This window comes from Bacteroides sp. BFG-606, from assembly GCF_024788145.1.
GTDB classification, from domain to species: Bacteria; Bacteroidota; Bacteroidia; order Bacteroidales; family Bacteroidaceae; genus Bacteroides; species Bacteroides vicugnae.
The window spans coordinates 3,461,245-3,691,930 of sequence record NZ_JANUIL010000001.1 but is presented as its reverse complement, the minus strand read 5'-3'; the positions used below and the strand labels follow the sequence as shown (position 1 = coordinate 3,691,930).

The following is a 230,686-nucleotide window of genomic DNA, read 5'->3' as shown; positions in this document are numbered from 1 at the left end:
TCCGTTGGATAAATGCTCTCCACTACCGGCACAGGATAATCATAAACTCTATACTTGGGATCTTGCTCACAACCGGAGAAAAGTGCGGAAACACAAGCAAGTATTGCCAAGTGAAATGTATATTTGAATAAAAACTTCATATAATCTATGGTATTATACGTTAAACGTTTGAATGATTAATATCCCGGATTTTGTACCAGATTTGAATTCAGGTTGATTTGATTTCTTGGAATCGCCCACAAATAATCTCCCTTAGTAAATGCACAGTCGGATGATTTGAGAAGCACTACACAAGGTAGTTTACCTTTACCTGTCTCTACTTCTTCCGTCCCTTTCGTAAAAATAGCCGGATTGAAAGCACTGGTAGCATTCCCGTTTTCGTCTATAAATGCTGTCGGATAGCTGGCATTACCTACTACCGCACCGCAACGAGACTCATTCAGATTCTCTTCCGCAATGCCCCAACGTTTCAGGTCGTCGCAACGGAAACCTTCCATATAGAGTTCCAAAGCACGTTCACGACGGATCTCATCCAGCATTACCTGATTAACTGTCTTACTCGCATTTGCCGGTACTCCTTCCTGAATTCGCTTTGCCAATGCATTTGTCAGGTTGGCAATTCCTGCACGGGCACGGACTTTATTTATTGATTTATTCAACTGGTCATCTGATATTTCACCATAGCGTTCCATCACAGCTTCAGCATAATTCAAGTATACTTCTGCCAACCGAAGTACCGGATAATTGGCCGATTCATCTTTACTTTGGCGTTGAATATCAGTAATAGCAAACTTGGAAACACCATACCCACAGTTCTCAACTGTCAGACTCGTAGCATATGAACCCACATAAGAGGTCAAACGGAAATCCCGGTTCTGAAATTCGTCCCCCGGATTCTTATATCCCTGAAATTTATCAGACATACTGACCGGAAGCCCGTCGGTGCATAAAAACATATCAATTAATTTCCGACTGGGACGCATATCCGTATAAATCACCTGATTCAAAGCAACCTGTCCTTTACGCGTTTCCTGACTATATACAGAAGCTATGATAAATTCCTTGTTCGTCGCTCTTCCTGCACCGGCAGGATTGCTAGCTTCTTCTTCAATATTAAACAGGTAACGGCTACTCATATTTCTCATCGCTGCTACATTATTATAATTCCAAAGAGAATAAACAGCATCCCCCATCACAGTTTCGGATAGTTGAAGAGATTCTTCCAGGAAAGCATTTACTTGATCGGAAGCCGGACCGGCAGAACCTTCAAAATCGGTAGAAGTGCCATTGTATTTACGCCAAGTAGCTTCATAAAGTAACACACGAGCCTTAAATGCCTGTGCAGCCTGTCTACTGATTTTACCTTTGTCGGCAGAGGTTATATTCTGTTCCAACGGCAACCCTGCGATAGCCTCATCCAAATCGGAGAGAATCAAGTTGACAACCTCATAACGGCTATTACGTTTTCCATATAATTCCGATGAAGTCACGTCGAGAACTTTCGTAACGACAGGCACTCCGCCAAAAAACTTTAATAAGTAAAAATAGTTATAGGCACGAAAGAAATGACCTTCGGCTAATTCTTTTTTAATATCCGCCAAATTACCTGTATAGGAAGAAACTGCTCTTTCAAACATATGATTAGTGGCACGAATATTACCATAGCAGTTCTCCCAACGACTATCGTCATTAGGAACTCCCATCACACCGGTTCCTACACCATACGAATATCTGAAACAAGTGGAGAGATCGGATGCTGCATCCATGTGATCGAATATACTTCCATAAGAAGATTGCCATCCTAATAATTGCCCGTAAAGCCCGTTAGCATATTCACGGAAATGCTCCGGAGTTTTGAAATAAATCACATCTGTCTTGGCATCCAGTGGTTCCAAGTCAAGGAACGTATTCACGCATGAAGAAAATCCCAGTGCGCAGGTGCAAATTAATATATAGTTCGTTATCTTTTTCATATCTTCTATTCTGTATTTAATTTTCCATAGCTACTATAAAGTGACGTTCAGACCGAACGACCAAGTACGTGCAAACGGGTATCCACTGTTGTTGGAGGCTGCTCCCATTTCCGGGTCGAAACCGTCTCGAATACTGGTAGCTTCCCATAAATCATTACCAGAGAAGTAAACACGTACTTTTTCCAATTTCACCTTGCGCGTCCATATCTGCGGCAATGTGTAGCCGACTATCAATGTCTTCAAACGGATATAGCGGTTATTCTGCATCATAAAGTCATTATTCTGATAATTCCAGCGTGCAAGGTTTGCATTAGTAGTCAGACGAGGGAATTCCGCATTCGGATTGCTCTCTGTCCATGTTTTGCCCAAATATGTCGGGTTCTGATTGGCGGTACGTGTTTGAAAAGGATAAGCCATCCAGTCATTACGGATAACATACTGCTTGCCGACACCTTGGAACATCGCGTTCACATCAAAACCTTTCCATGATCCTCCCAATGTGAAACCGAAAACAAAATGTGGATTGGAGTCACCGAGGTATTGCAAATCGCTATTCTCATTCCCTGCACCGGAAATCTTATAATCACCATTCAAATCCAAACGTTTGGTATCACCCGGACGCAACCGGCTTGCACTTCCTGCTCCTACACCAGTCAAATCTTCTTTACCCTCTCCATAAAGTGCATAATAGCGATCTACTTCCGCCTGATCTTTAAAGTAACCATCTGTGCGATAAAGGAAGTACGAATTCAATGGATATCCATTCACGGCTGCATTCCAACCGGCCCCATAAGAATCTGCTCCTTCCATCTCTTTCAACAGACTCTTTGTATCACCAATATTAAAGTTGGCATAGTAAGAAAAGTCTTTAATCTGGTCGCGCCATCCGATAGTAAACTCCCAACCTTTTACATTCAAATGACCACTATTCGTTTTAGGAGATTTACCTCCTAATACGCCCGGATAGGTGACATTTACCAACATACCGGTATTATCTTTTATAAAATAATCGAATGTAGCTTTCAAGCGATTATCAAAGAAGTTAAGATCGATACCGAAGTTTTTTTGTGAAACTTTCTCCCAGGTACGGTCATAAGAAATTAAACCACCGAAACCTGAAGATACCTGGTTGGCAGGTATAGTTCCAAAACCGGCCGTCCCAAGAGAGACAGTAGATACATAATCGTAATCGCCCAGCCCAACATCATTGCCTGAACTACCATAGCTTAAACGCAGCTTACCAAAAGAAAGAACAGGCTTTAGAAACTCTACAAATTGTTCTTCCGAGAACGCCCATCCCAAAGAAACGGAACCGAAGCTTTTGAAACGGTAACCGGGAGCAAACTTGGAGTTTCCGTCACGGCGCCCCATCAATTCAACCATATATTTTTCCGCATAGTTGTAATTCAAACGGGCAATATATGAATAGGTACCATTATGAGTCTTTCCTCCCCCGTTCCCCTGTGTACCTGTAGCCAGATTCAGATCGTAAATTCCGACATCCTCAAACTTCTCACGAGCGGTAACCACTTTTTTAGTCACCCATTTCTCGGCACTGATACCGAACATGGCATCTATGTTATGTACTTCGGCAAATGTACGCTTATATTTCAATAGCCCTGAATAGTATTGATACCGGGAATTGTTTGCCTGTACCAGATATCCCGGCTGATGGGAATCTTTAAAATTCATCACATCTTGCGGAGTACTAAGGGTTTGTGTTGTTTCATACACCAACTTCGCCGTCTGCTCGCCGAACCAATTGTAGCACTGTACCGGAAGCGAATAACGTTCCCTGCGATATTCCTCATTTTGAAAGGAAGCAGTACCCTCGAAAGTAATTCCTTTCCAAATATCCACCAATGCTTTAAAATCAACACGAGTGGTCAGATTCTCTCTCTCGTCACGTCCGCCATCTGTTGTAGCTGCTGCCGCATTGCGGTCACCTACATTACCGAAGTTAGCATACCATTGTCCATAAGGATTCTTAGCCGGAAAGAATGGAGCATCATTCCCGTAGAGTGTACGATCGATACCATGTGTGGGCGTTTCGGTATTTGTTTTAATCATACTGGCTGAAGTCTCCAGTTTGAACCAATCGGTCAATTTGATTCCGTAGTTCAAGCGCAAGTTCAACTGTTTCTGTCCATCATAAGCAGTGGCCAGATTGGCTTGGTTATCAGCATAAGCTAAAGAAATACGGTAATCGGATTTATCCGTAGAACCTGCTACACTCAAGTTATGCTGGTAGGAATAACGACGGGCAAACAATTCATCCAGGCGATTGGCATTACCTACGAACATCGTACCCCAATCGGCCACAGTCGACTCATAAATACCTTCAATGCCTTGAGCCATCTTTTTCAGATTTTCTTCTCCCCAGCCCCACCAGTCATGCTCCGGCATTTCCTTATTGGCTTCCAGCCACATGGTGGCATATTCCTGCATACTGGGAGAGAAAGCCATAATGCCATTAGTGGTAAAACGCATATTGAAGCCATAATCTACGGTGGTCTTGCCCTTACCTTTTTTGGTAGTTACCAAAATAACACCATTGGCTGCTTTCGCACCATAAATGGAAGCTGAACCGTCTTTCAGAACACTAATATTTTCAATATCATCCGAATTTAGATTTTGGAATGACTCTGCATTCAATACAGGTACTCCATCTACAATAATCAACGGACTACCTCCATTGACAGATGTCAGACCACGAATCTGGAAATTCAAACCTTCATTACCCGGACGTGAGGAAGAACGAGTGACTACCAAACCCGGAGTAGCTCCTTGCAAAGCAGCACCAACATTGGTAATGGCACGGCTTTCCAATACCTGGCTACCTATTTGTTCTACCGCCCCTGTCAATGTCGCTTTTTTCTGTGTACCATACCCCACTACAACAACCTCATCCAATGCATTATTATCTTCCTTTAATACTACCTTAAAATCAGAGCGGTCGTGAAGGTTAATGATCTGATCTACATATCCGATATAGCTAATTTTAATTTGTTTGGCATCAGCAGGAATATTCAGTGTAAACCGACCGTCAATATCGGTAATCACTCCTGCATTGCTTCCTACGACCACTACATTACAACCAATCAATGGTTCACCATTCGCATCTGTCACAAGACCTTTGATGATACGGCCTGTCTGGGCTACCATCAAACTCTCTTCTACAGAATCATTTGCATAGAGCAATACACCGGGCGAACCACCCAGCAGCATGGCAAAAGCCAATGCGACTCCTTTTGAACACAAGAATTTGGATTTAATTTCCATAATACTATTAAATTGTTAAAGTTAATATGTGTTTTTCCGAATCTGGTATTTAACCGACTTTGGAGAATTCATTTTTCAAACAAGTACGAACAGTTTTGCGAGCCAGCAATAATTGACATTCTACTGTACGGGGAGATAAGGACAGCTTTCCTGCAATGGCAGGACAAGACAGTTCATGATTGAAACTAAGTTCATAGATCTGACGGCGTTTGACAGGAAGAGCTTCCATAACTTTGTCGTGCATCTTTTTTAGTTCACGATAATGAACGGCATCTTCTGTGGTATTCCGACCGATGTCTTCCATCCTATTATATATATAGGCGACGAAATCTTCCTGTTTATAATAACGACGGATTTTATCAGTTACGATATTGCGGGCGATAGTAAAGAGCAAAGACCAGACTGTATCTTTGTTCACGAATGCCCTGTGTTCCCATAAGCGGACAAAGACATCCTGCGCCAAATCTTCCGCTTCGTGCGGATGGCAAATGCGGATAGCGATGTAGTTCTTGATATACTCCTTATATTTAAGGTAGCATTCAGAGAAAAAGTCGTCAAATGTAGCTTGCTGTTTATTCATGGCATTAAATTTATCCGTTTAACGATGATACAAAAGTAGGAACAAGTTTCGAACTAAAATATCACAAAAGTAACAGATAACAAAACTATCGTAACAAGCGTGTATTTTTGCAAAAACGTCCCATTTCATCGGGATAAATCTAACGGTCACTCCAATAAAAAAGGGGATGCCGTTACATTAGACGACTCCCCTGTTCTTAAATTTGCATGGATGAAAGCTTTCATCCGGAAGGATTCATTATTTATTATCCTGCGATGTCTGGAAATCCGGTATACGTTTTACGTTCGCACCTTTCATCACACCTCTTTTGATCGCTTCATTCGTATCGGTGATTTCTTTCTTCACACGTTTATAGTATTCTTTCGTCAGTCCTTTCTCTACCGCTTCCGATTCTGTTACTGCCCAAAGATACTGATAATCCATTAACATCAAATCCGGTGCCACTACTTTAAAGAAAATGCTGTCATCCGCAAACTTTTCACGCAAATCGCCCAAATAGATTGTATCTGCCGGATTTACTTCTTTACCACTCGCATTATTTTTTGAACTGCTACCTCCGCAAGAAGATAACATCAAACCTCCTACCAACGAAATTAAAACTAATACTTTCATATCAATATATATTATAAAATAAAACTTCTTCTGCCCCAATGTGAACAAGATCTTACAATTATCTCACTTATTCAGCGCAAATGTAATAATTAAACTACAAATACAAGCACAATGTCATTCTTTTCTTCCCGATTCCTCGGCATATTGCTTAGGTAACATCCCGAACATTTCTCTAAAACACTTCGAGAAATAGCTGGGTGAACTGAATCCTACCCGGTTCGCTATTTCAACAATCGGCAACTGACTTCCTTGTAATAACTGTGCCGCCCGTTTCAAACGGATGCTGCGGATAAAGTCCGTCGGCGTGTGTCCGGTGATGGATTGTAACTTACGGTAAAGGCTCATACGCACCATACCCAAATCACCACTCAACTCTTCTACACCATATTCCGGATTGTCCATGTTCTTTTCTATGTATTCCAGACACTTCTGTATGAGTTGTTCATCTACCGAAGTGATAGTGATAGCACTCGGATTTACCTCTATGTTTTTACGGAATTCCTGTTTTCTCTTTTCCTGTTGTTCTATCAACTTTTCGATGCGTACCATGAGCATATCAAAGTTGAAAGGTTTCGACATATAAGAGTCTGCTCCTACTTCATAGCTGTTTATCTTGATATCATCAGCGGTGCGGGCTGTCAATAATATCACAGGTATATGGGAAGTCTGCACGTTCGTCTTGATCCGACGGCAAAGTTCGATACCGTCTACCTTTGGCATCATAATGTCACTGATTATCAGGTTCGGATTTTCTTCTATTGCTTTTCGCTCTCCTTCCTCGCCGTCTGCCGCTTCAATAATCTGATAGAAATCTTCCAACTGTTCTTTCAGGAAAGTACGGAATTCCTGATTGTCCTCCACTAACAACAGTTTCTTCAGGTTATCATCGACTGTAGATGTAGTGGTTTCTTTCTCTTTAACGTCCGGTGTTTCCGTTCCGATGATTTCTTCCGGCAGTTCGTCCGGTTCCGGTTTCAGATCCATCGGCAACCAAACGGTGAATACTGATCCGCGATCTATCTGACTGTCCACTTTAATACGGCCACCATGTATATTTACATATTCCCTTACCAAATGAAGTCCGATGCCACTGCCTATTTTTTCGTCCCCTTCATTTCCTACCTGATAGAAACGGTCAAAGATATAGGGAAGGTCTGATTCAGATATTCCGATTCCAGTGTCGGATACGGATATTCTCACGTAGTTTCTTTCTTCTATCTCTTCTGTTGCAAGCTGTAAGACTACCGTCCCGCCTTCCGGAGTATATTTGAAGGCGTTGGACAAGAGATTATTCACAATCTTATGTACCTTATCCCGGTCGAAGAACATATAAAGCGCTCTGTGTTCCGATTGGTTCACAAAGTTAAGATGCTTCTCTACTGCCATTGGCATGAAGTTGTTATAGGCCGAAACAATAAATTCCTCCATATCGCCGTTCATCAGATGCAACCTCTCTCCTTTCATTTCCAGTTTGCGGAAATCGAGTAACTGATTCACCAATGACAATAGGTTTTGAGCATTCTTATAGATGGTATTCAGTTGTTTTTTCATCGCATCATCTGTCAATCGACGTATCATCATGTCCAATGGTGTGATAATCAACGTCAGCGGAGTACGGAGTTCATGGCTTATATTTGTGAAGAAACGGAATTTCATCTGATCCAGTTCTTCTTTCTGCCTCAACGCTTCCGCTTCTTGCATACGAATCATCTTCTGCCGGTTGCGGTGGTTTATTACGTAGATCAGCCCGAAGATTAAGAGAATGCCTAAAATTGCATAGAAAACACGAGCGGCCAGTGTATCCCAAAACGGGGGATGAATTACAATTTTGAATGCAGACTCCGGTCCCCATATCCGGTCGTTTCCGGCAGCGGACACACGGAAGATGTATTCGCCCGAAGGGAGATTATTATAGACAACACGTCCTTGTCCATTCTCAAAAAGGGTTTCCGTCCATTCCTTGTCAAATCCTTCCAGTTGGTAACGGAAAGAGGTTTGAGAAGGATTAGGGAAGTTCAGACCAGAGAACTCAAGTGTGATATAGTTCTCATCATATTTTAATTGTACTTCGTCCGAATAACTTAATGCTTTATCAAATAAGACACGTCCGTTATATCTTTCGCCCGAAACAACCGGAACATTAAACAAGCGGAATGAGGTAAACAGAGGACGATTGAGGCACTGATTATCTATCATGTTTTCTGGTGAGAAAGCGATAAAGCCGTTCATCAGCCCCAGGAAAAGCTGATTATCCCTGGTCATTAACGAAGGGAAACTATATAAATCATCCTGACGGATTTCATCTTCCGACAGACAGCTGATTACATGAAAGCCGTATTTATCAGCTCTTCTGTCTACTTTTATCTTATAAATAGAAGTGACTGTCGAAATCCATATATCATGGTTCTTATCTTCCACTACGTTCAGGATGGCTTTGGACAGACCTTCTTCTCTCCCTAATGTGTAGCTTTGCCCATTGTGAGTCAAGACACTCAAGCCATATTGAGTGGCAAACCATAAAGTTCCCTCATGGTCTTTGAGTATTTGGTTGTACTTGATACTTCCCTGATTGAAGATTGAATTAGCCTGGCCGTCTTGCTCCGGTATCCATATTTTATTCGTTGCAGGATCGTAAATGTAAAGTCCGTTATCACTGCCTACGACCAACCGGGATTGGTTATCTATGGCCAATGCATTGGCTACTTTGTATTTTTTGAGTTCGGGGAACTGTTCGGACAATAAGTTTATTTGCCCGTTTTCCGGATTGAATAATCCTACACCACCATATATACTTACCCACAACCGACCGGAAGGGTCTTCGACCATGACACGGATATTACTGAAATCCAGTTCATTCTGATAATCCGTATCGGGATAATCGTAAGACCGTACCTTTCCATGATCTATACAGTAGAGTCCATCGTGGTATGTTCCGACCCAAACACGCTTCTTACTGTCTTCATAGAGTACACGGCAATTCTTCTGGCTGAATTCATGATAGAATCTGTCCATTCTCTTAGTCTCCGGTTCATAACGATAGACACCTTGTGTAGTACCCATCAGAATTTCTCCTTTAGAGGTTTCGAGCATACAGCGTATTTCCTCTCCTTTCCAGTCGCCATTTATCATCTTTTTGTTGTACAGCACTATTTTATTCATGCTGGGATGGTAATAGCACATTCCCTGATTATAGAGTCCTATCCAAACAGAATTGTTTTCCTTGTCGCAATAGATACTCTGAATGCCATTACGTACTGTATTACCTGATAATAAAGGAATGTCCTGTGTCCGGGTTACAGAAAAATTATGCATATCAATGACATAGAATCCATCGATAACGGTTCCTACCCATGCATTTCCACCTTTATCAATGTCCATAGAAGTGAACCATGAATAGTGTCCGAGTCGGATACCTGAAATTTGATTCCATTTTTTATTATAGACATCATAATAGCCTACTCCACGATCCCACATCAGCCAAAAGTCACCATTATCGAGTATCTTCAGAACTACACGGTCATCCGGTTTCAGTTGGTCTTTCAGGAAATCAAGTTGCTGTACAAAACGTTTCTTTTCCAAATCGTAGCAACGGATAGCTCCTTTCTGATGAACCATCCAACTGTATTTTCCATGACTTTCCACCCCGAGCAATCCGCCATAGTATTCCATAAACTCATCGTTCCTGCAAACCTGCTCGATTGATTTTGTCTCTGCATCGTACATATAGACAGAAGAACCCGGTGTCAGAAACCAACAGTGTTTTTCAGAATCAATGATGATATCCGCCACTTTATCCTTTAAGCCGAACTGTTGGAATAAAGAATCTACGTTATATATATACTGTTCGGTAGTCAAATCGAAGACACGCAGGCTCTTGCGTTCTTTCATCCACAAACGTTTATCAGCATCAATATACTGTTCAGGAATGATATGGTTATATGCTATCGAATATTCGCCATGAATATTGAAAGGGAAATTTGAATAGTTCGCACCGTCATACAGGCTTAACAGCACAGTGCTTCGCACACCGATACGTCCGTCCGGGATGGGGAAAACGCTTTTTACATAGTTATCCGGTAATCCTTCGACAACTCCAATCTGGCGGAATACATAAGGGGACTCTTGCGAGCTAATATAACCCGGATACAATAATCCCATCAGTATGATTAACAAACATATTCGAATTTTCATGGCCATCTTTTTTTGTAGTACTATTATTAAGTACGAATGAGAAATCAAATCCCCTTATCCTGCTTTACTATTATTTTCTGGATTTCGAGTTTATCTCCGGCTTGCTCTATCTGTAAACGAAGTACGCAAGCTCCTGCGGAAAGAGTGAGTTTTCCTATTTCTCTTTCCGTCCATTGTGCGGAGCAGGGTAATTTCACTGGTTCCGTCTTTACTTCCGAATCAAAAGCTACGGACAATAAAGAATTTCCTTTTGATTGATAAACTAGACAATAGGTGATTCCGGGATGAATGAAGTTACGTCGTTGCGCTTGTACTCCATTTTGAATGTTCCCTATCCATACAATCCCAATAATCCATATAATTCTGTTAATCATAGTGCGATTCGATTTCTTTTCTACCAAATGACAAGCAAAGATAGCATTTCGTAGTAAAAAGAAGCTCAAATAGATAAGTTATTATCTCTCTATTGCAAAGTTCTTTCCTTCTAATACTAAAGTTGCTCTTAACTAATAGAAATCTATAATTGCAAGCTTTGATTATAAAAACGAAAGTTTCATTTATATAATTGCAAGTTCTGATTATATAAATGAAACTTGCATTTATAGTTTATGTTTAACCTAAAGAAAGTTTGGTATTAGAAGAAAAGAAGTTTGCACCTAATGCAAAGAAATTTATCTATTCATACTTCATGTTCCAGATTATGCTATTTGACGGTGATTTTCTTTATATATTCATTCGTGATAAAATCATCTGTGTTTTTCATCTTCACACCATTGATCATCACATTATCAAAGATGATATTCTTGACGGAGCGTTCTTTATCAAACCCTTTCAATAGAGACGGATTCTCACCCACTCCATTATAAGTGATATTGCGGAAAGTAATATCTTCAATTCCCCGTCCGGGCTGTTTATCATACTTTGAATTGAAACGGACATTAATATGAAACAATCTTCCCTCCTGAATACTCTCTACACGGATATCTTCAAATAATATCTTACGTACCAGATTTTTATCACCGCAATCCACCGCCATACAGCCCTGATAAAGAAGATCATCTTCGTCATGTTCCAGAATATCGACATTCCGGACGGTTATATCCTCAACCACTTCTCCCACTGCGTCGTCCGGGTTACCGTGTCCTCCAATGTTGATCGGGTGAGCAATATCCGCCCAAAGGATTGAATTCTGTAAAGTCACGTTACGACTTCCTCCGTAATAGTTCCAGCGATGGGCATAGATGGCAATACAGTCATCACTGTTCCGCATAAAAACATTGTCTATTAATACGTCACTGCAACACATCAGGTCTATGCCATCACTCCATCCTTTACAACTGAAAGACTTTAAATTCTTGATGGTCATGCCAGTAGATTCACCACCAAATACTGTATAGTGATCAGGATTTATGACTGTAATACCGTCAATCCATACATTTTTAGAATGAGTAACTTCTATTCCACGGATCGAATGGTCGAGAATACCACGCCCGACAATGCGTACATTTTCAGCTTTATCAATCAGTAATTTAGCTTTTACAACAGCTCCGGGAGCTAAATAAACAGTAGTATTGGAAGGAATCTGTATCTGTGTATTCGGCAAATCTTTCGGACGATGGACACCCGGTCCGAAATACATCACTTTGTCACTGCTTTCAGTATAAGTTTCTGTTTCCAAAGGATTAGCAAACAAATGAAGATTATGCAAACGATCACCATTAAACTCAATCGACAGGTATTGAGGTCTAATTAATGTAAAAAAGATTGCATTGTGATTTACCGTATGTTGTATACCTATTGCCAACGGACGGATTTTCACATCCTGAATTGAACCATTGTTCTTTTTCACCATCACTTCTACGGGACTGCCCATATCAAACTGTACCATTGAAGCAGATTGTACCCGATCCATATCTACCTGAACTTCATATTCGAATACATCTTTCCATTCACCACCTGCTTCACGTACTTTGACTGTATAATCATCATTATGTGGCATACCTGTGTTCAGTCCTTCCGGATAGGTTACTAATTGAGCGTTCCCGAATGTTGAAAACACAATAGCTATCGCTAATAAACATTTTCTTTTGCCAAATAAAACTTCTACCATATTCATATCACCAAACTATGTTATACTTTAATTATTCTATTTATTGAAGTTCTTTGCAAAGCTACACTTTCTATTCCGGTCAGGTTGGCAACCTGGTAACAGAAACTGCCAAACAAGGAACCAATACAAAAAATCTCCTTTATTGTCTATTACGAACAATAAAGGAGATTTACCTAGAGTATTTCTGTTTTTTCAGTTTTCTTATTTCCCGCCTTTTATACTTGCCTCTGCAAAAACACTTCTCTCATAATTATCAGGCAAACCATCAGCTAGCCCGATACGGCGAAATATATATAGAAGGGCGCATTCAGTTTCCCTGTGTGTTTTCATACAATGAATAGTCGGATAATAAAGTGCCTATTTCTTTTCTTACTGGAAAGTAGGCATCTTGAATCTGTATAATAATCCACCTACCATGGAAGCTACGCGGTCAGGTCTTCCCTGTTCGGAGCCATCGTATGTATCGGTACGGATACCCACTTTAGGTTCGGCATACAGATACAAAGAAGAAGCCACTTTCAGCTTAACCTGCACACCGGCATCCAGTCCCGGCACTGCCTGAAACTTACCGTAACGGCGTACCAGTCCGGCAGTAACTCCCACAAAAGGAACAACGTCTATCACATGACCGGGGCTATATCCTTTTGCCAATGTGGCCAGACTCATCATATAATCCATACCCAAACCGGCATAATGGAGATTCATCTTCGACGACGTTTTGGCCTTGTACATAATTGTTCCGTTTACCCGCCATGCAGATAATGGAGTGTACCATTTGCCAATGCTTCCTTTTGCTTCTACACCTGCATTCTTCACCAAATCCTTGTTGGCTACGAGCAAGCTACCCAATCCAAGTGCACCGGAGATGAAGTAACGCTTGTCATCCTGACCAAACACGCTACGATTGGCTGCTTTTGAATAAGGAACAAAGCGATAGTGGAAACCTGCATTGACTCCTACCATCACGTCTTTCTGCATAAAGCCCAGATTGCCTTCGATGAATTTATCTCCATACAAGCGAATCTGTGGTTCAATATACAAACCGAGAAAATCATTCACATGCCATAATCCCTGTATGCCCGCATTAACACCCGGTTGGATTTTATGGTCTGATTGGGAAGTATAAGCAAGGTTGACACCTACCGAACCTATTAAATCAAAGATACGATCGGGATTATATCCGCTCATGGTAGACGTTATGTTCCACAAGTAATCAAGGCCGCCACTAACACTGGCATGTCTAAGTTTGCCCGCTTTAACACTTCCCGGAACTACATAGTTCGTAAAGAGTCCACCCATACCCACCAGGCGCAAACCGGAGTAAGGACTCAACCACTTACCGATAGAGACAGAGGCCTGCGGACCTAAAGAACCAAGGTTTTCAAGATTCGTCTTATTCAGGAACATTTGCACACCGATTCCCGAAGTCATAAACAGATTGTCTGCAATGTGATTGCTTGAGAATCCGTTCTTCGGACGTGCCGCACGGTCAATCGTATGATAAGTCAAACCAAAATTCAACTCTCCGAGTTGGTCTGTATTGCTACCTACTCCGCGACCTCCTGCATATCTCTTAGTATACACATTAAGGCGAGGTTCTATAAATAAATCCACAGAACGGTTGATACGGAAACTTCCTTGCACACCAACTCCTATTCCCGGAGCATACTTGGCGGTTTTATCCACTCCTTTCGTACCTGCCAGGTTAACTCCGGCAATACCGATCAGACTAAATATTCTGTCTTCATCATATCCCCAAAGAACATTATTGATATTCAACAGATAGTCCGCATGCAGATCGACATGCTTAAAGTAGCCGCTTGCACTGCCCGAAGGGGTGTCTGAAAGTCCAACTGTCCCGGACAAACGCAGACCGGAAGAAGGACTGAACCATTTACCGATTCCGGCAGAGAACTGCGGTCCTGCTCCTTTAATCGTATTCTTGATTCCCGGAACTTTCAGCGTACTGATACCACCGGATAAAGAGATAAACATATGATTCAGGAAAGAGCTATTATCAAAATCATCGAAATGGATCTTAGTTCCCATCGGAGCAGCAGGCATATAGTTCAGACCTACCAGAACCGAACCTGCCATTTTATAATTTCTCCAACTTTCCGTATGGGCAAAACCGTCATTATACCATCCGATCCGTGGCTCTACAAACAAATCCAATGTAGGAGAAAGACGTACATTTCCCTGTAAACCGAGATGAGCGCCGTAATAAAGCTGACCGCCACCTTTCAAATCCGGATACTTTTCGGAACGCCCGCTATTATCGCCCACCTTAGAATAACCGGCTTCTATACCTGCAATCCCCAATAATTCAAAACAGCGGTTCGCATTGTATCCGTATGCCAGAGAGGACATATTCAACAGATAGTCCAGGCTACCGCCCCCCATTTTTATTTTAGAATCGTAGATACTCGACGGCAGATAACCCAAATTCACCCCTATCCGAAGTCCGTGAACCGGAGTAATCCACTTTCCCATAAAGAGATGAGCGGTCATTCCCATCCCATCCTGACTGTCTCCACTTGTAAACAAGCTGTATGGCCCGATTCCGGCGGAGAAAAAGAGATGTTCATTGAATTTATTGCTCTCGAACTTTTCATTCGCAGGCCGTTTCTGTAACATATATTGCAATGCACCATAATCCTGTGCCTGTAAGGTAACAGCAAGCATCAGGAAGATTGCCGCTGCCACATATTTATTGTTGATTCTGAAGATATTCATCGTTTACTCTTGTTGTATATATCATTATTTAATTTTCTGCTCTTCCGGCAGCAAGTCAATAATATCCCCGTCCACCTTTGCTACTTCCAATAAGGAAGGATCAAGTTCAAGGGCCTTCTCAATGCTCATAATCGCATCACCTATTTTCTCCAGACGGTTGGCGGCAATCGCTTTTATATAATATTCGCGGGCTGTCTCTACATCCATGGCAGAAATCTTATCCCATGCTTCCTGATTTTTCTTCATTGCCAGTAGCATCACCACCTCATTGAAAGGACTGGTAGCCGCCACCTTTTCGAAAGCATCATTATAATAACCGGCCAATGCCTGAACGATGGCCTGCAAATCTTCAGAAAACGCTTCTTCGGGAACCAACGTCAGTACAGAATCCGCTTTTGTATATTTCCCTTCATGTAATAAGGCAATAGCCTGATTGGACAATAACTCTGCCGGTGCCGATTTACTGACAAACGGTTCGAGAATACGTGAATCCGGAGTATCTTTCTGTATTTTTGCCACTGCCAGTTCATTGGCTGCATACGTAAAATTATCATAAAGTTCAAGAGCTTCCCTGCAATACTTTTCTCTTTCGTCGGGAGTTTTTGCCGTCGTAATCATACGGTAATATTCGAAACGGGTCAGTTCCTTCGGATTCTTTCTGTAAAGTTCTCTAATCTCGTCGTCCGTCAAAGAACGGAAGATTGAATAACCATACGTATATTGCACCTTTCTCAATTTAGGCAGATAAGTAGCCGCAAGTTCCTTATAGAAAGGTTTCGATTTCAAGACCCCATTCAACCGGTAAGGAGTAGCTGCATATTGTTTGATTAAGTCCTCTACTTCTTTCGCCAATTCCGGTTTGGAATCCTTCTTCAGCAATTCAGCCACTTCCTTCCATGAAGCTACCGACGCATCCGATTTCACTTCCATCAGCTTGCGTGTTTCCGGATCCAGTTGGGCTAGAATACGTTCCAGTGCTTTATCCGTACGTAACTTTGCCAGACGGAGATTCGTCTCGTAGGAACCGTCCGGTGAAGCCACTCCCGTGATATGGAAACTCTTCAAAGAGGCATCCGGATTCGTATCAATACCACGTAATTCCTGATTCAACCGGTTCAGTTCCACCTGATTCTGTGGATTCTTATCATCCAAATCGGCTTTACCTACCAGGAAGGTCAGGTTAACCTCCCCTTTCGTATCCCGCAACTGCATCACGGGTTTCGGAAGATATTTCTCGTCCGTCAGGCTGAAAGCGGAGAATTTATACTCCAAGAAACGAAGCGGGTTGACTGTTCCGCGTGCAATGGAGAAAGAGTCGCGATAAATGATATTCCGGTAATTTTCCATCGCCAGATGCACATCCGCACGATAGTCATGTTGCAGATATTCTATATAGATAGAATCATGATAAGCAATAATATCCCCTTTGCGTGAAGAAGTCGTTTTCACACGGATGTAATCGTGCAAAGGGTCTTTATCCATATCATAATCGTACATTCGATTTTGCGTTGTATTATAAGTATCTCCGTCGAATACAACAGGACGCATCAACAGACGCTTTTTCAGTGTCACATCATAAATGGAAGGCTGCAATACCAAGCGGCGATGTGAGTTAAACATCTCCTTAGGCACCGGGACACGGGTTTTCAGATGGAAATAATTACCTTTGATTTCGATGTCCGTAGGTTCCGGAATCACTTTATCCTTCACTTTGGAAGTAATCGTTACCTCGTCCAGTTCGATGACGGCATCTTTCAATACCACATTCAGAATCTGCTTTCCTGCCACCTTCACCGTTTTGTCCTCATAACCGACACATGTAAACTTCAACGAGCCGTTTTTCTCAACCAATACACTGTAACGGCCATCCTCGTCGGACATTTCTATACGTTCATCATTGACCGGATTCAGCACATTTACATTCGGAACACTTTTTCCCTGCGGGTTTGTGACATGCCCCTGCACACGGATCCGTTGGGCAGATACATTCATGCCGACTAACATCATCGCCACGAGAAGTATACCTGCTAATCTATCACGTTTCAAATTGATTTTCATTCTCTTTTCTGACTAGCTAATGTTCGTTATCGAATAATATAAACAAAAGATACCCCCAGTTTGACAGGTGCAATGGTGGTCTTACTATCGTTGACCGCACCCGGTTTCGGAGTACCCTTATCATACTTAAACTGACGGTAGCGCAACACACCCACTCCGGCAGTTGCTTCGATATTCCAATGATCGCCCAGCACCCATGCATATCCATAGGTCAAACCTGCGGCGTATGCATCGCCTTTGTGATGCACATCTTTCACCATCATATTAAAATTATTCACGAAAGCGGTGATTCCAAGAAAATGACTCACCATCGGACGATTTAGCCAGTAACGAACTTCAGGCTGAAAATGCGTGAAAGTCGTTTTAAAGTTGTCTGTACTGATTGGGTTCGCAGCAATCCCCATGTTTAAGGAAACATGGCTACCCAATACAAATTCTGCTTCTACATTCGGACTGGCGGTCAGCCAACCTAATGCATTTGTCTTTACAGCCACCCGCTGTGCGTGCACATGTACACCACAACATAATAACAGAAATGATAATGCAGCAATTACCCTGCGACCATTTCTCATCACATATACCATCATTTATTTCCCACTAAATATTTCCCACTAATATTTACCCACAAAAAAAGGGCTTACTGTCCATTTTATATACTACTTGGACAGAAAGCCACAAAATTAGAAAAAATATAGTATTAAAAACGTTTAAACGCGCTTTTTTTGTTTTTTATTGCAACTATTTCCATCTTAGGCCATAATATATCATACTACGGACAAGATATACAATTTTTCTTTATTACAAATGAAACATCAGATACGCAACAATATAGGCTCCGGCGCAGCATCGGATTTTATCTTCTTATCGCCGATAACAACCGTACAGGGGGCAGAAGAAATAATATACCATTTTCCCCCTTTCTTTTCGAGCAATACATTGGCGGCATTGTCGGTCTGGATCATTATCCCGGGCGTAACCAATTGGGTTCCATTCCCTAAAAACAACGTCCGGTTTCCTGCATATTCATTGCTGATAACGGCATAATCCGCTTTCACTTTCATTCCCTGATAAGTAGCGGTTTGTGCAGCATCGGATAGAGAGAAGATATGATCTATACGTCCGTTTTTGCTTTTCACACAGATTCCGGCAAAGTCTTCTAAACCTGCTCCTTCCGCATCAAAGTAAGAGACGGACTGAATAGCGGACGGTTCTTTTTTCGTGCTCGGTTCGTATATCGAAACAAAAGGACGATTCCATGCTTCTCCATGCTGGCGGGCAACAAATGTCAGCGTCGGCTGCTCCTTTATATTATAGGGCATATTCGGTGTGCGGCTCAACCCTTCGGTCATTGGCGCCAAGGCCGTAAAGACTTCACGATCCGGTGCGCCTTTCATCCAAAGATTCATGTATATATCATCGCCATCCTTATCTTTCATATCAATGGTGAAAGTTGCCTTGACATCCTTATCGGTTGCAGCCACTTTCTTATCATATAAATAGGAATAAGCGTAAAGATGTGCACCTGCAAAGGAGAGTTCTTCCGTAGGCTGGAGATTCAGGTCGCTGCCATCTGCTGCCGTCAATGTCAAAGTCTGCCCAAGGTTATGATAGAAGTAATCGTGCATCTTATCGCCTCCTTTCTCTTTCCGGCTGCGGAATACATCGACATAATATCCTGTCTCCGCCCCGGTAGTGACAATACTCATCATACGGGTCTGATCCGCCCTGCTTTCCGGTTCACGGAAATAAAGGTTACTGTAAGTGACGGACGTAAATGCTTTGCCCGGTTCCGCTGATGCCGGAAAACAGGAAAGCAACTCAAAAGAATGGTTACTTTTCATCACCGGATAGCTCGATATTCCATCCACACAAACTGTATTATGACTAGGAAATTGAGAATAATATTCTGCATAATCCAGTCCGCTGTACAGGAAAAGCCCGATACCTGCATCCGGACCCAGTACATATCCTTTTCCGTAAAGTTCCATCGAAATGCCGTTAGCGTGCATGTGATTACCTTCACTGCCATTCAACGAAATCATCAAACTGTTGCGCGGATGCATACCGTTGCGCTGTACCAGCCACGACACATTGGGAGCATAAAATAAAGGAGAAACATAATCTTCTATCTTTCCCGGCTGCACTTTGGGATTTAGCGTCAGCGGTTTATCTTCAAAGAAAGAATTGACAGATACACGCACATTCTTCTTTTCTGTTTTATCATTTCCCAAATCCGGGTTCAGGCATTTCAGTAAAGCCGTGAAATAGTTTTCCTGTCCTTTCTTCCCGTTCGCCTGTGCATTCTGTATCATACGGATAAAGAAGTTCGTACTCAAATATCCCGGATGCGTATCTCCAAAGCCACAAATCATGCGGTTGGGAAACAGATATTGGGGAGTGGTTGCTACCGCTTTCGACAATACAGGCATTGCTTTCACCAAATCATATTGCAGATTCGTATCAAACTGATTCACAAAATTGGCATAATCATTGATCACCACACTGCTATATCCCGGACATTCAGCCCAAATTCCTGTATTGGTGTCGAAACCGTAATCCGCCAGTCGCGTCAGACTCCATTGGCGGATGCTGGAACGGTTCATCACATAGTCGATATAATATTCGCGTCCTTTTCCGTCGGCATATTCCTTATTGTCTTCCAATACCAATCCGACATTCATAATAAACCGTGCCTGTAACAAATTCCAATTGTTATGAGGTACACCGTTCGCAATGATATTATCCGCCCATTTCTTGAAAGCTCCGGCATAGATTTCCATTTTATCCGGGTAATTAGCCTTTAGGTAATTATATAGAAAATCATATAAAGGGACAACGATATGGAGTGCATCTTCATGGATTACCTCGAAAGAAGTCAGCCCTACCAATGTTTGCTGATGCCCGTGGTTCAAGTCGATGGGGACATTTCTATAATAAATCCCCGTCATATATGTATCAAAGACTCCTGCGGCAAGTTTGGCGAACTTCTCTTCATCCGTCATCCAATAAAGGAAAGCGGCATCACGGGCAATTCCCAGAATTTCGCAGTTCAGACTTTCGATATTCCTCCCGGTTTTGGATGGGTGTACACTCTCCATAGGACGGTCGGGAAGTGCATTATTGCAAAAAGTCACATTCCCGTCCGCATCATCATAAGGAACGACATCCGCCAATTTGGGGCGGCCGTGACTAGCAGCCGTTCCACGGGTTCCTGTATAGCGCACAGTAGGATAAGGAGCCTTTTCACCGCCTGCATGGTCGAACGTTTCACCTTTCACATATACTTCCGTGGCATGAGATTTCCAGTACATCGCCAAACGGGACAACAACCAAGATGGTTGAGCATCCGTCAGGTTTGTATATACTTCCGTCCGTTCCTTCAATTTATTGAAGACATCTTTCGCCCATTCTTCTTTTCTAATCAACTTCCATGTTTCCTGCTTTCCCGCCGGAGTGGTCAGTACCCGCGGATGCGCCTGCGGCATCGTTTCCGGCAAGGGAATCGCTTGTCCGGATGCACTGTTCAGAAAGGATAAAAAACACAGTCCCAGTAAAATTCGTCTCATACTTCAATTATCTTTTATTAGGTTTGATACCTAATTAAATACGAAGATAGAGATTTATTTACCTAAATCCTCCGTCAAAGATCGGTTTTATTTGCACAAGAGCATGCTGTTATTCCAAACAAAGAATTATATTTGCAAAAAACCTACTAACAATTCTGATACTTATGAAAATCTTATCTATCCATGATTTGGCTACAATCAGGAAGAGAGCAGAACACAAACTTTCATTACGTGAAGAGAGTAATGAAAAAGTGACCGAAAAGTGCTGCGGACTGGCGTCCGGCACACAGCATCTTCAGATTCTTATCTGCGGCGGTACAGGGTGCAAAGCCTCTTCCAGTCAAGGCATTACGGAACATCTCCGGACAGCCATCGAAAAGAACGGCATTGCCGACAAGGTAGAAGTCATCACAGTGGGCTGCTTCGGCTTCTGCGAAAAAGGTCCCATTGTGAAAATCATTCCCGACAATACATTCTACACACAGGTCACTCCCGAAGATGCGGAAGACATCATCACCGAACATATCATCGGCGGCCGGAAAATAGCAAGGCTGCTATACATAGATCCTAAAACGGAACAGACTGTCAGTGACTCCAAACACATGGATTTCTATCGGAAACAACTCCGTATCGCCCTGCGTAACTGTGGTTTTATTGATCCCGAAAACATCGAAGAATATATCGCCCGAGAGGGGTACTTCGCATTAGCCGATTGCCTGCTCAACAAACGACCGATGGATGTGATTGATATCATCAAACAGTCCGGTTTGCGCGGACGCGGCGGTGGCGGTTTTCCTACCGGATTGAAATGGGAGTTTGCCCACAAACAGAAATCAGATGTCAAATATGTAGTCTGTAATGCCGACGAGGGAGATCCGGGTGCGTTTATGGACCGTTCCATCATGGAGGGAGACCCTCATTCGATTGTAGAAGCGATGTGTGTCTGCGGTTATTCTATCGGTTCTTCCAAAGGATTGGTGTATATCCGTGCCGAATATCCGTTGGCTATCAACCGTCTGAAAATCGCTATCGATCAGGCACGCCAATATGGGTTGCTGGGAGATCATATCTTGGGGACTGATTTTTGTTTCGATATAGAAATACGATATGGGGCAGGTGCATTCGTCTGCGGAGAAGAAACCGCCCTGATTCACTCTATGGAAGGAAAACGAGGCGAACCAACCCTCAAACCGCCTTTCCCCGCCGAATCCGGTTATTTGGGGAAGCCTACCAACGTAAACAATGTAGAGACGCTTGCCAACATCCCCATTATTTTGACGAAAGGCGCCGACTGGTTTGCAGCCATCGGAACGGAACGTTCCAAAGGAACGAAAGTATTCGCCCTTGCAGGAAAAATAAACAATGTCGGCCTGATTGAGGTGCCGATGGGAACTACCCTCCGGGAAGTAATCTATGAAATCGGTGGCGGTATCAAAGGCGGAAAGAGGTTCAAGGCAGTGCAGACAGGCGGACCTTCGGGCGGTTGTCTGACAGAGAAACATCTGGATACTCCTATCGACTTCGATAATCTTCTGGCTGCCGGCTCTATGATGGGTTCGGGAGGTATGATTGTCATGGATGAAGACGATTGTATGGTATCGGTTGCCCGTTTCTACCTCGATTTCACCGTTGAAGAATCTTGCGGAAAATGTACGCCTTGCCGTATCGGCAACAAACGTCTGCTGGAACTGCTGAACAAGATAACGGAAGGAAGAGGTACGGAAAAAGACCTGGATACCCTCGCTACTTTGGGACAAGTTATCAAGGACACCGCTCTCTGCGGATTAGGGCAGACTTCTCCGAACCCTGTTTTATCAACGTTGGACAATTTCTATGATGAATACGTGGAGCATGTGCGGGATAAAACCTGTCGCGCCATGCAATGTAAATCACTGCTGACTTATACGATTAATCCGGAGCATTGCATCGGTTGTCATTTATGCGCCAAAAACTGTCCGGCTGATGCAATCGGCGGCTTAGTGCGAAAACCGCATGTAATCAATCCTGATAAATGTATCAAGTGCGGCATGTGCATGGCACGCTGCAAATTCAATGCTATTCTTGTCTGCTAAAATCTATTTACTATGGAAGAAAAACAAATTACTCTCCAGATAGACGGTCATTTCATCACTGTGCCCGAGGGAAGCACGATTCTTGAAGCCGCCATCAAAATCGGTATCAATATACCTACGCTGTGTCATATCGACCTGAAAGGAACTTGCATAAAAAATAATCCGGCTTCCTGCCGTATTTGTGTGGTTGAAGTGATGGGACGACGCAACCTGGCTCCTGCCTGCGCTACCCGTTGCACGGAGGGCATGGTGGTAAAAACCAGTACCCTGCGCGTAATGAACGCCCGTAAAGTGGTAGCCGAACTGATCCTTTCGGATCATCCCAATGACTGTCTCACTTGCCCTAAATGCGGCAACTGCGAACTTCAAACGTTGGCACTGCGTTTCAATATTCGCGAAATGCCTTTCAATGGTGGTGAGCTGTCCCCCCGTAAGCGGGAAATTACTGCTTCTATCGTCCGTAATATGGATAAATGCATCTTCTGCCGCCGTTGTGAAAGTGTTTGCAATGATGTACAGACTGTCGGAGCATTGGGAGCCATCCGTCGCGGCTTCAACACCACCATCGCTCCCGCTTTCGACCGAATGATGACGGAAAGTGAATGTACTTACTGCGGTCAGTGTGTGGCTGTCTGTCCCGTAGGCGCATTAACGGAACGTGACTACACCAACCGTCTGCTCGACGATCTGGCTAATCCGGACAAAGTAGTGATTGTGCAGACCGCACCTGCCGTACGGGCTGCCCTAGGTGAAGAATTCGGATTTCCTCCCGGCACTCTGGTAACCGGGAAAATGGTATATGCGCTTCGCGAACTGGGATTCGACTATGTATTTGACACGGATTTTGCAGCGGATCTTACCATTATGGAAGAAGGTTCTGAAATTCTGAACCGATTGACACGTTATCTCAACGGAGATAAATCCGTGCGGTTACCTATCCTGACCTCCTGTTGTCCGGCATGGGTCAACTTCTTCGAACATCATTTCCCAGATATGCTGGACATTCCGTCTACCGCCCGCTCCCCACAACAGATGTTCGGTTCCATCGCCAAATCCTATTGGGCGGAGAAAATGGGCATACCCAGAGAAAAGCTGGTAGTCGTATCTATCATGCCTTGTCTGGCTAAAAAGTACGAATGTGCCCGTGATGAGTTCAAAGTGAACGGTATCCCCGATGTCGACTATTCCATTTCCACCCGTGAGCTGGCACGACTGATTAAACGTGCCAATATCGGCTTCCCTCTCGTACTGGATAGCCCATTCGACAACCCGATGGGTGAATCGACAGGCGCCGGTGTCATTTTCGGAACAACAGGTGGCGTAATGGAAGCCGCTCTCCGTTCTGTCTATGAAATCTATACCGGAGAACCTCTGAAAAATGTAAATTTCGAACAAGTACGCGGACTAAGCGGTGTTCGTCGTGCTACTATTAACCTAAACGGATTTGAATTAAAAGTAGGCATCGCACACGGACTAGGCAACGCTCGTCATCTACTGGAAGATATACGGAACGGGCACAACGAATATCATGTAATCGAGATTATGGCTTGCCCCGGAGGCTGTATCGGTGGCGGCGGGCAGCCTTTGCATCACGGCAACTCGGAAATACTCTATGCACGCGCTAACGCACTTTACCGCGAAGACGCCAACAAACCTTTGCGCAAATCGCACGAGAATCCGTATATCAAGACATTATACGAGGATTATCTCGGCAAACCGCTGGGTGAGAAATCGGAAACTCTCCTGCATACGCATTATTTCAACAAAGCGATTGATTAACTTTTAAATGAAGAGTATTATGTCAGATATCAAACTAGCCTGTGACATGGCAGAGCAAATCAAAACGATCTGCGACAAGCATGGAAACAACCCGGGCGAACTTATCAATATTTTACACGAGGCACAGCATCTGCAAGGGTATCTACCCGAGGAAACGCAACGGATTATCGCTTCCAAACTCGGAATCCCCGTATCAAAAGTGTATGGTGTGGTCACTTTCTATACTTTCTTTACCATGACTCCCAAAGGGAAACATCCCATCTCTGTCTGCATGGGTACAGCCTGCTATGTGCGTGGCTCTGAAAAATTGCTGGAAGAGTTCAAACGTGTATTGGGTATCGAAGTAGGAGATACGACTCCGGACGGAAAATTCTCATTAGACTGTCTGCGCTGTGTAGGCGCCTGTGGACTGGCTCCGGTAGTGATGATCGGCGAAAAGGTGTACGGACGCCTGCAACCGGTAGATGTAAAGAAGATTATTGAAGAATTGGAATAAACGCTCAAACGTTTCTATATAAAAATTAAAGCGGCTGCTTTGATTATTCAAAACAGTCGCTTTTACAAATTTCAAATAACACTAAAAAAAAGCGGAGAGAACGAGATTCGAACTCGTGATACCCTTTAGGGGTATACACGCTTTCCAGGCGTGCCTCTTCAACCACTCGAGCACCTCTCCTTGTTCGGGGCGCAAAAGTACAGGAAGTTTCCGTAACTCGCAAATATTTGAGAAGAATAATGCAATATTTTTTATATTCAGACTTTTATTGAAAAGATTTATACATCTACTTATTTAAATTCAAGGTAATATATTCGAATAGGGAGAGAAATAAAAAAAGTCCTGCCATGATAATATGTCATGTAGGACTTTTTTATTGCCTTAAGTTTTTTTGAGCGGAGAGACAGGGATTCGAACCCCGGGTACCTCGCAGTACAACGGTTTTCAAGACCGCCGCAATCGACCACTCTGCCACCTCTCCAAAACCTCTTTATCAGAAGTGCTTTTCGTTAAAAGCGGTGCAAAGGTACAACTCTTTTTTTGATACGCAAATATTTTTAGGACAAAATTTACGAAAAATAAAATCAGGGCAGAAAATAAAGCTGGCAAAACAACTCTATAGTCCGTTACTAATTAATTCTCATTTTCCTTTGCATATTTACATTTTATGCATATCTTCGCCTCGTTTTCACAACAAAATAAACAATAAGCGAAAAAGCAGTATGAGAAGTATATTTAAGACTAGTATTATTTTTTTATGCCTACTCACACACACTCTTCTATCAGTAGGTAGTACCCCTAAAAAAGACCTCGACCAGATTCTGGTCATCAGCGCTTATGCAGACTCCAATCCCTGGAGCAACAGCTTCATCACTCCGATTGTCACCATGGCTTCACAAGACAGCACCATAGGAGCATATACTATATATCTGAATATGTTCGCATTGCAAAACGCCAAAGAGGTGGATAAATTCGAAGCAAGTATCTGCGAGATGTTACCTTCATCTCCTCCCAAAATGGTGGTATTTGTGGGGAATGCCAGTTTCGTTTTCTGCGACAACCTCAATAAGATATGGCCGGACATTCCTATGTTGCTATGTGGCGAGCGGGATTATACAGGTCCGGACAGCCTTATCATTCAGGCTCATGCACTGGCTCCGCAACAGCGTATACCTATCAGCGACCTACAAAAGACGATGAACTTGACCATGTTGTACGCCAATCTGTATATCGAAGAGAATCTGCAACTCATGAAGCAGCTCATTCCGCAAATGAATAAAGTCATTTATATCGGTGATGGTACATATACATGCCAGCAGAACGATTATGACCTTTCCGCAACGATCAGGAAGAAGCATCCGGACTTGGAATATCAGTTTATTTCTGCAGAAAACACCTCTACCGACAGTCTTTTCACCATTCTCCGCAAACAGAATCCTCTCACTACCGGATTTTTGTTTTCTTCCTGGTTACGAAAAAAAGACTATGAAGAAAATCTTGTAATGACCAGTAACTCCCATCGTATTATCGCCACCTCATCCGTACCTCTTTTTTCATTCAGAAGAGTAGGTATTCAGGAAGAAGGAGGAATTATCGGTGGCTATATCTATGATGAAAAAGAGTATATTAACCGGATGTTAACCACCATCAAAGAGATTATCCACGGAAAACAACCCCGTTATATCCCTATCTATAATGCCGGAAATGCTACTCCCGTATTCAATTATCAGTCATTACTCCACCGCAAACTCAATCCAAAAAATTGTCCCAAAAATACAATTTTCTATGACGCACCTCCCACTTTGTGGGAGAAATACGAATATGCGATCATCGGAACAAGCTGCCTGTTCATTCTGCTGCTGTTAGGCTTCCAATATTACCGAGTACGCACACTCGAAAGAATGAAGCGTGTCCAGCACAAAGCATTAGAAAGTACTGGCAAGTATTATAACATTATCAATAGTATGCCAATTCTTTACATGGCGGAAGAACTTATAAAAGATGAGGACGGACGGATTGTAGACACAATATATATAGACGTAAACCAACATTTCGAGAAGAGATTTTTCGAAAAACAGAAAGTTATCGGTAAGCGGGGAAGCGAAATATTTCCGGAATCACTGCCGCAGTTTCTACATTTCATGAATATCTCCCTGGCAGAAAAACGTTCCATCACTTTTTCCTACTATTATAAAGAGATCGACACTTTTTATGACATAGTAGTAAATGCCAGTGACGACGGACGATTCATGCATATATTCTGTATGGACAGCACAGAGTTGCACCATGCCCAGATGCAAATGCGTTCTATCAACCACAAGTTATCCATGGCACTCGATATTGCCAATATCATCCCATGGAAATGGGATTTAAAGACACATACCATACAGTATGATGTAAACAGAACCGCCGTCACCGGCAATGAGAATACAGAAATAAGTGATGAACAGCTTTATATATCCGACGAACAGTATTTTACAAAAATACATAAAGAAGACCTTCCCAAGGTAAAAGAAGCCTATGCAAGCCTAATCACCAAACATACTAGAAAAGCAAAGGTGGAATACCGTATCATCAAAGAAGTGGACGGTGTGAACCATACTGACTGGATAGAGGCACAGGTAGCTGTAGAAAGTTATGACGAAAACGGACAACCACTCACTTTAGTAGGTTCCTCGCTGACCATTACCGACCGGAAGAGCATGGAAAACGATTTGATTTCCGCTAAAAACCGCGCTGAAGAGTCCAATCGACTCAAATCTGCTTTCCTTGCCAACATGAGCCACGAGATCCGCACACCGCTCAATGCAATTGTCGGTTTCTCCGGAATACTGGCTTCCACCGAGGAAGAAGAAGAGAAACGGGAATATGTCAGCATCATCGAAAATAACAATACCCTGCTTTTACAACTTATCAGTGACATCCTTGATCTCTCAAAGATTGAAGCCGGTACCATGGAGTTTGCCTACACAGACTTTGAACTGAATGGTGTAATGACCGAGCTGGAAAGTTCATTACGCCTGAAACTGTCCCCCGACAAACAAGTCACACTCACTCTCGAAACTCCGTTACCGGAATGTTATATTCATGCCGAACGCAACCGCATTTCACAGATTATCATTAATCTGGTAACAAACGCCATCAAATTTACAGAAACAGGTAACATTCGTATAGGCTACCAAATACGTGATAACAAACAGCTCTATTTCTATGTGACTGATACCGGCTGCGGCATTTCGGAAGACAAGCAAGAAAGTGTATTCGGACGCTTTGTCAAACTGAACACTTTCGCACAAGGAACAGGACTGGGACTTTCGATTTGCCAAACTCTTGTTCAGCAAATGGGAGGTGAAATCAGTGTATGCTCAACCCCCGGAGAGGGTTCCACTTTTTGGTTCACCCTCCCCTACCGTCCCGCGCTCGAAGCTCCGCAGCAGGAAGTAACAACAGAACCGGTAAAGATAAAGAAGCAAAAAATCACGATCCTGGTGGCGGAAGACCATGGAAGTAATTACCGTCTGATAGAATCCATTCTTAAAAAGGACTACAATTTACTACATGCCTGGAATGGAGAGGAAGCAGTAAGCCTATTTAGAGAACATAACCCGCAGCTCATCCTGATGGATATCAACATGCCCGTGATGGATGGATACGAGGCAACCAAAGAGATACGGAAATACTCCAAACGGGTTCCCATCATAGCCGTCACCGCCTTTGCCTATGCTTCGGACGAGCAGAGAGTGATGGAAAACGGATTTGACGCTTATATGCCCAAGCCCATCAATGCCAATCAACTGAAAGGACAAATCACCTCCATACTGATGAAACATATCACTTTTATGTAGACCGGAAACAATCGTTTCGTACAGTCGGGGAAAGGTCATTTCCAAAGAATAGCAATATCTAGGTATTTTATGTTGAAAAGCATAAAATAGAGCATATTTATGCCGATTATATGAAAAATCATTGTAACTTTGTGCGCTCTAAAGAAAAGGATAACTACAACCTCTAATTTTATCATTTATGGAATTAAACAAGATCTTTAAAGACGGTCTTTGGAGCACTGAAATCAACGTCAGAGATTTCGTAAGTCATAACATCACTCCGTATTATGGAGATGCTTCTTTCCTCGAAGGACCTACTGAACGCACAAAAGCCGTGTGGAACCGCTGCCTCGAAGCACTGGCAGAAGAAAGAGCCAATAATGGGGTACGCTCACTGGATAATGTCACCGTCTCAACCATCACTTCTCATAAAGCCGGATACATCGACAAAGAAAACGAACTGATTGTCGGCTTACAGACAGACGAGCTTCTGAAACGTGCCATCAAACCTTTCGGAGGTATCAATGTAGTGAGCAAAGCCTGCCACGAAAACGGTGTAGAGGTGGACGACCGCGTAAAAGATATCTTCACCCACTACCGCAAGACACACAACGACGGAGTATTCGACGTATATACCGAAGAAATCCGCTCGTTCCGTTCTTTGGGATTCCTCACCGGACTTCCTGACAACTACGCCCGCGGACGTATCATCGGCGACTACCGCCGCATGGCCCTCTATGGTATCGACCGACTGATTGAAGCCAAAAAAGAAGACTTACGCAACCTCACCGGTCCGATGACCGACGCCCGTATCCGCCTGCGCGAAGAAGTGGCAGAACAAATCAAGGCGTTGAAAGACATGAAGGTAATGGGCGAATACTACGGACTCGATTTGAGCCGTCCCGCTTACACGGCACAAGAAGCCGTACAATGGGTTTACATGGCATACCTTGCTGCCGTAAAAGAACAAGACGGCGCTGCCATGTCACTGGGTAACGTCTCTTCGTTCCTCGACATTTATATGGAATATGAATTGAGCAAAGGAACCATCACCGAATCTTTCGCACAGGAGCTGATCGACCAGTTTGTCATCAAACTGCGTATGGTGCGCCACCTGCGTATGCAATCCTACAACGATATCTTTGCGGGTGACCCGACATGGGTAACCGAATCTTTGGGCGGACGCCTCAACGACGGACGTACCAAGGTGACAAAGACTTCATTCCGCTTCCTGCAAACACTGTACAACCTCGGCCCTTCACCGGAACCGAACCTGACCGTACTATGGAGCCCGGAACTGCCGGAAGGATTCAAGGAATTCTGTGCTAAAGTTTCCATCGACACTTCATCCATCCAATACGAAAACGACGACTTGATGCGCGAAGTACGCCAGTCGGACGACTATGGAATTGCCTGCTGCGTATCTTACCAGGAAATCGGTAAACAAATCCAGTTCTTCGGCGCACGCTGCAATCTTGCGAAAGCCCTGTTGCTCGCCATCAACGGCGGACGTTGTGAAAACACCGGTACAGTTATGGTGAAAAACATTCCCGTATTGACCAGTGATACGCTGAAATTTGAGGAAGTAATGGACAACTACAAGAAAGTATTGACCGAAATCGCCCGTGTTTACAACGAAGCGATGAACATCATCCATTATATGCATGATAAGTATTACTACGAGAAAGCCCAAATGGCACTTGTAGATACCAACCCACGCATTAATCTTGCTTACGGTGTAGCCGGACTTTCTATCGCACTCGATTCACTGTCGGCCATCAAATATGCCAAAGTAACCGCACGTCGCAACGACATCGGTCTCACTGAAGGCTTCGACATCGAAGGCGAATTCCCTTGCTTCGGTAATGACAACGACAAGGTAGACCATCTGGGTGTTGACCTGGTATATTTCTTCAGCGAAGAACTGAAGAAACTTCCGGTTTACAAGAATGCCCGTCCGACTCTTTCATTGCTGACTATCACTTCCAACGTGATGTATGGCAAGAAGACAGGTGCTACTCCCGACGGACGTGCCAAAGGTGTCGCTTTTGCTCCGGGAGCCAACCCGATGCACGGACGCGACAAGAACGGTGCCATCGCTTCCTTGAGTTCCGTAGCGAAATTACGTTACCGCGATTCACAGGACGGTATCAGTAACACTTTCTCTATCGTTCCTAAATCACTGGGAGCTACTGCGGAAGACCGCATCGAGAATCTGGTTACCATGATGGACGGTTACTTCACCAAAGGTGCTCACCACCTGAATGTAAACGTTCTGAACCGTGATATGCTGTATGATGCCATGGAACATCCGGAAAAATACCCGCAGCTTACCATCCGTGTTTCCGGTTATGCCGTAAACTTCGTGAAGTTGAGCCGCGAACATCAATTGGAGGTTATCAGCCGTAGCTTCCACGAACGTATGTAACAATCTATTTACTCTATATGACGATAAACGTACATTCATACGAAAGTATGGGAACATTCGACGGGCCGGGCTTACGGCTCGTCGTTTTTCTTCAAGGTTGCAACTTCCGTTGCCTGTATTGCGCCAATCCCGACACGATAGCCGGAAAAGGAGGCACGCCTACCCCACCGGAAGAGATTGTCCGCATGGCAATGAGCCAGCGTCCTTTCTTCGGAAAGCGTGGAGGAGTTACTTTCTCCGGAGGAGAACCGACGTTTCAGGCAAAGGCACTCGTCCCACTGGTTCGTGAGCTGAAAGAGAAAGGAATTCATGTGTGCATAGACAGCAACGGCGGCATTTGGAACGAAGATGTAGAAGAGCTTTTACGTCTGACCGATCTTGTATTGCTAGATATTAAAGAATTCAATCCTGCACGCCATCAGGCACTGACCGGAAGAAGCAACGAGCAAACCATCCGCACGGCAGCATGGCTGGAAGAAAACGAGAAACCTTTCTGGCTGCGTTATGTATTAGTGCCCGGCTACAGCGATTTCGAGGAAGACATCCGCCGTTTAGGAGAGGCTCTGGGAAAATACAAAATGATTCAACGGGTGGAAGTGTTGCCTTACCATACATTGGGCGTACACAAGTACGAAGCTATGGAACAAGAATACAAACTGAAAGACGTAAAAGAAAATACCCCCGAACAACTTGAACAAGCTGCGGAGGTATTTAAAGAGTATTTCACTACTGTGGTGGTAAACTAATCATTTACCACACAGTATTATAATTCATTTAATTTGCAAATATCATTCTGTATCTTTGAGATCTCTTGATATTCTTCATAAGCAAGAGACTCCTTTAATATATTTTGTTCAAAATCCACTCCTGTTCCTTCGCACAATTTTTTCCCTATAGAAACCAAATAATTATACAGGCAGTGCCCCCGAACATACAAATAGGCGTTCTCTTTCTGTAAGCCAAAGCGCGAGTACTGTTCCATTTCATTTTCCAGACAAAAATCAGTCTTATCTTTCCAATCAGCTACAGCATTTTGCAACAACATCTTCAATCGCCGCAATAGCTTACTTCCGTTGTCCAGTTCATCATCCTTTTGATATTGCAAAGAGATACATCGCTTAAAAGCATCCCGGCCAAAATCCTTTAAGCCTTTTCTTTCTTCATAAAGCATAAAAAGCAAAGACTCGTAAATGATTGCAGAATAATTACTCAAAGACAGCAAGGCTGCTCCTATCCAAAACCAATTGATATAGGTGAAGTCATAAACATCTACTCCATTTTGAACAGTCTTATTACCTTCTATTAAAATGCCACTCATCACATCCTGCAATCCGGCTCCGATATAACTAGCGATGCCGACTACTCCCAAAGCGGCACCCGAAGCATTACGGGGAGCAATATCCACTGCCATCAAACCACCCAGAAAACAGATCAAAACTCCGATTCCTAAACCGAAAAGTACCATTGCCAACACGTCTATCCAAAAATGCCCCCCGGGACCAAAAGAAACAAACAGAGAGCAAACACATTCATCAACCCGAAAATTAACGCAGGAACATTGCGACGTCCACCAAATAACTTATCAAAAATAACACCTGAAAACATAGTACCGATAATACCACAGACCGGACAAATAGAAATGATAAAACTGGCATCCAATGTGGAGTAACCCTTTTGGGCTTCCAAATAAAAAACGCCCCAACCATTGATAGCGTAGCGGCTGATATACATAAAAACACTTGAAAGAGCCAGCATCCAAATGGCAGGCATCAGCAATGTAGCCATAGGTCATAAACAGGTGACAATATTATTAATATTGTCTCAATTATCCGACTTTTCGGGAAGGTTTCTGCATATATTTCTTTTTCCTAAAGTTCAAAAATAGTTAATTAAATTCCCGGATTATCCGATGTTCTATCAGCATACAAGGATATTTTCCTATCTTTGCAATAGGATTACGTTATCAAGGACAAAATGTAGTTTTAAAATTTAATAGAATGGGCAATATCAAAACAAAACAAAAGAATATTTCTTCTCAAAAGCAGAAGAATAAAATCAATCCCTCAAAAATTGATGATGGGAAAAAATTTGTATTGTCTGATGTATCCAAAGAAGAACTAAATAAAAGAAGAATTCCAGTATATCCTTACCTCCTCTAAATGTTAGAAAGCGCATATCCATTCTTCTCCATCCAAAAAGATGAAGGGAATGAGGATGGACTTCTATCTATATTATTATACAGATTCAAATCCGCTAAGTCGAATTTAGTTTATATTGTCAGGGTAGAGCAATACGAATGCAATATCTATGCAGTAAAGTTCTATCAGAAAAATCATAGATTATCTCATAATAAGTATAGGATAATGACCAATACCTTCGAACCGAGAAGGATCATTAATACCTGTATTAATATAATGCTCTCTATCTACGAAAAAAATCCCAAAGCTTCATTTGGTTTTATTGGAGCCAACGGTTTTAATGAAGATACGAAGTGTACCAAAAGATACAGAGTCTATTCAAGAATTGTAGCAACCTACTTTAGCGACAGAGTTTTCTATCACAAAGAAAATATAGAGAAGAGTGCATATATGCTCATCAACAATATAGCATTAAAAGAAAATCCCGACTTTATTCAACAAATCGAGAATTTCTTTATTAATCAATATGATTATTTTGAATAATTATTATTCGTACTAATAAGTCAGACGAACACCTGCTTGTATGTTGAAGTTAAACGGATTCTCTTTACGTATAGTTTGTATGTCGGAGCCATCATTGAAATAATAAGCAACACCCGGTTCCACGTAGATACCCAAACGCTTCGTTGCATTGATCTGTGCACCTACACCACCGGATACCGAGAACTGCAAAGGCTTCACTGTTTCTTTTTCAGAGCCAAGCTTTCCATAAACACATTTCTCAACCATACCTCCGCCGGAGACATAAAGAGTGACAAGTTTCTTATCCAGGAAGTTCCAGTTGGCACGCAACGGAATACCGATATAATGTAGTTTCTGCTCTATCTGTTGTTCTTCACCTGCCAGTTTTGCATCCGAAGAAAGCAGCGTATAAGTCAGTCCTGTCTCAAGAGAGAATCCCTTAGCTAAACCTTTACGAACGGACAATCCGAAAGAAATAGGTTGATGATGTTTAATATCAACCACCTGTTTTGCCTGACGCAGGTAAGGTACTCCATCTTCAAAAACCAACGTCTGGTCATTAGGAATTGTCTCCATCAAACCGTTGGAAACAGAAAACATACTCACACGGGACATATAGGCATGAGATCCGGCACCTACTTCTGTCGAAGCACCTCCTGAATTTCCTACCGAAAGTCCCATTGACCATGTTCCCTTTTGAGAAGATCTTTTTTCTGTCGGAATATGAAGTTTGTCTTTACCGGAGGGGCGGCGCGGTCTGTTATTCAATCGCTCTGCATCTTGTGACTGTCCCTGACTGGCATTTGTATTTTCTACCTGCTTCGGTTCATCTTCTACATTTTCAGTCTCTCCTTTCCCTTTTACATTCTTATCCTCCTCACTCAAAGAGTCCTCTCCATTTCCTGTTGAAAGTTTATTTTCATTACCGATCCCTAATAGATCTACACCTGTTTTCTGCTCCGTATGATTCCTGTTGACTTTCGCCAAACGGTCTACGCGAGCTACCGGCCGTAAGACAGGTTCCACAGCAGTTCCCTGCATATCCGGTTGTTGCACACCCGGCAATGCATCGGGCGTGGAAGCCAATGCAGGAGTTTGTATATGACGTATTTCATCCGCAGCAGGTGTCCCTAGAAAATACAGACTTACTGACGAAACGACAGCTAATATTATAACAGCTGCAGCAGCCATCATCCATTTTCGATAAGGATATATTTTCTTCTCCACAGGAGGCATAAGTTCTTTCTCCAGTTGTTCCCAACCGGAAGCAGGTGTCGGCTCGGAATAATCCGCAAGCTTCTCCTTCAACTTATTCATCCACAATTCTTTCTCTTCCATCTCTATCTATCCATTATGCGTTATCCATTCTTTTACTCTTTTTGCTAATACACTCTTCGCACGAAACAGTTGCGAAGCCGAAGATTTTTCATTGATACCTAATACCTGTGCGATTTCTTTATGCGATTTGTCTTCAAATGTATAAAGGTTGAACACGGTACGATACCCGGCGGGTAATTCTTCAATAAACTGCATCAGTACTTTTTGTGGAATCGCTTCCACATCGGAAGCATCCGGCTCTTCATACTCTTCGGGCAACTCTTCCAAAGGTGCCGACTGATTGATTACATCATTCTTCCGAAGATACTGCAAAGCAGTGTTGACCATCACCCGCTCCATCCAGGCCCGCAAGGAACCCTCACCCCTCCAGGTGAACTTATCGAACGAATCGAATATCTTTAAAAAACCGTCGTGAAGCAGATCCTGGGCTGTATCCCGGTCACCGGTATAACGTAGACAGATGCCAAGCATACGCCCCGCATACTGTTCATACAGTTCCTTGCGGGCCCGGTTATTACCCAGCCTACATTGTTCCGACAACTCTATTTCTTCCATTCTCTTATACACGTGTTTACCTTATAAATGCAGCAAAGATAGAAATACTGCACAGAGAGAACAACTCTTTTATCACTTTTGTTTCTTTAACAGATCCGAATGCAATATTTTCTATCCCCTTGCATTTTTACTACAGAAAACATAAATATTATAAAATCTAAAACCTAGTAAGTATATGAAGAAATTTAAATTCATTGCCTTTATCTTTGCTATTATGACTACCATGCCGATTCTCCAGTCATGCTTGGATGACGATGACAGTTCGTCCGACCTTCTGGTTATCAGCACCATTAATATGATTAGCCAGGATAGCAAGGAATTTTATTTCACTTTGGATAATGGAAAAAAGATGTATCCCAGTAATTCACAAGGATGGAGCAATAAAGATTGGGTGGAGGGACAACGAGCTTTTGTGATATTCAATGAGCTGGAAGAGCCTGTAAATGGATACGACCTTAATATTCAGGTGAAAGATATCAATCCAATCTTAACCAAAGACATCGTCACAATGGGTGAAGATGACAACGACGAAGAGAAAATCGGAGATGATAAGATCAACACGACTTATATGTGGATCAATAAGGATAATAAATATCTGACGATTGAATTCCAATATTACGGAACACATAGTGAAGATAAAAAACATTTCCTGAATCTGGTGATTAACGACAAAGAAGAGACAGTTTCCACTGCTGACGAAGACAATGCAGAGGACGAATATATTAATCTGGAATTCCGTCATAACAGTGAAGGAGATTATCCTCAACGTTTGGGTGAAGGATATGTGTCTTTCAAACTGGATAAAATAAAAGAGCGGATGGAAGGAAAAAAGGGATTGAGAATTCGTGTTAACACCTTATATAGTGGGGTGAAAACTTATGAAGTAAAATTTCCTTAGATTACTAATCTAATATGAACATGCGAAACACACTCTTTTTTAATATAATATATTAATTACGCAAGAGGGGGCGGTAGTTGTGAAACTGCCGCCCTTTACCTATAAAATCATATACACACCTGCATCTTTTCCATTCATACGCCCAGTCAAGAATGCTCCTGATTATATGGTTAGAAATCATTCCTGCCACATTAGAAAAGATAAGCAGGAATTCTCTAATTCACTATAACAAACATTGTATGGCCTGCAAAGTAAGCATTTCTTTAGGGACCGCTGCCTTTATTTCTTCTTTCAGGACGCACAGCAGGCTGTGACGGATAAAATCTCTATTTGTCACCAGCACCACTTGTCGCGTAGGCCGGGGGATAGCAAATGGACGCACTAACTGTCGCTGTTCTTCTGTCAATTGCGCCACTGCCAGTTCGGGAATAAAAGTGATGCCTTTTCCGCTTTCTACCATTCGCATAAAAGTTTCCATACTTCCCAGACGATAAGCTATCTGGCTGACCTTCACCGCCTCCATCTGACAAAAACGGACAAGTTGGTCACGGAAGCAATGTCCTTCGTCCAGGAGCCAAAGATGTTCACCTGTTATATCGGAAGTACGGATCACTTCATGCTTGAAAGAGGGCTCTTTCCTTGATACATATGCGTAGAATTGCTCATAGAAAAGAGTTTCTTCTGTCAGGAATGTGTCTTCTAATTTACTGGCAATAATCCCTGCGTCCAAATCTCCGGCGTGCAAAGCTTGCTGAATATCCTGTGTTTTCATTTCTGTGACACGAATATCCAGTTCCGGGTATTTTTCCATTAGTTGAGGGAAAAAGCGGGGAAGCAAATAAGGAGCAATAGTTGGCAATACTCCCAAGCGGAATACACCGGACAATGACTGTTTATCTTCACTGATTATTTCTTTTACTTGGGCTGCCTGTGACAGAATCACACGAGCCTGATCTATCACTTTCCGCCCGATGGCTGTCGGACAAACGGGCTGTACCGTTCTATCGAACAGTTTTACTCCCAGTTCATCTTCCAGTTTCTGAATCATGGCACTCAAAGTGGGTTGCGTCACACGGCAATATTCGGCTGCCCGTGCAAAATGCCTGAACTGGTCTACAGCCAGTATATATTCTAATTGTTGTATCGTCATCTATCAAATCATATTAAGTTATAGATTTCATCTATGCAAAGATAGAAATTTTCAGTTTGACAACAAGCATTTTCCGCCTTATCTTTGCAGTACAGAAAAAAAGAAAACGAGTATAAATCATTAAAAATAAAAAGAATATGAAAACTTTAGAATTTATCAAATTGAACGAATCGGGAGCAAACAACGTAGTAGCATCTTTGCAACAACTATTAGCAGACTTCCAAGTATATTACACCAATCTCCGCGGGTTCCACTGGAATATCAAGGGACATAATTTCTTTGTTCTCCACAGTCAATTCGAAAAGATGTATGATGACACGGCTGAAAAGGTGGACGAAATCGCAGAACGTATCTTAATGTTAGGTGGCACTCCGGCCAATAAGTTCAGTGATTATCTGAAAGTGGCAGGCATCAATGAAGTAGATAAAGTGAGTAACGGAGATGAAGCATTGAATAGTATCCTTCAGTCTATCAGCTATCTGATTGGTGAAGAACGTAAGATCTTGTCCATCGCTTCTCAAGCCGGAGATGAAGTTACCGTTTCGATGATGAGCGATTATCTGAAAGAACAGGAGAAGTTGGTTTGGATGTTGGTTGCCTATAATAACAAGTAAAATTTAAATAAAAGGTTTAGGTTTTAAGTCAAAAAGAGAGGATATTCCCATAAAAAGGTATATTCTCTCTTTTTTGCATTTCTTCTCTCCAGAATTAAAAACATTCGTCAAAGAGTTTCTGCATTTGTGGGTATTTGCCATCTGTATCTTCGACCTCCATACGTAGTTTTATCATTTCCTTTTTCATTTGTTTAATGATAGGGGCATATTCTTTCTCATTGTACACATTATGATCTTCTTTCGGATCTTTTTGTAAATCATAAAAGTCCCATACCGGTTTAGTCGCTCTCTCCTGCCCGTCCGTCATATCTAATGGATCACCATAATAGAAAACAAGCTTATAACGTTCGTTACGAATCCCCATATGAGCAGGACGAATAGTGTGGTGCGTCCAATAACGATAATAAAAACTCCTACGCCAATCATCCAGTGTCCGCCCGCAAAGATTATCCACGAAGCTGCGTCCCTGCATTCCTCCTGACGGGTTCACTCCGGCAAATTGTGCCAACGTCGGAGCAAAATCGATATTTAAAATCAAATCTTTCACTCGCTTTCCGGACGGGAGCCTCTTCGGATAACGAATCACAAACGGCATGCGGGCTGCTTCCTCATAAAACATACGTTTATCGAAAAATCCATGCTCTCCCAAAAAGTAACCTTGATCGGAAACATATACCACAATCGTATTATCCGCTATCCCCATATCATCCAAAGCCTGCAAAAGTTTACCTATATTATCATCCACCGTAGCTCCGCAACGCAGATAATCTCTGATATATTTCTGATAGATAGTTTTACGGGCTGCCGCACGTTGCATACCTTGAGTAGAAAAAGGTAATCCGGGATAACGGCACCACCATTTGTCAGGATCGGCAGAAGCCAGTTCCCATCTTCTTCCTATTTCTTCCAATTTTTGTCCGATGAATCCTCTTCCATTAGTTTCCGGTCCCCAATCCATCAGATTCTCGGGCTCGGGAAATACGATTCCGTCGTACAGATGCTCCATTCTAGTTGGATAATCATACGGTTCATGGGTAGCTTTAAAATGGCAACACATCAGAAACGGCTGCTTCTTCTCCCTGGCTTTCATCCATTCTATCGCTTTCTCCGTCACAATATCGGTAGAGAATCCCTGCACACACTCACCGAAATTACGATTGCCCGGCCACGGATCGGAACTATTGATAAACAACGGATCGCGATATACTCCTTGATCGTAAAAAATTGAATAATAATCAAATCCTTGCGGCTGGGATTTTAAATGCCATTTACCGACCAAGCCTGTTTGATAGCCTGCCTGCTTCAAGATAGTAGCAATGGTAGGCAACGAAGTGTCCAACGAATCGGCTAATGTATAGACACCGTTTTTATGGCTATAAGCTCCTGTCAGAATAGAAGCGCGGCTTGGCGATGAAATAGAATTTGTACAGAAACAATTATCCAGCACCACTCCCTCGGAAGCTAAACGACGAATATTGGGATTATGCGCATAATCAGCCAATATTCCTCCATAAATTCCCCATGCTTGCGCTGTATGGTCATCACTTAGGATGAAGAGAATATTCGGACGTTCGTCCCCTGCTATTTTTATATCTGTCTGAGCACATATTTTCCCGTTCATACAGGCAGCCAGCACGCCCAGCACAGACAATGAAATTTTTTTGTCCATAATGTATTTTAGTCCAATTTAAAAGTATATTTCGCAATCAGAAACGAAATCGAATAAATAAAAACTACTTTTTTATACTAAATTACCCCCTTGTTACAATATCCGTAACAAGGGGGAATCATATTTCAAATGTTTTAACTCATATTGTTTTTTGTTACAATTTTATCATCTCCCCTACAAACTCAAAGCCCATAGTAAGTGCCGGAGATGAAGCACTCTCCGCTATATTAAGTACTCCCTTAATTGTATACTTTTGGGTCGCTTCATCGTATTGAATAGTAAATGATCCCGGATTCGAAAGATCTACTTGCTTGTCTTTATCAACCCCCCGTAAATCCTACCGCTCGGATGTCTGCCTTGGAATACTCACCGGGAAGTAAAACCGTCGTATTTAGCGCTATTCTAAGAGTATTATTTGTAGTATTTCTATCAAATAAAATCAACAGTAAATAATCGGTTTGAATTTGATATCTTGCCATTATAGATTCGAAAAACAGATCTGTATCGGGCGTATCTTTTGCCTCTATTCTGAGTTCTGTTGAAACTCCACTGCCGTCATTCGCTATTATTTCAATAACAGCCGTACCGGAGGCCAAAACCTCAATGATACCATTCTCCAATGAAATGACCTCATCGCCTTCCTTCAAATTATAAGATACAGATTTATCCTCCGCATTATCCGGCAATACAACAAGGGTAGCATTCAAATCGTAAGTATCACCGACTACCAAGTCCAGAACTCCCATTCCATCCGCTACAATAATTTCTTCCACTCTTACCTGATAATCTACGGCTACTCTGTATTTGGATTGAAATCGTGCTATATTTGCATTATCTACCAGAGTGACCGTCAGTTCTGCTTCACCAGAGGCAATACCCGTAATTACTCCTTCACGGTTTACTGTGAAAACGTCCTCGTTACTTGAGCCAAACCGAAATGAGTATTCCTCCAGATTACCAGCATTATCCGGAATAACGCTAACACGCAGAGCAGTGGTAATTCCTACTTCATCAAAAACAATATCCCCCTCTTCGGTTATATACTCATTTTCGACAGAAATCCCGGTAACAGGGTTTTCCACCACCTCTACCTGACTAATTTCATCGTCATCACCGCAAGCCGCACATATAACAGCCGCAGCAAACATTAAATATAATAATTTTTTCTTCATATTTACTTCATTATAAATCGATTGATCTGCCAATTATTCGGGACAGCGTACACCCTCCACCCAGTTAAGAGTCTTATTTATATCCCAGCCATTTCCGGTCCAGTCTCTGACAACATCGCCTTCACCTTCATTTAATCTCCAGTAAGCAATCATATCCTGATAATTGTCCGGAGATATATAGCACATATTATTCTGAATCTCGCTCTGTGTCAAAGCCTTTTTCCATACACGAACTTCACTTATGACTCCGTCCAAATAGCGGGAATCCAGCGAAGAGCCAATACAGAACCTGCGTTTATCTGTCTTTCCACACAAGGTAATAGGACCACGCGGAGCATCTACCTGTCCGTCCAATTCACCATTCACATAAAGCTTAATGCTAGAACCGTCGAACACAACTGCAAGATGATACCATTTATTCACTTCGAACTCCGTCTTGCCCGTGACAGGATAGCCACCTCCGGCCAATTGAATCTGATTCGGCTTAATAGTAACATCACCAAAGCGCAATAGAAATTCTTCCTCCACTCCCATTACAGTACTAATATACGGATTTATGGCAGCGAAGTTGTTCACCTTAACTCTCGCCTCCATCGTGACTTGCGGCACACTCGCCAACGCAGGATCATCCTCAAAAGCAAGCTTCATGTTAGTCCGGTAAAGAGTGGCAGCCTTAACTACCATCACTTGATTCAATACAAGATAAATCGTTCGGGAAGATTCCATAACAGGCATATCACCAGTCACATTCGTAATAGTTATAGGCACACAATAGATAACCCCCTCTTCAAAATTAGTAGTTCTCAATAAAGAAAAGATCAATTGTTCTGAAATATTCTCACCTGCTTTCAGCACAATTTCGTCATTGGACAACATATAATCTTCAACAGGAACAATCTTATATTTCTTCCCATACTCCGCATTGTAACCTTCCAGCTTATCCGGATCCACTTTGACTTTAATCAGTTGATCCCCCATTGCCTGGCAAGAAGCCGAAACTGTCACACCAATGTCAGCCGGACCATCCACTGTATATTTAACAGTAGGAGAATTTTCAGTGCCGGTAAAGTATAAAGCATCTTTCAATGGTTCCGCATTTGTACAAGCAAACAAAACGGCCCCCCATAACATAATCAATAATAAATATTTTGTCTTCATATCTTTTCTGCTTTTTAGATATTATTTCTTCGCAGGATTCATTATCTGGATAGCCTCACGAAGATATTTATATTCAACATCCGTATGGTTATACTCATATTCCATATGGTAACTTCCAATCCCTCCCTTATGCTGTTTTTCCGTTATTTCTTCCGGTTGCCAGCGTGCCATTCCAAGCAAAGAGGGAATCGTGCCTAGTTCCGGATCTTTATATCCGGCTCCTCCCGTTGACCAGAGGCTCTCAAAATTTTCTGTAACTATAAAACGTTCTGGGCTAATATGTTTACTCACCGTATTAAATCGAGATTGCAAAGAAGAAGGAGCAGTTGTACCATATGCCTGGGCAATTGCATAATTTGCATATTTCCATCCTTCTTCCGTGATTTTCTCTATATATCCGTCCACACAGATGAGCTTATCCTCTCCCAAATTAGCACGCATTTCTCTCAATAAAGTAGTCATATTCACCGACTTATTGAATAAGTCACCACTGCTACATTCATGGTCGAAATCGACTCCATCATACCCATATTTGAACACACTGTCGGCTACCGCCTTCGCCACAGCAGGAATATTCTCCGCCACATTCTCAAAATTACCGGGGAAGTTGGACATATTATGAGAAAATATAGTAAATGTCACCTTGGTTCCATATACCTCTTGCACATATTTCAAATCCTCCATCTGCGCTTGAGTCAAGCTATGCCATGTTCCCCAAATAGAAACCACGTCTACACTGTCAGGCAAGTTACGCAGATATTTTACAGGAGATGTTCCGGCTGCCTTCCAGCCGCCAAACCATCCAAAAGCCAACTGATGATCTGACTTTTTATAGGCTCGCAGATTCTCATAATATTGGGCATCTTTCACAACAGGCACTTGGAGCGATATATTTTCTATCTCCGTATCACATGCCACCATAACCATAGCCAATACGAAAAGTCCAAAGACTCTATTCATTATCTTATTCATAGTAATAAAATTAGATACATAATTATTTTTTATCCCACCACAACTTTACATTTCCATAGTCCTTGCCACCAAGAAAATCAGTTACGGCCTTATTTACCTCTGTTGTATTCGTATCATATTCTGTAGACGGAAGCGGAATACGACGAGGACCGGAAGCGTCCACTTGCCCTGAACTGGCATTTGTTCCATACAAGTTAAACAGTTTCGGATACCCGGTCCGACGATATTCGCTCCAAGCCTCCTGACCTTCCGGAAACATAGCGATCCATTTCTGCGTGATAATACGCTCGAGTTTCTTTTCATCACGATCAACAGCATTCCATGCAATAGTAATTGTTGAAGCTGCCACCGCACTACCTGTTGTTCCCGAGGGCGCAGTGAACGGCACAGGTTTATATTCATCACCTCTTGTCAGATAATCACCCAAGGACACTCCCCACTGCTCAAAAGACTTCGTAATACCTGTATTATATAGTCCTTCCATTTCACCGCCCATATTCCAACCATGAAGCCTTCCTTCCGCACGCAAGAAATAAACCTCCGCAGCACACATCCACTGAACGGGTGTCTCTGCAAATATATTCGGAGCCGACAACTTAACGTAATTCGTCTTATTAGTAATATTCACCCCTAATCGTGCCCCATGAAGCTTATCACCAACTTCACCATATTCCGATTCTTGGAAATATTTGGAAAGACGAGGATCATTGTAACCCTTCATTATAGACTCAATATCAGCTCCCATTCGTACATCCTCATAATTATCCCAGCAAATCTTCAAAGGATGAAATACAGAGATCCCGTTTCCCGACTGCAACAGGGCATTTTCCGCATTTTCCGTAATCACTCCATTCTTAACTGCTTCCTCAGCTAACTTTCGTGAAGTTTTTCCATTCACCTCAAATCCCTCCACATAACAGGTACGCATAGCCAAACGCAGTTTTAATGAATTCGCGAATTTCAACCACCTCGTGAAATCACCTCCATATACCAGATCATATTTACTCAAAGGCTTACTTCCCGGATGAACAGCGACATAATCCTGCAATTCCGCTATAGCCTCATCAAGATCTTCGAAAAAAGATTTATAGATATCTTCCTGTGAATCATAAGGAGTTTCCAAGCCCCCCGTGTCCAAACTGCAGATAAGGCAAAGGACCATATATATCCGTTATCCGATGCATAGCAGCCACCTTTAATATTTGTGCCACCGCATAAGCTTCCGGAAACTCATCCTTGCCATTATCACGAATTTGTTTCCATGCCGACATCACATTAGTAAATGCGACCTCGAAAGCAACGTCATTCCATTTATCATACCGCAAGTTATAATGGCAAGCAGAATTCGATCCCCACGTACCGATGGGTGTCATGTATCCTGAATGCATATCGCCGCATAAGTTTTGAGCGCGTTGAAATTGATTAGCGTCCACATCACTGGTCGGTATAACATCCATCTGCATAGCCGGAAAGAAATTCCCTATTTTCATCAATCCGACCAGCATATATTCCGGGACCTCTGTAGGATCGGTATTCCACTCTTTATAATTATCCGTACACGATGAAGCAATCAACATAGCCGCTCCTAACGTGCATACCATATGTCTTATTTTTCCTAATCTTTTCATTGTATTATTCCTTTCTGGTTAGTTAATATTGGAATTTCACACTAAACCCGATGCTACGTACACTTGGTTGCATAAAATAGTCAAACCCTTGATAATATGTACCCGTAGAGGCCGATAATTCCGGATCAAAAGGTGCCTTATTATGAAACATGAACAGATTCTTACCAATAAGCGACACTGTTAGATTTTGTATCTGATTGCCAAACCATTTTGTTGGAAATGTATACCCTAAAGTTGCTTCTCTAAGCCGTACATTTGTCATACTATAGACATAATTCGCCAAGACTCCGGTCGCCCCATTACCAAGTACATTATAGTAATCTTTTGCTGTCACGCGGCCACTATTAAGATTCACTCCACCATTATCCCGTACTATAGCCGATGTTTTAGAAGTTCCATAGTAATCCATTTTAGCTTGTGTAGCAGACACGCCTACTCCACCGATACGAGCATCAATCAGGAAACTAAGATTAATGCCTTTCCAGCTGAAACTGTTATTCCATCCCCAATTGAATCGTGGTGCCGCACTACCGGCTTTTATCCAGGTATTCGGGTCAGCCTCAATAGCACCCGTATTTGCGTCAACTTTAATGTTGCCTAAATAGTCAATCTTCAACCCAGTTACATAAATATCACTCAGAGTACCTCCCTCTTTCACTATCATTTTATAGCTTCCTTGCGGATTGAAAGGTTCTATCTCTGTAATGGAAATGGGTTCTCCTGTAATTGGATTGGTAGCACCACCGGGTAACAGATAAACAACCTTATTACGATTCATAGTAAAAGTCAGATTCGAGTTCCATTTTACAGGGCCAAGATTAGCGTCAATACCCAAACGCGCTTCAATACCCCAGTTATTTACCTTACCGCCATTCAACATATAGTTGCTATAACCCGTACTCGGCGGCATTGTATAATTAATGAACTGATTGTAAGTATTACTATTATAATAGGTGAAATCAATATTCAACAAATTCTGAAACATTCTCAAGTTCATACCGATTTCAACAGATTTTGTGCGTTCAGGCTTCAGATCCGGATTCAATAATCTGGAGGAAGTGTTGACGATACCATCTTTCACGGTATAGGTGGGCATTGTAATCTGCCGCATCGGCGGATTACCCACTTCACTGTAAGAAGCTCTAAACTTTAAAAAGGAAATATATGCTTTTGACAAATCAAACATCTCACTGACAACTGCAGATACACCTACCGATGGATAAAAGAAACCACTTTTCTCATTATCCGTATTTGCTAAAGTAGAAAACCAGTCATTGCGGGCAGTTAAATCCAGATATGCCCAACTCTTATACCCCAACTGGAAAGTCGCAAAAACAGCTTGATTATTATCTATATATCCTGCTTGTTCAGCCTTGGTATTTGCACCATTTTTACTTATATTGTTAAAAGAGAAAAAGTTTGGAACAGTAGCCAGATGTCCCTCATAGTTCGTCATTTCATAGGTTTGATGATTAAAACTGGCTCCCAAGTTTGCTGTAATTCCCCAATTCTCCCAACGTTTATTAATCTGTGCCATGACATCTCCATAGGTATTCTTATATCCAGACTTCATGTTCATATAATTACCATATTCAGATGCAAACAATTGGTCGGAAGAGGCCGCAATTTTACGTTCATATATATCATTGCTATTGTCTACGCGCATACGGCCAACCACATTCATCCAATCAAAAACTTTATAATTCAAATTAGCCGAGAACATGTAGCGAGATTTATGATTACTCATATTCTCACGATTCACAATCCAATACGGATTTTCTATTGCAAATCCCTGATTACCATAAGGCCAGTATTGCACATCATAATATTTCTCACTATTATAACGTTCATATACCTTATATTTATTCAAATCATCTCCCCTGGGCATGAGGTATAATGCAACAAGTGGGTTATGATATTGCCCCTGCGACATCATATTATTATCATTGGTAATCACATAAGAGGCACTCATATCCAATGTCAACTTATCCTTAATTAATTCAGTCGTATTACGCAATGTAAAATTATACCGGTTATAAGTATTATTAGGTATAATACCACGCGCATTAGTCGATGCTACAGAGAAATAAGTCTGATTGCGGTCATTGCCTGCTGACAAACCTAACGAGTTAGTTTCTGTGAAACCTGTTTGAAAGAAATCTTTAGGTTCCCATGTCGCATCCTTTTTAGCTCCCCAGCTAGCAAACTCACCTTCTAGCGATCCATAAGTCGTCTGAAACTCCGGCATTACCAATGGACTCATGAACTGAGTATCGTTAGAATAATTAATTCTCAACTTCCCCTCTTCTCCTTTTTTTGTTGTAATCAACACAACACCATTGGCACCCTGCGAACCGTAAAGCGCAGCAGCCGCTGCACCTGTCAATACAGACATCGATTCAATATCATCCGGGTTTATACTGGAAATCCCATCACTATCTCCTCCATCTGCATTCTCATAAAAGCTTTTTTCCTGATTAGAACGCATAGAAGCCATAGGAATACCGTCAATTACATACAAGGCATTGTTATCATTTGTGATAGATTTCAAACCGCGCATCACAACACGGGTAGAGCCACCAATACCAGACGCACTTTGGTTAATAGTCACCCCGGCAATCTTACCAGCCAGACTATTCATGAAACTAGCATCCTTTACAGTAGTAAGATCAGCAGCTTTCATTTCTTGCACATTATAGGTCAATGATTTCACTTCGCGTTTAATACCCAAAGCGGTAACAACCACCTCATCCAGCACTTCATTATCCGGACGCATGGTTATACTGTAAAAGTCCTTTCCGGAAACAGGTATCAATTGAGTGGCATATCCGATATAAGAGACTTTCAAAGTAGAATTACTCAAAGCAGACATTGAGAAATTTCCATCCAAATCGGTAATGGTACCAGTATTAGTACCCTCTACTGCAACATTGACACCAATCAAAGGTTCTCCCTTCTCATCAACAATTTTTCCTTTCACCGTCTTTGTAGTCTGAGAAGTTGTTTCCTTTTTTTCAGGAACAATCATAATATACTTATCAGTCAATTTATAAGAAAACCCTGTTCCTTTCAAAATTGTTTTTAGCGCAGTCTCTAACGGTTGGTTTACTATATTCAAAGATAATTGTCGTTTATCTGAAAGTTGTGATTGATTGTAAGCAACGGATAATTTAGACTGTCTTTCGACTTCCGACAATGCCTTTTGTAAAGTGATTTCTGCATTTTTTATAGTAATACGAATATTACTTTGGGCAAATGCTGTTGTTTGTAATATAAACAAACAGCAAATAATTATTGTACTTTTAGCTGTTTTTAGATATAAATTCATATCTTCGTAGCGTTTTTAGTGTTAAACTCATAATATTAATTCCATCAAAAATCTAGTATTTTACATTTTAATACTAAAAAACTTATTTCATATCCGGAACCAGGCGGCATCCTCGTTCCGGATACTTTTTTACATAATGATATATTTTAAGGTTAAACAATCGAGCTTCTTATTCTATTTCACAGTTTTCATATAGCAAACATTTTTATCTATTTTGTAAGTAAACTTTCCAGTCACTTCTTTCATTACCTCCATTATTTCTCCAATATCCGTATTCTTGCTAAAACTAAAGTTATATTCATCTGTTGTAAATAACTTCGTATTATATTGGAAAGTTATGTCAAAACGCCTTTCCAAAGTCAGCAGAATCTCTTCCATTGTACTTCCACGAAATACAATCTGTCCTCTCTGCCAAGCTGTTACATCTTCCAGATCAGCTTCTTCAATTTTACTTTGAGCTGTCTTTCGATTATAAACTACCTGTTGCCCCGGTCTCAAAATATAAGAATGATCCGATTGTTCATAGTTCACTTTTATCTTGCCTTGAATCAAAGTTGCAACAATTTCCGAATCTTCAGGATAAGCAGCTACATTAAATTCTGTTCCCAAGGCAGTTACAGACATATTGGCAGATCGCACAATAAATGGTTTATCCGGATCCTTCTTAACTTTAAAATCGGCTTCTCCTATTAGATAAACAGTACGAGTATCTCCTTTAAATGCATCCGGATAGAGCAATAACGTTCCGGAATTCACATGAACCCGGCTACCATCCGGTAATTCAAACTCATATGTTTTTCCATCAGGAATATATTGCTCAATCATCGCAGCCGTTTCCTCTTTAAAAGTATTCTTTGTTAACCAAAATGTACCGGATACCGTTACAACAAACATTGCGACTGCTGCCGCATATTTCCAGGGAAACAACCGATACCGCTTTTTAGTGCCGGCAGATACTCCGACTTTATCATATACATTCTCTAAAGAAGTCCATGTGCCTGCATCAACTTTGCCTTCTGTTTCTTTCCATAATGTACTCAACGCTATATCTTTCTCATCAGCATGCTCCTCGTCTAACAACCATTGATGTACTTCTTTGGTTACATTCTCGCTATGCTCAGAAGCGGTGAATACATTGATAATTTTTTGAATATAATTCTTCATTTTAGATTTGCCTTATATAATATAGACAACTAGCTAAAACGGACTACTCAACTGAAATAGAAAAAAAATGCGATTAAGATGACTTTTTTTAATTCTTGTAGTGCAAGATAGATGTGGCGTTCCACTGTACGGATAGAAAGTTGTAGTTTATCAGCAATCTCCTGATTACTCATACCGTTTTGCCGGCTCATAGAAAAAACTTTTCTGCGTTGTTCCGGCATATTATCTAAAGTAAGTTTTATCAGAAGTTGTAGTTCTTTTGCATAAAGTTTATCGTATATATCAAATTCAAAAGAAGGAGAATCTTCCTGGGACAATTTCTCCTGATAACTAAGTTCTACGGACTGATGCTTCAAAAAGTTATAAATCTGATTACGAGTCATCGTGTAAATATAACTATCCCATGTCTCTTTGTTTTCCCAGATTTCCGGATTATCCCACAGTTTGACAAATATATCCTGAGCAATATCTTCAGCATCTTCTTCCGAACGTAAAATCTTCCATGCAAAAGCCTTTACCTTCGGAAAAGTAAGAATGAAAAACTGCTCGAATTTTTTCTTCTTTTCTTGTTCACCAATATGTGTCATCAGAGATTTTCGGCTATTATCGTTTTTATGGAAGCCAAAAATAGAAGCTTTTATTAAAAAAAACAAGTAAAAGTTATATTAAAAACAAATTTATTATTTTCTCCCGAAATTCATTTTCCGGTATATCCTCTTATTTATCAGAGATTATAAAAGTGAACTGCAGCTTTCATAAGATGAGACCTATTCAACTGAAAATAATCCATTTAATCTAATATCATCCGGAGAACTACCGATCATTATCTGAAAAACTCCTGCCTCAACAGTTCGTTCCACATCTTGGTTTATAATACATAAGTCTTCTTCTGCCAAAGTGAAGATAATAGACTTTTCCTCTCCCTTTCTTAAAGGAAAACGTTTAAAATGTTTCAACTGCCTCATTGGCTGGACAACTGACGCATATTTATCCCTTATATAAAGTTGTGCCACTTCCTCCCCGTCATACTTCCCTGTGTTTTTCACATTAAATGAAACCTCAAAACAATAAGGGCCTTTCTGTACTATTTGTAAATCTGAATATTCAAAAGTGGTATAACTCATCCCGTAACCAAAAGTATAGATGGGCGATGCTGACATTTCTACATAATCATGGTTGCGGGGAGCTTTCTTATTATAATATACCGGAATCTGCCCTACTGACCGGGGAACAGATATTGGCAAACGTCCGGCAGGATTATAATCTCCAAATAAGACATCGGCTATCGCATTTCCACCTTCCTGTCCCGGATAATAGGCCGTTAATAATGCATCTGCATATTCCGAAGCCCAGTTTTTCTCTAACGGACGACCTTCGATATAAACTACAATCAATGGCTTTCCCGTTTGCTTCAAGGCTTCCAATAATTCTTGCTGTCTGCCAAGCAATGACAAAGTTGCACGATCGAATCCTTCACCACATTCCATATCACTAATGCTACCCTGTTCAGCTACTGCTGCACCTGTTTCTTTATAACTCGTTTTAAAGTCACGGGCACTGGAACCGCCCACCACTGCTATGACAACTTCAGCACAACGCGCAACGTCAACTGCCTGTTTTATTTCATTCACAGCAGTATCACGGATAGCGCAACCTTTCACATATTCCACACGCGAAGGAGATAGTTTAGCTATTATTCCATCAAGTACAGTTTTCACATTACTGTCTTCCTGAGGAGCGGTATAGTCTCCTAACATATTGTACCGATTGTCGGCATTAGGACCAATAACTGCCACTTTGTTTATTTTCTTGTTTAAAGGCAGAATTGAATTTTCATTTTTGAGCAATGTAATAGAGGCTTGTGCCATTTTACGTGCCAAACTGATATGTTCTTTACTGCGTACTATTTTTTCCGCAACCTTCGGTTCCACATAAGGATGCTCAAACAACCCCATCTCAAATTTCATCCGTAACACCCGGCAAACAGCAGTATCAATCACCGCTTTGTCCATTTGCCCGTTCTGAACTGCATGACAAAGATTAGTATAGGCATCTCCCCCTAGGTCAACGTCAACGCCCGCCATAACAGCGCTTATCGCAGCTTTTTCTTTTGTCGGAGCTACAAAGTGACTTTCATGAATGCCCTCAATACTATATAAATCGGACACAACAAAACCACGAAATTTCCACTCATTACGCAACAATTGAGTCAGCAAATAATGATTCGACGTACATGGAATGCCATCTATTGAGTTATATGAGGTCATGACTGATAATGCTCCTGCATCTATCGCCTTATGAAAAGGAGGAAGAAAGTTCTGATGCAAATCCCGAATACCTACTGATGCATAATTACCATTTTGTCCACCCTCCGGCACAGCATATGCCAGAAAATGTTTCAGCGTCGCTATGGTAGCGTACTTCTGCGATAAATCACCTCCTCCTAAACCTTCGACCATAGCTGCTCCTAAAACGCCACTCAACACCGGATCTTCTCCAAATGTTTCTTCCACACGAGACCAACGGGGATCACGAGTTAAATCAAGCACAGGCCCGTAACTTATATGCCCGCCTTGAGAACGAATCTCTTTAGCTATGACCTGCCCTACTTCTTTTATCAATTCCGGAGACCATGATGCCGCCATTCCTATACCCGTAGGAAAAACAGTAGTACCAATTGCCATATGCCCATGAGGGGCTTCTTCCGCTAGAAACATCGGGATTCCCAAACGGGTATTCTCCATCACATATTTTTGCAATGCATTTCCTGCTTTCGCTGCCAATTCAGGATTTAATCCACTCGATAATGTTTTCTTTGTCCATGGGTCTGCACGATAAGTCGCCCAAAGCATTCCTGCATTCCTTTCCTTGACAAGTTGCTTGAACTTCCCGGAAGGATAAACCTCATTTCCCTTTATTTCGTACATCTCCCACCCCAGAGGACAAAGTAATTGACCGACCTTCTCTTCTAAAGTCATACGGGAAAGCAAATCTGAAAGTCTTATATCTATTGACAGACTGGAATCTTTGTAAGCAGGTAATGAGAGAGAGGATTGAGTAAATCCCAAAGTACATACCATCTGTACTATCACCAAGATATACAATCGTTTTATCATAATGTTATATGCAGTAAAATGACTCAATTAATTTATAGTGTATTTCTAATCTTTCAAATAGAGATATTCAATCCTACTTACCCATTTCTCCTTCAAATATAACTGTATGTACAGGCTGATGAACATCATTTGTTATCAACTTAACCTTTGCATCCAATGGCTGGTTTGAAGATGATACATTTAATTCAAACAAAACTTCCAGACATTCATTTTGCTTCAAAATCTTTTCACCCCGGAGATTAGTAGAAACAAAATCCGGACATTCTATTTTGCGGATAATAAGAGGATTCGCCCCTTCATTAGTAACTTTTACTTTTCTCTGAATATGCTTTTTTAATGAGATATTCCCCAAATTAAAATAAGATTGTGAGCACTTCATCCGGGGAGCAGTTGCCGTGCTTACTTTTCTCATATCATCAATCACTGTTCCAAAGATTTGTATAGGAGAACTGTGTACGGAATTGGCACTAATAATAATCTTATCTTTAAATGTACCGTAAAAGCCTTTTAAAGGAAAAGCTGTTATTTTTATAGTCGCATAAGATCGACCTTGAAGAGATGATGGCATAGATATCGACAAACATCCACTCTTATGTAACAGCGAGTATGACAACTTGACCATTTTATCCGATCGGTTATAGACTCTAATTTCCTGTTGTTTTGACCTCCTATTATGTTGCAGCTGACCATAAAATAGAGTCATTCGGTCGACCAGAATATCTGATGATAAAGAATAAGGATATTCATCCTCTATACGATTAATTGTACTTATCGTACCTTTTACCCAAAGAGTATTGACACTTTGCCCTGAATTGGAAACAACCCTTATACTCTTAGAGAAAAAGTTTGTTCGCCCTTTAGGATCAAAAGTTACGGTAATAGTGCCTGTATGCCCAGGTTTTACAGGTTGTTTACTATAAACAGGAATGGCACACCCACAAGTTGAAATCACTTCTTCGATCACAACCGGAGAAGTATGCATATTAGTAAAATGAAAAGTATGACTCACTTTGCCTCCTGCTTCCTGAATATTACCAAAATTCCAAGTAGTAGTATCAAAACGCAATACAGCTTTTCCCTGTTGTTGAGCACATACGCCAACAGTAGAGCACAGTAAAACCATCAAAGCTGATATAAAACGTTTCATCATTATTTCTTTAAGTTAATATTGGGAGTTACGTAAAAACACAATAACTCCCAATATAAAATCACATTTTAATTATCTTGAGGCAAATCATTGAATTCTGCATCCCAAATGATATTTGCTGAAGCCGGGAAAGTTAAATCACGCCCATTGCCCGAACTGTCCTTCAATGTATTCCCTTCTCCTTCATCCAATTTCCAATAGCCATATAAGTCCGACGAAGATGGAGAAGCTATTGTACGCAAGTTAGCTTTTACCTCTTCCGCTGTCAGACATTTCTTCCACATACGAATATCAGAAATCAGACCATCAAAATACATACTTGAACTTGTATAACCAAACTGAATACCGGTCAACGTATATCCCACCTTGAATCTTTGAGAAGAAGATGGTCCCCAACGTTTAGTCGGTTTTGCAGAAGCAACTTCCTCACCGTTAATATATAAACGATAAGCAATCTCTGTATTCTGACCCGTTTTTGTTCCCTCACAAGTGATAGTCAACCTTACCCATTGATTAGCCGGTAACGTTATATTTTGATTAGCCAATGTCAAGTCACATTGACGATTACCAATATTAGACGCTCCCGTTACACCTGTTACACGTAGTTCACAACCACTAAAAACTTCATTATTATTGTTAGTATCTTTACCACGCCATGTACCTATATAATTAGTTCCACTGTGCCAACTATATGGATATACAAGCATTTCAAACGTATGTGTATTATCTTCAATCGTAACTACTTCATCATTTGCGAAACTTAACGTACGATACATATCCGTTGAATAAGAACTCATATTCAATCCCGGTATATAATCCAATTCTCCGTCAATGCTAATCGTAAAATAAGAAACAGAACGAGTGTCCGTTACAAATTGTCCTACACACGTTTCATCTATTGTTGCAACAATAGGAAGCAAATATTCTTCACCTTCCACCAAACCGAACAATGATGAAAACTTAACTGATAAGGAATTGGATTCTTGCTGTCCTGCCTTCACTATCGCATTTTTAGCTTGCAACTCATAGACAAAAGCGGGCATCATCTTATAAGACGTGTTATTTGCAGCATTATAAGCCTCTACCATACTTTCGTCCACGGCAATGTCACACAATAAAGTAGTAGCAGCAGGTTTATCCAGTTTGATAGTATAATCATAAACATAGCTTCCTGCATCCAGTATCTCCCTATAATCAATAGAAACAGGTCCTGCTTCCGACTGTGGCATCTCTATTGTTGGCAATTCAATAAAATCATTGTCATCATCCGAACAGGATGTGAATCCTACTCCTCCCAATAAAACAAGCAAAAGGAGAGTTAATCTATTTATATTGTTTTTCATTATCATACAGTCTATTCATTTATTATTACCTTATTCAAGACATTTATTCGTATCATCATAAGTCCAGTCAATCGTGATTCCATTCTTATAACTGATATCACGCTTTGACGGAGATAAATCATAGAAAGTAGTTCCTTCTCCTTCATTCATTCTCCAATAAGACACAAGTCCATTGGTAGAAGGGTCTACCCCACATACATTTGCTTTAATTTCACGAGCAGACAAAGGACGAGTCCAAAGGCGCATCTCACTCAAACGACCATAAAACAATTGTGAAGATTGATAACCTTTTGAAGGCATACCGATCTGTACTCCATAAAGCGCATATTCATACGGAGCAACTGTCATTGAGTTATCTTTCTCTCCATTAATATACAATGTCAACGTAGTGCCGTCATTTACCAAGGCAACAGCATACCAGGTATTTAAAGCAAAGCGAGTATTCGATGACATTTTCCCCTGTTTAGTTGTTACATGCAACTGGTTCGGCTCATCCGTTCCTTCACCAAAACGAAGCAGGTTCTGGTCACATTTAAAGCCTCCATCATCAATCGCTCCCCCTTCTACAGACGCTTCACTACCTCCAAATGAACAAACACGGGTAGTACCGGAAGCTCCGGAAGAACGGAATTTAGTGGCATATATCTTCACTTCCCATGTATAAGTAGGCAAGGAAGGAATAGGATCCGGAAGCAAAAATTGATAAGCCATAGAAGCCTGTCCTACATACGGAGCATGGAAACGCAATGTTCGAGATACTTTCAGGAAAATAGTACGTCCTGCTTCTATAATATCCAAATCTCCCGTCGCACTTTTTATGGTAACCGGTATCAAATAAACACGTCCCGGAACAAATTCCGAATCATCCGCAATTGAAAGAGAGGCAGCAGAAGAAATTGCCTGTCCTGCTGAAATCGTAACCTCCGGATTTTCAAATGTATATGATTTATCCGGAATGGGATAATAATTGGTTCCCATTTCCTCATTATAAGTATCAACCAGACTTGCATCAACAGCCAGGTTCACCTGAATATCCGATTCAACGCGAGAAGTTGAAGTCACAGAAACAGCATACGCAGATGGAAATCCATCAATGGCAAACTTTACCAATCTATCCGAAGATGTTCCGGTCATTAACAACCCGTCACCTTTTTGAGCGGCTTCCTGGCATCCCTGCAGCATAAAAGAAGCTATTCCTATCAAAGCTGCTCCCCATATCTTTTTTATATTATTCAATGTTTTCATACCTTGCATACAAATTTAAAATTCATCCATTTTCATCTTCCGTTTCTTGTTTAGTAGACTGTCGTACAGGCTTTCCGGCAGGATTTTGTTCCTGAATACCACGTCGAAGGCTATAATAAGGAATAGCGGTTTTCTCTTTATCACCTATAGCCTGATTAGCAGGACGAGTGGTATTGTATTCATATTCAAAATAATATCCGCCGAATCCGCCTTTTCGTCCTTGTGTAGGATTCCAGCGTGCCATACCTATTACAGAATAGATTGGATTGCCCCATGAATCTACTTTATTTCCATCAGCTTCCGTAAATTCGACTCCACCATTCTGCCAGTACCATCCCATTTGTTCCGTAGCAACGAATTTTTCAGGAGGACACCAGCTACTAAGCTGGTCAAATTTAGATTGCAAACTTTGAGCACTACCGGTGGTGTAACATTGTCGTACAAAATAATCGACATAAGGTTCTGTTTCCTTAGGAGGCAGCTGATTATAGAAGTCAACAATTAATAATTTGCCTGTATCCGATTGAGGACCGAAATAATTTCCTAATACCTTTATAAACTTTGTAAAGTTATCATTTTGCAACCAGTCGCCTTCCGGTTCGTAGTCCAAGTCCAAACCATCCAGATCATTACGCAACACACATCTCACAAGATGCATAGCATAAGCCTCGATACCTGCGTCGGTTTTAGGAAACTCCGTACTTCCAATACGGCAAATCGTACACATCACAACGCGAGTCCCCTTTACTGTACGGATATAATTCATTTCCTCATAAGCAGTCGGCAAATAACGCTCGTTATAATAACTAGTTTCTACATAAGCCGGATTGTTGGAAGGAATACCTGACCACAGACTGACGATGTCCAGACTATCCGGCAGACCAGTGAAATGAAGTCCCTGCGAAGGAGATGCTTCTGAAGTATAACCGGCATACCAGCCGAAACAAATAGCATGATCTGTTTTCTTATATTCACGCAGGTTCTGATAATATTCTTCATTATAAGTATTAGCTGCCTGTATAACTTCCGGTTCAATATCCGTATCACAACCACTCACAACAAATGTCAAGAGATAGGTGAACAAAAAATATACATAATTTCTTTTCATATTCTGCATTATTTAAGTAACCAATTATTTATTAGGCACATCCCACCACAATCTGACACCCGGGTTATCTACGCCACCTAAAAGTGTGATGCCTTTATCCAACTCTGTTCTATTCGTATTATATTCCGATTCCGGATAAGGTAATCTGCGGATTTGTATATTTGTGTCTACAGAACCTCCGGAACTTTCGTTCACAACAACCGGAAATACTTTCGGGTAACCGGTACGACGGAACTCTGTCCATGCCTCTTGTCCCACCGGATAAAGAGCAATGTACTTTTGAGTAATGATTTGTTCCAGATTTGTTTTAAAATCTCCCGATTCATCCCAAGCGATAGAAACAGTACCCAAAGCATCCATGGAATGAGATGATGTCACCGGATCCTCATAATTGGCAGGCACATATCCACCCGCTGCAGTTCTTGTCAGATACGCGTCAACTCCCGATGCACCATGTTCATCAAAAGACATTCTTATTCCATCTTCATAATACTTTTTAGCATCGGCATTCGTTCCCCAACGCAAAGCATATTCCGCCAACAAGAAATATGATTCGGATGAACGCATCCACACTACATTGGAAGTAGCAGTTGCCTGTGGTTCGGCAAAGATTCCTGTTATATATTTATCCTTACTTACGTCCTTTGACATTCCGGCTCTTATACCCCGATATTTTCCACCCGTACCTGCCTCGAAGTAAGCAGAAAGTCGTGGATCCTGATAACCATTCATGTATGAATCCAGCGTCGCTCCCATACAAATATCATCCCATCCTTTCAGAATATACAGAGGACTTTCATAAGTCGCAATCGGAGTAATATGCTGAAGTTCTGCTAAATCAGACTTCACATTCATCAAACCATAACTATTGCCAATAGCCAGTTGGGCTTCACTTTTTGCCTTTGTTTCATCCACATAGGCAAGATGCAATGCAAGACGCAAACGAAGTGAATTGGCAAACTTTATCCAAGATGTAACATCACCGTTGAACACACAATCCCATGATGACAAAACTTTACTTCCGGATGCAGCATAACTATCCAAGTTATTGATAGCTCCATCCAATTCTTCAAAGAATCTGTAATAAACATCCTTTTGCGAATCATAAGGCACTTCTTTTGAAACTCCAAAATTCAAATAAGGAATAGGCCCATAGGTATCTGTCACACGATGCATTGCCGCTACTTTCAGAATCTGCGCCATAGAAAACCGGGGATCTTCGTCATTGTTAATCGCTTTTCTTATTTCACGCCAGGCATTCATAGTCGTCAGGTAATTGGTAGTGAACATATCACCATACCAACTTCTTTTATCCCAATTGTAACGACCGGCAGAATTGATACTGGGAGCAGGAAAACCAAAATAGCCGATATACCCATCTCCACCCATCACTTCCACAGTCTGATATCTGTCCGAACCGATATTAAGTCCCGGTTGTGCTACCACCAGTACGTTCTGCTCCATCTGTAAAAGAAGAGAACCTGTTCTCACATTATCCCAATCCGTCATCTCATCGGTTGCTTCATTAGGATTGGTATTGTACTCCAGAAAATTCTTCGTACAACCTACATTTATCATGATTACTCCAAGGAGTAAGTAGTAGTAGTTCCTTACTTTAAAAAACTTACGTATGTTCATCATTATTTTTTTTAAAGGTTATCCAATTAGAAAGAAATCTTTGCAGAAAATCCCATCGATCTCAAACTCGGTTGCATGAAATAGTCCATACCCTGATTATAAGTACCGGTGCTTGCAGTAGATTCCGGATCAAATGGCGCCTTACAATACAGCATCCATAAATTCCGCCCTACAAAGGATACATTCAACCCTGAAATCCATTTACACCATTTATTGATCGGAACATCATAGCCCAAAGTCAATTCTCCCAAACGAACATTAGTCATACTATATACATACATAGAGCCTACATAACCTGTTCCATTAGCTCCGATAGTCTGATACCATGTCTGGGCATCAATCATCTGGCCGTTTATTTTCACTCCCCCATTATCCCGTGCCTCTGCCGATGTCTTAGACACTCCATAATAATCCATCACTGCTTGAGTGGCAGAAACTCCGATACCACCTACACGGGCATTCAACATAAATCCGAGGCTGATTCCTTTCCAGTTAAATTCATTTCTCCAACTAAGAGTATATTTCGGATTGGTATTACCGGCATAGACATAATTATTCTTATCAGTTTCCAAGACACCTGTCATTGAATTCATCCAGATATATCCATGCTCGTCAGTTCTCATTGTATTAACATACACATCTCCCATAGAGCCACCTACGGTTAGCCGTTGTTTGGCACCCCCTAATGAATAAACATCCATTTCATCCAAATGTACTGTCACTCCCAACTCTTCATTTGTATATTCAGGGAGCAATTGGTCTATGCGATTTCTGTTAAGCGACCATAGTAAAGTCGTTTTCCAATCTACAGGCCCTATATTCTGTTTAAATCCAAGAGCTAACTCAATTCCTTTATTTGTTACTTTACCTGCATTTACATATAATTTAGAATATCCGGTTGTTGTAGAAATTTCCGGGCTGAAAAGCTGATTCTCCGTATATGTCTTATAAGCTGTCACGTCCAGTGTCAGTTTATTATCAAACAGACCTAAATTAAATCCTCCTTCCCATGAATGAGTCCTCTCCGGTTTAAGGTCTTTTATCGGAAAATAAGAAGTGGTATTCAGCCCTCCCAACACCGCATAAGTAGTGATAGCCCTGAATCTTTCCGGTGCATTACCTACTTCGCTATACGAAAGGCGGACCTTTGCATAAGAAAGGATATTGGATTTCATTGTAAACATATTAGTCAGAATCGCTGAAGCACCGATAGAAGGATATAATATGGAAGAATGGTTTGTTCCTGCCAAAGCTGATATCCAGTCATTACGCAACGAGCCGTCTACATAAACCATGCCCCTATATCCTAATGAGAATGTTCCGAATAAAGAATTGGTACGATCGTGATAGTTCGTATTTTTATAGGTTAATTTACCGGAAACGTTCGCATTGTTAGAAGTAAACAGATTAGGAATGGTCAGCAATCCCCCTCCAAAATTCAGCTCCTTGTAATCCAGGTCCAATAAACTGGCACCTAAAGATGCTGTCAGATTCCATGTATCGTGATAGAAATATTTATTAATATTCAACATGGCATCGGCATATATCTGACTGGTATTTTTGTTCGATTGCACGTATGCTCCTTTATCCGAGTTTTCAGCAATCACATTCAAAGTAGAAGCATACATTTTCTTTTCCGAGTTGATTGTTTCCTTATCCAGCTTCACGCGTCCGGAAACATTCAACCAATCTGTTATCGTATATTTTAGTGAACCGCTTGCCAGAAAACGGTCTTTCTTGTTGGTATACATATTCCGGTTCGTAATCCAGTAAGGATTCTGCATGGATAATCCATTTTCTTTCAATGGCCAGAACTGTGTTTTTATGTTACGGTCTACATCATATCGTTCATAATACTGATATTTTGAGAAATCATCACCGCGCGGAAATAAATAAACGGGAACCAATGGATTTGCATACTCTCCCTGCGACAACATATTCTGTTCCTTTACATTAGAATACATAAAACTTAAATCCATCGTCAGTTTATCATTCAGCATAGAGGTAGTGTTACGAACAGAGAAATTATATCTGTCCAAGTCATTATTCTGAATGATACCCCGTGCATTTACGGCACCTACGGATACATAGGTTTGATTTTTTTGTGTCCCTGTAGTCAGACTTACAGTGTTCGCTACATTGTAACCTGTCTGGAAAAAATCTTTGACCTCATAATCGGTAGGAGATGACAATTTAGATGCCCAACTATACCACTCTCCTGTTTCCGAACCATACGTATTCTGGAATTCCGGCAATCGGAATGGTGAATAGAAGGTTGAATTATTACTGTATGTCAATCTGGTTTTATCTACAGCCCCTTTCTTCGTTGTGATAAGTACCACACCATTGGCAGCAGCCGAACCGTATAGTGCAGCGGCGGCCGATCCGCTAAGTACTGAAATTGATTCTATATCATCAGCGTTGAAGTTAGCCAATCCGTCACCGGATTGTCCGGCACCCGTATACTGATCGTCGGGTTGTTCACCAGATATATTAGCCAAAGGAACTCCATCTACTACATATAGAGCGTTGTTATTACCGGATATAGACTTCGTACCACGCATTACCACACGGGCACCACCTCCAATACCGGATGAACTTGCATTGATATTCACACCTGCCACTTTACCGGCAAGACTGCTCATCACATTCATATCTTTCGCCTTTGCCACTTCGTCACCGCTAATCTGCTGCACATTGTATGTCAAAGACTTGGTTTCGCGTTTAATACCCAAAGCCGTTACAACAACCTCATTCAAAACTTTTGTATCTTCCGTCATCACGATAGAAAGCGATTTATTATCTGTAACCTTCACCTCTTGAGAAGCATATCCAATATAAGAGATCTCCAATACCGCCCCCTTTTTAGCTTGAATCTGAAAGTTTCCGTCGAAATCTGTAATAGCACCGGTAGTTGTTCCTTTTACTTTCACATTCACTCCGATCAAAGGTTCTCCTTTTGTATCTTTCACTGTACCTTTTACTTGAATAATCGGATCTTGCTCTGTTACATTTAATTTAGTGGTAGACAAGATAATCTGCTTATCAACTACTGTATAAGTAACGTTGGTTCCTTTAAACACCTCATCAAGAATATCCAGGATCTTACCTGAATTGTTTCTCACAGAAACAATACGGTTCTTCTGAATTGTTTTATCATTATAAAGGAAAACATAGTCGGACGTCTCCTCTATTTTATTCAGTACCTGTTCTACAGATACATTGTTCATTGAAATGGCAACCCGCGTTCGCTGGGCATAGCCATCTTCGGCAGAAAGTTGTAATACTACTGCGAAAAGTAGTGCTAGACTAATCCTCATAACTAAAGGAAGTTTTAGATTTAAAGCATATTTAGGACATAATGCTGTAAATGAATGATTTTTTTTCATACATTTGTGGCTAACTAAAGTTTATTACTAAATGAACTATGGTTTGATTCCGGCTAGTGTTTACGAGACCTTGTGCCGTGAATCTGGAAAATTCGGAGGAAGACAGCTGTTGGTAGCAGCTTTCTTCCTTTCTTTTATTCTCTAGTGTTATTCCATGGGCTTTTATTTTAAGGGTTACTACTCTAATATAAATCTACTCTAATTTTAGTCTTTGATAATGTATCATCAGCCTGCTGTTGCGGTTCTTCAATTTTCCATTTTAAATCGGCGGACCTGGCCAGATAATCCAATATCTGCGACAGAGTTTCAGTCCGGAAAGTAGCCCGGTATTTATATTCTTTTCCAGACCTATTGTTAAACTGAATTTCTACATTGAAGTGTCGTTCCAAACGCTTCAGGATTTCTTCTAATGAAGCATTTCTGAAAATTAGTTTTCCATCTTTCCAAGCTATCTTTCCATAAACATCCACTTTTTTTTTTTCGACTTTTGACTCTGTTTATCGTAAAGCAACTGTTCTCCAGGAGCCAATACAATTGTTTCCTGATTAGGGGTTATCACATTTACTTTACCCTTTTCCAATACTGTTTCTATATAATTATCATCCTCATAAGCAGCTACATTAAATTGGGTACCATAAACATATACGCTCAAACCATTCGGAGTGTTTACATAAAAAGGACGCTCTTTATCTGCCTGCACTTCGAAATATGCTTCACCTTTCAACTCTACTAACCGGTTGTCTTTCTTGAAAGTGGTAGGATAACGCAATGTACTACCTGCATTCAACCATACTACAGAACGATCCGGAAGTTCATAACGTATGACAGAACCGGTAGCGGTTACCACCTCTGCATATTTCTCGTCAGTTTCTGTTCCACTAAAATATAAATATCCCAAAATCAGAGAAGAGAGAAATAAAGGTATAGTCAGAAATGCTGCATAACGCATCAATTGATTATACATGTTCTTTCTTCTATTAGTTTTTATTTTGGCTTGTGCTTGATAATAGGCACCCAATACATTAATGGATTCCATTTCTTTAATATCATCTCCCAATGCTTGTGCTTTACGGAGCAATGATTCCGGACTCATATTTTCCATATTTTCTTTCAAAATCTTATCTTTTAATTGTAATTACATTTATAATACAACTGAAGCAATTGGAAAAGGACAGCAAATACAAACTTTTTTTTTATTTTATTTTTCGAGCCATGCCAAATTGAAGCGGTAATGCAATCGGCTACTAAGGATATGAACCACATTATCAGGAGTTTGTATTCCTGCAAGATAACCACGTGGTTCAGCATGATTTTCATCCATTTCGAAATATCCCGTCCATGCTCCACCGTTTAAAAAGCGATATTCACCGTCCGTCAGTAGTTTTCTTACTGGCCATGTTTTTCCCTCATCGTAGGAAAGAGCCGCGTACATGCCATATCCTTTCTTCACATTTCCATTTTTATTCTTAAATTCCAGACCACGTTCTTCCAAAGGCGTACGTTGCGGATGGTCTGTGAAAGAAACCAATAGCAAAGGGCCTTCATTCAGTCGCATTAAAACAAGACGCTGACCTCCGTCAATAGGAGGGAGTTCGCTTGCTCCATATTTCCAGTTCTTTCCCATATCATCTGATATGCTCATTGGCATTCGGAGCTTTCCTTCTTTATTCCGTATGCTATTACCACGCCCCATAGCCATCAAACTTCCGTTTCCTAATTGTACAATTCCCGCATGGATACCTGCGATTGTACTTCCCGTTCCTCCTTCTTTGAAATCCGGCAAAGGAGCGCCATCCCAAGGATCGCACCATGTTTTTCCTCCATCTTTACTGATTTGAACAGCTGCCCCATCATGACTGCCAGGACCCGCATCACAGGCTTGAACCATCCATCCCTCACGTGTGCGAATCGTACCAGCTATAACCTGATGACGTTTGGTATGTTCGGGAGCTATCAGTTTAGGAGTGCTCCATGAAGCACCGTTATCTGTACTGGTACGTAGTACCATTGCGAGATTCTGCCAGTCTCCCGATGCTTCCACTCCATTGATATGATACAATTTTCCTTTCCCGTCATTGAGCAAAGCACTTCCTGTCATATTCCGATCCGGAACTTTAAAGAATAAAGAAGCCACATCCCAATCAGTATGCCCGGCACGCAAGCGGGAACCGAGTACTACCATCCCTCTCCCATTCTCTTCATTTGCAGAAAACCATATTGCCAGCAAATCTCCATTATCACACCACGTAACTGCAGGCTGATGATTATGCAGATAAAATGGGGTATTCGAATCACATGCCGGACGTACCACAAATGGTATCGGAGGCAAAAACATCGGTGTGATAGCAGATACTTTCTTCCATTTTATAGATGTATTTTCTACAGATTTCTGATTGAACGGGACAGGAACAAATGTCCCTGATACATTCAAACGAGTATCTGCTTCCACAATTCTAAATCCGGTTTGGGAATGTTTATCTTCCGGGAGCATAGCCAGCCGATTGGCACTTCGCAAGTATTTCTCCGGGGTGTGATGACTCCCTCCTCTAGTGACCCGAAACTCTCCTGCCAATGGTCCTGCCGGGTCTTTCTGCTTTTCTGCGGAATAAGGAGCATACCAATCCAAGCACCATTCTTCCACATTTCCATGCATATCATAAAGCCCGAATGTATTAGGAGGAGTCTGGGCAACTTTTAAAGATACCGGATCAAAATCACGAACCACTTTTTGATTCCGATGATAAACTGCAGGTAACCCGTCTCCTGTAGAAAATAGTGTGTATGTGCCTGCCCGGCAAGCATATTCCCATTCTGCTTCTGTTGGCAAACGATAGTTTTTGCCTTCTTTCCGGCTAAGCCATTCACAAAAGGCAACAGCATCGGAATAACTCACATTGACAACAGCTTCATCATCTTCCAGCGAAACACCGTTTTTTCCTCGTAATGCCCGATGTTCCGGACGGAATGATTCATATTGCGCATTCGTTATTTCAGTGATTCCCATACGAAACGGGCGAGAGATTACTACCTGATGGATAGGAGCCTCATCAAAATTTTCGCCTAATCCGTCACTTCCCATATAAAAACTTCCGGCAGGTATTTCAGTCATCGGAATAAAAGACTTGGAAACTTCTTGAGAATGTATTGGCAAACAAAAGGTTATAGCCAATAAAAAAAACTTGTTCTTCATATTTTAATCCTGTTTATATATAATACAATTATCCTATATACAAAAGGACAGTCTCATCCGATTATTTTTTATTCATTAGAGTTGAAAGCAAAAAAAGAATCGAAAATTAGGCTTTGATAATTATCTTATTATATATTTGCAGCAAAATGAAAAACTACAGAACCTCAAAATAATGAAAATATCTTTTTCCAAACAGACTAAAGAACGGGCTTTCAAACAACTTTATGAGGAGTATTACGCCCCATTTTGTTTGTATGCAAAAAGGTTTGTTGATGATAAAGAAACACGTGAAGACATCGTTTCGGATGTATTCACCTCATTATGGGATAAACTGGATACTGATTCTTTTGATCTTCAATCGGACACTGCATTAGCTTACATCAAAATGTGCGTAAAAAATAGCTGCCTGAATTTCCTGAAACATCAGGAATATGAATGGAGCTATGCGGAAAATATACAGAAAAAAGCTCCTGTCTATGAAACAGAACCGGATAGTGTATATACTCTTGACGAACTGTACAGAATGTTGTATGAAACATTGGACAAACTTCCGGAGAACTACCGTACAGTATTTATAAAAAGCTTCTTTGAAGGCAAAACGCATGTAGAAATTGCAGAAGAGATGAATCTCAGTGTGAAATCTATCAACCGTTACAAGCAAAAGACAATGGAACTTTTGCGCAATGAACTGAAAGACTATCTGCCATTGTTACTTTTGTTATTCCATCGCGCATAACAGCCACTTCTTATCAACACATACAAACTATTACTTGTCCATCCGGAAAGTATTAATAGTAAAGTTGTTATTGCCTAATAGCAAACTTCCAATCCTTTATATATAAAGCTGCTTTCGACTAATCATAAACTATAAATGCAAGCTTCGTTTTTATAATCAAAGGTTTCATTTATAAAAATGAAACTTGCAATTATATAATCAAAGCTTGCAATTATAGTTTATAATAGGTGAAAAACAAGTTTACTATTAACCCCAAACAAGTTTATCTATAATGAAGAATAACTTTGCTATTAATGATTTAGGCGTAAAATAGCAGTAGATTGTTATACAACTGCTATGAGAAATAACGAGAATGAGTATGAGAAATGCCTATTTTTAGGGATAAATCACAGGAAAAGTATGAGAAATGCCAACTTTTAAAAGTATTTCTCATATTCTATTACATTATGTTTCAACTGGTTGACTTATATTCATGAGAATATGAGAAATAGAATTGCCAAATCATTTATGGGAGGCTGAATTCAAGTTGTAAATGCGACACCTCCTTATTTTACAAGTTCACTAGTTTTACCGGAAACCTCAACTACATTATTGCATCATCATGTAGTTCTATGGATGAGAACTGATGCGAATGGGAAAGGTATGATGCTGCCAAAGCGCGACATCCGACACGATCTATTTTGCCGTTTTCCGTCTGTGGAATAGATTCTGTAATAAAAATATGTTTGGGACGATAATATGGTTCCAATGTTGTCTGCAACTTATTTTCTATCTCTCTTGTGTCCAATTGTCCCACTATCAACAAAGTCACAGCCTGCCCTAAACGCGGGTCGGGAACAGAAGTGATGACAAATGGCACAGGAATAAACGGCCGGAGCAACTTCTCCAGTTCTTCCGCCTGAATCTTAATCCCTCCGCTATTGATTACATTATCTTTTCGCCCCAGAATCATAAAACTTCCATCGGGATAGATACGTGCAATGTCATTGGTCTGCAATGTTTCGTCACATACCAAAGGAGCATCGATGACTAATGTATTCTCTGCGGATAAAGACAATTTTACTGAAGGAAATGGATAATAATGTTCTGAAGCCGATGCTCCATTCAAACGACGAAGGGCAATATGCGACAAGGTTTCGGTCATGCCATAAGTGGAGTAAACCGCCGTCGGAAGATGTTTGATCTCCGTTTCCAGAGCCTCATCGACGGCTCCGCCTCCTATAATCAGAATATCCGTTTGTTTTAATCGCTCTTTTTCTTCGGGAACCTGCAATGTGTTATAAACTTGCAATGGAACCATTGCAACAAATCTCAAAGATTCTTTTATATCAGCCATTGGATGACCGGAAGCGGGACGAACAAGCAGGTTCAAACCTGCGACCAAAGAACGTACCACTACCATCATGGCACCGATATAACGAAGGTTCATACATAATAATGCCGACTCACCTTTCTTCAAATTCAGAAACTCACAGGTCAGGCGCGCACTTTGCATCATCCGGTCCTTACGTACCATCAGTTCTTTAGGTGTACCCGTAGAGCCTGATGTATGAACCGTAATGACCGGAGAATCATTGAACCATTCGTTCAGGAAAAGATATAAATCCCAATAAGCAGGAGAATGAGCTTCCGCTCCTCCTGCTATCAATTGACGTATATCTTCAGAAGTGTATTCTTTTCCGTCCAGTAACAGACATTGTTGTTGTCGGTTGAATATCATCACAACATCCTTTAAATATCATCCTTTAAATATCATCCTTTAAATATCATCCTTTAAATATTATCCTTTGCAAAACCACAAGCAATCTTTTCTTATTTCAAGGGGCACTTCCACATTATCCGTAAAAAGCAATCCTGTCCCCAATCCCTGTGGCAACGGATTATTGAATGTTGCACACCACTGTGCAATAGCGTTCAAACCGATGTTTGATTCCAGAGCGGAAGTGACCCACCAGCCGATATGTCGCTTTTCAGCTTCGGTAATCCATTCGTCCCCTCCGCACATTCCTCCGTGAAGGGAAGGTTTAATAACAATATATTGCGGACGGATGGTTGAAAGCAGTTCTTGTTTTCTTTCCAACGTGTTGTACCCTATCAATTCTTCATCCAAAGCTATCGGTAATGGAGATGCGGAAGTAAGGCGTGCCATTTCCTCCCATTGTCCGGCACGGATCGGCTGTTCGATAGAGTGCAGATCAAGTTCGGACAGACGCTTCAGCTTTTCCATGGCATCAACCGGAGAAAAAGCACCATTCGCATCTACACGCAACTCTATTTCCTTAGAGGAGAAATGTGAACGGATATAACGTAGCAATGCCAACTCTTCTTCAAAGTTGATAGCACCAATCTTTAGTTTGATACAACGGAATCCGGCTTCCATCTTTTTCTCAATCTGGGATAACATACAATCATAATCTCCCATCCAGATAAGACCGTTGATGGGAATCCCCGTCTCTCCACGTGAGAAAGCCGTATCACATAAAGCCCAGTTTCCTGCAAAGAAATGCCGGATGGCCGTTTCCAGACCAAATAAAATGGAAGGATAGTCGCACAAACCATCCATATCCAATATTCCTTGTTCTCTCTCCACTTGCCGGCAAACTTTCATTAATATATCTTCGTAATCAGGAAGATCATCGCAACTCAAAGCGGGCAAAGGTGCACACTCTCCTATTCCCACTCTGCCCGGAAAGTCAGGAGAGGTGAAATGAAGATACCAGACTTTACGCGTAGTATATGTTCCCCGGGAAGTCCCTGCCGGTTGCTTGAAATGAAGCAACCGGGGAATGATTTCTATTTTACAGTTCATTGTGAATAAATTCTCTATTCACCACAGAGTAACATAGAGCCCCACGAAGTTTTAGTAATCAGATCTCTTGCAGTTCTCCTGCAGCCCTCTTACAGTTCTGCTTTGCAGAAAAAATAAACTCTGTGTTACTCTGTAGTGAAATCGGTTTAAGGGAATTTCGGATATTGTTTGAAGTTCGGTTTACGTTTCTCCAGAAATGCATTCTTTCCTTCCTGTGCTTCATCCGTCAGGTAATAGAGCAACGTTGCATCGCCCGCGAGTTCCTGAATACCTGCCTGGCCATCCAGTTCGGCATTCAATCCCGCTTTAATCATGCGCAAAGCCAACGGACTAAGCAACATCATTTCTTCCGCCCACTGCACATATTCATCTTCCAACTGTTCCAAGGGGACCACCTTATTCACTAATCCCATGTCCAGTGCTTCCTGCGCATTGTATTTCCGGCAGAGGAACCAAATTTCACGTGCTTTCTTTTGGCCTACCACACGTGCCAGATAAGACGCACCGAATCCGGCATCAAAGCTGCCCACACGAGGACCAGTCTGACCGAAGATGGCATTTTCCGAAGCGATGGATAAATCACATACTACGTGAAGTACATGTCCGCCACCAATGGCAAAGCCGTTCACGGCGGCAATCACAGGTTTCGGGATGCTACGAATCTGCTTCTGTACATCCAATACGCTCAAACGAGGCACACCGTCTTTCCCGATATATCCGCCACGTCCTTTCACATTTTGGTCGCCTCCCGAACAGAATGCCTTATCTCCGGCTCCGGTAATCACAATCACGTCAATATCCGCTTCTTCACGGCAAATACGCAATGCATCACTCATTTCGGCAGTAGTAGTCGGGGTAAATGCATTCCGATAACGTTCACGGTTGATTGTGATGCGGGCAATTCCATTATAATAATCAAAAAGAATATCGTCGTATTCTCTGATGGTTGTCCACTCTCTTTGTGTTGACATAATCTATTTTTGTTTTAATTGATGATAATAATTCTTCAACATACGCGCATCCTTGTTTTTATTGGTAAACACTTCCAGCAGCACTGGCTGTTCCATAGCCTCCGGTTGGGTGAAAGTTTTCATCGCTTCAGCCAGTTCTTCATCATTTTGCGCTTGCAGATAGAGGAAGCCACGTTCCTCCGCCCAGCCTTTGGCCGACGTTTTATGGACTGCTGCAATAAATTTATGTGAGGTTCCCGACATATCCAATCCCGGTAAAGTATGGAAAATCTCTCCTCCTCCGTTATTTAATAAAAGGATACGCAAGTTAGAACGGACGTTGATATTCCACAACGCATTCATATCATAGAAGAAACTTAAATCTCCGATAGCTATAAAATTCAGTTTATCGGAAGCTGCCGCATAGCCGACTGCCGTAGACAGTGAACCTTCAATGCCACTTGTTCCCCGATTGCAACAGACCTCAATCGTGGAAGGGATCGAATACAACTGCGCATAGCGAACCACCGAACTGTTTGCCAGATGCAAGGCGCACGACTCCGGCAAGGCTTTCAGCAACGCACCGACAGCCGACATCTCCGAATAAGCAAAATCCGGTTCGGGGATAATCTTGCAATAATTCTCCCATACACGTGGATATTCAGGAGTCCGGTTATCCAGCAGACTGGCAATCTTCTCCAAAAACTCGAACGGATCCATCTCGATCACCGTAGTTAATGAGCCGTACAAATCGACCACCTCACCGTCCGGCGATACGTGCCAATGTTCTTTAGGCGGATGCTGGCGAAGGAACTTCTTCAACCGTTTGGAAACCACGTGTCCACCATAAGTAATCAGCAATTCGGGAACCATCTGACCTACCTTCTCTTCGGGCATGGCATAAAGCGCCGCATCAAAATTCTTCACCGGAATACCGGGAACTGTCTGGTTGCCGATATGTTCTGTCAACCAGGCAAAATGTTTATATAATAACTTGATATATCTTTTCTCAAACAGATAGATAAGATTCATCTGACCGATGATAATCATACGCTTCTGATATTTATTCATCCGGTCGATCAGATCGTTATAATCACGGTCGTAGACATTCAATCCCTGATAACGGGTAATGACACGCACTGCGGGTAGTGAATCGGCCGTAAACTGAAACAGCGGTTCGGAAACAGGTACATTGATATGTACCGGACCTTTCCCATGATGGGTCATCTCCAGCAAAGCCTCATTCACCAGACGATTGCAATACCACTCATCTTCTTCCGTGTGAATCTCCGGAAGGTTCACCGATTTCTTGACCAACGTCCGAAATACGTCTGGTTGCGGAACGGTCTGTCCATCCATCTGTCCGATCCAGGCAGCGGGACGGTCTGCAGAAATGACGACTAAAGGAACATTCTGGTAAAATGCTTCCGCCACAGCCGGATGAAGGTTTAATAACGCTGTACCGGAAGTGCAACAGACAGCAGCAGGCTTACCACCATTCAACGCAAGACCAATGGCAAAATAACCGGCACTCCGTTCATCAGTCACCGGATAACAGGTAAAATTCGGGTGGTTAGACAAAGTATGCACGATGGGCGTGTTACGGCTACCCGGACACAATACAACTTTGGTAATCCCATGCGCCTCGAGCAACGCAACCAACTGGAGTATGTTCTTCTTGTCTGTATACATGACGGTTAATGATTAGTGAATTAGTGATTAATGATTAATGGGTTATAAGCCGTTTGATGGTTTGCAACTTCTTTTCCGTTTCCAGCCATTCATCATTCAATTCCGAAGAGGCCAATAATCCGCCGCCGGCATAAAGAGTGAGGTGTTTGTCCTCGATATGCATACAGCGCAGATTCACGTAGATGTCAGTTCTCCCTTCCGGATCCAGCCATCCGATAAAGCCGGAATAATAGCGCCGGTCGTAACCTTCGTTCTGCAATATAAACCGATAGGCTTCTTCCTTTGGCAGACCGCATACGGCAGGCGTCGGATGCAATACTTTCAGAAGATCGCCCAAACCTTTATTATCTTTCAATGAGAAGCGGAAATCTGTCTTTAAATGAGACAAGGCACCGGCATAAGCCGGATAAGGCCCGTTTTCCGTAGAATGGATGCCCAATGAAAGAAGCTGGCGGCGAATGTAAGAGGCTACATAATCCTGTTCTTTCCGGTTCTTTTCATCCCATACCTGCGGCAGCCTGCCATCTTGCAAAGGCTGCGTTCCGGCTAGCGCAACTGTATTCCATTCATCTTTCTCACCTGATAAAATGATTTCGGGAGTACTTCCCAGCCAAATACCCGTTTGGGGAGTGTAGCATAAATATATATAGGAATGAATATAACGCTTGCAAGCCGCACGAAAAATGGACGAAGGAGAAAAGTCTGCTACTTTATCAATAGTAAGATGACGGGAAAGCACTAATTTATCAAAAGTCTTATCGCGTAAAGCATTGATAAAGGTATGAAAGCACGCTGCATATTCCTCCGTGAAAGAAGTCAGGAATGATTCTTGTCCTTGCATCCGCAAAGCGACCTTGCGGTCTTCTTCCGTATCATCATCAACCAGTAAAGGCTGCCCCCACTGATCGGGTTGAATCAACACAACCGGACACCTCTCACTCACCTGAAACGGAGCGATGACAAATCCTCTCTGTCCATTCAGTTCTTTCAGATCGTATATCAGACGTACCTCTCCTTCCGCCTGTGTCAACAGACGGGGAACTTTCTCCCCGGGAATACGGTAAACAGCAAATGGCTGCTTCCGCTGAATAAATGCATCAATAGTTGTCAAGTTACTTATTTCTTCGTCGGTCATCTCTTTTTCATCACACTGTTGACTACCCGTATGGAAGACACCAGTTTATTGGTTGAAGTAAACACGTCTACATTCCACACATGGGATGAACGTCCTTTATGTACAACTGTCCCTACTGCACGTACCGTATCTCCTTCATGCGCAGAAGATATATGATTTCCGCTGACCTGCATTCCTACTACAATTTCGTCCGGCTGGCAAAGGATCATCGAACCGAGTCCGGCAACTGTTTCTGCCAACGCAAGAGTAGCTCCACCATGTAAAATACCAAAAGGCTGACGGGTACGATGATCTACCGGCATCGTCGCTTCCACACGGTCTTCATCGGCATATGTGTATTGAATTCCCAAGTTTCCCATTAACGCGTGGCGTGCCTGCGCATTCAGCTGGTCAAGGGGAATTTCGGCCGCACGCACTTCAGAAAGGATCGCTTTCTCCACTGCAACAGCCACCCCGTCTTCCTCATTCGAAGCTGTCACATAATCGGCACAGGCTTTCACCGAGTCCTGTGAATGTCCCATAGCTACACCCAATCCTGCCAATTGAATCATGGTCACATCACACACGCCGTCGCCAATAGCAATCACTTCCTCACGCTTCATATTTAAGACTTCCAGCAAAGCCCCCAAAGAATTGGCTTTATCAATGGAGCAGGGAACGACTTCCAGAAAATAAGGTTCCGAACGGAATACATCCAACGCTCCGTTCAGTCTTCTCTTCCAGTGATCTTCCAAACCGATCAATGCTTCTTCGTCGTCACTGACCAGCATACATTTGCAAGGAGCAAAGTCAACGGCTGCAGAAAATTCTTCTTCCTTGATTATTTGCAGGTTATTCAACCGGGCTTCATTTTGGATATGTACATTTTCAGGAGAATCCGTTATGATCGTATCATCATGATAAGTGAATATGGCAAAACCGTTTTTACGGGCTTTCTTTTCCAGATACGGCAACATTTCGGGATTAATCCGACGCTCAAACAATATTTCACCGTTTTGCGCACTGATAATCTGGCAACCATTATAGGAAAGGATAAAACCTCCATAGTTTCCAAGTTCGAGCATCTTGGCCAGTGGCATCAAGCCATAAGTCGGTCTGCCGGAAGCCAGCACGATACGTACTCCCATCTGCTGAACTTTCAACAAAGCGGCCAATGTACGTTTACTAATTTCTTTCGCATCATTAAGGAGCGTTCCGTCTACATCAAGAACCAATAATTTATACTTCATGATTACACGATTTTGATTTAGATGACAAAGGTAGGAAATTGAGTGAACGACAGAAAGCGTAAACAGATAAAAATTACTTTAATTTCACTCTTTCAGATGCATTTCCAAATAATCGCGAAGGATTCGGGCATGATTGTACACAGGTTCTTTAGAAGCATAAAGTAAAGTAACCACAGGATGAGGCTTGATAAGAGTTAGAAAATCAGCCACTGCCGGAGAAGCGTCCAGCTCTTTCTGATACTGCACCACAAAATCGTCCCAATGTCCGGGAATATCTTCGTGAAACCATTTACGTAATATAGGGGACGGTGTTATATCTTTTGCCCAATAATCGTATTTCAACCATTCTTTCTTTATTCCGCGTGGCCATAATTTATCTACCAGCACCCTGTATCCATCTGTTTCTGAAAAATCTTCGTAAACCCGTTTTATCCTTACCTGTATCATTTCCATTTATATTCAGTTACTGATAAATAAACCGGAAAAATCGAAAATTGTTTAACGGAACCGCTTAATTCCTCAATGTTTCCTGTGCTTTTTTAAATTCATAAGGAGTCATCCCCGTCTTCTTCTTAAAAAGATTATATAAGATCGGGGTGCTATTAAATCCGGACTCATCCGCTATGGCACGTATCGTATAGTTAGGATACTTCTTCATCAGCTTGATCGCATAATTAATACGCAGTTCATTGATATATCCATTGAAATTGGTTCCGGCACATTCCCTTATCATCCGGGCAAAGCGTGCGTTGTTCAGATGTACGATTTGAGCCAGATCTTCTCTCGACAATTCGGAAGAAAGATATAACTGCTTCTGAACAACAATATGATTCAGCTCCTGAAATATCTTCCGATTCTCTTCTTCTTCCCCACTTTCCTTGTCTGTCTCATCCGAAAGTTCTTCCTGTTCTTCAGGTGAAACCTGTTCCGGTTCCAGATCCGATGAAATAGTCAACTGCTCGTGCACTTCCGATAACTGATTACCATCTTTTCTATTAGCGAATTTTTCGTTTATGAGACTGGCAAGCATTCTGTTCTTATACTTGACTATATGGCTGAAACGCCACAAACGCCATAGTATAAATAAGGTAAGCAGCACAACACAAGCCAAAAAACAGAGCGAAATATTTCTTATTTTTAATTGAGAAGCCTGTTCGGCAATATATTCTTCCTTTTCAGAAGCACCGTATATGGCATTCAGTTCTAATGCCGCATTTCTCTTGTCGTTATTGTTAATGCTATCCGTTATAGCAAGAATAATCCCACGTATCGCTGCCGCTTCCTTATAATTGTGCATCCCCAGATAAGCTTGTACTTCTTTATTAAGCACAGTAATATATTGAGCATTCAAGGTATCTTGCTGCATCCTCAACAATTCTTTAAAGTCTTTACAGTTATCTATTACTTTCTCATACTGTTTGGAAAGAATCAAATAAGGAATCGAATACATCTTGCCGTCCGGAGTATGGGAATCCTTCATTGTCAGATATTGTTGATAATATCGTTCAGCCTGTGCATACTGTTTTTCTACATAGTAGATATAGGCCAATTTTGCATACAAATAACTATACTGACCATCCACATACCCTTCGGGGACTTGTGGTAATTTCTCCAATTTCTTAAGAAGCTTTTCGCGTTCATAGGCAAGATTCAAAGCTTCCTTGACACGTGAATCACTCATTAAGAATCCCATTTCCGCTCCATAATAATAAGAAAGCAACATCATCTCTCTCACCTCCTTTGATCCCCGCAGCAATTCAATAGCACGACCAAAATAATCGTACGCTTTATCTTTCAATGATAATCTCCAGTTATTCTCTCCTATGCAAAAAAGCAGTCTGGCTTCGGCCTCCCGATCCTTCAGTTCTTGCGCCTGTTTAATTCCATTGAGAGCATATCTCATGCTTTCATTATATTTACTCATTAAAGACGATAGTTCAGACAAAAAGACTGTCATTTTCAACATGTGTTGCGGTTCCCTTTGAGATATGGAATCAAGCAAGTATGATTTCCGCGCATACATAAAAGCTAGTTTATTCATATACATATTACGATATGACAAACTACGTAATTCATTAATCAAACGCATAGAGAAAGCTTTTCTGCTTTCTGCCTCGTCCAATAATTGTAAAGCACGCTTTGGATTGGAAATATAAATATCTCTGATATACTTTTCAGTATACAGAGAATCATTATTTATTATTTTATCAGCCCTCGAAAATTGATTGTGTACAAATAGAAGCACAAAAATACATACCAAAAAACGCATACAACTCTTAATCGTGTTTAATCATTAACATTCAAAGATATGCATTTTCTACATAAAGTGCAGACAGAATTTAAATTTGCAAAATAAAAATAAGAAACATTAGCTAAAGATACCGAAGACACAACATTGTCCATGCTATCCATTTGCCGGAATCACAGTCCTAACGCTTTGCCCAACCGTCCTTCCATACACGCACTTAAGTCAGTCGTTACAAACTTCCCGTTATAAAAAAGAGTAAATATAGTAGCCGGAGTGGGTGCATTTTGCGCCTGCTCCATACTTTCCAACTCGATTATTCTCAATGGAATATCTTTGTTCCTGACAGCATTTACCAAAGAACCGCGAACGTGATACTCCGTAAATGGGCAGCGATGGGTATAATAAACCACTATCCCATCTTTATCCGGACACTCACCACTCAACACGCAATCATTAAAAGAAGGATCAGGAGCAACCGGATTTAGTTTCAAACCTAAAAGGCTGAATCCGTAAGGGAGCTTTTCTATTGTTTGGAAGCCTTGTCGCAACAGCCATTTCGTATCACTCATAAAGTGAAATTTAGAAGTACCCACCACAGTGACCAAGCCATCTTTCCCCTGCGATTTTGCATCATCAATGGCAGACTGCAACAATGCCTTACCATGTCCGCAACCTTTATATTTACCTGACACCCAGAAACAGTTTATCATCAGATAATTGGGAGCGTTCACCGGAATCCATGCTTTTTCAGCAGGACCGTATTCGATAAACACTTTTGCCCGTTCATCAATACGTTTGAACACATAGCCGTTATCGAACTCTTTCTTCAGCCATTCTTTTTTCAGTTCATAACTATCCTTGCATTTCTTATCTGAAAAAGCACAGCATATATGTTCGTTCGCAATATTCTCCTTTGTCAAAGTGATGTAATTGGTTTCCATAATATATTCTATTCAATTAACTGGTTAAACAAATAACAATTCGATATCGACCCGTTGTTATGAGTCAGCAGAAAACCGCCAGGCTAATATCCTGCTACTTTTAGTTCCCTGCTGCATTCGAATAATTTTATATTCGGACACATTCACCGATTTTAATTTGGCATATAACTTTTCCAGATTCTTTTCTTTAGAAACCAAACTCGTAAACCATCCGCAGTTCTTCTGAAATTTTTGACTCTCGGAAATCATATTCAATAAGAAACGTACTTCTCCGCCTTCGCACCAAAGTTCATTCGCACTCCCGCCGAAATTCAGCTGCACTTTATTCACCTTCGTACCTTTCAGACTGCTTAATTTGCGCAACGTTCCGTCTTCCGCCTCTTCACGCGAACTATGAAACGGAGGATTGCATATTGTCACATCAAAATACTCGTCAGGCATAATAATTCCATCGAAAATCTTCTTACTGTCTTTTTGAAGTCGCAAGTCAATCTTGTGCGCCAACACAGGGTTGCAAGTCACTATCTTTCGTGCATTTTCTATCGAAACCGGATCAATATCAGTTCCAACAAAGATCCACCCATATTCAGTATGTCCTATGATCGGATAAATGCAATTTGCACCTACCCCAATATCCAGACATCTACATTTCGGTTTCTGCCCATTAGCATCTCCTGCCGGTAAATCCGCAGTTGTCCCGTCCGGCTGGATAAGATCGGCAATATAATGAATATAATCCGCCCTTCCGGGAATAGGCGGGCACAAATATTGCTTCGGTATGTCCCAATACCGGATACCGTAATAAGTGACCAATAATGCTTTGTTCAAGGCCTTCACCGCTTGCGGATTAAAAAAGTTTATAGTCTGTGTTCCGAGGGGATTGAGCGATACGAACCTCTTTAGTGGAGGATAATTTTCCATCAACAATGGAAAATCATACTGACCATTGTGCTTATTTCTTCTATGTAACTCGCCTTTTTTTGCCATGCCGACAAAGATACAGAGAATTTCCCTGTCTGCAAATCTTTCCCTATTCTTATCTTATACTCTCCGGGTATCATATATAATATTCTACCATTTCAATCAGCCCGGCACGTAAGGCATACTTAGTCGCTTCATATACATTATTCACACCCAACTTCCGGAAAATATTCTTTTTGTGGGTGATAATGGTATGAATACTCGAGGTTCTTTCCAATGCTATTTCTTTCACGGATTTTCCACGTGCAATCAATTTGAGAATGTCAATCTCTGTAACGGTCAAAACAGAATGAATTTCCGGTTTGCCGGAACCGGTTATCAACAGATTGGTTATCTGGTGACCAAGAAACCGTTCCTTATGAGCTGCACACATCAATGCAGAATGGATCTCTTCACCGGAGTTCTCTTTCAATATCATACCGATATTCTTTTCTATACTCATCCTGCGAATAAAATCCTCACTCAATTCATTGGAAAATAATATCCAGTGAACTTCAGGAAAACGCTTTCCTATAATGAGAAACTCATCCACACCATTGAGATCAAACAGGGTATAATCAAGAATGACAACACTGTCACTACATTCTACCAATGCCTGTATCAGTTCCTTCTTGTCTGTCACATCTATCATGCGACATCTACTGAATATAGTGGAAATATATCCATGCATTCCCATTCTGGTTATATCCTGATTATCTGCTATGATAAATGTAATGTCAGTGTTCATTGTAATTCTGATTTTTAAATTCAACGGATTTTTTTCAAAAGCATACGGCAGCCCGGAGATACTGATGCATCATCGTTCCTTATCAGCCACATCAAACCACAAACGGGTAGTGATTTCATCTGCTCCCTGGCGGGATATGGCAATCTGATACTGTTTACCATTAAGTGATTGTTCCGTTACGGGATAAAAAAAGCGACGGGGTAATTCTCCGGAACCCAAAACAGAGTCGGGACCAGGGAGAAGCCGGGGATAACCCAGCCTGCGCCAATCAGTGAAGGCATCAGGGCCTTGTCCATAATAAGCTATCCACTTCTGCCAGCCAATAGATTCGTACCAATGTTCGGCGTCGAACCGGACGCCCTCCTGCTGCAAATAGGAATCGATGATATGAGTGTCTGTTATGCCAAACTGGTTCAATGAAGCAATAACAGCTTCTCGGTAGAGTGTTTCCGCATCAGCCGTTATCCAGCCGCGTACAGCGGATTCCGCAAAGATAAACAAGACCTCGGCATACGTATAAAATACAGCCGGAGAACTGTCTTTCAAAAAATAAGTGCCGGGTCGGGAGACTTTATAAAATCCCTGATTGTTTGCGGCATCAGCAGAGAGGGAATTGGCTGCTCCTACATAGTTTGTCACACTTTCGTCTTGAGGTAGCTGTGCTAAAACTCCGATTCTCGGATCATTCCATTCATTCAGTCTATCAATCAATGTTTTTGATACCCGCTGATCATCACGTGAATTGAAAGCAGACGCCCACGGATTCCATTGCGGTGAAGAAGTAAATACAAAACGGGCTATGGCATCATTGCTATCTATCACACTGTTACGACTATTCCAAAGGGAAGCAATAACCCGACGTGCCGTATCCTCATCCCGATCCGCCAACTCAAGAGCGATACGTAGCCGCAGGGATTGAGCCAACTGTTTCCAACGGGCAATATCGTTTCCGTAAATCAAATCCCCCTCCACTGCTTCTCCCGTGGTAGAAAGCAACTGGTCAGCAGTAACCAACTCCTCCAAAAGTCCGCGTAAAACAGTTTCTTGTGAATCATAAGCCGGTGTTACACTTTGTGCATATTCAGTGTATGGTATATCTCCATACAGATTTGTAAGCAACAGATAAACCCATGAACGCCATACAGTAGCTATACCTCGGTAATTATCATTACCGAATTCCGAACTGATAATAGCATTCAAGTCAGTTATTAATGTTGCATATCCGGTGTCCCATGTAGTGGTAAAGCTCCCATTATCCACATTATAGCAGTCCGGCTCTGTATATTGTATTTTAGCCCAATGTTGCACCCACAACAGAGTAGAATTATAATTTGTACTACTTCCCCAATAAAGATTGGCAGCATGATACTGTGCAGCGGCAAGCAAATAAGCCGGCTGTGGATTTTCGGTGGCATTAGGGTTACGGTTGATGTCGGCCAGTTCATCATCACACGACCACAGGGAAATAGTAACTACTTGTACCCATATTATATATAAAAAGTATATTCTTCTTTTCATTTTATCCTATTATTAAAAGGTTCGCATTTAGAATTTTACGGAAAGGTTCACACCAAAGGAACGTGTCGTAGGCAGTGAGTAGGCCTCTACCCCTTGTGCATTTCCGGTAGTCAAAGCCGATTCCGGATCTATATTGGGGACACTTTTATAGATAGTCCACAAGTTACGTCCCGTCAGCGTAACGGAAGCTTCTTGTAAATGCAGTTTCTGCGTCCACAGGCGAGGCAGACGATAACTCAAAGCCACTTCGCGCAGTTTCACGTAAGAGGCATCATACACATTAGATTCGGCAATACTGTAAATGCGATGATAATATTTCTCGGCAGACACGACCTTTTCATTCTTAGAACCGCTTTCCGTCACTCCTTCTACAATAATACCATCCTGATATACACGAGTGGATTGACCATTGACGTGGGCATAGTAAAGCCCATCGGAGGATATGGAGTAAGAAGGAGGTTCCGATAATCGTACATTGTTACCCATAGCGTCAGTATAATACCACAAACCACCATGCTCGGCATCCCTGCCCGGTAATGTGTTAGCCAATACACCGGTATATTTTCCTGTTTTATTAGTGTTGGAAAATATAGAACCGCCCACACTGGCATCTATCAGAAAAGAAAGACTCAACGAACGATAGCTGAAAGTGTTGCTGACACCACCTGTCCAGTCGGGTGTAAACTTCCCCAATGTTTTATTAGTGGTTGAAATTTTAGGCAGACCGTTAGCATCCACCACAATGCTTCCATTAGCATCACGCACGTATGAAGTGCCATACAAAGTTCCATAAGCTTCTCCCACTGAAGCCAGTATCTGAATGCCCGACGAGTAGAGCTGGTAACTCGTAATTAAACCTTCATCATCCAGCTTGATAACCTTGCTGCGGTTGGCACCATAATTCAGGTCCAGATTCCAACGAAACCCTTTCGATGTTTGTATAGGAACAGCTCCCAATTGTATTTCATAGCCACGATTACGAATATGTCCGGCATTACGCACCTGCGACGTGTAGCCACTGGCCGCAGTAGTAGCCAGTTTTAATATTTGGTTGCGGCTATCGGTCTTATAGTAAGTGAAATCCAAATACAGGCGGTTGTCCAGAAAAGCTGCTTCGAAACCAGCTTCTATAGATGATGTCTTCTCCGGCTTTAGATTCGGATTCATGCCGATGGTAGAAGAACTTTGAAGCGGATTTCCGTCGAAAGCTGTTTCTGAAGTAAAGACTGTTGCTAATTGATAAGGATCGGCATCTGCTCCCACTTGCGACCATCCTCCACGTAATTTCAGATAGTTGACGGCCTTACTCCTCCACCCCAAAGCCTCGGAAAGCAGCACACTAGCCGTCACCGAAGGATAGAAATAAGAATTGTTGTCCACAGGTAGCGTAGACGACCAATCATTCCGTCCTGTTATGTTCAAGAAAGCCCAACGACGGTAATCCAATTGTACGGAACCGTAGAGTCCATATTGCCGCAAGCGGTAAAAATCATTGGACGAAGTGAGCGGATCACGAGAATTGGTCAACGTATAAAGGTCGGCAACAGCCAAACGGGGAGCAGCCTGATAGTTGTTCTCGTACTGTTTGTTACGCACATTAAAACCCAGAAGAGCGTCAAATCCCCAGTTTTTATTCAACTGCTTGACATAAGTCGCCAATATTTCTGTGTTATTCTCTTTCACCGTATAAGCATCTTCAGCATAACTGCCGTAAGGTGAACCGGCACCTGTACTGCCCCATTTTACTTTAGATTTTCTCCGGTCATTATACCAGTCGGTGCTGGTACGGAAACGCATATTCAGACCATCTGCCAGATGGAATTCGGCATGCAGGTCACCTATCAGACGATGCCGCTCCTGACTTTGCGTATTATAAGAAGCACTCCAAAAAGGATTATCATAATAGCTTGAATTCCAGTTGCGAGTATAGTCTGCTTTCAATGAGTTCGTATCCACTTGACGTCCGAACCACAAAAACTGAAGCATAGGACTGTTAGAACGTACGTTACTACCCGAAGGGGTAGCTGACCCCGGTAAACTGGGAGCTGTATAAATGATGTAATTGGCCGTAGCTCCTACCGAAATCCATTTTGCAAGATGGTAATCTGTATTTAGACTGATATTCGTTTTATTGGTTCCAGCGTCAGGAACAATACTGACTTGTTTCTCGTAGTTATAACCTACACGGAACTGATATTTGTCGTCCCCACGGGCAACTGAAATACCGTTATTGGTAGAAAAGCCCGTACGGAAATAATCGCGTACATTGTTGGGATGCGACACCCAGGGAGTAGCCATACGAGTACCGTCAGCATCCAGCGGACTGTCAAACTGGGGAATCAGCAATCCAATGTCAAGACGCGGTCCCCAGCTTTCGTCCACACCGTCATTCACACCTGCACCTTTGCCGTCCACATAACTGAATCGTCCGCCTGCCCCTTGCCCGAAAAGGTTCTGAAACTCCGGCAAGGTCGCTGCAAAAGAAATTTGTGTGGAAGAATGCAATGTAATGCCTATCCCTTGCTGCTTTTTGTCTCCTCCTTTGGTAGTGATAACAATAGCACCATGGGCAGCACGTGCACCATAAAGGGCAGCAGCATTCGGACCTTTTAATACAGTAAGCGTCTTTATGTCCTCCGGATTCAAGTCAGCTATCGCATTCTTAAAATCGCGTCCGCTGGAACGTGCATTAAGCTGCGAATTGTCCACCGGGATGCCATCCACAATAAAAAGCGGTTGATTCTCACCGGCAATAGAAGTTTCACCACGAATAACAATACGGCTGGAACCGACATCTCCCTGCGTGTTGGTAATACGCACACCTGCTATCTTACCACTCAATGAATTCAACAAGTTATTGTCTTTCCCCTGCACCAACGCATCCTGCTTTATCTCCTGTGCCGTGTAGCCCAGCGCCTTCTTCTCGCGTGAAATACCCAAAGCTGTTACCACCACCTCATCCAGCAGATGTGTGTCACTCTTCAATGCCACCGACAGCTGTGGTGCGATAGCCACCTCCTTTGCTATCAAACTGATGTAGGAGATTATCAGCCGGGTGGCCGATGGCGGAAGTCCGCTCAGTTCAAATCTCCCGTTAACATCAGTTACAGTACCCAATGCGGTTCCTTTCACTATGACCGAAGCACCGATAACCGGTTCTCCATCTTCTTCTGTGGTGACGATGCCCCGCACCGTTGTCACCTGTGCCGCCCCTTGTATCACTCCTATTGCAAGAGCAAGCAAAAATAAACGAATCCTTTTACCCATTATTATTTACTGTTAAAATGATGGGGCAAAGGTATTAGATATATACAAACTGGTAAATCCCGTATGAATGGCATTTTATATACCATATTTGCGGTATATTACAGCCACAGTGTATCACTTTTTGATTTTCTTTTCTATTCTTTTTTATTTTCCAAAGCCTGCCTGATATCCTCAAACAGATCATCCACATCCTCCAAACCAATGGAGAGACGGATAGTCGTATCCAGCACATCCATGGCCAGCCGTTGTTCGTCAGTAAACGGTCCGAAAATAGTACTCGCAGGATGGATGGCAAGTGTCTTATTGTCAAATAAGTTGGTAGCACGGCGTATCAACTTCAGGCGGTTGATGAAAAGAAAACACACCTCTTTACTTTCAAGGTCTATCGTAATCATAGCACCAGCGGTTGAACCAAACTGTCTTTGCGCCAAGGCATAGTACGGATTATCCTCCAATCCCACATAATTCACACGTCTAATAGCAGGCAACGTGCGGAGTTTGCTTGCCAGTGTAGCGGCATTGGCAGACTGTAACCGGTATCGTGCGTCCAACGTTTCCAGTCCGATGGTATGCATATAGGCCACATGAGGAGTCATGTAAGCTCCCAAATTGAGTAACATCTCTGTACGCATACGTTGACCGAATCCCAGACAAGTACCATAATCAATCACCAAGCCACCAATGGAAGTGGCTCCTCCTGACAAGTATTTGGTACTGGAAACCACTTCAATATCTACCCCTAATCTGTGTGAATCGAATTCCGTAAAAGGAATAAGTGTAGTATCGGCAATGAGAGGAATCCCCCTTTCATGAGCTATCCGTGAGAGCACCTGTAAGTCCGCCACTTCCATTTGAGGATTGGTGATAATTTCCATATAAATACAACAAGTATTACCGTCTACGACTTTTTCTACAGTTTCAACTTCAGTCAAATCACACAACCTGGGTTCCACCCCGAAGCGCGACAACGTACCAGTAATAAATGAATAGGTATTACCGAACAAATGACGCGATGTAACTATATTCTTTCCTGCAGCTGCAATTGAAAGCAATGTATTACTAATAGCCGCCATACCGGAATTGACAGCTATCACTTCCGTTGCCCCGGTAAGTTGCTTTACTTTATTCTCAAAAAAAGTCACTGTCGGATTCATTACTCTGGAATAATCCGGAGCATCTGTCCGCCCGCAGAAAGCATCAGCCATATCATCGGCATTGTCAAACTCATAAGCCGCTGTATGGTAAACCGGCATACTAAGAGAATTATAAGCATCTCTTCTTTGGAACTGGGTATGAATCGCTTGGGTCTGTTTTTTCATTATTCTATCCTTTTATATTATAGCTATCAAATCTTGTAAAATCAGAACAAAGGTAGATATAAAAACTGAAAGGTGATAGTAAATAAAAACAGATATTTAACTGATAATAAGCATTTTGGAATAATATTCTTTAAACTGATAATTTCCACCTTTTAAAAAGAGTGTTTATTCTAAAATATACTGTTCAAATAGTATTATTTTCTATTTCAATAAGAAACACACTTTTTCATGCCTATCATGCTATATATACAAAATAGATAAATCCCTGTAAAGTGCTACTTTACAGGGATTTATCTATTAATTGAAGCGGAGAGACAGGGTAATGAACCCATCTCCTTATGTCGCTTTAATTCAACTCTTTATCAATATGTCAATGCCTTAGGGGGTACAATTTAGGTTTCAAAAAAGACGTTTATCTGTCGTCCTTTGACTGTTCATTGTCTGCCTAAAACTTCGGTTCAAAGATACTGCTTCTTTTTGGATTACGCAAATGTCTGAATATAAATGTTTCAGCTTAGGTGTAAGGTGCAAGCTATATATAGATATATACTTGCACCTTACACCTAAAGCAAGAATCGGGTTGCTCCCATAAAATCCTATTACGTAATTTGCAGCTATTTTATAAAATAACTCAATTATGCAATTTACAAGTAAAGAAATTCGTCATATCACATATCCAGTATTAATCAGCCTATTAATGCAACAACTGATAGGATTAACAGATACAGCATATTTAGGACGTGTAGGAGAAGTTGAATTAGGCGCATCGGCTGTAGCAAGTATGTATTATCTTGCCATTTATATGTTAGGGTTTGGTTTTAGTGTGGGTGCTCAAATTCTAATAGCCCGCCGTAATGGAGAAAAACAGTACCATCGCATAGGTGCTATTTTCATGCAAGGAACATTATTCTTATTAGTCATAGCAACCTGTGTATTCATCCTCTCAAAAGTTTATTCCCCGCAGTTACTACATTTGATGATAAAATCTAAAGATGTGTACTATGCCGCAATAGATTATATGGACTGGCGTGTATATGGCTTCTTTTTTTCTTTCATATCAGTGATGTTCCGTGCATTTTATATCGGTACAACACAGACAAAGACATTAACAATCAATTCTGTTGTTATGGTACTTACCAATATGATATTGAATTATATTTTAATCTTTGGTAAATTAGGATTTCCAGCTATGGGGATTGCTGGTGCAGCTATCGCCTCTTCTATCTCGGAAGCTGTATCGGTTATATTCTTTTGTATATACACTCACCAAAAGGTAAACTATAAACTATATAGGTTATTCCATTTTGCAGGCTTTAAAATAAAGACCCTGTTAGAAATATTGAATGTGTCTTTTTGGACAATGATTCAGTCATTTATATCTACTGGTTCATGGTTGGTCTTTTTCATTGCGATAGAACATCTTGGAGAACGTTCTCTTGCCATAACTAACATAGTACGGAATACTTCTGCTCTATTATTTATTTTTGTCAATGCTTTTGCATCTACAGGTAGTTCGCTTGTTAGCAATTTAATAGGGAATGGAGAAATTAAAAAGGTGATGCCACTATGCAACAACATAATTAGAAACTGCTATTGTTTTGTAATTCCATTGGCTATTATTATTGCGATATTTCCTACGATGTTCCTACGTATATATACAGATAATCCGGATTTGATAGCAAATGCCCTACCGTCACTTTGGGTAATGTTGTCGGCATATATAGTTGCTGTTCCGGCTTTTGTCTATTTCTTTGCAGTTTCGGGAACAGGCAGTACACGTTCAACCTTATTTATTGAATTGTGCAGCCTATGTATATATGTCGGCTACATCGTATATATTGCGGTTTACCTAAAAATGGATGTCGCAATATGTTGGACCTCGGATATTGTTTATTATGCCATGATTTTCACTTCTTTTTTTTATCTATGGAAAGGCAACTGGCAAAATAAGAAAATCTAATGAAGCATCAATATAATATTTTGTGATATAACATTTTAGCATACAATAGCAAGAAATGGGTTGTAGGCATTAGTAGCAATCCCTATCTTTGCGCCTATTTCATATAGTACCGAGAGCGAACCATCTTTAGGATTTATCAAACATGGTTATTATGATTGAAAATATAAACTATACAAGAATTGAAAAAGCTATTCAATATTTGGTTGAAAACTTTAAGCAACAGCCAACATTAGATGAATTAGCACAATATATTGGCGTAAGTCCTTTTCATTTCCAACGAATATTCACGGAATGGGCAGGAATAAGCCCAAAGAAATTTTTGGAACATCTCACGATAGAAGCCTTGAAACAAGAGTTACAAGATACTTCCAACCTGATTGAAGCAGCCGAAAAAGTGGGGCTATCTGCCCAATCGAGAGTTTATGACTTATTTGTAAAAATAGAAGCCGTCACACCACAAGAGTACAAGAGCAAAGGAGCAGGTATTCGTTTTGAATATGGCTTTTCCGCAACTCCTTTTGGAGAATGTTTTATAGTTTCCACATCAAGAGGGATATGTGAAATGCAATTTTCAGATTGCGATAGAAACTCTCTAATAAATGAAATAAAGCACGGATGGGCAAATGCACAATTCTTTCAAAATGACGGGATGGCTCAAGAGATTGCAGAAAAGATTTTTTCGCCTTATGCAGAAAACAAATCACTTACGCTATGGTTGAAAGGAACTCCATTTCAAATAAAAGTTTGGAAGGCATTACTTGAAATTCCATTTGGAAGTGTAACATCTTATAGTCAAGTTGCCACAAATATAGGAGATACGCAATCAACCTTTGCTGTAAGAAGAGCCGTTGCGAATAATCCTGTGGGCTTTGTAATTCCTTGTCACAGAGTAATACGTAATACCGGAATTATAGGCGATTATCATTGGAAGAAAGAAAGAAAAGCAACTATCATCGGCTGGGAAAAAGCGATTAAGAATAAAACAATAAATAATATCTAAAAAAATTAATAATGATATTATCAGTAAGTCGTAGAACTGACATCCCTGCTTTTTATTCAGAATGGTTTATTAACCGTTTACGTGAAGGGTATGTGTTAATTCCTAATCCATATAATCCAAATCAGTTAAGCCGTATATCATTGTCTCCTCAAAAAATAGATTGTATTGTTTTTTGGACTAAAAACGCACTGCCATTACTAAGGAAATTAGATGTTATTGAAGATTTAGGATATAAAAATTATTATTTTGAATTTACAATTACAGCCTATGATGATAAAGTAGAAAAGTATCTTCCACAAAAAGAGAACGTTATAGAAGTATTTCAACGACTAAGCGATAGAGTTGGCACTAATCGGGTAGATTGGCGGTTCGATCCTATAATTATCAATAAACAGTTTACAGAAAGCTGGATATTAAATCGTTTTGAACAATTATGCAAATCGTTGGCAGGATATACGAATAAATGTATTATTAGTTTTATTGATATTTATAGGCATATCCGCCCAAATTTCACCGAAATACCTTTAGCGGTGAAAGAAAATATAGTGGAAAATTTAGTGAATATTGCATCCGCCTATAATTTGAAACTTTATATGTGTAGCGAAAATCAAGATTACAGTTCGTATGGATTATACCATTCGACTTGCATTGATAAAGAAAAAATAGAAAGTATTATTGGCTGTAAGCTCAATGCCCGAAAAGATATTGGACAGAGAAAGAATTGCGGATGTATTGAAAGTATTGATATTGGAGTCTATAATACCTGTAAATATGGATGCAGTTATTGTTATGCTACTGAATATTCCACTATAAGTAGAAATGAAGAAATGCAATATAATCCATGTTATCCCATATTAACAGGTTATCCTACTGGTAAAGAGAATATAACAAATAAAAAGACAGTCTCTTTAAAAGATTATCAATACTCCATGGACTGTTTTAAAGAAATATAGTACAAACAAATTTTCACGCAAATCACATGAAACAATACATAGATAAGTTATTGTCTAAAATTAATACAGAGATAGAAACGTCCTGTATGGATAGTGACGTATCTTCCGATAAAGCTATATATATGATTGATTTCATCAGACCATTATTTGAAGAACTAAGAGAGTTTATCCACCAATATACTTTTCAGGATGCTAATGAAGAAATATTATTCTTCAAAGATATTAAGCCATTCATTTTAAGCAAACTGATATATTTTAATGACATATATCTACTTGAACTAAGAAAGCCGAACGGCAGCAAAGAAGTTCTAAAAGAGTATTATAAAAAAAAGCAAACGGCAATAACGGAGTTTTGCAATGCTAATCTTGACTTCTACCAATATTATCGTTCTAAAGCCACACACTTAGATAGATATTATTTTCTTAGAGAACATGAGAATTACAAACTATGCCATAACTGTGGTATGTTTGATAAAGACCCATTGTTTTCAACTTGCTGCGACCATAGGGTTGCTAAGATGCTGGCTTATGATATGTTGGAAATCTATCTGCAACAACGATTACAGGAACTTGAAAGGAAAGAAGTAATAGAAAATAGCAGGACTTCATTACCTGACAATCCTTTCCTATGGACGGGCACAAAAATAGCTGCTATCGAATTGGGATATGCTATCTATGCTGCCGGAGTACTTAATAATGGAAACGCTGATATAAAAGAGATAATGACTTATATAGAAGCATCATTCAAAATAGATTTAGGGGATTATTACCGGACTTATCTTGCAATAAGAGAAAGGAAGAAAGATAAGACATCATTCCTTACCAACCTTATAAATAAGCTCCTGCAAAAAATGGACGAAGACGATAAGTTATAATAAACTTCCTCTAAAAAAACTACCAAGTTACTACCAACTTGGTAGTTTTTTTATGCCCTATTCTAAAGTAGACTTTCACCCTCTTTTCTCCTTGTTTCACCCTGTTTTAGCACCAATTCCCACAAAAAAACAAATCAACCAACTTGGTAGTATCTTGTAAGTTTTATCTTTTGCAACTCCCGACCTTTGCAGCAAATCAATTAGTTAGCAAAATGGAGATAATAACATTCGAGTCAAAAGCCTATAAGGATTTAGACAACAAAATTACCGCTATCGCCGATTATATATTCAATCACACAGAAGCGAAAAACACCAATGAAGATGAAATTTGGGTGGATAGTTACGAAGTCTGTACATTCTTAAAAATCAGTGACCGGACATTACAACGCTTACGGGCTGCAGGGACTATCACCTATTCCAACATCAAGGGGCATTATTTCTACAAAATCGGAGAAATAAAACGATTATTGGAAGAACGCCTGATAAAACGAGATAAGGACAGTATTAATGACCTGATAACCAACCACCAGCTATATGTTAAGGAAAGAAGAAATATTAGAAAGGACAAGTAACGGGTTATCCGTATTCAAGCACTATGTACCCGGTAATTGGCGGATAGGTCGAAATTTCTTAAACCCGCTTTATGAAGATAATAAAGCATCCTGTAACATCTATTTCGACCGCCGAAGCGGTATTTATAAGATGAAAGATTTCGGCAATGACAATTATAGTGGTGATTGTTTCTTTTTCGTGGGGCAACTTAAAGGGTTGGACTGCAATAATTCGATAGATTTTGTGGAAATACTGGAAACCATAGACCGGGATTTGGGATTGGGACTGACAATAGGCAATCCAATACCTGTTACCCGTACTTCTTTCCGTAAAGTAGATGATATACCAGAAGAAACACCTGAAAAAGAAAGCAAACCTTACCAATTCAGGGAACAGAAATTTCCGCTTGCTGAATTGATGTATTGGCAACAGTATGGTATCACACCGGAAGTGTTGGAACTCTACAAGGTGTGTTCCTTACGGGATTTTCAGAGTATAACGGCGGATGGGACACCGTTCACTTATACTTCATCAGTGACAGAACCGATGTACGGGTATAAGAATAAACGGTATATTAAATTGTACCGTCCATTCTCAAAAAAACGTTTTCTATATGGTGGTAACTTCGGGGAAAACTATTGTTTCGGATTGGAGCAACTACCCGCAAAAGGTGATACACTTTTTATTACTGGTGGTGAAAAAGATGTCATGTCATTGGCGGCACATGGTTTCCATGCTATTTGCTTCAACAGTGAAACAGTAGCTATCCCGCCTACCCTGATTTATAAACTGACATTCCGTTTTAAGCATATCATCCTATTATATGATACCGATAAAACGGGCAAAGAAAGTGCACGCAAACAGGAAAAGCAGTTGGAAGAATTTGGAATAAAACGGTTGCTTCTACCTCTTTCCGGTACAAAAGAGGAAAAGGATATTTCCGATTATTTCAAGGCTGGGAATACCCGTGAAGATTTCCTGAAATTGTTTATCGAATTTTTAGATAACCTATATAGTGATACATTGATTATGCTTAAATCGTGCGAAATAGACTTCAATAATCCTCCGGCAAAAGCAAAGGTGATAATTTCCGCCGGAGATGTTCCATTGGGGACACAAGGAAACTTGTTCGGTATTACAGGCGGCGAGGGAACAGGAAAAAGTAATTATATAGCCGCAATGTTGGCGGGCTGTATCTACCAACCGGATAAGGAAGTAGATACGCTTGGCATACAGATAGCCGCCAACAGTAAACATAAAGCGGTATTACTTTATGATACTGAACAGTCCGAAGTGCAACTGTTCAAGAATGTAAGTAACCTGTTGGCACGTGCGAAGCAACCGGACAAACCGGAAGAACTGAAAGCATTTTGTCTGACAGGTATGTCCCGAAAAGAACGGCTGCACGCCATTGTTCAAAGTATGGATAAGTTTTATTACCAATACGGGGGCATACAATTAGTAGTGATAGATGGTATTGCCGACCTTGTAAAGAGTGCCAATGATGAAATGGAAAGCGTGGCGGTGATAGATGAACTGTACCGATTGGCAGGAATTTATAATACCTGTATTCTTTGCGTGCTGCATTTCGTACCCAATGGATTGAAGCTGCGGGGACATTTAGGCTCGGAATTACAACGTAAGGCGGCAACTATCCTTTCCATTGAAAAGGATGAAGAACCTACACAATCGGTGGTAAAAGCCCTTAAAGTAAGGGATGGTAGCCCGTTGGATGTTCCTTTGATGCTGTTCGCATGGGATAAAACAGTCGGAATGCACCTTTACAAAGGAGAAAAGCCACGAGAGGAAAAAAGAGAAACGCAAGGAAAAGGAACTGGTCGGGGTTGCCCGTGACGTGTTCGGCAGACAGAAACACATCACCTACATAGACTTATGCGAACAGATACAGCAGATTTTGGACGTGAAAGAACGTACCGCAAAAAGCTATATCCGCTTCATGAGGGAACGGGAAATTATCATCAAAGACCCGTCCAACCAAAGTTATTTTATGATTGGTTTAATTTAATCAGGCAGCCTTATGTATATAGACAAAGACGATTTTACCGCATGGATGGAACGTATCATGAATAGGTTCGATATGCAGGACAAGAAGATAGACCGGGTAATAAACGGGCGTAACTGCTTGGATGGTGAAGAACTGCTGGATAATCAGGATTTGTGCCTGTTGCTGAAAGTAGCCCCCCGGACGCTAACCCGTTACCGGAAAAAAGGAATACTCCCTTTCCTTATGCTGGATGGCAGGTGTTATTACCGTGCTACGGACGTGCACAAGTTAATACGGGAGAAAACCGATTAATTTTTTCTTTTCTAATGGCTTTTAATCCTGTTTTGTCGTGAGATAAGGCAGGATTTCTTTGTTTTGTATGCCTGACTTTTCAGGGATTTAGCTAACTTTGCAAAAGTTACATAAGAAAATAACGGCGATTGAACAGTAACCTGTGATTTCGTCTTTATATATAACATATTCGTTCGCAGAACGTCTCAAAGTAGAAAACTGGCACTTTTCAATAATGACGAGATTTTCAGCGCAATGTCTATGCTATGTTTTAACATAGCGTGGGCTTGCCTGTTTCGTCATTTAGGTATGCCAGTACCTCTACTTTGAAGCAGTGTAAGTTCACGCTTCTTTTTTGATGCACTGGCGAACAGTTTATTAATGGAAACTGTTAAATAATTAATCATGAAACATTTAAAGACTTGTATTGCCGTATCTCTTGATGGCTTCATAGCCACAAAGGATAATGAATTGGACTGGATGCCTGAAAACGTCAAAAAGGAAATTTCGGTAGCCTATGAACAATCCGGTGTACTTCTTACCGGAGTAAATACCTATACCTATATTTTTGAACATTGGGGTGGATGGCCGTACAAAAGTAAAAAGACTTTTGTCGTGTCCCACTACGATACCAATGTGACGGAAAAAGAGAATGTAACCTTTCTTACCGATATGCCTTTACATGCAGTCAATGAACTTAAATCAAGTTCGGAAACCGACATTCAGGTCATTGGTGGCGGTAAATTCATAACCTCGCTGATCGAGGCGTCCCTGCTGGATGAAATTACCCTGTACATTGTCCCGGTCATGCTGGGGGACGGTATCAGGTTCATAGGAAAGACATTCGGGGCAAAATGGGAACTGACCCAAAACAAGATACTGGATAATCAGGTGGTTTGCCTGACTTACCGATATAAAGGGGAATGATTTTGAAAAAGCACCCGGTATCCCTCCGGGTGCTTCAACCACAAAAATTTCAATTATAAATCTATCCATAATGAAACTTTCTGTGGCAAATATAGCTATTTCCAGCTTATTTCTTCGGCTTCCCTTTCTTTTCAGGGAAAACAAAAGTAACATTAAACTGCCCGTCAAAAGCAAGTGAAGCATCAAAAACTTTGCCGTTTTTACTTTTGAAGCCTTTGATTAACCCGGTTTTCCCGGTAGTCACCAGTTCGGTAATCTGTTTGTCCGTTAGTTGTTTTTCGCTCTTGTTGCGGAAAATGGTAACGGAACAATCCACATTGGAACACTTTGCGACTTTTGGATAAAACAGAATGCGTCCGGTCTTGCATTTCGGGCAGACACAATTTCCACCCGAAGCGAACGAAAGCTGAACATCCAAAAGTTCAGCCGTGATTTGCCCTGCGTACACCTCGATACCTTTGCGGAACGTTTCGGGGTTCATTTCTCCGCTTTCTATCTTGGCAAGCGTATTTTCCCATATACCCGTCATTTCCACGTCTGCTATTTTCTTGTCCCGGATGATGTTGTAAACGGCAAGCCCTTTCTCGGTCGGGACAAGGTTCTTTTTCTCCCGGATGATGTACTGGCGGGAAAACAGCGTTTCGATAATGGCTGCCCTTGTTGCGGGCGTACCGATACCCGTGTCTTTCATGCTTGCTTTCAGTTCTGCGTTTTCCAGTTCCTTACCTGCCGTTTCCATCGAAGAAAGCAGGCTGCTTTCCGTGTGTAACGGTTTGGGCTTGGTCTGCTTCTCCAACAGTTCAATACCGGAAAGCGGCAGACTGTTACCGTCCTGCATCACGGGTAAAGCGGTGTTATCTTCCCCGTCCTCTTTCTCACCGAATACGGCACGCCACCCGGCGGACTTGGTTACAGAACCTTTAACCGTGAAAAGCGACCCGGCGCATTCCAGCGTTACACTGGTAACGTCTTTGACGCATCTTTCAGAAAAGGCTTCCAACATCCGTCCGGCTATCAGTTCATAGATTGCCTGTTCGTCCGCTTCCATCTTGCCGGGCAGGTTTTCGGTCACAATCAGGGCGTGGTGGTCTGTTACCTTGCCATCATTTACCGGACGGGGATTTAAGGCTTTGCCTTTCATCCCTGCGGCATACCCGGAAAAGCGGGTGTACTGCTCCAAATTAATAAACCGTTCCGAGATTTCCTCGAATACGTCCTGTGATATGTAACGGCTTCCGGTTCGGGGATAGCTGATAAGTTTACCCTCGTATAATTTTTGTGCTATGGATAATGTTTTATCTGCGGAAAAATTCAGTTTCGTATTCGCTTCCTTTTGCAGCGTGGTAAGGTCATAGAGCAACGGCGGTTCTTGATTCACTTCCTTACGTTCTACGGATTTCACCCGTACCGTTTCCGCTTCCTTTATCCTTTGCAGCGTGTCGATGGCGATCTGCTGCATATCGTATTTATCTACGGATAGTGCCGTAAAAGCTATATCATCCATTGCCGACTGTAATTTCAGTTGCCAATACTTTTGCGGGACAAAGTTCTTGTTCTCCAAAAAGCGGGTACATATCATTGCCAACGTGGGCGACTGTACCCGTCCCAAAGAGAATATTCCTTGTCCGGCTGCAACGCTTAAAGCCTGTGTACCATTAATTCCTATCAAATAATCCGCTTCGCTACGTGCCTGTGCCGAATGGAACAGGTTATCATACAGGCTACCGTCTTTCAGGTCTTGCAGTCCCTCACGGATTGCCTTGTCCGTAAGGCTGCTTATCCATAAACGGACAAAGGGCTTGTCGCATCCGATATACTGGTAAATGTAGCGGAAGATAAGCTCCCCCTCTCTTCCCGCATCCGTAGCGACTATTATCTTGTCCGACTGGCTGAATACCTCTTTGATTACCTTTAGCTGTTTCAACGCTCCGGGGTCAGCCTTGTACCCCTTATCCGCTTTCACTTGTCGGGGTGTAAGTTGAAAACTATCCGGGATGATAGGCAGGCTTTCCCGGCGGAAACTCTGTATGCCGTAGGCTTCCGGCATTGCCAAACCTACAAGATGGCCGAACGCCCAGGTAACGAGATACCCGTTACCTGAAAGGTAGCCATCCTGTTTTTCACTCGCTCCTAAAATGCGGGCAATGTCCCTTGCCACGCTTGGTTTTTCTCCGATTACTGCAATCATTCTAATTTCGATTTTAATTGTTCCACATCTTTTTGTCTTAGGATTTTCCGGTCATAGTAGATGTGATAACCATCTACATAAAATTGTCGGTTCTGCTCGTCTATGGTTTTCCAGTCCGTTTTGTAACAGTCAAAGAGAAACAGGACGAAACCGATAACCGGGATAAGGATTAATACCGCTATCATCTTTTGCGTCCCCTGCTTTGTTTGGGTTTATCCGTCTGCTCCTGCTTCTCCTTTTTATCCTGCTTGGTTTTCTGTTTTTCAGTGGGCTTGTCCTGACCCTTTTTCAAAGGTTCTTTCACTTTCTTGGTGGCTTCGTTGGTCTTGCCCTCCGAATTAACCGCTACCTGTGTACGGTTCTTGCTTGCCGGAGTAATCTCTTTCACGGCGGAACGGTCAAAACTGGGATTATCGCTGTAAAAGCCGAGTTTCTTCTTGTCATGATTCACCTGTATATAAGCATCGTATTCGACCCCTCTCTTGTCTTTCAGCCCGGCAACAAAGATGGTCTTGTCATCGACTAAATCCTGCTGTTGCTGGCGGGATAGTTCTATTCCTGAAATACTCTTGGGGATGGTTACACCGTCACTGGTGACAAGGTTGTTCGGCTGATCCTGTTTTTGCCGTTGCTCCTGTGATTGTTTGGCATTGGGATAGATAAATTCCAGACTTTTCTTGTCGGCATTGACTTGAACGGTAGCTGAAAAAGGATTTTTACGGTTGGAAATCATGTTTTCAAGGAATATTCCTTTTCCCTCCCGTAAGGCTTGCTGCTGTTCCTTACTAAGTTTGACACCCTTTATTTCATCAGGGATTTGGACGCTGCTTGCACGCATGGAAACCAGTTCATTCGTCACCTTATCCACACTGACGAAAGAGGGTATCATTTCTCCCGTGATGTAGTTTTTCAGGTTTACGATCCGTCCCATATTGCCCGTTTCAAGAAGATTGGCTCTATCCTCTTTGGAAAATTCATGCCCGAAGAACGGACGTTCAAGTTCCGGCTTTTGGCGGATGCCGTGTATCGCCAAAACCACATTCCCGTCCTTGTCATGCCGGAAAGATAGGCGTGCGTCCAGCTTCATAATGGCGGAATTGTAGTTTCCTGCGATGGAGAACGCACCGGGCGACTTATAGCCCCTTAACATGGGTTCTAAAGCCTTTGCCTTTTCAAGCTGTTCTTTGGAAAGCCCGAAGTTTTTCAGGGCTTCCCAGTCTACCTTGTCAGGGTCGATAACATACTTGCTTTTGTCAGGCTGTTGCGGTGCTTGTGCCGTTGCTTCCTGCTGCGGTTGCTGTACCTGCTGTTGTGTTTGGCTTGGTTGTTCGTTCTTCACATCCTGTTTCTGTGTTTCGGGCGTTACCCGGTAGCGTGCTATGTCCGCTTCATTTTCGGGTGTCGGATGGTCGAAGTTGTCCCTGATTATCGGTGTAATCTTGGGAAGTTCAATCTTAGGAATTTTGAAGAAGTTGAAACGGGTAGGGTTCTTCAACTGGTTCATCATGTTGGAAAAGAAATTGGAAAAGAAATCGCCGTGACGGTCGAATTTCAAAAGTTCGCTGTTGTTCTCCGGCGGTACGGTTTGGAGTTCCCCGTTTTCATCCACGCCTTTCACTGCGCTGATTGTCTTTTTCTCCTTATCCAATACAAGAAGAATATCCATCATCTGTTCGTCAGTGGTGGATTGGTTGGCTGTGTTTACATCCATAATATTTTGAATTTTAGTGAGTAAATAAAAATTTCGGAAGTAAAAGTAAGGATGAAATAGAGTATATTTAAGGATTTGGGAATGGGTGGCTTCATTAGTCCTCGTTTGGCTTCATTAGTCATAACTAAATTGGTTAAAACTTGATTAGTATATAAAATTATCATACATTTGTGAATAACACATTAAATTTAAGAAATTATGAGTTCAACAACAGGAACAAAAAGAAACTTAATAGATTTTTTATGGGATTGGGCAGAAAGCTATGGACAATGGAGTAAACTACTTGTAAGTAGTATTGTTGCGTCTGAAAAGCCTCTTATTCAATCTGAACGAGATACGATTTTTGAGTATTTTTTACAAGATATAGGATTAAGAAATGGGCTTCCTGCAATTTCAAAAGCTAAACCTACCTATATACCTGTTTCTAAAAAAATAGAATTGCTATCCTTGTCTGATATTCAAGGTGTTAATAAATTAGCTCAAAATCAGTGTATAAAATTTAGCAAAAATATAACTGTTATTTATGGAGAAAATGGAACAGGAAAAACTGGATATAGTAGGATATTAAGATCTTTGGGTTTCAGCTATGATAATACTACTAAAATTTTACCCAATATTTACGCTGAACCTACCCCAATGACAGCTTGCATAAAATACAAAGCAGGAGAAAATGAATATACTTTCAATTGGGATGGTGTAACGTTGAATATGGATTTACAAACAATATCAGTATTCAATAATAGCTGTGTAAATATTTCACTTAACGATGGTAGGCAATTGATTGTGTCGCCAATTGGGTTCCATTTGTTTAACTTGGTTTCAGAGGAATTAGGCGAACTAAATAAAATGTTAAATGAAAAAATTAATAAACTTCAATGTCCTTTAGAGTGGACTAAAGATTTACATGAAAATACGCCCCATTTTACATATATACAAACACTTAGTTCTAAATCATCAAAAGTGAAATTAGATGAATTAAGGATGTTTAGTACAGAACAGGAAAAAGAAATTGAAATAAAAGAAGAGGAGTTAAAACGACTTAATAAAACGCTATTAGAAACAGAACTTAAAAATTTTACCTTGCAAATTTCTGAATTAAATGAATTTATTACAAATTTAGAAGGTGTAAATAAAAAAATAAATTCTTCTATTTTTGAAAATTTCGTAAATACAAAAAAGAAAATCATTGAACTTAACAAGAAATCAAAATTAGGGATAAAAGATATTGCAGAATCTAATGGCGTTGATTTTTATCAAACAAAAGAATTTGAAAATTTTATAAATTCAGCAGAAGAATATATAAAAATATTGGGAAAAGACGATTATCCTTCACATGATGATATATGCATATATTGTCGGCAACCTTTAATGACAAATGAAGCAAGAAATTTGCTTAAAAGCTACCATCAATTACTGAATGACACCACGCAGGATGAGCTCCGTTCTTTAAACAAACAGAAAGATGAGTTAATTGAGAGTCTGAAAAACATAAACATAGACTTTGTCTTCCATCAGCCTACATTCGGTACAAATGAAGATAGTAGTAGTAAACAGCCCAGTGAAATTATTCAATTTCGTGAGAAAATACTCTCCTTAATCAACTTAATAATTGAAGATAATGAGAATATATTTGATAAAGTATTTGATGTAAATTATGAAGCTATAAAATCTTTTTTACTATCCACAAAAGAAACAATAAGTGATATTGTTTCTAAAAAGAAAGAAATACTTCAAAATATTGAAAGCCAAGAAAGTAAGATACAAACCGTAATCAATGAATTAAAAGACAGACAAATATTTTCAAAGCATTACAGAGACATAATAAATGCAATCGAAGTTTTAAAGAAAAAAGAATTATTGGATAAAAAGCGTAGTTGCTTTAATACAACCTCTATTAGTAAAAAAACTACAGATGCAAGAGAAGAATTGATAAAAAGTCATTTTATAGAAAATTTTAATCAGGAATTAAGGTCTCTAAGAAAAACATATATTAATGTCGAATTAAATTTTGGTACAACAAAAGGTGTCTCAAAAATACAGCAAAAACTAAATACTAAATATTTTCTATCAGATATTTTGAGTGAAGGAGAACAAAAAGCTATTGCTCTCGCTGAATTTCTCACTGAACTGCAATTAGACAAAAATGTAGCCCCTGTAGTGTTTGATGACCCTGTTAATAGTTTAGATCACAATATAATAGATGATGTGGCAAGAAGATTAATAAAGCTTTCTAATGAAAGACAGGTTGTTATCTTTACACATAGTGTACTGCTTTTTAATAGTATATTGTATTTTAGTAAACAGCCTTTATTAAAAAATACTACATGCATTTTCCTCAACTCTAAAAGTGAATTCGGAGAAACAGGGGTTATTACAGAAGCGGAAGAAGAAATAAATAGTGTGAACAAATATATGTCAAAAATTAACCCTTTAATAAATAATACGCCTAAAGGAAGAAGTGAAAGTGACGTTGCCTCAGATGGATATGGATATTTGCGTTCAGCTATAGAATTATGTGTTGAACAAGAAATATTTCAAGGAACAGTAAAACGTTATCAAAAAAATATAGCATTAACTTCTTTTGTGAAAATTAATGGAGAATTGCTCAACCAATGCAAAGATAAGTTGAATGAAATATTTGAAAGGAGTTGTGGCTATATAAAAGGACATAGTAATCCAACGGAAATAGACAACGAACCAAAATTATCAGAGTTCATAGAGGATTATAATGAGTTTAAAAGAATTAGAGGACTTTTTATCAAATAATGTGTAAAGTAATCTTCATAACTGTATATTATTTTCTTTCAAAATATTTTTAACAACTCCACCTCTACTATAGTTATCTATAGCAGAGGTGGAGTTTTTTTTTTAACTTCCAATTAACTTTACTCTTCTACTTCTTTTAACAAATATCGTAAATCCGGGTTATTTTTTATCCTTTCCATTTCGTCCGTGATAATCTGCTGGACTTCCTGCTTGATCCGGTTGTAATTCGCCTGTATTTCTTCCTGCATCCGGTCGTTTCCGTCCTCGTCACTGAAATCTATAATTTGGGGCAGCTTCTTATAGTTGGCAGTTTCCCGCTTCACCTGCTCGTTATCCACCACAATCTCGCAATGGAATATTTTCTGCTCTATCCTTTCATCGAAACTGTCGCAGACCGCACCCACAAACATACCCTGTGTCAAGCCGGATATTTTACTGGGCGGTATCAGGCTATCCATTTGCGTACTGATAGAGGTTGATTTGTCATTCCGGTTGATAGTCATGCTTTGCCGTTTCTGTAATACCTTTCCAAAACGTTCTGATAGCGTTTTTGCCGTTTCCGAAACCACCTGACCGGAAAAGATATTACCTACCGTATTTTCGATTACCTTGCTTTCCTTGTCCCCGTAATCCCGGCGTAACTGGCTGAAATCCTGAAAACCTAAACAGACCGCTACCTTATTGCTTCGTGCCGTTGCTATCAGGTTATCCAGTCCCCGAAGATATACTGTCGGCAACTCGTCAATTATCACGGAACTTTTGAGTTGGTGCTTCTTGTTTATCAGCTTCACAATACGGGAATTATACAGTCCCAAAGCACAGGAATAGATATTTTGGCGGTCAGGATTATTGCCCACCACCAATATTTTAGGTTCTTCCGGATTGTTTATATCCAGTGAAAAATCATCCCCTGTCATTACCCAATATAAAGCGGGTGAAATCATCCTCGAAAGCGGAATTTTTGCACTTGCAAGCTGCCCCTGTAACTGGTCTTGCGCATTGGATTCCCATGCGTCCATGAACGGTGATAGATAGTTTTCCAGTTCGGGATAACTCGTTAATATCGTGAATGTATCGGCATATTTCTTGTTCAGAAATTCGATGGCGTGCGGGAATGTACAGTACTTACCACCCTGATAGATGCGCAAATACCAAATGATAGAAGCGAGCAGGATAATCGGACTTTCTACGAAAAAGTCCCCCTGCTTGGTTATATCGGGTAAGTCAAGGGCATTACTGCCCCCTTCTCCCCTAAGAACCGTACGTGAGAGTTTCCCCTCATACGGCTCAAGCAACTCAATATTCCTATTTGTCGTTAGAAATCGGCTCATACTTTCAACTATTTCGTTTATTTCGCTTGTAGCAGTTGTTGTGGACAAGTTGCCGTACAATTGAACCACCAACAGATATTTCATTGACGTTCCATGCTTTTGTACAATCTATCTCCTTGCCACATAACGGACAAATCCGCTTCTGCTTGTTCCATAAATATAAGAGAGACTTGCGTCCTTTGAGAGATTCCAGCATTTGTTGCTCCTTTCGCTGAAAGAAATAATCATCGTATTCCGGGTCGAAAGGGTTTGCCTCACCTTTGACTTGTTTGTACGGAGTATAATGAATATCCGACAACTTTTTAAGAGTTAGGTAGTTGACCCTCTTGTCCTTTGTTTCATATTTCCATGCAAAAGTCCATCTACGTCCCCTTAATTTGTGCCAATACTTATTTGCCACCCAAGACTTCTTCTTTTTGGGATGGCGACGTAATGCCCACTTATTTGTAAGGGTGTATATGTGATTGTCACAACCGTGAAAAGCATCGGTTGATGCACCATATCGGAAGTAATTCCCCCAACCTGTTATTACAGGATTGAGCATTCGTATTAACGATTCCTGTTTGCACATCTTATGTCTTTTAACGATGTCGCTGATTTTTGCTCTAAAGCGTTTTTGCGAATCTTTGGACGGGGACGTGTATAGACTTTTGTTGAACTTCCTTATATTGAATCCCAAGAAATCAAATCCATCAAATATATTTGTGATGGTCGTTTTCTCTTCTGACAGAGTAAGCCCCCTTTGCTTGAGAAATTCTATCACAAGAGGTTTGACCTCGTTTTCCAATAATTCCTTGTCTCGACCAGTGATTATAAAGTCGTCAGCATAGCGAATAAGATTTACCTTGTAATGGAATGTCTTATAGTTGATGAAACGTCTTTTAAATCTTTCAGCCAAGAGTGGTTGAAGTCCATCCAGCGCCATGTTAGCAAGTGTCGGTGATATGATACCTCCTTGCGGTGTGCCCTCCTCTGTCGGGAATAATTTACCATTGAATACAGCACCACATTTCAACCATTTTCTGAGTATCGTCTTATCCATAGGGATATTTTCAATAAGCCAGTCGTGACTGATGTGGTCGAAGCAGCCTTTAATATCTCCCTCCAAAACCCATTCGGGGGAATGCTGGCGATTTAGAACTGTGTCAATTTGACGAATTGCGTCCATTGTCCTACGCTTCTTTCGGAAGCCGTATGAGAAACGGTCGCCTGTCGTCTCGGCTATCGGTTCTAATGCCATGAGATATAATGCCTGCATAGCCCTGTCTTTCATGGTCGGTATTCCCAACGGTCGGAGTTTACCGTTCTTTTTCTTGATGTGAACCCTACGGAGTGGCTGCGGATTGTAGCCCCGTCGTATAAGTTCACCGATTGCTTTGTACTTTCGCTTGGGAGAGTCCCAAAGCTGTTTATCTACTCCAGACGTATTCTTCCCTTTGTTGGAAGTAACTCTCTTAACTGCCAATGCCTTGGCATAAAAAGAGTGAGAGAGCATCCATTGCAAGGCTTTCACCTTGTTATGTCTGCCTTCTTTCTGAGCCTTTACAATACGCGCTTGTAGCTTTCGGACATAGGTTTCACACTTGGACCAGTCCATTCCGTCCCAAGTCAAATTCCTGTTGTCAGCAGGCGCACACGATGTTTTAGTTTCGTTCATTTGCTTTCCTCCTTTTGAAAGTTCTAAAAGTTATCTTGTAAAGAGTTACCATATACGGAAGTCTGCCCACTTTCGTGTCGGATGATGTTACCAACATAAACTCGTTATGCCGATGCAATCCGTATCCTCCCCATTACAGGGCGGCATTCGCTTTCTCCGTTATCTCATACCTGCACCTCATTCGGCTCGCCTTGCGGTTCGCTTACTCGCTGTGTTGCGAGAGAGATACACGCTTGCCCTGTTCCACGTAATTGACAAACGGATAGTTTAGGTTCTGCAAATCCGCCGGCAGTGCTATGTCCGTGCAACCCCAAACATGGGCTAGGGTTATCCGACTGCTTACCTTTTGGTAGGAGCGAACAGTATCTTGCGCTCTTTCAAACCTCACGACGGCTAAAGTCAGTTCACTTACGTTAACCATGCTATCCAGCCTAGCCACTCGGCAGTATGATACTAACCGCCTTTGACATACCTCACGGTTCTGTCTTATCCTCTCGGAAAGTGTACATTGTCCTATAAGCTTGGCACAACCCATCACTGGAGATGCACCTTATAGTAGACTACCGTTGACGGAACAACGGGTTAAATCTCATGATACAAGTTTGTGTATCATTGTTCAACAATCAATTACGTGACTTTTCAGGTCACACCCAACTGCGATTCAAATTTAACATTATCGTATAACTGGCTTCGTATGCGTCCGATATGTCCGTCATAAATGCGGGATTTATCGGGTTGCATCGGTGACTTTTGCGTGGGTCGTCAAAGTTAATGATATAAAATTTCGGCTTTACCTTATATCCGTCCGAGTGGTTAAGTAAATGGTTATAAGCTATTTCTGACAAATCAGGAAATTTGTAGTCATATAGATACATTGCGAAGCCTTTTTCAATCTGCTGTTTGATAAATTGATTGATAACACAAAAAGACTTGCCGCTGCCCGGATTTCCAACAACGATGGACGCACGTTGGGGCGATACAACGTTTATCCATCCATCGTTCCACTTCTTATTATAATAAAACCGGGTGCGGAGATTTACAGAATACTCGTTTTCTATCAGACGTGTTTCCTGTGCGAAACTTTCATTTTCTATATTAAATATATCATCCATCAGGTTATTTTTCAATAAGCGTGAAATCCATACTCCGGCAGCCAACAGCGAAAGATACCCGGTAGTCATGGTGAGGATGTACAATACCGTATTTGTCGCCAATGGCAACGGCAGAACCAACAGCCACCAGTTCAGGAAAAACAGGATAAAACCGATTGTCAGGAATACATAAATCCTGTTCCATGTGATTTTTTCCTCTTTCACTCCTTTTGTACCCAAACAGGAAAGCGCAAGGAACACCACCGAAAAAAGTTTGGTGTACAGGATATTGGAGAACAGCCCGGCGGTACGCTGGAAGTTCAGCAGGATTTTATCGACTACCCCGATATTGATGCCCCACTGCCTGAACGACTGGTAACAAAACCAGTAAATGTTTATCACCACAAATAAAATACTAATTGCCCGCATAAAGTCCATGACCTTTGCAAGTCCTCTTAAATCATCTTCATTCTGCATAATTGAAATTTTTAGGATTACTAAATACGTTTTTGTTTCTTCTTCCTTTTCTTCTTGGGTGGCGGAACTTGGCTGTTATCGGGTGGTGTATCGTCCCCACCGGATAATAGGTTGAACAGTCCCGCAATGGTTTTGCCTGTATTTAAAAAGTGTCCGATCGGGTTAAATTCCGGTACGTGTTCCTGCGTTTCCTGTTTGCTGTTTCCTGTCAAAGTACGGAAGCCTGTAAACAGGTCGTTGAACACATTGGCGGAAAAGCCCTTTCCCAACCGTGAACCGTTCAGGACGGTACGATTTTCGTGGTCGATGAATGTTACACCGTATATCCTGCCTATATTGTTTGGCCGGAACAACACATCTATTCCTTTCGCTTTTAACTCCGTAATAAGCTGTTCCCGGCTGCGGGCGGATTTCATCACTGCGCCGACTGTCCGGCGGGTGCGTTCTTTCAGGTTCTTGTCCTGAATGTCCTTTGCGGATTTCTTGATGTGCCTTTGGATGGCTTCGTAACCTACCGATTTACCCAAAGAGGAAGATTTGAACGGGTTTCCCTGCTTTTCTCCTTTGTCATTGGTCGCTGAATAGACAATGCCGTTATAGGGTTTGCCGTTCACTTCCCCTTTCACTTCTTCCGCCTGTACATTATATATAGATAGCAGTGCTTTGTACTCGGTGAAACTCTGGAAACGGTAACTTCCGGCAAGGGCTTTCACGGCATTGGATAACTGGTGCTTCACGTCCCCTGGCCGGTAATCCACCTTTTTGAGTTCGGGACGGTCGGCTGCCTGTTTTTTCTCTGCCGGATGCAGCCCGTACTTCTGTTCCAGTTCACGGGTGATTTGTTTGCTACGTACATGCTCGAATTTGTCATTTATCTTCTTGCCCGTATCATCCACCCGGATAGAAACGATATGTATATGATGCCTTGCAATATCGCAGTGCTTGTACACCATGTACGGCTGATTGCCGTACCCCAACTTATCCATATACTCTTTGGCAATATCCGCAAGCTGGCTATCGGAAAGCACATCGTCCGGGTGCGGGTTCAGAGAGATATGGATAATCGGTTTTTCCGTTTTCAGGTCTGCGGGCAGGTGCATATCGAAACACTCCATACATCGCCGGATGCTGAAATTTCCGTCCTCACTTTCAAACATACGGTTGCTTAACAGTACCTTTCCCTGTTCTTCATCCACCTTGTTTTGATTGTAAGCGAGCGCACCGAACAGGGAACTGCCTACACTTATCTTTGCAACCATCTTGTTTCAAACTCACGGGTCAGTTCAATAATTTGTCGGTTCAGGTCGGCAAGTTCCATCGTTGCCTTTTCCAGTTTATAGAGAAATGCGAGTGCTTTCTTCTCTGAAAAATTGGTGTTGAGAGCCTTTACCACCTGATTGTAATTCACGGCAATACCCCTGTATTGGGAATATAAAGCGGTCAGCCGGGTATAATATTCGACTGCCGCCTTGTCGATTCTTATCACTTTGAACGGTTCGCCGAAGATGCGGGCAGTAATAAAGTGCGCTTTCGTGCGCATACCGGACTGGTCGAACAATGCCAAAAAGCGGGCGTGGTCTATCGCATTGAAGCTGATAGAGTACCGGAACACCGCCGGGTCTGCTTTGGGCTTTCGTCCCGCGCCACCCGGACAGGGCGCATTTTCATTTTTCTGTTTCATACTTCTTTTTTTAAGGGTTACGACTTCGGAGTGACCCTATCCCGGCTTCGTCCGGGCAAGGCGTTCAAAGCTGCTGAAAGAATTTCAAGCAGCGCAGAACACACCTTGCTATTTGCCAGTGCAAATAAAAATCCGCCTACGGACGGATTAGAGTTAGCGGATATTGGAACGCTCCCGACACCGGGGGCTTGGTTAGCCTGACCGATACCTTTCGGTTGCAAAGTAACGGGTATTAAAAATGCTGTGAAATAGCGGGTTATAGGACAAACGGGGACATTTGAGGACACATCTCGAAACGGGTTGTTTTTCTATGTTTATTTGTCCCGGATTTAAGAAAGAAAGCAATATGGACGGATGGAAATATGTATCGGCAAGCGGACGGAAAGAAAGCGGTTTTGAAAACTTGAAAACAAGATTTCAAGATTGCAATATTTCAAGAAAGCAGGAAAGCAAACCGGATGGAATGATTGCAAGCAAACAGTCTGCAAAGAAAACAAGCTGTCTTTGTGGAATGAATGAAAACAAAGAAGCAAGAAAGCAAACAGACTGTCTTTGCAGAATGATGGAAAGAAAAGAAGTAAGTAAGAAAGAAGTCATTCTCTCTTTCGGACTTTCAACATGGAACGAAAGAAAACTATCCGTCAATCTGTACGGATGGAATGAAATAAAGATGTATCACAATAATTCAGTATTACAATGAAGAAAGAAACCTTGTATGTGGCTTTCTCCACCCAAAAGGGCGGGGTCGGCAAAACAACATTCACCGTCTTGGTGGCAAGTTACCTGTATTACCTCAAAGGCTATAACGTGGCGGTCGTGGATTGCGACTACCCACAACATTCCATTTCCGCCATGCGCAAACGGGATGCCGAACAGGTGAACGGCGATGAGTATTACAAACAGCTTGCCTTTCACCAGTTTAAAGCATTGGGAAAGAAAGCGTACCCGGTGCTGTGCAGTTCACCGGATGAAGCGATAAAAACGGCGGATGAATATCTTGCGTCTGCCGGGATGGACTATGATGTGGTCTTTTTCGACCTGCCCGGAACGGTAAACAGTGAGGGCGTTATCAACTCCCTTTCAGGGGTGGATTATATTTTCACTCCCATAGCCGCCGACCGGGTGGTATTGGAAAGCAGCCTTTCATTTGCAGTGGCTATCCATAAACTGCTGGTAAAGAATGAAGCGTGCCGACTGAAAGGGCTGCACCTGTTTTGGAACATGGTAGATGGGCGGGAAAAGACAGACCTCTACACCCTGTATGAGCAGACCATCGGGGAACTGGAACTACCCCTAATGAAAGTATTTATCCCCGACACCAAAAGGTTTAAAAAGGAACTGGATGCACAGCGTAAAACCGTGTTCCGTTCCACGCTGTTCCCGGCGGACAAACGATTAGTAAAAGGCAGCAACATGGAAGAACTGATAACCGAAATCGCATACCTTATAAAACTGTAACGATATGGCAAAGCAAAGCGGCGGGAAACCGCAAATTGACGAGGATTTTATGAAAGAGATTATTTCACAGGGCTTACCCGTGAAGAAACAGGAAACGCCATCGGCGACGGTGAAAACGGAAATAGAAACACCGGACAAACCGGATGATAAAGCGGGTTCAGTGGAAACAGTGGATAAACAGGTAACGGCAAAGGAAGAAAAGGCAGCGAAAGAACCTGCCCGGCGGAAAAAGAACGCTCCGGGTGACTACCGGGAAACCTATTTCATGCGGGTGGACTTGACCGACCGCCAACCGTTGTACGTTAGCCGTGCCACGCACGAAAAGCTGATAAAGATAGTAACCGTTATCGGCGGGCGCAAAGCGACCGTCAGCAGCTATGTTGAAAATATCCTGCTCCGTCATTTCGACCAATTTCAGGACGAGATAAACAAACTGTACGAAAGCAAATTTGAAAAGCCATTCTGATATGTTGAAGTGGTTTATTATCGGAACGCTCCTGTATTACGCCATCCTCTTATGGCGATACCGGGATAGTTTGGGAACATGGTTCACAAGCGGAAAAAGAGAGCCGGAACAGCCGGGAAGCAAACCGACCGTGAAAACCGAAAACAGGGATTCTCTTGTAGGTGCAAGCCGTTACCGGATGGGACAAATGAGGACAAACGGGGACATCTTAGGACACCTTTCGAAAGGGGTGGATAATGCTTCTATATTTGTTCCGCAAAGCGAGGAAACAGAGGAAGAAACACCTATTCCGCAAGCGATTGACACCGAATTTGAAATGGAGTTTGAAGCGGAAGATGCGGAAGAACTGGACGTTTTACAAGATGAAATCGAAGCGGAAGAAATCGCCTGTTACATGGGTGAGGGTGAACCGGAAATGGCACAGGGTATCACGCTGGGGGAACTGGGTCAAATGGTACAGGTCATTCAGGTTAAACAAGCATCCGAAGCGGAAGAACAGCAAGCAGTACAGACTATCTGCCGGACGGAAACAAACCTGTTTCATTCACTGGTGGAACAGATTAACGGGGGCAGGTCACGGGTAGCGGAACTTTTACAAAAGCATGAGATACCCGTACCCGCTACTGTCCCGGCTGCCGGAAGTAATGAAATGGCAGCCTTTGACATGAACGATTTTCTTTAATGGTAAACTTTAAATAATAAGATGATGAAACAAAGAGAGTACGGTTAAGACAAACCTTTCTAAACACTGGGGAACACTCCCCGCAACCACAAAAATTCAATTATTAATCACTCCGCCGGGCGGACTATCCACCCGTCCGGCAATTTAAAAACAATGTATTTATAATGAAAAAGAAAGTTCTCTTTTCGGCAGCCGTTCTTTTGGCTGCATCCTCCGCTTTTGCACAAGGTAACGGCATGGCGGGTATTACGGAAGCTACCAACATGGTAACAAGTTACTTCGACCCGGCGACAAAATTAATCTACGCCATCGGTGCAGTGGTGGGGTTGATTGGCGGCGTAAAAGTCTATGGCAAGTTTTCTTCGGGCGACCCTGATACCAGTAAAACGGCGGCTTCGTGGTTCGGTGCGTGTATCTTCCTGATTGTGGCTGCCACCATTCTACGCTCGTTCTTCCTATAAAAAGAAAAGAGCATGGCAGACTATCCGATTAACAGGGGGATAGGCAAGCCAGTTGAGTTTAAAGGGTTGAAAAGCCAGTATCTTTTCATTTTTGCGGGCGGGCTGTTAGCCCTGTTCGTGCTTTTCATCATCATGTACATGGTGGGTATCAACCAATGGGTGTGCATCATCTTCGGCGTTACTTCGGCAACGCTGCTTGTATGGCTCACATTCCGGTTAAACGAAAAGTACGGGACACACGGGTTAATGAAATTGTCTGCCCGCAAAAGCCACCCTTTCCATATCATCAACCGAAAAGCCATATCCCGATTATTCACTAAAAATCAGAAACAAACATCGAAATGAGAAATATATTAAAAGCTACCACGCTGGAAAACAAGTTTCCACTGTTCACGGTGGAAAACGGCTGCATCGTTTCCAAAGATGCCGACATAACGGTGGCGTTCCGGGTGGAACTGCCCGAACTGTTTACCGTCACGGCAACCGAATACGAAGCGATACATTCCGCTTGGAACAAGGCGGTAAAGGTGCTGCCCGATTACAGCATCGTACACAAACAGGACTGGTTCATCAAAGAGAACTATGCGCCTGACATCCAAAAGGATGATTTGAGTTTCCTTTCCCGTTCCTTTGAACGGCATTTCAATGAACGACCGTTCTTGAACCATACCTGCTATTTGTTCCTGACGAAAACCACAAAGGAACGCAGCCGGATACAGAGTAACTTCTCCACCCTTTGCCGGGGTTTCCTTGTCCCCAAAGAGATAAGGGACAGGGAAACGGTTACAAAGTTTCTCGAAGCGGTGGGGCAGTTTGAAAGCATTATGAACGATAGCGGTTTCATTACCCTTACCCGCCTGACTTCGGACGAGATAACCGGAACAAGGGAAACGGCGGGTATCGTGGAAAAAATACTTTTCACTCTCACAGACAGACACCACCACATTGAAAGATATTTCACTGGGGGCTGACGAAATGAAGATTGGCGACAATATCCTTTGCCTGCATACCCTTTCCGATGCGGAAGATATGCCGGGAAAAGTAGGCACAGATACCCGTTATGAAAAGCTATCCACTGACCGGAGCGATTGCCGTTTGTCGTTTGCTTCCCCGGTGGGTGTGCTGCTCTCCTGTAACCATATTTATAACCAGTATATCTTCATTGACGACCATACGGAGAACTTGAAACAGTTTGAAAAGATGGCTCGTAATATGCACTCCCTTTCCAAATACAGCCGTGCCAATCAGATTAACAAGTCTTGGATTGAGGAATATTTGAATGAAGCACATTCACAGGGGCTTATCTCCGTGCGATGCCATTGCAATATCATGGCGTGGAGTGACGACCGGGACGAACTGAAGCACATTAAAAATGATGTGGGGTCACAGCTCGCACTTATGGAGTGCAAGCCACGCCACAACACCACCGACACGCCGACCCTGTTTTGGGCGGGAATACCCGGCAATCAGGCGGACTTCCCGGCGGAAGAAAGTTTCTACACATTTATCGAACAGGCTCTTTGCCTGTTCACCGAAGAAACGAACTACAAAAGTTCGCTTTCACCCTTTGGTATCAAGATGGTGGATAGGGTCACGGGAAAGCCGTTGCACATCGACATATCAGACCTGCCCATGAAAAAAGGTATCATTACCAATCGCAACAAGTTCATACTTGGGCCGAGTGGTAGCGGTAAGTCATTCTTTACCAACCACATGGTGCGCCAGTATTACGAACAAAATGCACACGTCCTGCTGGTCGATACCGGAAACAGTTATTTAGGTCTGTGTGAAATGATAAACCGGAAAACGCACGGGGAAGATGGGATTTACTTTACCTATACCACTGAAAACCCGATAGCGTTCAATCCTTTCTATGTGGAAGATGGGGGATTTGATATTGAAAAGAAAGAGAGTATCAAAACACTTATCCTGACCCTGTGGAAAAGGGATGATGAAGCACCTACACGAGCGGAAGAAGTGGCTTTGTCAAACGCTGTAAGTTCCTATATCGAACTGATTACTAAGGACAGTTCAGTTACTCCCTGCTTCAATACGTTCTACGAGTATGTGAAAACCGATTACCGGGAACACCTGCAAGAAAAGAACGTCCGGGAAAAGGATTTTGATATAGATAACTTCCTGAATGTATTAGAGCCTTACTATAAAGGCGGCGAATACGATTACCTGTTGAACTCCGACAAAGAGCTTGATTTACTGCATAAACGCTTCATTGTCTTTGAGTTGGATAATATCAAAGACCACAAAATCCTGTTCCCGATTACTACGATTATCATCATGGAAGTATTTATTTCCAAAATGCGTAAACTAAAGGGTATCAGGAAATTAATATTGATAGAAGAAGCGTGGAAAGCGATTGCATCGGCGAATATGGCGGATTACATAAAATACCTTTACAAAACGGTTAGAAAGTATTTCGGCGAAGCGATTGTTGTTACCCAAGAGGTCGAAGATATTATTTCCTCACCCATTGTAAAAGAGAGTATTATAAACAATTCTGATTGTAAGATACTGCTCGACCAACGGAAGTACCTTAATAAATTCGATAGCATACAGAACCTTTTGGGACTGACCGACAAGGAACGTTCACAGGTGCTTTCCATCAACCTTGCCAACCATCCCAACCGGAAATATAAGGAAGTTTGGATAGGCTTGGGCGGTACACAATCCGCCGTATATGCCACAGAAGTGAGTTTGGAAGAATATTACACATTCACAACGGAAGAAACGGAAAAGATGGAACTTTTCGCCTTGTCTGAAAAGTTGGGCGGCAACCTCGAACTGGCTATCAAACGGCTTGCCGAAAGCAAGCGCAATCCTGAAAAATAATCAATCAACAATTTAAAAATCAATCAGTATGAAATATTTAATTTTTTTGTTTCCGGTGCTGCTATGCACCTTGTTACTGGGGTTTTCTTCCTGTAAGGAAACGAACGCCGACCGTCTTAGGGCGATGTGTGGCGACTGGAAAAGTGTAAAAAATCGTCCGGCATTTACCCTTTTTGAAGAAAACGGGCATTACCGGGTAACGACCTATCGAAAGACCTACCGGGGGACTGTCCAAACGGAAACCTATCAGATTTCAGAACAGGACGGAAACCTGTTCATCGAAACGGGGCTTTCCGTCTTGCTGACCTACGACAAAGAGAACGACCGGATTCTACTTTCACCCGGTGGAGAATACAAACGGAGTAAACAACCAATAAAGAAATAAGCGCATGAGAACAAAGATTATAATGCTGCTCGTAGTATGCAACCTGTTTGCTGGAAAGGTAAGTGCACAGTGGGTGGTGAGTGACCCCGGTAATTTGGCGCAAGGGATTATCAATGCGTCAAAGAACATCGTACAGACATCATCCACCGCACAGAACATGATAAAGAATTTTCAGGAAACGGTAAAGATTTATCAACAAGGTAAAGAATATTACGATGCCTTAAAATCAGTGCATAACCTTGTCAAAGATGCCCGGAAAGTACAAAAGTCCATCCTGCTTATCGGGGAGATTTCCGATATATACGTGAACAGTTTTCAGAAGATGCTTTCGGATGAAAACTATACACCGGACGAACTTTCGGCGATTGCTTACGGCTATACCCAACTGTTGCAGGAAAGTTCCGATGTACTGGAAGAAATGAAAAGCGTGGTGAACATCAACGGGCTTTCCATGTCGGACAAGGAACGGATGGACGTAATCGACCGAACGTATAACGCCATCAGGAACTATCGGGACTTGGTGAGTTATTATACCCGCAAAAATATTTCCGTTTCCTACCTGCGGGCGAAAAAGAAAAAGGACACCGACCGGGTAATGGCTCTTTACGGCTCGGCGGATGAACGTTACTGGTAACCTCTAAAAACAGACAAGTATGTTATTAGCAATCGAATTTGATAACCTGCATCAGATACTCCGTAGTTTATACACGGATATGATGCCTTTATGCGGGAACATGGCGGGGGTAGCCAAAGGAATAGCGGGACTGGGCGCATTGTTCTATGTGGCTGCCAAAGTATGGCAGTCGCTCGCCAATGCCGAACCGATAGACGTTTATCCGCTTCTGCGTCCCTTTGTGATTGGCTTCTGTATTATGTTCTTTCCCACATTCGTACTGGGTACGATTAACAGCGTGATGTCGCCAGTAGTCAAGGGCTGTAACAATATGCTCGAAACGCAAACTTTCGATATGAACGCTTACCGGGAACAAAAGGACAAGCTGGAATATGAAGCGATGGTACGCAATCCGGAAACGGCTTATCTTGTTTCGGATGAAGCGTTTGACAAGCAGATAGATGAACTGGGGTGGTCTGCCAAAGACATAGCCACGATGGGCGGCATGTATATGGATAGGGCGGCACATAATATCAAGCAATCCGTCCGGGACTGGTTCAGGGAACTTTTGGAACTGCTCTTTCAGGCGGCAGCCCTTGTGATAGACACTATCCGGACCTTTTTCTTGATTGTCCTTGCCATACTGGGTCCAATAGCCTTTGCCATCAGCGTGTATGATGGCTTTCAGGCGACACTGACCCAATGGATAACAAGGTACATTTCCGTTTACCTGTGGTTGCCCGTTTCCGACCTGTTCAGTTCCATTCTTGCCCGAATACAGGTGCTTATGCTGCAAAAGGATATTCAAGAGCTATCAGACCCCAATTTCATACCGGACAGCAGCAATAGCGTGTATATAATTTTTATGATAATCGGCATTGTCGGTTACTTCACCATCCCCACCGTATCGAACTGGATTATTCAGGCTGGCGGAATGGGTAACATGAGCCGGAATATAAACAGTGCGGCTAACAAAGCGGGTAGCGGTGTCGGTGCGGTAGCCGGGGCAGCAACCGGAAACGCTGGCGGCAGGGTCGGCGGTAAACTAATCAAAGGTAACCAATAAATAAAAATCAAGATGGAATTTAAAAGTTTAAAGAACATTGAAACCAGTTTCAAACAGATACGGCTTTTCGGTATTGTGTTTGTCGTGATGTGTACCCTGATAACAGGTTATGCCGTTTGGAACTCCTACACGTTTGCCGAAGCGCAACGGCAAAAGATTTATGTACTGGACGGCGGCAAATCGTTGATGCTTGCGCTTTCGCAAGACCTCTCGCAAAATCGTCCGGTTGAAGCAAGGGAACACGTGAAACGTTTCCACGAACTCTTTTTCACGCTCTCACCCGATAAGAACGCTATCGAAAGCAATATCAAACGGTCGCTGTTCCTTGCCGATAAGAGCGCATTTAACTATTACCGTGACCTCTCGGAAAAAGGGTATTACAACCGTATCATATCGGGCAATATCAGCCAAACGATACGGATAGACAGCGTTTCATGCAATTTCGATGTGTACCCGTATGCGGTGGCTACCTATGCCCGGCAAATGATTATCCGTGAAAGCAGCGTGACGGAAAGAAGCCTTGTCACCCGTTGCCGGTTATTGAACGCTGTAAGAAGTGATAATAACCCGCACGGTTTTATGATGGAAAGTTTCGAGATAACGGAAAACAAGGACTTGAACACCATAAAGCGGTAAGCCATGATACGGAAAATACTCTCTCCGGTGAATCAGGCTGTTACCCATGTACAGGACTGGGCAGATGAAAAACTTCGCCACCTGTGCGGGCGCATGACACCGGAAATAAGGCTGGCGGTAATCCTGCTTATGCTCCTGTTCTTCGGCGGGCTATCCATCTACTTTACGGTATCATCCATTTACCGGATAGGCAAAGAGGACGGCGAAACCATACGGATAGAACACATCAGGCAGTTACAGCTACAAGGTAAAGACAGTACGAACATTTTTAATCAGTCAGACAATGGAAGAAAAAGAAGTAAGGAATGAAGTTCCCGCACCGGAAACGGACAGGAAGAAAGAAGAAAAAACGAAAAAGGAACTGCCCCCGCAGCAGATACAGCAACGGAAGAAGATGCTGGTTTACCCGCTTATGGGACTGGTATTCTTGGGGTCTATGTACCTGATTTTTGCACCGTCCGATAAGGACGAAGCAAAGGTGGAAAACGTGGGCGGATTTAACGCCGATATTCCGCAACCCAAAGGGGATGGGATAATCAGTGATAAAAAGACAGCTTACGAACAGGAACAGATGGAGAACAAGCAGGCGGACAAGATGCGCTCGTTGCAGGATTTTGCCTTTTCGCTTGGAGAGGAAAACGGGAACGGGGAAGATTTGAGCCTGATAGATGATGCTCCGGCGGAAAAGCCGAAAACCAATGTAATAGACTTCGGAGCGGGTGCGCCGAACAATAGCCGTTCCTCTATCCAGTCTTCGGCGGCGGCTTACCGGGACATGAACCGTCAGTTAGGCAGTTTTTATGAAACGCCGAAAGAGGACAAGGAAAAAGAGGAACTAAAACGTCAAGTGGAAGAACTTACTGCTCGGCTGGATGCTAAAGAAAACGGGGCGGGCAGCATGGACGAGCAAGTGGCTCTTATGGAAAAGTCCTACGAACTGGCAGCAAAGTATATGAACGGCGGACAGCCGGGACAGGTAGCACAAGTAACACCCACAGCAGCTATTCAGGAAAAAGGAAGTGCCACACCCGTAAAAGCTATATCGGACAGGACGGTTTCAGGATTGCAGCAGCCCATGAGCAACAGCGAATTTATTGCCGAATACAGCAAGCCACGAAATTACGGGTTTAATACGGCGGTCGGCAGCAGTTATTCAATGGGAAAGAACACTATCCGGGCGTGCATTCATAACGACCAAACACTTACGGACGGGCAGACCGTCAAACTGCGGCTGTTAGAACCGTTGCAAGCGGGGAACGTGATTGTCCCCAAAAACAGCCTTGTATCGGGAAGTGCCAAAGTGCAGGGGGAACGGCTCGACATACTGGTGTCCTCGCTCGAATATGCGGGTAACATCATTCCGGTGGAACTTGCCGTGTATGACAGTGACGGGCAAAAGGGGCTTTCCGTTCCCTCGTCACTGGAACAGGAAGCGGCAAAGGAAGCGATGGCGAACATCGGTGCGGGACTGGGTACGAGCATTTCCTTTGCGCAAAGTGCCGGGCAGCAAGTCGCAATGGATATAACAAGGGGCTTGATGCAAGGCGGGTCGCAATACCTTGCCAAGAAGTTCAGAACGGTAAAGGTACACCTGAAAGCGAACTATCAGGTGATGCTTTACGCCAAACAACAGTAATTTATTTATCAATTATCAACCATAAAAATTTCAATCCAAAATGAAAAAGTTAATTATCATGTTCGCCCTGCTTTTGGGCGTGGTTTCCGTGAAAGCACAAAGTAACGATTTGTATCAGGGCATTACAAAGAAACTCCCTTACCGCCAAATGGTGACACCTTACGGCGTACAGGTGACGTTTGCCAAAACGGTACATATCATTTTCCCGTCTGCCGTTAAGTACGTGGACTTAGGCAGTAACTACATTATTGCCGGAAAAGCCGATGGTGCGGAAAATGTTGTCAGGGTGAAAGCTACAACAGAGGGCTTTCCCGGTGAAACCAATTTTTCCGTTATCTGTGAGGATGGCAGCTTTTACAGTTTTAACGCAAAATACGCACATGAACCGGAAATGCTGAATATCGAAATGAAAGACTTCTTGGAGAATGAGGACACAACGGATTTCAGCCATACCCGGATGAACATCTATTTCCGTGAACTGGGTAACGAAAGCCCGCTTTTGGTAAAGCTGATTATGCAGTCCATCTACAAGAACAATGACCGGGAAATAAAGCATTTGGGATGCAAGCGTTTCGGGGTGCAGTTCTTGGTGAAAGGCATTTATTCGCATAACGGGCTTTTCTACTTTCACACACAGGTAAGGAACAGTTCAAACGTGCCGTTTGATACCGATTTCATCCGTTTCAAAATTGTGGATAAAAAGGTAGCCAAAAGAACGGCTATTCAGGAAACCGTCATTGACCCGGTGCGGAGCTATAACGAGATACTGGTTATCGGTGGTAAAAGTACCGTCCGTACCGTGTACACCGTTCCACAGTTCACTATCCCTGACGATAAGATATTAGTTATCGAACTGGTGGAAAAGAACGGGGGCAGACACCAAACTATCCGGGTGGAGAACTCGGATGTCGTGGCAGCCAAAGTGATTAACGAACTTAAAATCAAATGAACATGAAAAGGATATGCTGTATTATATCCCTTTTTGTGCTGTGCCTGACTTTCAACCAGGCACACGCACAAAGATGTCTGCTGGGAATGAAAGGCTTGCAGGTTACGGGCGGCATGGCGGACGGCGTTCACTGGAACAGTAAAAGCGATTTCGCTTATTACTTCGGGGCTGCCATGAGTACCTATACCAAAAACGGGAACAGGTGGGTTATCGGCGGGGAATACCTCGAAAAGCATTACCCCTATAAGGATTTACAGATACCCGTAAGCCAGTTTACAGGTGAGAGTGGTTACTACCTGAACTTTCTTTCAGACCGGAAGAAAACCTTTTTCCTTTCGCTGGGTTTGTCTGCCCTTGCCGGGTACGAAACAAGTAATTGGGGTGACAAGCTGCTACCCGATGGTTCGACCCTGACCGATAAGGACGGTTTTGTCTATGGCGGTGCGCTGACGCTGGAACTGGAGAGTTATATTACTGACCGGGTGGTATTCCTGATTAACGCACGGGAAAGATGCCTGTTCGGTTCTTCCGTTGGCAAGTTCCATACACAGTTCGGTATCGGTCTAAAGATAATCATGTGATAAACTAACCTATTATATACAATGTATATGAGAAATGTAATTTATAAGATGCTGATAGGGTGCTACATGGTGGCTGCCCTGTTGTTAGTGAGTGCCTGTAATGACAATGTGGATATACAGCAGTCTTACCCGTTCACTGTCGAAACGATGCCTGTACCAAAGAAATTAAAGGTAGGTGAAACGGCGGAAATACGCTGCCAGCTTCACCGGGATGGGCGGGTTGAGGAAACAAAGTATTTCATCCGCTATTTTCAGCCGGACGGGGCGGGAACGCTGAAAATGTCCGATGGAACGGTTTTACTGCCGAATGACCTGTACCCGCTTCCGGGTGAAACATTCCGGCTTTACTATACCTCTGCATCGACCGACCAGCAGACGGTAGATGTGTATTTTCAGGATAGCTTCGGACAGGTGCAACAACTTACGTTTTCATTTATTTAATAATGATAGTAGTAAGAGAAAATAGCATGTTTGGTGTTATTTAAATTATTTCAGACTAAAATAAACATCAAAATAAAAAGAGCTATTTCTACTATTCTATTAATTAATGGTAGAAATAGCTCTTTATATACTCTAATTGCTATTCCAATGTATATTCAGGTTCTATCCCTGTTATTTTATCTATAGCATTAAACAAATCTATGAAATATATAAAGTGCTCTTTATTTTGAAGCCCTCTTACTAATTTAGAGAGCGCTTTTTTCTTTGATTCTTTTATTTTATATACTTCGGGGATATCTGTAGATTCTACGATGTCATTTTCAACCAAAAATGTTTTGCCAAAATAATGTTCAATTTCAAAGAAATTAAATGATTGGTCTTTCTTTAAATATATGTCCATCTCGCCGGGTACAGGGAGTAAAAGCGCATATGCTTCGCAGCTAATATGCTTTCGTACAGTATCATTTATATATTTTTCAAAAACAGAAGGTTTAAGTCCTCTAAATTCTTGCAAACCTTTAGCATCATGGTCAAAAATACCAATTATAACTCCATTTTTATCTATTAAAGATTTACAATTCATAATTACCTTACTAACCTCAATGGCTCCACCTGATTCATTTCCCGCTGGTTTTATACTCCAATAGGGGGATTGTCCTGTCAATACATAAAAAGCATGTTCTATAATTTCAGCGTCAGATTTCCCCTCAACAATTAATTGAACTTTTTTATCTAAAGATATGGTATCCAATTTAGTAAACCTAACTCTACTAGCCGGCAATTTTACTAATTCTCTAACAGGGGATGATATCTTAGGGAAATAATTATCTCTAATTTCCTTTTTCAATTTGTTGTATTTCTCATTATTAAACGTGCTAAACGAAAAATCTAGGATTGTATATAGCCCTGGATCTTTCAGTATTTTATCGTTTTCTAAAATTTGTTCTAATGCTTGGGGATAACATATTCGTTTTGAATCCAACACCAGAGCTAAAGTGATTGCTTTTAGCGCATTAATTGCTTTGCCTGTATCTTTATAATCTTGATAATAAAAATCAAACGCCATTTTTAATGGTTCTTTTATTGTTACAGAATTGAATGTTTCGTAAAAATAGAATAGATTCATTATTTGAAGAATTGGTATTGAATAACTTCTGAAAAGAATAACATCGTCTGCCGCTAGTTTGATAAGTATATCTGTGGACTTTGCATTAAGGTCTAATGCTTGTAATATAGCATCTTTTCTCAAAGTATTATCTGTTTGATATAAAGCTTGCAATAAATATCCAGCACCAAGTACCCCAGACATGAAATGTTTTAATGCAGTAGCCTTCTTTAATTTGGCAATTATTTTTTCTAGAAAAACGGGCATATCTTTAGACTTTCCTGCATAAAATACTGCTGCATTTTGTAGCTTAAAATCGAAAAAATTTTCAATCAATAAGTCTTCCTTATCTCTTCGGTGTTTAAATATTTCCAAAGCGCCATAATATTCCATATATGAATCATGGCTGAATTGCACCCATTTATTATCTTTAATAATAAGAACTCCTGTATTATCAATTAAATAATCTAGCACTTCTCTCAATGTACCTTTTTTTATTGGCAATGTTTTTTCTTTAAAATAATTTTCAAAAAAGATAAAAAACTCTTCTTTTGTTAATGGAATATGTTGTTCCTTTTCCAGAAGATGCAATGCGTATAATGACAATATTCTTTCCTTAAATGAAATATCAACAAATTCAATCCGACTAGAAACAGTCAATCTCCCTATAATTAAGGAGTTAAAATTGTCGTAAATATCGGCGATTGTTGCTGGAATCTCTAAATTATTCTCTTCGTATAATATAGATATAAGAGATAGTGTTAAAGGAGTAATAGGAAGTCTTTCGATAATTCTGTTTTCACGTAATGCATCAAGAAGTGATTCCGTTTTAGAATTCTCACCAAGAAAAAAGTTTGATATAAATTTCTTAACTTGTTCATTATTGAAACGTTCAATCGTATAAGAATCAAATATTTTCTCTCCGAGAGATTCCATCTTATCTGAATTTCGAGATGTAATTATATACCTAATTTTATGATTCTGCGATAAATTCTGTAACTCGTTCAATATCATTTTTTGTTCTTCACCTCCAAACTCATCTATACTATCAATTAAGAGAGTTATTTGATAACTTTTAGATAAATCTTCTAAATTGAAATTCGCAAAAAATACAGATAACTTTTTAGTTACTAATTGGTTTATTTGGTATTTTTCTTCTAAAAGCTCTAACGTACTTATACAAACAGGTATGTTTTTTCTTTCAATATTTTCTTGATTTAGTTTGATTAGTTTTTCTCCAACTTTCTTTAAAAGAGTAGATTTTCCTGTCCCAGCATCACCTGATATAACAATGGGTTTCAAGTTTTTAACAACGTCATCTATTAAAATTCTTTTTTTTACGGGCGTTTGAGTCGCTTTCTCTTCGTAAAAATGAGTAATTCTAGGTTCAATATATATATCTAAAATCTTCTGATATTTATCATTAAATATTTTAAGTTTCTTTAGTTCATTATCTTTTGATATATTTTCGTGAAAATATTTTTCGTATTCTAACAACGCTAAATCTTTATGCTTCCAAAAATCATCATAATGCTTATTTATCAAATCTATGAGATTGTCTCTGCCTATAAAATTAAGCTTTATTTGTGGTATTATTTGAGTTAAACTGCGCTCAAATCCATTTGAAATGTTTTTAGGAGAAACTAAATACGTAACATCAGGCTTTATTCTGTTATGATAATCAAGTATTGTTTTTTCAATTTCATCTACATTAACAATACCACTCAATCTTTCTTCTAACAAAATAAACATATATTTTTCAGAACTCAAAGGACTTTCTCTGATAGCAGTAATTGAATTTGCATCCACAATAGTGTCCGTATATCCTAAAAAACTAATCAAGTTTCCCATTAACTCTTTAAAATCTTCAATTGTGATTTCTTCCAGTTTTTCAATTTTATCTTTACTTATCATATTTCGCTATTTATATGTTGTTAAACATAAAAAGAAACAATCTCTTTACTGATATTTTATTTCGTAAAGATAGTGATTTTAATCAATAGAGAATGTTTACATAAAGAAAAATAGTACTTTTTACAGAGTTTCCAGCCATTATAGAATGCTTTCTTTACTAAAGTTCTTATAATAGAGGTAGAGTTCTTCCAATTTTTATAGATGCCTAAATCATTTACGAACTTTCAATTTAGTTTCTACTCATAAATGAAAGTAGTTTAACTGGATTTCTATGTCCTATTATTCTTTGCAGTTTTTAAGCATCTTAGCAAATACCTAAATTGTTTTCTTTGGAACGCGATAAGTCTAATACTATAAACCCTTTTTCATGAATGCGCCTAAACAGCATTTTACATATTTTTCCTCTCCCGGTGTTTGGGTAATGCTTACCCCGTTTTTGTTTAAAGTTTCCATATCGTTATAATTTAAAATGAGTTGTCAGATAATCAAAAGCGAAAGCAGTACAATGAAAATAAAAGCCATACACAACAGGTAAACGGCGGAGATAAACAGCCAGAGAAAGAACCGGACTATATAAAAGCCTATGATTAGGACTATCCATGCTCCGGTGGTGCTGGTGGCTACCTGATAGATAATAAAAGCCAGTATTACCCACCTTAAAACGGTCTTTATGTTATTATATACTTTCATTGTCTTTGTGTGTTGCGGGTGGATTGCTCCACCCGATTAGTAATCAGGCACAACGGAAAACAAAACCGTTATCCATCCAGTAATCAGTCATAAACAAGTCACGGGCAAAAGCCGAATAATCAAAGTAGGTCTTTGCGAACTCCGGCAGTTCGTAACATTCCTCTACGATTTCATAGGCGTAATCTTCCTCGTCTTTATATTCTCCCTGATATTCGTCCTCAAAGGAAGAAACAAGGTCGTCCGCATCTTCTTCGCTTATATCGCTGTTGTGATGGTCGCACCATACGAAAAACGCTTCCTGCTCGGTTTCGCTTAGTTTTTCGATGGCATCCCGTAGCTCAAAGAACTTATCAGAAAGCCAACTTTCGGAAATCAGGGCTTCGGGTATGTCCTCGATGTCCTGAAACATAAATTCCGGCTCTTGCTCGTCCTTATGCAGTTCCCGGCACGCTTCTAAAAATTCGTCCTTATCCGAATAGTCGGAAAGGTCTAACCACTTGCCGAAAAGTGAACCACTGTTATACTTGGCATACGTACCTACATAAACTCTTGCTTCTGATAATGTTACTGCTTCCATGACTTTTGTATTTTAATTGTTTACATCGCTGGTCGCCCACCACATAAATTTTTCCTTTAACTGAATGGGAACATTGTCTTTTCAAAGGTTCGGGAATGGTACAGGGCAAATTATTATTTATGAAATACTACCCGCAGGTGTGGAGATTTCTAAAAAATAATTTGAACAGTAACAGGCACGGATATACCTTTGACAATGTTCCAATCAGTTTTAGGGAAAATTTTTCTCTTGTTTGAGAGGATAGAAACAAAAGCCATCAGGCTTTTTGTACTGGGTAATGAGAGAGTAAAAAAAAGGGCTTAGATAAGCCCCTCGTCTGTAAAACTGTAATAGCTTTCTTCTGTCAGGATGATATGGTCTAACAAGTGTAAATCCAATACCTTGCAGGCTTCTTTTATTTTTGAGGTGATTTGCTTGTCCGGTTCGCTCGGACGTAGGTTGCCCGATGGGTGGTTATGTGAGAGGATAATCCCCGAAGCATGGACTTTCAAGGCGGTTTGCAGGATGATTTTCACGTCCATTACAGTTTCAGCCATCCCTCCTTTGGAAATCAGGGAAACGCCTAAAGCCTTGTTTGCCCGGTTAAGGAACATTACATAACTTTCTTCGTGGTGTTCCATACATTCCGCATAGAACGGTTTCAGGTAAGAGTAGGACGTTTCGGATGAGAGTATTTTTATTCTTTCGGATGCTTTTACATTGTCTTTATAAGAGATAGTGATTTCCGGCATGGTAAATTCTGTTGTTTTCATAACACTTGAATTTTAAATTAAACAATAAGAAATTTTGCCGGACACCCACAGTTTGGCGGGGACTTCAAGCATATCTTTTCAAAAAATACGACCCATAGGTGTGGAGATTTTTTAGAAAACCGGAACGGCTCGGATTTGGTATTTGTCCCCGCCGGGCTGTAACTTTGCTAAAATTTGTGATTGAGATACATTACTTTAGGAAACTGAAAAAGGGGTATCGCTGGTGACACCCCTTAGACAACTGAATACCTTAAACCGTTATTCGTCATAGGTTCTATATCCTATCGGTTTGCGTGGCTTCGGTTCGGGCTTGCTTAGTAACTGGGTAAGTGCTTGGTATATTTCGCTGAATTGTGCATCCGTACTTTCTTCCAGTTCTTCAATGCGCTTTAGTAGTTCCTGATAACCTGTTATCATTTGACGCAAGGCTACAAATGCCCGCATGATGGAAATATTCACCTGTATGGCAATAGGGCTGCGTAGCACACCGGACAAGGCGGCTACCCCCTCTTGCGTGAAAACATAGGGCAAATATTTAGTATGTTTACCACGTTTTGAACTGGTTTCTTCTTCCGTTTCATCGGGATTATTCTTTAAGGTCACAATTTGTGACCTTAAACATTCCACTTCTTCCTTTGTCAGTTCAAACATAAAATCACTTGGAAAACGTTCAATATTACGTTTGACAGCCTGTTTCAAGGCTTTTGTTTCCACCTGATAAAGTGCCGCAAGGTCACTATCGAGCATAACCCGGCAACCTCTGATTTCATAAATCTTGCTCTGAATGATTTGTAAGTCCATAATGTTATTATTTAATGGTGAGTAATTAAAAGCATGGGGGGGCTTATCACAACTTGTGACAAGTCCCCTATACTACTATTTCATTGATACTTCTTTGTAGATTTTTTCAATGCCGACAAACTTCTTGTCAAGCCCCTGCATATCGTTACTTATCTTGTTATTGGTAATGCGGGCGTATATCTGTGTCGTTTCTATATTGGTGTGCCCCAACATCTTGCTGACTGTTTCAATGGGTACACCTTTAGCAAGAGTAGTCGTGGTGGCAAATGTGTGCCTTGCAAGGTGAAATGTCAAGTTCTTTTTAATCCCACACACGTCCGCTATTTCTTTCAAATACGCATTAAGTTTTTGATTGCTGATAATGGGAAGTACCTTTCCATTCGGCAATTTACCTTTGTATTTTTCCAATATCATTTTAGGAATATCCAGCAAAGGAACATTCACGTCTGTATTCGTTTTCTGACGCTTTGTAATTATCCATAAATTACCGTCAAAGGACTTGCGGATATTATCTTCCTTTAAGTTTGCAACATCCACATAAGCCAAACCACTGAAACAGGAAAAGATAAAAACATCACGCACCTGTTCCAATCGCTCGGAAACCATCTTCTTTTTGAGGATGATTTTTATTTCGTCCTCTGTCAAATACCCTCTATCCACTTTCTCCAAACGTATTTTATAGTTGGCGAACGGGTCGCCTACCAAGATGCCGTTATTACGGGCTATCAAGATAATGCGTTTGAAGAACTGCATGAACTTGGCAGTCGTATTATAACCACATTTACAGGTGGTACGCAAATATAACTCGAAGTCAGTAATGAACATCGGGGTTATTTCCTTTATAGAAATATCCGACAGGTTATATTTGCTTTGGATGAACTCGGCAAGATGGCGGCGGGTCACTTCATATTTGCGATAAGTGGCAATCGTTTTGGATATGCCGACCAACTGTTTCACATCGTCATTGTGCTTTTGGAAAAGGTTAAGGATGGTATCGTGGTTTTCGCTATGCCCTAAAAATTCATTCTTCACCTTTTCGGCGGTAACATAATTGTCACGCCTTTGCAATTCGTGATAGATGGTATTAAGGGATGCGTTTATATCATCCAGCAATCGGTTGATACGGGTAGCTTCCGCAGAACGTCCGGCGGCTTTGCCTGCCTTACCGTCCCAAAGTTTGGGTTGAACGTCCAGTTTGGAATTAAAACGGCTTGCCACACCATCAATCGTGATGCGGACAAAAATAGGGTAACTGCCATTGATTTTTTGCTTGTCCTTTTTCACAAAGAAAAGAACGGAAAATGTACTCTTCATAAACTCACTTTTTTAGGTTACAAAACTACGGTAATTAACTCAAAGTGAAGTTTATACAGGTTCGCCAAATAGCGACAGAAGTTCGCCAATTTCGGACTAAGTGTACCCCTTTTGAACTTTTAGTTGTCGGGGGTATGAGTTAGGTTACTAACTTTGTCTTTTAGGGTCTAAATGATGTCCGGTAGGGCAGACATAAAGGGATAAAAAAAGTCCCACAAATCGTTGAATTTGTGGGACTTGGCTGTTCTTTGTCCGGTTTTGTCCGGTTAGTTCAGCGGAGAGACAGGGAACGATTAACTTTAAGGTTCCTTACTCATTATCAGCATCTTACATAAATCCTCAATTCCTATGACACCGCATAATTCACCGCATATATGCTGCAACTTTCTTCCTGTTACACTTTTACTTACTTTTGCAAATATACGAAAAAAGCAGTATAAATACAAATTCATCACTTGATTTAACGAAGATAACTTCTATAATTTTTTTCCAATACCGATTGCAATTTGGAAAGAGGATAAAGGAACTTGCCACCTATAACAGTATAAGCTATCCCCTTTTCATCCTGCAACTTTTGCAAAGTCCTGCTTGATATATGTAACATACTACATACCTGCTCACCAGTCATATAAACCTCATTAGCTACAGGAACCTGCAAATTCTGAAATTCAAGAATTTCCTTTGAGCATTTTCTAAGCATCCTCATTATCATAATATATTCTTCTGATTGTTTTGTAATTACCCCATCCATACTCTAACTCTATTTATGGATATTCAGTAAATGTTCCTCTTTCTTCTAAATTAAGAAAAAAGTTTTACTTTACGTGAGCTTTTCTCTTGATTTTTTCGTTCAATTCTCCCAGTCTTCTATCTTTTTCATAGAACATTATTTACATATTCTTATTTTTTCTTCCCACCCATGCATTATGTACATATATTTTTTAGGGGAAGTTAAAACCTCTCCTCTTTTCCTCTTATTTTAGTCAGATTATGCTGCCTTCTTTTTTTTTCTTTTCGACCTTTTCTATCATACATACCGCATTGGCTGTATGTATCCCAAAGAAAACTCAAAGTACTTCCGTTTTCCTGTTTCTGGCTTTTATCCTGGCCAGTGAATAATGTTGTTTCTGCGTTTCAAAACTTCCTTCCAGGCGGGTAGCTCTTTCACGGCTGAATTCCGACCGTAAGATTCTCCGAAATCGCTCATCTTTGGCGGCTCTGCCCTTACGCTTGGACAATAGGGCATTAAAGGGCAGATTTCCCGTATATGCGCCTCCTTATTCTCGAATTATGGGCGTAAGTCACATGGTTATGAAGAGATATCTACCCTTTAATGGGGAGAACAGCCGGCTAATATCTGATGGAAATGCCCAACAAATCACAGGAAAATAGCCACGCAATAGTCTGATACACAATAATTATTGGAGATACGTGGTCCGCTCCTGCGGACAGCAAGTTGTCTTTTGGGTAAACGAAAACCAGACGGTTTAACAGCGCGTTACGCCGTTAAACCGTTACCCATTCCATGCTCCAGAGTCGCTTCATCATATAATTTGATAGCTTCACCTATATTATCACTTGGGACGTTTACCAACAGACTCTCTTTCCTTTTTTCTGTTCGATGCCCTACAAAAAGGCTGTTTGCGGCCGCTTATTTCCGTTTATTTTCACTATTTTTGCAGTATGAAAATGAAGACAGACGATACATTCAATCATGCCCATGCCGACAGGCTTCTGCTCCCCAACGCCTCATTGCTTGGGGAGGTGGAGAACATGCTGGCCGACGGACGGTCGGTCATGCTGAAGGCTACGGGAAACAGCATGCTCCCCTTCATTGTCGGAGGGCGTGACAGTGTGCTTGTACGGCGTCCCTCCGGGATACAGGCGTTACAGGTCTGGCAAATCGCCCTGGCACACCTGCCCGACAGCCGGTATGTGCTGCACCGTATCGTCCGCATCCATGGCGCGGAGATTGTCCTAATGGGCGACGGGAATCTAAAGGAAACGGAAAGTTGTCGGTTTCCCGATATAACGGGAGTTGTCACAAGAATTATCCGTAACGGCCGTTATGTGGACTGCGACGCAGGGGGTGAACGGTGCAAGGCGAAGATATGGGGCAGGCTGCTCCCTATCCGCCGGTATTTGCTGTACATATACAGACGGGTATGGATATGAAGGCGGGAATGAGTATGAAAGAAGGAGCGGAATGGCTGTGGAACGCCTCACGGGGATATCGCTCCCCCATTCTGGCGGGTATTCTTGCCGGGACAGTTCGCATCGGCGTGTCCCTCACGTTCGTCTGGTTCTGCAAGCACCTGATAGATACCGCCACCCATCAGGCGGACGGGAACATCATCCTGGGACTGGCGGCCATGGCGGGATGCATCGTCCTGCAACTGCTGCTGTCCGCACTTGTCAGCCGTCTCTATGCGCACACGGAGATCAGCCTGCGCAACAGACTGCGGCAGGATCTGCTCGAACATATCCTGAAAAGCCGGTGGAACGGTCGCGAGACATTCCATTCCGGCGATATGCTCAACCGCATGGAGGAGGATGTCCGTACCGTGACGGACCTGCTGGCGGGTTCCATCCCCTTGGTCGGAACCACGCTGTTCCAACTGGCCGGCGCCGCGCTGTTCCTGTTCTGTCTCGACCGGCGGATGGCTGTCGTCATCCTGCTTATCATGCCGTTGGCGTTGCTGTGCAGCAAGCTCTACATGAAGCGGATGCGGCGTCTGACACGTGAGATACGGGCGACGGACAGCCGTGTGCAAAGCCATCTGCAGGAGAACCTGCAGCACCGCACCCTGATTTCCGTCCTGGAATGCACCCCGGTGGCAGCGGACACGATGTCCTCACTCCAGTCGGGGCTGAAACGGCTGGTGATGCGGCGCAACTCATTTTCCATCTTTTCAAGTATCATGGTGCAGGCGGGGTTCGCCCTCGGCTATGTGACCGCTTTCGCATGGGGAATATACGGGCTGGACACCGGTACGGTAACATTCGGCACGCTGGCCGCCTTCCTGCAACTGGTGGCGCAGGTACAACGCCCTGTCGTGGAGCTGGCCCGGCAGGTTCCGGTGTTTATCGGCGCACTGACTTCCGTGGAGAGGATAGACGAGCTCAACTCCATGCCGCTGGAGGAACAGGGCGAGCCTGTCATCCTGGGTGGCAAGGCTGGTGTCCGTGTGGAGAATGTTACTTTTACCTATCCCGGCGGCAGACGTAAGGTGCTGGAACATTTCACATACGATTTCAAGCCGGGGAGCCTGACCGCCGTGCTCGGGGAGACCGGCAGCGGGAAGAGTACGCTGGTACGGCTGATACTGGCCTTGTTGCAGCCCGACGGGGGAAACATCACGCTGTATGACAAGACCCGGCCCGTGCCCGTTTCTCCACTCACACGGGGGAATTTCGTGTATGTCCCGCAGGGGAATACGCTCGTCAGCGGCACATTGCGCGACAACCTGCTGTTGGGCAATCCCGAAGCTACCGACGGGCAGATGCGGGAAGCGTTGCATACGGCGGCGGCCGATTTTGTACGGGAACTGCCGCAAGGACTGGACACCCCCTGCGGCGAGATGGGAACGGGCATAAGTGAGGGGCAGGCGCAACGCATAGCCATCGCGCGCGGACTGCTCCGCCCCGGTAACATCGTCCTGCTGGACGAGCCCACCTCCTCGCTGGATTCCGATACCGAACGGACGCTGCTGGAACGGCTTTCACATACCATTCAAGGCAAGACCCTCATCATTATCACCCACCAGGAACAGACGGCACGGCTCTGTAACGCCGTTATCAGGATGCATCCGGTGGGCTCCCCCGGCAAGTGACGCCTACGTGAGACTGCGGGATGGCCGGGAACGGGGCCGATCGCGCAGGTATAAAACAAAAGCAGGGAAGTCCGGGGCTTATCCCGGCTTCCCTGCCGACGGGGAGGCGGCATCATTGCTATGCGTGCAGTCCGACTGCCATATCAAACTGGTTGGATGTTGAGATGAAATTATGGCACGCATGCCCGCTTCCCTTCGTATATAATTCCTTATCCGGATGATACGCCGCCTCCCGATGACGGACAGCCGCGGTATGAATTCCGATAAATACGGTATTCCAAATATCCATATCCGAACCACGCCTGGCCCGGATATGGATAAGCAAACAAAACAAACAAATGATAGCGGATTTAATTCGTACAGCCGGAAATACCACATTCCACGGCTGTGGTATGAACCCGCCAGGGGTATATATTGTTCTGACAGTGTGTCGTATTCATGGTTCATACAGTTCCTACAGGGCGGAATTGTCCATGTCTTGTGCCGCACTTCCCTGTTGTCAATATCCCGGATTTTGCGTAAGCGCGGGCAAAAGGTTTATTTCGGATTGCGGAAAAGGCATGAGAAGCTCGTAGGCTTCGCATCCGGCCACGGCCTGTGCCTGCCCGGTCCGTTTCAACATGATCCAATAGCCCCAGTCTTGCTTCCGCGTTTTCCATTCGTCCGGCAGGGCCGACTTGTCCGCAGTGTCCTCCATACCGGCCTCTTTGAGCAGCAGGGCGGTTTTCGCGGGTGTATAGTTCGCAAGGCTTTCACCGAAAACGCGGTACATTTCGGGCTCGGACGATTCCTCGACCGCAATGCTGAAATCGGACTGACAGTCGCGAAGCAGGTATCCCGCCTCGTCATTGTAGCCCAGGCTCAAAGCGATTTCGGCACGGAGGGCCTTGACGGTCTCCATAGTGATGCGCCACCCGCCTTCGGGCAAACGGGTGATGTCTTGCAGTTCATTGAGCAGTCCCCAACAAAGGTCTTGCGGTGACCGTACGGGGGAATGCAGGATTTCATCGTAATTGTTGGAAGTGGCGGGCACCGTAATGTAAGGCACACTGCCCCACAGTTGTGACAGGTTGTAATAGACCATGCATCTCAAGGCTTTCGCCTCGTTGATGTAAGCGGTACGCTCATAGGAGCCGTCAAAGGCTTCAAGGCATTTATCACCATATTGGCGTTGCTGATGACAAGGTAGGCCGCACTCCACACATCGGCCACATGACTGTCATACGGAGTAATGACGGACGCAGGGTGTTCATCAAAGTCTTTCCCCGTAAGCCTTATCTTCTCCAGCAGCAACTGCCTGTACTCATAACTCCGTAAGTTGCTGTAAATGCCAAGGATTGCATTTTGCACAGCTTTCCTCTTCCCAGAAACTTTCTTCCTCGTTGGGATAGATCGGAGCCGGTTCTAATACATCACAATTGTTTTCCACCTCCTTTCTCAGCTCGTTGATTTTTTCCTCGCCTCCATCGTACCGGGTAAGCATGACGGCGGAATCACCATCGGTGAGCGACATGCTGTTGCCCGTAATGCCTGCCACCGCGACAAGCACTTCCCCTACTGCGAGTTTCATGGTAAGCAGATTCTCTACGAGCGTGTATTAGAACGACATGCCTTCCACCGTCCATCCCGTATGATATCCGGTCACATCTGGTATTGACGAGTAGGTGTAAGTCACCAACTCCCCTGTCCCTTCCTTGTGAAATTCAACGGTATAAATCGTTCCGTTCTCGGTGCTGTACCAGTTTCCGGTCAAACCGCCCTGCACGATAACATCCTCGTCGGAGTCGGAGCAGGCAGCGAGTACAAAGGCGCACGCCATGAAACATAAAAAAGTGCATATATTCATCATAATTGTATAACAGATGGTTTGTATTCAGATCATAATTCATAATACCATGTCAAGAAATCCTTCCGGAATGACAATTGACAGGTTAATAATTTTTTTTCTGACAAATAGAAATGTAAGGAAGACAGAGTCTTCCGCCTTCCTTACAATCCCCGCGCTTTTCACAAAGGACGGGGAAGGTCTCTTCTAACATTTTTAGGTCCATTCCGCCGGACTCCTCCGGAAAATGAACATGGGGTAACCCATGTGCTTTTCACAAAGGACATAGGCTTTAACATCTTTTTACTTCCCCGGCTATATTTGTTTTCCGGCCGGGAAACGGAAATATGCGGCCTGTCTGAAATCCGGTCTTGTGTATGGAAATCCGCGTCAGGGCTTTCGCCCTGCCTGACGGCTGACCGGAATCGGACAAGTTCCTATATGAACAAATGTTTTATTCCCCACGTGTGATAACCGCACGGCTCAAACGCGGGTCGTTGTAGAACATGTTGTCCACACCGCCCTTGTAGTCGATACGGAGCTGTTTCTCGCTGACGCCGAACTCTTTCACCAGGCAGTTGTAAACGTTCTCAGCGCGTTCCTTGCTCAGGCGTTCGTTGCCCTTGCTGCTGCCCGTTCCCGCATCGGCATAACCGGTGATGGTATATACGGTTTCCGGATCGCCCGACTTGATGATTTCGGCCAGCAGACCCAAGTCGGCGCGCGCCTCGTTGCTCAGCTTTGTCTTGTTGATCTTGAAGGTGACGAGGTTGGCGGCGGCAATCTTCTTCACGATGGTCTGTGCCTTCTGCCTGTCGCCATCGGCAAGGGCTTTCTTCAAGCGGTCGTTCTCCACGCTCATGTCGTTCAGTTTCCGGCGCATGCTTTCCAGGTCACCGTAATTGTAACGGTAAACGGTCTTGCTGCGGTCCCAGCCGCGTTGCTTGAACTTGTACGTCAGGCCGATGGTGGCGGAAAGGTTCCCCTCACCGAAACGGCCGCCGCCCTCACCGTCGAAACGGTCGTTGACGAACATGCCGCGCACATCAAGGTTCAGGGCCAGCGCATCGCAGAAGTGCCAGGAAGTCAGGATACCGAGGTTGGCGCTCACCTCCTTGGAAGATGGAGAGTCATAGACACGTGCCCAGCCGAGGCCGGCATAAGGACTGAGATCCCATTTGCGGTTCTCATTATATCCGCCAAAGAGGTTCAGGACATTGAAGAGCACATCGGCGTGGAGGTTGCCCATCTTGTATTTGGAATACTGGAGGTCGTCGCCCGGCACGCCGGCCCATCCGGGCACATGTTTGCCTGTCCCGTGGGTGATGTCGCATTCCCAGTCATCACGTGTGGCACCCTTGCTTTTCAGTCCGCTGTACATGAAGCGGACACCGATTCCCGGAGTGAACCACTTGCCGATGGCAATATCCAGTGCCGGGGCAATGCGGTCGCCGAAGTCTATTTGCTTGTCATGGTCGCCAAAATATACCTGCCCACCGGCACCCACGCTGATGAACCAGTTGTCCCAGAAACGGTTGGTTTCCACCTTGTACTTGTCCGTGCTGTACTCCACCTTTTCTTCCGTATCGGAAGTCTGTGCGAAGGCCGGACAAAGAGCCACTGCGCACAAGGCGGTCAAAAAGATTTTCTTAGTCATATTCAATCAACTGTTAATGATTTGTTTCTTTATATTACTCTTGGCACTGATAGCCTCTGAAAAGTATTGATGCCAAGAATAAGAAAGTTTTTTGCTTGAAAGCAAGAGACAGGCTTACTACTTTTTCAGCCTTACGACAAAGGTGCCGTGTGCCGCAAGTGAGCCGGTCAATGATGACGAAGCAGAAAGGGTTCCTGCGTCTTTCTGTCCGATAAGGTCTCTTACCGAATAGGATGTGCTTGGGTCAAGAGCATCGTAGTCGGTCATAGAAATGGTATAAGTCGCAGAGTTATCGCTGAGGTTGACAACGGCAATCGCTACATCGCCATTGGCAAGGTCCTTCTGATAGTAATCGATGCCATTGGCACTCTTGATATACTCAGCACCCTGTCCCAGGGCATCTTGGTTGATGGCGATAAGCTCTTCGTTCTTGACAAGCGCGAGGTCGTGCGCCAAGTCGGCCGAACTCATATCCTTGGTCATGTCGAAGCCCAGAAGGATAGGAGAACTCCACATGCACCACATGGCAAACGAGGTCTCGGCTTCGGTTGAAGTGAGTCCACCCGCCTGATTGTAAACGCAGTCGCTCGACGACTGGCCGCTACCGCGGATACCGACGCAAATCATGTCGGCATCGTTGTAACGGTTGATTCCGACATACGGCCAAAGGTGGCGCATCAGTACGATGGTGTTGTGCACACCCACGCCGTTAGCATTCTCATCGCCGTCATTCTTTTTTACCAAATAGGCCGCTGCTGATTTTGCCCCACCAGCCGTCGCGGTGATCATAAGTCATGCGCCAGCAGGTCGCACCGGTCTCGGCACCCCACTTCCATGGGTCGTGGATACCCCATTCGCACATGTACAGCATCAGACCGCGGTCTTTGAGCGCCTTGCCCATCTTGGTGTAGAGTTCCTGCGCCTTACCGGACGTGTTCCAGTAACTGCCCAGGCCGTCATATCCATCAACAAAGCTCGATGAAGTTGCACCGGTAGGAGCCATGTCAAGGTCATAATACCAGTCTTCTTTCACGAAGTCATAGCCCCAGTCCTTATAGTCCTGTGCATGGAGTTCCTCGTAGCCGTACGATGCGAAGTACTTCTCGCAGGTCTTGGTTCCGCAATCGGTATAGATACCGGCTTTCAGACCGTAGTCGTGAATCAGGTTCGCCATGCGCGCCATGCCGTTTACGCCATTCGTCGTGGGAAACTTGCTTTCATCGGGAATCTGGTGGCCGTTGTCGTTCTCACTTTTCACCTGCCAGCAGTCATCTACGCCGAAGTATCTGTAACCGGCGTCAATAAGGCCTTTTTCCTTCATTCCTACAAGCTGGCTCGCGAGGATGTCGTAGCCAATCTTGTCTTTAAAGACATTCCAGGTCTGCCAGCCCATCATGGGGGTGGGCGACTGGAGATCGGCGGCCCGGGCGGCCACGTGGAACTTGATGCCTTCTTTATAGGTAGTGCCCCCTACGGTGAATTCCACCGAATAGACATAGTCGCCGGCGGTGGGAGCCTTACCTTCCACAAGGCAGCGGCCGGCGTTCCAGGTCAGTCCCTCCGGCAGGTTGTAGACACGCTTGACGCCATCCTTTACGGGCACAACCGCATGATATTGCTGCGAGGTGCTTTGCGGCACGCGGATTTTGTGCATGAAGGGTTGCCCCGCAATGGCAAAAACGGTGTTGGCGCATGCCAGACGGCTCTGCAGGCCGGTCACCCAAGCGGCGTTCTCCTCCTTGGCATCGGGATTCTCCTCCATCGTCCACTTGTCTTTGAAGCGCGACAGGGTGAGAGGTACCGTGTAATAGGTATTGGACTTGAACGCATCGGCTTTCATCGTCTCGGTGAAGGTGATGATGTGCAGGTTGGTCTTGATCTGAATGCTGATTTCCGTCCCCGCAATGCCCGTGACGGGAGCCACGTTCATGTAGCCGTGGAAGGTGGAGGCGGACAGTTCCGGCGTATCCGTCCATTCCATTGTCACGGTGGAGGCATCGGTGGCCGGCGTGAAGGTGACGGCACGGGTGGAAAGGTCACAAGTGAAGCCGCCGCCGAGCTGCTTGCCGGGGACGGTGAGCGACACGCTCAGCAGCCTTTCACCCGCCACGTCGGTGCCACCGGCGTTGATGTCGAACTTCAAGAAGGCGAAGATGTGCTCGAAAGTGAATCTTGAGGCGGAGCTGCCTTGGGGGGTGCCCACCTTCCAGTCGCCTTCCAGTTCGCGGGTGGCGGTGGAATAGTGCTGGGTCAGCGGCAGCATGCCCTTGAAAGCCGTGGGAGTGGTGCCCGCCGTCTCCGTATAGGGATAGTAGGCATACAGGGGAGTCTCACCGTTCTGGAGATTACCTGCGAAGGAGGTCTTGTCGGTCTCCTGCTCACTTTGGTTGGTGAAGCAGGCATTGGCAGTCGTGGCGCTGTACACGCCGATCCGGTCGGCTGGCAGCCAGTTGATGCCAATCTCTCCGGATGTATACGCTGTGGGATCGACAGCCGTACGTGTCGCTGGCTCTTCAAGTGTAGGAGCTGGGCAAACAGCCTCGATTATGGTGTTGCCTCCCGGTGATAAATCTTGGTCGTAGGCATTACAAGCTATCAGGAATGCCGATGCGGCCAGCACGGTTATTGCGTTTGCAATTGATATCTTTTTCATCTATTTTCTTTTCTATAGAATTAGTTTGCAAGGCTGCACGGCCCGTGTAGCCTTGCAGGTAAAAAGGAATCAGAATACAGTACCACCGTTGGCAATACCCTTCGTGTCACCCGAAGGCTTTGCCTTGGCAGCGGAACGGCGGGCGAGCTTGAACTCCGGATCCGCGTTGTGCTCAATCACGGCCTGGATGCCTTGAGTGGTAGTCGCCTCAGTGCCTACGCAGTTGAACATTACCCAACCCCATGGCTTCAGTGTCGGTTTGTTGATGTTAAGCCAAAGTGCGTTAAGGGTAGAAGCGACTGTTGAAGTAGTGTAAGAGCTTCTATTATTACCACCGCCGCAACCTCCCAAATAGGTCATCGAGAAGTTACGATGTTCGGTTGATTCGTAATTCTGCGCGTATGCGGTAAGAACGGCTGTCGCGTTTGCTTGAACGCCGTCTCGCCAATTATAAGAATAGAGAATTATACCAGTTCGTTCTATCGGATTGGCACAATCAGAGTAGATGAGATTCATGCCACTGCCGTCCAGAGCCCAAGCCGATATGCCACCGGCATTCTTATCAGGTTGAGCGCCATAAGGCATGGGCGAATAATACGGGGCGGTTTCAGCAGCTTGCTCATAGGTATTCATCCATACATTGGCTTTGGACAGTTGGTTCCACGCATCGGTGTATTCACCGTTAAGCTGCACCTTGATAATCACTTTCCCCTTGACGTCACCGATGGTGGTGTTGGGATTGATACCGGTTGCAATCAGTCCCATCTCTCCGGCTTTGTCAAGCACGACTTTCAGGCGGCTGTACAAAGTGGACAACTGTGCCGTAGTTATGCCGCTAATCCAGTCGGAGATGGCGAGCACGCAGAACTCATCCTTGTGGGTTCCGGACATCTCCTTTTGCAGTGCTATCAGTACGTCGCCGAGGGTCCAGGAACCACTGTTGTCAGATTTCAATACGCTATTACCATCAGAATCAGCGATACCCACCGACGTGGATCCGCCATCTATCGAAGAGGTCTGATCGATGGTATTGACATGGCACTGGAACACACGCACACCGGCATTGAACTGGTCTTTCAATTCCATTGTCTGGGTCTTCTTGTATGTGTCCGACATCAGATAGTTGAACGACAGCGCGGAACCCGGCAACGAAATCTCGGAAAGGTAGATGTTCGGATCGAGCTGCGACAGCCAAATCGTGTAATCGAACTTCAAATCTTTAACGTTAATCTTCGGAAGTTTCACGAAATGAATCTGCTTCGGCTTGAAGCTGTTCATATTCAAATTCTTGGTCATGGTCTTTGACTCTGCAGTCACGACCTTTACCTTAAGCGACGTGACATCCGGATTCGGAATCATGAAGGCGCGCACCTTGAGCAGGCTCCCATCGCCCATCATGACACCCACCTTGTCGCCACTGGCATCGGCAAACTTAGTGTCGACTGTTATGCTGTTCGAGGCATCGGCATCGAAGACAAATTTATCGTTTTTGTAATCATACATAAAGCTACCGGCAATAGGAGCGTTTGCCTCGATGATGACCGAGGTGATGCGCACCTTACTCTGTGTATTGCTCCCGGTGGTGCCGTTCACGGTGATGTCAACCATCGATGCGAAGGGTTCGAACTCCAGATTCACGGTCTTCTCGGTAGCGGGATTATAACCCGTTTTCTTCGCGATCATCAGCGCGCAGTCCATGTCAGCGGTAGTCTGGAACTCACCAACCGCTTCGTCCGTCATCACTTCCGTGGTGGAAGCCGTCTGTCTGTCGGGCATTGTGGCAGAAAGCGATGTGTCCTTGCCGCTACCCGACTTTACAGCCTTTGCCGGATACATGGCATAGAAATCGTAATTCGAAACGCCATTTGTCTGCACGCCAACATCGCCGTCTTTGGCAACCGGAGCCGGCTCTACCATGTCCTTCGTGGCCTGGACGGTGTACGAAGCCTGATTGGCGCTTGCCAACGCCTGGGGGGAATAGATGTAGATGTGGTCATACAAAGAAGACTCATAGTTCCAGAAAATCTTCCAGGAGGTAGCGTCCGGATTCGCCACATCCGCGGGATCGTAATAGGTGCGCGTCCGGTTAGACTCAACCGTGGTGCCGAAATCGAATTCCGTACCTTCCGGCAGGGGATCGCTACCCGACATATTGTCATCTGTACAACCGGCAAAGCTTAAAGCCAGCAAAGACCAAGCAAGAGCCGGAATCAAAAATCTCTTATTCATATTCATTCAGATTATGTTCTTATTCATTAGTTATTATCCCAAGAATCATTAGTAAAGTCATTCGCTGTTCCAAAAGATTGGTTGACTTCCTGAGCCGTAGTTGTTGTACCGGGCGACTGAGCCGTGTGATTAGTAGAGCCGCACAGGTTTCCTTCCAATTCCACCTGAGTTTTCTTCGTGGAAGGAGACTCGTAAGTTTTTAAGCCTTTGTTTTCATTTTCGTCCATATACTTTAATGTTTTAAAAAGTTAATGTATCCTTATTTAGTGATAAGCTGCCTTATACGGCTTCCGTATAGGGCAGCATACGCCCCCGTATCTGTAAGGGAGGTTCCGTCATCGCCTCCGGACTTGTCCCGGGACCTCTTGACGGGGCTGTGCCGGCATGGATTGTCTTTTCCGGCCACCCGTTAATCTGATACCTGATTTCTTGTGTCATAATGTAATTATATTTAAAAAGATTAAACGTAAATGCTTGAAGTATATCGGTCATTTCCTTCTCCCGTGTTTCCCGTATCCGTAACCATAGCCATACCCGTATCCATATCCATATCCGTAACCGTAGCCACGGCGGTGCGGGCCCACCCCGTTGAGGATAATTGCCATGTTGCGGAGCTTGTTATCGCGGTAAAGCTCCTCCATGTCGGGCAGCAGGCGGCGGTCCAGGCGGCCGGCGCGCACCACGAAGATGGTGAGGTCGCTGATGCGGTTGGTGATAGTGGCGTCCGCCACGATGCCCACGGGGACATTGTCCACGATGATGTAGTCGTAGCGTTGGCGCAGTTCCTCCACCATCGTGTCAAGCCGTTCGTCCATGAGCAGCTCCGCAGGGTTGGGTGCCACCGTACCAGATGAGATGATGTCAAGGTTGTCGAATTTCCCATCGGTGTGGATGATGTCGTCCAGGCGGATGGAGTCGTCGGCCAGATAGTTGGTCACGCCCACCGGGTGTTTATGGAAGTGGCGGCTCAGGGTGCCCTTGCGGATATCGAGGTCCACCAGCACCACACGTTTCCGGGTGAGCACGAGGCTCATGGCAAGGTTGCGGGAAATGAACGTCTTTCCCGCACCTTCATTAAACGAAGTGAAGGTGACGACTTGCATCGGTTTGTCTTTTTTCACCATGAATGTCATGTTGGTGCGCAGGATGCGGAAACTCTCGGCCAGCATGCCGTCTTCCTCGCCGACGGCAACACCCGCTTTCGCCGCCTCCTTGTCCTGCGGCACTTCGCCGAGGAAAGGAATGCTCACCGCGCCCTTCAGGTCCTTGCGGCTGTGTACCCGGGTGTCCATGAAGAGGATCATGAGGAACACCACGCCGGGGACGGCCAGGCCGACGAGCACCCCGAGCAGCAGGATGCGGTTGCGCACGGGTGAGATGGGTCCCGCGGGTCCGTCCACGCTGTCGATGGTGCGCGCGTTGTTGTCGGCCATCGCCTGCGAGAGGGCGTTCTCCTCCCGCCGGTTGAGAAGGAACATGTAGAGCGCCTCCTTGATTTTCTGCTGCCGCTCGATAGAGAGCATCTGCCGTTCCTTGGTGGGCACGGTGGTAAACCGCGCCTGTGCCTGCTCCTGGCGGCTGCGCGCGTCGTTGCGCTTCATGTTGATCCCCACAATCATGTTGTCCACCGCACGGATGATACTCTGCCTCAGGGCGTGTATGCTGTTGTTAAGCTCCTCCACCACGGGGTTGCTCTCGCTGCTGTCGGCTATCAGCTTGTCGCGCTTCAGCTTCAGGGCGTTGTACTGGTTTATCTGCCCCTCCACGGCGGCGTCGCTGATGCCCGTCCCCGAGGGGATGAGGTCACGGCTTTTCGTGGGGTCGGTGAGGTACTCCTTGATGAACCGCGCCAGTTTCAGCTGGGTCTCCTGCTCCAGCGCGTCGGCGCTGTAGGCCTGTGCCTCGCCCATGTAGCGGCCGGCCAGCGAGCCGATGTCCATCACCTGGTTGTGCTGCTTGAACGATTCCAGCTCGGTCTCCACGCCGCCAAGCTCCCGCTCGATGATGAGCAGGCGCTCGTTGATGAACTCGGAGGTGTTCACCGCCACCTGGTTCTTGTCGTTGACGGCTTCCTCGTTATACACGTTCACCAGCGTGTTCAGCACGTCCTCGGCACGCAGGGGCGAGCCGTCCTTCAGCGAGAGCACGAGGATGGACGACTCGTCCTCCTCCTGCCGGATTCCCATGCTGCCCTGGAGGCGTCCCGCCACGGCGTTCAGCGGGTTCTTGACGACGTGGATCTCGCGGCCCGTCCACGACTTGCCCCAGTGGTCGGTACCCGTCACCAATATCCGCTCGCCGCCGACGGCCAGCGTGTCGTTCAGCCGCACCTCATAGCTCTCCCCGGCGGCGGGCAGCCCCCCGAATCCGGAAAGCGTCACCGTCGCATCGTCCTTGGGCGTCACCACGAACGAGATGTGCCGTTCGGGCAGCAGGTTGATGAAGGAGACGTTCACCGGAGACAGCGTATAGAGCTCGTTCATGCGCAGCCCGCTCTCCACACGGTAGTCCACGTCGGCGTGCAGGCGCTGCACCACCTCGCGCATCAGCCGTTTGGAACGGAACTGGAGAATCTCGTTGGCCACGTTCACCTTGTTGATATAGTTGTCGTAGCGGTCGAGCCCCGCCGTGGAGGTCTTGTTGGACGGGTCCTTGATGATGACCGTGACGGAGCGGAAGAACACCAGCGGGGATTTGGCGTAGTGGTACCACGCCATCCCCCCGAAAAGCAGCACGGACAGCACGAACCACTTCCACTTCGACAGCAGATAGACGGACAGGTCCACTAAGTTGACGCCCTGTTCGTTCTTGTTGGATAAACTGTTGTTTTGCATAATTCAGAGATGTGTTTACTTGATGGCCCAGATGACGGAGCAGACGGCCGTGATGAACGAGAGGATTCCGGTGGTGTACTTCCAGCCCTTGTCCTCGCGGTCCTGCTTGCGGTATTTCGGTTCGACATAGACGATGTCGTTCTGTTGCAGGTAGAAGCAGGGCGACTCGAACAGGTCCTTGCTGCGCAGGTCGTGCTGGTACATCACCCGCTGCCCGTCCTCCTCACGGATGACCGCCACACGGTTCACCCGGCCCCTTTGGGTGACGTCGCCCGCCTTGGCGATGGCCTCCAGCAGGGTGATGCGGTCGCCCTCCACCGAGAAGGTGCCGGTGTTGCCCACCGCGCCCAGGACGGAATACTTGAAATTGAGGAACTCCAGCGACACCAGCGGGTCCTTGATATACTTCCCGTCGATGATGCGGTTGCGTATCAGGGCGGTCACCTCGCTCACCTTCAGCCCCTCCACATGCAGCTTGCCCAGGATGGGGAAACTAATGTTCCCGTCCACGTCCACACGGTAGCCTTTCTTCACGGCAGCGGACTCCGTCACCGCGCCGTTGGCACCCACCGAGAAGGCCCCGCCGCCCGCGTTGAACGGGATGGACAGCTCGGGGTTCTTGCTGCTCACGGTGATGTCCAGGCGGTCGTTGGCATGCACCACCGCCTCATACCTGGTGTCATACGGATAGCCGAGCCCCATCTCCATGTCCTGCAGGTAGACGAATTTCTTCGACGAACTGCAGGAGGAGAGCAGGAGCACTGCCACCGCCACAATCCAAAAACAGTCTTTTCTTTTCATTGCTTTCTTTGCTTTATTTAGGGTTTATCAATCATCGTTCATAGTCCGCCGTTCTCCGGCAGGCCGTCCCGTACTTCCCGGGTTTTCGCATCCCGCACGTACAGGCTCTCGAAACAGAGCCGTGCGGCCTCCCGGTCGGGCAGGCATTCCAACCGTCCGACGGGCACCTGTTCGGTTATCCCTATCAGGATACGGCAAAGTTCGTCATGCAGGCGGATGTCCTGACGGATGGCGGAGCAGGAGGGCAGCAATGCGGCGAAAGCTTCCGGCCCCTCAAGCGGGGTGAACCGGTTCGTGCCGGACTGTTGCAGGCGGACGATTCCGGCCACGGGACTGCGCTCGTTCCTGTAGCAGGGTGTCTTCCCGCTCCACGGCGTGCCGTAGACCGCCACCATGCCGTCCTCTATCCGCAGCACGGGATTGTCGTCATTCAGCAGGCGGCAGTCCGGAAAGGCCTCCAGCCATTGCCGGGAGTGCGTGCTCTTGCCCGTGCCGCTCTTGCCGAGGAAAAGGTAGCCCCTGCCTTTCAGGCTGGCGCAGGAGGCATGGACGGAAACGGCGTCCCGCCCGAGTGCCGCCTGGGCGTAGAGGATGCGGAGCATGGACGACAGTACCTCCCCCACGGACGGGTCCTCCACCCGGAGGAAGGCCGTGGCATCGTCAAAAGCGGTGTCCACAGTCATGAGATGTGCGCCACCATCCATAGGACCGTAACTTATCTCCGTCCGGTAACCGCCGGGAATGCGCAGAAGGCATACATGCCCCATGTCGTTGGACGACTCGTCCAGCAGCTCCGCGCGTTTCCCGTCATCCGCAAAGGGACGGGTGTCGGCAAGCAGCCGGAAAATCCGTTCCCCTTCCGGGCATTCCCCGCACCGGAACGGACGGAAGGAGGGCAGCAGCGTCTCCGCGTCCAGCCCACCGGGAAGGATGACGGAGAACGTCAGCCCCGCCACCCTGAAAAAATATTCGTTTCTCATCTGAGGTTTCCTATTATCAGTCTTACCGAAATCCAGAACGCCTCCTTGCGGGCGTAGGTGTTGGAGAAGCCGCGGTGTTTCCAGAAGGAGAGGAAGGTACGCAGTTTCCTTTCCCACCTTGCCTGGGAAGCCTTGCCCTTGGTGCCGCCGTACTGTCCGAAGTTCCCTCCCTCCAGCACGATGCGCAGCAGTTCGGGAGAGGAGTATGCATCCGTATCCGCATAAGGAAGTTCGGCGCGATGCAGCCCGAGGTATTCCGTCAGGAATGTATGGAGCTGCGCGCTCCACCTGAGCAGGCCGGTCCGCCTGTGAACGGCTTCCAGTTCCCCGGGGGAGTAGCTTCCGTGCAGGGTGTGGTAGGCCCGCGCCATGTCGCAGAACTGCCGAAGGCCGACACCGTGCCCCAGCAGGTGTTTCAGGAGGTGGGCGTTCAGCAACAGCAGGTTCGGCAGGGGGGGACGGCACGGAGATTGTCGCCGGGAACTCCCCGGGCTGGTTGCCCTCCGGCAGCCCGTCCCTTCCGCCCGGACGGAACTCCGTGAACCCGTGTTCCCTGACCAGTGCGGAAAGGTAGCCTTTCAGCAACGGGTTATGAAGGTCGAACAGCCGGGTATGGTGTTCCACCTCCACTCCCTGCCAGCTGTAACAGTTGCTTCCGTCCGGCTGTTTCTCCGTCCGGCACCCGGCCCGGCGCATCAGCTCCGCGGCTTCCCGTTCCTCCTCTTCCGAAAGGAAACAGAGGTCGATGTCCCCGCATTCGCGCGTCAGCGGATGTTCATAGAAGGCGGCCACGCCCTGGCCTTTCAGCAGTACGGGATGCAGGCCGTTACGGCCCATCCGTTGCGTCAGCAGGCATACCACCGCGTCCATCCTCCTGTTCTTCCGCTCGATGCGGTCGGTCTCCGCCACCCAGCGTATCATCAGGGCGTCGCCGGGCAGCAGCGCTTCCGGCAGGTGGTGCAGGCCGCGGCAGACAATGCCCGTCACGGTCTGGCGCACCGCCATCCGGTACACGTCCCACCACTGCGCGTCCGTAAGCGGGAAGGGTGACAGGTCGTCCGGCTCCCTCTCCCACAGCCCCGCACGCAGCAGGCTGAACAACGCCTTATGTTCCGAAGAAAGCTCCATGGAATCCGTTTTCTAAAGCAGGCACTCCGGTAAGGGATCACAAGATGCCTTTGTCCTTTCAGTGTAAGCATTCAATCGCCGGTGCCCCGCCGGGACAGCAGCCCCATCTTCTCCCATTCCTCTATCTGGCGTTCCACATCGCGCAGGGCGCGCCCGTATTCCACATCATACGTCTTGCAGAGTCCCTCCGCCAGTTCCCCCGCTGTACGGCCTTCCCCGTTGCAGACCATCTCCCAGAGCCGGGCGGCGGTCCCGTTCAGGCTGTACACGTTCGTCAGGTTCACGCAACTGTCGGAGACTTCCACAATCATGTGGCGGTTGCCTATCCTGCGGAGTTTCAGGCCGGATTTCGGTATAAGCTTGTCCTTGTTTTCCATTTCGTTTCAGAATTTCTTTCCCGTCAGGATGGAGAACACCGTCAGGAAGATGATTTTCGTGTCAAGCCACAGCGAGCGGTTGTAGAGGTAGTCCAGGTCCATCCGCAGCCTCTCCAGCATTTTCTCCATCGTGTCCGTGTAGCCGTTATAGAGCGTGGCGGCCGAGAAAAGGCCGGGGCGCAGCTGGTACAGCAGCTCGTAGTCGGGGTTGACGGCCCTGATCTTGTCCACGAAGAACTTGCGCTCCGGGCGCGGACCGACAAAGCTCATCTCGCCCTTGAGCACGTTCCACAGCTGCGGGAGCTCGTCCAGATGGTGCTCGCGCAGGAAACGCCCCACACGGGTCAGACGTTTGTCGCCCTTCCCGCTGCACAATGCCGGCCTGCCGTCCGACTCCGACGTGGTGACCATGGAACGGAACTTGTAGAGCGTGAAAATCTCCCCGTGATAGCCCACACGTTCCTGCCTGAAGATGGCTTTCCCGCCGTCCTCGCACTTTACGGCGATGTAGATGATCAGGAACACCGGCGAGAAGACGAGCATCCCGATGACGCTCGCCACGAGGTCCAGGCCCCTCTTTACCCTGCGGGCGGCCGGGGACACGACGCCCCGGCGGCAGGCACTGCCGTCAAATGCGGCTTCCGCCGCCCTTGACATAACTTTTGTCTCATTCATAGTTTGGTATAAATATCTATTACGTTATCAATCATTCTCTCCTTGGTGAACAGCTCCCGGTAACGCTCCCCCGCACCCGCAGCGAACCTCCCGTATACCTGCCCGTCACCGGCTATCTCCATGACGGCCTCCGCCAGTGCTTTCGCATCCTCCGGCGCCACGTTCAGCCCCGACATCCCGTGCCCGTTCACCCACGAGGTGCCCGAATGGGGGATGCGGGTGGCCACCACGGGCTTGCCGCACGACATGGCCTCTATCTGCACAATGCCGAAAGCCTCCGTCCTCTGCACGCTGCTCAGGCAGAAGACATCGCAGGCCCCGTAATAGGCCGGCAGATCCCCGTCGGGAATCCTGCCTAACAGCTTCACCCTGTCCTCCACGCCCCAGGTCTCGATTTCCGCCTGGAGATCGCACATCAGCGGGCCGGAGCCGCCTATCAGCACCACATAGTCGTCAGTCAGGTAGCGGGCCGACTCTATCAGGTACCGGTAGCCCTTGTATGCCACCAGACGTCCCAGGGAGAAGACGATCTTCCTGCCGGGATACCTCCTCCTCAGCGCGTCCGCCTTTTCCGGCTCGGAAACGACAGGGGCAACGCCGATGGGCAGGCATACTGTCTTATGCTGCACACGGGCAAGGCAGGGGGATTCCGCCGTATAGACAGGGGTTGTCCCCACAATCAGGTCCGCGCGTCCCAGCAGCCATTCCTGCAGGGGACGGTATAATTCCAGCAACATTTTCTGCTTCTCTATGTCGGCGTGCCAATGCAGCACCACCTTGCCCCTGTAGCCGGAAAGGAACAATGCCAGGCACGCCATCGGGTCGGGATGGTGTACGTGGATGATGTCATACTCCCCGCACCTTTTCCTCAGGGAGAAAATCATGGCGGGCGAGATCATCGTGGCGGCCACCTTCATCCAGGTGCGGCAGCCAATGAGACAGGCGTGGGCGTTGATGGCTATGGTACGCGAGCCGCCCTGCGACAGGGCGCACAGCATGTCGCAGTCCACGCCACGCTCCGAAAGGCCCGTCATCAGGTCGTACATCACTTTCTCCACACCGCCGCGCACCGGGTAGAATTTACCGAGTTGGAGGATTTTCAAAATTTCCATCTTTTAAGACTCCTGTAATATCATGTCTTTTGACCTTCCATATTAATGCCTATTAATAAATAATGCACAATCTTTTTTATGCTATAAGCCATAAAGAAAGTCAGCACGAAAGTTGCAATGATATACAATAAATCAGATTTGATAAACAGATAATTTCCCCTAAGCAATGTCATACTGATACCTTGACATAAATAAATTTCATACGAGACATTGCTTATCCATTGCATATTTCTATTATAGATTTGTATTTTGGCACAAAGACACACAATAATGATTGGTATAAGCATATAGGCGAACAAATAGCAGAATTCATTTTTACTAATTACGCATACCGCCGTCAATAGCAAACATAAAGGGACCGTCACATAATATCTTACCGGTACATTCCATAATGCGCATATTCTTTTTTCATATTTACAATAAAATATTCCTAATGGGAATGCTAACGCACTGATATACCAACAGCGTTCATAACTCAATGAAACGGTAAGAACTATATATGTAAAGACACAAAGGAATGAAATGATTACAACATTCCGCTTGGCAGCTATCATATAAAAGAGAATGTAAAAAAGAAGAATACTGAAAACATACCATGAATAGGGCAATGTGGTCTCTCCGTGCATCAATAATTCAATGAGTTCATCCAATAAACTCATTGAAATGTTTCCGCTTACGATTCTATTGACAATCCATACCAGCAGGAAGGGAAGAATAAGGTTCCCCAAAATTCTATGTTTAAAGAAATGTGACAGATATTCATTTCCTCTGGCTCTATAATTGAACGCCAGTCCATATCCTGATATAAAATAGAATATGGAAACGACAGGAGCTCCCCAAGAACTGAACATGAATAACCAGTCATCAGTTTGATAAGACAAATGGAAAGCGACTATAGACATTGCCATTACCCCTTTCAATATAGAAACATGCTCTTTATTGAAAGGACTGACTCTCTCATTAAAGGAACGAAAAGAAAGAATATATAATAGAACGATAATTATCAAGAAAAAAATCATTACTCTTTATTTTGTACAACCTACAAAACGGCTGCTGTTTTTTCCTACTTTTTGACCTATAAACTGCACAAAAGATCATAGACGGCATTTGCACTATTCTTCCATGTGAATCGCTTATACTGATTATAGCCTGCTATACGAAGTCTTTCTCGCAATTCTATATCTGAGACCAATAACATTATTTTTCTTGCAATATCTTCCGTATCCAATGGGCAGATATATAAAGAGGCATTACTGCAAACTTCCCGTAAAGGAGGAATATCCGACACAATGGTCGGAGTGCCGCACGCCATGGCTTCCAATGGAGGGATACCAAATCCTTCATAAAGAGACGGATAGATAAAGCAACATGCGTTCATATAATATTCTTTCAATTCACTGTCTGTTATCCGTCCTAACCATTTGATTCTGTCGGTAGGGATATTATCACATAATTCCTTAATGGAGGTAGAATAAATATGAGCCTGTCCTCCAACTATATATAATTTGATATTTTTATCTTCTATTAGAGAAAATGCTTTCAATAGCATGGAGAAGTTCTTTCGAGGGTCAATGGAAGATACTGCCAATATGTATTTCTCTCCGGTAACTTCCCCTGCATTCCTACGGCTGCTCTCTGAAGCATGGAACCGGGAAGAAACAGCATTGTAAATGACACGAATTTTTTCATCATCCATTGAAAGCCTGCGCATGATTTCTGATTTGGAAAACTCGCTTACAGTCAATATCTTCATGGATGTGGAGGCACAAAGGGGAGTCATCATTCGATACCATGTTCTATATGGACGGGAATACCAATCCGGATTGGCCATAAATGCCAAATCGTGGATCGTCATAATTTTCTTCCGTACCAGCAAAGGTCCTAAGCCTGTAAAACAGACTAACACTTTCTCTCCCTTAATCCTGCTGAACCATAAAGGTAGCGACAGCTGTTCCCAGACATGAGATTTGCCCCAACCATACACTACAATGTTAAAATGGGAAACGTCGTAACATCCCTTGATGGGACCGGGTGGACAGCACAATGTGAAAGGTATCCCCATTTGCGCCCATGCCCTGCAAAGTTCGTATGCAAAACGGTTAACCCCTGTCAAGTTCTGCAATAAGAACCTTCCGTTAACGTAAATCATAAACTTAGCTACTTATTTTTGATTTAAATAGATATAGGAGAAATCTCCAATAGTGTCGGATTTTATCCAATAGAGCCCGTTCATTCCAACTGTTTTCACAATAATGAATGGCGTATGATGCAGGCGTGACCTCACGCCTGTTCCCGGCAAAGATCTCAGAGCGGTAAATCATCAGACCATCGGTCAATGGTTGATCAATATCCTTATATCTGAAACCATAATTTTCTGCGATGCGGGCATATATCTGTGGGGCTATCACATCCAGCCCCATACTACCATCCGGTCGAATGAAGTGCTTGTCTTGATACCAATCCAATATCTCTTTGATAAACGGGCATCCTTTTTCCGCTCCCATTATGGCTGCCTGCAATTCAATGCCGGATATATAATTATCAGCAATTCGGTATCCGTCAATATCAATATCCGCTAAGGAGTTATCCCGTTCAACCATGAACGGATGGTATTCCATACTTGTGAAAAAATTGTGATGCAGAAAATCATCGAAACGTTTCAGCACTTTCACATCGGAATCCAAATAGATACCACCTTCCGTATAAAGTGCATATAGGCGAATATAATCCGCGACAAATGCCCATTTACGATTGGCAAATGCCTCTCTTACGTATGGGACACTGTTCTCTATATCAAAAGTTTGTGTATTCCACAACTTCAATTCATAGTCAGGCATTACCTTTTTCCATGATTCTATACACATTTGTATCTTTTCCGGAAATGGGTCGTCGCTTAGCCAGCAATAATGAATAATTTTAGGTACCATAAGGCGTTTTTTCAGTCGGTCTGACACTATCTTCTGAGGACTCGTAGCTGTCAAGTAACAGAAGCATGGCATACACGAGAAATATATTGGTAGAGATCTTTATCCAAACTATCAATTGCAACAAAAGCAGCAACAAAAAGAAAAAGGTATCCTCCCTACCTTTTTGGCAAAGGAGGTAAGTACTGTGGACAAACAGAGATATAAAGATAGCCACTCCAATAGTGCCGCAATAAAAAATGAAATTCAAATAACCTATATCTACATATTTATAGAATCCATTGGAATCATCAGGATTTAAGAACCATCCGTCTCCGATAAGCCATGTCTTTAAATTGTCAGGAAATACAACCATCCGTTGTAATCTGTCCGTGGAATTAGTCGTCCATTCACCATTCTCAAACCAGTTGAAGAAACCTTCAAAACCGTATCGCAGATAATTTCCGAACACTGGCGAATAGTTGTACAGATAGTAGCCGCCTCCCACTAACAATCCGGTAAGAACAATGCCACATCCGATAAATTTTACCCGCGAACGGGTTATCTGGCCATTTAGTGAAAAGTTCGACAAAGCCATATATACAATGGAAATAACCAAACCGACCGTCGTTGTACGCGACACTATATTACCCACGATACCGATAATGAGAAAAAGACTCCAATACCATATTTTCCGTTTATTTGAAATTTCATGTACGATTAAATATCCTAAGCCTAACATCGCACATGAAAACCGGATTCCGGCTGTATCAAAGCTGGCACCTATACCATACAACCGGTCAACGCGATGCAAATATTCAACATTCTGCAATATCAAGCCGTCAACCCACTCCTGAAGTAATGGCATATTGTCTATCAAAATGGCTAAAATGGATTGTATGGCACAGACATACGCCATATACCGGAAAACCCATTGAATCGAAATGGAACCATGTACATTTCTTATCAAAAACATTACCGAATAGGCGCCGGCAATCCAAACCCACAGCCCGACTATAAAAGACACATACGTGTAATCCGTTGTGTTGTTGATTACAACGGACAGAAAAGATGACAAGGAAAATAAGGCCGCCCACACAGAAACCACCAAAAATGTTCTGTTGAGTCGAAGAGTATCCTCTTTAAGCCATTGCATGACAAACAATGCCGCACCAATTACAGCCAACATCATCTTTGTATTGATTCCCGGCAGGGAGACAAACTCAAACGGGAAATAATAGCAACTGAACACAATACCGGTTAAAACGGCTTTCAACAAATCAGTCATCATCTATATAGTATTCCGTACACGAATTTGAACAGCAGGCGATAGTAGCCTCTTACTATCCAATAATGGCGGTGCAAGGCAGACCATTGCAGCAGTTTGTTTCGGAACGGTTGTTTGGCGTTTTTCCAGATGGAACGGTTGGCTTCGGGAAAACAGGCGTTCCACACTTCGTAATTGGCGGTATTGTCCGAAATCAGCAGGGGGAACTTCACGTTCAGTTTCAGAAAGTCCAGTTCCCGTTCCAAGCTGTTCTGATACCTGCTATGGATAAAGCCGGTCGTGACATCCACGTTCCGTTTCACCATCTCTATCTGCCTTTTGGAATCGAGGGCGGTCATCGAAGCCGTGTTGGATCTTACATAGTGGTAAAGGGCTTCCGGGACATGGCGGTATGACCGGGCAAAGCTGAAACACCGGATAAGTACGGACATGTCCTCGCCGATATTGGCTCCGTCAAGGAAACGGATATTGTTTTTTACATAGAGGTCGCGGCGTACAAGGAAAGCCCATAAGAACCAGCGCATTTCTCCGGTCAGCAGGGCAATCAGGCAGTCCGAAGCCTTTTCATAGACGGGTTGCCGCATATAGCGTCTGGATGCTTCAAACTCCAGATACCAGTCGCAACCCGTAATATCAAGATGTCCGGCTTCGGCTTTTTGGTATAGCTTTTCAAACATGTCTTTCTCTATCCAGTCGTCCGCATCGACAAATGCGATGTATTCGCCGGTAGCCGCTTCGAGTCCGGTATTACGGGCGCAGGCAACCCCCATGTTCTTTTGGTGTGTAAGTAATCTCACTTGCGCCTTCCTATGAGGATATTCGTTCAAGACGCTTTCGATAACGGCAATACTCCCGTCAGGAGTCGCATCGTCCACGAACAGGTATTCCACATCTTGAAACCGCATCCCGAACAGCGACCTGCAACAGCGTGATATATAGTTCTCCACCCTATAGACCGGGATAATGATGGAAATCTTATAGCTCATGGTTTACCAGAGTGCACCTTCTATCGGCTTGCCTCTCCATTTGTAATACAGGTTGTAGAATAATCGCTTGTATTGTCTTCCCCATAGCACTGGCAACAGGTAATGCAAATCGCGCAACAGGTATTTTACCCCTATCGTCTTGTTTTTAAATGCAATCCAAGGGGAGATGGGCGACATTTCGTGCAGGTACGGGTAATAACGGTTGTATAACCCATATTCGTTTCTTTGCAACAAGGAGAATAACAAGGCGCTTTTCCGCCCCTCTAAAAGTGTGTATTCATCCTGCGCTTGTTGCCTGCCTTCGTTTATGACAAACCGGGTTAACACCTTAAATACCTTTATGTATTGGTTGACATCTCGCTCTATATCCGTTCCGGTCATGATAGAGGCCGCACGTATGGTATATCGGTAGGTCGGCTCTTGGATTACATACATGGAGCAGGCTTTACAAGCCAGTTTGAAACTCCATATCACATCCTCATGCAACAGCCCTTCTTCAAAAAATAACTTGTTGTCCAGCAGGAATTTCCGGTTGCACAATTTGTTCCATGCCATCATATACCATCGTCCTTCAGCGTATGAGTGTAGAATCTCCTTGTTGCTACGGAGTGCTCCCGAAGGCAGGGTTAAGGCCGGATATTCCTTGTTACTTCCTTTAACTTCATAGTTGCCGATGACAAAATCATAAGGCTGTGCTTCCACGGGGGCGACCAATATGAAAATGCAGTCTTCCATAAGCGCATCATCGCTGTCTAAGAAATATATATAATCTCCCGTTGCAGCCTCCAAACCAGTGTTGCGGGCAGCTGACAAGCCCCGGTTATGCGTGTGGTGTATTATTTTTACTTCAACAAAGTTGTGGTATTCCAAATATTCCTGTACGATTTCCATACTGTTGTCCGTGCCACAATCATCGACAAGAATCACTTCCAAATCCTGATAGATTTGCTTCCGTACCGATTCCAAACAGTTTTCAATATAAGCGGAAACGTTGTATATAGGTATGACTATTGAAACTTTCATAGACAATCTTATCTTCCTCCAACCAATATGGACAAAACTTTCGGTGTTACACGTTTCATGCACCTATACATCCCGATTGAAATGGCAATCGTAAGAATCGGTACGAGAAAATATATGGCAAGAAATTCAACTTCGGTTATAGGACGCATGATTTTCAGAACAGCCTTTTGAAGGAAAGCAATGAATAATCCGTGAGATGCGTAAATGAAAAAGACCTCTTCTTTAAACAGACATCCGTTTTTTCCTTTTTTAACCGAGATAAACACATAATTGAATACAGTCAAAATTCCAGAGAAAATAACGAACAAATGTATATAATAATTAACTGGCAAACCCAATGTCACTGTATATAAATCGGCTGCGATCAGCAGAAAATACAAATACTTGATAAAATTCAACCGTTCTACATATTCTATCACATGAGAAAACAACCTCGTATATAATCCCAATGAAAAGAAAAAACAAGCGTTTAATGTAAATCCAAATTCCTTCGGGCATAATGAGAAGAACATACAGATGACTATGGGAATGAAAAAACAAACTTTCATTTTCTTTACTACAACATATAGAAGCGGAGAAATTATAACCATAAGAATGAGTTCACGAACATACCATAAAGGGAAATCAAAAGGAAAACCGTTTCCCTCGCACGCCCAATATCCCGATAAAACTTTGGGCAGGGTAACCTCTTCCAAAGAAACATTAGGGAACAAACCATGTAAGGCCGGAATTCTTACGAATATAAAAATAAGAAGGCATAAAGTATTCCATAAAACATACGGAATTAACAAAGACCAAAATCGTTTCTTTATCTTTGTGAGATATAGCTTTTCATTAAAAGTTCCTTCTTTAAAGAATAGATATCCGGAGACAATGAAAAAAATTGGAACGGCTATACATGGAATAACGTAGGAGAACAAATTGATGACGGCCTCGTACCACGACGCATCCGGTATAGAGAGCGATTGTCCCGAGATAGAAATATCACCCTTTAACTGATTGTGGATGAAGACCACACCACAGATTAAAGGGAATTTTAATCTGTCTATGGCTAAACTTATGATTTCCTTATTACTCATTACAGTATCTTATAAATTTGTGCCATAGTGGTAGGTACATCAAACATTTCTGCCCGTTGTAAGGCTTTCGCACGGTATTTCTCACGCAAGGAGGCATCATCCATCAATCGTTTTACACCTTTGTAGATGTCCTCATCTTTTTCTGAAACTAACAATCCGTATTCCGAACCGGCTAATATTTCACTCGCCCCACTGATATCTGTAGCTACGATTGCCAGCCCTAAACATAAGGCCTCACAAACAACCAAAGGATAACCTTCCGCTTCCGATGTGTTTAGATATATATCTGCTTCTTTCATATAAGGATAGGAAGGTTTCCGGAAACCTAAGAAGTGTACGCGGTCATCCATTCCGTATCCATGGCTCATTGCTTTCAAGGGCTTTTCAAGGCTTCCTTCACCGATAATCCATAAATCAAAATCATAGCCATCACTCTTCAACCACTTGGCTGCCTTTAATGCCCTATCATATCTTTTTTGTCTATTAAGCCGTCCGACCATACAAATTGTGAATTTCCTTTTTATGGCATTGTTCGATACAGCCAATCGTTGGATAACATTCTTGTCAATCAGATTATAGATAACCTTACATTTATCATTTTCTATTGCATATAGTTCCAAGAACATCCTTTTTACATCTTCCGATACAAAAACGATTTTATCCATCTTTCTATAGACTCTAAATTCATCCTTTTCGTTTCGGAAGAAATCTAAAGACCAATGTTTCTGTTTTAAGTCGATATGCACCCAAGAAAGATTGTTATTCGCTTTGTGTATGATATAAGAATGAAACTTTACCGCAGCTCCCTCCATGAACGAAACAATCGTATCGAATTGTTCTCCTTTCAGAAGTTTCATAAACATATATTTATATACAAGCGTATGAAAGAGGACATAGCTATGAAAAATTCTTAAAACACGGTGAAATCGCTCAAACCATATTGTATTTTGCGAATGTAAAGCCAATATTCTCACTTCTTCAGGAACATCATTCAAATAAACACCTTCCTTATATTCCAAGAACAATGTCACCTCATAAGATGCGTAATCAAAGTTCTTTAAAATATCAATAAGAACTTTTTCCGCTCCTCCTCCCGGCAAGGCAGGCATCATAAACATGATATTCTTTTTCATTGACACGATTTGATTTTGGGAAGTTTCTTATATCCCTCACTTCTTAAAAATGAAAATCCGTCCACCACTCCATTTATATAAGCCACTGACATATCCTTATTACCGAACAAACATTTCACGCCATATTTCATGCCCTGAATGCCGTAAACGTAAAAAATGGCAATCACCGACCAAAATTTTAATAATAAGTTCTTTTCCGGCAGGAAAATAAACCGGTGCCAAAATATTAGTTTGTTTCGGTATTCGGAATAGATCAGTTTCTCTGTTTTCTCTTTGGATTTTTCTACGGTCGAACTTGCATCTAAATGTATGACACCGGAATCAAAAGAGGTCAGTATTTTTAGACCGGTTTTATACATTTTGTAATACATGACTTGATCGTCAGGAAAAGCATAGTAAGTTTTATCTAACCACAATTCTTCCTCATAATGAATTTTCAGGAAATCTTCTTTCCGGCAAAAAAAACAGGGTCCGGCATTAGATTGTGATTCATACACCGGTTTTACAGGATGATTATTATAGGAAAAACCTGCGGTTCTTAAAACTTTGTAGCCCCACTTCCGACTCCATAGACGACAGACTTCTCTGCCCAATATGCTTGAACGTATCTTATCCTTTATGGCTACTTCATGATTGGCAAATACACATGGAGAAATCACTTGTGCATCCTGTCCAACTAATTCATTATAAAAGGTTTCCACTGCGTGGTGTGGTAAATAAACATCATCATCAAGAAACAGACAATATTCAGTTGATACCTCATCATACGCTAAAGCCCTTTGTGCAACCATACCTTTTTTTACGTATACACATTGCTCTATACCGACCGTTTCTTTAGGCAAAGGATAACCCTCAGCGATATACACGAGAATGCTTGTCGGTCTGATGGTCTGTTCAAGTAAGGAATCAAGCAATCTTTGATAATTTTTTCCGCCCTTGCCTAATGTTCGTATCACAGCCGTGTATTTCATTTGCATATCATTCTTTAGAAAGGGAATTGATATATTCTTTCCCATTGACAATCCAATTTATTCCGATAAAGCAACTCATGTGTAGGCTATGAAGCAACATGCGGTCTTTCCAATGTAATTGATAATCGGAAATTTTCAGCTTTCTTATATAAGACTGTTTCAGCCATTCACCTATAATTTCCTTTTTTCTTATATAGGGAACATTCTTGTTTTTATACCACATTCTTGTCAAATGCAACGCATCCTTCACATATTTATCGTAAATTCGTGGGTTGATTTTATTCTTATCGTCTGCAAAATCTAAAATGGCCTTTTGAATATCCTCCAAATTGGAGAAACGTGCAGGGGAAAAAGAATGTGTCAATGAAACTGAATTATACACTTCATGTTGGTAAAGTGGTTCTTGAGTAAATGATATTCGATTGCAATGTTTCAGATAATTCAATACAAAGACCAAATCTTCACCGAAAGACATATTTTCAGGGTATAACTCTGTTATAAGTCCACGCTTATATATCTTATTCACCGATGAACTTAATAGTTCCGTGTTTATCCAATAAATAAAGTCACACTTGAATGAAGCCAAATCTGAATAGTCTTTGTCAAATGCAGGAGCCCATATATTGCCACTTGTCTGTTTGAGCCCACAAACTATGCAGTCGGCATTTTTCCCTTTTATTAGTGCCAATAGTTTTTCGCATGCATCAGCAGCCAGCCAATCATCACTATCAAGCAGCATGATAAGATCGCCTGTTGATTTTCTTATCCCTTCATTTCTAGCCGAAGACACACCAAGATTGGGTTGGGATATAACCTGTATACGACTGTCACGTTGTTCCCATTTCCGGCAAATCCGCAAACTGCCATCTTTAGAGCCATCATCCACTAGGATGATTTCCAAGTCGGCATACGACTGGCAGAACAAGCTCTTGATGCAACGGTCCAAGTAAGCTTCCGTATTGTAAACTGGGACTATGACTGAAATTGTCTTCATTCCTATAGTTCGTTAAACATTTTATTGGCAACTTTGAGCAAATACCCCGAACAAGGACGGGACAGGAATTTTTTACCGCCCCCTTTTTCACTTATTTTATCTTTCCACGACAATGATATGCCGTACCCGCTCAGAATAAAGAAGAAAAGAACAATGGTACTGCCAAAATCGTAATGATATGGAGATACTTCTGTTAGTGTCAAATGATGCCAAACTATCAACAAGTCAAAAATACCTCTTAGTGAATCAATGGGTGTGATTGTTGGGTGTAACATGTTCAATTCTGGGTATTTAGGAATGTTGTCAACCTATTGATTAATTCTGCATTTTCTGAAGAGAACTTTCTTGCGAATAAGTACTCTGAAGCAATCAATTCGTTGTAATCTTTTTCTTGCCAAGTGTACGGCCAGCCGCGTTCCCAATCGATCAGCCTTTGACAACCATTATATTCATCATTCAAATCATATACACTATTCCGAAACCGTGAATTCCAACATAAGGTCTGGATGAAAAACTCATCTGCTCCGAACGTATGCTTATACAATTCCAACACCATGGTTTTATTCGCTAGCATATACCTTACAAAATCGTTTGTAACACTTACCCAAGTGGAACCCTTCCTGAAATATATTTCTTTATTTCTTAAACAGTCAAAAACGACCAAACATTTTGCGATAATCCTGTCTAACAACCTATAAAATCGGTTGTTCCGCATTTTACTGACAAAAAAATGATACGTTCTGACACGAATATCCGAAAGTGTATCATTGTAAGGGCAAAAACCAATGAATTCTTTGCCAGGCTGCATAAAAAAAAGAATATATATACTCTTTTGATTTTAACGGTAAGTCCACGCCTGACAATAAATGATAATAACCATAATGGCTATTATTATAAGCTATTTCAAAAAGCAGATACTCTGCTTCGACTACACTTATATCACCCCATGCGACAGAAATGCGGTGTTCCAACATATATAAATTGCTTTTGCTGCAAATTATGTCCGGAATAGCTTTTGCCGGAACTTTAGCATCAATATGGATGTAGATGTCATTCAATTCATAATCCAATAATGATACCAATGTTTTTAACAAGCTCCAATCTGTGTGGGCAATTATCAAAAAAGCATGTTTTTCCATTGCTCCCATTTTATTTTTCTAAAACCCTCGATTCCTGAATAAAGAATTGTAACTGCATTGATAGAATCTTATTCTAACAAACATCAAGATGCTCTTTCAACCACTCCAAACTTTTCCGGCGTTCTATTTCCAGAGCCCCAAGAGGTTGGGTGAAATCCATTTGTAATGGAGCGTTAAAATACTCATTTGGTGATGAAAAATTCCTATTCTGTAGATGTGTTATTTGCAACAGGTTGGATATGCGGTTATCTTTCATTCCGTCAAGAACGAAAAAACATTTCTTGAAGAGAATGGAGAATGCTACAGCATGAAATGAATCACAACAAATGATGGAAGCATTCTTGCACAAATTAAGAAATTCTTTGGGACCTGTAGCCGTATATATATTAAATTTCCTACCCCATTTCAGCATGGCATTCTTACTTATCAGCCCTTGTGAGATGACAACCTGTTTGTTGTATTTGTCACCTAATGCTTCAGCCATTTCATTGACTTTCTCAGTGAAATTAGGAGAGTAGATAAATACATATTCGCCTTTTATCAAAGGCTTGTCATCTATCAAATTGTCGTATTCTTGGGGATTCAGCAGCAAAGTTGGGTCAAGAACAGAAGCAGTAGGCATCTTGGTTATTTCTCCTATATACCGGGATCCAACAGCTTCTCTTACACTGATTGCATCATATTGGTTTAATAAATCAATGACTTTCTTTCTATCCTTGTATGTTTTTATGCTTAATTGGGCACCCATACTGGGAGCATAAGCAATACGTTTGCCTGATTTTACAAAAGGCAGGAAGTAAGCATAGTTGAAGTCATTGCAATATACATTCCAGATTTGATCGCTTCCTGATATGTAATAGTCATAATTGAATCCTGCATTTTCCAAGTCTTCCAATGTTCCATATTCATTATAAGACAACTTCAATTCACTATTTAAGAATTGTTCAAACAATCGCTGTTTTTTCAATATTCCCCATACGTATGCCGCTTGTATGATAAAGCGTACACATCTGCCATAAAACGATCCTACCACAAAGATGGGCTTATATTGCCGCTTTTGGGCAGGACTCCGGAAATTAATGATTTCACAGTCATACCCCATGCTCAGAATTACTTGCTGTAAAGCGTATGCCTGAAGCATAGAACCGTAATTATATGCGGCATGGAAAGTGATGATTCCTACTTTTTTCATACAATTAATCTATATGGAAAAACTTTTTTGCTTTGGGTGTCACATAAGATATAATGAATGTACGTTCGGATGCTGTCAGGCCAATGGTATAAGTCAAAATTCCCATAGCTGTGCATGATACGAAAGTGGTAATCAGAAGCCTGCTCCAACCCTCGGTCATATAAACATGAATGCCTAACGGAAAAATAATGGCTAAAGCACTTACGCCCGCAATAGGAAAGACTACGTTCCAAGTATATTGCCTGAATGCGAGACCAAGCTGTTTCTTGCAGAACATAAGCCTGACAATATTCCCAATCATTATGAATATGACCGAAACTATCAATGGAGTTTCAATGGAATAACCACTTTTCAACAACAAATAAGCCACAGGAATAATGAATAGCAATGATGAACTGACTACAATTTGATACCATTTTATATTTCCTGTTGCCATGAGCGAAGTTATCATGGGACCTCCAAAGGCATTTAATAAGGCTTCGATAATAATGATGCGCGTAAACGAAGCAGTCATGGGGGGGACTTCTACTAACCACAAATCCAAAATGAAGTCTGTCTCCATCATGACTGGCAATGCAATGGTAAAAAGCAAAAAATAAGAGATTTTTGAGCTTTTACACATGAGGTCGCAAGTTTCCTCTGATTCATGGGCTGCATATCTTTTGGTCAGTTGTGGATTTACGGCACTCTGAAACCCACCGGTAAGATTTTGTATGGCTCCCGAAACCTGGCAAGATACACCCCGTGCTGCGTTTGCAACAGGACCACCAAACAAATTCATCAATATGTTTATGCCTTGATCTTTTAATAACCATGCAATAGTTCCGAACATATTCCAACCCGTAAATTGGACCATAGAGTTAAAGATTGCCTTATTCCATCTCAAATGAAGCCTGCATTCGGGAAATTGTCGGCTGCAATACATACGGTAAATCATGGCTATTAAAAATTGAAGGAGAAATATGGCGAATCCCCAAATAGAAAGCCTGTCGTATGGATAATAAAAAAGTCCCCAAACAATAAACAGCTTGGCTAAAGTTTCCCCTAATCCTACGTATGCATAAATGTGCATGTGCTCATGCGAAATAATAGCAGCATTGTAAGGTGTCTGTAGTATTCCTAAAATTGTTGTTAGTATTGTGGCCTGAAACACCCAATTGGCTGCTTCCATTCGCACTTCAGGAATATTCAACTGTGTGTTCACAAACCAAACGCCCATCGTTTCCGCCGCAATCAGAACAATGACAGCAATTATGGCATGAATATATACCGCCATATTAAATACTTTGTTAAATTGCCCTTCCGTACCTCTACCTAACTCATAGGTAAGATAGCGTTGTGTAGCCACCGACATTGAACCGTTGATAAAAGACATTAACGAGATGATACCACCCACCACATTGAATATGCCAAAATCATCTACGCCAAGAGCTTCAAGAATCTTGCGTGAAGTATAAAGAGCCACAATCATCGACACGAATGTCCTTATATAAAGGTATATCGTGTTCTTAGCTATGCGTTTGTTATCGGCGTATGACATTGATTATAGGCATAAGCACAGGTTTGAATGATCTGAGTATATTCTTCAAAGACTCAAGAATCAAATCCTTGACTATTACTATTCTTACCGCTTTGTCAAATGGGAAATACGGATATAGCATAGATAAAAGTCTGGCAGATAAACCATTGTGAACCGGGCGATACAATTGTGTATTTCCTTCTACAGCTTCCTCGACACTACGTTCATAAATCCACATATCTGATTTTGCTGCGGCAATCAGCGATTTCCCTTTTTCTGAAGATGGTAACAATACGCTGATACCTTCTGAAATCTCTAAAGGAAGTGATGCCGCATCTTGCAATCCCCAAAAGTCACCAATCGTGACATCGCTTACTCTTTCCTTGCGTGCAAACGGGCAGTGATAGCAACTTTTCCTATAAGATATTCCGTCCAGAAACGCCCTGAAATACGTATCTCCGTAAGGTTCGGAGGAATACACTGTACCGCATCGAGATGTTATCTCGATGCGGAATAGCTGTCCTTTTCTGAAGGACAGCTGTTCCGCGGACGTTTTTAGTATATGATGGATATGCTCATTCAACATCTGTTGCGACGGGACACCATGACAAATCAGGTCCACCAAATACAAATGTTCCGGGATCCATTTTATATAATTTTTCAGTCCAGCTACTTGACAAGGGGTACCGACGAACAGTACTGGTTTCCCGGATTTTAAATCGGCTTTTACCTGACTGAATAATCCCCTGACATCACTTTGCACATATTTCGATCCTTGCAGTTTGAATAAGTTCGACAAAGAGTCTACCCGAATATGGCGGATATGCATTCCTTCAGATGTACAGCCGTAAACAACGCCTCCTTGTCTTATAATATAAGATGAAAACACATGGGCGGCTCCACCGGACGAGCTTGCAAGATATTCCTCCCTATCCTTGTTCCATGCCGCATAAGCTGTGAGAGGGATATTCAACTTTATATTTTCCTCCTCAAACGGACATACCTTCTTACAAGCTCCGCAGTCAACGCAAGCGGTTGTATCTACTTTCGGATAATGAAAGCCTTTTGCATCAGCAATCATGGTAATGCAACACCTCGGACAAATCTCCATACAAGCATTACACCCACAACAATCCCTTTTTTTTCTATTTACTACTGATGATGACATCTATATTTACCTCATAATTCGAGTAAGTACATATTTACCACTAATTTGGTCAGAATCCACTTACGTCTATCCAACCCTATATTTAGGGAAAATATTGGTCTAAACGATTTTGAAAGTGATTATACATTTCATGAATGAGATATTCGAATCTTTGTTGTACTTCTTTCTCATTCCAGCCTGAAACCAAAACATACTTTATTCGTTTATCTTTTGCGGGGATTGGATGTTTCTCTAATAAATCAAACAATTGGACAGCAATTTCGTATGTTTCTGGTTCAAGTTCATTCAAGTTGTCTCTGATATAGTGCAGATTTTCAATAAATATATCGTAAACTGAATCTTGAAATATAAATGTCGGAGCAACAATCGTTATTGTATCTTGTTTTACAACCGAATCCAGAATTTCCTTTTTACCTTTCTCATTTTTAAATTGGTCCACGTATATGGAAATCTTATTTTCCCGTACATTGAACTTCCCTTTATAAGTAATTATCTGGTAATGTTCTTTTAAAGACTTTACCTTATTATATATATGATATTGTTCCAATACCAAATCTTTTGCAACTTCCATCTTTATTTGTGACGTAATATTCTGTTTGTAAAATATTTGTGTTGCAAGCGTTGTACAAATGGCTGTTAATACAATAAGGATTATTTCCCGAAACCAACCGCTTTGAAATTTCTCCCCTTTTTCACGATTGGTTGTTCCTGCCTCATTCCCTTTCATATTTTGAATGTGTATTCTTTTTATTTATCAATTTTTTCCACCATGATGCTTTCTGAAAACGCTTAAAATCATGTGTTTCATTCAAATAGCATTCATAGCTCCATCGGTTATGTATCATCTCATAGATAGCTCCCCAATCGGGTAATTTCCCGATATTCAAGTCATCGATATACAAGTCAGCCTTAACTTTCCTGCAAGGGCTGGTCATATCCGGTTTTACCTGTTCATCCGGATGGTTGGCATTGACGGCATAAAACTCCACGCCCCGGGTGCGGCAATATTCCACCGCTTCTTCCAGCAGTTTCCCTTCACGCACGCTCCATAAAATAAGCAAATGCCGTTCGGCCTGCAACAGTTTCAGGGTGGCAATGGCAAAAGGAATCTCTTTCCCTATCCGCGGGTATCTGTGTTCCACAATCGTTCCGTCAAAATCAACAGCAATAATCATGACATCCGTTTATTATTCTATTGGCAAAAAAGGATAACGAACTGCCAGCGACTCCCGTCCGGTTTCTACAATTTCCTTCAAATCCACAGATATATCCATGCAGTTTATAACAGACACCAGAATTTGATCCGCTTTTTCACATATTATCATCATGTCTTTCATGTCTCCGATATGGGAATCGTAATATATACTCCGGAAATAGCTTCCTGTTTCTTCAAGCAGGAAGAACGCTATTTCCACCGCTTCATCAAAGTTCTTTTTTACCATATCGGATTTCATCCTTGTAACCCACGGCGTGAGATTTTCCGCCATGCCCATTATATCCAATTGATTTTGGGGTGTAAAAAAACAGCCGTCTATTTCCTTTTGAAGCGGTGTGAATGTGACATACGATGATTGCCTGATTTTTTCCAGCTGCTTCCTCCGCAGACGGACATATTCGTCCAGATTCTCGAAACTCTCCTTATATATGCCTCCAATGGCCACTGTCATTCCTCCAATGGAAGTGACCAGGCACTTGTCACGGGAGATTCTGATGCGATATCCTTCAAGGCCGGAAAGGATACCGGAAGTAATCCGGACTAAAGGATTCCCCACAGAATAATAATCAAAGGAGTGGGGCATGAAACGGATACGGGTGGGAATAACTTCCGACACCCGCATGAAAGGTTGCATCACACTGTCAGGTATGGCGGCTATTTCTCCGGTACTGCAATCCTTCACTAAATATAAATTGAAAAAGTTCTCTTTTAAGAATTTTTGAATCCTGTTAGCGTCACCTTGGATAAAGACAAGGCCGGAAATGGTTGCCTGTTCCTCTTTCTTTATCCGCTTGTTCCCACGTTTATAGACGATACTCTTATGAACAAAGATACGGTATTGTTCTGTTTGCAATTTCTTGCTCACAGTTTCTACTTTGGCATGATGGATAAACAAATAGCACCAGGATGTTATCTCCTTGTTTCCGGTATATTTCTTTACCTCCGGATCAGAAATCGTCTCTGGTCCGTTCTCCGCTTTGCCCCCCATGGCGTTAGGTTGAGTTTCTGTACTATACAGTGACATCGTCGCTCAAACTAATTTATGTCTTTGATCCGTGTTGTGCCATCTGGCAGCTGTCGCCCGATCAGTTTTAATTTATAAACAAAACTTAATATTCCGTCCATAAATGTATCCGTTTAAGTGTAAAAAATGTGCTACAGAACCGTCCCATTCTTTTTTGAGCAAGTGTTCTATAGCTCCCTCTCTTCATAAGAGATGTATAATGTGATACATGTGAATAAAACAATCTGATAATAAGCACTTTGCTTTCTTCTAGGAAACTCTTTGCTCAACAGCCTGTTTGGCAGTTTCAAGGATCAGTCCATATTTTATTCCCATTATTTGTTCATTTTTGTGGTTATTCTCAATATTTTGTGTATTTTTGCATTCAATTATACATCTCTTATGAAGAGACGACAATTTTTACTCAACATTATTGTAAAGGTCTCCGCGATGACGCATAGTATACCAGATTAGAAGTTCCTAATTTTGCGGCATATACATTAATAATGATATGACAAAGTCTATGGTTTTAACGGAGTCAACTCCAATTCCTCCTGAATATCCTTTTGTTCAATATTCTATTATATCTGCAAGGATTTCAAAATCAACTTGTTTGCCCTGTCAATGGTGGCGGTATCCAGCGAGGCCAGGTAGATCCTCGTTGTTGTCTCCGAATCGTGTCCCATACCCTCGCTGATCACCGAAATCGGGATGTTCTTGCTCCGGGCCGCGCTGGCCCAGGAATGGCGCGCCACGTAATGGGTCAGGGGGACGGACATCCCCAGTTCCTTCCCAAGAACTTTCAAATGCCTGTTGATACGGTGGGAGGCGTTGATATATTGTTTCCTCTCATCTGTTCCCGGTCTGTCGATAACGGAAAGAAGGTACGGGGATCCGGGGATGTTGTAACGGTCCACGATTTCCTGCATGCACGGCTCCCATTTTATAAGGAGCTGCTGGCCGGTTTTCTTCCGCCGGTATGAGAGGATGCCGTTGTTAAGATCCTTCTTTTTCAGGAACGCCATATCGACCATGGACATTCCTCTTGTATAAAAGCTGAAGAGTAGCATGTCCCTCGCATAAGCCTTTGCGGGCTCAAATGACAGGTCCAATGACTTGAGCCGCTTTATCACATGCAGGGGTACCGCCCGTTTCGTAGTCTTCTCAACTCCGGTATAGACATGTTTGAAAGGGAAACGCTGGACAGTAAGCCCCTTCTCCACGGCACGGTTATATACCGCCCGCAAGTTACGCATGTAAAAGGAAATGGTATTCATGGAAACCCCGCCCGATTCCAGCCATGCCTCGTATGCGACCATCAGATCGGAATCCATATCGTCGGGCAACACATCTCTCCCTTCCATGAACCGTATGAAGCTGTTGAGGGTGGAGGTGTAGGTCTCACTGGTCCGTATCTTGCCCAGGCGTTTCAGGCCGTTTATGACCTCCCGCATGAAGACGGGGAAAGACAGGCTGTAATGTCCGCCGTTAAAGGCGGAAACCACGTCGTCGGCCGTAAAAGCCCCCCTTCTCCGTTCCAGGGTTGTGATGATACCCTCCAGCCTCTCGGTATCCTCCATTATCTTACCCTCCAGCAGTGACAGGTGTTGCCGTCTTCCCTCATCGGACGGAGCGGCGACGATACGGGCCCGCCTTTTGTCCCACTCGGCGGGGAACAGCCTGTATGAGGTGCTAATCTGTCTTGCCACACGTACATGAATCACTTGGTAATAAACTGTACCCTCTTTACCATCCACCGAGGATGGTCTGAACTTAATTTTTACTGTAGCCATAAATTCTTCAATTTTAAATTTTATAGGGTACAAAATTACCAGATACAACAAATTATTGATTTATGCAAAATATTGTATTCTAGTGAATAAAAATCTTCTTATTGACTATAAGGAAGGGGATCGGAAAACACTACATCCTTTTCTGAACGTCAGGAGTAGAATTATGTTGTCATGGAATGGAATCGATGATGACAAATAATAAAAAAACGAATGTACGACATACAAATATCCTCAGTGCCGTACATTCGTTTTTATATTTTTGTCTTGAAAAAAGGTTCTTTGAGTTGATGCAGAATAAAACAGAATATTGTAATTCGATCGTTTCTAAAGTGTTACCTATGATCTATAAAGTGAGTGATAACTATTTTATTTTCAGTTAGACAAAGAATTGATTGTGTTTACTTGTGTAAGTAATATTTGAAAATACAGTAAAAAACAGAATGGTGATAATTAAACGTAAATCGTTTATAATTAAGTATTTTACAAAAATTGCAGAATAGCCTGACCTGCCTTTATCCTCAATAATAACGGGGATTATGAATGAAACTCACGAAGTATGACCCGCATAGTAACCGGTAACTCTGATAAGGTGTCCATTTAGGGATATTCAGTAAATGTTCCTCTTTCTTCTAAATTAAGAGAAAAGTTTTACTTTACGTGAGCTTTTCTCTTGATTTTTTCGTTCAATTCTCCCAGTCTTCTATCTTTTTCATAGAACATTATTTACATATTCTTATTTTTTCTTCCCACCCATGCATTATGTATATATCTTTTTTTAGTGGAAGTTAAAACCTCTCCTCTTTTCCTCTTATTTTAGTCAGATTATGCTGCCTTTCTTTTTTTCTTTTCGACCTTTTCTATCATGCATACCGCATTGGCCGTATGTATCCCAAAGAAAATCCAAAGCATTTCCGTTTTCCTGTTTCTGGCTTTTATCCTGGCCAGTGAGTAATATTGTTTCTGCGTTCCAAAGCTTCCTTCCAGCCGGGTAACTCTTTCACGGCTGAGTTCCGACCGTAAGATCTTCCGAAGCGGCTCATCTTTGGCGGCTCTACCCTTACGCTTGAAGGAAGTACTTATATGATATTTAGTACAAAATTTCCGGTTGGCATTATTGGCATAGATTGAATCCGCTGCAAGCGCCTTAACCCTAACCTTGGTCAGTTGTTGTTGCAGATGAATACAGTCTTTCAAACGTACTCCTTCGTTAAAAGCCTTAAAGGAGATATGTTCTATAAAGGAGATTCCATCTATCTGTATATTGTTGACCTTGGCTCCGAATTCAACGGATTTGGTTTCCTTGCCTCTGATAATGGGGCGAAGGTAATGCCGGTCGATACTCACGATACGGTCGGACACTTTTTGGCCTGCAAATAAATTCTTCCCTTGCTCAAGAACCGTCTGTATGACCGAGAATCGTCTTTGGTAATCAGAGGATAGTGTAAGCCTGTTCCCGTAGGATGAATGAATCCGCTCCAGCTGGTCAAGCAACTTTTCCAACAACTGAAGTAGCCCGCGTGTAATCATACGGGTCTGTGATTTCCTGCGTTTACGCAGTTTACTGTAAACAAGGTAGGCACGGCTTACATCAAGATACTTGTTACGGGGACGTTGTATGTGCAATCTCCGGCAATGTTTGCACAGATGACGATGAAGCCATACGATACCTTCCCATAAGAGTTTGGTATCAGTAGGGAAACGCAGACGGCTTTCATAACAGGTGGCATCCGTCATACAGACATGAAGGTTCTCAAGATAAGGTTTCCAATGCCCGGCAAGAATAAGCTGGAGGGACTCAACATCAAGGCGATTCGTCAGGAACTGGCGGATCGCACTGACGATTTTAGGATTGGTCAGCGGATGAAGCGGATCAATCTGAACACCACAAAACAACTGGTAATGAATATTACCGTTTAAATGTTCAATCAGTTGTGCATCGGAAAAGTTGGCATAGGACTTCAGGACCATCAAGGCTATTTTACCTTCGGGAGAAAATAACTTTTACGCCCCAAAGGAGAAGACTTCAAATGCATTTGTCGGACCTGTTCCGAAAAAGGGAAGAGAGCATGGAGTCGACCTAATTCAATCGTTGCAAAACTTTGACGATATTTTTTAGCATATCGAACTCGGTAAAACCTAAACAAGGTTCGATTCCGGAGATTTTTTGTATCTTTACCATGTGTTTTTAGTTTAGATTCCCCCCGTTTTGGCCGTCAAACCGTTTTTGGGGGCAATGCTTAAAGATACAAAAAAGCAACTAACTCGCAATAAATTAGTTGCCTTAATTTTTCTTATTTTGGGAATATCCCCATTTAAATTAGATTCCAATAAGATGGTCTTAACCTAAAATGTTGACTTATCATTCAATTCAATGGTGTTACCGTTAACTACTCCTTCAACTATTATGAATGACCATTCATCTATTTTATTGTCAAAGTCGTAAATATCTGTCGAATTGGGATATTTTATGAAATTTCCTGATGAGATTATATCTACTCGGTCTGTCTTTATCGTCACACAGGAGTTTTCATCAGTAAGTTTTTGCCCATACAAAATGATTTCATCTCCGGCTTTGACATCAGTAATAGTAGTCGCACACATTGCTTCAAGACTGAACTTATCAGAAATAATCATACTGTTTCCACTTACTATGTTGACGACAGCGTCTTTCACTATAATAAATGAATGATCGTCAGTAGAGAATATATCTTTCACTGAAATTTCAGAGATTCCTCGATAACAGTCGCCTTCTTGAGAGACGATAACATAGGCATAGCTGGAGAGTTTTGACTCATGAAAGACTATTTTGTCTGTGCGTGGACTGTCAACTTCTCCATCACTATAATTATCCTTAACGCAAACGGTCACGTCTGTGAGTCCGACACCATTTGAAGGAGTAACAGTAATCTAGTCAGGCGTATCGACTCTCCATTCAGCATCAGCATATATGGTGATTATCAGGCTCTCAGCATCAGTTGACTCGAAAGAAAGATTTTCTGTACTTGAGAGTACAGCTTTTGCCATTATCGGCTCATTATCGTTGATGCAAGCAGAAAAAACCGCAAGCATCAACGTAAAAAATAGGATATTTATTGACTTTTTCATTATCTCAGTTTGATTATAATGATATTCTTAAAAATGAATCAGCTCCTGTCCATGCATTATCTACAGAGAACCCGCGGTCCTTGTCAGACAAAATTATTGAGCTAAATTCAGGGAGTACAATAGGATTTTTTCCATCCGGATGAATGATAAAACGCAAAGAAGTAGGATTCTTGAGTTGGATATTATGACCATTTACGGGAGAGATGGAAACACAACTCATAAAAAGTTGACGTAAAAGGTATTCCTGTCCCATTAATGTCCCTCCTGCACCATATCCGATGGTACGTCTATTTTCAAGAGCATCTCTCATTGCATCAAGTGAACGGTCCTTAGCTAAGATTATCGTCATGTCCCGACGTAGTCCTCTACCAATATATTCCTCAAACGATGTATCGTGAAGGTCGGTCGTCGATGCTACGAATAAGTTGTCTTCTTTTGCTCGGTCTATAGTTCCGGGACAAAATGCTGTGCCATTGTTGGCTTCTATTCCGTCAATAAGCCCTTCGCCGTATGCTTTTAGTTCAAAATCTGGGTGTTGAATCGATTCACGGCGCCAACCGGGATGATTATGCATCACCAAAGCTCCCTGAGCTTTGGCGTTGCGAATTGCGGTGAGAGGATCCGGGTCATATATGCCATTGTTATCTGTTGTGAACAGAGCGTTATAGTGCCCGATACCTTTTGGCTCACGTGTGATTTCTATACCGGGAATAATAAGCAGACCATAGCTGACGGCAGCTCTCTTGGTAAGTTCAACAGATTTGTTCAGATCTTGCTTTGGTTTAACATTAGTTTTTTTATTCACATTATGAGCCTCGATACCATCAGGGAGTGTAGCTCCTAGATAACCTATCATATCAGTATCGGCGGGATGATATTCAATGTGATCAGTCACTGAAATAGCATCAAGACCATCGAGCCAAGCTTCTCGGACACGAGCAGACGGCGACAGATGTCCGTCAGAAAAGTATGTATGAAGATGAAGATCCGCCTTCAGTGGGATATATCCTTCGATGGAATCGGGAAGTATGAACTCGACGCGAGTGGAGGCTCCTGTACGATTTGCCTGATGTAACATATCACTATTTGTAGCCTCGGTGTAATATGTTTGCCCTGATGCTTTTACTTGACCAACAAGAAAGATGAGGGTAATAATTATAAGTTGTTTCATTGTTTTATATGAAGAATTTAAGATTATCAAAAACCTAAACCATCATCCCATCCAGGATTCTGTGTCAAGCTATTATTCAGCGAGCGTTCATGGATAGGAATTGGGTAAAGATAATCTCTTTGTTCATTGAAGTTAACTCTTGGAACACTCCTGTGGTAATATATGTAGCCATGATCATTATTTGACAACAATATATCCTTTCCGAGAGCATATACCTGAACTCCAACTCCGGCATTGGGTTTAGGAGTACCCTGATTATAAAAAATCACGTCAACTTTCCCATCACCGGATAAGTCATATTCTCCAGCTCCTGCAATATACATTCCCATAAATGGAGAAAATGATTTATCATCAGAGTCATTTATTGCATATCCTGCTTTCCATCGCATAAGGTCAGACCAACGGAAGCCTTCCTGTACGAGTTCAACGGTACGCTCACGACGTATTTCAAGTATGACACCCTTGTTGGCACCATTCACATTTGGGAAACCGGTTTTAGGGTCGCAAAGATATGGATCAGGGATAGCGTTCGACATCCCCATGTCAATCCCGAGCATACCGACACGACCACGTAGCAGATTTACGGAGCGGTCAAGATCCGACTGCGTCAATGTCCCCAGTTCGGCCTTTGCCTCTGCATAATTCAGAAGGACTTCAGCATATCTGATGACAGGTAAATCATTTACTGAATAGCTTGCCCTGTCGGTATTGCCTCCGGCAGCCGTGGGATCTTGTACGAATTTGATAGGTTGATATCCCGTGATTGCAACGCCGAGATCCGGAGCGAGAATCTCTTTCTTTCCGATTCGTGTATAACCGGGAGTACGTATAGACTGAGCCAAACGGGGGTCACGGTTTACAGTCTCTTCATTAAATCCCATCGTCTCCCAACCGGGACGGTCAGTAAATCGGGTTCCATCTGAATTAAGATACATACAAACCATCTTGCGGGTATAGCCGGGACGTCCTTGATTACTCAACAACATGTGTGCGTTTGATCCATGTGAATTGTTAAAGATTGCATAGCGGTAGCTAATGGCCAGGATATATTCGTTCGGATTGGCATCATCCTCTGCAAAGAGAATATTGTAGTCGGTAGAAGGAGAGCCGGTAGAATAAAGCGAATATTCACCACTGTCAATCAGCTTGCCTGCTGCATCAGCCGATTGGGCCAAGTAATAGTCTGCGTCATGTCCTTCAATCCGTAAGTTGTGATACTTACGATAAGTACCTTCAAACAGACATACTCTGCTTTTGAAAGCGAGAGCAGCACCTTTGGTTACTTTATAGGGGGCTTCAGCCTCATTGTTGCGGGAGGGAAGATGTTCGATTGCGAAATCGAGATCCTCCAGCATTTTCTGCATCACTAACTCGCGGGAATCGCGAGGCTTGTAGAGTTCAGGATCAGTATCGCTTAGTTCGGTATCGTACCAAGGCACATCGCCAAATCGTTCGATTTTGTCAGCATAGAAGTACGCACGGAAGAATCTGGCGACAGCCGAATATTTTTCGGCGGCATCGGAATCTTCGCATTTGTCAATGTTGCCAAGCAAAGTGTTGATACGTCTGAGGTCTGTCCATGACCATCCACCGCCTGAAGCGGGGACGGTACGATAGGAGCCCCCCATCAGCTCATTGGAGAGCGACTGACATACATAAATGTCGCTCTGATCCTTGTATTGAACTTTGGGAAGGATGTTATTATATAAAGGATTCGTGAAGAGCTCCAGGTCTGAAGCTGTACGGAAATATTCTTCCGATGACATTCTGTCCTTCGGCAGAAGGTCAAGTTCATCGTTGCACCCACACATCAGAGTGACAGCTACGGTGAAAACCAGATATTTTATTATTTTCATATTCTCTGTTAATTATAATGTTATATCAATTCCGAACATATAGGTTTTTGTCCAAGGATAATACATCGCATTAAGTTGATTGCTGCTGCGACTGAAGGCGGCTTCCGGATCAATATATTTGGAATGTTTCTTTATGGGAGACCAGTAACACAGATTCTCGGCTGTGAAATATACGCGCAATTGTTGGATTGATACTTTTGAAAGTATTTTTCCGGGGATAGAATATCCTATTGTCAGATTTTTGAAACGCATATAGCGGATATTCTGAAGATACCTGTCATTTACAAAGCTTAACTGACCATTTTTTGCTGACTGTCCGAGAGGGCGGGGGGAAATATGCACCCGGGTTGTCCTTCGACCAACATTGGTCGATAAAGTTACGTGGTATATATCCTGCCACAGGATCCGAAAATGAACCCCAAAATTGGTAATTATAGCCATTTGGATACCAATAGTGGTTGCCGGTTCCTTGGAAGAAGGCATAAATATCAAATCCCATATAGTTTAGGGAGCCAGAGAATCCATACTGGAGGGTAGGAAGTTCGTTTCCGATGATTTTCATATCACCCGGATTCAAAGCAGAGTCCTCACCTACAGATATCTTACCATCCCCATCAAGATCAGCAAATTTAAGATCACCTGCCCTCCATGTTCCTTGAGGAAGATTCTTGGCAACAACTCCAAGATCTACCCGGGATGAATATTGGGCTGCCTCTTCATCAGAAGCAAACAGACCATCTACATGATAACCCCATATTTCACCAAGTTTCATGCCCGGATAGTAGCTCTTTGCAAATACTTTCTCAGGATTATCATAACGTGTTATCCGTGCATCATAATTACTGAGATTGGCAGAAACAGAATAAGAAAGGTTGTGACCGAATATCTTCAAATTATCATGCCATGTGGCAGAAAGTTCATATCCTTTTGTCCGCAAGTCCGCCGTGTTCATCTGCGGAGGAGTGGCACCATATACTCCGGGAAGCTCAATACCATCGGTAAGCATATTAACGGTATTTCGCACATAAATGTCTCCGGTAAAATTCAAACGATTGTTGAACATCGCTAGATCTGCACCAATATTCCACTGACGTGCCGTTTCCCAAGTAAGGTTTTGTGCTATGGGTGCTCCGATAGACGAATATTTCGCCTTTGTATCAGAACCAAAGTTGAATGTGTCAAAGTCACTGAGAGTAATCATACGAAGGAACGTATAAAAAGAAGATACGTTCTGGTTTCCCAGACTTCCGTATGAAACCCTGAATTTCAGATTGCTAAGTGACGGGCGTGCCCATTCCATGAATTTTTCTTCGGATATTCTCCAGCCTACGGAACCGGAAGGGAAGCATCCCCAACGGTTATTGGAAGCAAAACGGGAAGTACCATCATAACGTCCGCTAATCTCAGCAAAATAACGTCCGTCATAATCATAGTTGACACGTCCGAACCATCCTGCAAGCTTGTATTCGTTCTGACCACCTCCCATTGAAAACATGGTTGTTGCGAGATTCAAGTCATCGAGGTCATCTGATGATAACTCATAACCTACTGCACTGAGATTTTTTTTATGCCAATGTTCATAATTGAAACCAAATGTTGCGGCTAAATTATGTTTATCATTCCAGCTTTGATTATAATTTGCATAGGCATTTACAGATATATAGTTCGATGTATAAACCTGTTCAGTAAGTTTGTTTTGGCCGGCCCCAATACCGTAAAAGTCCATTTCGGAATCAGGATACATCCTGAAATTCAAATGATTTGAACGCCAATAATTACGGTCCTGATCAAATTTGTATGAAAAATCGCCTGTAATACTTAATTGCTTGATAGGGGTTACTATAAAACGGGAAGTATTTATAAAACTCATATTGCGTTCAAGATTACGATGTGAGCCCTCTCCAATCATAATATGACGGCCATTTGCCATTTTTGTACTCTGATAAGGTACTGAGTATATCCATGTTCCATCCGGATTCTTGTTGGGATAACATGCAAATGCACCATTTGCAGAATATCCGAATGTGTCTTCTATACTGCCGTTTCCCTGAGATTTATAGGAAGTAGAGTAAAGTGATGTGTTATTGGAAAATCGCGCCCATTTTGTAACAGGAAACTCTATTTTAGACCGAAGATTATATTTGTTATAGGTATCAGGATTAACTTTCAAGATGCCTTTACGGTATTCATACGCTCCGGATACGAAGTAATTTACATCGCCAATGCCGCCTGACAGTGATATATTATGCTGCATTTTAGGCCGGTTATCACTGAAATTCATGTGATAATGGTCATAATTTCCATAATATACCCACTGTTTTTTTCCATTACGTACATCTTCAACTATCCACGGACGATCCGGGTGTTCTGTACGGTCGTTGACACGTGCCAGTAACTCAGCCATATCCTTATCTGTGTAGTCTATGATATTTTTACCGTCTTTAGCTCTGGCAAATAAGTTGGCAGTATAGACAGCCCAATAACCACGGTCCTCATAATCTGTACTGTTGGTGTTTGCCTCCCAGCCGAATCTGCCACTGTATCGAACTGTAGTCCTGGCTCTTTTCCCTGTTGCATCATCGCTCTCTCCAGCCTTAGTGGTGACCAAAATAACACCAAATGCGGCACGAGCTCCATATATGGCTGCGGCTGAAGCATCTTTGATAACTGAAATACTCTTGACATCGCTTGGGTTGACTTGGCTAAGATCACTTTCAACACCATCTACCAGGACGAGAGGATTGGTGGCATTTACTGAAGTGGTACCACGTACATTGATTGATGGAGATTTGTTCGGAAGACCGGAACCCGTCGTGATGTTAAGTCCAGGAGTCGTACCTTGAAGCATTGAGGTAAGTGACTGGGACGGACGATCGGAAAGCTCCTTATCTGTAATTACCGAGACCGCTCCTGTGAGATTAACCTTTTTTTGTGTACCATAGCCCACCACTACGACCTCATCAAGAGCTTGAGCGTCTTCAGTCATTGTAACGGTTATTTTATTCTCGTCAGGCTTCAAATCTATTTCCAAAGGTTGAAAGCCTATATAGGAGAAAGTCAGTTTTTTTACGCCGGAGGGAAGTGTGATTTCAAACTTGCCATCTATGTCAGTCGTTGTCCCTATCTTGTATTCTCGATTGAATACACTGACACCCACTAACGGGTCTCCGCTTTTTTCGACAACTTCACCGCTAAGCGTTCTTGTCTGTGCTGCTGCTCCGATTGCAGTTATGCAAACCACGAGCAGCAAAATTAATTTTCTTGTTAATGCACTCATAAGATAATGATTAGTTATTGATTGATTTCATTATTTTTGTGTTCTATACATTTTTTCTTGTATATATTTCCAAACTCATCTATTGGCCTTATGCCCACATGCCAAAGCTGTTCCAGCTGCTGCTGAATCTGTTATAGGAGATGAAGCGGAGAATGTGGCCATTATTCCGACATTAGGAAATCCAAACATAAGGAGAAGTTCAAATTCATTGGTTCTAAGATATTCTTCCGTTGCCATAATATGGCCAAGCCCCATACTGTCTCCTATAAATAAGAAGATATATTTGGGAGTAGCTTTCGTTTCTGCCAGTGCGAAACAAGCAATGGTCAATGCAATAATTATTCGTTTAAGCATACTTACTATTTTTTCTCGCTGCAAAATTCCATATATTTTATTTCACATTTCTTTCGGGAATATTAAGGAATTATTAAATTCTTTAATTTGTTATTATTACATATATAGAAATAAAAATATGGATTGTTCGTAAATTTGCAGTCTGAAAACAGGAAATGGAAAATCTGTAGGTCGCAAAAACAAAATTCCTAGTTCGACAAAAAAGAAATACCACCTAAACGTGACAAATCGGGTCATATTTTAACATATTCAAACGCACATAATCTTTTTCTTTCTCTTTGGTCATAAAAGTATAAGAAAGTTGAAAAGAAAGAGATTGTGTCAAATGTGAAATGACCCCAAAAGTTTTTTATCTAACTTTTGAGGTGCACTTCAACGTTGGCACACCCTTTTTTATGCGCAAAGCCCAGACTTCGCAAGCCCGGGCTTTGTTATTATCCAAAGTTTCTATATCTTTAGACATAAAGTTTTTTGTTATGGCAAAGTTACATTTTCGTCCTTACATTCCCCAACCAGACCGTTCTTTTTCCACAAAGAATTGATGAAAACATAGCATCGAACGATCCGGTTCGCATAGTTAATACTGTTGTTGATAATCTCAATCTTGACAATTTCAAGAAGCTTTATAAAGCAACCGGTCGTTGTCCTTATCATCCTAAAATGATGCTTAAGGTGATTATTTACTTCTACATGAACAATATCTATTCGTGCCGCAAAATAGAGAAGCTTCTCCTATGTGACATCCATTATATCTGGCTTTCCGCTAATGAACATCCGGATTTTACTACCATCAACCGTTTTCGAAACCGTGCAAAAGAAGAAATAAATACCGTATTTACGCAGTTGGTCCTTGTCCTTGCCGACAAAGGTTTTATCAGCCTTGACGTAGAGCATATCTACGGTAGCAAGATTGAGTTCAGGGCCAACAAATATACTTTTGTCTGGCGCAAGACAGTCGAAAAGAACCGTACAAAGCTGATGGATAAGATCCGCATTCTCCTGGAGCAGGCAGATGAAGCCATAGCCCAAGAGAACTCCTCCAAAGGCACATCCGTAGAGTTCACTCCTGCCATGCTCTCAGATATAGTGAATGAACTTAAAGAGGCGCTGGAACACTAGGACAAGGAACAAAAGAAAGTCATACGAGAAAAGAAGAAACAGGTCCGGAACTTGAGGAGTACCGTGACAAGTTGATGGAATACGACAACCATCTTGATACTCTTGGAGAACGCAACTCCTATTCCAAGACCGATCCTGATGCCACCTTCATGCACATGAAAGAAGACACCATGAAAAACGGACAGACCAAGCCCGGATATAATCTGCAAATAGGTACCGAGAACCAATTCCTCATAGACTTCCGGCTGTTTCCCAACCCAACCGATACACTGACCCTCATACCTTTCTTCCACTCCTTTGAGCAACGCTATAACCACTTACCAACTGTCGGAGTGGCAGACTCCGGTTACGGCTCGGAAGAAGGCATCAGGCATAGGGGAAGGCGATGTATAGAACCGGAAGCAGTTTTTGGACAAATGAAACACAACATGGCATACAGAAGGTCCGGCATGTGGGAGAAGAAAAGGTTACAATGGACTTTGCATTCTTTGCTATAACTTTTAATATCAAAAAGATGTGTACAAAACTACTGAAAGCTGGAAAGACAGGGAACAATTAACTTTAGAGAATGTAAATTAAACTGTGTCATCAAGGAATTAACTTTGCTAACACTGTTTTTTTATGAAAGCAGAATTTGATTTTGAAAATATTAAGAACAAAGCTATTGAACAGCTGAAAACCGATAAGCCTTTGTTGGTAAGGATGGTGCTTTTGTCCCCTTATTGGAAAGTATATTGAATGCAGCATTGGAAGGTGAAATGGATGCGCATCTTACAGAAGAAAAACGTCAGTTGGGTAATCGTCGTAATAGTAAAATGCAGAAGCAAGTCCAGACTCCATTAGGTGAGATCACTGTGTCTACCCCTCGTGACCGTAATTCAGGTTTTGAGCCTTAGTATATAAAGAAGCGTGAGGCCATCTTGGCGGAGGGGGTAGCAGACCGTATGATCGGACTTTATTCCCTTGGTAACAGCACACGTGAGATCAGTGACTGGCTAAAGGAAAATCTCGGCAACCGTGTTTCTGACGAAACGATTAGTTCAATAACCGATCGTGTTCTTCCTGAAATAAAGGTTTGGCGTTCCCGTATCCTTGATGATGTTTATTCGATAGTCTGGATAAACGCTATCCATTATAAAGTCACTGACGAGAGAGGGTGTGCCGTTACCCGCGCAATCTACAACGTCTTAGGCATAGACAAGGAAGGCCACAAGGATTTGCTTGGAATGTATATCTCTAAAAATGAGGGAGCAAATTTCTGGTTAAACGTACTGACGGATTTGCAGAACCGTGGAGTTCATGATATCCTTATTGCGTACGTTGATGGCCTGAAAGGCTGGATGCCACCCAAAGTGTTTTTCCGAACACAATATTACAACTTTGTATCGTCTACCAGATACGGAACTCCATTAAATATGTCGGTAGTAAGCATCAGAAGGAATTCCTCAAAAACTTGAAACGGGTTTATGGTGCAGTACATAAATAAGCTACTGAAACAGAGTTTTTTTAATCTGAATGAGAAATGGGAAGAAAAATATCCTATCGTCATCAAGTCATGGCAGGACAACTGGGAAAAACTTACTGAATACTTCCAGTTCACATCAGATATACGCCGTATGATTTATACCACAAATACAATTGAAGGCTATCATCGTCAGATACGGAAAGTGACAAAAAACAAGGGTGTGTTCCCTAACGACACCACCCTTGAAAAACTGGTTTACCTCGCTTATCGCAACATACGTAAGAAATGGACTATGCCACTGGCTAACTGGGAAGCCATTACTCAACAACTGGCGATAAAATTTGGAGATAAGTTTAAATTCTTGTAATTTTACGCTCGTCGGGACGGTTAGTCCCGCCCATTGGCGCCGGGCCGTTCCTAGACCGATGAGATTGAATGAGAATAGAGCATGACACAGTTTAATTTACACATCCTTAACTCTAAAGTTCCTTACTCATTATCTGAATCTTACTTGAAGCCTCAACTCCTATGACACCGCATATATGCTGCAACTTTCTTCCTGTTATACTTTTACTTACTTTTGCAAATATACGAAAAAGCAATATAAATATAAATACAAATTCATCACTTGATTTAACGAAGATAACTTCTATAATTTTTTTCCAATACTGATTGCAATTTGGAAAGAGGATAAAGGAACTTGCCACCTATAACAGTATAAGCTATCCCCTTTTCATCCCGCAACTTTTGCAAAGTCCTGCTTGATATATGTAACATACTACATACCTGCTCACCAGTCATATAAACCTCATTAGCTACAGGAACCTGCAAATTCTGAAATTCAAGAATTTCCTTTGAGCATTTTCTAAGCATCCCCATTATCATAATATATTCTTCTGATTGTTTTGTAATTACCCCATCCATACTCTATTTATCTTTTTGAATTAATATTCTGACCAAATCACTTTCCTTGTACATATATTTTCCACCAATGAAAGAACATGGAATGATCCCATAATCCCTATAACTTTGTAAACTTCGTTTAGAGATGTTCAGAGCCAGACAAACTTCCCTGGGTATCCAGTCATTTCTCCCTTTTAACTGTTCCAAACTTCTTTTTAACGGCTTCAACTTGTACAGATAAATCCTTAACTTGCTGTTTTAACCGTAAATACGCACTTTTTTCTATAACAATTAATTCCATAACAAATTTGATTTATGATTTTACTATTTACAAAGCAAATAAAAGCACATTTCAACATCCGACAAAACTTCCTAAATCAAAGTCACCTGTTGGCGCACATTGTCACTCCTCAAAATACAAGATATTAAGAAGTGACCTGAAATATTTCCATACTACTATTCCTTTACCCATATTTGCTCAAACCAAAACTTTAATAATCTCAATCATAAAAGGAAATGCCTGTTACCTGCATCCATGCAGTAACGAGCATTCCACCCCTCACCAGTTTTCCGTTATCCTACATCTTTATACCTTTGCTTTTCTGCACAACCGCCTTTTCCTTTACGTCCGCTTTTTGCCGTGTCTTCGGAAAATGCTCCTTCAACAGCTTCCCTCCAGTTTCTTCGCCTTCTCCTGCAGCTCATCATACACATCCCATCTGTTCCGGCCCAGCAACTTGTTTTCTATCTTTTCAAATTTTTCATGGAAACTGAACTCGTCCGGATATTCATCTGTCAGCCCGTCTCTCGGATAACCTTTGTCCATGATATATAGCAGTGTCATCCGGTCATAATTATGTTGGCTCCGCGTCAGTCCTAACCCCTTGCCTGCATCAGTCAACCTGTAATAGTTCTCCCATGTGTGTGGGGGGGGTAAAGTCATAAGTCTCACTGTCTGTTACGTTTTTCAGTACCGACCTGTCCTAGAATGCCCGCCTTATCGTTTCCCCGTCTCCCCACCAGCCGAAACGGTTATGACAACGGTTCAGTTTCCCTTCCATCAGCGAGGGCCATCCCCTCAATTCATGGACAGCCAGGGATTTCAACACAAACTCCGAGGCAAAGAAATCATTCTCTATGTATTTATACATGTAATCACTAAATTGGCCCTCTCCGATTATGTCCCTGCTGAATATCAGCACCCCTTTGTCCGTCTCAACGCCCGTATAATACGTGTTTCCATGCTTCAAATCATCCAGCATCTCCGCTGTCACTTCGGGCGACGCAGCCTTTATCTCCCGCCACATCTCCGGTGTAAGCCGCTGGATATAATTCTCGTCCCTTGACAGCGGATCCATGTCTTTTCACAGGCAATACACCACCTCTGACAGACGCAGGTATCTATGCAGTTTGATTCCATGTCCGTCCATCGCCTTTTCCAACCTTTGCAGATAATCATCATTGTTCCCTTCCCACAAATGCGGTACAATCCCCATATCAGGCACGTTATAGTACATCATGCCTATAACAGGCATTTCCGTTTCCTTCAGTGCCTTTTCCACATCTTCCAGCATAAACTCCAGAAAACCTTTCTCGCCTGTACCTTTCATGCTGACATGCACTGGTTTGAAATGTCCGTCCACTGTGACATACACACTGCCGCCGTTCGTATTCTCTTTTTCCATCCGCCAAAAATTTAAATGTTCATTCCTTGTCCTTTTCTCTTTACCGGAATCCGCACCCTCATTTCCACGTTCGGGAATCGCACGTTATCCGGTTGTACCACCAGTGACGAGACTATCTGCTCCTGCTCTCCGGTCAGCGGTATAGGCTGCCGTTGCAGATTTCTCAGCTTGTTGAAGTTCCTCAGCGTAGGTGCCATGTCGCAACATGCCACACAAATCCCGTATCTCACCATATCCGAAGAAACCGTCTGTCCGTCACCGATTTTAGCCCGGTATGCAGCATCCAGCGGAGCCACTTCATAAAATCTCAGACTCCCGGATTTCCGCTTGCCGTCAAAAAAACGTTCGGCCAGCCTGCTCAGAAACGCATCCAGCATCCTGTCCCCACTGTCTGTCTTGTCAAACAGCAATACCTTCCCCTCGTATTCCACCACCATGCAGGTGGGGAAAGCCGCCAGCCCGTTGCGTATCACATCCCCGTCCATTCCGAAACGGTGTCCCAGACGCCTGTAATCCTCGTTTTCCAGCAAGGTCATATGTTCTGCCGATGATGACAGATGCGCAATCCCCCTTTCCTCGCAGAATGCCGCATCCCGGAGCCTCACCACCCCCGACGGATGTATCCTTTCCCGTTCCAGCACCGGACAGAGCCGTTCCAGATAATCCGCATTGTCCGTACCGAGTATGGGAGGAATCATGCCTTTGTCCCTAAAATCGAAACGGAACATTCAGTGGTCGGGAACAAATCTCCGTCCCGCCGTATGAAACCTCACGTTGTTGCCGATGTAACGAGAGAATCCATCTTCCCCCTGCCCGCGTATACTCAGATACACGGGTTTGTAAAAAAGCGTCCAGTGTCATGTACAGGCTACCGCTTTCCACCGCCTGCATTTTCTTTTTTTCCATAAATTCTATAGGATTAATTGTTTCTTCTCTTTCTTTTGCGGAGCAATGGGGGCGACGTGCCTCGCCTGCCGTTGTCTGTCAGAAGGCTTTTGTCTCGGTGTTTCCTGCCTGCGGTATGTCTCCGGTAACTTGCCGGTCTTCACCTCTTCCGAATGTGGACGCGACATCGGATGTAACGTTTCCATCCTTTCAATCCAGCTTATCCGTGCGCCCAGCCTGAACTCCCCATCCTTGGCATGGAACTCCGATTGCAACAAGTCCGCCGCCATCTCCCTTGCCTCTTTCTGCAAGGCCGCATAGCCGAAGTCGTGTGCCGACAGAGGCGCGTTCATCCGTGCCTTCATGCTGTCTTCCAGTTTCTCCGCCAGTTCCCTGAACTCATACTCATAGCTGAAAGGATGTACCTTGTCTGCCGCAACAATCCCGGCGTACCCGTTTTCCGAAATGTACAGCAATGCCGCCACATCATAGTTCCGCGGCGAGATGCCCAGCCCAAACTCCCTTGTCAGCCGGTCAAAATTATGGAAATCGGGCCGCAGGTCAAACTTTGCCCAGCACACACCACCGTCCAATACACTCCTGTCCGCAAACTTGTCGGGAGTGAAGCTCACCACCGACCTGCGCAATTGTGCGTCCGTACTCCGCAAATCCGCTTTGGACAACTTTTCGATACAGTTGTCTGCCAGTTCCGCTACCCGTTTGGTAGGCAGGTCTATCTCGTATATCCGCAGAGTTTCAGATACTTTGGCCACGTTGAAGAAGCCGTCGGCCAGATGTTGCAGATAACTGTTACGTGCCTTCATTCCTTTCGGAGTGTCCGAGAACAGCATCACCCCCTCTTCGGTGGCCACGGCATACACCCGTTTTTCTGTTCCGGCAGCTTCCGTTGCTGTCACTTTCTGCCGGTCCGTTCTCCGGACGATACGGTTCCAAATATCATTCAAGATTGACATAACCTTGTTTTTTTAGATGTGAATAACCGACGGCAAAAAAAGCCATTCGCCTGCCAATCCGCAATACCGAACACATACAAGTCGTCCGTTGGCGGCTGTTGGCGTGCAACCTTTACGCCAGCCGTGCGTCAAGCATCCGGTTGTAGCTCCTGCGCAGGGAGTCGATGAACGGAGTGGTGTCCGTACAACGGTCAAACACCTTTCCACGCTTGGTATATAGGGCATTGATTTTCAAGTGAAAAACTTCCTCGAACACCCGTATCACATCCACCACTTTCAGCTCCCTACCTTCCGCTGTTCCTATCACTCCGGCAGCCATCAACGCCGCCACCAGTTCTATCAAGTCGCTGTCCGTGCCGTTCCACGTCAGCGTTACAGAACCCTTCTTCCCGTTCCTGCATACCGCCTCTTCCTTCAATCCCATTGCCTCCGTTCCACCATGCCGGAGTACCTCTTTCATCATCTGTTCCTCCGCATCCAGCAACGCAAGTGCCTTGCCGATGTAAACATCGAACAGAACGTGCCTTTCCATGCCATTTGTGGAAACAGTCTCCTGAATCCCCCTCAACTCTATTTTCGTGTAGAACAGCCTGCGCAGCTGTGCACAGATGTTTGTCCCGTCTGTCGGGAGCGTAGCCAGCAACGTGGCAAAATCATCATAGGCGGCAGACAGCTTCTCCACACCGTTGCGGACTCCGTCCGCATAAGAGGCGAACAATCCGAACAAGACAGTATCTTTCAAGATTTTCATGGCAATAATTGTATTTGTTTCATTTACATGCCATAGAAGGGCAAGAAAGATACCATCGTACGAATTTAGTTGGTAGTATCAAAGACAATCTACTGTATTACAACCACTTGTAAATTTTCCAAAAGAACATGTATATATCAATGTGTCGTGTAAAAGCCGGACACGTGTACGGAAGCCGGACACGCGGTTATTGAAAGCCGTACTTCCGTAATTTCTCATAAAGTGTGCTCCTTGATATTCCCAGCAGCCTTGCCGCCTCCTTACGGTTGCCTCCGGTCTCTTCCAATGCCCGCATGATGCATTCCTTCTCTTTTTGCGCATCATTCAGCGCAAGCGTCTCTGACGCATCCGCCCCGTCCGCTTCCCGAACGGAAAAAGCCAGACTTCCAGCGGCTATCCGTTCTCCGTCGGGCGTAAGCAGTACGGCACCCCTTACCGTATTCTTCATCTCCCTCATATTCCCCGGCCACTGATAGGCAGCCAGCCTGCTCCGGGCCTCCCTGTCGAAACCACCTGTCCTTTTGCCCAGCTCGGCATTGGCCTCTTCAAGAAAGAAGTCCGCAAGCGGCAGTATGTCCTCCCTGCATTCCGCCAACAACGGCAGGCGTATGGTAAATTCATTCAGCCGGTGAAATAAATCCTCCCTGAAACGTCCCTCTGCAATGGCCTTCTCAAGATTCTCATTCGTGGCGGCCACCAGCCGTATGTCAAACGGGTACTCCCTCGTGTCCCCCAGCGGCCTATACCGTTTTTCTTGCAACGCCCTCAGCAGCATCACTTGTGTCCGGTACGAGAGGTTTCCTATTTCGTCCAGAAACAGCGTACCCCCGTCAGCCGTCCGGAACAGTCCCGCCTTGTCGCTCTCCGCACCCGTAAACGCCCCCTTCAGATGTCCGAAGAACTCCGATGCCGCCAGCTCTTCCGGAACCGTCCCGCAATCAACGGGAACATACGGCTTGTTCCATCTGTGGCTTCGTTCATGTATCTCGTGCGCCACATGTTCCTTCCCCGTGCCCGACGCCCCCCGCAGCAATACCGAAATGTCGGCGCACGCTATCAGTTCTATCTGCCTGTACATCTCCTGAGCCTTCGCGCTTTCGCCACGGTAGAAGGACGGCTTGCCGCTGTCTCCCTCCTTTATTCCGACGATAAGCTCTAGCAGGATGTCAGGCTGCACGGGTTTGCGCAGATAGTCCGTGGCACCCAGCTTAATAGCTGTCACCGCATTCTCCACTTCCCCGTAGTTGGTCATGATGATGACCGGGACCGTGCACCGCCTTTCCCTCATCCATTCCAGTAGGGACAGGCTGTTGTCATCCGGCAGACGCATGTCGGCCAGTATCAGACTGAACGGCTTCCCCGCAATCGCCCTGCGCGCCTCCGCTATGGTCGCCACGCACTGTGTCTTCATGCCCTGTTTCACCAGCCAATTGCTTATGGTACGGCTGAAAACGATGTCATCCTCTATAATCAGTATGCTCTTCATCTATACTCTCCCTGATTTTTCTTGCCGACTCCGCCAGCTTTTCCGCTGCATGGATTATCTCCCCGACTTCCATATATTGCCTTTCCTCCCACACAGCCGCCGTGTGTGTCACCAGACCGCGCAGGCGGGCCATCGGAAAGTTCATCCGCACCGTTTCCCATAAGGGAAGGTTCTTGTGCAGCACCTTGTGTATCGTATCCCTGTCATGCCCGCAAAGCGCATTTTCCAGTGTATGGATGCTCTCTTCCGTTTCCCGTATAAAAATATCCAGCATCCTTCCCTTGTCCTTTTCCCCCCGAAAGGATGAACGAGAAATCGGGTTCTTTCTTCCCCGTTTTTACCACCATACGGCTTACGGCGCTTATCAGTTCGTCCATCGAGAACGGCTTCCGCAGGCAGCCCGCAAACCCGAAGGAAATATAATGTTCTTCATCGTCGGCGCAGGCCGTAACTGCCAGCACGGGTATCGTACGCGCGTTCTCCATGTTCGAGGAACGCAGCAGATCAAGTATCCTGTAACCGTCCATGTCCGGCATCTGTATGTCCGACAGAAGCAGGTCGTATGTTCTTTCCCTCAGTGCCGCCATCAGTTCCCGCACCGTCCGGCAGCATTCGCACCGCACCTTGTTCCGCACAAGCATCCTGCGGGTTATATCCAGTTGTATCCGGTCATCATCTATAACCAGCACGTATGTTCCTTCCAGTCCGTAGTCCTCCGCATACCCGTTTTCTCCATCCTCCCCATGCTTCGCCACTTCCGACAGGGGGAGGGCCACCCTAAACAGGCTGCCCGTCCCGTAAGGGCTCTCCACCGTGATGCGCCCGCCCAGCAGTTCCGTCAGACGGGAGACAATGGCTAGCCCAAGGCCGAAGCCGGGCAGGTACCTTGCATTGTCCAGACGCTCGAAGGCCCTAAATATCCTCTTCTGTTCATCCTCCGTCATGCCCGGTCCGGTGTCCTGCACGCTGAAGCGCAGCTCTCCCTGCCCGTATGCCGCCTGCAGACTGATTTTCCCCTTCCGGGTGAATTTTATGGCGTTGGAAAGCAGGTTGTTGGCTATCTGCATGATACGCGGGCGGTCTCCTTCCACCACGGTGTCAAGTCCCTCAAAATCCGTACAGAGTGTAAGCCCTTCCTTTCTGACCGACGGTGTATGCAGCTTCACTATCTCATCGAAAAGTGACAGCGGACGGAAAACCGTCACGTTCATTTTCCCCTTGCCTGCATCCAGCAGATAAAATTCAATCAAGGAGTTCACGAGTCCTATCATATAGTCGGACGAGCGGACGATATGCACCGCATACTCATCCTTCCGCTTTTCGTCCACTTCTCCGGGCAACAGCTCTGCATACCCTTTGATGGCTGTCAGCGGCGCACGCAGGTCATGGGCAATGGTCAGCATCATGTTTTTTCTGGATTGCAGCAGTTCCTTGTTTTTCAGGTCGGAAGATTCCAGTTCCCTGCGGTACCGGAGACACCTGTTCACGTCGCGGTGCAGCAGGGTATATAGCACGATGGCAAGCAGGAATACGAAAAGGGCAAGCGTCGCCGCCGTATTGTACGATTTCTCCCGGTCTGCCGCAATGGCATTGTATCTCGTTTCCAACCGCTCACCCGCCACCTTGTCAAAATCACCGACCAGCCCGTTCAGCCTCTTGTTCAGCGCCCGGCTACTCAAGTGCAGGCTGTCCATCTGGGCCGACAGCTTTTCCCGCTGTCCCTTCTGCTTTTCAGTCACTTCGCGGCTCAACGCATGGAGAAGATGGACAGCGGCATTGTTCCCGCTGTTTCGAGTGGTGGACGACGGCACTTTTTCCGATGCCGCCCGTTGCTGCTCCCGTTGTTGTCGGTAAGCGGATTTTTTCCTCTTTTCCGCCGAAAACTTTCTTCAGAAAACTTTTCTTCTTCTCCGGCTGTTCTTCCCCGGTGGTTGCTGTCCCGGCATAAGCTTCCTTCACGGCAGGGGCGAGGATATTCCTTGTCGGCTGCCTGCGCACCTGCCTGACGATAGCCGGCACTTTTTCGCCCACCGTCTCGCCGATGTTTTCCAGTTCGTCAAACGTGCTCATGGCCGCTGACAGGAGCATCTCTTTCTGCTCAAGCAGCAGGCACAGCGAGTCTATGCGTTCCTGCTGTTCCGGCGTATGTACAAACTGCTGCAGTTCCTTCAGGACACCGCACGTCTTTTCTCTTCTCTCACGGTATAGCCGTAAGTCGCTTTCGCTCCAGGTGCTCACCACTTCGCCTTGCGACGCCAGTTCCAGCAGATGACCGTAAGTTTTGCGCGTAAGGTCGCGTATTATGCCCAGTTCTTTCATTTCCCACTTCAGTTCATCCCGTTTCATACGCTCCCCGCGGAACAGGTAAATAATGAATCCCAACAGAAGTATCAGCATGGCATAACCTATGAATATTTTAAGTTTCAATCCCATTCTCCCAACCGTTTTGTTCTATTCCTCGTCCTCATACGCTTTTCTGCCCTGTCCACTGCCCCTATGCATACAAGGGTAACGAAAAAGCTCAAGAAGATACAGACGGACAACACCGCTATGACTATCCGGCAGTTCATAAGTCTTCATCGTTTTCTCCTGCTCCGGCAAGGTGCCTCACCAGTACGATTCCCTCGTCATGGATTGTGAAGAATACGCACCAGGTGACGTTCATCATGCCCTGCATCTTGAACCGCACCCAGAAGGTGTCCCGTCCGCAATACCGCTCGAAGGCTTTCGGCGTTGCCGCCTTCGTCCGGGGAATGGGTGTCAGCACACGCACGATGCGGTGCAGCAGCAAGTCCGGAAACTCTTTCCTTATCACACTCACAGGCCTTGTACGCGGGCTTACGAACAGCCTGTCCGTTTCTGTCTGTATTTGTCTTTTCATTTCCGGCAGATAGCGCACATGTTGTTGCACCTTTCCACCCGCCACATAAGTCGGAGAGATGTCCTCACCCGTCACTGAACGGAGCATCTCGCTCTGTTCCTGCGCGGTAAGCCCGTGGGCACGCATGAAGGCATCCAGTTCTGTACCATGCACCCGCAGGTCGATGTTTACTTGCATCGGGGTTCCGTCCTCGTCCCGCAGCAAGGTTATTCCGTTGTATTGAATCATTTATGGTTTAAATAATTTATTAATTTGTAATTCATGGTTTCTTGCCCTGCCTCACCCATCCGGCCTTAGTCCAATCCCTGTCCTTCATCACATCCGGAGCCACGGCCCCCTCATAATCCGTCCGTTCAAAAAAGGTATCCAGCACAAACCTGTCAGGGGTCAGGGAACTCACTTCACGCGTAGCGTTAATCAGGATATAATCGATACCCGGCAACGCTCCCGGTTGGCCACCAATCAGTTGGACAGGAATGTCATCATCTGCCACAGCCTCGCGGGTACTGCTGTTCACCAGTGTCAGCCGGCTATATGCGGAAACCGCAATCGGATACCGTCGGCCATGAGATTTATTATCATGCGCCGTAGACAGGTTCGCAATCACCGGATGTGTATAGAAAGACGGAACTTCCAATTTCCCCGTCCCATTGCAGCTAACCACGCTCCACACACTCTTCCGAATAGGTGCAGTAGCCATCACATACTGCAATTTCCCCGTATATCCTTCATTGAAGCACAATCCGTTCTGGCTGGCACCCGTACTAATCAGATACCGGGCATTCACCGTCCCTCCGTTGAACATAAACCCGTCGCCACCGCTACAGTAACTTTGACAATGGTCTATCGTAGTTCCCCGGCCCACACCGTCAAAGGTCACTGCCCCGCCGGCGGCACCGGCGTACTCCACCCGGACAAACTGTAGGGAACCGGAATCATCATTCCCCTCAGAACCTCCATAAGAAATATCCGTAGCAACAGTTCCACAATATAAAGTCTCATACTCATAACTGACAGGAGCCTTCCCCAACACAATCACACCGTCCCAACTACCCGGTTCTTTGATCAATGCCGTCATCACGATAGGAGCATCCTCCGTACCGTTGGCAACAATCTTACACCCCTTTGTAATGACAATCGCCGCTTTCCCTTGACCCGATGCGGGAAGAGCTTTCAGCAATGCGCCGCGTTGTATGGTCAGCGTGGCGCCGTTGGTCACAAACACAGGCTTACTAATCAGATACTCCGTATCGGTGTACAATGTTCTATCCTCACTAAACACCGAAGGCAGTACCTCTGTAGTCTCCCTGTCAAACATCTCGTCCTCATTGGAGCAGGACGTAAGCATACTCAGACACATGGCAGCCACCATAAAGAGAAAAGCAACAAGCGCTTTCCGGCAAAAGATTATTTCTTCTCTTGTCATCACAATCTTTTTTAGTTTAAACTTACACTGGCCAATCTCTGTCAATCAACAAGGATTGTTCAGAAATAACGGCCAAACAATCTTTTAAAAACGCCTTTTTTCTCTTCCGCTTTTTGGGGTATATTCTTTAGTTCCTGAATCCGGGCTTCAACCGATGCCAGCTCGCGCATCTCCCGTTGCGATTCTTCAATCAGTTTGGAGTCGCAGAACATGGTAGTTCCTCGTTGCCAGAATCCGGTATTTTCTTCCTGCATTTCTTCGTCAGGCATTATAAGAGTCAATGGCCCCTCCACATAGAAGTAAGCCTCCCCCGGCTCAGCCGCTCTACGTTTTTCCTCTTCCTCACGCCGCCTTTCCTCGGCCATCAGCATTTCCCTTCGTTTCCTGTCGCGTTCTTCCAGTTCCACCAAGTCAGCCAGCCTGCCGGTATTATAATACTCCACCTGCGCCCTTTCCATGCTCAAATTCTCTTGCATGTACAGCGGTATCTGTTCCCCTTTCGTCATTGCGTAGGTGATGAATGTCTTGAAGAGATACGCTTCGTCATTTAACACAATCCCCAGCGCAACGCCATGGGAGGATGCGCCGTATATCCGTGCTCCAGCCACCCGTTCCTCGCTGCCCGGTTGCAGGCCGTAGCGCATCACGAGGTTATCCTTCAAATAAGTCTTTCTCAAAATCTTTCCGGACAGCGTACTGTGTTTTCCCCAGTACCGTTCACGGTAACGTATAAAAAAATGGGGAGGGAAAACAAAAACAGCATTCTCACCCGTATCCATCGTGACAAAGAGATAAACATGGAAACCGGCATTCGATGGTACCAGGCAATAGAACTGGCCGCATCTATCTATAGTCTGCTGCTTCCATTCCTGCTTGCTGAGAACATAGAATCTCACTCCCCATTCCATTACAGGAGTGTTGATTAAAACAGAATCAACCCCGGACGGGAATCTGGCCATTCCCTCCACCTTCGGATTCAGCAGGATATGCTTTCTCCATGCTTTGGAACGTACATTAGTCTTAAGATCCTCGCGAAGCACCTCAATAGTTTCTTCAATGCTCATCTTGGATGTTACCATCCGCATGGGCTTCTTATCCGGTTTCGTTTCTTGTTTACCCATCTGTCATGCTGTTTTTAGTTAAAGACAAATTCTCTTCCTCCGCTGCCTTTTTGAATAGACGGTCCATTTCTTTCAGCACACTCTCCAGCGACATTAGATTATCGTAAGCCGTAGGCTCCTTTATTTGGGGCACCGATTCAACGAACGTACCAAACTCCTGAAGCAACTTAGCCGGTAAGTGATTGACGGCCCATTCCAGTAGCGGCAAGTTGCTTTTTACCTTTTCATCCATACCGTTATGCACCTTTACCATCGCCTCATTCTTCAGCAGAGCCATCTGCGGGTTTATCCCGGCACTTTCCGGATGTTTCCGTTTCTGGTCATCCAATCCGGCAATCAACTCCATTGATTTGCACAGTTTCATCATGCCATGAAGCAAAATGTCCAATGCTTTCCGGTCTTTGGCCGATTCCCGATAACCGTTACATTTCAAGATGAACAGTTTCACGGCAAGCGCTCCCCACATCGGTTTCAAGTCCTCGTCATCAAAAAACTGTTCATAGCTCATTATCTTATTGATGACCGCCAGTTTGCCGTCCTTATCAATTTCCCCGAATCCAACCGCATCCACGGAGGCAATGAATATCTTATCACCAGCCGATGCCTGCTCCTTCTCTTCCTTTTGCCGGAAGCCGACAGCAAAAACGTAGTTTCGTCCAAAGAAACGGTACAACAAATCCCGGTCATTCGCTCTCCCATCTCCGTACAAAGCGGACAGACCATCCGCATGGGAGGAGAACATCACCAGTTCCACCCCCTTCCAAGCGGCAGCCTGCAAGTCCAGATAAGCAGCCACCTCATCTTCTGCATTACCCAGCAGATAGGCGCAGAGGAAGTTCTTATAACTGAACTTGGGTACTTCCGATTTCCGGTTCACATGCCCTACCGCTATCCACAAGTTACCCGCAGCGGTCCGAAAGACGCACGGATCATCCGTACACCATGGGAAGGCTGTCACTCCTTTCAGCACTTCCCGGTAGTTCTGTTCTTGGATTCGTTGTGATATCATGGCTTGCAGTTCCGGCATATCAGTCTGCATCCCCTTTCTTTTCTCCGATGTGGACATTGTTTTTGTTATCACGCTGTGTCCCTCCTTGTTAAGTACGAACGTATTCTTATATTACTTTCTCAATGCTTTTCCGTCGTATGTCACCTCCTTCAACATGTTCTTGGCATATTCCACAGCCTTTTCCGGCAGCGGTGAACATTGCACCTGGGTAGTGATAGTCTGAGCTTCCGGGCTGATCAGCCATTCCAGCAGCTTCACGATTTCTTCTGCTTCACTGCGACTACGCCCAGCATAGTTCTGCTCCTTATAAAGTACCACCCATGTGAAGCAACTGATAGGATAAGCGTCGGCAACCTCTGAATCGGTAATCATGCCCGTAGCATCCCCCACGCTTGCGGCAGCGGTAACGCTTTCCGAAGTGGGCTGCACAAAGTTTCCGGCAGCGTTTTTCAGCCATGCACTCTGCGTATTGAAGCTGGCTGCATATTCCGAAGCCACGTATCCGATAGCACCCGGAACTTTACCTACCAGTCCGGCCACGCCCGTATTTCCCGTAGCCGCTACTCCACGTGGAAAGGTCAAGGCTTTTCCCGTGCCAATCTTGGCCTTCCAGTCCGTACTCACTTTCGTCAGGTAGTCACTGAAGATATAAGTTGTTCCGCTACCGTCCAGACGGAAAACGGGATAGATTTCCTTGTCGGGCAATTGCTTGCCGGAGTTCACTGCCGCAATCCTTGCATCATTCCATTTCAATATCTTACCCATATAGATATCTGCTATCAGCTCTCCCGTCAGGCGCAGGTTATCCACACCTTCCAGGTTATAGGCGATAGTCACTGCCCCCATGCACGTAGGTACAAGGATAGATTTTACCGGCAGACTGTCCAGTTCCGCTTTGGTAGGTGGAACGTCCACACCTGCAAAGTCTATCTGTTGATTCTTCAGGCTTCTGAATCCGCGTTCCGTACCGATACCGGCATAAGTAACAGGGATGTCGTTCTTCTCCCAGTACATCTTGAACGCCTCGCTGTAGAAAGGTAACGGCAATGTGGCTCCGGCGGCAGTAATCACCGATTTACGACCCACAGCGGCATTTTCGGATAACTCCTCAACCGGTTTTCCACTGGTAAATAAAGTTGCTGCCGCTATTGCCAGTACAGCTACGAATGACAGGCATACACCGCCTGTTTTACTGATTTCTTTGTTTCTAATTGTTGCCATAAGCATTTTTATTATTGATTAAAATTATATCCATTTCAGACAGAGTGGGACAAAACGAAACCGTCCCGCTAACCAACGAAAGACTTTGGTTAGCGGGACGGAAATAAAAATATGTCTGAGTGATCGTTTAAACCATCATTTTCAAATCATAATATAATAACCTTGTATGAGAGGCATCCTCATCACTTGATGTCAACTCTAAAAAATTATTCTTCAGATAGAAAGGTACTGCATCAATATAGGCATCAACTGTAATGAACCTACATCCGGTCTTATTGTTAATAACGAAATAGCCTTTAATGAAATTAAGCAATTTGCTGCCCAAGTGCAAATTATGTGTCGAAACATCTACCCCAAAGCGGCAGATTTTCACTGCTGGATAACTTTTCAGACGCTTCTCGTTAACAAAGCGTTTTTTCCGAAAGCGATTAAATTCCGTCTTGTTCTCAAATTCCGAAAGAGAAATTTTATCATTTGCCAGACTGAAATATGCCAAAACTTTGCCAAAGGCATCTTCCACTACATAACTAACAGCAAGCAGTTCATTTCTATAAATGAAAGATTCATTCATAATAAAATCGTTCAAATCCGCGTCTCCGCAATCGAACGATTCTATTCTCTCGTGTTCATCCAAACGGCGAACACCAAACTCTGGATTATTTATTTCTGCCATCAGTTTCTTCTTTAAAAATGCTCATGATGTACTTATAATCCCGTTTTATCTCTTCCAGCTTTTCCGGAGTCTCTTTCGGTGGATTTTTCATCCGCGCTTCAAATCTCCGTGCATCCTCCCCGAAGAGTATCGGGGTTTCTTTTATCGGTCTTGCCATTATTGCCTCCTTTCTCTATTGTTATCTGCAAAGGTAATGCTATTTATGCAAATACACAAACGGTCAAGGGGTTATCTTTATTTCCGTATATGTCCCATTCTGTCAAAGAGCGATTGTTTTTCAAGGCCAGAGCTATTTCTCCAATGACGATAGACAGCTCTGCCTTAAAGTCATTAAAAAAGGTTATCCCAGTGGATTTTCTTCTTGGTTTCTATTCCTTACGTGTTACTATATATGTCATTTTATTATTGTTAACACATAAAATTTCATGGTCTGCTTATTTCCAATGCCTCAATTGCATTTATCGTATCCTTAGGATATTCAAAATGCACGGAATCACATGAATGCTCCACTCTGACCTCCGCAAATCGATATTCCTTTGACTTCTTGGGTGCATCCCACGATTTGTTACTCAAAAAGACACGATACTCATAGATACATCCTTCATACAGTTCCGGCACTATGTAATCCAAAGTATCAGGGATATTATCCGCATATATAAAGTCATTTATAAATTTGGTATAGTCCCCCTTCGGATAGTATATTCTTAAACAAAATTCGGCCTTCTCATAAGTGTCCGTATTTGTGATATTAGCTTTATCAATAAACCTGAATACGCTTTCTTTCTCTTCAGGTTGTGTCTCTTTCTCATTATCATCGTTTTGACAAGAGAATAGACAAGCAAGGAACAGCAGTACGGTTAGTCTTCTCATAATCAATAGTCTTTAATTGTTAATGCATTTGCTTTCCATATAGTGATATATCCAATATTAATTCTGAAATACCTACTCTTTTTTTACCGTCTCAATACAGTTTTCTGTAAAATCTAAAATATTTAGTCTTGCTGAAATGTCTGGTTTCATGAGCAAGCACCCGGTCTCCTACACTACATTCCTCCAGGGGATCATGTATTTTATACTTTTTCGTATATTGTACTGTTTTCCCATACTTCGGATGCTTTTTCGTACGTTCCACCTCTATGACAACCGTCTTTTGCATTTTCGTGCTTACCACTATCCCCTCGATACATTGCCGGGGTATTCTTTTTACAGCTACCTTTGGAGAGTTCCATAAGAAAGGCCGTAAACGGCACGGCACCATCTTAATATTGAAATAGCTGAAAATAGCGTTCCATTCACTCATCACATTCAGCAAGCCGTTATATTGCTGTGCAGTGATTTGTTTGGTATTGACGGCTTCCAGCATTCCGAACAGTTCTTTCACTTTAGGTATGATAAGTTCTATATCCTTAGTTTGCGGATTACCTGTATTCAGAAGATGAAATACCCGGCTGCACAGTGCCTCATGTTCTTTCAATATTTCTTCAATACCATTTTCCATACAATCCGTTATTTGAGGTTCAATGCACAATGGTAGATATCCAAATATCCCATCAGGATGATATCCGCATAATCAATGATGCTATAGAAATCCGAGATAAATACCCGTTGGTTCGTTTTGATAAAGTCAAACTCACTGTCGCCCCAGTTACCGAGAGGATAACTGCCGATGGTTTTCATTATTCCACAGAATTGTTGGTGCAACTGGAAGATTTCTTTCTGTGCATTAAGTATTTTCCGCAATATGGCTTTCATCTCGCAATCATTTATCCCGGAAAACTCCACAGACAAGTGGGATTCGTCCTTTATGCTCACCAACAGATTTTCAAAGCAGGGACGCAACTGGGCAGAAAGTTGTGTTTGAGCGATACGTGCCGACGGCGTTTGCAGGGATTCTTTCAGTGCATTTCTTAATGCCCGGCTCCGGTTGGTCACTATTTTCTCGTAGATGACGGGATTAGTCAGGAAAACAGCTACAAGGCGAAAATCATTACTCAACGAATGATACTTCTGATGTATCTCTTTTATTGCTTTGGATTTGACGGACAATTGCTTCAGAAACAACAGCAGCATTTCATTGTCCGCCTGCTCTTTATTCATTCCATGCGCAAAGAACTTGTCATTCATCTGCATGGTAAAACCCAGAATAGAAGCTATATTTGCTATAATGTCTATCATTCTTTTATTATTTCAAATTATTCAATGAAAGAAAGCATTTGTTTTGATGTCTGAAACCGCTTTATCGAAGAGCTTTAGATAGCCCTATCTAATCTCCTTAGACAGCTCTGTCTAAAAAGGCCGGATAAGAGGCTTTATCCTAAAGGATTCTCATCCAAGTTTCCATCACTGGTATTTCCACCTTCAGAACCACCACTTTGCCCGATGGTAATCACTTTGCTCGTACTACGCGGAGTTTTCAGCAATGTATTTGTACCACTGTATTGCGTAGTGACCGTCAGCGTGTAGTGACCGTCCGTTAAATCGGAGGGAAGCAAGATAATGAGTTGCGAGGGGTTGTTCACCACCAGCATATCATTAGGCAGCTTGCTGACCTTGCCGGAAGCATCAGTCAGGGTGATACCTACCGATTCATGTTCACCAACGACTTTTATCAAGCGTCCGTTCAGGGTGTAGTTGCGTCCGGCGGTTGCCATGCCGTCCGTGGCACGGGTGGCGGCATCTTCGCCACCTATTATATACATGGCGTCCCGTTTCTCTCCCAAGATGTTGACTGAAGTCTGCGCAATAGCTTCGCGCAAGTCCTTGTCCTGGGTAAAGGAGACGTAGATTGAATTCTTTTTTTGATCCCACTGTCCGCCGTCTACTACACCACGGAATTGGGGTACGGCTCGGAAAAGTCCGGTATTCACCGAATAGCCGCTCAGTATCAAGTCTGACAACACACGGTGATATAGCTTCACTGCGTGCTCAATGGTTTCTTCACGAAGACCTGTGTCTTCTTTCTTCATTTCGCTAAGTATATCCTCCAGCGTAAGGCTTCCGGCTGATTCCAACATCAGGATTTTGTCTTCTTTGTTGTCTACGGTGACAGCATTGTCTACCAGCCAACCTTTCAGGGTGTGTTTCATGATTTCTTTTCGTTTTTAATTAACAAATACTCATTTTTAGGAAAAGCACCTCCGATTAATTAATTTTATCGGAGGGCTTTAAGTACCAAAGCTCTATTTCCAAGGAGTAGATAAGATAAAATTGCATTGCACATTATCACCGCCTTGATGTGAAGGATCCATAAAGCGAAATGTCATGAATTTATTATCAGAAGTTCCTATTGGAATACTTGTATTAAAATGTTCCAGATTATTAACTATCATATTTCCACTCTCATCTATCAAATCATATACTCCGTTTACTACACCTTGGCCAAATGCATCATTATCGATTTGAATATACTCAGAAATCTTTCCAGCTTCCAAATCAATTGTTGCTATTGGGGCTGTAAATTGCATAGCATCTAAATCCATCAAATAAACTACCAATTTCAACTTGTCATGGCCGGGAAAGGCATCAGCAGTATAAAAGAAACGAATTTTAGTATATTGTCGAGATTCCGGATCCGCTTCTTCACCATCGGATATATCCAAGAAGTCTGTATCGGACAACTGCATAAGACTGAACTGGCCTTCTGGCATAATAGTCATATCTTGTTCATAAAGAACTTGCCCATCAACATTGCGCACTATTTTTAATGTACCGCTTAAGTCCGCTTCGGCTATATAATTCTTTACCTTATTTGATAATTCTCCATTATTGAACGTAACGGTATATAAATCAGTATTAGGATTAAAATAGCTAATTATGGGAGTGAATGTTGTATATTCCTCCAAAGATGAAGAAATAGCAATATCTCGTCCCACAAGTTTAAGCAACTCAATGTCTTTACTATTATCCAGTGTTATCTCTTGTGACAATTCGGGCTGTTTTTCGCCTATTTTATAGACCTCTAGTTTAAGAGTACTATTCTTTTTAACAGATGTTGAACGATTAATACTTTTTTCTCCATTAAAATAAACCTCATAACTACTTCTTAGTTCTTGTTGTACAAACGATACAGTACAAGTCTCAAATCGCATGTCTATATCCTCACCTTCTGTTTCACAACCAGCAAAGACAAATATAAAAATGCTAATGATGAGACTGTATAAAAATTTATTCATCATTTTTCTTCAAAAAGAGCCGAATAAAGAGGGAGGCTAATCCCTCTTTTATACGGCTCCAAATTATTCAACAATTATTTTACCCACGCTTGAGTTAACCAGTTTGAACGTCCACCAACAGCACCTCTGTAAGAAGTAGTCGTAAACCAACTATCCAATTCACTAAAATCTGCACCTGCATTGGCTGGAGATGCATTAGGCATCAAACCTGTATATCCACCCCACGGAGAAGTCAGCCCAATAGCCTCAGCACTTGCAGCAGCAGTATTAGTCGCGTCAGCTGTGATACCTGAAAATGTAGTACTAACACCATTTACAACATTGTTTTTGAAAACATAGCTGTTAGTGGTTTCACACAAGATACCGGTAGGATATCCGTAAAGAATACTGTTCACCAAAGTAAATTGGCAGTTTCTACGGAAGTTGGCACAAGATTTCATGGATTTACCATCACCCATTGCAGATTGTGCAACCTTACCATTAACGGTTCCAACGATTGTTAAGTTACTGATTGTCGGGTGAGTGAACGGAGTTAAAGATGAACTGCTTCCGTCGTTATCACATTCAATACCATTCGGGTCTTTAGTGTAATAGGTACTATTTGCATCTACAGTGGCTACCAAGAACTGAAGCTTACCAGTGTAACCAAAGTCGAAGTCAAAAGCATCGTCGTGCGTACTGGTAGATACCAAATACTTGGCATTTATTGTACCACCGAAGAATTCGAATGCATCGTCTTCACCGTAGTATGCCTGACAGTGGTCAAAAGTTGTACCTGCACCTACACCGCCGAAAGTAAATGAATTCAATTCATTGTCCTGCGAAACGTTGGCACCGGCATATTCAACACGTACATACTGAATCGTACCGGAGTTATCGTTAGCATTGCTACCACCATAAGTGATATCTACACCGGCAGGAGCCGAATTGATACCCTCAATAACCGGATTGTTGGTTTGGTTGATAGGAGCATTACCCAATACTACGAAACCACCCCAACCACCAGGATATTGATGTGCATCTTCTGCCGTCATAACAATCGGAGCAGAAGCAGTACCAACAGCATTAATCTTACCATTACGGGTAATAACCAAAGCTGAAGCTTGTGCCGGAACATCATTGTACAGACCTACAATTTTTGTACCTGCCTGAATAGTCAATGTAGCACCACCGGACACATAAACCTTGCCATCCAAATGATATTCATTTGAAGCACTCCAAGTAGTATTGGTGTTGATAACACCAGACACTTTTACGATTGCAGCAGCTGCACGAGTTCCACCGTCAATGGGTGCAATTTCCTCGTTCTGACTACAAGATACCACGGCTACAGAGGCTACTGCCAAACTTGTAACACCTAACACGTTTTTGAATCTAAAATTTTTCATAACTGAACAATTTTAAAAGTTAATAAACTATTTATTTAACACAAAAACTAAAATTTATATCCAACTGACAGAGAAAGGTTTATACCTTTTTTTATCCGGCTTAGCACCCAATCTCCGCTATTATAGTTCATATTTGAAGTTAAATCAGCATATCCTTTATCGTTATTCGGGTCAACCCCCGGTTCATATCCGCAATTGCGATAAACTATCACATCCTGGTTTAAGAGGTCACTGGCATTGAATTTCACTTCCAACTTTTCTTTTAGGAAACGGGCAGAGATTTGTAAGTCAAGTACGTCTCTCGATGCTTCGTATTGGTCATACTTCTCGTAATCTCCGGCAAATAACAATTTACGTCCGTTACGCCCATAGTTCAATGCAGCACCAAGTATCTTTCCCTGATAGGTCAATCCGGCATTTACAGTATATGGAGACAATCCTTGCAATGGGCGGCTGCGGTCTTGCGTTTTAACTTCTCTGTCAATCCCGGAAGCAGCGTTCTGCAATCGTTCAAGATTGTATGTAACGTCTCCACTCAGAAAAGTAGCGTTTCCACTGACATACACATCCTTCAAGAAAGAGCCCGGGGCGATGAAAGCCAATGATTTACGAAGATTAATCTCAATACCCTTTACGCTGGCATCATCTATATTGAAAGGATGCAGGACATATCGTAAATCCATCGTCTTTCGCGTTACCATTTCAATAGGGGATTTGAATTTCTTATAAAAGGCACTTACCGAAACCACTTCACCCGCTTGTGGATACCACTCCAAACGGAGGTCGAAATTATCCGAATGGGATTGCTTCAATCCTCCACGGCTTTTCACTTCTATACGGTCGTCTACATTATAATAGTTACAAGGGGTAAGTTCCCTGAAGTCCGGACGCGCAATGGTGCGGCTGTAGGCAAAACGGGCATTGATGTTGTCCGTGATGTTATAGACCAGAGTGGCGGCGGGCAACCAGTCGGTTTTCTTTACCGAGACCAAACTATCCACTCTGTCCGCCCCAATTGTTGTTTGCACTTCAGTAGTGGCATCTTCCATACGGACGCCTGCCGTTAAGTGCAGTTTACGGAAGAACGTAAATTCACCCATCAAATATGCCGCATGTATATTTTGTTTTCCTTCGTAGTAATCGGCTTCATTTAGTCCCGACAAGCCGGACGGCGCATAATAGATAGCGCCACTTGCAAAGTTCTTCGGGTCATACAACTCTCCCAATTCCGGATGCGATTCCTGTAGTTCTTTCCATGCGTCCCATCCTTCTCCCTTGTTGCCAAACATGGCATGAAGATATTGCTGTTCATAATTGGAGGTACGGAAAGTGCCCATATATCCGGTCTTGATGGTTTGCTTGTTTCCCTTTACTACAAAAGGATGTTCCAGATTGAATCCAATGGTTTTCTTCTTCTCTTTCAGGTTACTGTACATCAAGTGTCCGTCTTCAAGTCCGAACTGGCTGCTGGTGACAGTGCTGCTCCAATCAACCAAGCCGTCTTCCACATTTCCTTGAACATTGCCCAATGCGTAGCGGTCATCCGGATTGGTACGGCCAATCTGATTATAAGACGCATTCCATGTAGCTATCAGGTTTTCGTTGAACAACCGGTGCTCGCCTTCCAGTTGGGTTTGCCAGAGCTGGCTGCGCAATGGGACACTATACTGCTCATAGGTATTGAACGCTGTAGTATATTTAAAAATGTAACGTTCAAGATTGGTATGTTGGAAACGGTTGTTGAACATGTTTCGCCACGTAATCTTATGGTTCCGGATTTCCCAACCGACGTTTGCCACAGCGCCGACAGAAGTCACAAACTTATAGCGTTTACCCGGTCCGTTCAAACTGTCTTTAGTTATGGTGTTCATCTCTTTATATTCTTCCGTAGTCTGTTCATTACGGTAGGTCAAAGCGGCTACTACCCCCAGTTTGTGTCCGTAACCCAATTCGATAGGAGCACCAAAGGTAAGAGAGTAGTTCTGTATCGGCATAGCTGTGAATTTCTTCATTCCGAAAGTATTTTTCAATGCAGCATTCTGCGTACCTATCTTACCTTCGTCTTCACTTCTGCCGGCATACCATTGGCGGTCATTCATTTCACCGAACAGCCAGTCGGATTTGAAACGCTTGTTGCTCAGGAAGTCTTTTCCCGTACTCTGGGTGTTCATACCTGTACCCAGACTTATATCGAGAAACTTCTTACTCGGTACCGCCAAGGTTTGTACTTCTATCAATCCTCCGGTAAATTCACCCGGCAGGTCGGGAGTAAAGGTCTTTGCAATAGTCACATTATCCACCAAACCACTCGGTATCACATCGAAAGCAAAGTTTCTGCGGTTCGGCTCCGTACTTGGCAGGGATGCACCGTTCAACTGCACATTGTTATAGCGTTCGCCCATACCACGCACATTTACATACTTACCGTTATCAATCGTCACACCGGACACACGGCGAAGCACTTGCGCCATATTGTTGTCACTGGTTTTCTTCACAAGGTCGGCACTGATACCGTCACTCATCGCAACCATTGTCTTTTGTTTGGAGTACAGCGCATTGGCAGATGCCTTGTTATAGGTAGCGGTTACCACCACTTCATTCAGCATCTCTGTCTCATCTTGCAGGATTACATCCAACGGAGTAGTTCTTCCCCCTGCAACTTTCACGTCGCTGATGCGCATTTTCTGATACGAGATACAGCTCACTTCTACCATATAGGTACGTGTCGGCACATCTTTCAGTGTGAAGTTTCCCTTAATGTCCGTTGCCGTACCGGTGTTGCTGCCGGCAATGACCACCGTGGCTCCCGGTATCGGAAATCCGTCCTTATCCAGCACGGTTCCCGTGATAGTCCCTTTCCCGGAACTTTTCTTGTTTTTATTATCGTCCTGATATACGGAATATGATTCCGCTGATACTTTCTTATATGAATAACCGGTGTTTGAAAGACTGTTGGATAAATCCACCTCTACTGAATTGCGCTTGGTCGCGGCAGGCACACTAATGGCTTTCATATTCTTCCCGTCGAATGCAACCTCTACCTTATACGTCTTGGCGATGCGGTTCAACCGTAGTTCCAGTGCCTCTGCCGGATAGCTCGTTGCCTTTTGGTCGTCACTCGCATGGCAGATCGGCGATAGCAGCAACATTCCCAGTAGGAACAATATGCCCGTTCGTAATCTCATTTTCTTATTACTCCTTTTCATCTTTGATTCGTTAATATTTTACTTAATAAATCACTTATTTTCAATTAGTTAAACTTTCATTTTCCATTTCCGAAAAGACAAGGCAATGGCCGTTTCCCTTTACATAGGGAAATTTCTCTTTCATGTATGCAGCTCGCCACCGCATACCACAGGCTTGTCTTTCTTTATTCTTTCGTTACGCGTGCAGTCCTCGTAAGGTGGCGCGTGGATGTATATGGTTACCGGCTTACAACAATCCGGTTGTCACTGATTTCATATCGCGTACCGTAAATGGCACATATATTTTTCATCACATTATTTACTCCGGATTGTTCCGGCCTATACGAGCAATAATTGATTCGGGCGTCCGCAGGTATGGCATCCTTCTCTATCACCAGTTCCCGGTGGAAACGGTTCTTCACCCTTATTTTCAGCTCTTCTACCGTAGCATCCTCCAGTACGAAACCACCGGTAGTCCATGCTCCGATATTATCGGGATTCACCGTGTCATGCGAAACTCTGTTGGCTGCCTTATCATAAACCACCCGGTCGCCACAGTGGAACTTACCGAAAGATTGCTCCCCTTTCGCCACTTCCACACATCCAGTGCGGACTGCAACCTGGCTCTCCACTGTCCCGCCGTAAGCTACCACATTGAACGAGGTTCCGTGTACAATGGCATTGATCTCTTTCGCCTTTACAATAAAGGATTTCTTCTTGTCCTTGGCCACCTCAAAGAATGCTTCTCCTACCAGGCTCACCGTCCTGTCCTTCTTCCCGAAGTTGTTCGCAATGCTCAGATTACTGCCGCCTGCAAGATAAACAACCGTACCGTCTGCCAGGTGCAACACACTATCATTCTGGCATTGGATTACATTACATGCCATGGCATTCGTACTATCCGCAAATTTTTCATTCATATAGAACGAAATTCCCAACACCAACAGGACGCTTGCCGCAATTCCGGCTCCCGCATACTTCATTCCACGGGAGAATGGCAATCTCTTTTCTTTCTTCACCTGTCCGGCCAGACAGTCCGTTCTTCCTTCTATTCCTTCAATGCCGATCATTCGTGCCAGCATATCCAAGTCTCTTTTGGTCAGCTCATCCAGTTCTTCCGGCGTAGCCGTTTCTTTCTTACCCTTACTACTCTTACCGGTAACATCCATGATTATTTTGGAGATGCCGTCAATCCGCTTGAGTTCATCCTCAGTAGCCTTTCCTTCTTCAAGTTTCGAGTAGAGAGAATCTATACGATCCCATACACGTTCTTCTTGTTCGGAAGTTACTTTCTTTCTATTTCTCCAAAATTTAATCATATCAATTATCTGTTTTTTTAATTTGTCCTACATTCAAGTTCTCGCATCACTTTGAGAACCCATACACTAATAAATCGTTTGAACCCCCTAAAACCTTCCTTTAAAAATCGTTAAAATCAAAGGATTTCTGCATTTATCCCTGTTTTTTAACTTTTCCGGACTGTTTTCCGGGGAAGTGGGCGGTCAAAACTTCAAAGAGCAACGGGCAACTTTCAACTGGGTTTCAATTTCCGTTCAAGTACCCCTACACTAGTAAATCATTTGAGACCCCCAAAACCTTCCTTAAAAAATAGTTAATTTTGGAAGATTTCTGCATTGGTCTTCTTTTTAGCCTCCCTCCGTATTCAGATTTATAGTAACGACTTATATGTATAAAATATTACATCTACAAAAATACTCTAAACTAATTTATCAAATATGGTTCCAATACAAATTTGTTGGCATATCTCCGTGCATCCACCCGATTATCCCGTCAAATATTACAGTTCTATTGCATGAACATTACAGCCATGTAAATCTTAACAGCCCATCAATCTTTTTAATAGCTTGTCATAACTCTGAAATAACCTCTTTTTACTTTTGGGACATGAAATCCTAAAAAGAATTATGAATAAAAATCTATCAAAACAACTAAAGGAGCAGCAGGCTGACAAGATTTTGTTACAGGCTATCGCTGCATCTGCCGATGCTGATGCATTTTTAATTCTTTATAATCGGTATAGCCAAAGACTGCTACAGTATTTTTATAATGTAACGGACAATGCAGATACCGCCTTTGATTTGAGTCAGAATTTCTGGTTGAACATTTGGCAGAATGCGTCCCAACTCATTTACGAAAACATGGATTCGGCAGAAAGCCTTTTCTTCAATATGGCAACAAAACGTATAGCCGATTACTACCGTTCCCCCCAATGTAGCAAAGAAATCCCGTTGGATGATTTTCCCAACCTCTCCGACAATTACGCATCCCCTTCATCACCCGAAGCTGACTATTACGCCGAGGAGATTCGCAAGATAACCGAGAAGGTACTCAGCAAATATCCCGAATTGGACAAACAGGTTTTCATCTACCAGAAAGAGTTGGACTATCCTGCCCAACGAACCGCCAGCCAGTTCAATATCAGCATTGAAAGCATTTACAAGAAGGTATCCATCATAATGAAGGATCTGCGCTTCCAGTTCAAACTGGCCGGGTATTACTACAGCCTGCTCACGTGCATCTGCTTTTGCAGCCTATCATAGCAAACAGTCACAACCAACACAACCGATATATTCGCAGCAAAAGAAATCCGGAGATTTCTTAATCGTAGATTTCCCCCACTCCAGGCTTTCAAAGTAATATTGATATTCCGTATTCCCTTTCCACTTCTTTAGGGGAACATAAACGCTCAATCCGCAATATTTATTTCTGTCGATAACCACATACTTGAACGAAGCCGTAGCCGCCGTATAAACAACTGTCTTTCCCAATTGTGCCTCCAGCAAGGCATCATCCGTATTTTTCAGCCTGTTCACCATATCTTTCAAATCGAAGAATACCTGCGGCACGTCACTCGTATGGTACACCTGCAATCCGCTGACATCCATTCCAGCCGCATCTGCCAGATGTCCGGACAACGCCCCATGAACCACGTCATACAACCCGTCCAGTTGTGCCGCATCCACCAGTGTGATGGTTGCCGAACGGAGCACATCATATTTCATGCCATTATAATGCTGAAAATAAGCGTTACAAGCCTGTTTGAGTCCTTCCACACCGCCGAACATATACGGCAACACCTTTGCATACGGAATACCCGATGCATCGTAGCTTCCTTCCGCAAGCACCTCCGTAGGCGAAGCTATCAGATAATCGCTCTTATACCGCAATGCATACAAAGCTTCCACACTACCCATCAGGCACATATCAAACCAGATATACTCGGCCACATGATCCGGCAGACCCGCAGCCAGCGCATCTATCTCTATCATGGTATCCACGGTCACATTGCCCGGATGAAAGTCCGGTCCGATGTAGCGTGTACGCGGAAATGCCTGTTCTCCCTTATCCGGCCATACAGACCGGGTACGGCTATAGCCGCTCGGAACCCACCCCATGGAATGTGACCACAGCACCAGCCCGAACCTTTCCGACGGAACCAGTTCCTTCGTTTCTTCAATCACCCGCACCAGCGTTTCTACATTGGCAGAGTTCTCTTCCTCATAGTTTTTCAGCAGCACCTCTTCGCCTGCCTGCGTAATCTTGAACAGACGCGGCGCTTCGTCCATCCGGTCCACATACACCACCGCTGTTCCCGCACTCCGCTTTGCCCCGGCCTTCAGTTGACTGATACTGTAGTCCACATCACTATCCATCGTGTTATCCGCAACCATATATATCAGTGTGGTATAAGAAATAGGTGTAGGCGGAAGCTCATCCTCATCATCGTCCGAACAACCGGTTAATGCGAAAAAAAGCAGGCACATCCCCGACAGGAAAAGCAGGTTATAGCCTCTGAAAAATGCAATAACAGCTGGTTTCATAACAGTATTCACTAATTATTCTTTCCCTTTATTCTCTGGATATCCCAGCCACCGCATCACGCTATCCGGCTGGTTGGTAATGATGGCATCCACCCCCAACGTCTTCAACCGTTCCGTCTCCGGCTTGTCGTCCACCGTCCACGGAGCCAGTTCCATCCCTTTGGCACGGACCTTCCCGGCAATCTCCTCCGTCAGCATATCGCTCTCCGGGCTATACACTTGCGGTACAAAGTCCAACCGCGCCATCAGTTCCTCAAAGGTAGCGTTCTTATCCTCCACCAGATAGGACAAACGGACATCCGGATATTTCTGGTGCAGATAGTTCAATGTACGCACATCAAAGCATTGCACCAGCAACCGATCACCCAGCTTCTTGCTCAACAGCGCTTTCATGCACAAGTTCGCAAACGTCCGGTAATCCGGCGAATAAATCCCGTCCTTTGACGGATCGGACTTTATCTCGATATTGTAGCTCACCGGAGCGATACCATTACTCTTGGTCAAAAGTTCCACCGCGTCAATCAAATCCGTAACCAGCGGTACGCAGCATTTCACATTCTTCCGTCGCGGATATGCAGGATTCGGAAGACTGCCCACATCATACCGTCGCAAACTGTCATACGTCATTGCGTATATCTTATAATCCTTATCCTCCCCAGCCGGAATCGGTTCCCCTTCCGGTGTCAATGCCTTAACATGGTTCAGGTAGGCATCGTGCGACACCACCACCATACTGTCCTTCGTCACGTGCAAGTCAAGCTCCATCACCGACACACCGATTGCCGCAGCATGCGTCATTGCTAGTATCGTATTCTCCGGATAAAGAGCCGCACCGCCCCTATGCGCATGCACAACGGGCAGCTTCTCCTTCACGGGTGCCTGGCATCCGCCAAGCACTGTTCCTGCCGCCAGTAGCAGGCAGACAGACAGCCATAATCTACTTTTCATAATTTTGTGTCTCTGATTATTAATATGACAAATGTAGTGAACGGATATTACGATGTCACTACAAACAGGAAAAATACGGGCTAAATTAACCGCTTTATTACAAGAGACGGACATAAACACATAAATTCCTTATCGTGAAGAAGATAAAACATTTCCTTTATGGCAGCTCATTTGTTATGTTGCTGTAACATTACCCGTCGTGAGCTGTTAATGAATGATAAATACATCACCCGACCGCCAAGCGGTTTGGTGTTTTTCAGTCCTCACCTGCTACATTTGTTCCGGCTTAATTGTAATAGATATATATTGCTTGTTCGTGAGAACGAATGCATGTATTTTTTAGAGTTTAACGGCTGGTTGTACAAAACTTCTATAAATTCAATAGGTATAGATATAAAATCAGCAAATCCGTGAGGACGTATTATTTGAAGACACACAACTGAAGAAGTGCGCTATCCCCAAAAGATAGAGGTACTTTTTTTATGGTTATAAATATCCGGCTCTTTTTCCCCGATATAGAATCCGATTATAATCATATAAATAATCCAGTCGGCACAGCCTTCCGAATCTTACTGTATTTCAGTTCTCTTTTTCCCATATATAGCCATTTCCTCATTTTTATCACCCTGTCAGTAACTTCACCTTGCGTGGTTCAGGGTGCGAAGCTACGTCCGGGTCCCCTAAAAATCTGCAAGCCCGCTTCGCGCCTTACGGGTTTTGGCGAAAATTTTTCAATCCGTCCAGCCGGGCGGTTGAAAAATTCTCACCAAAAGCCTTGCATATTTTCTCCCCGTCCGTATCTGCCCCCTGAAACGAGCAAGGTGAAGCCACCGACAAGGCATAAAAAAAAAGTCAATGTTATGAAAAAGAGAACTGAAATACAACAAGATTTGAAACGAGGCTTCGGCTCCGCTCCAACCGGCATAAAATTTTGGATGAAGTGGTCGTTGGTCGGCTTCGTGGTGTACGTGGCGGTGCGTTTCGTGTGTGCCTTTGTCGGTGGTGTGGCGGCCTTTTGGAGCGGTTGGTTGCCCATGTTGGCAGTTTTGGCGGTGGTGGTTTTCCTCATCCGTTCCGTGTGGCGCATCCTTTCCGCTCTCCTTTCCCTTTGCGTGCTCGCTCTTTTCATCCTTGTTCTTTGCGTGATACTCTGAAACGAAATATTAATCATTAAAACAACTCATTATGAACAAAGTACATTTATTGGGAGCTAACAGAAGTTACGACAGAGACGTTCAGACCGTTTCAGTCAATCAAGTGGTAGTATTGGAAGGCTACAGCTATGACAGCTATGTTGTGTATGAAGTAACCCGTGACAAGTGGGGAATAACCTATCATCTTGTCAATTTGGAAACACACGAGTTTCACACTTCCGACCTTATCCGGCCATTATCGGAGAAATTCGGAATAGGCATCTATTACGATGATGCGAACCCCAAGTTTTTGGATCCGTTGGAAACAGCCGCTTTACTAACCCAAGCGAAAGAGAAGAAAGCCGAAGCGGAACGGAAAGCGGAGGAAGCAAGTGAAGAATACGAGCGTATCGCAAAAATCGGTGCGGAACGTTTGCGCCTCCTTGTCCCGACGGATGCAAAGGCGGTCATTATCGGCACATTAAGGGTGAACGAATGCGACAGTTATACGGACTATTACGACTATAGTATAGCAAGAACCGTCATTTTAGGCTTTTCCAAACATACACGCAACCTCTTTTCAGAAATGCGCAAGCATGCCGCCAATTTTGAGGAAACGGCCTATTTGGCAGAATATAACGCAGATTACGAACACCGTGAAAATTACAGCATGGGGGACGGCATGTATTTGGGCAGGAACAAGTACAGCGGTTGGACGATTGAGAAAGAGCCTATCTGTGACCTTGAAAAGTTCATAGAACGGTATGCGCACACCGCAGGGGATGAAGCCAACCTTTGCATGAAAGCACCGCAGAGGGAAAACGAAGCACAACAGCCGACAGCAACCGCAGCCCCTTCAACCCTCAGTCTTGAAATCGTGGAATACAGCGAAAAGGCGATTGCCGTATTCGGTGACACCAAGCCGATAAAGGACGTTCTGAAAGACTTGAACGGTTTGTTCCGTGCAAACCTCACTTATAAGGGCGAAAGGCGTGCAGGGTGGATATATTCCAAGAAGCAGGAGCTGAAAGTAAGGGAAGCACTCGCCACGTGCATCCGTGTATGACAGCATGAACGGCAGGGCGGAGCAATCCGCCCACCTATCAATGAACCCATAAAAAAGTAACGACATGAGAACAGAAACAAGAACATACACCCTCTATCGGATAACCGAGTTATCCGAGGAAGCCAAAGAGAAAGCACACACCGAATGGTTGTGTAACCGATATTTTTACGGTTGGACGCACGAGAACCGTCAAACCCTTGATGCCTTTTGCGAACGCTTCGGTATCGTGTGCCGTAATTGGAGATATGATGCATGCAATTACAGCTATGACTACCGCAGTAAGCAGGAAGACTGCATAGACGGGTTAAGCGGTTGGCGGTTGATGGCCTATCTGATAAACCACCATTGGAACGACCTATACACGCCAAAATATTTTTGGAAAGGGACGAAAGGACGAAAAAGCAGGATATTTGTAGATATTTGTTGTCCCCTTACGGGCTATTATATAGATAACGATATTCTTGATCCGATTTATAAGTTCTTGAAATCCCCCACCGGGAATGTCACGTTTGACAACCTTATGAACGAATGTCTCGACAGCTTTTTCCGTGCTTGTCGGGATGATATGGAGAGCACCCAGACTTTGGAATACTTCACGGAAGAAAGCAACGCCAACGGTTGGGAATACCTTTCAGACGGAAAACTATTCAATTAATTATCAATATTTAAAAACTTATCATTATGAAAACGAACAAGAAAGTACAGAAGAACAGCGTGCAGAAATCAGAGAAAGAAAATGCAGTAAAAGTAACCGCTTTGGCAATCATCCCGAAGCCGATAATGTTACTCACACCGCAGGACGTGCCCACGGCTACCGAAGTGACGGCCTCCCTCGGAACGGCAGCCGTTCCCAACGTTACGGAAGAAACACCGCAGCAGGTCACGTTCAAGACACCGCTTGCAACGGCCACAGCCGAAACAGACCTTGACATCACCACCGTACAACCAAGCACGGACAACCACCGCAAGACATTCAATGACGCATCATTGCAGGAACTTGCGGAAAGCATTCGGGAAGTGGGCGTTTTGCAAGCCATTGCGGTACGCCCGCACACGGGAGGCGGTTATGAAATCATATACGGAGAACGCCGTTATCGTGCCTCACTGCTTGCAGGAGCAAAGACGATAAAGGCAACTATCTATAATAATATAACAGATGATGAAGCGGAAGATATGTCACTGAGTGAAAATTTACAACGTGAGCAGGTACGCCCCACCGAAGAAGCGAAAGCATTCAAACGCTTGCTTGAAAAGGGACGGTATGATATTTATTCTTTGGCAGGACGTTTCGGACGGAGCGAGAAGTATATCTATACCCGATTGAAACTGAACGAACTCTATGCGCCTATCGGTGAACTGTTAGACAATGAAACAATCACTATCAGCGTAGCCGAAGAGATAAGCACCTATGAACCCAATATCCAAAAGGACGTATATGAGAACCACCTCAAGACAGGCAACAAGGACGATTGGAGCGGTTACACACTCAATCTGTTCAAGAAATATTTTGAGAAATACTACACAACCGACCTTAAGCAATACAAGTTCGACAAGACGGAATGCAAGGCATGCGTACACAACGCAGCCAATTACAACCTCTTTGCCGAGCATAACGGATGCGGACACTGCACAAACCGCAAATGTCTGGAAACCAAGAATGCCGCCCATGTGGCAAAAGAGACGGAGAAACTTTTGAAATCCGATCCGAAGTTGGTTGTCGCACGCCCCTACTACGGAAGCCGTAACGATATGGCACTACAAAAATTGGACAAGAAAGGGCATGAAATCAAGGAACTTGACTACAACGTATCGGCAAGGGAATTTCCAAAAGCCCCCGAAGCACCGAAGAAAGAGCAGTTCACCCAAGCGAAAGAGTACGAACAAGCGGTAGAGACTTTTGAGCGCAGAAACGAGGAATATGCCCGAAAGGTGGAGGAACTTGACCGCATGAAGGAGGAAGGCAGGATAAAGACCTATGTGAAGGTAGGGCAGACGGAACCCGAACTCTGCTACGTGGAGATAAACAGGAAGGAAACCGCCCCCGTCACTATCGGGACATTGCAGGAGAGGGACAAGCGTTTCAGACAGCTTTCTATTGAAAAGACCGTTGCCGACACGAAAAAGATTGTCCGGGAGAACGACTATCCCGAAAGCCCGTTCACGCAGTACGAAGACGGTATGGTTTATTTCGCCATGCTTGCCCAACTTCAAAGGAGACATTTTCCACTTTTCGGCATCAAAGACCAGCCTTTCGCATTGGACGAGAAACAGCGGATGAAAATCGTAGCCAAGCTGACGGACGCACAAAAGACCCTCATCAAACGGGACTTCATCAGTCATTTCCTTTGTGAAAACGGCCACGGAGACAACAACGCATCCAAGCTGTTAAGGGACTTCGCAAACATGCACTTTCCCGACCAGTACGGACTTGCCAAAGCCACCCACGAGGAAGAATATCAGAAACGGCATGAACGTTTGGAAGAAAGGATAAAGGAAATGAAGAAAGCGGAAAAGAAAGCAGCCAAAGAAGCGGAAAAACAGCAGACGGCAGAAAAGACGGAGAAGAAAGTCACCGCCCCGAAAACGGAGAAACCCGAAAGCGGAAAAGCCGCCTGAAGCCGAACAGAAAGCATGTGCCGGAGACAACATCCGGCACATCTTTTTCACCGCCCCCCAGAGAACAGAGGGCAGGGCCGGACGACCCCACCCACACCGCCACCGTAAAACCTTTAAAATACCGATATATGAAGTATATAAGAACAGCCCCGAATGTGGAATATTCCACCGACAGGGATTTTTTTCTTGAGAATCAGATTGTCTGCATTGTAAGCAGGGAGGGCACGAAGTTTTGCAGTCTGATAGAGAACCGTTTGTTCATGCGTTCCGACAGCCGTCATATCAGCAAGCGGATGCAGATGCATATCATGTGTGAAATCCACGAGGACATCCGCCGCCTTCGCTATGGTGGCGAGCCGGTGGAATGACCTGCCACACCCCACACCTGAATACTTCTTCTTAAAAAAGTCGGGCAATCCCTATGCGGTTGCCCGGCTTTTTTCTATTTTTGCAGGGTTGAACCAAAAAGAAAGTTATAAGATTAAAGATTTTGAATGATAACATATTAGAATAGCTTTTAGCTGTTTGTTCTTACTCTCGAAACGACCAAATTCAATGCAGGAGAATAAACGGGCAGAGCCCTTGTCATACACTAATGGCACGGTCTTAACTCGTTTCCTGCATGGGTGCTTGGTCGTACCGGAGAGTAGAACCTGTTAAGTTCCGTGCTTTTTTTGGTACATAACAGGAAGTTACGGACAAGGTATTACTCAAAAATCATAGGAAGATGTACAACAAGAACGTTGCCATTACCGGCAGTACCATTGAAAAGACAACCAAATACGACCAATTCAGGGAAGATAAAATCCGTATGGAACTCTACCGGATTATCCTTTCACTTTATAATGAAGGTTATCGCACATTCACCTGCAATCCGCATTCCTATATCGGATTATTAGGTGCGGATACGATAGTCATGCTGAGTGAAGCGGGCAAATGCCCGGAGATAATCCTTTCAGTAGCCATACCGGAAACCGCTTTTCCGGCAGATACCGACAAGGTGTATTGTGCCTTGTATGACGACCTGATAAAGCAGGCGGACAATAAAAAAATACTTCCGGAAAAAGAGTTTTTTGGCAATGCGCTTGTCGGTGGTCATATCATCTGTTATTACGATGACTTTTCCACAGAAATGCAGCAGATATACGCATCCGGTACTCCCTATACCAATATCTGTAAAATGATATAGGCACACATTCTTTACCGCAGGTTACAGCAGTTTCTCCAGCCGTACAATCCGTTTTTCGGTGGACGGGTGCGTACTCATGATATATTCGGTGAAAGTCGGACGCTCACCGTAAACGTCTTCCGTCCTTTTCAACCGGCGGAGGAAAGAAAGCAATCCTTCGCCGCAACCATATTTCACCGCATAGGCATCACAACGGTACTCGGCATATTTATTGATATTCACGTCAGTTATCCGGCTGATACCGTATATAATCCGGTGAAGCAGTTTGTAAACGGCCCACCATAACTTCGCTATGAGTTCACCCACAAGGCCCAAAGCCGGAACCAATGCAAACACCATGCTGCCAATTATCCCGAATATCAGAGCCGGAATAAGAAATATACCATAAAGGCAGCGGTAACCGAACGACTCCATCGAGAATAAAAGCACCTGATAGACGAAGTCGTAATGGGAGATATGCCCCACTTCATGGCTGATGATGCCCTTCAGCTCCTCATCCGAAGCTGCGGCGAGTACTCCGCCCGTCAGTCCTATCGTATTGAAACCGAATGCGGCGGCATTTACCCGTGCGTCATTGTTACGATAAAGTTTCAGCTTCCGGTTCATACCCATTTCTGAAAGCAACCGTTCCACCCTCATGCGATCGGAACTGTTCAAAGGACGGTATCCTTCTTTTCTGCGTAGCACCCACACATTTAGCGGAGAAATGGAATAAAGGATGAATAACAGCAAAAGATAATACGGTAACGTATTGACTAAATACGGAATCACCCCCTCATCAAACAGCCCCGGTATATATGCCGGCCATATATGGCGCAAGATTGAAAGTAGCAATGCGTAAAACACCGTAATAAAGACAAAATTCACTATCGTGACATAAGCCAGCAGCAACAGCTTGCTGATAATACGGAATATTCTGAGTGTTGTTTTCATGCGTATATGATTGAACTATTAACTTCCGGCTAAATATAAAAACAAATTTTGTGCAATCCGGAACAATTACTTATTCATTTGTTTTCATTAAGCAAATTTCATAAAACAAAGACGATAGGTTTCCCCACCGTCTTTCTTGATAGATAATGGTAGCAGTTATTCCTTTGCCGTAGTGCTTTCTAAATCGAACGTCACCGTCATTTCTCTTTCCCTGCCAAAATTATCCCGGACAAAGAATTTCAGTTCCGAACGTCTGGCGCTTGTCGAACGGTAAAAGAGGGTGAATACCTGCTTCACCGGATTTTCCGTATCCAGTCCCGGCACCTCTGTCAGCGGCCTCACTTCCCGGTTCACAAGTTTTATGCCTTCACTGTCCGTCACCTCTCCCTTGCCTTCCATCTGAATGTAACCTATTTCATACTCCGCCTTTTCATAGTCCCCTTCACGGGCAAGATAAAAGCGTATCTCCACCGTTTCACCCGTTGCAATCTGCTTTTGCAGATACCATGACGAGAGGCTGAAATCATAATCCTGCCGGATGTCTATCCCGTCGTTACAAGAACTGAAGGCCAGCGCCGCAAGCAGTGCGCCTATACATTTATATAATACGTTTTTCATTTTTTGTTTCTCCTTTCTCTTTTTATTAGTTAATAATAAGGCGAACGCCCAATCCTATCTGGGTATGGAAGTTACCCGCATCCGTTCCGAACAGCGCCCTTTCCTTCACCTGCATCAGCAGGATAATCCGGTCTGTCAGCCAGACATCGAAAGCCGCCGTCAGGCCGCCGCCATAAATAAAGCAGTCACCGTTTGTCACTGCCGCTCCGTCAGGAAGCAGGGAGGTTCCCCAGTTGACTGTCTCGAAGCCGCCCAAAACGGAAAGTCCGATACGGAAACAGACGTTCCGGCCCTTGTCCGACAATACGGGAATAAAGTAACCGAGTTCCCCCGTGAACTGCGCTTTGGGTATTGCCTTATTTTCGTAGGTGTACTCCTTTATCTGATAATCCAGACCATACAGCCAGTAGGTACGGTTACGGTTGGAATGTGTAAAGGCCAGCGAGGTGAAGTAGTGGCGTTCGCCGCCACTCTTCCATGAAAGGAAATGATTCACCCCGCCCGATGTGAACTGTATGCCTGTCTGTCCCGGCAGGTCACGCTGCGCGTGTGCTTCGCCCGTAAAGAGCGACAACACGGCAACTGTCAGTATGAATAGTATTCTTTGCATATACATTATATTATATAGGTTATTATTTCAGATGCAGTTCACTGATTGGTTTTGCCGCCACAAGGTCTGTGTTCTCTATGCGAAACGACTGGTGACGGGCACCGCCCTTTTCGTAAACCTCCACCACGAGCAGCTTGTCATCCGGCAAGGTAAGTTTTGGCAGCACGAATATGTTACGTACCGTGGCTTTTCCGTCCACCGTTGTCAGACGATTGTATGTCCTTACCGGTTCTATGAAGTTCTCCTGCATGGCCGTGCGCTTGGCCACCTTCTTGTCGATAATTTTGAAACGGATATAGTCAATGTCGAACGATATATCCGAACTGTTGCGCAGGGAAGTATGCAGGTACAGCAGATCATTGTTGATATAAAGCCCTTTGAGCAGTGTCTGTATGCCGTACTTCTTGCAACCGACATGCCTGATGTCCCTTTTGTTCTTCTTATACAGCGTGTACATGATACGGTTCACCACCAGCGGTGTCTCCCCGCCGAGTTCTTTCAGCTTCACGAACATGCGGTCGCCCGCAATCCCGCCTTCGGGATTGTCCCGTAGCCAGTCTTCCATCTCAATGGAAAGCCAGGCCGGTTCGTCCTTATAAACCACATTAAAAGAATAGAAACAACCGTCGGCAGTGATGACGGAGAAGTTCGTTTCCCCTTCAAAACCTTTCACCGCCGCCTTGATGCGTACTACATTTTCCGCTCCCGTGGCCTTGTCCGCTATGATGTCGAACGAACCCAAATCCACATATTTCACTTCGGAAGGGAAAAGGATATGTACGGTTTTCTGAAAAGTCACCTCAATCTTATGCGGTGAGATAATCTGGTTGGTGGGGAAAATCTTTGTTTCCACCGGTTCCTGCGCCTTTACCGACAATACGGTTAAAAGCATGACTAATGATAAAATAATTCTTGTCTTCATCTGATTACTGCTTTTTGGATATTAATAAAAGTTGATAATTTGCCTTTACAGCCACCTTCACCTCACGCATCTTTGTGGCCAGATATTGTGATCCGCCGCTAAGCACGCCCCTTGTCACGTCCATGACGAGTTGTTGCGAGGCACTGCGTGCGAACGAGATGCTTGTTCCGAAACTGCCCCCGATATTGGCGGCGGCTTCCTTCATGGCGGTACGTTCTGCAGTATTCGGAACGAAAAGCCCGGCCTGCCCGTCCATATCGTAAGCCGTTAGTTCCACCGGCAGGATATTGCCGCCACTCTCTATGGAGTTTACTGTGACTGCCATCCGTTGCCCTTCGATACGCACCGTACCATATAGCGGAGTATTGGCAGGTACAAGCACACCGCCCACTTGCAGCGGTTCCAGCAACCGGAACTTCAGTCATGCTCCGGTGGTCACTGTCTGGTCTTCAGCCACGCAGGCACGTATCGTATTGGCTCCGGCAAGCTGTCCGCCGCCCACGGCAGTGGCAAAACCGTAATTGCGGGGTATCGTGTCGGGTACCGGAGGTACGGCCAGTGACGAAACCACATTCTCCGTGGCACGTCCGGCGGCTATGGCCGCAGGATTGCCGGAGGAACCGCCCGTAACGCCCGCAGGCTGTATGTTTTTCACCTGTCCGCCCGTCTGTCCGGGGAAATAGCGTGCCGCCATCTCATACGACTTTTCCATCAGTTCCAGCGGGTCTTGTCCTTTCCGTTCACGTTCCAGCTTTTCGTTAAGATCCTTTACCTGCCGTTCCAGTTCGTCCACCCTAGGACTCTCCTTCGGTTCCTGATAGAACGAGGTGATCTGCCTTGAAATCTGCCGCTGTTTTTCTCTGGACTCCCGGATAGCATCCGCTTTCGATGCATCTTCTTCCGGTTTCAGCCTGTCCGTTGTGTCCGGTGTCAGATAGCCACCTGCCATGTCCTGCAAGGTTCTCACTTTTTCTTGCCTGCGTTTCTTCATCTCTTCCAGTTCGTAAGCCTTCTGTTTGTCGGCCATTGTCTCCGGTGCGATAGCGTCGGGTATCGTTGTATTGATCCCCGCCATTCCTTCCACCGTTTCGGGTGCGTCCGGTTTGAAGATAAACCAGATGAACCCGGCACAAAGCAGGGAGAGGAATGTCACCACGCCATAGAATTTCAGCTTGTCGGCAACCTTGCGGTTTAACTTCTTCCCTTTTTCGGATGCGGGTTCCGCTTTCTGCGTTTCTTTATTCTTTTCTTCTTTCTTATCGGATTGTGTCATGGGATACATTGTTTTTTAATGGTTGGATACTGTCCGTTTGGGGAAGTGCAATCCTTTGGAGATGCTGTACCTCAATCGGAAATTTGTCTGTCCCGCAGAAACCGTCCACGATGTAGGCAAGGTCGATGGCGGCGAAGAGTCCGAGCAGGTAAAGGATGATAATCCTTTGCTGCCGGTAGCTCAGCCGCTGCCATCGTCTGCGGAGTTTTGCTGTATGCCGGTCTTTCTCCGTTCTGAACGAGTGGAAGACCTTTTTTATACCGTTATCTTTCATACTGTCCGATGTCCCTGTTTTCGATGATGGTAAAACTCTCTATCAGAAAGCCCTGCGGATTGTTGTCGCTCCGGGTTACATTCCTCAGACGGCAGGTAGTGACAAGCGACCTTTCGGTAACGCTGCTCGAACGGATGATGTGCTGCCGGCTATAGGTCTTCATCTCATATGGATAACTGTCGAAGTTCCCCTGTATGCTGTCCACCGTCAGGGTCTGCGAGATGTTTCCCGCGATCATCCGGTTGAAGTAGCCTTTCTCCTGCAAGTTCCGGTAGTAACCGATGGCGCTTTCATCCGAAAGGTAAAGGGCACGCTGCACATTGCTTTCAATGGCGCTCTTATCCGGTGACAGGGTGAAAAACAGTTCATGGAAACGTCTGATATGTTCCCTCGCTTCCACGGGACGGTTCTGCTGCACGTCCTGCGAAAGTGCCAGCATCAGCGACTTTCCGCTGTCCAGTACATAGATTTTCTGCCGCTGCGCCTCGGCAAACTCGTATGCCTTTCAGGTGGCGAAGACCGTTACCAGTGCGCATACTCCCAGGAATACCATTCCGAACAGCCGTAGCTGCCGGAATGATGTCTCGATGTTTTTTAATGATTTGAACTCCATGTCTTTTTTCTGTTTTTTAAAGTGATATGTTTAGAACATTTTCTTGATGCGTCCGGCTACCGATCCGCCGACTGCGCCGCTGACTGCCGCCGCACCGTTCCCGGCCATTTTCCCGGCACCGTTAGCCTTCTGTCCGTAAGCTCCCGCACCGCCTGCCTGGATAATCCACGAGGACACCGTGGGAACGCAGAAATAACCGATGATACCTATAATCATGAATATACAATACACACTGCCCGATGCGTCCGGTATAAATGTCGGGTCCTGCATCTGTTTGATGTCCTGCTGCAACATCAGAACCTGTATGCGTGAGAGGATAGCCCCGAACAGGTCGCCCACGGGTAGCCATAAGTAAATACAGATATAGCGTGACAACCATATGGTGAGCGTACTCTGGAACCCGTCATAGACGGCCAGTGCAAAAGAGATAGGCCCCAGTATGGAAAGGACAATCAGAAAGAAAGTCCTCAGCGTGTCTATCAGCAGCGAGGCTGCCTGAAAGAACAGTTCCAACAGTTCGCGGAACCATTGCCTCACCTTTTCCCCCATGTCATACACCGCCTTCTGCCCGTACATGTTTATCATCGTGTCCATGTCCCCCAGCGACCAGCCAAGCTCGTCTATCTTCTTGTCAAATTCCTCATCACTCACAAGGAAAGCCTTTGCCGGGTCACGGAGCATCGCTTCCCGTTCCAGTTCGTCCTTCTCTTCCTGATACTTCTTCATGTCGAAAGTCTGCTGTTCCACCAGTGAGGAAGTGGCACTGCATACGGGGGAAAGAATCCCGTTGATTGTCCCCAGCACCATAGTAGGAAAGAACATGATGCAAAGGCCCAGCACAAATGGTCTGAAAAGTGGGAACACATCTATCTCTTCCGCCCTTGAAAGGGACTGCCATACCCGGTAGGCCACGTAGAACAGGGCACCGATACCGGCCACTCCCTTTGCCACACTGGCCATATCCTCGCACAGCGGCATCATTTCATCGTAAAGCGAACGCAGCAACTCATGCAGGTTCGTCCAGTCTATTGATAGTAATACCATAATCTATCTGTTTTTTTAAGGATGAATGATTACCAGTAACGCTGTTCATGTGTCCCGTACAAGGCGAGTACCCGTCGGGAATCCCCCTTCTTCTTGCTGCGCAGGTACGATATGCCGATATTCTTGCGAGTATAGTACCATGTCAGGTTCTTGTATTCCAGCACTTCGCCGTATATCCGGTTGATGATGTCCAGCCGTTCCTTGTCGGTCATCGAGAGTCCGGTAGCCGTGGTCACTTCCTTCAAGTCCAGCAGCAGGTTACTGCTTTCTTCAAGCAACCGGTTATACCCGAAAGCAATGGCCGAGAGTTCTTCCACGGTAAAATTCGGGTCGCCCATCATCGTATTGAAATTAGTCACGTAAATATCGCTGATGTCACCTACCAGAAGGATAGTCTGTTGTACCTTGCGTGCCCCTTTTACGAGATCGTGTACGGATTTCAAAGCATCGTAGTAGGCCTTTCCCTGCTGGTAAATCTTTACAGTCTCCTGAAAGTTACTTCACATGTTCTGTGCCGTTGTGGAAGTCTGTACAATTTCATTGGCCGAGTTTACAATGCCTTGAGCAAGGTTCGTAGGGTCTATCACTGCCCATTGTGCTTTGCTTGTCACCGAAAGGGACAGCATTGCCATGAATAAAATTATCATTCTCTTTTTCATGCGTCTATCTCCTTTCTTTGGTAAGTAAATACCGGCTGTCGTCATCACGGGCAAACAGCCCGTAACAACCGAACAGCAATACCTCGCTTCCGCTGAAATACTCGATACATCCGGCATCCTTGTTCCCGTGCAGGAAAAGGTCGTCCCCTTTACGGAGCGGGATATTGATTTCGGTATAACTCATTTCTCCGGCGAATAGCGTGGCTTTATAACCCTTGAATCCGTCCGTCACGTGGTTGGATTTACGGATTGTCAGCGTGGAGCCGCCTTCCTTGTTCATTCAGTGACCGCAGATGCGGTCGTGTTCCAGTTCCTTCTTCATTTCCCCGATCAGGTTCAGCAGATCCAGATTGGTCAGGGTCGCATCTCCGAGTGCTTCCCTGCATTGGCTTAATAAATCTTTCTTACTCATTGTCTTCTATAGATTAATATGGTTACTTGTTTTCCTGCCGCTTGCTTTCGGCAAGTTGTTTGATAGCCAGCTCGATGTTTCCGCCCAGCTTTTCCGTAAGGCGGATAAGTTCCAGTTTCTCAGTCTCTTCGGTGGTGTAGCAAAGGTACTCTTCAGCCGAAACTTCTGTCGCATATACCGCACTTTGCGTACCGCCAAGCCCAATCCAGACCTCTTTATAAAGGCGGTTCGCTGCATTGGCAAGATTGATAGAAAGTATCTGGCTGCGTTCCTTGTCCGTCAGGCCGAGCAGGTTCTGTATCTGGTCGAATTTGTTCTGATACTTCCGCTGGTCAAGCAATATTTTGCAGTCGCTGTTGTTGATAATCGTCTCTTTCACAACGGGGGAAGAGATTATATCATCCACTTCCTGCGTCACTACAACCGCCTCTCCGTAAAACTTTCTGACTGTTTTAAAAAGATAACGGATGTAGTTTGCCATACCTTCCTTGGCGATTGCCTTTCATGCTTCCTCAATCAGTATCATCTTGCGGATACCTTGTAAACGCCTCATTTTATTGATAAACGTCTCCATGATAATGATGGTGACAACCGGAAAGAGGATTGGATTATCCTTCACAACATCCAACTCAAATACAATAAACCGTTTGTTCAGTAAATCCAGTTCCTTGTCCGAGTTCAGCAGATACCCGTATTCACCGTTCTTATAATAAGGTTCCAGCACGTTCAGAAAACCGTCCACATCAAAGTCCTTCTCCCGCACATTCTTGTCTGCCAGCACCTTCCGGTAGTCTTTCCTTACAAAATCATAGAACGAGTTGAAATTCGGCTTTATCTTCCGGTTCTTCTTTATCTTCTCGATATACAGGCTGACTGCGTTCGAGAGCGCCACCTCTTCCGAACGTCGGGGCGGTTCATCCTCCCTTTTCCAAAGGGTGAGTATCAGTGTCTTGATGCTGTCCCGCTTCTCGATGTCATACCGGTAATCCTCGGTGAAAAACGGATTGAAAGAAATCGGGTCATTTTCCTTGTATGTAAAATAAATCCCGTCATCCCCTCCGGTCTTCTGATGTATCAGGTCACAGAGTCCCTTGTACGAATTTCCGGTGTCCACCAGCAGGATATGCGTCCCTTGTTCCCAGTACTGCCTCACGAGATGATTGGTAAAGAAACTTTTCCCGCTGCCGCTGGGGCCGAGTATGAATTTGTTTCTGTTGGTCACTACCCCTTTTTTCATGGGCAAATCCGATATGTCGAGGAAGACGGGCTTTCCCGTCAGCCTGTCCACCATGCGGATGCCGAAGGGAGAGAGCGAGTTCCGGTAACAGGTTTCAGCCGTGAAGAAACAGAGCGCCTGCCCGGTAAACGTGTAGAACGTCTCTTCGGCCGGAAAGTCCGCTTCATTTCCCGGTATGCCCGCCCAATAGAGAGCCGGAAGGTCGGTCGTGTTATGGTGCGGAGTACATTCCATCAATGCCAGTGCGCTTCCCACATCGTTCTTCACCCGCCGGAGTTCGTCCCCGTTTTCCGCCCATGCGATGATGTTACAATGGCAGCGCACGGATTGCAGTCCGTTGCTATGCGCCTCATTCAGGTATTCATCCAGCCACTCCTTGTTGATCTGGTTGCTGCGGCTGTACCGGGAAAGCGACTGCATGTTCTTCGCCATCTTCTCGAAACGGGAAAGGTTTTCGTTACTGTCGTCTATGAATATCCACTGGTTGTAGATATGGTCGCAGGGCAGCATCACGCCCACGGGGGCGGCATAGCTCAAACGGCAGTCCGAGCGGTCTGTCGAGAGGCGTTCGTACCGCCCGTCCGTTTTAACTTTACCCGGAAGGTCATCGAGGTCGGAAAGTGTATGCAGGCAGAGCCGCTTGTCACCGATACGCATTTCGTCCGGATTCAATTGCATGTCCTGCAACATGCTCGTTCCGTCTGCCGAGAGCGTAAGGTACCGTTCGATAATACCCGGTTCGTTCTCCGTTCCCGTAATCTCTTCCGTGGTCAGCCGTTCCAGCCTGACAAGCCCGCTGTCATTGACGATACTTTCAAACTGTCCCACCGCTTCCATGAATCGCTCCACCGTTTCCTTGTCCCTGATTTCCTTCGGCACCAGAAAACCACGGCAGAGCGTGTTCCAGTTGCTTTGTTGCCGGGAACGCTCTTTGGTGGTCTTGGTGAGAAACAGGTAGCAGGTGTGGTGCAGGTAGGGACGTTCGTTGAAGTGGCGTTCAAAACTGCGGGAGAGAAAGCTGAGTTCGTCCCGGCGGATGTCCGGCTCGTATTTCTCCGTGATGAAAATATCCTGTTTGTGCAGGATTGAATAGTTCGGCAACACCTTGATTGCCTTCGCTCATGTGGCGTGCATCGCCTCATATTCTGCGGATGATACCGAAAACACTTCCGGCAGTGTGACCCGGAAAGCGACCGTGATGTCGGCGTCCTTGCTGACGATGCAGCCGTGTTCCACCGCCATGATGGGAAACTTGCTTTCCAGTGTGGATGCTTTTAATATACTTCTCATAATTTACGATTGTTGTTTGTTGATCAGACGTGTGATACGTTTTCGTGAGAGGATTCTCCGGGGATGCTGCCGGGCCGCGAACAGCTTCATCAGCCCGTGGCTGCCGTATTTACGGTTCAGCGTAAAGGTCAGCCATACTAGTACCGTAGCCGCCGATACCCCGAAACCGATGCAGATTCACTGTCCGACGCCCGCCATATACATGATGACGAACATCACAAATACGGCAAGCAGGCCGGCGGCGAAAATAAACAGGTATTGTGCCCGAAGCCCCTTGAACTCAACTTCACGGCCCACCCCTTTATTTATTTCAAAATCAGCCATAAGTTATTGTCTTTTTTATGTTTTTAGAGGAAGAACGACCTCAGAATGGTGGCGGCGACTATCAGAAAGATACAGGCTCCGAACCACGAACTGGCAGTTTTACTCGTGTCGGGGTCGCCCGAACTGAACTTCTGATATACCTTGATTCCACCGACGAGGCCGATTACAGCACCGATTGCATAAATCAGTTTTGTGCCGGGATCAAAATATCCGGTCACGAGTTGTGTCGCTTCGGTGATACCTGCCTGCCCGTTTCCTTGTGCCATTGCCGCACTTGCCGCCGCAACAGCGGCCAGCATCATAATCAATCTTTTCTTTTTCATTTATCTCCGTGATTTTTAGGTGATTAAAAAAAGCCACGGACTGCCCCCTTTCACTATCCCCATAGGCAACCCGCAGCCGCTTATGGTTTATTGATTCAGGGGGTAAGTTCCGGCCGGAAATCAGCCGGAGTCATAATATGCCATTTGCATTGTTACATGATTTGGTGGTGAAACATTCTTGTTAATTCTCTCTTGAAAGCGGGATGCGAATCATCCCGAATCGTAATAGCCGTTTGTTCTCATTGTCTTTACTGTCTTTATCGGTTTATTTCAGATATTCCCCACATTTGAATCCCTTGCGGGGTGTATAGTCTTCAAAGGAAGAGGATTTGAACAGCCACATCCGGTTCGCCCATCGGGCAAGGTCACGCTCGTAACGGGTAGGTGTCCGTTCATTTCCATAATCCCGAAAAGGAATTACAAAGGGAGTGATTCCCAATTCCCTAAGTACGTTCAACCGGAACAAGTCCTGCTCAACAGTCGAATTGAATCCTATCAGTACGTAGCAGGTTATCTTGTAGGGTTTCACGTATTTTACCATCTCTTTCAGGCGTTCTGTCAAATCAAGCTGCGGCAAGTCCCACGCAATATGGATATTCTGCTTCATCTTCAGCCTGTTCAGATGCCAGGCCTGTTCCTCGTCCATAATCCTCACGTCCACACCGTGCAGTTTCACGGGTTGCCCTTTTTTCATCAGATAATCTATCGCCGACCTTCACTGCGGGTTGGCAAAGAAATTATTGTCCAGCACCTCAATCCATTTCCCTTTCGGGTTCAGTTCCACCGGCTCTACGGCCTGAATGTATCCTTCCTTCTCACGGACGAGGCAGAAAGGGCATTTGCGGATGCAGCCTCTTGAAAAGAACTGGAGCGAAAAAGGGTATTCGGGGTAAATGGAATAGTCCATCATCCGGCTGTTTTCCACAGCTTCGGGAAGCCTGCCCGGAATATCATATCCGGTTCCGCCCTTTATCACTTCCCTTGCATCCAGTAGCCGGTAATCATAGTCAGGTGTGAAGGTGAACACCTTGCTTGCCAGCACCTTGTCATAACGCCTCGCCGGTTCCGCTCATTCTACTTGACAACCTTTTGCCTTGTTGTAAGCCGAAAGGCGCATCAATGCAAAATTGGGGAAGTTATGTCCGTCCACATCTACCAGTCCTATATTCATACGGATAAAATTTAATGGTGAATAGTTCTTGTTACCTTACCGGGTGAATGCCATGAACGGCCTGTCATCCCGAATCATAATAGCCTTTTGTCATTGCCGCTGTCGTTTTATGGATGAGTTAATGGAATGATTGTCTCTCTGGGAATTAATACGTTTCCCGTCATAAAGAGGAAACCGTCGTTTGTCAACTTGAATCGAAATACGTCATAAACATGGATGATACGTTTTGTTGTTGGTTTTCTACCGAATCTCTCTCCTTACAGTGATACGGGCTGTCAACCCGTATCAAAATAACCTCTTGTCATTGTTACCTCCTTTTTTAATTGGTTAGTCACTGTCCGGAGCAGCCTCACTCATTTGTTCGGCTTCATCCAGAAATTTGCTGATACGGCTGTCGCTGCCATTGATACTTTCCAGTATCGAGCGTTCAATCTGCGTATCCTTGATATGATGGATCGCCCTTAAAAGGGACAATCGTTTGTCTGTCGGAATATCCTTGCCATTGCAGAGGTCGATAATCAGGTCAATCTCTTCCGGCCCGATACCGGATATACCGCCCGGATAATCTTCACGGGCACAGTTCAAATCTTCCAGTTCCTCGTTCAGTTCGTCGGTATCCACGTCGTCACCGTTTTCAATCTGTCCCTTATTATCCTTAAGCCTGCCGGAACTGTCGGCCTCAGAAGCCCGCCACTCTTCCACACGCTTGTCCCGGAACAAATCCGGGATGCGCTCAGGCGGCACTTGTGCAACCTTTGGTGGTGTCGTTTCCCCGTTTCTGCCAGCAAAAGTAGAGGCATTTTCCTTACCTGCAATAGCCCCGGAACCGATGGCGTCTATTGGCGGCTGTTGGCGTGTACCATAGCTTTTTGTAACGACAAGGCTGTCCGTTTCAGGCCGTTTTTGAAGCGGATTTTCCATGTTCTTGCCTTTTGTCTTTTCCTTAACTTCATCCTTTTTTTTGCCCTTCATTTCCACTTTTACAGTTGGGTGGTTCCTTTCCTCAGCTTCCGGCACTGCCACTGCCGGAACTTCTTTCTTTTCCGTTTTTCCTTTCGTACGCCTGCGTCCTTTCTTCGGTTCTTCTTTTGTCGGATCGAACCATCCGGCAATGCTCCGCAGACCTTTTGCCATCCGGCGGCGCATCTTCCCGAAACATATCTCGCCGAGTCCGCCCCTGAACAGGAACTTGTCCATGAACAGATAAGCAAACAGCAGCCAGAACAGAACTATTCCGGCTTCATAGTAACCTGATTGTATATCCATAACCTAAAATATTTTGTTATAACTCTTTTGGAGATAAGTCTTCACCTCATCCGCATGTTTTTCGAAATGCTCTTTCAATACATTATCTATATAGTTGCCTACCGTCAACTGCCGTTTACCGGCAATCCCTACAATAACGGATATTTTCTGGTGAAGTTCCTTGTCTATATATACCCCCTGTCTGCCTTCGCATTTATAAGGTGTGAGGAACTTACGGATAAAGTCGGCCAATGCGGTGCGAACCGTTTTCGGTGACGGTTTATCCGTAACCAATTCCGAACAGCCGATATCATCCGCACCGGAAATATCCCTTACTGTTCCATTCACATTGTTATCCGCTTTTCCTTTTTCATCGGATAAAGCGGTTGCTCTATTTCCGCCACTCTCTCCGGTAATGGAAGGGGCCGGAGATGAAGGAGGCTCCGAAGGCCCCCCTGCCATCAGACTACGCAGATACGCTTCGTCCACCAGATTCTGTCCGCCTGTTTTCTTTGCCATGACTATTCGTTTTTAAGTATTCCCATGATTTCATCCATGAACATATCAAAGCCGCACTCTCTGGTGAAGGCCGCATCGGGAGCGAACAGCGTACTCCGGTAAACGGGGCCGCCCGTAGAAGACAAGTCTTTAGTGAAGTTACTGCGCACGGGAATACGTGTTTGGAGGCAGTCCAGCCCTAACAGGGAGAACCCCTGCTGGTAGATGTTATACAATGTAGTGCGTTCTCTTCGATCCACCATGTTCCAGAACAGACACAGCCTTTTCAGAGAAGACAAGCCGGTCTTTATCAGGCGGTCATTAATGGTAGTAGCAAAGTTCAGCGTACTTTCCAGCACGAGACGGTCTGCCTTTATCGGTACGAACAGATAATCGAGCGCACTGATTGCGGCGATAACCCCGTCGCTACCCATAGTTCCGGGCAGGTCAAACAGCACCACGTCATAATGCGTATCCGTTTTGTCTTCAAATGCACTTCAGTCCGCCATGCAGTCTGCCGGGTTACTGCCGATAACCGGATAAGCCCTCTTGTCCAGCCGTTCCGACTGTTCAACAAGCAGACTCTGATAAACGGGAACAGTCTTTACCACTTCCATATCCCGTTTTTTCTGTTTGATGATTGAGTGCTGCGGATAGTCACAATCCACCACAGCTACATTCAGTCCTTTCACATAATGTAGTCACGATGCCGCATAAATGGTGAATGTTGATTTACCCACGCCCCCTTTCTGGGTAGCGAACGAAACGAATAATGTTTTCTTTCTCTTTTCCATTGTTACCTAATTTAAGTGAATAATTTGATTTATTGATAGTTTAGCGGATAGACGCCTATCCACTTATCCGTTCATTCATTTCATTATCAGTTTAGCTTTATAGCTATATAGCTACTTAGCTATGAAGCTATTTGTCTATTTAGCTACATACTTACATAGCTATCCAATTATATAGCTATTTATCTATTCAGCCATGTAGCCACATAGCTATCCAGTTGTTTATCTAAGTATTTAGCTAATAGTCTATTTACTTCTCCATTTATCCGAATATCCACTTGCTTGTCTATACATCTTTATATATCTATAGACATATAAGCGGATAGATAACTTTATGAACGCTTATCTGAAAACTTATTTAATCAAATGACTATCCAGACAAAAAGCTATTCGGATAGAAAACCGTCCGCATAGTTATCTTGATAACCATCTTTTTATCTATCCGGATAAGTGGCTAAATAACTATCCGGCTACAAATAAACCTCAAAAAGAGCATCCGTAATGTACCTGTGGTTTCAAAGTCATTTGTTGGCGGCTGTTGGCGTGATGCTTGATAATGACCATAACGAAAAAACTATCTACCTTTGTCGCCGGGAGAGCGCAGCCCGTTCTCGATAGAGAACGTAAAACACCCCTTCAGACCTTTAATCCGGCCCAGCCGGATTTTAATATGCGTCAGCATATAGCGAGGTGTACTTTCAGCGGTTGAAAATATTTCTACCCGCTGAAAGTCTCGCCCGAAAGGTGTTTCGGGGGCAAAGGTTCTCCCAAGTCGAACCTTTTAAAATTTTCATGTTATGAAAGATGAAACAAGAATCCGTAGCGCCGCAGGGCGCAAGGTGCTGGCAGACCCGCGCACGCATCGCTATTACCTTTGTCTCAATGACGAGGAAGACGAAAAGTTTATCTCCATGTTCGAGCAGTCCGGCATGAAGAATAAGGCTGAATTTATCTTCGCCCGCATCTTCGGTTGAGAGTTCAAGGTAGTGAAGATTGATAAGGAAGCACAGGAGTATTACGCCCAGCTCACCGCTTTCTATCAGCAGTTCCGAAGAATAGGAAACAACTACAATCAGTGTGTAAAGACTATTCACACTATTTATGGGGAGAAGAAATCACTTGCATTTCTCTACAAACTTGCCGAAGAAACCCGTAAACTGGAGGAAGTATGCAGGCAGGTTATCGAACTGACAAAACGGTACGAAAAGGAGTATCTTACTAAAAAGAAATAACGTCATGGTGCCGAATATCACATCGGGCAGTTCGTTCTACGGAGTGATTGCCTATAATAAAATAAAGGTGGACGACGGTACGGCAATGGTATTATGACACCCAAAAATTGCGGCGGACACATCCGGTAATGTGCCGATTGAAAACTGCGTGCAGGCTTTCGAGCCTTATATTGCACTTAATTCACACGTCAAGAAACCGGTCATCCATATCTCCCTAAACCCATCCCCAAAAGACATTCTTTCGGAAGAACAGATGACCGTACTGGCGCAGGAGTTTATGAAAAAGTTCGGTTACGGGAACCAGCCTTATATAGTCTGGCTGCACGAAGACATCGACCGCAAACACATGCACATCGTTTCGGTACGCATCAACGAGAAAGGAGAAAAGATAGACCACAACCGGGAGGCCATCCGGGCACAGAACATCTGTCGGGAAATGGAAGTGAAGTATGGGCTTCATCCCACACTCGGAGAACATGGCGAGCGAGAACTGGTAAGTCTGCAAAAAGTGGACTATCCGAAAGGTGACGTGAAAACGCAGGTAAAACATACCGCCCGTACTCTGTTGGAATGTTACAACTGCCACTCGCTTGCGGAGTTTAATACCCTTCTGAATTTGTATAACGTAACCGTTTATGAAGTCAGGGGGAATGTGGACGGAAATGAATACCACGGTATCATGTACGGAGCTTTGGATGATAACGGACAGCAGGTGGGAACACCTTTCAAATCCAGTAAGTTCGGCAAGGTATTCGGTTATGAAGCACTGCAAAAGAAGTTTGCCGCTTCCGCTGAAAAGATGAAGAAGGGCAACCTCTCAGAAAGAACAAGGCAGGAAATCACCAAAGCCATGCAGGACATCGGCACGAAAGAAGATTTTGCCCGTAGACTGAAAGAGGCGGATATAGAAGTGGTTTACCGTATCAATTCGGAAGGACGTCTGTATGGTACCACTTTTATAGACCATATCGGCCGGACTGTATTCAACGGTTCACGCCTGGGTAAAGCCTTTTCTGCCAATGTGTTCAATGAATTGTTCAACAACCCGGATGCAGACCGTGAACAGTTGATACCGCCACCGGAACACAAAACATCCCGGCGGGATAGAGATACGGAACGGGAAGAAAGACAAGAGAGGGAGGAACGGCAGGAACAACAGCACCGCCGGCAGCAGGAAACTTCCGGTAGCCTGATTGACACATCCGCACTCGGAGCCGTTGATATTTTCTCCGTACTTATGGAAGATGACCATACTCACGAGTACATCGATCCGGCTTTCCGTTATGGACGAAAGAAGAAGAAAAAGCGGAGACGCAGGTTATAATATAATAAGGTATAGAACAAGAAGTTTAATTTTAATAGTTACAATTATGCAGAATGAAGATGATTTAAGAGGTCTTGCCAAAGTCACAGACTTTATGCGGGCCATCAGTTTTTTATTTTTGACGATACACATTTATTGGTTTTGTTACGGCTGACTCCACGAAATGGGCTGAACGCTCGGTATAGTGGATAGGATACTTTCCAACTTTCAACGTACCACAGGACTGTTCTCATCCTTACTTTACACAAAACTGTTCTGTGTCCTCTTCCTCGGTCTGTCCTGCATGGGCAACAAGGGAGTGAAGAAGCATGAAATCACATGAAGGCAGATTATCATTGCGGCTATAGCGGGCACCATACTTTTTTTCCTGAACTGGTGGTTGTTATCCATTAGTGCGTCATCCGGTGTATGTGCGGTACTTTATACCACAACACTGACCAGCGGTTTTTTCTGCCTGCTGGCATCCGGTTTATGGATAAGCCGCCTGTTGAAAAATAACTTGCTGGAAGACGTTTTCAACCGTGAGAATGAATCCTTCATGCAGGAAACGAAACTCATGGAAAACGAATATTCCGTCAATCTGCCGACCAAATTCTGGTATAGGGGAAAGGAATGGAAAGGCTGGATTAATGTAGTGAATCCGTTCCGGGCAAGCATGATTCTGGGTACACCGGGTAGCGGTAAGTCGTATGCCGTAGTCAATAATTATATAAAGCAGGCGATCGAGAAGTCTTATGCACTCTATATATACGATTTCAAATTTGACGATTTGTCGGTTATCGCTTATAACCACTTGATTAAATACAGACACCGTTATAAGATACCACCCAAGTTCTATGTGATAAACTTCGATAACCCACGCAAGAGCCATCGTTGTAATCCGTTGGCTCCGGAACTGATG

Annotated in this window: 191 protein-coding genes, 2 tRNA genes and 18 pseudogenes (2 of these 211 running past the window's edge); 51 read left to right on the top strand and 160 right to left on the bottom strand. The window is 43.7% G+C overall.

Features of this window, described 5'->3' with window-relative positions; all coding sequences use genetic code 11:
* From NXV01_RS13735 to NXV01_RS13680, 12 genes are all read right to left on the bottom strand, one after another.
* Window positions 1-140 carry the 5' portion of a DUF5013 domain-containing protein gene (locus NXV01_RS13735; RefSeq protein WP_148366024.1) on the bottom strand. It extends 1,054 nt beyond the left edge of the window, so only the first 140 of its 1,194 coding nucleotides appear in the window; its start codon is at window positions 138-140; its stop codon lies off the left edge, out of view.
* 36 nt (window positions 141-176) lie between these two features.
* Window positions 177-1,973, bottom strand: a complete 1,797-nt coding sequence (locus NXV01_RS13730) for a RagB/SusD family nutrient uptake outer membrane protein (RefSeq protein ID WP_259022663.1) — start codon at window positions 1,971-1,973, stop codon at window positions 177-179.
* 33 nt (window positions 1,974-2,006) lie between these two features.
* A complete protein-coding gene (locus NXV01_RS13725) occupies window positions 2,007-5,255 on the bottom strand; it encodes a TonB-dependent receptor (protein WP_148366020.1) in 3,249 nt (1,082 codons plus the stop codon).
* Between the two features lie 49 nt (window positions 5,256-5,304).
* On the bottom strand, window positions 5,305-5,835 hold the full coding sequence (locus tag NXV01_RS13720; protein ID WP_259022662.1) for a sigma-70 family RNA polymerase sigma factor: 531 nt from the start codon (window positions 5,833-5,835) through the stop codon (window positions 5,305-5,307).
* Window positions 5,836-6,072: 237 nt separating this feature from the next.
* Window positions 6,073-6,447, bottom strand: coding sequence for a hypothetical protein (locus NXV01_RS13715; RefSeq protein WP_217721480.1), 375 nt, complete (start codon window positions 6,445-6,447; stop codon window positions 6,073-6,075).
* A gap of 114 nt (window positions 6,448-6,561) precedes the next feature.
* Window positions 6,562-10,638: a hybrid sensor histidine kinase/response regulator transcription factor gene (locus NXV01_RS13710; protein WP_259022661.1), complete on the bottom strand. Its 4,077-nt coding sequence runs from the start codon at window positions 10,636-10,638 to the stop codon at window positions 6,562-6,564.
* A 44-nt stretch (window positions 10,639-10,682) separates the two neighbouring features.
* Window positions 10,683-11,012: a hypothetical protein gene (locus tag NXV01_RS13705; RefSeq protein WP_234132037.1), complete on the bottom strand. Its 330-nt coding sequence runs from the start codon at window positions 11,010-11,012 to the stop codon at window positions 10,683-10,685.
* 329 nt (window positions 11,013-11,341) lie between these two features.
* Window positions 11,342-12,754, bottom strand: coding sequence for a glycosyl hydrolase family 28 protein (locus NXV01_RS13700; RefSeq protein WP_148366008.1), 1,413 nt, complete (start codon window positions 12,752-12,754; stop codon window positions 11,342-11,344).
* A gap of 363 nt (window positions 12,755-13,117) precedes the next feature.
* Window positions 13,118-15,484, bottom strand: coding sequence for a hypothetical protein (locus NXV01_RS13695; protein ID WP_259022660.1), 2,367 nt, complete (start codon window positions 15,482-15,484; stop codon window positions 13,118-13,120).
* A 24-nt stretch (window positions 15,485-15,508) separates the two neighbouring features.
* Window positions 15,509-17,542: a tetratricopeptide repeat protein gene (locus NXV01_RS13690; protein ID WP_259022659.1), complete on the bottom strand. Its 2,034-nt coding sequence runs from the start codon at window positions 17,540-17,542 to the stop codon at window positions 15,509-15,511.
* Window positions 17,543-17,568: 26 nt separating this feature from the next.
* On the bottom strand, window positions 17,569-18,114 hold the full coding sequence (locus NXV01_RS13685) for a DUF3575 domain-containing protein (protein WP_195359185.1): 546 nt from the start codon (window positions 18,112-18,114) through the stop codon (window positions 17,569-17,571).
* A gap of 240 nt (window positions 18,115-18,354) precedes the next feature.
* On the bottom strand, window positions 18,355-21,108 hold the full coding sequence (locus NXV01_RS13680) for a heparinase II/III family protein (protein WP_195648991.1): 2,754 nt from the start codon (window positions 21,106-21,108) through the stop codon (window positions 18,355-18,357).
* 164 nt (window positions 21,109-21,272) lie between these two features.
* On the opposite strand from NXV01_RS13680, the gene NXV01_RS13675 reads away from it, so the two are divergent.
* The 3 genes from NXV01_RS13675 to nuoE are packed head-to-tail and all read left to right on the top strand — an operon-like array spanning window position 21,273 to window position 25,455.
* Window positions 21,273-23,180 carry an NADH-quinone oxidoreductase subunit NuoF gene (locus NXV01_RS13675; protein ID WP_309569301.1) on the top strand — a complete coding sequence of 636 codons (1,908 nt, stop codon included), beginning with the start codon at window positions 21,273-21,275 and terminating at the stop codon, window positions 23,178-23,180.
* A gap of 12 nt (window positions 23,181-23,192) precedes the next feature.
* Window positions 23,193-24,959 carry an NADH-dependent [FeFe] hydrogenase, group A6 gene (locus NXV01_RS13670; RefSeq protein ID WP_117935148.1) on the top strand — a complete coding sequence of 589 codons (1,767 nt, stop codon included), beginning with the start codon at window positions 23,193-23,195 and terminating at the stop codon, window positions 24,957-24,959.
* 19 nt (window positions 24,960-24,978) lie between these two features.
* Complete coding sequence (gene nuoE / locus NXV01_RS13665; protein ID WP_117935149.1) at window positions 24,979-25,455, top strand: NADH-quinone oxidoreductase subunit NuoE; 477 nt, start codon at window positions 24,979-24,981, stop codon at window positions 25,453-25,455.
* A 92-nt stretch (window positions 25,456-25,547) separates the two neighbouring features.
* Here nuoE and NXV01_RS13660 read toward each other — a convergent pair.
* Window positions 25,548-25,635: transfer RNA gene (locus NXV01_RS13660), tRNA-Ser, on the bottom strand.
* A gap of 216 nt (window positions 25,636-25,851) precedes the next feature.
* Window positions 25,852-25,936, bottom strand: a tRNA-Ser gene (locus tag NXV01_RS13655).
* Window positions 25,937-26,177: 241 nt separating this feature from the next.
* On the opposite strand from NXV01_RS13655, the gene NXV01_RS13650 reads away from it, so the two are divergent.
* The 3 genes from NXV01_RS13650 (at window position 26,178) to pflA (ending at window position 32,453) form a co-directional block, all read left to right on the top strand.
* The gene (locus NXV01_RS13650) at window positions 26,178-29,300 is read left to right on the top strand and encodes an ATP-binding protein (protein ID WP_259022658.1); all 3,123 of its coding nucleotides are present in this window, start codon (window positions 26,178-26,180) and stop codon (window positions 29,298-29,300) included.
* A gap of 178 nt (window positions 29,301-29,478) precedes the next feature.
* Window positions 29,479-31,707 (top strand): formate C-acetyltransferase, encoded by a 2,229-nt coding sequence (gene pflB / locus NXV01_RS13645; protein ID WP_148365989.1) that lies wholly within the window; start codon window positions 29,479-29,481, stop codon window positions 31,705-31,707.
* Between the two features lie 17 nt (window positions 31,708-31,724).
* The gene (gene pflA, locus NXV01_RS13640; protein WP_259022657.1) at window positions 31,725-32,453 is read left to right on the top strand and encodes a pyruvate formate-lyase-activating protein; all 729 of its coding nucleotides are present in this window, start codon (window positions 31,725-31,727) and stop codon (window positions 32,451-32,453) included.
* 464 nt (window positions 32,454-32,917) lie between these two features.
* Here pflA and NXV01_RS13635 read toward each other — a convergent pair.
* Window positions 32,918-33,483 (bottom strand): annotated as a pseudogene (locus NXV01_RS13635) (MFS transporter); the annotation flags it as partial.
* A gap of 221 nt (window positions 33,484-33,704) precedes the next feature.
* Here NXV01_RS13635 and NXV01_RS13630 point away from each other — a divergent pair.
* Window positions 33,705-33,866 carry a hypothetical protein gene (locus NXV01_RS13630; RefSeq protein ID WP_167511812.1) on the top strand — a complete coding sequence of 54 codons (162 nt, stop codon included), beginning with the start codon at window positions 33,705-33,707 and terminating at the stop codon, window positions 33,864-33,866.
* 534 nt (window positions 33,867-34,400) lie between these two features.
* Here NXV01_RS13630 and NXV01_RS13625 read toward each other — a convergent pair.
* Together NXV01_RS13625 and NXV01_RS13620 are read right to left on the bottom strand one after the other, a co-directional pair.
* Window positions 34,401-35,705, bottom strand: coding sequence for a PorT family protein (locus NXV01_RS13625; protein ID WP_259022656.1), 1,305 nt, complete (start codon window positions 35,703-35,705; stop codon window positions 34,401-34,403).
* A gap of 6 nt (window positions 35,706-35,711) precedes the next feature.
* Entirely contained in the window at window positions 35,712-36,260 is a 549-nt protein-coding gene (locus tag NXV01_RS13620) for an RNA polymerase sigma factor (RefSeq protein WP_148365982.1), read from the bottom strand.
* A gap of 175 nt (window positions 36,261-36,435) precedes the next feature.
* On the opposite strand from NXV01_RS13620, the gene NXV01_RS13615 reads away from it, so the two are divergent.
* Complete coding sequence (locus tag NXV01_RS13615) at window positions 36,436-37,158, top strand: NigD-like protein (protein ID WP_259022655.1); 723 nt, start codon at window positions 36,436-36,438, stop codon at window positions 37,156-37,158.
* A gap of 223 nt (window positions 37,159-37,381) precedes the next feature.
* Here the strand turns inward: NXV01_RS13615 and NXV01_RS13610 are convergent, their stop codons facing one another.
* The gene (locus tag NXV01_RS13610; RefSeq protein ID WP_234132102.1) at window positions 37,382-38,308 is read right to left on the bottom strand and encodes a hydrogen peroxide-inducible genes activator; all 927 of its coding nucleotides are present in this window, start codon (window positions 38,306-38,308) and stop codon (window positions 37,382-37,384) included.
* A gap of 137 nt (window positions 38,309-38,445) precedes the next feature.
* Here NXV01_RS13610 and NXV01_RS13605 point away from each other — a divergent pair, with 137 nt between their 5' ends.
* A complete protein-coding gene (locus NXV01_RS13605) occupies window positions 38,446-38,922 on the top strand; it encodes a Dps family protein (protein ID WP_148365976.1) in 477 nt (158 codons plus the stop codon).
* Between the two features lie 94 nt (window positions 38,923-39,016).
* Here NXV01_RS13605 and NXV01_RS13600 read toward each other — a convergent pair whose 3' ends face one another.
* The 18 genes and pseudogenes from NXV01_RS13600 to NXV01_RS13515 all read right to left on the bottom strand — a co-directional run bounded on the left by NXV01_RS13600 (window position 39,017) and on the right by NXV01_RS13515 (window position 66,189).
* Entirely contained in the window at window positions 39,017-40,543 is a 1,527-nt protein-coding gene (locus NXV01_RS13600) for a sulfatase (RefSeq protein ID WP_409012954.1), read from the bottom strand.
* A gap of 368 nt (window positions 40,544-40,911) precedes the next feature.
* On the bottom strand, window positions 40,912-41,763 hold the full coding sequence (locus NXV01_RS13595; protein ID WP_259022652.1) for an Ig-like domain-containing protein: 852 nt from the start codon (window positions 41,761-41,763) through the stop codon (window positions 40,912-40,914).
* A gap of 33 nt (window positions 41,764-41,796) precedes the next feature.
* Window positions 41,797-42,921 (bottom strand): DUF1735 and LamG domain-containing protein, encoded by a 1,125-nt coding sequence (locus tag NXV01_RS13590; RefSeq protein ID WP_259022651.1) that lies wholly within the window; start codon window positions 42,919-42,921, stop codon window positions 41,797-41,799.
* A 21-nt stretch (window positions 42,922-42,942) separates the two neighbouring features.
* Window positions 42,943-43,893 (bottom strand): glycoside hydrolase family 18, encoded by a 951-nt coding sequence (locus NXV01_RS13585; RefSeq protein ID WP_259022650.1) that lies wholly within the window; start codon window positions 43,891-43,893, stop codon window positions 42,943-42,945.
* Between the two features lie 22 nt (window positions 43,894-43,915).
* Window positions 43,916-45,016, bottom strand: a complete 1,101-nt coding sequence (locus NXV01_RS13580) for a SusD/RagB family nutrient-binding outer membrane lipoprotein (RefSeq protein WP_258979991.1) — start codon at window positions 45,014-45,016, stop codon at window positions 43,916-43,918.
* Window positions 45,000-45,521 carry a SusD/RagB family nutrient-binding outer membrane lipoprotein gene (locus NXV01_RS26045; RefSeq protein ID WP_258979989.1) on the bottom strand — a complete coding sequence of 174 codons (522 nt, stop codon included), beginning with the start codon at window positions 45,519-45,521 and terminating at the stop codon, window positions 45,000-45,002. The genes NXV01_RS13580 and NXV01_RS26045 overlap by 17 nt, the downstream gene beginning before the upstream one ends.
* A gap of 22 nt (window positions 45,522-45,543) precedes the next feature.
* A complete protein-coding gene (locus tag NXV01_RS13570; RefSeq protein ID WP_258979988.1) occupies window positions 45,544-48,849 on the bottom strand; it encodes a TonB-dependent receptor in 3,306 nt (1,101 codons plus the stop codon).
* Between the two features lie 174 nt (window positions 48,850-49,023).
* A complete protein-coding gene (locus tag NXV01_RS13565; RefSeq protein ID WP_195649872.1) occupies window positions 49,024-50,013 on the bottom strand; it encodes a FecR family protein in 990 nt (329 codons plus the stop codon).
* A gap of 47 nt (window positions 50,014-50,060) precedes the next feature.
* Window positions 50,061-50,600: an RNA polymerase sigma-70 factor gene (locus tag NXV01_RS13560; protein ID WP_148365960.1), complete on the bottom strand. Its 540-nt coding sequence runs from the start codon at window positions 50,598-50,600 to the stop codon at window positions 50,061-50,063.
* Window positions 50,601-50,780: 180 nt separating this feature from the next.
* Window positions 50,781-53,129 carry a glycoside hydrolase family 3 N-terminal domain-containing protein gene (locus tag NXV01_RS13555; RefSeq protein WP_259022649.1) on the bottom strand — a complete coding sequence of 783 codons (2,349 nt, stop codon included), beginning with the start codon at window positions 53,127-53,129 and terminating at the stop codon, window positions 50,781-50,783.
* A gap of 73 nt (window positions 53,130-53,202) precedes the next feature.
* The gene (locus NXV01_RS13550; protein WP_259022648.1) at window positions 53,203-54,279 is read right to left on the bottom strand and encodes a DUF1573 domain-containing protein; all 1,077 of its coding nucleotides are present in this window, start codon (window positions 54,277-54,279) and stop codon (window positions 53,203-53,205) included.
* Window positions 54,280-54,344: 65 nt separating this feature from the next.
* The gene (locus NXV01_RS13545; protein WP_234132107.1) at window positions 54,345-55,619 is read right to left on the bottom strand and encodes a BT_3987 domain-containing protein; all 1,275 of its coding nucleotides are present in this window, start codon (window positions 55,617-55,619) and stop codon (window positions 54,345-54,347) included.
* Between the two features lie 30 nt (window positions 55,620-55,649).
* On the bottom strand, window positions 55,650-56,864 hold the full coding sequence (locus NXV01_RS13540; protein WP_259022647.1) for a DUF1735 and LamG domain-containing protein: 1,215 nt from the start codon (window positions 56,862-56,864) through the stop codon (window positions 55,650-55,652).
* Window positions 56,865-56,886: 22 nt separating this feature from the next.
* Window positions 56,887-57,972 (bottom strand): endo-beta-N-acetylglucosaminidase family protein, encoded by a 1,086-nt coding sequence (locus tag NXV01_RS13535; RefSeq protein ID WP_258979984.1) that lies wholly within the window; start codon window positions 57,970-57,972, stop codon window positions 56,887-56,889.
* 24 nt (window positions 57,973-57,996) lie between these two features.
* Complete coding sequence (locus NXV01_RS13530) at window positions 57,997-59,613, bottom strand: SusD/RagB family nutrient-binding outer membrane lipoprotein (protein WP_234132110.1); 1,617 nt, start codon at window positions 59,611-59,613, stop codon at window positions 57,997-57,999.
* A gap of 23 nt (window positions 59,614-59,636) precedes the next feature.
* Window positions 59,637-62,930 (bottom strand): SusC/RagA family TonB-linked outer membrane protein, encoded by a 3,294-nt coding sequence (locus tag NXV01_RS13525; RefSeq protein WP_234132111.1) that lies wholly within the window; start codon window positions 62,928-62,930, stop codon window positions 59,637-59,639.
* 251 nt (window positions 62,931-63,181) lie between these two features.
* A pseudogene (locus NXV01_RS13520) lies at window positions 63,182-64,101 on the bottom strand (FecR family protein).
* A 96-nt stretch (window positions 64,102-64,197) separates the two neighbouring features.
* Window positions 64,198-66,189, bottom strand: a complete 1,992-nt coding sequence (locus tag NXV01_RS13515) for an SUMF1/EgtB/PvdO family nonheme iron enzyme (RefSeq protein ID WP_259022644.1) — start codon at window positions 66,187-66,189, stop codon at window positions 64,198-64,200.
* A 172-nt stretch (window positions 66,190-66,361) separates the two neighbouring features.
* Here NXV01_RS13515 and NXV01_RS13510 point away from each other — a divergent pair, with 172 nt between their 5' ends.
* Window positions 66,362-66,925, top strand: coding sequence for an RNA polymerase sigma-70 factor (locus NXV01_RS13510; RefSeq protein ID WP_074557731.1), 564 nt, complete (start codon window positions 66,362-66,364; stop codon window positions 66,923-66,925).
* A gap of 583 nt (window positions 66,926-67,508) precedes the next feature.
* Here NXV01_RS13510 and NXV01_RS13505 read toward each other — a convergent pair.
* The 14 genes from NXV01_RS13505 to NXV01_RS13440 all read right to left on the bottom strand — a co-directional run bounded on the left by NXV01_RS13505 (window position 67,509) and on the right by NXV01_RS13440 (window position 85,741).
* Entirely contained in the window at window positions 67,509-68,645 is a 1,137-nt protein-coding gene (locus NXV01_RS13505) for an AMP-binding protein (protein ID WP_195649865.1), read from the bottom strand.
* 60 nt (window positions 68,646-68,705) lie between these two features.
* Entirely contained in the window at window positions 68,706-69,734 is a 1,029-nt protein-coding gene (locus NXV01_RS13500; protein ID WP_074638797.1) for an o-succinylbenzoate synthase, read from the bottom strand.
* Between the two features lie 146 nt (window positions 69,735-69,880).
* A complete protein-coding gene (gene menB / locus NXV01_RS13495) occupies window positions 69,881-70,705 on the bottom strand; it encodes a 1,4-dihydroxy-2-naphthoyl-CoA synthase (RefSeq protein ID WP_004310001.1) in 825 nt (274 codons plus the stop codon).
* 3 nt (window positions 70,706-70,708) lie between these two features.
* Complete coding sequence (gene menD, locus NXV01_RS13490; protein WP_195649863.1) at window positions 70,709-72,376, bottom strand: 2-succinyl-5-enolpyruvyl-6-hydroxy-3-cyclohexene-1-carboxylic-acid synthase; 1,668 nt, start codon at window positions 72,374-72,376, stop codon at window positions 70,709-70,711.
* Between the two features lie 34 nt (window positions 72,377-72,410).
* The gene (locus NXV01_RS13485; protein WP_074638800.1) at window positions 72,411-73,511 is read right to left on the bottom strand and encodes an isochorismate synthase; all 1,101 of its coding nucleotides are present in this window, start codon (window positions 73,509-73,511) and stop codon (window positions 72,411-72,413) included.
* A complete protein-coding gene (locus NXV01_RS13480; protein ID WP_148365930.1) occupies window positions 73,508-74,740 on the bottom strand; it encodes a Cof-type HAD-IIB family hydrolase in 1,233 nt (410 codons plus the stop codon). Before NXV01_RS13480 ends, NXV01_RS13485 begins: the two co-directional genes overlap by 4 nt.
* Before the next feature lie 84 nt (window positions 74,741-74,824).
* Window positions 74,825-75,187 (bottom strand): DUF488 domain-containing protein, encoded by a 363-nt coding sequence (locus NXV01_RS13475; RefSeq protein ID WP_148366362.1) that lies wholly within the window; start codon window positions 75,185-75,187, stop codon window positions 74,825-74,827.
* 64 nt (window positions 75,188-75,251) lie between these two features.
* Complete coding sequence (locus NXV01_RS13470; RefSeq protein ID WP_217721443.1) at window positions 75,252-77,009, bottom strand: AraC family transcriptional regulator; 1,758 nt, start codon at window positions 77,007-77,009, stop codon at window positions 75,252-75,254.
* Window positions 77,010-77,161: 152 nt separating this feature from the next.
* Complete coding sequence (locus tag NXV01_RS13465; protein ID WP_259022643.1) at window positions 77,162-77,929, bottom strand: N-acetyltransferase; 768 nt, start codon at window positions 77,927-77,929, stop codon at window positions 77,162-77,164.
* Window positions 77,930-77,986: 57 nt separating this feature from the next.
* Entirely contained in the window at window positions 77,987-78,916 is a 930-nt protein-coding gene (gene rlmF, locus NXV01_RS13460) for a 23S rRNA (adenine(1618)-N(6))-methyltransferase RlmF (RefSeq protein WP_148365924.1), read from the bottom strand.
* Between the two features lie 70 nt (window positions 78,917-78,986).
* Entirely contained in the window at window positions 78,987-79,637 is a 651-nt protein-coding gene (locus NXV01_RS13455) for a response regulator transcription factor (RefSeq protein ID WP_148365922.1), read from the bottom strand.
* 69 nt (window positions 79,638-79,706) lie between these two features.
* Window positions 79,707-81,155 carry a SusD/RagB family nutrient-binding outer membrane lipoprotein gene (locus NXV01_RS13450; protein ID WP_195649859.1) on the bottom strand — a complete coding sequence of 483 codons (1,449 nt, stop codon included), beginning with the start codon at window positions 81,153-81,155 and terminating at the stop codon, window positions 79,707-79,709.
* A 27-nt stretch (window positions 81,156-81,182) separates the two neighbouring features.
* Window positions 81,183-84,422 carry a SusC/RagA family TonB-linked outer membrane protein gene (locus tag NXV01_RS13445; protein WP_234132117.1) on the bottom strand — a complete coding sequence of 1,080 codons (3,240 nt, stop codon included), beginning with the start codon at window positions 84,420-84,422 and terminating at the stop codon, window positions 81,183-81,185.
* A gap of 134 nt (window positions 84,423-84,556) precedes the next feature.
* The gene (locus tag NXV01_RS13440; protein ID WP_195649857.1) at window positions 84,557-85,741 is read right to left on the bottom strand and encodes a PLP-dependent transferase; all 1,185 of its coding nucleotides are present in this window, start codon (window positions 85,739-85,741) and stop codon (window positions 84,557-84,559) included.
* Window positions 85,742-86,378: 637 nt separating this feature from the next.
* Between NXV01_RS13440 and NXV01_RS13435 the strand changes: the two genes are divergently transcribed.
* From NXV01_RS13435 to NXV01_RS13400, 8 genes and pseudogenes are all read left to right on the top strand, one after another.
* The gene (locus NXV01_RS13435) at window positions 86,379-87,701 is read left to right on the top strand and encodes an MATE family efflux transporter (protein WP_191031537.1); all 1,323 of its coding nucleotides are present in this window, start codon (window positions 86,379-86,381) and stop codon (window positions 87,699-87,701) included.
* A 151-nt stretch (window positions 87,702-87,852) separates the two neighbouring features.
* The gene (locus tag NXV01_RS13430) at window positions 87,853-88,701 is read left to right on the top strand and encodes a methylated-DNA--[protein]-cysteine S-methyltransferase (protein WP_191031536.1); all 849 of its coding nucleotides are present in this window, start codon (window positions 87,853-87,855) and stop codon (window positions 88,699-88,701) included.
* Between the two features lie 11 nt (window positions 88,702-88,712).
* A complete protein-coding gene (locus NXV01_RS13425; protein ID WP_259022638.1) occupies window positions 88,713-89,654 on the top strand; it encodes a DUF1848 domain-containing protein in 942 nt (313 codons plus the stop codon).
* Window positions 89,655-89,680: 26 nt separating this feature from the next.
* Window positions 89,681-90,529 carry an RteC domain-containing protein gene (locus NXV01_RS13420; protein WP_195342153.1) on the top strand — a complete coding sequence of 283 codons (849 nt, stop codon included), beginning with the start codon at window positions 89,681-89,683 and terminating at the stop codon, window positions 90,527-90,529.
* Between the two features lie 212 nt (window positions 90,530-90,741).
* Complete coding sequence (locus NXV01_RS13415) at window positions 90,742-91,101, top strand: helix-turn-helix domain-containing protein (RefSeq protein ID WP_259022637.1); 360 nt, start codon at window positions 90,742-90,744, stop codon at window positions 91,099-91,101.
* Window positions 91,064-93,107: pseudogene (locus tag NXV01_RS13410) on the top strand (AAA family ATPase). The gene NXV01_RS13415 and the pseudogene NXV01_RS13410 overlap by 38 nt, the downstream one beginning before the upstream one ends.
* Before the next feature lie 12 nt (window positions 93,108-93,119).
* Window positions 93,120-93,398, top strand: a complete 279-nt coding sequence (locus NXV01_RS13405) for a helix-turn-helix domain-containing protein (RefSeq protein WP_224263118.1) — start codon at window positions 93,120-93,122, stop codon at window positions 93,396-93,398.
* A 384-nt stretch (window positions 93,399-93,782) separates the two neighbouring features.
* Window positions 93,783-94,304: a dihydrofolate reductase family protein gene (locus tag NXV01_RS13400; protein WP_259022636.1), complete on the top strand. Its 522-nt coding sequence runs from the start codon at window positions 93,783-93,785 to the stop codon at window positions 94,302-94,304.
* Window positions 94,305-94,410: 106 nt separating this feature from the next.
* On the opposite strand, the gene topB is transcribed toward NXV01_RS13400, so the two are convergent.
* Genes topB through NXV01_RS13385 form a run of 3 tightly spaced genes read right to left on the bottom strand, consistent with a single transcriptional unit; the run spans window position 94,411 to window position 98,203 of the window.
* Window positions 94,411-96,492 carry a type IA DNA topoisomerase gene (topB, locus tag NXV01_RS13395; RefSeq protein WP_259022635.1) on the bottom strand — a complete coding sequence of 694 codons (2,082 nt, stop codon included), beginning with the start codon at window positions 96,490-96,492 and terminating at the stop codon, window positions 94,411-94,413.
* A complete protein-coding gene (locus NXV01_RS13390) occupies window positions 96,489-96,677 on the bottom strand; it encodes a hypothetical protein (protein WP_259022634.1) in 189 nt (62 codons plus the stop codon). Before NXV01_RS13390 ends, topB begins: the two co-directional genes overlap by 4 nt.
* Window positions 96,674-98,203, bottom strand: a complete 1,530-nt coding sequence (locus tag NXV01_RS13385) for a DUF3945 domain-containing protein (RefSeq protein ID WP_259022633.1) — start codon at window positions 98,201-98,203, stop codon at window positions 96,674-96,676. Before NXV01_RS13385 ends, NXV01_RS13390 begins: the two co-directional genes overlap by 4 nt.
* 198 nt (window positions 98,204-98,401) lie before the next feature.
* Between NXV01_RS13385 and NXV01_RS13380 the strand changes: the two genes are divergently transcribed.
* Window positions 98,402-100,969, top strand: a complete 2,568-nt coding sequence (locus tag NXV01_RS13380; RefSeq protein ID WP_259022632.1) for an AAA family ATPase — start codon at window positions 98,402-98,404, stop codon at window positions 100,967-100,969.
* A 119-nt stretch (window positions 100,970-101,088) separates the two neighbouring features.
* Here the strand turns inward: NXV01_RS13380 and NXV01_RS13375 are convergent, their stop codons facing one another.
* The 6 genes and pseudogenes from NXV01_RS13375 to NXV01_RS13350 form a co-directional block, all read right to left on the bottom strand.
* Window positions 101,089-102,300: a TraM recognition domain-containing protein gene (locus tag NXV01_RS13375; RefSeq protein ID WP_259022627.1), complete on the bottom strand. Its 1,212-nt coding sequence runs from the start codon at window positions 102,298-102,300 to the stop codon at window positions 101,089-101,091.
* 4 nt (window positions 102,301-102,304) lie between these two features.
* On the bottom strand, window positions 102,305-103,957 hold the full coding sequence (ltrA, locus tag NXV01_RS13370) for a group II intron reverse transcriptase/maturase (RefSeq protein ID WP_259022626.1): 1,653 nt from the start codon (window positions 103,955-103,957) through the stop codon (window positions 102,305-102,307).
* Window positions 103,958-104,604: 647 nt separating this feature from the next.
* A pseudogene (locus NXV01_RS13365) lies at window positions 104,605-105,525 on the bottom strand (YWFCY domain-containing protein); the annotation flags it as partial.
* A gap of 20 nt (window positions 105,526-105,545) precedes the next feature.
* Complete coding sequence (locus NXV01_RS13360) at window positions 105,546-106,784, bottom strand: relaxase/mobilization nuclease domain-containing protein (protein ID WP_259022625.1); 1,239 nt, start codon at window positions 106,782-106,784, stop codon at window positions 105,546-105,548.
* The gene (gene mobA, locus NXV01_RS13355) at window positions 106,769-107,206 is read right to left on the bottom strand and encodes a conjugal transfer protein MobA (protein WP_259022624.1); all 438 of its coding nucleotides are present in this window, start codon (window positions 107,204-107,206) and stop codon (window positions 106,769-106,771) included. The genes NXV01_RS13360 and mobA (NXV01_RS13355) overlap by 16 nt, the downstream gene beginning before the upstream one ends.
* A gap of 17 nt (window positions 107,207-107,223) precedes the next feature.
* Window positions 107,224-107,427, bottom strand: coding sequence for a hypothetical protein (locus tag NXV01_RS13350; RefSeq protein WP_259022623.1), 204 nt, complete (start codon window positions 107,425-107,427; stop codon window positions 107,224-107,226).
* A gap of 125 nt (window positions 107,428-107,552) precedes the next feature.
* Between NXV01_RS13350 and NXV01_RS13345 the strand changes: the two genes are divergently transcribed.
* From NXV01_RS13345 to NXV01_RS13270, 16 genes and pseudogenes are all read left to right on the top strand, one after another.
* Window positions 107,553-107,906, top strand: a complete 354-nt coding sequence (locus tag NXV01_RS13345) for a hypothetical protein (RefSeq protein ID WP_259022622.1) — start codon at window positions 107,553-107,555, stop codon at window positions 107,904-107,906.
* Window positions 107,903-108,664 (top strand): ParA family protein, encoded by a 762-nt coding sequence (locus NXV01_RS13340; protein WP_259022621.1) that lies wholly within the window; start codon window positions 107,903-107,905, stop codon window positions 108,662-108,664. The genes NXV01_RS13345 and NXV01_RS13340 overlap by 4 nt, the downstream gene beginning before the upstream one ends.
* 4 nt (window positions 108,665-108,668) lie before the next feature.
* Complete coding sequence (locus NXV01_RS13335; protein WP_259022620.1) at window positions 108,669-109,130, top strand: DUF3408 domain-containing protein; 462 nt, start codon at window positions 108,669-108,671, stop codon at window positions 109,128-109,130.
* Between the two features lies 1 nt (window position 109,131).
* The gene (locus NXV01_RS13330; RefSeq protein WP_259022619.1) at window positions 109,132-109,812 is read left to right on the top strand and encodes a hypothetical protein; all 681 of its coding nucleotides are present in this window, start codon (window positions 109,132-109,134) and stop codon (window positions 109,810-109,812) included.
* A 164-nt stretch (window positions 109,813-109,976) separates the two neighbouring features.
* Window positions 109,977-110,273, top strand: coding sequence for a DUF4134 domain-containing protein (locus NXV01_RS13325; RefSeq protein WP_005926215.1), 297 nt, complete (start codon window positions 109,977-109,979; stop codon window positions 110,271-110,273).
* Window positions 110,274-110,285: 12 nt separating this feature from the next.
* On the top strand, window positions 110,286-110,618 hold the full coding sequence (locus NXV01_RS13320; RefSeq protein ID WP_235334332.1) for a DUF4133 domain-containing protein: 333 nt from the start codon (window positions 110,286-110,288) through the stop codon (window positions 110,616-110,618).
* A pseudogene (locus NXV01_RS13315) lies at window positions 110,615-113,120 on the top strand (TraG family conjugative transposon ATPase). Before NXV01_RS13320 ends, NXV01_RS13315 begins: the two are co-directional and overlap by 4 nt.
* 28 nt (window positions 113,121-113,148) lie before the next feature.
* A complete protein-coding gene (locus tag NXV01_RS13310) occupies window positions 113,149-113,505 on the top strand; it encodes a DUF3876 domain-containing protein (protein WP_259022618.1) in 357 nt (118 codons plus the stop codon).
* A gap of 4 nt (window positions 113,506-113,509) precedes the next feature.
* Window positions 113,510-114,139 carry a DUF4141 domain-containing protein gene (locus tag NXV01_RS13305; protein WP_259022617.1) on the top strand — a complete coding sequence of 210 codons (630 nt, stop codon included), beginning with the start codon at window positions 113,510-113,512 and terminating at the stop codon, window positions 114,137-114,139.
* Between the two features lie 19 nt (window positions 114,140-114,158).
* On the top strand, window positions 114,159-115,184 hold the full coding sequence (gene traJ, locus NXV01_RS13300) for a conjugative transposon protein TraJ (RefSeq protein WP_259022616.1): 1,026 nt from the start codon (window positions 114,159-114,161) through the stop codon (window positions 115,182-115,184).
* Window positions 115,185-115,196: 12 nt separating this feature from the next.
* Window positions 115,197-115,820: a conjugative transposon protein TraK gene (gene traK, locus NXV01_RS13295; protein WP_005926197.1), complete on the top strand. Its 624-nt coding sequence runs from the start codon at window positions 115,197-115,199 to the stop codon at window positions 115,818-115,820.
* Between the two features lie 3 nt (window positions 115,821-115,823).
* Entirely contained in the window at window positions 115,824-116,129 is a 306-nt protein-coding gene (locus NXV01_RS13290) for a TraL conjugative transposon family protein (RefSeq protein WP_259022615.1), read from the top strand.
* Window positions 116,104-117,456, top strand: a complete 1,353-nt coding sequence (gene traM / locus NXV01_RS13285) for a conjugative transposon protein TraM (RefSeq protein WP_259022614.1) — start codon at window positions 116,104-116,106, stop codon at window positions 117,454-117,456. Before NXV01_RS13290 ends, traM (NXV01_RS13285) begins: the two co-directional genes overlap by 26 nt.
* 40 nt (window positions 117,457-117,496) lie before the next feature.
* On the top strand, window positions 117,497-118,405 hold the full coding sequence (traN, locus tag NXV01_RS13280; protein ID WP_235334339.1) for a conjugative transposon protein TraN: 909 nt from the start codon (window positions 117,497-117,499) through the stop codon (window positions 118,403-118,405).
* A 2-nt stretch (window positions 118,406-118,407) separates the two neighbouring features.
* Complete coding sequence (locus tag NXV01_RS13275) at window positions 118,408-118,986, top strand: conjugal transfer protein TraO (RefSeq protein ID WP_235334340.1); 579 nt, start codon at window positions 118,408-118,410, stop codon at window positions 118,984-118,986.
* 21 nt (window positions 118,987-119,007) lie between these two features.
* Window positions 119,008-119,427, top strand: coding sequence for a DUF3872 domain-containing protein (locus NXV01_RS13270; RefSeq protein WP_409012930.1), 420 nt, complete (start codon window positions 119,008-119,010; stop codon window positions 119,425-119,427).
* Between the two features lie 139 nt (window positions 119,428-119,566).
* On the opposite strand, the gene NXV01_RS13265 is transcribed toward NXV01_RS13270, so the two are convergent.
* The 9 genes and pseudogenes from NXV01_RS13265 to NXV01_RS25895 all read right to left on the bottom strand — a co-directional run.
* Entirely contained in the window at window positions 119,567-122,446 is a 2,880-nt protein-coding gene (locus NXV01_RS13265) for an NACHT domain-containing NTPase (RefSeq protein ID WP_057318694.1), read from the bottom strand.
* A gap of 369 nt (window positions 122,447-122,815) precedes the next feature.
* Window positions 122,816-122,899 (bottom strand): annotated as a pseudogene (locus tag NXV01_RS13260) (DUF3873 family protein); the annotation flags it as partial.
* Between the two features lie 24 nt (window positions 122,900-122,923).
* Entirely contained in the window at window positions 122,924-123,136 is a 213-nt protein-coding gene (locus NXV01_RS13255; protein WP_057318695.1) for a hypothetical protein, read from the bottom strand.
* 43 nt (window positions 123,137-123,179) lie between these two features.
* Window positions 123,180-123,713: an antirestriction protein ArdA gene (locus NXV01_RS13250; RefSeq protein ID WP_259022613.1), complete on the bottom strand. Its 534-nt coding sequence runs from the start codon at window positions 123,711-123,713 to the stop codon at window positions 123,180-123,182.
* A gap of 299 nt (window positions 123,714-124,012) precedes the next feature.
* Window positions 124,013-124,465: a RadC family protein gene (locus tag NXV01_RS13245; protein ID WP_132039839.1), complete on the bottom strand. Its 453-nt coding sequence runs from the start codon at window positions 124,463-124,465 to the stop codon at window positions 124,013-124,015.
* Window positions 124,466-124,723: 258 nt separating this feature from the next.
* Window positions 124,724-125,266, bottom strand: a complete 543-nt coding sequence (locus NXV01_RS13240) for an ORF6N domain-containing protein (protein WP_117885440.1) — start codon at window positions 125,264-125,266, stop codon at window positions 124,724-124,726.
* Window positions 125,267-125,341: 75 nt separating this feature from the next.
* Entirely contained in the window at window positions 125,342-126,580 is a 1,239-nt protein-coding gene (locus NXV01_RS13235; RefSeq protein ID WP_259022607.1) for a site-specific integrase, read from the bottom strand.
* A 460-nt stretch (window positions 126,581-127,040) separates the two neighbouring features.
* On the bottom strand, window positions 127,041-127,331 hold the full coding sequence (locus NXV01_RS13230; protein ID WP_009039935.1) for a helix-turn-helix domain-containing protein: 291 nt from the start codon (window positions 127,329-127,331) through the stop codon (window positions 127,041-127,043).
* A gap of 232 nt (window positions 127,332-127,563) precedes the next feature.
* Window positions 127,564-127,809 (bottom strand): annotated as a pseudogene (locus tag NXV01_RS25895) (DDE transposase); the annotation flags it as partial.
* Between the two features lie 592 nt (window positions 127,810-128,401).
* On the opposite strand from NXV01_RS25895, the gene NXV01_RS13225 reads away from it, so the two are divergent.
* Together NXV01_RS13225 and NXV01_RS13220 are read left to right on the top strand one after the other, a co-directional pair.
* On the top strand, window positions 128,402-128,755 hold the full coding sequence (locus tag NXV01_RS13225) for a hypothetical protein (protein WP_225629875.1): 354 nt from the start codon (window positions 128,402-128,404) through the stop codon (window positions 128,753-128,755).
* Window positions 128,746-130,413, top strand: a complete 1,668-nt coding sequence (locus NXV01_RS13220) for an ABC transporter ATP-binding protein (protein WP_032851328.1) — start codon at window positions 128,746-128,748, stop codon at window positions 130,411-130,413. Before NXV01_RS13225 ends, NXV01_RS13220 begins: the two co-directional genes overlap by 10 nt.
* 118 nt (window positions 130,414-130,531) lie before the next feature.
* Here NXV01_RS13220 and NXV01_RS13215 read toward each other — a convergent pair whose 3' ends face one another.
* The 9 genes from NXV01_RS13215 to NXV01_RS13175 form a co-directional block, all read right to left on the bottom strand.
* Window positions 130,532-130,702, bottom strand: a complete 171-nt coding sequence (locus tag NXV01_RS13215) for a hypothetical protein (RefSeq protein WP_015532627.1) — start codon at window positions 130,700-130,702, stop codon at window positions 130,532-130,534.
* Window positions 130,703-130,912: 210 nt separating this feature from the next.
* Entirely contained in the window at window positions 130,913-131,497 is a 585-nt protein-coding gene (locus NXV01_RS13210; protein WP_055235376.1) for a RagB/SusD family nutrient uptake outer membrane protein, read from the bottom strand.
* Between the two features lie 5 nt (window positions 131,498-131,502).
* Window positions 131,503-131,763: a hypothetical protein gene (locus tag NXV01_RS13205; protein ID WP_192912722.1), complete on the bottom strand. Its 261-nt coding sequence runs from the start codon at window positions 131,761-131,763 to the stop codon at window positions 131,503-131,505.
* Window positions 131,717-131,983 (bottom strand): hypothetical protein, encoded by a 267-nt coding sequence (locus NXV01_RS13200; RefSeq protein WP_015532628.1) that lies wholly within the window; start codon window positions 131,981-131,983, stop codon window positions 131,717-131,719. Before NXV01_RS13200 ends, NXV01_RS13205 begins: the two co-directional genes overlap by 47 nt.
* 27 nt (window positions 131,984-132,010) lie before the next feature.
* On the bottom strand, window positions 132,011-132,262 hold the full coding sequence (locus NXV01_RS13195; RefSeq protein ID WP_009039940.1) for a hypothetical protein: 252 nt from the start codon (window positions 132,260-132,262) through the stop codon (window positions 132,011-132,013).
* A 430-nt stretch (window positions 132,263-132,692) separates the two neighbouring features.
* Window positions 132,693-133,895 (bottom strand): OmpA family protein, encoded by a 1,203-nt coding sequence (locus NXV01_RS13190; RefSeq protein ID WP_015532630.1) that lies wholly within the window; start codon window positions 133,893-133,895, stop codon window positions 132,693-132,695.
* Between the two features lie 117 nt (window positions 133,896-134,012).
* Window positions 134,013-134,684, bottom strand: coding sequence for a hypothetical protein (locus tag NXV01_RS13185; RefSeq protein ID WP_259022605.1), 672 nt, complete (start codon window positions 134,682-134,684; stop codon window positions 134,013-134,015).
* On the bottom strand, window positions 134,623-136,548 hold the full coding sequence (locus tag NXV01_RS13180) for a fimbrillin family protein (protein ID WP_259022604.1): 1,926 nt from the start codon (window positions 136,546-136,548) through the stop codon (window positions 134,623-134,625). Before NXV01_RS13180 ends, NXV01_RS13185 begins: the two co-directional genes overlap by 62 nt.
* Window positions 136,549-136,617: 69 nt before the next feature.
* Window positions 136,618-137,844 carry a hypothetical protein gene (locus NXV01_RS13175; RefSeq protein WP_226789556.1) on the bottom strand — a complete coding sequence of 409 codons (1,227 nt, stop codon included), beginning with the start codon at window positions 137,842-137,844 and terminating at the stop codon, window positions 136,618-136,620.
* 400 nt (window positions 137,845-138,244) lie between these two features.
* On the opposite strand from NXV01_RS13175, the gene NXV01_RS13170 reads away from it, so the two are divergent.
* Window positions 138,245-138,391: a hypothetical protein gene (locus tag NXV01_RS13170; protein WP_225011879.1), complete on the top strand. Its 147-nt coding sequence runs from the start codon at window positions 138,245-138,247 to the stop codon at window positions 138,389-138,391.
* A gap of 412 nt (window positions 138,392-138,803) precedes the next feature.
* Here NXV01_RS13170 and NXV01_RS13165 read toward each other — a convergent pair whose 3' ends face one another.
* The 36 genes and pseudogenes from NXV01_RS13165 to NXV01_RS12990 all read right to left on the bottom strand — a co-directional run bounded on the left by NXV01_RS13165 (window position 138,804) and on the right by NXV01_RS12990 (window position 175,854).
* Window positions 138,804-139,004 carry a hypothetical protein gene (locus NXV01_RS13165; RefSeq protein WP_015532633.1) on the bottom strand — a complete coding sequence of 67 codons (201 nt, stop codon included), beginning with the start codon at window positions 139,002-139,004 and terminating at the stop codon, window positions 138,804-138,806.
* A 52-nt stretch (window positions 139,005-139,056) separates the two neighbouring features.
* Window positions 139,057-139,215 carry a hypothetical protein gene (locus tag NXV01_RS13160; protein ID WP_225011880.1) on the bottom strand — a complete coding sequence of 53 codons (159 nt, stop codon included), beginning with the start codon at window positions 139,213-139,215 and terminating at the stop codon, window positions 139,057-139,059.
* 50 nt (window positions 139,216-139,265) lie between these two features.
* The gene (locus tag NXV01_RS13155; protein WP_015532634.1) at window positions 139,266-141,611 is read right to left on the bottom strand and encodes a polysaccharide biosynthesis tyrosine autokinase; all 2,346 of its coding nucleotides are present in this window, start codon (window positions 141,609-141,611) and stop codon (window positions 139,266-139,268) included.
* A 15-nt stretch (window positions 141,612-141,626) separates the two neighbouring features.
* Window positions 141,627-142,412 carry a polysaccharide biosynthesis/export family protein gene (locus NXV01_RS13150; protein WP_055235379.1) on the bottom strand — a complete coding sequence of 262 codons (786 nt, stop codon included), beginning with the start codon at window positions 142,410-142,412 and terminating at the stop codon, window positions 141,627-141,629.
* Between the two features lie 38 nt (window positions 142,413-142,450).
* Complete coding sequence (locus NXV01_RS13145) at window positions 142,451-143,392, bottom strand: phosphoenolpyruvate carboxykinase (protein ID WP_151879349.1); 942 nt, start codon at window positions 143,390-143,392, stop codon at window positions 142,451-142,453.
* Complete coding sequence (locus NXV01_RS13140; RefSeq protein WP_259023477.1) at window positions 143,389-143,829, bottom strand: nucleotidyltransferase family protein; 441 nt, start codon at window positions 143,827-143,829, stop codon at window positions 143,389-143,391. The genes NXV01_RS13145 and NXV01_RS13140 overlap by 4 nt, the downstream gene beginning before the upstream one ends.
* Window positions 143,830-144,001: 172 nt before the next feature.
* Window positions 144,002-144,397: pseudogene (locus NXV01_RS13135) on the bottom strand (nucleotidyltransferase family protein); the annotation flags it as partial.
* Window positions 144,398-144,591: 194 nt separating this feature from the next.
* Window positions 144,592-144,897, bottom strand: coding sequence for a PqqD family protein (locus NXV01_RS13130; protein WP_149921994.1), 306 nt, complete (start codon window positions 144,895-144,897; stop codon window positions 144,592-144,594).
* A 6-nt stretch (window positions 144,898-144,903) separates the two neighbouring features.
* Complete coding sequence (locus NXV01_RS13125) at window positions 144,904-145,572, bottom strand: sugar transferase (protein ID WP_151879351.1); 669 nt, start codon at window positions 145,570-145,572, stop codon at window positions 144,904-144,906.
* Complete coding sequence (locus tag NXV01_RS13120) at window positions 145,569-146,684, bottom strand: glycosyltransferase (RefSeq protein ID WP_015532639.1); 1,116 nt, start codon at window positions 146,682-146,684, stop codon at window positions 145,569-145,571. The genes NXV01_RS13125 and NXV01_RS13120 overlap by 4 nt, the downstream gene beginning before the upstream one ends.
* 20 nt (window positions 146,685-146,704) lie before the next feature.
* Window positions 146,705-147,592: an acyltransferase family protein gene (locus NXV01_RS13115; RefSeq protein ID WP_192912723.1), complete on the bottom strand. Its 888-nt coding sequence runs from the start codon at window positions 147,590-147,592 to the stop codon at window positions 146,705-146,707.
* 167 nt (window positions 147,593-147,759) lie between these two features.
* Complete coding sequence (locus NXV01_RS13110; RefSeq protein WP_015532641.1) at window positions 147,760-148,833, bottom strand: glycosyltransferase family 1 protein; 1,074 nt, start codon at window positions 148,831-148,833, stop codon at window positions 147,760-147,762.
* A gap of 4 nt (window positions 148,834-148,837) precedes the next feature.
* A complete protein-coding gene (locus NXV01_RS13105; RefSeq protein ID WP_015532642.1) occupies window positions 148,838-149,611 on the bottom strand; it encodes a glycosyltransferase family 32 protein in 774 nt (257 codons plus the stop codon).
* Window positions 149,601-150,878 carry a hypothetical protein gene (locus NXV01_RS13100; RefSeq protein WP_015532643.1) on the bottom strand — a complete coding sequence of 426 codons (1,278 nt, stop codon included), beginning with the start codon at window positions 150,876-150,878 and terminating at the stop codon, window positions 149,601-149,603. The genes NXV01_RS13105 and NXV01_RS13100 overlap by 11 nt, the downstream gene beginning before the upstream one ends.
* Entirely contained in the window at window positions 150,875-151,861 is a 987-nt protein-coding gene (locus NXV01_RS13095) for a glycosyltransferase (protein ID WP_149921996.1), read from the bottom strand. The genes NXV01_RS13100 and NXV01_RS13095 overlap by 4 nt, the downstream gene beginning before the upstream one ends.
* A 3-nt stretch (window positions 151,862-151,864) precedes the next feature.
* Window positions 151,865-152,884 carry a glycosyltransferase family 2 protein gene (locus tag NXV01_RS13090; protein WP_151879352.1) on the bottom strand — a complete coding sequence of 340 codons (1,020 nt, stop codon included), beginning with the start codon at window positions 152,882-152,884 and terminating at the stop codon, window positions 151,865-151,867.
* An 8-nt stretch (window positions 152,885-152,892) separates the two neighbouring features.
* A complete protein-coding gene (locus NXV01_RS13085) occupies window positions 152,893-153,963 on the bottom strand; it encodes an acyltransferase (protein WP_015532646.1) in 1,071 nt (356 codons plus the stop codon).
* Window positions 153,963-155,096 (bottom strand): glycosyltransferase, encoded by a 1,134-nt coding sequence (locus tag NXV01_RS13080; RefSeq protein ID WP_015532647.1) that lies wholly within the window; start codon window positions 155,094-155,096, stop codon window positions 153,963-153,965. Before NXV01_RS13080 ends, NXV01_RS13085 begins: the two co-directional genes overlap by 1 nt.
* Window positions 155,093-156,112 carry a glycosyltransferase family 2 protein gene (locus NXV01_RS13075; protein ID WP_015532648.1) on the bottom strand — a complete coding sequence of 340 codons (1,020 nt, stop codon included), beginning with the start codon at window positions 156,110-156,112 and terminating at the stop codon, window positions 155,093-155,095. The genes NXV01_RS13080 and NXV01_RS13075 overlap by 4 nt, the downstream gene beginning before the upstream one ends.
* Complete coding sequence (locus NXV01_RS13070; protein ID WP_149921997.1) at window positions 156,075-157,061, bottom strand: glycosyltransferase family 2 protein; 987 nt, start codon at window positions 157,059-157,061, stop codon at window positions 156,075-156,077. Before NXV01_RS13070 ends, NXV01_RS13075 begins: the two co-directional genes overlap by 38 nt.
* 277 nt (window positions 157,062-157,338) lie before the next feature.
* Window positions 157,339-157,776: a beta-1,6-N-acetylglucosaminyltransferase gene (locus tag NXV01_RS13065; protein WP_259023450.1), complete on the bottom strand. Its 438-nt coding sequence runs from the start codon at window positions 157,774-157,776 to the stop codon at window positions 157,339-157,341.
* A gap of 49 nt (window positions 157,777-157,825) precedes the next feature.
* Window positions 157,826-158,209, bottom strand: coding sequence for a beta-1,6-N-acetylglucosaminyltransferase (locus NXV01_RS13060; RefSeq protein WP_259022603.1), 384 nt, complete (start codon window positions 158,207-158,209; stop codon window positions 157,826-157,828).
* 64 nt (window positions 158,210-158,273) lie between these two features.
* Complete coding sequence (locus NXV01_RS13055; protein ID WP_151879353.1) at window positions 158,274-159,392, bottom strand: polysaccharide pyruvyl transferase family protein; 1,119 nt, start codon at window positions 159,390-159,392, stop codon at window positions 158,274-158,276.
* A gap of 4 nt (window positions 159,393-159,396) precedes the next feature.
* Window positions 159,397-160,932: a lipopolysaccharide biosynthesis protein gene (locus tag NXV01_RS13050; protein ID WP_233471908.1), complete on the bottom strand. Its 1,536-nt coding sequence runs from the start codon at window positions 160,930-160,932 to the stop codon at window positions 159,397-159,399.
* Window positions 160,916-161,992 (bottom strand): Coenzyme F420 hydrogenase/dehydrogenase, beta subunit C-terminal domain, encoded by a 1,077-nt coding sequence (locus NXV01_RS13045; protein WP_015532654.1) that lies wholly within the window; start codon window positions 161,990-161,992, stop codon window positions 160,916-160,918. Before NXV01_RS13045 ends, NXV01_RS13050 begins: the two co-directional genes overlap by 17 nt.
* Window positions 161,993-162,161: 169 nt before the next feature.
* Window positions 162,162-162,806 (bottom strand): hypothetical protein, encoded by a 645-nt coding sequence (locus tag NXV01_RS13040; protein ID WP_015532655.1) that lies wholly within the window; start codon window positions 162,804-162,806, stop codon window positions 162,162-162,164.
* The gene (locus tag NXV01_RS13035; protein WP_151879356.1) at window positions 162,793-163,254 is read right to left on the bottom strand and encodes a BT0820 family HAD-type phosphatase; all 462 of its coding nucleotides are present in this window, start codon (window positions 163,252-163,254) and stop codon (window positions 162,793-162,795) included. Before NXV01_RS13035 ends, NXV01_RS13040 begins: the two co-directional genes overlap by 14 nt.
* Window positions 163,255-163,266: 12 nt before the next feature.
* Window positions 163,267-164,319, bottom strand: coding sequence for a transcriptional regulator (locus tag NXV01_RS13030; protein ID WP_149921999.1), 1,053 nt, complete (start codon window positions 164,317-164,319; stop codon window positions 163,267-163,269).
* Window positions 164,320-164,879: 560 nt separating this feature from the next.
* Complete coding sequence (locus NXV01_RS13025) at window positions 164,880-166,091, bottom strand: site-specific integrase (protein ID WP_015532658.1); 1,212 nt, start codon at window positions 166,089-166,091, stop codon at window positions 164,880-164,882.
* 822 nt (window positions 166,092-166,913) lie between these two features.
* Window positions 166,914-168,270 (bottom strand): annotated as a pseudogene (locus tag NXV01_RS13020) (transposase).
* A gap of 164 nt (window positions 168,271-168,434) precedes the next feature.
* Window positions 168,435-168,959 (bottom strand): hypothetical protein, encoded by a 525-nt coding sequence (locus NXV01_RS13015; RefSeq protein ID WP_009039971.1) that lies wholly within the window; start codon window positions 168,957-168,959, stop codon window positions 168,435-168,437.
* Window positions 168,960-169,209: 250 nt separating this feature from the next.
* A complete protein-coding gene (locus tag NXV01_RS13010; protein WP_259022601.1) occupies window positions 169,210-170,367 on the bottom strand; it encodes a PHP domain-containing protein in 1,158 nt (385 codons plus the stop codon).
* A 26-nt stretch (window positions 170,368-170,393) separates the two neighbouring features.
* A complete protein-coding gene (locus tag NXV01_RS13005) occupies window positions 170,394-172,223 on the bottom strand; it encodes a RagB/SusD family nutrient uptake outer membrane protein (RefSeq protein WP_015532659.1) in 1,830 nt (609 codons plus the stop codon).
* A 12-nt stretch (window positions 172,224-172,235) separates the two neighbouring features.
* On the bottom strand, window positions 172,236-172,475 hold the full coding sequence (locus NXV01_RS13000; RefSeq protein WP_259022600.1) for a hypothetical protein: 240 nt from the start codon (window positions 172,473-172,475) through the stop codon (window positions 172,236-172,238).
* 25 nt (window positions 172,476-172,500) lie between these two features.
* Window positions 172,501-175,500 (bottom strand): TonB-dependent receptor, encoded by a 3,000-nt coding sequence (locus NXV01_RS12995; protein ID WP_259022599.1) that lies wholly within the window; start codon window positions 175,498-175,500, stop codon window positions 172,501-172,503.
* 75 nt (window positions 175,501-175,575) lie between these two features.
* On the bottom strand, window positions 175,576-175,854 hold the full coding sequence (locus NXV01_RS12990) for an alkaline phosphatase (protein WP_009039976.1): 279 nt from the start codon (window positions 175,852-175,854) through the stop codon (window positions 175,576-175,578).
* Window positions 175,855-176,325: 471 nt separating this feature from the next.
* On the opposite strand from NXV01_RS12990, the gene NXV01_RS26040 reads away from it, so the two are divergent.
* From NXV01_RS26040 to NXV01_RS12980, 3 genes and pseudogenes are all read left to right on the top strand, one after another.
* Window positions 176,326-176,973, top strand: a complete 648-nt coding sequence (locus NXV01_RS26040; protein ID WP_353844626.1) for a transposase — start codon at window positions 176,326-176,328, stop codon at window positions 176,971-176,973.
* Between the two features lie 74 nt (window positions 176,974-177,047).
* Complete coding sequence (locus tag NXV01_RS26035) at window positions 177,048-177,470, top strand: transposase (protein WP_011107066.1); 423 nt, start codon at window positions 177,048-177,050, stop codon at window positions 177,468-177,470.
* 124 nt (window positions 177,471-177,594) lie between these two features.
* Window positions 177,595-178,805: pseudogene (locus tag NXV01_RS12980) on the top strand (IS256 family transposase).
* Between the two features lie 266 nt (window positions 178,806-179,071).
* Here NXV01_RS12980 and NXV01_RS12975 read toward each other — a convergent pair.
* The 24 genes and pseudogenes from NXV01_RS12975 to NXV01_RS12860 all read right to left on the bottom strand — a co-directional run bounded on the left by NXV01_RS12975 (window position 179,072) and on the right by NXV01_RS12860 (window position 203,517).
* A complete protein-coding gene (locus tag NXV01_RS12975; RefSeq protein WP_009039977.1) occupies window positions 179,072-179,362 on the bottom strand; it encodes a helix-turn-helix domain-containing protein in 291 nt (96 codons plus the stop codon).
* A 3-nt stretch (window positions 179,363-179,365) separates the two neighbouring features.
* A complete protein-coding gene (locus tag NXV01_RS12970; protein ID WP_259023449.1) occupies window positions 179,366-179,518 on the bottom strand; it encodes a helix-turn-helix domain-containing protein in 153 nt (50 codons plus the stop codon).
* 401 nt (window positions 179,519-179,919) lie between these two features.
* A pseudogene (locus tag NXV01_RS12965) lies at window positions 179,920-180,699 on the bottom strand (DUF6047 family protein).
* A gap of 6 nt (window positions 180,700-180,705) precedes the next feature.
* A complete protein-coding gene (locus NXV01_RS12960; protein ID WP_011107060.1) occupies window positions 180,706-181,026 on the bottom strand; it encodes a hypothetical protein in 321 nt (106 codons plus the stop codon).
* 11 nt (window positions 181,027-181,037) lie between these two features.
* Window positions 181,038-181,754 carry a DUF6047 family protein gene (locus NXV01_RS12955; protein WP_009039979.1) on the bottom strand — a complete coding sequence of 239 codons (717 nt, stop codon included), beginning with the start codon at window positions 181,752-181,754 and terminating at the stop codon, window positions 181,038-181,040.
* A gap of 183 nt (window positions 181,755-181,937) precedes the next feature.
* A complete protein-coding gene (locus tag NXV01_RS12950; protein ID WP_009039981.1) occupies window positions 181,938-182,885 on the bottom strand; it encodes a DUF6047 family protein in 948 nt (315 codons plus the stop codon).
* 112 nt (window positions 182,886-182,997) lie between these two features.
* Entirely contained in the window at window positions 182,998-183,636 is a 639-nt protein-coding gene (locus tag NXV01_RS12945; RefSeq protein WP_015532667.1) for an RteC domain-containing protein, read from the bottom strand.
* Between the two features lie 187 nt (window positions 183,637-183,823).
* Window positions 183,824-185,122, bottom strand: coding sequence for a sigma-54 dependent transcriptional regulator (locus tag NXV01_RS12940; protein ID WP_009039983.1), 1,299 nt, complete (start codon window positions 185,120-185,122; stop codon window positions 183,824-183,826).
* Window positions 185,094-187,555 (bottom strand): annotated as a pseudogene (locus tag NXV01_RS12935) (hybrid sensor histidine kinase/response regulator). The gene NXV01_RS12940 and the pseudogene NXV01_RS12935 overlap by 29 nt, the downstream one beginning before the upstream one ends.
* Window positions 187,556-187,688: 133 nt before the next feature.
* Entirely contained in the window at window positions 187,689-188,231 is a 543-nt protein-coding gene (locus NXV01_RS12930) for a hypothetical protein (RefSeq protein WP_009039985.1), read from the bottom strand.
* A gap of 31 nt (window positions 188,232-188,262) precedes the next feature.
* Window positions 188,263-189,429 carry a hypothetical protein gene (locus NXV01_RS12925; RefSeq protein WP_015532668.1) on the bottom strand — a complete coding sequence of 389 codons (1,167 nt, stop codon included), beginning with the start codon at window positions 189,427-189,429 and terminating at the stop codon, window positions 188,263-188,265.
* A 59-nt stretch (window positions 189,430-189,488) separates the two neighbouring features.
* The gene (locus NXV01_RS12920) at window positions 189,489-190,550 is read right to left on the bottom strand and encodes a hypothetical protein (protein ID WP_009039987.1); all 1,062 of its coding nucleotides are present in this window, start codon (window positions 190,548-190,550) and stop codon (window positions 189,489-189,491) included.
* Complete coding sequence (locus NXV01_RS12915) at window positions 190,543-191,631, bottom strand: hypothetical protein (RefSeq protein ID WP_225700216.1); 1,089 nt, start codon at window positions 191,629-191,631, stop codon at window positions 190,543-190,545. The genes NXV01_RS12920 and NXV01_RS12915 overlap by 8 nt, the downstream gene beginning before the upstream one ends.
* Window positions 191,632-191,670: 39 nt before the next feature.
* Window positions 191,671-192,780, bottom strand: coding sequence for a phosphate ABC transporter substrate-binding protein PstS (pstS, locus tag NXV01_RS12910; protein ID WP_009039989.1), 1,110 nt, complete (start codon window positions 192,778-192,780; stop codon window positions 191,671-191,673).
* A gap of 127 nt (window positions 192,781-192,907) precedes the next feature.
* A complete protein-coding gene (locus NXV01_RS12905; RefSeq protein WP_011107054.1) occupies window positions 192,908-193,453 on the bottom strand; it encodes a hypothetical protein in 546 nt (181 codons plus the stop codon).
* The gene (locus NXV01_RS12900) at window positions 193,437-193,610 is read right to left on the bottom strand and encodes a hypothetical protein (protein WP_009039991.1); all 174 of its coding nucleotides are present in this window, start codon (window positions 193,608-193,610) and stop codon (window positions 193,437-193,439) included. Before NXV01_RS12900 ends, NXV01_RS12905 begins: the two co-directional genes overlap by 17 nt.
* 266 nt (window positions 193,611-193,876) lie before the next feature.
* Window positions 193,877-194,323 (bottom strand): hypothetical protein, encoded by a 447-nt coding sequence (locus tag NXV01_RS12895; protein ID WP_015532670.1) that lies wholly within the window; start codon window positions 194,321-194,323, stop codon window positions 193,877-193,879.
* Window positions 194,324-194,414: 91 nt separating this feature from the next.
* The gene (gene rpsQ / locus NXV01_RS12890; RefSeq protein WP_055235409.1) at window positions 194,415-194,711 is read right to left on the bottom strand and encodes a 30S ribosomal protein S17; all 297 of its coding nucleotides are present in this window, start codon (window positions 194,709-194,711) and stop codon (window positions 194,415-194,417) included.
* A gap of 248 nt (window positions 194,712-194,959) precedes the next feature.
* Window positions 194,960-195,628, bottom strand: coding sequence for a hypothetical protein (locus tag NXV01_RS12885; RefSeq protein WP_008647129.1), 669 nt, complete (start codon window positions 195,626-195,628; stop codon window positions 194,960-194,962).
* Between the two features lie 134 nt (window positions 195,629-195,762).
* The gene (locus tag NXV01_RS12880) at window positions 195,763-196,539 is read right to left on the bottom strand and encodes a DNA-binding domain-containing protein (protein WP_015532671.1); all 777 of its coding nucleotides are present in this window, start codon (window positions 196,537-196,539) and stop codon (window positions 195,763-195,765) included.
* 93 nt (window positions 196,540-196,632) lie between these two features.
* Complete coding sequence (locus NXV01_RS12875; RefSeq protein WP_009039994.1) at window positions 196,633-197,628, bottom strand: hypothetical protein; 996 nt, start codon at window positions 197,626-197,628, stop codon at window positions 196,633-196,635.
* 71 nt (window positions 197,629-197,699) lie between these two features.
* On the bottom strand, window positions 197,700-199,013 hold the full coding sequence (locus NXV01_RS12870) for a hypothetical protein (protein WP_009039995.1): 1,314 nt from the start codon (window positions 199,011-199,013) through the stop codon (window positions 197,700-197,702).
* Between the two features lie 47 nt (window positions 199,014-199,060).
* Window positions 199,061-202,198, bottom strand: a complete 3,138-nt coding sequence (locus tag NXV01_RS12865; RefSeq protein WP_225011895.1) for a TonB-dependent receptor — start codon at window positions 202,196-202,198, stop codon at window positions 199,061-199,063.
* Window positions 202,199-202,437: 239 nt separating this feature from the next.
* Window positions 202,438-203,517, bottom strand: a complete 1,080-nt coding sequence (locus NXV01_RS12860; protein ID WP_009039997.1) for a FecR family protein — start codon at window positions 203,515-203,517, stop codon at window positions 202,438-202,440.
* 606 nt (window positions 203,518-204,123) lie between these two features.
* On the opposite strand from NXV01_RS12860, the gene NXV01_RS12855 reads away from it, so the two are divergent.
* Window positions 204,124-204,759, top strand: a complete 636-nt coding sequence (locus NXV01_RS12855; RefSeq protein ID WP_009039998.1) for an RNA polymerase sigma factor — start codon at window positions 204,124-204,126, stop codon at window positions 204,757-204,759.
* Here the strand turns inward: NXV01_RS12855 and NXV01_RS12850 are convergent.
* Together NXV01_RS12850 and NXV01_RS12845 are read right to left on the bottom strand one after the other, a co-directional pair.
* The gene (locus NXV01_RS12850) at window positions 204,754-206,040 is read right to left on the bottom strand and encodes a clostripain-related cysteine peptidase (protein WP_259022597.1); all 1,287 of its coding nucleotides are present in this window, start codon (window positions 206,038-206,040) and stop codon (window positions 204,754-204,756) included. The two genes, NXV01_RS12855 and NXV01_RS12850, sit on opposite strands and share 6 nt — an antisense overlap.
* Before the next feature lie 15 nt (window positions 206,041-206,055).
* Window positions 206,056-206,988 carry a glycerophosphodiester phosphodiesterase family protein gene (locus NXV01_RS12845; protein ID WP_009040000.1) on the bottom strand — a complete coding sequence of 311 codons (933 nt, stop codon included), beginning with the start codon at window positions 206,986-206,988 and terminating at the stop codon, window positions 206,056-206,058.
* 860 nt (window positions 206,989-207,848) lie between these two features.
* On the opposite strand from NXV01_RS12845, the gene NXV01_RS12840 reads away from it, so the two are divergent.
* The 6 genes from NXV01_RS12840 to NXV01_RS12815 all read left to right on the top strand — a co-directional run bounded on the left by NXV01_RS12840 (window position 207,849) and on the right by NXV01_RS12815 (window position 212,992).
* Complete coding sequence (locus NXV01_RS12840) at window positions 207,849-208,142, top strand: hypothetical protein (protein WP_151879358.1); 294 nt, start codon at window positions 207,849-207,851, stop codon at window positions 208,140-208,142.
* A 31-nt stretch (window positions 208,143-208,173) separates the two neighbouring features.
* A complete protein-coding gene (locus NXV01_RS12835) occupies window positions 208,174-209,187 on the top strand; it encodes a fusion protein (RefSeq protein WP_138291562.1) in 1,014 nt (337 codons plus the stop codon).
* Between the two features lie 64 nt (window positions 209,188-209,251).
* Complete coding sequence (locus tag NXV01_RS12830) at window positions 209,252-209,842, top strand: hypothetical protein (protein WP_016268078.1); 591 nt, start codon at window positions 209,252-209,254, stop codon at window positions 209,840-209,842.
* 26 nt (window positions 209,843-209,868) lie between these two features.
* Window positions 209,869-211,803, top strand: a complete 1,935-nt coding sequence (locus tag NXV01_RS12825; RefSeq protein ID WP_151879359.1) for a ParB/RepB/Spo0J family partition protein — start codon at window positions 209,869-209,871, stop codon at window positions 211,801-211,803.
* 128 nt (window positions 211,804-211,931) lie between these two features.
* Entirely contained in the window at window positions 211,932-212,171 is a 240-nt protein-coding gene (locus NXV01_RS12820) for a hypothetical protein (protein WP_016268080.1), read from the top strand.
* Window positions 212,172-212,530: 359 nt separating this feature from the next.
* Window positions 212,531-212,992 (top strand): hypothetical protein, encoded by a 462-nt coding sequence (locus NXV01_RS12815; protein ID WP_151879360.1) that lies wholly within the window; start codon window positions 212,531-212,533, stop codon window positions 212,990-212,992.
* Window positions 212,993-213,013: 21 nt separating this feature from the next.
* Here the strand turns inward: NXV01_RS12815 and NXV01_RS12810 are convergent, their stop codons facing one another.
* The 21 genes and pseudogenes from NXV01_RS12810 to NXV01_RS12710 all read right to left on the bottom strand — a co-directional run bounded on the left by NXV01_RS12810 (window position 213,014) and on the right by NXV01_RS12710 (window position 227,130).
* Window positions 213,014-213,925: a M48 family metalloprotease gene (locus NXV01_RS12810; RefSeq protein ID WP_151879361.1), complete on the bottom strand. Its 912-nt coding sequence runs from the start codon at window positions 213,923-213,925 to the stop codon at window positions 213,014-213,016.
* A gap of 156 nt (window positions 213,926-214,081) precedes the next feature.
* A complete protein-coding gene (locus NXV01_RS12805) occupies window positions 214,082-214,543 on the bottom strand; it encodes a TraQ conjugal transfer family protein (protein ID WP_151879362.1) in 462 nt (153 codons plus the stop codon).
* A 25-nt stretch (window positions 214,544-214,568) separates the two neighbouring features.
* Window positions 214,569-215,159 carry a conjugal transfer protein TraO gene (locus NXV01_RS12800; protein WP_151879363.1) on the bottom strand — a complete coding sequence of 197 codons (591 nt, stop codon included), beginning with the start codon at window positions 215,157-215,159 and terminating at the stop codon, window positions 214,569-214,571.
* Between the two features lie 16 nt (window positions 215,160-215,175).
* Window positions 215,176-216,075: a conjugative transposon protein TraN gene (gene traN, locus NXV01_RS12795; protein WP_016268085.1), complete on the bottom strand. Its 900-nt coding sequence runs from the start codon at window positions 216,073-216,075 to the stop codon at window positions 215,176-215,178.
* 4 nt (window positions 216,076-216,079) lie between these two features.
* The gene (gene traM / locus NXV01_RS12790; protein ID WP_009860238.1) at window positions 216,080-216,484 is read right to left on the bottom strand and encodes a conjugative transposon protein TraM; all 405 of its coding nucleotides are present in this window, start codon (window positions 216,482-216,484) and stop codon (window positions 216,080-216,082) included.
* Window positions 216,485-216,496: 12 nt separating this feature from the next.
* Window positions 216,497-217,348, bottom strand: a complete 852-nt coding sequence (locus NXV01_RS12785) for a conjugative transposon protein TraM (RefSeq protein ID WP_192938725.1) — start codon at window positions 217,346-217,348, stop codon at window positions 216,497-216,499.
* A complete protein-coding gene (locus tag NXV01_RS12780) occupies window positions 217,332-217,622 on the bottom strand; it encodes a hypothetical protein (RefSeq protein WP_151879364.1) in 291 nt (96 codons plus the stop codon). The genes NXV01_RS12785 and NXV01_RS12780 overlap by 17 nt, the downstream gene beginning before the upstream one ends.
* Window positions 217,612-218,235 (bottom strand): annotated as a pseudogene (traK, locus tag NXV01_RS12775) (conjugative transposon protein TraK). The gene NXV01_RS12780 and the pseudogene traK (NXV01_RS12775) overlap by 11 nt, the downstream one beginning before the upstream one ends.
* 30 nt (window positions 218,236-218,265) lie before the next feature.
* Window positions 218,266-219,279, bottom strand: a complete 1,014-nt coding sequence (traJ, locus tag NXV01_RS12770) for a conjugative transposon protein TraJ (RefSeq protein WP_151879365.1) — start codon at window positions 219,277-219,279, stop codon at window positions 218,266-218,268.
* Between the two features lie 29 nt (window positions 219,280-219,308).
* Window positions 219,309-219,938: pseudogene (locus NXV01_RS12765) on the bottom strand (DUF4141 domain-containing protein).
* A gap of 4 nt (window positions 219,939-219,942) precedes the next feature.
* Window positions 219,943-220,218: a hypothetical protein gene (locus tag NXV01_RS12760; protein WP_151879366.1), complete on the bottom strand. Its 276-nt coding sequence runs from the start codon at window positions 220,216-220,218 to the stop codon at window positions 219,943-219,945.
* Window positions 220,219-220,350, bottom strand: coding sequence for a hypothetical protein (locus tag NXV01_RS12755; RefSeq protein ID WP_008020351.1), 132 nt, complete (start codon window positions 220,348-220,350; stop codon window positions 220,219-220,221).
* Between the two features lie 22 nt (window positions 220,351-220,372).
* A pseudogene (locus NXV01_RS12750) lies at window positions 220,373-222,877 on the bottom strand (TraG family conjugative transposon ATPase).
* A 3-nt stretch (window positions 222,878-222,880) separates the two neighbouring features.
* Window positions 222,881-223,201 (bottom strand): annotated as a pseudogene (locus NXV01_RS12745) (DUF4133 domain-containing protein).
* A 23-nt stretch (window positions 223,202-223,224) separates the two neighbouring features.
* Window positions 223,225-223,524, bottom strand: coding sequence for a DUF4134 domain-containing protein (locus tag NXV01_RS12740; protein WP_009860229.1), 300 nt, complete (start codon window positions 223,522-223,524; stop codon window positions 223,225-223,227).
* A 265-nt stretch (window positions 223,525-223,789) separates the two neighbouring features.
* Complete coding sequence (locus NXV01_RS12735; RefSeq protein WP_004315588.1) at window positions 223,790-224,218, bottom strand: hypothetical protein; 429 nt, start codon at window positions 224,216-224,218, stop codon at window positions 223,790-223,792.
* 21 nt (window positions 224,219-224,239) lie between these two features.
* Window positions 224,240-224,566 (bottom strand): hypothetical protein, encoded by a 327-nt coding sequence (locus tag NXV01_RS12730; protein WP_004315589.1) that lies wholly within the window; start codon window positions 224,564-224,566, stop codon window positions 224,240-224,242.
* Window positions 224,567-225,022: 456 nt separating this feature from the next.
* A complete protein-coding gene (locus NXV01_RS12725) occupies window positions 225,023-225,961 on the bottom strand; it encodes a hypothetical protein (protein ID WP_151879367.1) in 939 nt (312 codons plus the stop codon).
* Between the two features lie 3 nt (window positions 225,962-225,964).
* Window positions 225,965-226,459 carry a DUF3408 domain-containing protein gene (locus NXV01_RS12720; protein WP_151879368.1) on the bottom strand — a complete coding sequence of 165 codons (495 nt, stop codon included), beginning with the start codon at window positions 226,457-226,459 and terminating at the stop codon, window positions 225,965-225,967.
* Window positions 226,460-226,461: 2 nt separating this feature from the next.
* Window positions 226,462-226,872 carry a ParA family protein gene (locus NXV01_RS12715; protein WP_009860224.1) on the bottom strand — a complete coding sequence of 137 codons (411 nt, stop codon included), beginning with the start codon at window positions 226,870-226,872 and terminating at the stop codon, window positions 226,462-226,464.
* Between the two features lie 63 nt (window positions 226,873-226,935).
* Window positions 226,936-227,130: a hypothetical protein gene (locus NXV01_RS12710; RefSeq protein ID WP_004315593.1), complete on the bottom strand. Its 195-nt coding sequence runs from the start codon at window positions 227,128-227,130 to the stop codon at window positions 226,936-226,938.
* 896 nt (window positions 227,131-228,026) lie between these two features.
* Here NXV01_RS12710 and mobA (NXV01_RS12705) point away from each other — a divergent pair.
* The 3 genes and pseudogenes from mobA (NXV01_RS12705) to mobC all read left to right on the top strand — a co-directional run.
* Window positions 228,027-228,461 (top strand): annotated as a pseudogene (gene mobA / locus NXV01_RS12705) (conjugal transfer protein MobA).
* A 148-nt stretch (window positions 228,462-228,609) separates the two neighbouring features.
* Window positions 228,610-229,785: a conjugal transfer protein MobB gene (gene mobB, locus NXV01_RS12700; RefSeq protein ID WP_151879381.1), complete on the top strand. Its 1,176-nt coding sequence runs from the start codon at window positions 228,610-228,612 to the stop codon at window positions 229,783-229,785.
* Window positions 229,786-229,831: 46 nt separating this feature from the next.
* Window positions 229,832-230,686: pseudogene (gene mobC, locus NXV01_RS12695) on the top strand (conjugal transfer protein MobC); it runs 1,167 nt beyond the window's last position.

What these genes read in the sequence shown, in the direction of transcription:
- NXV01_RS13730 (WP_259022663.1), bottom strand. Translation starts at nt 1,973, where the DNA reads ATGAAAAAGATAACGAACTATATATTAATTTGCACCTGCGCACTGGGA.
- NXV01_RS13725 (WP_148366020.1), bottom strand. Translation starts at nt 5,255, where the DNA reads ATGGAAATTAAATCCAAATTCTTGTGTTCAAAAGGAGTCGCATTGGCT.
- NXV01_RS13720 (WP_259022662.1), bottom strand. Translation starts at nt 5,835, where the DNA reads ATGAATAAACAGCAAGCTACATTTGACGACTTTTTCTCTGAATGCTAC.
- NXV01_RS13715 (WP_217721480.1), bottom strand. Translation starts at nt 6,447, where the DNA reads ATGAAAGTATTAGTTTTAATTTCGTTGGTAGGAGGTTTGATGTTATCT.
- NXV01_RS13710 (WP_259022661.1), bottom strand. Translation starts at nt 10,638, where the DNA reads ATGAAAATTCGAATATGTTTGTTAATCATACTGATGGGATTATTGTAT.
- NXV01_RS13705 (WP_234132037.1), bottom strand. Translation starts at nt 11,012, where the DNA reads ATGATTAACAGAATTATATGGATTATTGGGATTGTATGGATAGGGAAC.
- NXV01_RS13700 (WP_148366008.1), bottom strand. Translation starts at nt 12,754, where the DNA reads ATGAATATGGTAGAAGTTTTATTTGGCAAAAGAAAATGTTTATTAGCG.
- NXV01_RS13695 (WP_259022660.1), bottom strand. Translation starts at nt 15,484, where the DNA reads ATGAATATCTTCAGAATCAACAATAAATATGTGGCAGCGGCAATCTTC.
- NXV01_RS13690 (WP_259022659.1), bottom strand. Translation starts at nt 17,542, where the DNA reads ATGAAAATCAATTTGAAACGTGATAGATTAGCAGGTATACTTCTCGTG.
- NXV01_RS13685 (WP_195359185.1), bottom strand. Translation starts at nt 18,114, where the DNA reads ATGAGAAATGGTCGCAGGGTAATTGCTGCATTATCATTTCTGTTATTA.
- NXV01_RS13680 (WP_195648991.1), bottom strand. Translation starts at nt 21,108, where the DNA reads ATGAGACGAATTTTACTGGGACTGTGTTTTTTATCCTTTCTGAACAGT.
- NXV01_RS13675 (WP_309569301.1), top strand. Translation starts at nt 21,273, where the DNA reads ATGAAAATCTTATCTATCCATGATTTGGCTACAATCAGGAAGAGAGCA.
- NXV01_RS13670 (WP_117935148.1), top strand. Translation starts at nt 23,193, where the DNA reads ATGGAAGAAAAACAAATTACTCTCCAGATAGACGGTCATTTCATCACT.
- nuoE (WP_117935149.1), top strand. Translation starts at nt 24,979, where the DNA reads ATGTCAGATATCAAACTAGCCTGTGACATGGCAGAGCAAATCAAAACG.
- NXV01_RS13650 (WP_259022658.1), top strand. Translation starts at nt 26,178, where the DNA reads ATGAGAAGTATATTTAAGACTAGTATTATTTTTTTATGCCTACTCACA.
- pflB (WP_148365989.1), top strand. Translation starts at nt 29,479, where the DNA reads ATGGAATTAAACAAGATCTTTAAAGACGGTCTTTGGAGCACTGAAATC.
- pflA (WP_259022657.1), top strand. Translation starts at nt 31,725, where the DNA reads ATGACGATAAACGTACATTCATACGAAAGTATGGGAACATTCGACGGG.
- NXV01_RS13630 (WP_167511812.1), top strand. Translation starts at nt 33,705, where the DNA reads ATGGGCAATATCAAAACAAAACAAAAGAATATTTCTTCTCAAAAGCAG.
- NXV01_RS13625 (WP_259022656.1), bottom strand. Translation starts at nt 35,705, where the DNA reads ATGGAAGAGAAAGAATTGTGGATGAATAAGTTGAAGGAGAAGCTTGCG.
- NXV01_RS13620 (WP_148365982.1), bottom strand. Translation starts at nt 36,260, where the DNA reads ATGGAAGAAATAGAGTTGTCGGAACAATGTAGGCTGGGTAATAACCGG.
- NXV01_RS13615 (WP_259022655.1), top strand. Translation starts at nt 36,436, where the DNA reads ATGAAGAAATTTAAATTCATTGCCTTTATCTTTGCTATTATGACTACC.
- NXV01_RS13610 (WP_234132102.1), bottom strand. Translation starts at nt 38,308, where the DNA reads ATGACGATACAACAATTAGAATATATACTGGCTGTAGACCAGTTCAGG.
- NXV01_RS13605 (WP_148365976.1), top strand. Translation starts at nt 38,446, where the DNA reads ATGAAAACTTTAGAATTTATCAAATTGAACGAATCGGGAGCAAACAAC.
- NXV01_RS13600 (WP_409012954.1), bottom strand. Translation starts at nt 40,543, where the DNA reads ATGAACGGGAAAATATGTGCTCAGACAGATATAAAAATAGCAGGGGAC.
- NXV01_RS13595 (WP_259022652.1), bottom strand. Translation starts at nt 41,763, where the DNA reads ATGAAGAAAAAATTATTATATTTAATGTTTGCTGCGGCTGTTATATGT.
- NXV01_RS13590 (WP_259022651.1), bottom strand. Translation starts at nt 42,921, where the DNA reads ATGAAGACAAAATATTTATTATTGATTATGTTATGGGGGGCCGTTTTG.
- NXV01_RS13585 (WP_259022650.1), bottom strand. Translation starts at nt 43,893, where the DNA reads ATGAATAAGATAATGAATAGAGTCTTTGGACTTTTCGTATTGGCTATG.
- NXV01_RS26045 (WP_258979989.1), bottom strand. Translation starts at nt 45,521, where the DNA reads ATGAAAAGATTAGGAAAAATAAGACATATGGTATGCACGTTAGGAGCG.
- NXV01_RS13570 (WP_258979988.1), bottom strand. Translation starts at nt 48,849, where the DNA reads ATGAATTTATATCTAAAAACAGCTAAAAGTACAATAATTATTTGCTGT.
- NXV01_RS13565 (WP_195649872.1), bottom strand. Translation starts at nt 50,013, where the DNA reads ATGAAGAATTATATTCAAAAAATTATCAATGTATTCACCGCTTCTGAG.
- NXV01_RS13560 (WP_148365960.1), bottom strand. Translation starts at nt 50,600, where the DNA reads ATGACACATATTGGTGAACAAGAAAAGAAGAAAAAATTCGAGCAGTTT.
- NXV01_RS13555 (WP_259022649.1), bottom strand. Translation starts at nt 53,129, where the DNA reads ATGATAAAACGATTGTATATCTTGGTGATAGTACAGATGGTATGTACT.
- NXV01_RS13550 (WP_259022648.1), bottom strand. Translation starts at nt 54,279, where the DNA reads ATGATGAAACGTTTTATATCAGCTTTGATGGTTTTACTGTGCTCTACT.
- NXV01_RS13545 (WP_234132107.1), bottom strand. Translation starts at nt 55,619, where the DNA reads ATGAAAAACAATATAAATAGATTAACTCTCCTTTTGCTTGTTTTATTG.
- NXV01_RS13540 (WP_259022647.1), bottom strand. Translation starts at nt 56,864, where the DNA reads ATGAAAACATTGAATAATATAAAAAAGATATGGGGAGCAGCTTTGATA.
- NXV01_RS13535 (WP_258979984.1), bottom strand. Translation starts at nt 57,972, where the DNA reads ATGAAAAGAAATTATGTATATTTTTTGTTCACCTATCTCTTGACATTT.
- NXV01_RS13530 (WP_234132110.1), bottom strand. Translation starts at nt 59,613, where the DNA reads ATGATGAACATACGTAAGTTTTTTAAAGTAAGGAACTACTACTACTTA.
- NXV01_RS13525 (WP_234132111.1), bottom strand. Translation starts at nt 62,930, where the DNA reads ATGAGGATTAGTCTAGCACTACTTTTCGCAGTAGTATTACAACTTTCT.
- NXV01_RS13515 (WP_259022644.1), bottom strand. Translation starts at nt 66,189, where the DNA reads ATGAAGAACAAGTTTTTTTTATTGGCTATAACCTTTTGTTTGCCAATA.
- NXV01_RS13510 (WP_074557731.1), top strand. Translation starts at nt 66,362, where the DNA reads ATGAAAATATCTTTTTCCAAACAGACTAAAGAACGGGCTTTCAAACAA.
- NXV01_RS13505 (WP_195649865.1), bottom strand. Translation starts at nt 68,645, where the DNA reads ATGATATTCAACCGACAACAACAATGTCTGTTACTGGACGGAAAAGAA.
- NXV01_RS13500 (WP_074638797.1), bottom strand. Translation starts at nt 69,734, where the DNA reads ATGAACTGTAAAATAGAAATCATTCCCCGGTTGCTTCATTTCAAGCAA.
- menB (WP_004310001.1), bottom strand. Translation starts at nt 70,705, where the DNA reads ATGTCAACACAAAGAGAGTGGACAACCATCAGAGAATACGACGATATT.
- menD (WP_195649863.1), bottom strand. Translation starts at nt 72,376, where the DNA reads ATGTATACAGACAAGAAGAACATACTCCAGTTGGTTGCGTTGCTCGAG.
- NXV01_RS13485 (WP_074638800.1), bottom strand. Translation starts at nt 73,511, where the DNA reads ATGACCGACGAAGAAATAAGTAACTTGACAACTATTGATGCATTTATT.
- NXV01_RS13480 (WP_148365930.1), bottom strand. Translation starts at nt 74,740, where the DNA reads ATGAAGTATAAATTATTGGTTCTTGATGTAGACGGAACGCTCCTTAAT.
- NXV01_RS13475 (WP_148366362.1), bottom strand. Translation starts at nt 75,187, where the DNA reads ATGATACAGGTAAGGATAAAACGGGTTTACGAAGATTTTTCAGAAACA.
- NXV01_RS13470 (WP_217721443.1), bottom strand. Translation starts at nt 77,009, where the DNA reads ATGCGTTTTTTGGTATGTATTTTTGTGCTTCTATTTGTACACAATCAA.
- NXV01_RS13465 (WP_259022643.1), bottom strand. Translation starts at nt 77,929, where the DNA reads ATGGAAACCAATTACATCACTTTGACAAAGGAGAATATTGCGAACGAA.
- rlmF (WP_148365924.1), bottom strand. Translation starts at nt 78,916, where the DNA reads ATGGCAAAAAAAGGCGAGTTACATAGAAGAAATAAGCACAATGGTCAG.
- NXV01_RS13455 (WP_148365922.1), bottom strand. Translation starts at nt 79,637, where the DNA reads ATGAACACTGACATTACATTTATCATAGCAGATAATCAGGATATAACC.
- NXV01_RS13450 (WP_195649859.1), bottom strand. Translation starts at nt 81,155, where the DNA reads ATGAAAAGAAGAATATACTTTTTATATATAATATGGGTACAAGTAGTT.
- NXV01_RS13445 (WP_234132117.1), bottom strand. Translation starts at nt 84,422, where the DNA reads ATGGGTAAAAGGATTCGTTTATTTTTGCTTGCTCTTGCAATAGGAGTG.
- NXV01_RS13440 (WP_195649857.1), bottom strand. Translation starts at nt 85,741, where the DNA reads ATGAAAAAACAGACCCAAGCGATTCATACCCAGTTCCAAAGAAGAGAT.
- NXV01_RS13435 (WP_191031537.1), top strand. Translation starts at nt 86,379, where the DNA reads ATGCAATTTACAAGTAAAGAAATTCGTCATATCACATATCCAGTATTA.
- NXV01_RS13430 (WP_191031536.1), top strand. Translation starts at nt 87,853, where the DNA reads ATGATTGAAAATATAAACTATACAAGAATTGAAAAAGCTATTCAATAT.
- NXV01_RS13425 (WP_259022638.1), top strand. Translation starts at nt 88,713, where the DNA reads ATGATATTATCAGTAAGTCGTAGAACTGACATCCCTGCTTTTTATTCA.
- NXV01_RS13420 (WP_195342153.1), top strand. Translation starts at nt 89,681, where the DNA reads ATGAAACAATACATAGATAAGTTATTGTCTAAAATTAATACAGAGATA.
- NXV01_RS13415 (WP_259022637.1), top strand. Translation starts at nt 90,742, where the DNA reads ATGGAGATAATAACATTCGAGTCAAAAGCCTATAAGGATTTAGACAAC.
- NXV01_RS13405 (WP_224263118.1), top strand. Translation starts at nt 93,120, where the DNA reads ATGTATATAGACAAAGACGATTTTACCGCATGGATGGAACGTATCATG.
- NXV01_RS13400 (WP_259022636.1), top strand. Translation starts at nt 93,783, where the DNA reads ATGAAACATTTAAAGACTTGTATTGCCGTATCTCTTGATGGCTTCATA.
- topB (WP_259022635.1), bottom strand. Translation starts at nt 96,492, where the DNA reads ATGATTGCAGTAATCGGAGAAAAACCAAGCGTGGCAAGGGACATTGCC.
- NXV01_RS13390 (WP_259022634.1), bottom strand. Translation starts at nt 96,677, where the DNA reads ATGATAGCGGTATTAATCCTTATCCCGGTTATCGGTTTCGTCCTGTTT.
- NXV01_RS13385 (WP_259022633.1), bottom strand. Translation starts at nt 98,203, where the DNA reads ATGGATGTAAACACAGCCAACCAATCCACCACTGACGAACAGATGATG.
- NXV01_RS13380 (WP_259022632.1), top strand. Translation starts at nt 98,402, where the DNA reads ATGAGTTCAACAACAGGAACAAAAAGAAACTTAATAGATTTTTTATGG.
- NXV01_RS13375 (WP_259022627.1), bottom strand. Translation starts at nt 102,300, where the DNA reads ATGAGCCGATTTCTAACGACAAATAGGAATATTGAGTTGCTTGAGCCG.
- ltrA (WP_259022626.1), bottom strand. Translation starts at nt 103,957, where the DNA reads ATGAACGAAACTAAAACATCGTGTGCGCCTGCTGACAACAGGAATTTG.
- NXV01_RS13360 (WP_259022625.1), bottom strand. Translation starts at nt 106,784, where the DNA reads ATGGTTGCAAAGATAAGTGTAGGCAGTTCCCTGTTCGGTGCGCTCGCT.
- mobA (WP_259022624.1), bottom strand. Translation starts at nt 107,206, where the DNA reads ATGAAACAGAAAAATGAAAATGCGCCCTGTCCGGGTGGCGCGGGACGA.
- NXV01_RS13345 (WP_259022622.1), top strand. Translation starts at nt 107,553, where the DNA reads ATGGACGGATGGAAATATGTATCGGCAAGCGGACGGAAAGAAAGCGGT.
- NXV01_RS13340 (WP_259022621.1), top strand. Translation starts at nt 107,903, where the DNA reads ATGAAGAAAGAAACCTTGTATGTGGCTTTCTCCACCCAAAAGGGCGGG.
- NXV01_RS13335 (WP_259022620.1), top strand. Translation starts at nt 108,669, where the DNA reads ATGGCAAAGCAAAGCGGCGGGAAACCGCAAATTGACGAGGATTTTATG.
- NXV01_RS13330 (WP_259022619.1), top strand. Translation starts at nt 109,132, where the DNA reads ATGTTGAAGTGGTTTATTATCGGAACGCTCCTGTATTACGCCATCCTC.
- NXV01_RS13325 (WP_005926215.1), top strand. Translation starts at nt 109,977, where the DNA reads ATGAAAAAGAAAGTTCTCTTTTCGGCAGCCGTTCTTTTGGCTGCATCC.
- NXV01_RS13320 (WP_235334332.1), top strand. Translation starts at nt 110,286, where the DNA reads ATGGCAGACTATCCGATTAACAGGGGGATAGGCAAGCCAGTTGAGTTT.
- NXV01_RS13310 (WP_259022618.1), top strand. Translation starts at nt 113,149, where the DNA reads ATGAAATATTTAATTTTTTTGTTTCCGGTGCTGCTATGCACCTTGTTA.
- NXV01_RS13305 (WP_259022617.1), top strand. Translation starts at nt 113,510, where the DNA reads ATGAGAACAAAGATTATAATGCTGCTCGTAGTATGCAACCTGTTTGCT.
- traJ (WP_259022616.1), top strand. Translation starts at nt 114,159, where the DNA reads ATGTTATTAGCAATCGAATTTGATAACCTGCATCAGATACTCCGTAGT.
- traK (WP_005926197.1), top strand. Translation starts at nt 115,197, where the DNA reads ATGGAATTTAAAAGTTTAAAGAACATTGAAACCAGTTTCAAACAGATA.
- NXV01_RS13290 (WP_259022615.1), top strand. Translation starts at nt 115,824, where the DNA reads ATGATACGGAAAATACTCTCTCCGGTGAATCAGGCTGTTACCCATGTA.
- traM (WP_259022614.1), top strand. Translation starts at nt 116,104, where the DNA reads ATGGAAGAAAAAGAAGTAAGGAATGAAGTTCCCGCACCGGAAACGGAC.
- traN (WP_235334339.1), top strand. Translation starts at nt 117,497, where the DNA reads ATGAAAAAGTTAATTATCATGTTCGCCCTGCTTTTGGGCGTGGTTTCC.
- NXV01_RS13275 (WP_235334340.1), top strand. Translation starts at nt 118,408, where the DNA reads ATGAAAAGGATATGCTGTATTATATCCCTTTTTGTGCTGTGCCTGACT.
- NXV01_RS13270 (WP_409012930.1), top strand. Translation starts at nt 119,008, where the DNA reads ATGTATATGAGAAATGTAATTTATAAGATGCTGATAGGGTGCTACATG.
- NXV01_RS13265 (WP_057318694.1), bottom strand. Translation starts at nt 122,446, where the DNA reads ATGATAAGTAAAGATAAAATTGAAAAACTGGAAGAAATCACAATTGAA.
- NXV01_RS13255 (WP_057318695.1), bottom strand. Translation starts at nt 123,136, where the DNA reads ATGAAAGTATATAATAACATAAAGACCGTTTTAAGGTGGGTAATACTG.
- NXV01_RS13250 (WP_259022613.1), bottom strand. Translation starts at nt 123,713, where the DNA reads ATGGAAGCAGTAACATTATCAGAAGCAAGAGTTTATGTAGGTACGTAT.
- NXV01_RS13245 (WP_132039839.1), bottom strand. Translation starts at nt 124,465, where the DNA reads ATGAAAACAACAGAATTTACCATGCCGGAAATCACTATCTCTTATAAA.
- NXV01_RS13240 (WP_117885440.1), bottom strand. Translation starts at nt 125,266, where the DNA reads ATGGACTTACAAATCATTCAGAGCAAGATTTATGAAATCAGAGGTTGC.
- NXV01_RS13235 (WP_259022607.1), bottom strand. Translation starts at nt 126,580, where the DNA reads ATGAAGAGTACATTTTCCGTTCTTTTCTTTGTGAAAAAGGACAAGCAA.
- NXV01_RS13230 (WP_009039935.1), bottom strand. Translation starts at nt 127,331, where the DNA reads ATGGATGGGGTAATTACAAAACAATCAGAAGAATATATTATGATAATG.
- NXV01_RS13225 (WP_225629875.1), top strand. Translation starts at nt 128,402, where the DNA reads ATGCTCCCCTTCATTGTCGGAGGGCGTGACAGTGTGCTTGTACGGCGT.
- NXV01_RS13220 (WP_032851328.1), top strand. Translation starts at nt 128,746, where the DNA reads ATGGATATGAAGGCGGGAATGAGTATGAAAGAAGGAGCGGAATGGCTG.
- NXV01_RS13215 (WP_015532627.1), bottom strand. Translation starts at nt 130,702, where the DNA reads ATGGATATTTGGAATACCGTATTTATCGGAATTCATACCGCGGCTGTC.
- NXV01_RS13210 (WP_055235376.1), bottom strand. Translation starts at nt 131,497, where the DNA reads ATGGTCTATTACAACCTGTCACAACTGTGGGGCAGTGTGCCTTACATT.
- NXV01_RS13200 (WP_015532628.1), bottom strand. Translation starts at nt 131,983, where the DNA reads ATGAAACTCGCAGTAGGGGAAGTGCTTGTCGCGGTGGCAGGCATTACG.
- NXV01_RS13195 (WP_009039940.1), bottom strand. Translation starts at nt 132,262, where the DNA reads ATGATGAATATATGCACTTTTTTATGTTTCATGGCGTGCGCCTTTGTA.
- NXV01_RS13190 (WP_015532630.1), bottom strand. Translation starts at nt 133,895, where the DNA reads ATGACTAAGAAAATCTTTTTGACCGCCTTGTGCGCAGTGGCTCTTTGT.
- NXV01_RS13185 (WP_259022605.1), bottom strand. Translation starts at nt 134,684, where the DNA reads ATGATCACCGCGACGGCTGGTGGGGCAAAATCAGCAGCGGCCTATTTG.
- NXV01_RS13180 (WP_259022604.1), bottom strand. Translation starts at nt 136,548, where the DNA reads ATGAAAAAGATATCAATTGCAAACGCAATAACCGTGCTGGCCGCATCG.
- NXV01_RS13175 (WP_226789556.1), bottom strand. Translation starts at nt 137,844, where the DNA reads ATGACCAAGAATTTGAATATGAACAGCTTCAAGCCGAAGCAGATTCAT.
- NXV01_RS13170 (WP_225011879.1), top strand. Translation starts at nt 138,245, where the DNA reads ATGTCAGCGGTAGTCTGGAACTCACCAACCGCTTCGTCCGTCATCACT.
- NXV01_RS13165 (WP_015532633.1), bottom strand. Translation starts at nt 139,004, where the DNA reads ATGGACGAAAATGAAAACAAAGGCTTAAAAACTTACGAGTCTCCTTCC.
- NXV01_RS13160 (WP_225011880.1), bottom strand. Translation starts at nt 139,215, where the DNA reads ATGACACAAGAAATCAGGTATCAGATTAACGGGTGGCCGGAAAAGACA.
- NXV01_RS13155 (WP_015532634.1), bottom strand. Translation starts at nt 141,611, where the DNA reads ATGCAAAACAACAGTTTATCCAACAAGAACGAACAGGGCGTCAACTTA.
- NXV01_RS13150 (WP_055235379.1), bottom strand. Translation starts at nt 142,412, where the DNA reads ATGAAAAGAAAAGACTGTTTTTGGATTGTGGCGGTGGCAGTGCTCCTG.
- NXV01_RS13145 (WP_151879349.1), bottom strand. Translation starts at nt 143,392, where the DNA reads ATGAGAAACGAATATTTTTTCAGGGTGGCGGGGCTGACGTTCTCCGTC.
- NXV01_RS13130 (WP_149921994.1), bottom strand. Translation starts at nt 144,897, where the DNA reads ATGGAAAACAAGGACAAGCTTATACCGAAATCCGGCCTGAAACTCCGC.
- NXV01_RS13125 (WP_151879351.1), bottom strand. Translation starts at nt 145,572, where the DNA reads ATGAATGAGACAAAAGTTATGTCAAGGGCGGCGGAAGCCGCATTTGAC.
- NXV01_RS13120 (WP_015532639.1), bottom strand. Translation starts at nt 146,684, where the DNA reads ATGGAAATTTTGAAAATCCTCCAACTCGGTAAATTCTACCCGGTGCGC.
- NXV01_RS13115 (WP_192912723.1), bottom strand. Translation starts at nt 147,592, where the DNA reads ATGGCAATGTCTATAGTCGCTTTCCATTTGTCTTATCAAACTGATGAC.
- NXV01_RS13110 (WP_015532641.1), bottom strand. Translation starts at nt 148,833, where the DNA reads ATGATTTACGTTAACGGAAGGTTCTTATTGCAGAACTTGACAGGGGTT.
- NXV01_RS13105 (WP_015532642.1), bottom strand. Translation starts at nt 149,611, where the DNA reads ATGGTACCTAAAATTATTCATTATTGCTGGCTAAGCGACGACCCATTT.
- NXV01_RS13100 (WP_015532643.1), bottom strand. Translation starts at nt 150,878, where the DNA reads ATGATGACTGATTTGTTGAAAGCCGTTTTAACCGGTATTGTGTTCAGT.
- NXV01_RS13095 (WP_149921996.1), bottom strand. Translation starts at nt 151,861, where the DNA reads ATGAGCTATAAGATTTCCATCATTATCCCGGTCTATAGGGTGGAGAAC.
- NXV01_RS13090 (WP_151879352.1), bottom strand. Translation starts at nt 152,884, where the DNA reads ATGAAAGTTTCAATAGTCATACCTATATACAACGTTTCCGCTTATATT.
- NXV01_RS13085 (WP_015532646.1), bottom strand. Translation starts at nt 153,963, where the DNA reads ATGAGTAATAAGGAAATCATAAGTTTAGCCATAGACAGATTAAAATTC.
- NXV01_RS13080 (WP_015532647.1), bottom strand. Translation starts at nt 155,096, where the DNA reads ATGAAAAAGAATATCATGTTTATGATGCCTGCCTTGCCGGGAGGAGGA.
- NXV01_RS13075 (WP_015532648.1), bottom strand. Translation starts at nt 156,112, where the DNA reads ATGGGAAAGAATATATCAATTCCCTTTCTAAAGAATGATATGCAAATG.
- NXV01_RS13070 (WP_149921997.1), bottom strand. Translation starts at nt 157,061, where the DNA reads ATGAAGACAATTTCAGTCATAGTCCCAGTTTACAATACGGAAGCTTAC.
- NXV01_RS13065 (WP_259023450.1), bottom strand. Translation starts at nt 157,776, where the DNA reads ATGCGGAACAACCGATTTTATAGGTTGTTAGACAGGATTATCGCAAAA.
- NXV01_RS13060 (WP_259022603.1), bottom strand. Translation starts at nt 158,209, where the DNA reads ATGGGAGCAATGGAAAAACATGCTTTTTTGATAATTGCCCACACAGAT.
- NXV01_RS13055 (WP_151879353.1), bottom strand. Translation starts at nt 159,392, where the DNA reads ATGAAAAAAGTAGGAATCATCACTTTCCATGCCGCATATAATTACGGT.
- NXV01_RS13050 (WP_233471908.1), bottom strand. Translation starts at nt 160,932, where the DNA reads ATGTCATACGCCGATAACAAACGCATAGCTAAGAACACGATATACCTT.
- NXV01_RS13045 (WP_015532654.1), bottom strand. Translation starts at nt 161,992, where the DNA reads ATGATTGCTGATGCAAAAGGCTTTCATTATCCGAAAGTAGATACAACC.
- NXV01_RS13040 (WP_015532655.1), bottom strand. Translation starts at nt 162,806, where the DNA reads ATGAAAGGGAATGAGGCAGGAACAACCAATCGTGAAAAAGGGGAGAAA.
- NXV01_RS13035 (WP_151879356.1), bottom strand. Translation starts at nt 163,254, where the DNA reads ATGATTATTGCTGTTGATTTTGACGGAACGATTGTGGAACACAGATAC.
- NXV01_RS13030 (WP_149921999.1), bottom strand. Translation starts at nt 164,319, where the DNA reads ATGTCACTGTATAGTACAGAAACTCAACCTAACGCCATGGGGGGCAAA.
- NXV01_RS13025 (WP_015532658.1), bottom strand. Translation starts at nt 166,091, where the DNA reads ATGGCTACAGTAAAAATTAAGTTCAGACCATCCTCGGTGGATGGTAAA.
- NXV01_RS13010 (WP_259022601.1), bottom strand. Translation starts at nt 170,367, where the DNA reads ATGAAACAACTTATAATTATTACCCTCATCTTTCTTGTTGGTCAAGTA.
- NXV01_RS13005 (WP_015532659.1), bottom strand. Translation starts at nt 172,223, where the DNA reads ATGAAAATAATAAAATATCTGGTTTTCACCGTAGCTGTCACTCTGATG.
- NXV01_RS13000 (WP_259022600.1), bottom strand. Translation starts at nt 172,475, where the DNA reads ATGCGTTTCAAAAATCTGACAATAGGATATTCTATCCCCGGAAAAATA.
- NXV01_RS12995 (WP_259022599.1), bottom strand. Translation starts at nt 175,500, where the DNA reads ATGAGTGCATTAACAAGAAAATTAATTTTGCTGCTCGTGGTTTGCATA.
- NXV01_RS12990 (WP_009039976.1), bottom strand. Translation starts at nt 175,854, where the DNA reads ATGCTTAAACGAATAATTATTGCATTGACCATTGCTTGTTTCGCACTG.
- NXV01_RS26035 (WP_011107066.1), top strand. Translation starts at nt 177,048, where the DNA reads ATGGAATACGACAACCATCTTGATACTCTTGGAGAACGCAACTCCTAT.
- NXV01_RS12975 (WP_009039977.1), bottom strand. Translation starts at nt 179,362, where the DNA reads ATGGATGGGGTAATTACAAAACAATCAGAAGAATATATTATGATAATG.
- NXV01_RS12960 (WP_011107060.1), bottom strand. Translation starts at nt 181,026, where the DNA reads ATGGAAAAAGAGAATACGAACGGCGGCAGTGTGTATGTCACAGTGGAC.
- NXV01_RS12955 (WP_009039979.1), bottom strand. Translation starts at nt 181,754, where the DNA reads ATGTTCCGTTTCGATTTTAGGGACAAAGGCATGATTCCTCCCATACTC.
- NXV01_RS12950 (WP_009039981.1), bottom strand. Translation starts at nt 182,885, where the DNA reads ATGTCAATCTTGAATGATATTTGGAACCGTATCGTCCGGAGAACGGAC.
- NXV01_RS12945 (WP_015532667.1), bottom strand. Translation starts at nt 183,636, where the DNA reads ATGAAAATCTTGAAAGATACTGTCTTGTTCGGATTGTTCGCCTCTTAT.
- NXV01_RS12940 (WP_009039983.1), bottom strand. Translation starts at nt 185,122, where the DNA reads ATGAAGAGCATACTGATTATAGAGGATGACATCGTTTTCAGCCGTACC.
- NXV01_RS12930 (WP_009039985.1), bottom strand. Translation starts at nt 188,231, where the DNA reads ATGATTCAATACAACGGAATAACCTTGCTGCGGGACGAGGACGGAACC.
- NXV01_RS12925 (WP_015532668.1), bottom strand. Translation starts at nt 189,429, where the DNA reads ATGACAAGAGAAGAAATAATCTTTTGCCGGAAAGCGCTTGTTGCTTTT.
- NXV01_RS12920 (WP_009039987.1), bottom strand. Translation starts at nt 190,550, where the DNA reads ATGGGTAAACAAGAAACGAAACCGGATAAGAAGCCCATGCGGATGGTA.
- pstS (WP_009039989.1), bottom strand. Translation starts at nt 192,780, where the DNA reads ATGGCAACAATTAGAAACAAAGAAATCAGTAAAACAGGCGGTGTATGC.
- NXV01_RS12905 (WP_011107054.1), bottom strand. Translation starts at nt 193,453, where the DNA reads ATGGCAGAAATAAATAATCCAGAGTTTGGTGTTCGCCGTTTGGATGAA.
- NXV01_RS12900 (WP_009039991.1), bottom strand. Translation starts at nt 193,610, where the DNA reads ATGGCAAGACCGATAAAAGAAACCCCGATACTCTTCGGGGAGGATGCA.
- NXV01_RS12895 (WP_015532670.1), bottom strand. Translation starts at nt 194,323, where the DNA reads ATGAGAAGACTAACCGTACTGCTGTTCCTTGCTTGTCTATTCTCTTGT.
- rpsQ (WP_055235409.1), bottom strand. Translation starts at nt 194,711, where the DNA reads ATGGTGCCGTGCCGTTTACGGCCTTTCTTATGGAACTCTCCAAAGGTA.
- NXV01_RS12885 (WP_008647129.1), bottom strand. Translation starts at nt 195,628, where the DNA reads ATGATAGACATTATAGCAAATATAGCTTCTATTCTGGGTTTTACCATG.
- NXV01_RS12880 (WP_015532671.1), bottom strand. Translation starts at nt 196,539, where the DNA reads ATGAAACACACCCTGAAAGGTTGGCTGGTAGACAATGCTGTCACCGTA.
- NXV01_RS12875 (WP_009039994.1), bottom strand. Translation starts at nt 197,628, where the DNA reads ATGATGAATAAATTTTTATACAGTCTCATCATTAGCATTTTTATATTT.
- NXV01_RS12870 (WP_009039995.1), bottom strand. Translation starts at nt 199,013, where the DNA reads ATGAAAAATTTTAGATTCAAAAACGTGTTAGGTGTTACAAGTTTGGCA.
- NXV01_RS12865 (WP_225011895.1), bottom strand. Translation starts at nt 202,198, where the DNA reads ATGAGATTACGAACGGGCATATTGTTCCTACTGGGAATGTTGCTGCTA.
- NXV01_RS12860 (WP_009039997.1), bottom strand. Translation starts at nt 203,517, where the DNA reads ATGATTAAATTTTGGAGAAATAGAAAGAAAGTAACTTCCGAACAAGAA.
- NXV01_RS12855 (WP_009039998.1), top strand. Translation starts at nt 204,124, where the DNA reads ATGAATAAAAATCTATCAAAACAACTAAAGGAGCAGCAGGCTGACAAG.
- NXV01_RS12850 (WP_259022597.1), bottom strand. Translation starts at nt 206,040, where the DNA reads ATGAAACCAGCTGTTATTGCATTTTTCAGAGGCTATAACCTGCTTTTC.
- NXV01_RS12845 (WP_009040000.1), bottom strand. Translation starts at nt 206,988, where the DNA reads ATGAAAAGTAGATTATGGCTGTCTGTCTGCCTGCTACTGGCGGCAGGA.
- NXV01_RS12840 (WP_151879358.1), top strand. Translation starts at nt 207,849, where the DNA reads ATGAAAAAGAGAACTGAAATACAACAAGATTTGAAACGAGGCTTCGGC.
- NXV01_RS12835 (WP_138291562.1), top strand. Translation starts at nt 208,174, where the DNA reads ATGAACAAAGTACATTTATTGGGAGCTAACAGAAGTTACGACAGAGAC.
- NXV01_RS12830 (WP_016268078.1), top strand. Translation starts at nt 209,252, where the DNA reads ATGAGAACAGAAACAAGAACATACACCCTCTATCGGATAACCGAGTTA.
- NXV01_RS12825 (WP_151879359.1), top strand. Translation starts at nt 209,869, where the DNA reads ATGAAAACGAACAAGAAAGTACAGAAGAACAGCGTGCAGAAATCAGAG.
- NXV01_RS12820 (WP_016268080.1), top strand. Translation starts at nt 211,932, where the DNA reads ATGAAGTATATAAGAACAGCCCCGAATGTGGAATATTCCACCGACAGG.
- NXV01_RS12815 (WP_151879360.1), top strand. Translation starts at nt 212,531, where the DNA reads ATGTACAACAAGAACGTTGCCATTACCGGCAGTACCATTGAAAAGACA.
- NXV01_RS12810 (WP_151879361.1), bottom strand. Translation starts at nt 213,925, where the DNA reads ATGAAAACAACACTCAGAATATTCCGTATTATCAGCAAGCTGTTGCTG.
- NXV01_RS12805 (WP_151879362.1), bottom strand. Translation starts at nt 214,543, where the DNA reads ATGAAAAACGTATTATATAAATGTATAGGCGCACTGCTTGCGGCGCTG.
- NXV01_RS12800 (WP_151879363.1), bottom strand. Translation starts at nt 215,159, where the DNA reads ATGTATATGCAAAGAATACTATTCATACTGACAGTTGCCGTGTTGTCG.
- traN (WP_016268085.1), bottom strand. Translation starts at nt 216,075, where the DNA reads ATGAAGACAAGAATTATTTTATCATTAGTCATGCTTTTAACCGTATTG.
- NXV01_RS12785 (WP_192938725.1), bottom strand. Translation starts at nt 217,348, where the DNA reads ATGACACAATCCGATAAGAAAGAAGAAAAGAATAAAGAAACGCAGAAA.
- NXV01_RS12780 (WP_151879364.1), bottom strand. Translation starts at nt 217,622, where the DNA reads ATGAAAGATAACGGTATAAAAAAGGTCTTCCACTCGTTCAGAACGGAG.
- traJ (WP_151879365.1), bottom strand. Translation starts at nt 219,279, where the DNA reads ATGGTATTACTATCAATAGACTGGACGAACCTGCATGAGTTGCTGCGT.
- NXV01_RS12760 (WP_151879366.1), bottom strand. Translation starts at nt 220,218, where the DNA reads ATGAACAAGGAAGGCGGCTCCACGCTGACAATCCGTAAATCCAACCAC.
- NXV01_RS12755 (WP_008020351.1), bottom strand. Translation starts at nt 220,350, where the DNA reads ATGAGTAAGAAAGATTTATTAAGCCAATGCAGGGAAGCACTCGGAGAT.
- NXV01_RS12740 (WP_009860229.1), bottom strand. Translation starts at nt 223,524, where the DNA reads ATGAAAAAGAAAAGATTGATTATGATGCTGGCCGCTGTTGCGGCGGCA.
- NXV01_RS12735 (WP_004315588.1), bottom strand. Translation starts at nt 224,218, where the DNA reads ATGAAAAAAGGGCAACCCGTGAAACTGCACGGTGTGGACGTGAGGATT.
- NXV01_RS12725 (WP_151879367.1), bottom strand. Translation starts at nt 225,961, where the DNA reads ATGGATATACAATCAGGTTACTATGAAGCCGGAATAGTTCTGTTCTGG.
- NXV01_RS12720 (WP_151879368.1), bottom strand. Translation starts at nt 226,459, where the DNA reads ATGGCAAAGAAAACAGGCGGACAGAATCTGGTGGACGAAGCGTATCTG.
- NXV01_RS12715 (WP_009860224.1), bottom strand. Translation starts at nt 226,872, where the DNA reads ATGGGTAGCGACGGGGTTATCGCCGCAATCAGTGCGCTCGATTATCTG.